This window comes from Pseudomonas sp. DE0157, from assembly GCF_007678615.1.
Taxonomy (GTDB): Bacteria; Pseudomonadota; Gammaproteobacteria; order Pseudomonadales; family Pseudomonadaceae; genus Aquipseudomonas; species Aquipseudomonas parafulva_B.
Genome location: NZ_VEJN01000004.1, coordinates 115,611 through 291,696 on the forward strand (window position 1 = coordinate 115,611; position 176,086 = coordinate 291,696).

The following is a 176,086-nucleotide window of genomic DNA, read 5'->3' on the forward strand; positions in this document are numbered from 1 at the left end:
AGTGGAACAGGTCCAGGGAAATCTAGCAGATGCCGCCCAATCCGCCCGCTATGGCCTGCACCGACAGGTTCATGTGGGCTTCTTCCTCGGTTGCCTGGCTTTACTTGCGCCACTTTTGGGGCCTGCTGCCTTACCTGACGTTGATCGGGCCTTACCGCTGCTTCTGCGCTTTTTCTTCCAGGGCGGGGCAGCGCCCGCCGCCGGCCCAGTAATGGTCATGCGCAGACCGCGGCAACGTTCTACCAGCTTGCCCATCCAGGCCGATTGCCGGGCCACGAATTCTTCCAGGCTCATGTCGCCGCTTTGCACCATGTCCAGTGCCTGCTCCCAGATGGCAGTGGTGCCGGGGTCGGCGATGGCGCGGGGTACGGCGTCGATCAGGCTGAAAGCGGCAGGCGTTGCTGCCAGCGCCTTGCCACTTTTGACCAGGTAACCTCGGTCCAGCAGGCCCTGGATGATGCTGGCACGGGTGGCCTCGGTACCGATCCCAGTGGTTTCCTTGAGCTTCTGCTTAAGCCGAGGGTCGTCCACCAGCTTGGCCACGTTCTTCATGGCCTTGATCAGGTCGCCTTCGGTGAAGGGCTTGGGTGGTTGGGTCCACAGGTCTTTGAGCTGGACATCCTGGACCGCGCAGGCTTGGCCCTCGCGCAACGTTGGGAGTACCTGGGGCGGGGCGGCTTCGCGGCCCTTGGCTGGCGTCAAGGCTTCTGGCAGGGCGCGACGCCAGCCTGGCTCGACGATCTGCTTACCCACGGCGCGCAAGGCGTGGCCTGCGCAGTCGAAGTCTGCCTGGGTGCGGTCGTATTCATGGTGGGGTAGAAACTGTGCCAGGTAACGCGCACGGATCAGGGTGTACACCGACTTGTGCTTGGCTGGCAGGCGCCCTGGGTCGCTGGCGGCGACCGTCGGTATGATGCCGTGGTGGGCACTGACCTTGGTATCGTTCCAGGCACGTGAACGGCGCTGGGGCTCAAGATGAGGTTGCAAGGGGGCCAGGCTGGCATCGGCCCGCTGCAGCGCCGCCAGAATGACCGGCGCTTCCCCATGCTGGCTCAGCGGCAGGTAACCGCAGTCGCTGCGCGGGTAGGTGATCAGCTTGTGGGTCTCGTAGAGCGCCTGGGCGATATCCAGGGTTTCCTGAGCGCCCAGGCCGAACTTTTTCGAGCACAGCTCTTGCAGGGTACCGAGGTCAAAGGGCAGGGGTGCGGCTTCGCGTACACGTTCCGTTGTAATTTTAACGGCCTGGGCAACACCGGCCTGCTCGATGGCGGCAGCTGCTTGCTGCGCCAATGCCTGGTTCAGGCAGCGACCCTGGTCGTCGCAGGCATCCTTCGGCGCCCGCCACTGGGCCATGAACGCCTGGTTGGCGTGGCTTAGACGGACATCGATGGCCCAGAAGGGCACGGGTACGAACTGTGCGATGCTGCGGTCTCGGTCCACTACCAGGCGCAGGGTCGGCGTTTGCACACGACCCACCGGGAGTACGCCCTGGTAGCCGGACTGACGCCCCAGCAGCGTGAACAGCCGGCTCATGTTCATCCCGATCAGCCAGTCGGCACGTGAACGGCCCAGCGCCGAGTGGTAAAGGTTGAAGGTTTCCTGCCCCGGCAGCAGGCGGGCCAGCGCCTTGCGAATCGACGCATCATCGAGCGCGGACAACCAGAGGCGTTGTACCGGGCCACGGTAGCGACAGTGTTCGACCAACTCGCGGGCAATCATTTCGCCTTCGCGGTCGGCATCGGTTGCGATGACCAACTCGCGGGCTTCGCCCAACAAACGCTTAACCGCCTTGTACTGGCTGGCGGTCTTGGGCTTGACCAGCATCTTCCACTGTTGCGGGATGATCGGCAGGTCGGCCAGGGTCCAGCGCTTGTAGCGCTCGTCATAGCTGTCGGGTGGGGCCGTTTCCAGCAGATGGCCAATGCACCAGGTCACGCACACGTCGGTGCCTTGCCAACAGCCATCGCCTTTGCGATTGGCGCCGAGCACTTTGGCGATGTCTTTTGCCTGGGAGGGTTTTTCACACAGAAACAGCCGCATGGCCACTGACGCTTCATCGATGGATATGAGCGCTAGGATGCGGGTGCGCAACGAAGTAGGCAAGTTTTATGTGGATGGATGTACAGTGCAAGGCGTATCCGGATGTGCCGGCCGATAAGAGCCGGCACAGGATTGGCGCGATATCAGCGTGATTGAATACGGCTACCGGTCAGCCTGCGGCCGGCAAGCAGCTTCTGACCGGGACACCTGGGCACGTGGGCTCGAGCCGCTCCCGTATGGACAAGAGCGGCAATCACCCCAGCACGCCGTGGTTCAGAGGCACGCAGGCCTGGCACGTTTCACGAAGGCAAGTGCGACTCGCGCACCATGTCTACGTGAGGGATGCCGGCTTCGAGAAACTCCTCGCTGACCACTTTGAAGCCCAGCCGCTCATAGAACGGTGTGGCGTGCACCTGCGCGCTCAGCCGTTGCGGCTTGAGGTCACGGCCTTGCGCTTCGGTGATGACGGCATTGACCAGCGCGTCGCCCACTTTCAAGCCGCGCCAATCCTTGAGCACCGAGATTCGGCCGATGGTGCCATCGGCGAGCAAGCGCGCGGTGCCGATCGGGTAGTCGCCCTCCAGAGCCAGGAAATGCAAGGCATCCTGGTCTTCGGAGTCGAACTCCAGTTCGACCGGTATGTGCTGCTCGGCGACGAACACCGCCTCACGGATGCGGCGAATGTCGGCGTTGTCCTTGACCCAATCGGCCAGGCGCACCCGAATCTTATTCATCGGCGAAACCCAGGCTGCCTTGCTTGACCAACTGCTGGATCAGCATCACTGCATCTTCATCCTGCAACCACTGGCCGAGATTCTCGATATGCAAGGCGTCGGCAGCACATACCAGCTTGAGCAGGTCGCGCAGCTTTCCAGGCAGCGGGCAGCTACGTCCGCTGGCGAACAGCAACAAATCGCTCTCGAACTCGGACCAGGCCATGCGGGCGCTCGGGTTGCGAATCAGGATGGCGCCCTGCTGCAAGGCGTTGAGCAGTTCCTGCTCGGACAATTCTTCGCCAACGATCTGCTCCGGATAACGCGGCTCGGTCATGAACTGGCCAAACCAGGTCAACAGCAAATCCTTGTCCCCCATGTGCTTGTCCAGCAGGGCCTTGAGGCGGTCCAGGGCATCATGCTGGATCTGGTGAGGGTCGCTGACCGGCTGTGCATCGGCGTCGCTGTAGCGCTCTTCGTCCGGCAGAAACTGGCCGAGGAAGTCGGTGAAGTGGGTGAGCACCTCGGCGGCGCTCGGTGCGCGGAAACCGACCGAGTAGGTCAGGCATTCGTCCACGGCAACCCCGTAGTGAGCCAGGCGCGGCGGCAGGTACAGCATGTCGCCAGGCTCCAGGGTCCACTCGCCGCTTTGCTCGAAATCGGCCAGGATGCGCAGGTCGCTGTGTTCGAGCAGGGCGCTGTCACTGTCGCACATCTGCCCGATCTTCCAGTTGCGCTGCCCATGGCCTTGCAGCAGGAACACGTCGTAGTTGTCGAAGTGCGGACCAACGCTGCCGCCGGGGGCTGCGAAGCTGATCATGACGTCGTCGATGCGCCAGCTGGGCAGGAAGCGGAAGTTCTCCAGCAGCTCTGCAACTTCCGGTACGAACTGGTCTACGGCTTGTACCAGCAGCGTCCAGTCCTGTTCTGGCAGCTCGGCAAACGTGTCCTCGTTGAACGGGCCGCGGCGCATCTCCCACGGGTGCGCGCCGTGCTCGAGCACGATACGGGACTCGACTTCATCCTCCAGCGCCAGGCCAGCCAGCTCGTCCGGATCGATCGGGCTGATGAAATCGGGGAAGGCCTGGCGCACCAGCAGCGGCTTTTTCTGCCAGTAGTCGCGCATGAATTCACGGGCCGTAATGCCGCCCAGCAGCTGCAGTGGAGTATCAGGATTCATCTTCAACCTATTGAAAAAACGTAATTTTCAGACGGGAATAAAAACGCCCGGCCAGGCCGGGCGTTGGGCGCAGAGCGCGCGTTAGACGCGTTTTGCCTGCGCTGCCGCGTTACCGATGTAGGTAGCGGGGGTGAGTTGCTTGAGTTCGGCCTTGGCTTCGGCGGGCATGTCCAGCCCATCGATGAAGCTGAGCAGGGCGTCTGGCGTGATGCCTTTACCGCGGGTCAGCTCTTTGAGCTTCTCGTAGGGGTTCTCGATGTTGAAGCGACGCATGACGGTTTGGATCGGCTCGGCCAGCACTTCCCAGCAGGCATCCAGGTCGGCCGCGATGCGGGCATGGTTCACTTCGAGCTTGCCGATGCCTTTGAGGCTGGCTTCATACGCGATGACGCTATGGGCAAAGCCCACGCCCAGGTTGCGCAGCACGGTGGAGTCGGTCAGGTCACGCTGCCAGCGCGAAACCGGCAGCTTGCTGGCCAGGTGCTGGAACAGGGCGTTGGCGATGCCCAGGTTACCTTCGGAGTTTTCGAAGTCGATGGGGTTGACCTTGTGCGGCATGGTCGAAGAGCCGATTTCGCCGGCAACGGTCTTCTGCTTGAAGTAGCCCAGCGAAATGTAGCCCCACACGTCCCGATCGAAATCGATGAGGATGGTGTTGAAGCGCGCGATGGCGTCGAACAGCTCGGCGATGTAGTCGTGCGGCTCGATCTGGGTGGTGTAGGGGTTGAACTGCAAGCCCAGCTCGTCTTCGATGAAGGCGCGGGCGTTCTGCTCCCAGTCGATCTGCGAGTAGGCCGACAGATGGGCGTTGTAGTTGCCCACGGCGCCGTTGATCTTGCCCATCAGCGGCACGGCAGCGACCTGGGCGATCTGGCGTTCCAGGCGGTACACGACGTTGGCCAGCTCCTTGCCGAGGGTAGTCGGGGAGGCAGGCTGGCCATGGGTGCGCGAGAGCATCGGCACGTCGGCGTGGGCATGGGCCAGGGCGCGAATGGCGTCGGCGATCTGGCGCATCAGCGGCAACAGCACCTCGTCACGGCCGGCGCGCAGCATCAGGGCGTGGGACAGGTTGTTGATGTCCTCGCTGGTGCAGGCGAAGTGGATGAATTCGCTGACCTTGGCCAGCTCAGGCAGTTGAGCGGCCTGCTCCTTGAGGAGGTATTCGATCGCCTTGACGTCATGGTTGGTGGTGCGCTCGATTTCCTTGACTCGCTCGGCGTGCTCGAGCTTGAAATCGGTGGCTAGATTGTCCAGCAGCGCGGTGGCTTCGGCGGAGAACGCCGGCACTTCGCTGATCTGCGGGTGGGCGGCCAGGCGCTGCAACCAGCGCACTTCGACCAGGGCGCGGAAACGGATCAGGCCGAATTCGCTGAAGATGGGGCGCAAGGCCTGGGTTTTGCCGGCGTAACGGCCGTCTACAGGGGAAACCGCAGTGAGCGAAGAAAGCTGCATGGGGTGTTCTCGGACAGTCAGGCTTTTGGAGGGCGCATATCATACATGAAAAATGCGCTGGAGTCGGGGGGCTGACCAAAGGTTGCTTGAATCTGCTCGGTTTGCTGAGCGGGCGCTGCACCGATTCGGTAGCGGGGAAAACGCCATGACTGATCTCTGTGAGCGCGCGTCGGGGCTGCCGTGCAGCCCATTGGGGCACAAGGCCCCTCCTACCAGGGATGTGGTCAGCCAAAAAGGTTCGGGTCTGCGCGCCTGGGTAGGTGGGCGGGTCTCAGGGCGCTGTGCGCATCATGTCGTAAAGCTCTTTGAGCAATTTGCGCCGGCTGAACACCAATTGCCAGCGGTGCCCGCCCAGCTGACGCCATAGCCGTGCAGCGCGGATACCGGCCAGGAGCAACGCACGGATCTTGGAGGCGTTGTTGGGCTGTTGCAGGAAGCGCATGTCGCCGTGCACCTGGATGCGCTGACGCAAGGTGCTCAAGGTGTCCTGGTACAGCGCGCCGCTCGACGCAATGACGTTCTCGTGCACCAGGCCGAAGTGATCGGCCTGGGACTGGATCTGCGGCAGGCGGTTGCCGATGGTCTCGAGCAGGTCGCCGCGCTTGTTCAACTGCCGCTCCAGGCCCAGCATTGACAAGGCATAACGCAAAGGCTCGCGCTGCAGGCTGCTGGGGTCGCGCTCCAGCGCCCCGACCAGTGCGCGGTAACCGTCGCGCAAGTTCAGGTCGTCGCCACCGAATACCTCCAGCGTATCCTTGGGGTCGCGCACCAGCAGGCTGCCCAGCATGCAGCCGATATCGGCTTCGCTGGCCTGCCCGGTACGGGCGATGCGGTCCACCAGCACGGCCGCCTGGAACACGCCACCCAGCGCGATCAACTGTTCCTGCACGCGGTTCACGAGCGTGGGCTCCAGGGCTCGGCTGCTTCGATCACACCGCCGCCCAGGCAGACCTCGCCGTCATAGAACACCACCGACTGGCCAGGCGTGACGGCGCGCTGCGGCTCATCGAACACGGCCCGATAACCAGTGGCCGTGCGGTGAAGGGTGCACTGCTGGTCGTGTTGTCGGTAGCGAACCTTGGCAGTGAGCTGGCGTGGGCTGTCGAGGTCGACCGGGTTCACCCAGAAGATTTCGGAAGCCAGCAGGGCGCGGGAGAACAACCAAGGGTGTTCATTGCCTTGGCCGACCACGAGCACATTGCGGGTCAGGTCCTTGTGCAGTACATACCAAGGCTCGTCCCCGGCATCCTTCAGACCGCCGATACCCAGGCCCTGGCGCTGGCCAATGGTGTGGTACATGAGGCCATGATGGCGACCGATCACGTCACCGTCGGTGGTTTCGATGTCGCCGGGTTGGGCCGGCAGGTACTGCTTGAGGAAGTCGCTGAAACGCCGCTCACCGATGAAGCAGATGCCGGTGGAGTCTTTCTTCTTGGCTGTGGCCAGGCCGTGTTTCTCGGCAATGGCGCGCACCTCGGGTTTTTTCAACTCACCCACCGGGAACAAGGTGCGGGCGATTTCCTTGCCGCCCACGGCATGCAGGAAATAGCTCTGGTCCTTGTTCGGGTCCAGGCCTTTGAGTAATTGGGTCAGCTCGCCCGTGTCGCGGCGGCGCACATAGTGACCGGTGGCGATCAGGTCGGCGCCCAGGGACAGGGCGTAGTCCAGGAAGGCCTTGAACTTGATCTCGCGGTTGCAGAGGATGTCGGGGTTCGGGGTGCGGCCGGCCTTGTATTCCTCAAGGAAGTGCTCGAACACGTTGTCCCAGTACTCGGCCGCGAAATTGGCGGTGTGCAGGGTGATGCCGATGCGGTCGCAAACAGCCTGGGCATCTGCCAAGTCTTCACGGGCCGTGCAGTATTCGGTGCCGTCGTCCTCTTCCCAGTTCTTCATGAACAGCCCTTCCACCTGGTAGCCCTGCTCCATGAGCAGAAGGGCGGAGACGGAAGAGTCCACGCCGCCGGACATGCCGACGATGACGCGGGTCTTGGCGGGGTCTTTGAGTGCTGGGCTGGTCATGGTTACCGATGTAGATCAAGAGGAAAAACGCCGATACTACCAAACCCGCAGCGGCGCGTCAGTCGCGCAGCAGGTCGAGGCTGTGCAGCGGGCCTTGCAGGTAGTCGTCAAGGCAGCGTGGCACCAGTTCACTGCGCCAGCGCGCGGGGTCGGCGAGCAGCTCGTCACGCGTCAGCCACAAGGCGCGCTCGATATCGCTGTCCAGGGGGCTGTCGACCCGATGACGGACCGGGCGGGCGGCAAAGCAGATGCGCTGGTAGGTCACGCCGTTGCTCGGGGCCGTATACAGGTAGATGCCAACCAGTCCGGTCAGCTCGACTTCCCAGGCCGTTTCTTCCAAGGTTTCACGCAGCGCCGCCTGGGCCAGGGTTTCATTGGGTTCCAGGTGACCGGCAGGCTGGTTGAAAACATGTTTCCCGGCCTTGAACTCTTCGACAAACAGAAACCTGCCGTTGTCTTCGACAACGGTGGCGACGGTGATATGGGGGTGCCAGGTCATGCAATGCTCCAGGGTGAGCGAGTTGGCCGTTCTGCGGCCCAGAAAGCACAAACCCCGGTGCGTGGCCGGGGTTCGTGGGTTACGTCAAGCGAGCCTTACAGGGCAGCGATGGCGCTGTTCAGGGTCTGGCTTGGGCGCATGACCTTGGCAGTCAGGTCGGCGTCAGGGGCGTAGTAGCCACCGATGTCCACTGGCTTGCCCTGGACAGCGTTGAGTTCGGCAACGATTTTTTCTTCGTTGTCGCTCAAGGCCTTGGCCAGCGGAGCGAAGCGAGCTTTCAGGGCCGCATCGTCGTCCTGGGCTGCCAGTGCTTGTGCCCAGTACAGGGTCAGGTAGAAATGGCTGCCGCGGTTGTCGATGCCGCCGACCTTGCGCGAAGGCGACTTGTTGGTGTCCAGGAACTTGCCGGTCGCCTGATCCAGGGTCTGGGCCAGCACCTTGGCGCGTGGGTTGTCGTAGGTGTTGCCCAGGTGCTCCAGGGATGCGGCCAGGGCCAGGAATTCACCCAGCGAGTCCCAGCGCAGGAAGTTCTCTTCCACCAACTGCTGCACGTGCTTGGGTGCCGAGCCGCCAGCGCCGGTTTCGAACAGACCGCCACCATTCATCAGCGGTACGATCGACAGCATCTTGGCGCTTGTGCCCAGTTCCATGATCGGGAACAGGTCGGTGAGGTAGTCGCGCAGCACGTTGCCGGTCACCGAGATGGTGTCCTTGCCTTCGCGGATGCGAGCCAGGGAGAACTTGATGGCCTCGACCGGGGACATGATGCGGATATCAAGGCCGGACGTGTCGTGGTCCTTGAGGTAGGTCTGCACCTTCTCGATCATGGCGCTGTCGTGGGCGCGAGCCGGGTCCAGCCAGAACACGGCCGGGGTATCGCTCAGGCGGGCGCGGTTGACAGCCAGCTTGACCCAATCCTGGATCGGCGCATCCTTGACCTGGCACATGCGGAAGATGTCGCCCGCTTCGACCTGCTGTTCCAGCACCAGGTTGCCCTTGGTGTCGACAACGCGCACCACGCCATCGGTCTTGATCTGGAAGGTCTTGTCGTGGGAGCCGTATTCCTCGGCTTTCTGCGCCATCAGGCCAACGTTCGGCACGCTGCCCATGGTGGTCGGGTCGAAGGCGCCATTGGCCTTGCAGTCTTCGATGGTGGCCTGGTAGATGCCAGCGTAGCAGCGGTCAGGGATGATCGCCTTGGCGTCCTGCAGCTCGCCTGCGCTGTTCCACATCTTGCCCGAATCACGGATCATGGCCGGCATCGAGGCGTCGACGATCACGTCGCTTGGCACGTGCAGGTTGGTGATGCCTTTATCGGAGTTGACCATCGCCAGGGCAGGGCGCTCGGCGTACAGGGCCTGGATGTCCGCTTCGATTTCGGCCTGCTTCTCGGCTGGCAAGTCCTTGATGCGGGCGTACAGGTCGCCGATGCCGTTGTTGGCATTGAAGCCTACGTCGGCCAGGGCGGCAGCGTGCTTGGCCAGTACATCGTTATAGAATTCTTCGACGATGACGCCGAACATGATCGGGTCGGAAACCTTCATCATGGTCGCTTTCAGGTGCACCGACAGCAGCACGCCCGATGCCTTGGCGTCGGCGATCTGCTCGGCGACGAAGGCCTTGAGGGCCTTGCGGCTCATGGTGGCGCAGTCGATGATCTCAGCTGCCTTGACGGCAGTTTTTTCTTTCAGAACGGTGGTGGTGCCGTCGGCGCCGACCAGCTCGATGCGCAGGCTGTCGTCAGCCTCGATCAGTGCAGCCTTCTCGCTGCCGTAGAAGTCGCCTTGGCTCATGTGAGCCACGTGCGACTTGGAGTCGGCCGCCCAGGCGCCCATCTTGTGAGGGTGCTTGCGTGCGTAGTTCTTCACCGACAGCGGTGCGCGGCGGTCGGAGTTGCCTTCGCGCAGGACCGGGTTCACGGCCGAACCCTTGATGCGGTCGTAGCGGGTGCGTGATTCCTTTTCCTCGGCGGTAGCCGGTTCGTCGGCGTAGTCCGGGATGTTGAAGCCCTTGCCTTGCAGCTCCTTGATCGCAGCCTTGAGCTGCGGGACCGAGGCGCTGATGTTAGGCAGCTTGATGATGTTGGCTTCAGGGGTGGTGGCCAGCTGGCCCAGTTCCGCCAGGTGATCGCCTACCTGTTTCTCTGCGCCGAGTTGCTCCGGGAAGGCTGCAAGAATACGGCCTGCCAGGGAGATGTCGCGGGTTTCGACGGCAATGTCAGCGCAAGCGGTGAAGGCTTCGATGATCGGCAGCAGCGAGTAGGTGGCGAGGGCGGGAGCTTCGTCGGTGAAGGTATAGATGATCTTGGAACGGGTGGGCATGCGGGCTAACTCTCTGTGTGCTGAGCGTGCTCGAGTCTCGTGGTGCACCGGGTAGGCGCACCGCCCTGGCAGCGCCATGGGCGGAAAGTCGAGAGGCTGCGAGCTGTGATGGTGGATGCATCAGTCGAGCGTCAAGTGCCGAGCTGCGGTAACAACCCGGGCTTAGTGGCCTGAGATGGCCTGGGACGGTCCGCATTTTCCTAGGGATCGCCCCGGTGACCCTGCGGTCGCGGGGCAGTATATCAAACCAATCAGCCTAATCATCAAGACTGAGTGATATCGGCCCATTTATAAGACCAAAGACGTAGCGACAATGTGACCGGTTGTCGCACGGAGCTGCATCACAGCCCGTGCAGGCGCTAAGGATAGTCTGGATGAAGAAGTTGTAACTTCATGCGTACAGATACGCCGCACGCTGGTGATCATCGTGCGTACGATCCTCCGAGGATGGAAATACGGGCGTCACGCACCCACAGTGCTGGCTACCGGCGTCGCGTCACGTGACAGCGCCTGCACGGCTTCCTCGGTACGGATGTTGACAGCATGCAGTCCCTTCGGGCCCTGGATGACATCGAACTGAACGGACTGCCCGGCCTTGAGTGTCTTGTAGCCATCCATCTGGATTGCGGAAAAATGGGCAAAGAGGTCTTCGCTCTTGCCGTCCTCGACCACGAATCCATACCCTTTGGCGTTGTTGAACCACTTGACTTTACCGCTTGCCATCCCTATGTCCCTCTGCAAGGACTCCATCACTGGAGTATCATCCACGTCATCCGCATACGAACCTTCGGAAAAAATCGGGTTGACTGCGCGGATCTTTCTTGACCACGGTGTGTTCCTATTGGTTGTAACACCGTTTTGCCGATAGTCAAGGTCATGCAGCGGCCAGGCCGTACCGCTTGCTGCAGGGTCAACCCATAACCTTATCCTGTCGATGTGATGAAATTCTTTCCATGCATGCACACAGCCAGATTCGACTAACATTCAATCAGGATCGCCCTCAATCCAACGAGGACGATGGCGCTGGTCTGGCGGTTCAGGAAGCCAAGCCGATCCTGCAGGCGCCACCTATGTACAAGGTGGTTTTGTTCAACGATGACTACACGCCGATGGATTTCGTCGTCGAAGTGCTCGAAACGTTTTTCAATCTGAACCGCGAGCTGGCGACCAAGATCATGCTGACCGTCCATACCGAGGGGCGGGCAGTATGCGGATTGTTTACCCGCGACATCGCCGAAACGAAGGCCATGCAGGTCAACCAATACGCCAGGGAAAGCCAGCATCCGCTACTCTGTGAAATCGAGAAGGACGGTTAATCGCCGACCACTTGGGTATGAGGTGAAGCTATGTTAAACCGCGAGCTCGAAGTCACCCTCAATCTTGCCTTCAAGGAGGCCCGTTCGAAGCGTCATGAGTTCATGACGGTCGAGCATCTGCTGCTGGCGCTCCTTGACAATGAGGCTGCCGCGACCGTTCTGCGCGCCTGTGGCGCCAATCTCGACAAGCTCAAGCATGACCTGCAAGAGTTCATCGATTCTACGACCCCTTTGATTCCCGTCAGCGACGAAGACCGCGAGACGCAGCCTACCCTGGGTTTCCAGCGCGTGCTGCAGCGTGCGGTGTTCCATGTGCAAAGCTCCGGCAAGCGCGAGGTCACCGGTGCCAATGTGCTGGTAGCGATCTTCAGCGAACAGGAAAGCCAGGCCGTGTTCCTGCTCAAGCAGCAGAGCGTGGCCCGCATCGATGTGGTCAACTACATTGCCCACGGCATCTCCAAGGTGCCCGGCCATGGGCCGCATTCGGACAGCGACCAGGAAATGCCGGACGATGAGGGCGGTGAAACCACCTCTTCGAGCAATCCACTGGACGCCTACGCCAGCAACCTCAACGAGTTGGCCCGCGCCGGGCGTATCGACCCGTTGGTTGGGCGCGAACAGGAAGTCGAGCGCGTGGCCCAGATCCTGGCCCGTCGCCGCAAGAACAATCCCCTGCTGGTAGGTGAGGCCGGCGTGGGCAAAACTGCCATTGCCGAGGGCCTGGCCAAGCGCATCGTCGATGGTCAGGTGCCTGATCTGCTGGCCCAGAGCGTGGTCTACTCCCTTGACCTGGGTGCTTTGCTGGCCGGTACCAAATACCGCGGCGACTTCGAGAAGCGCTTCAAGGCGCTGCTCGGTGAACTGCGCAAGCGGCCACAGGCCATCCTGTTCATCGACGAAATCCATACCATCATTGGTGCCGGCGCAGCGTCTGGCGGCGTCATGGATGCCTCCAACCTGCTCAAGCCGTTGTTGTCGTCGGGCGAAATTCGCTGCATTGGTTCCACGACGTTCCAGGAATTCCGCGGGATCTTCGAGAAGGACCGGGCGCTGGCGCGGCGCTTCCAGAAGGTCGATGTGAGCGAGCCTTCCGTGGAGGACACCGTTGGTATCCTGCGCGGCCTGAAAGGGCGTTTCGAAAGCCACCACAACATCGAGTACAGCGACGAAGCGCTGCGTGCAGCGGCGGAGCTGGCCTCGCGCTACATCAATGACCGGCACATGCCCGACAAGGCCATCGACGTCATCGACGAAGCTGGCGCCTACCAGCGCCTGCAGCCTGAGGCCAATCGCGTGAAGCGGATCGACGTCCCTCAGGTCGAGGACATCGTCGCCAAGATCGCCCGTATTCCACCCAAGCATGTCACCAGTTCCGACAAGGAGTTGCTGCGTAACCTGGAGCGGGATCTGAAGTTGACCGTGTTCGGTCAGGACGCAGCCATCGATTCGCTTGCGACCGCCATCAAGCTGTCGCGTGCAGGGCTCAAGTCGCCTGACAAGCCTGTGGGTTCGTTCCTGTTTGCCGGCCCTACCGGCGTGGGCAAGACCGAGGCAGCGCGTCAGTTGGCCAAGGCGCTGGGGGTCGAGTTGGTGCGATTCGACATGTCCGAGTACATGGAGCGTCACACCGTGTCGCGCCTGATCGGTGCGCCACCTGGCTACGTCGGGTTCGACCAGGGCGGTCTGTTGACCGAGGCCATCACCAAGCAGCCGCACTGCGTGTTGCTGCTCGATGAGATCGAGAAGGCCCACCCGGAAGTCTTCAACCTGCTGCTGCAGGTCATGGACCACGGTACCCTGACCGACAACAACGGGCGCAAGGCGGACTTCCGCAACGTGATCCTGATCATGACCACCAACGCGGGTGCTGAAACCGCTGCGCGGGCGTCCATCGGCTTTACCCACCAGGACCATGCGTCCGATGCCATGGAAGTCATCCGCAAGAGCTTCACACCGGAGTTCCGCAACCGCCTGGATACCATCATCCAGTTCGGCCGCCTGAGCACCGAGACCATCAAGAGTATCGTTGACAAGTTCCTCATCGAGCTGCAGGCGCAACTTGAGGACAAGCGCGTGCTTCTGGAGGTCAGCGACGCGGCGCGTGGCTGGCTGGCGGCGTCGGGCTACGACGTGCAGATGGGGGCGCGGCCGATGGGTCGACTGATTCAGGACAAGATCAAGCGGCCCTTGGCCGAGGAGATTTTGTTCGGCGAATTGGCCGAGCACGGTGGTGTGGTGCACGTGGACCTGCGCGATGGCGAACTGGTCTTCGACTACGAGACCACTGCCGAGGTGGCCTAAGCCTCAGGGGCCGCATGCGGCCCCTTCCTTATCCACACAGGCACAAAAAAGCCCGGCACATGCCGGGCTTTTTCATGGCTGGAGCTTAGCGCGCACGGTACGTGATGCGGCCCTTGCTCAGGTCATACGGCGTCAGTTCGACGCGAACCTTGTCGCCAGTGAGAATACGGATGTAGTTCTTGCGCATCTTTCCGGAGATGTGCGCGGTTACGACGTGCCCGTTTTCCAACTCCACGCGGAACATGGTGTTGGGCAGGGTGTCGACGACAGTGCCTTCCATTTCGAAGCTGTCTTCTTTCGACATGCAGTAGAGCCCTCGGATCCAGTGTTGGCCCGACGCATAACCGCACCGGGCAAAAAAGTGGCGTGGATTATGCCCGAAAACTGTGTGTCAAGCCAATGCTTTCAGTTGAGGGCAACCCAACGCTGGTTTATCAACAACTCGATAGGCCGATACTGCGTCTTGTAGTTCATTTTCTTGCAGTTCTTGATCCAGTAGCCGAGATAAACGCCGTCCAGATCGAGTCGCAACGCCTCGCCAATCTGCCAGAGGATGGCAAACCGGCCCAGACTGCGGCGCTCTTCATCAGGCTCGTAGAAGGTGTACACGGCAGACAGGCCATTGGGCAGCAGGTCGCAGACGGCGACTGCCAGCAGCCGGCCGCTGGCGCGAAATTCGTAGAACCAGCAAAACGGTAATTGGCGAACCAGAAACGTGGAAAACTGATCGCGGCTGGGTGGATACATGTCCCCGTCAGCGTGACGCGCCTCGATGTAGCGCCGGTACAGATCGAAATACTCTTCCTTGAAGGCGGGACGTGCAGCGGTCACCGTTACATCGGCGTTGCGCTTGAGAATTCGACGCTGCTGACGGCTGGGCACAAACCGTGCCGGCGGTATGCGCGCAGGCACGCACGCGTTGCAGTTCTGGCAATGAGGGCGATAAAGGTGATCGCCACTGCGGCGAAACCCCATCTCCGAAAGGTCGGCATACACGTTAACGTCCATTGGCTGGCTGGGATCCAGGAACAACGTGGTGGCCTGCTCGTCGGGCAGATAGCTGCAGGTGTGGGGTTGAGTGGCATAGAACTTCAACCGCGCCAGCTCTGTCATGGTCAACCCCTTCGGTGAGACTTTGCCTAAGTGTAAGCCAGGTGTGGAAAACGCGCCTAGCAAACCCAGGTGGCGGTGTTGGGCTGATCGAGGTAGCGTGCCAGATAGCCTGCGAATTCACGCCGACTGATGGCATGGGCGCCCAGGCTCTGCAGGTGATCGGTCTGCATCTGGCAGTCGATCAGCACGAAGCCGGCTGCTTCCAGGTGCCGGACCAGCGTCACGAAGCCAACCTTCGAGGCATTGTCCGCGCGGCTGAACATGGATTCCCCGAAAAACAGCTGCCCCATGGCCAGGCCATACAGGCCGCCCACTAGCTCACCGTCCTGGCGAACTTCGACCGAATGGGCAATACCGCGTGCGTGCAGTTCACAGTAGGCCATGCGCATGGGGTCGGTGATCCAGGTGCCGTTGGTGTAATCGCGCGGCGCCGCGCAGGCTGCGATGACTGCGGCGAAGTCGGTGTCGAAGCTGACCTGGTAGCGGCCTTGGCGCATCCATTTGGCCAACGAACGCGACACATGCAATCGAGCAGGCGCCAGCACGGTGCGCGGGTCAGGCGACCACCACAGGATCGGCTGGCCATCCTGGTACCACGGAAAGCAGCCGTGACGGTAAGCCTGGACAAGCCGCTCGGGCGTCAGGTCGCCGCCTGCGGCGAGCAGGCCGTTGGGCTCTTGCAAGGCGCGGTCCAGCGCAGGGAAAGTCAAGGAATCGCGTTTCAGCCAGGTCAACATGGTCGGTCATGCGGTAGGGGAGGGGGGTGGCCAGCATGGCGCGATGGGCAAATGGGGTCAATTACTTCAAGGTCGCGATTGAGCGCTGCGCCAGTGATCGAGTGGCTTGTGCGGAACTGCGGGCCATGGGCAGGGCCGGTGTAGGCAGTGTCTCGCAGTGATCTGGGCAATTTCGGACACATTACAGCTACGGCCGGCACCATCGGCGACATTTGCTGTCACACCTGTGCAAAAACACAGCATAAGCCTTTGTCACAGAAGACAATGCGTGCTCAAATTGCAGCTATTGGAAAGTCGCCCCCGGCCAGATCCCCAGACGGCGTGCCGCCATGGCGGCTGGCGGGCAGTAATGTTAAAAGTAGTGATCCGTTGGCTTCGGCCCTGGCCGATCACTATTGGACGCGCACCATGCGCAGGAATAGACGCGTTTTGAAGAAATCCACCGCAACCCCAGCTCCCTTGCCCGTACCCCTGTGGCGGCAGCAGCTGCACTACCGCCTCAAGGAAGGTGCGCTGATCGCTGTCGGCGCCCTGTGCCTGTACCTGTGGATGGCGCTGCTGACCTACGACACCTCGGACCCGGCCTTCAGCCACACCGCCACCGTCGACCAGGTGCAGAATGCCGCCGGGCGAGCCGGCGCCTATTTCGCCGATATCCTGTTCATGGTGCTGGGCTACTTCGCCTACATCTTCCCGTTGCTGCTGGCGATCAAGACCTGGCAGATTTTCCGCCAGCGCCATCAGCCCTGGGACTGGAGCGGCTGGTTGTTCTCCTGGCGGTTGATAGGCCTGATATTCCTGGTGTTGTCCGGGGCCGCGCTGGCCCATATCCACTTCCATCCTCCGGCAAGCATCCCGTTCTCAGCCGGCGGCGCCCTGGGCGAAAGCCTGGGCGACCTGGCTCGCAACTTCCTGAACGTGCAGGGCAGCACCCTGATGTTCATCGCCCTGTTCCTGTTCGGGCTGACGGTGTTCACCGACCTGTCGTGGTTCAAGGTGATGGACATGACCGGCAAGATCACGCTGGATCTGCTGGAACTGGTGCAGGGCGCGGCCTCGCGCTGGTGGGAGGCGCGTAACGAACGCAAGCGCCTGGAAGCGCAGCTGCGCGAGGACGAGCCCGTCATCAAGTCCAAGCCTGTGGCGCCCGAACCCCGTGAGCCGGCCAAGCCTGCACTGCGCGAACGCTTGTTCAAGCGCGAGCCTGCGCCTGCTCAGCCCGAGCCGCGCGAACCGACCCTGGGCGGTGAGCCTGTGACGATGCGTGACCCGGTTGCGCGTGAGCAAGGGGTGGTGCAGCGCGAACCTGTGATCACACGCGAACCGGCACCGGCCCGGCCTTCGGCGCCCGCGCCAGCGGCCGCGCCGGCCCTGATCTCCAACATCGTGCCACCCTCGGCTGCCAAGGCGCCCGAGCCAGTCAAGCGCATCGCCAGAGAAACCCCGGCGCCGCAATTCATCGACAGCGCAGTGGAAGGCACCTTGCCGCCGATTTCCATCCTGGACCCGGCTGAACAGAAAAAGATCGAGTATTCCCCCGAGTCCTTGGCTGGTGTTGGTCAACTGCTGGAAATCAAGCTCAAGGAGTTTGGTGTCGAGGTAGCGGTGGACTCCATTCATCCAGGGCCTGTGATTACCCGGTACGAAATCCAACCGGCCGCCGGGGTGAAGGTGAGCCGCATCGCCAACCTTGCCAAGGACCTGGCGCGGTCGCTCGCCGTGACCAGTGTGCGGGTGGTCGAGGTGATCCCGGGCAAGACCACTGTGGGTATCGAGATTCCCAACGAAAATCGCCAGATGGTGCGTTTCTCCGAAGTACTTGCCACCCCGCAGTACGACGACCAGAAGTCGCCGGTCACCCTGGCCCTGGGCCACGATATCGGCGGCAAGCCGGTCATCACCGACCTTGCGAAGATGCCGCACTTGCTGGTGGCGGGTACGACCGGCTCGGGTAAGTCGGTGGGCGTGAACGCGATGATCCTGTCGATCCTGTTCAAATCCAGCCCCGAAGATGCACGGCTGATCATGATCGACCCGAAAATGCTCGAATTGTCGATCTACGAAGGCATTCCGCACTTGTTGTGCCCCGTGGTCACCGACATGAAGGACGCGGCCAATGCCCTGCGCTGGAGCGTGGCGGAAATGGAGCGGCGCTACAAACTGATGGCCGCCATGGGCGTGCGCAACCTGGCGGGCTTCAACCGCAAGGTCAAGGATGCCCAGGAAGCCGGCGAAATCATCCACGACCCGCTGTATCGCCGCGAAAGCATGGAGGATGAACCGCCTGCCTTGAAGACGCTGCCGACCATCGTGGTGGTGGTGGACGAATTCGCTGACATGATGATGATCGTCGGCAAGAAGGTCGAGGAACTGATCGCGCGCATCGCGCAGAAAGCGCGGGCTGCCGGTATCCACTTGATCCTGGCGACCCAGCGACCGTCGGTGGATGTGATCACCGGCCTGATCAAGGCCAACATCCCGACGCGCATGGCGTTCCAGGTGTCGAGCAAGATCGACTCGCGTACCATCATCGACCAGGGCGGTGCCGAGCAGCTGCTGGGCCACGGTGACATGCTGTACATGCCGCCTGGCACCAGCCTGCCGATCCGTGTCCACGGCGCATTCGTGTCCGATGATGAAGTGCACCGTGTGGTCGAGGCGTGGAAGCAGCGCGGTGCCCCTGACTACAACGACGACATCCTCAACGGTGTTGAAGAAGCCGGCAGCGGCTTCGAAGGTGGCAGTGGCGGTGGTGATGGCGACGATTCCGAAAGCGATGCCCTGTACGACGAAGCTGTACAGTTCGTGCTCGAGAGCCGCCGCGCGTCCATTTCCGCCGTGCAGCGCAAGCTCAAGATCGGCTACAACCGGGCGGCCCGCATGATCGAAGCCATGGAGATGGCCGGCGTGGTCACTCCGATGAACAGCAACGGCTCGCGGGAAGTGATTGCTCCAGGCGGCCCACGCGATTGATATCACCCTGCCGGGCGCCAACGGTGGTGCTCGGCCCATTCAACGCTCAATGAGGATTCCCATGCGCGCTATTCGCATGCTGTTGGTTTCGGCCCTTGCCCTGGGCCCGGTCTCGGCGTTCGCCGGCGAGCAGGATGTCCAGCGCCTGACCCAGTTGCTGGAAAAGTCGCAGACCATCGAAGCCAATTTCTCCCAGCTGACCCTGGATGCAGGCGGCACCAGCCTGCAGGAAACGTCTGGCAAGATGACGGTCAAGCGCCCAGGCCTGTTCTACTGGCACACCAATGCGCCCCAGGAGCAGGTGGTGGTATCGGACGGCAAGAACGTCACCCTGTGGGACCCGGACCTCGAGCAGGCTACCGTCAAGAAACTCGACGTGCGCCTTAACCAGACGCCGGCGCTGCTGCTTTCCGGTGATGTGTCGAAGATCAGCCAGAGCTTCGATATCGTCTCCCGTCAGCAGGGCGATGTGATGGACTTTACCCTCAAGCCCAAGACCAAGGACACCCTGTTCGACTCGCTGCGTGTATCGTTCCGCAAGGGGCTGATCAATGACATGCAGCTGATCGACAGCGTTGGCCAGCGTACCAACATCCTGTTCAATGGCGTCAAGGCCAACCAGGCGGTGGCGGACAGTACCTTCAAGTTCGACATCCCCAAAGGTGCAGACGTCATCAAGGAGTAACCAGAGCCTGTCATGGACCTGTTTCGAAGCGAACCTGTCGCCCAGCCCCTGGCCGCCCGTCTGCGCCCGTCCAACCTGGACGAATATGTCGGCCAGGAGCACCTGCTTGCCCGCGGTAAACCGCTGCGTGAAGCACTGGAGCAGGGTGCGCTGCACTCCATGATCTTCTGGGGCCCGCCGGGGGTTGGCAAGACGACCCTGGCGCGGCTGCTGGCGCAATTTTGCGATGCGCATTTCGAAACGGTGTCGGCGGTACTGGCGGGCGTGAAGGAAATCCGCCAGGCGGTGGAAGTGGCCAAGCAGCAGGCCGGCCAGTACGGGCGTCGTACCATCCTGTTCGTCGACGAAGTGCACCGTTTCAACAAGTCTCAGCAGGATGCCTTCCTGCCTTTCGTGGAAGACGGCACCTTGCTGTTCATCGGGGCTACCACCGAAAACCCGTCCTTCGAACTGAACAACGCGCTGTTGTCACGGGCGCGTGTCTACGTGCTCAAGAGCCTGGATGAGCCTGCGCTGCGCAAGCTTGTAGACCGCGCCCTCACCGAGGAGCGGGGGCTAGGCAAACGTCACTTGCGCGTTGGCGACAAGGCCTTCGACATGCTCAGGGCTGCCGCCGATGGTGACGGAAGGCGCATGCTCAACCTCCTGGAAAATGCTGCTGACCTGGCCGAGGACGGCAGTGAGATCGACGTCGATCTGCTGCAAAGCCTGCTGGGAGACAGTCGTCGCCGGTTCGACAAGGGCGGGGAAGCATTCTATGACCAGATATCGGCGTTGCATAAATCCGTACGGGGTTCGGACCCTGACGCGGCGCTCTACTGGTTTGCGCGCATGCTCGATGGCGGCTGCGACCCCCTCTACATTGCGCGCCGGGTGGTGCGCATGGCCAGCGAAGACATCGGTAACGCCGACCCCCGCGCCCTGAGCCTGTGCCTGGCTGCCTGGGACGTGCAGGAGCGGCTGGGCAGCCCTGAAGGTGAGCTGGCAGTGGCACAGGCCATCACCTACATTGCCTGCGCCCCGAAGAGCAACGCCGTTTACGTCGGTTTCAAGACTGCCCTGCGCGAGGCGGCCGAGCATGGTTCGCTGGAGGTGCCGCTGCACCTGCGCAATGCGCCAACCAAACTCATGAAACAGCTGGGTTACGGCGATGAGTATCGCTATGCCCACGACGAACCGGATGCCTACGCAGCCGGTGAAGACTACTTTCCCGAAGCGCTGGAGCCACGCCAGTATTACCAACCCGTGCCGCGCGGGCTCGAGCTCAAGATTGGCGAAAAACTCCGGCACTTGGCCGATCTTGATCGCAGTAGCCCGCGACAGCGGAGAAAGCCATGATCACGCTGATCGCCGCCGTCAGTGCCGGCGGTATCGCCGGTACCCTGTTGCGCTTTGCCGCAGGCAATTGGGTGGTCGCCCACTGGCCGCGGCACTTCTATATAGGTACGCTTGCCGTCAACCTGGTGGGCTGCCTGTTGATCGGCCTGCTGTATGGCCTGTTTCTGCACAAACCCATGGTCCCGGCCGAGTTGCGGGCTGGTTTGATCGTGGGGTTTCTGGGCGGCCTGACCACGTTTTCCTCCTTTTCGCTGGACACCGTACGCTTGCTGGAAAGCGGGCAGGTGCCTCTGGCGTTGGGCTATTCGGCCATCAGTGTCGTGGGCGGGCTGCTCGCGACCTGGGCGGGATTGTCCCTCACTCGATTCTGACCAACACCTACACATAACGAGAGAACGATATGCTCGATTCCAAACTGTTACGCGGCCAACTTCAGGAAGTGGCGGATCGCCTGGCCTCCCGTGGCTTCAGCCTGGATGTCGCGCGCATCGAATCACTGGAAGAGCGTCGCAAGGCGGTGCAGACCCGTACCGAGCAACTGCAGGCCGAGCGTAATGCCCGTTCCAAATCCATCGGCCAGGCCAAGGCCAAGGGCGAGGACATTGCCCCGCTGATGGCTGATGTGGAGCGCATGGCCGATGAGCTGGCCGCCGGCAAAGCCGAGCTGGACGGTATCCAGGCAGAACTGGACAGCATCGTGCTGACCATTCCCAACCTGCCCGATCCCAGCGTGCCGGTCGGTGCCAGCGAAGACGAGAACGTCGAAGTGCGTCGCTGGGGCACGCCCAGGGCGTTCGACTTCGAGATCAAAGACCACGTTGCTCTGGGCGAAATCAGCGGTGGCCTGGACTTCGAAGCGGCGGCCAAGCTGTCTGGCGCGCGTTTTGCCGTACTCCGCGGCCCGATCGCACGGCTGCACCGCGCACTGGCGCAGTTCATGATCAACCTGCACACCGGTGAGCATGGCTACGAAGAGCACTACACCCCGTACCTGGTGCAGGCGCCAGCCCTCCAAGGCACTGGCCAGTTGCCCAAGTTCGAGGAAGACTTGTTCAAGATCACCCGCGAAGGCGAGGCGGACTTCTACCTGATCCCGACCGCCGAGGTGTCGCTGACCAACCTGGTGGCTGGGGAAATTCTCGACGCCAAGCAACTGCCGCTCAAGTTCGTGGCGCACACGCCGTGCTTTCGCAGTGAAGCCGGTGCTTCGGGCCGAGACACGCGCGGCATGATCCGCCAGCACCAGTTCGACAAGGTCGAGATGGTGCAGGTGGTGGAGCCCGGCAAGTCGATGGAAGCGCTCGAAGGCCTGACGGCCAATGCCGAGCGTGTGCTGCAACTGCTCGAGCTGCCGTACCGCGTGTTGGCACTGTGCACCGGTGACATGGGCTTTAGCGCTGTCAAGACCTTTGACCTGGAAGTGTGGGTGCCCAGCCAGGACAAATACCGCGAGATCAGCTCGTGCTCCAATTGCGGCGACTTCCAGGCCCGCCGCATGCAAGCGCGCTGGCGCAACCCGGAAACCGGCAAGCCGGAACTGGTGCACACCCTCAACGGTTCCGGTTTGGCCGTGGGCCGCACGTTGGTCGCGGTGCTGGAAAACTACCAGCAGGCCGACGGCTCGATCCGGGTGCCCGAAGTGCTCAAGCCCTATATGGGTGGCGTTGAGGTGATCCGCTAAATGGACTACCTGCCGCTGTTCCACAAACTGCAGGGCGCCTTGGTGCTGGTGGTTGGTGGTGGCGAGATCGCGTTGCGCAAGGCGCGTCTGCTGGCCGATGCTGGCGCCGCGCTGCGTGTGGTGGCGCCAGAAATCGATGGCCAGCTGGCCAGCATGGCGCGTGAAGGCGGTGGCCAGGTGCTGGTGCGCGGTTACCAGCCGGGTGACCTTACAGGTTGCCGGCTGGTGATCGCCGCCACGGACGATCCTGGGCTCAATGCCCAGGTATCGGCCGATGCCCAGGCCTTGAGCCTGCCGGTCAACGTGGTCGATGCGCCGGCTTTGTGCACGGTCATCTTTCCGGCCATCGTCGACCGCTCGCCTTTGGTGATCGCGGTGTCCAGCGGGGGCGATGCACCGGTCCTGGCACGCCTGATCCGGGCCAAGCTCGAAGCCTGGATCCCTGCTGCCTACGGTGAGTTGGCCGGGTTGGCGGCGCGTTTCCGGCATACGGTCAAGTCGTTGTACCCGGATGTAAACCAGCGCCGGGGTTTCTGGGAAACCGTCTTCCAGGGGCCGATTGCCGAGCGCCAACTGGCCGGGCAGGGCGCAGAGGCCGAGCGGTTGCTGCAGACGATGGTCGATGGCGCGCCGGTGCAGCAGGGCGGCGAAGTCTACTTGGTCGGTGCTGGCCCGGGAGACCCGGACCTGCTGACGTTTCGCGCGCTGCGGTTGATGCAGCAGGCCGATGTGGTGCTTTACGACCGCCTGGTGGCGCCTGCGATCATCGACATGTGCCGTCGGGATGCCGAGCGCATTTATGTCGGCAAGCGTCGTGCAGACCATGCCGTTCCTCAGGACCAGATCAACCGGCTACTGGTGGACCTCGCCCAGCAAGGCAAGCGGGTGCTGCGCCTGAAGGGTGGTGACCCGTTCATCTTCGGCCGTGGCGGCGAGGAGATCGAGGAGCTGGCCGAGCACAACATCCCGTTCCAGGTGGTGCCGGGTATCACCGCTGCCAGCGGTTGTGCCGCTTACGGCGGCATCCCGCTGACCCACCGCGATCACGCCCAGTCGGTGCGCTTTGTCACCGGGCACTTGAAGGACGGTAGCAGCAACCTGCCTTGGGACGACTTGGTCGCGCCTGCCCAGACGCTGGTGTTCTACATGGGCCTGGTCGGCTTGCCGACCATCTGCGAAGAACTCATCCGCCACGGGCGGGCAGCGAGCACGCCGGCCGCGTTGATCCAACAAGGCACGACGCGCAACCAGCGTGTGTTCACCGGCACCTTGGCCGATTTGCCTGCGCTGGTTGCACGCCATGAAGTGCATGCGCCTACCTTGGTGATCGTGGGCGAGGTGGTGCAACTGCGCGAGAAGCTGGCGTGGTTCGAGGGGGCACAGCACGGCTGACAGTCTGCGGACGCTTTGAGGGGGTGAGCAAGGCAGTTGTCCCTCATGGTCCTCAAGCCTGCAGATCCAATGCAGCCCTCCTGTGGGAGCGGCCCTTGCGCCGCGATGGGCCGCAAAGCGGCCCCGGCAACGTTAGCGGCGACGCTGAAATCCTGGGGCCGCTTCGCGCCCCATCGCGGCGCGAGGCCGCTCCCACACAAGGCTGAGCACACACAAGGCTGAGCACACACAAGGCTGCTTGAACACGGACATCCGTGCCCTAGAACAACGGCACGGTGTAGCTGACGGTCACCCGGTTCTGATCCTGTGCCCACTCGCTGGGCAACCCACTGCGCAGCATGCCGTCGCGCCAGCTCAAGCCCAGCCCCTTGAGCGCACCGTCCTGCACCACATAGTCCAGGGCAATGTCACGCTCCCATTCCTTTTCGTCACCGCCGGCAGCGGTGCGGATGTGCGTGCCCTTGAGGTAGGTGAGCGAGGCAATCAGGCCGGGCATGCCCAATGCCGCAAAGTTGTAGCTGTATTGGCCGAAGGTGGTGCGTTCACCTGCACGGGTAAAACTGGTCACCAGCCGGTCGGTGAACAGATACAGGCTCGAGCCAGCTGCGCCTTCGCCTGTATTGCCCTGGTTGATCTGCACGAAGTTGCCACTGTCCGAGACACGCTGATGGCCAAGCAAGACCGAGTGGCCACCTATGGCGTAGGTGAACATGGCACTCCAGGTATCATTGTCGATTTTGCCTGCGGTATCGCCCAGGCCGGTGACGCGATACCCTGCCGCGCGCCCGCTGGCTGAGTCGTTGCGTCCATCCGCGTCGGTCTTGAAGTAGCGCAGGTCGGTGGTCAGCGACTGGTTGTCGCTCAGGGCCCAGGTGTGCACGAGCCCCGCAAAATGCTGGACATAGTAATCCTCCAGCTGGGCGCCGTAATATTGCAGCTTCAAGGCGGGGGTGAGCTGGTAATCGGCCCCGGCAAACACAAACGCATTACTCTCGCGTGTACCCCCCGCCACGGCCAGGCCTGAGCGGTTGGTCGAGCCCCGGCCGGTGGTATGCTCCAGGCGGCCTCCGGTCAGGGTCAGGCCATCGATTTCTTTCGAGGTGACGATCCCGCCTTCGAAGGTCTGCGGTAGCAAGCGCCCATCGTTGGCCACCAGAATCGGCAGTTTCGGTTGCAGCGTGCCGTAGCGTGCCTCGGTCTGGGAAAAACGGACCTTGCCGGTCAAGCCCAGGCGACTCCATTCGTCCACCGCGCTGCCATCGCTGGCATCCGGAATCATCGAACTGCCTCGGTGATTGCCTGCACCGCCATCCAGGCGTAGGCCCAGCAAGCCGAGGGCGTCAACGCCGAACCCCACGGTGCCGTCGGTGAAACCGGACTTGTAGTCGAACATTAAACCCTGCGCCCATTCGGCCGTCTTGCTTTGGCCGGCAGGGCCGGGGCGGTCGCGGTAATCGTTATTGAAATAGTAGTTGCGCAGGTGCAGGTTGGCTTTGCCGTCCTCGATGAAGGCCGCCTTGGCAGCCGGAACGGCCAGGGTGGTCAAGGTGAGTAGGTACAGGGGCACGTAGGGCTTTCTTGTCATTGTTTTCTTCCTGAGGGTGATAGGCGCCCAGAGAGCGGGCGCAAAGGGTGCTGCAGTGTGGGCAGTCAGTCCGGCAGCCACTCCTGCAGGGTGAGCTCCACGGTAATGAAGGACAGGTTCCGACCCCGTTGCAGGCAACCGGCGAAGAGTTTGCCGTCGGCATCGGCGAGCACGGCCTGAAGGTGGCTTCGGCCGGCGATGACCTCACCGCTCAGGCTGAGGATCTCGATACCAGGCCCGGGTACATGAATGGCTTGATGGCCGCGCTCGCCGTGGTAACGCAGTTCGCCGTCGATCAGGCTGCCCAGCCCGCCACGGACCACGGCGCAGGCGATGCCGTGGCTGGCGCAGAGGGCTTCGGCGCTGTCGATCACATCCTCGTTGGGCTTTAGGCGGGCGACTACCAGCCGCCCGAGACGGCCTTGCTGGACCTGCGTGGTAGTAGAGGGCAGGGCAGGTGTCATGAGGCCTCCTTGAGCACAGGGTGCAGCAGGTTGAATTGGGTCTCGGTGTCTGGCTGTACCTGGTAGGCGACATGCTCGAACAGGCATAGCCGCAGTACCAGGGGTTCGCTACCGACCACGACTCGCTGCAATACCAGATGCCCGCCGTGCTGTTGCCCAAGGCTGTCGAGCATGCCGGCATGGCAATGCAGCAGCGGGGCGCCGCTGGCATCCCTGCCGACAGTCAATGCACCACTGATGAAGGTGACAGGGCCTGTAAGCACCACGGGCTTGCCGTAGTCGTAAGGGCGTTGGCTGTCGCTTGTGGTCACCATGCGGTGGTAGGCCAAGGCGCACGCGCTGCCCCACAACACGCGGCCGACTGCACTCTGGTAGCGACAGCGCTCGAGCACTGACAGCAGGCTTTCGCCCACCTGGCTGCCGGGGGCAAGCTCGACGCGCAACTCCTGGCTGCACGCGACTTCACAGTCGAGCAGCCTGGGTAGGCGGGCCGGGCCTGCATGGTTGAAGTGGCGCACCCCGCCGCGCAGTTCGAAATGGGGCGTCATGCCGGTTGCTCCGTGCCGGTCTCGAGCAACGTGCGGATGTGTTTCTTGACGATCTTGCCGTAGCCGGACTTTGGCATCTCATGCCAGCGTACAAACTGCTTGGGCCATTTGTAGCGTGCCAGGCGGGGCTCCAGGTGCGCGAGCAGTTGGTCATCGCTGACCTGGGCAGTGGTGACGATCACCGCGCAACCACATTCGCCCCATTTGTCGTCCGGCATGCCGAGCACGGCCACTTCGGTGACAGCAGGGTGGGTCAGCAACGCTTCCTCCACTTCGCGCGGGTACACGTTCGAGCCGCCGGAGATGTACATGTCCGAGGCGCGCCCGGTGATGAACAGGTAACCGTGCTCGTCCACATGCCCCAGATCGCCGGTATGGAACCAGCCATGGCGGAAGCATTCGGCATTGGCCTGGGGGTTGTTGTAGTAGCCGGCGAACACGGCCGGGCCGCGCACGCAGATTTCGCCGTCCGTACCGGTGGGCAGCTCGCGGCCTTGTTCATCGAGTATGGCCACCTGCATGCCGGTGCGTGGGTAGCCGCAGGAACCGACCTTGGCCTGGGGGCCATCGTCGGCATCATGGCAGTCGGCGGGCAGCACCGTGATGTTGCCGGTGACCTCCCCAAGGCCGTAATACTGCACCAGCACTTTCCCCAAAGTGCGCAGCGCATGGCACTGGTCGGCGCGGTACATGGGGGCACCTGCGTAGATCACGTAGCGCAGGCTGCTGTGATCGTAACGGCTGACAGCCGGGTCTTCGGTAAGCATCTTGACGATGGTCGGCACCGTGAACAGGTTGTCGATACGGTGCTGCTGCACCAGGCGCCAGGCCTCGTCACAGTCCAGCCGGTCCCCGACAGGGAGTACGCAGGCAGCACCCCGGGCTACGTTGACCAGTGCATGGATACCGGCCCCGTGGGACAAGGGGGCCAGCACCAGCGAGCGTGACTGCTGGCTCAGGCAGGGCATCAGGTCGGCCAGGTGGTTGTTGACCACGAACGCCATTTGCCCGTGGGTCAGTACCCCTGCCTTGGGGTGCCCGGTGGTGCCGGAGGTGTAGAAGAACCACAGCGGGTCGTTGTAGTCCACCTCGGCCGGGCGAAAACCAGGCTGAAGCGGGGCGCCGTCGTCGAGCAGGGCATCGTAGGCCAGTTCACCCGCGCGGGGCGCAGCCATGGCAATCACGGTCCGCAGTGCCGGTGATGCCTGGCGCACAGCGTCCACGTAATGGCCAAAGCCCTCGTCGTAGAGCATCGCCACGGCGCCGCTGGAGCTGCCCAGGTAGGCAGCTTCAGGGGGGGTGATGCGCACATTGGTGGGCACCCAGACCATCCCCAGGCGAAAGGCCACCCAGGCACTTTCGAACAGCGGCAGGTTGTTGCGCGAGTGCACCAGCAAGCGGTCGCCCTTGCCCAGGCCGCGTGCACGCAGCGCGGCAGCGACGCTGTCTACACGGTGCAGCAGTTGACGCCAGGACACCTGTTGCTCGCCGCGAATGAAGCCTGGCAGATCGGGCAAACGCCGAGCCACCTGGGCCAGTAGCTCCCCCAGGTTCATGACATTGTCGATTCCGTTCATCGCACGCTCTCCAGAATGCTCACGTAGTTGGTCACGGCCGCCCCGCCCATGTTGAACACGCCAGCCCGGTCTGCGCGCGGCAGTTGCATGTCGCCGGCCTGGCCGGTGAGCTGCATGGCCGCCATCACGTGCATCGAGACCCCGGTCGCACCAATGGGGTGGCCCTTGGACTTGAGGCCGCCGGAGGGGTTTATCGGGAGCCTGCCGTCCTTGCGGCTCACGCCCTCGGCGATCACCCGTGCGCCTTGACCGCGCTCGGCCAGGCCCATGGCCTCGTATTCGAGCAGCTCGGCAATGGTGAAGCAGTCATGGGTCTCCACCAGGGACAGGTCGTCCAGTGTGAGGCACGCCTGGCTCAGCGCCTGCTGCCAGGCCCGTGCAGCGCCTTCGAAGACCGTGGGGTCGCGCCGTGACAATGGCAGGTAGTCGTTGACCTGGACGGCCGCGCGAAAACGAACGGCTTGACCACCCCCGGTCGGTTGATCGCCCCGGCTGATCACCAGGGCGGCCGCGCCGTCGCTGATCAGCGAGCAGTCACTGCGCTTGAGGGGGCCCGCCACGAAGGGGTTCTTGTCCGAAGGTGTGCGGCAGAAGTCGTAGCCCACGTCGCGGCGCATGTGCGCATACGGGTTGAGTGCGCCGTTGGCGTGGTTCTTGGCGGCGATCATGGCCAGTGCATCGGACTGATCACCGTAGCGTTCGAAGTAGGCGCTGGCGATGTTGCCGAACACCCCGGCAAAGCCGTTCTCGATGTTGGCTTCTTCAGGGGTGTAGCAGCACTTGAGCAGGATCTTGCCCACCTCGGCGGTGGGCAGGCTGTTCATTTTCTCAAAACCCACCACCAGGGCATGGCGCGATTGTCCGCTCAGTACGGCGTGCAAGGCCGAGTGAATGGCTGCCGAACCGGTGGAACAGGCGTTCTCCACGCGCACGGCCGGGGTGAAACGCAGTGCTGGCAAGTGATTGGCGAGCAGCGCGGATGGAAAGTCCTGGTAGAGAAAACCTGCATTGAAGTGGCCTACGTGTACCGAATCGATCTGCTGCGCATCGAGCCCTGCGTGGTCGAGGGCGCCCAGGGCCGCGTCAGCCATCATGCGCTCGGGGTCGATGTCGGGAAACTTGCCGAAGGGGGCGTGGTACCAGCCGTTGATGAGGGGTGAATGCATGAGAGTAATCCTCGCTCGGGGTTGGCGAGGTCGATGGCAAGAACGGTGCCAGGCCTGCGGCAAGCGCTCTGCCATGCGCATTCGTGGCACGTTCGACGGTGGCTGCGGGTAGCGAACACGTGCTACAGGTGTCGCAGTGACGTGGCAGGCGACACTCAAGGGAGACACCTGTTACACCCTCAAGCAGGCCCGAAATGCCCATTGGCGCAGCACCACGCCCCAGGAGATTTTATTTAGCACTTCAAAATCAGTCAGTTAAGCGCGCTTTGTGGATGGCCACTACGCTATCCCGTGCACCCGCTTGAGTGTGGCACCTCAATTGCAATGTCATCTGCACCATCGCCGTATCCCACTCGATCAATAAGAACAAATAGGTCAGGAGAGCTTCATGAGCGATTTCACCCGCCGTTCCTTCATCAAGACGGCCTCCCTGGCATCGGCCGCCGTCGCCGCTGCCGGCCTGGGCCTCTACAGCACTGGCGCCCGGGCTGCCGACTTCAAACTCAAGTTTGCCAACAACCTGCCCATCAGCCACCCCATGAACGTGCGTGCTCGGGCCATGGCCAAGGCCATCAAGGAGGAGACCAACGGCGCGTTGGTGGTGCAGGTGTTTCCAAGCAGCCAGCTGGGCAGCGACACCGATACCCTTGCCCAGGTGCGCTCCGGTGCGGTCGATCTGTTTTCCCTCTCGCCCGTGATCCTGGGCACCCTGGTTCCATCGGTGCAGATCAGCGCCGTGGGCTTTGCGTTCAAGGACTACCAGCAAGTGTGGAGCGCCATGGACGGTACCTTGGGCGAGCATGTGCGTGCGGAGATCGCCAAGACCGGCACCCTGTTCGCATTCGACCACATGTGGGACAACGGCTTTCGCGTCACCACCACCAGCACCCGGCCGGTCGCAAGCCCGGACGACCTGCGCGGCATGAAGCTGCGTGTTCCGCCTAGCCCGATCATCATGTCGATCTTCCGCGCCCTGGATGCTGCGCCCACCAGCATCAACTTCGCCGAGGTGTATTCGGCCTTGCAGACCCGCATCGTCGAAGGGCAGGAGAACCCCATGACCCTGGTGTCGACGGCCAAGCTGTATGAAGTGCAGAAGTATTGCTCGCTGACCAATCACGTGTGGGATGGCTTCTGGATGCTCGGCAACAGTGCCTCGATCGGGCGCCTGCCGGCGGATATGCAGGCGATCCTGCGCAAGCACATCGACGCGGCGGTGATGGGTCAACGCCAGGACCTGGCCAAGCTCGAGGGCAGTACCCGCGATACCTTGAAAGGGCAAGGCCTGGAACTGGTCGAGGCGCCTGCCGATCCGTTTCGCGACAAGCTGCGCAGTGCCAATTACTACGCCCAGTGGCACGACAAGTTCGGCGACCAGGCCTGGGGCATCCTTGAGCAATACGCCGGGAAGCTGGCGTGATGCGCGCGCCAGCGCTACCGGCCTCCACCGTTTCGCAGCGCCTGCCGGCCCGGGTGCTCATCTGCCTCAACCAGTGGGCCATGCGCCTGGTGGGCGTGATCGCGGTTGCCCTGATGGTGATCGAGACCTTCGTGCTGCTGGCCGGCGTGATTGCCCGCTACGTGCTGCATAGCCCGTTGGTCTGGTCCGACGAACTGGCCTCGTCACTGTTCATCTGGCTGGCCATGTTCGGCGCGGTGCTGGCGTTGGACCGTGGCGAGCACATGCGCATGTCGGCGCTGGTCAACAAGCTGCCGCAGGCTTGGCGCGGATTCAGCGAAACCTTGTCGGCGCTGATCGTCTGCCTGTTCGTGGCGATGATCATCTCGCCGGCCATGCAGCATTCCCATGAACAGATGTGGATCACCACACCGGCGCTGGGGATTCCCGACGGCGTGCGTGCTGCAGCGCTGCCGGTAGGGGCTGTGCTGATGCTGCTGGCGGCCGTCGCGCGTATGGCCCGTTATTCGACCGTGCGCCAGTTCATGGCCGGGCTGGCGGTGGTGGCCACGGTGGCCGCGGCCTTGTGGCTGGCGCAGCCCATACTGGCAGCGATGGGCAATTACAACCTGGTGGTGTTCTTCCTGGTGCTGCTGGGCGCCTGCGTGTTTGGCGGCATCCCTATCGCCTTTGCGTTCGGCACGGCGACCATGGCCTACCTGGCCCTGGCGACCCACGCGCCCCTGTCGATCGTGGTCGGCCGCATGGACGAGGGCATGTCCCACATGGTGCTGCTGGCCGTGCCGCTGTTCGTGTTGCTGGGTGTGGTGCTGCAATTGTCGGGCATGGCCCGCACGCTGATCGATTTCATGGCTTCGCTGCTGGGGCACGTGCGTGGCGGTCTGCAGTACGTGCTGTTGGGGGCGATGTTCCTGGTGTCGGGTATTTCAGGGTCGAAGGTTGCCGACATGGCCGCAGTGGCCCCGGCGTTGTTTCCTGAAATGAAGCGGCGCGGCTCAAAGCCTGAAGAGCTGGCAGCGCTGTTGTCGGCCACGGGGGCGATGACCGAGACCATACCGCCGAGCCTGGTGCTGATCACCATCGGTGCGGTGTGCAGCGTGTCGATCACGGCGCTGTTCATCGGCGGGTTGATGCCTGCGGTGGTGGCCACCCTGGCCATTGCGGTGGTGTGCTGGTGGCGCTCGCGCAAGGACGAGGCGCCGGCGATTGCGCGGGCACCTTTGTCCCGCGTGGCCAAGACGTTCCTGATTGCCCTGCCGGCCCTGGCGCTGCCGTTGCTGATCCGGGTGGCGGTGCTGGAAGGGGCGGCCACCGCTACCGAGGTCTCGACCATTGGTGTGGCCTACGTGGTACTGGTGGGGCTGGTGATGCACCTGTTCATGCGCCATATCGAATGGCGCCGGTTGTACCCGATGTTGCTGGAAGCGGCGGCTTTGTCCGGGGCGATCCTGCTGATCATCGGCATGGCCTCGGCGATGGCCTGGGCGCTGACGCAGTCGGGCTTCTCGCAGTCGCTGGTGGAACTGATCGAGGAGATACCAGGCGGGGTGATGGGCTTCATGGTGGTCACCATCCTCACCTTCCTGATTCTGGGCAGTGTGTTGGAGGGTATCCCGGCCATCGTGCTGTTCGGCCCGCTGATGTTCCCCCTGGCCGAAATGCTCGGCATTCACCCGGTGCACTACGCCATGGTCGTGATCCTGGCCATGGGCATCGGGTTGTTCGCACCGCCCTTGGGTGTGGGCTTCTACGCTGCCTGCGCCATTAGCAAGACGTCGTCCGATCATGTCATTCGCCGCGTCTGGGGGTACCTCGGGGCGTTGCTGGTGGCGTTGGTGATCGTTGCCTGTTTCCCATGGATTTCCATCGGTTTCCTTTAAGAGAGCGCTGATATGAGCCAACTTGCCAAAAAGACTTTGCCTGCAACTGCCGTGGGCCGCGTGGCGCTGGTCACCGGTGCGGCCATGGGGATCGGCGCGGCCATCGCCGAACGCCTGGGGCATGATGGCCACACGGTAGTGGTGGCCGACATCGACCTGCAGGCTGCCGAACTCAGGGTGGAGGGGTTGCGTGAGCAGGGCATCGATGCCTTGGCACTGGCGATCGACATTGGTGACGCAGCGTCGATCACGGCGTTGTTCGATGAGCTGCGTGCACGCTGTGGACGCTGTGATGTACTGGTCAACAATGCCGGTATCGCCCGCACCCAGTCGTTTCTGGACACGGACCTGGAAGGCTGGCAGCGGCTGATGAACGTCAACCTGACCGGCACACTGCTGTGCAGCCAGCAGGCTGCGCACGTGATGCGCGAGCACGGGTGGGGGCGCATCATCAACGTTGCCTCCATCAGCGGCATGCGGGCGAGCATGGGGCGCACTGCGTATGGCACGTCGAAGGCAGCGGTGATCGGCCTGACTCGGCAGATGGCGATCGAGCTGGCCGAACATGGCATCACGGTCAACGGCATTGCCCCGGGCCCAGTGGACACGCCTTTGACACAGGCACTGCATTCTGCGGCGACACGCGAATCCTATGCCCGTGCGGTGCCTTTGCGCCGTTACGGCACACCGGCGGAGATGGCGGGGGCGGTGGCGTTTCTTGCGTCCGATGATGCGTCTTACATCAGTGGGCATGTGATCCCGGTGGATGGGGGGTTCATGGCGTCCGGGATTCTGGAGATTTAAGCGGGGGCAGCGTGGGAGAGGTGGCGGGGTCGTAGCGGTAAACGGGTTTGGACCGGTGTGAATGCCGAAATTCTAGGGCTGCTGTGCAGCCCATCGCGGCGCGAGGCCGCTCCCACAGAGAGCAAAGTCTGAGCTGCGCCCCAAATGTGGACGGATGTCCAACATTTGGGGCGCAGCTCAAATACCTGTGGGAGCGGCCTCGCGCCGCGATGGGCCGCACAGCGGCCCCAGGATTTCAGCCCCACATGGCCGGTCGCCGGCCTCCAGACCAGATACTCACTGCTCTGAACCGCGTTGCGCCTCATCCTCTCGGGTCGCCTGTTCCCCGGCTTGCAAGGCCGTTTCGACGAAGGTGGCGATGCAGGGGTTGTGATTGTCGGCCTTCCACACGGCCACCACTTCGATCACCGGTGCTTCGCGCAGGGGCCTGAAGCTGGTACTGGCCAGGCGCATGTTGCGCATCGACCGGGGGACCATCGCCACCCCCAGGCCTTCGCCCACCAGGTTGACGATGGTCTGCTGCATGTTGATCTCAAGGCCGATGTTGGGGGTGACTCCATGCTGTAGGCAGTAGTTGCAGATCATGTCATGCAGGGCAGGGGCAATACGCCGTGGCACGATGATGAAGGTTTCACCGGCAAGCTCACGTGGCTCCACGACGGTTTGCTCGGCCAGGCGGTGGCCGGGCGGCAGTACCAGGGTCATTTCCTCGCGGTACAGCGTGACGGTTTCCAGGCCTGTGCAGTCCTGAGGCCGGTACATGATCGCTACATCCTTGTTGCCACTGGTAATGTCCTGGGCCAGGTCCAATGGCAGCGTCTCGGTCAACTTCAAGTTCACCTGGGGGAACAGCGCGGCATAACGGCGGGTGATCGCCGGTGTGATGCTGTAAGCGGTGGACATCATGAACCCCACGGAAAGTGCCCCCGCCGCACCGCGCGCGGCGGCCAGTGCATTGCGCTTGGCTTGCTCGAAGGCTGCGAACACCGTGCCGGTATCGAGGTAGAAGCGCTGGCCGGCCTCCGTCAGCTCGACCCTGCGCCGGGAGCGGTCGAACAGCTTGACCCCAAGCTCTTCCTCCAGAAGCGCAATTTGCCGCGACAGCGGTGGCTGTGAAATATGCAGGCGCTCGGCCGCTCGGCCGAAGTGAAGGGTTTCGGCCAGCGTGCGGAAGTACTGCAGATGCCTGAGCTCAATCATGATGCTCTCGAAGGTATCAGTCGATGCATGATTATGTATTGGAAAATATAACTGCGCCTCCCTAATGTGAACCGTGCAACGTCATTCGGCCGAGGCGGCGTCACAAGCCCGCCAGTCGACATAGTCAAAAGCTATAGAACAAGAAAAAGGTGACGCTAATGACCGCTTGTAACCCTGCCGTTCGTGCGCTCCAACCCGTCGTGGAGGCGTGCAACATCGCTCAAGACAGTGACCCTGTGGTGCGTCAGGCCTTTAACCGGGCCTTGCGGCTGATGGAGCGTGGCATTGCCGTACTGATCCGCGGAGAGACCGGTACCGGCAAGGAAATTCTCGCCCGCGCCCTGCACGCGCACAGTCAACGCCGCGGTGCACAACTGGTGGCGCTCAATTGCGCGTCCATTCCCGAAACCCTCATCGAAAGCGAGCTGTTCGGCTATAGCCGCGGGGCGTTCTCGGGTGCTTTACCGGGCGGCAAGAAAGGCAAGGTTCAGCAAGCCGATGGCGGCGTGCTATTTCTCGATGAAATCGGCGACATGCCTCTGGAACAACAGACGCGCCTGCTACGGGTGATTGCCGAACGTGAGGTAACGCCCCTGGGTGCCGAGCGCAGCATCCCAGTCAACTTTGCGCTGGTCTGCGCGACGCACCAGGACCTCTCGGCACGGGTTGCCGAGGGCAGTTTCCGCGAGGACCTGTTCTATCGCATCGCCACGGGCGTGGTGCAGTTACCGCCGCTGCGCGAGCGCCAGGACCGTGGCGAGCTGTTGTGCAACATGGTGGCCCATGAATTGCCAGGCTGTGATCCACGCCAGGTACTGGCGCAGGTGTGGAGCTTGCTGATGGCCCACTCCTGGCCGGGGAATCTGCGCCAGATGCGGGCGGTCGTGCGTTACGCCTGCGCCGTGATGGAAGGCCCGCGCATGCTGCGCAGCGATCTGCCGCTGGACTTCATCGAGCAGTGCCAGACCCCGGCTGCGTTGCCTGCCAACATCACGCCCATCCGCCGGGCGGCGCCTTCAGGCGATGAGCGCAGTGAGGTGTTACAGGCCTTGCAGAGCTGCCGCTGGAACATGTCGGCGGCGGCCCGCGCTCTGGGGATCTGCCGGCCTTCGTTGTACCGGGTAATGCGCCGGCTGGACATTCCCCCGCTCAAGGAGCAGTTGGCGCTCGGCGCCTGCGGCACCGCGTGATGCCCTGACCCTCCAGCACCTTAGACGACCGCCTGCTGCCAATGAGCAGGCGCGCCTGGCTGCGGCCATTTTCGATGGATGACGACCATGAGCACTCCCGTTGTGCATGCTGCACTCAATTTCACCCTGACCGGCCGCACGGCCCTGGTAACGGGCGCCGCCCGTGGCATTGGTCATGCGATCGCCACGGCACTGGGCCAGGCCGGTGCCCGAGTAGGGGTGTGCGATTTGGATGCCGAGGCGGCCGAGGCGGCTGCGGCTCGGTTGCGAGAAGCCGGGATCGAGGCGGTTGGCGTGGGAGCGGATGTTGCCGATGAGGTTCAGGTTCAGGCCATGGTGAACCAGGTGGAAGCCTTGTTGGGAGGGGTCGACATCCTGGTCAACAACGCAGGCATCGTCTCGACTGGCCCTTTGCTGGAGGTCACCACCGCGGAATGGAACCGGGTGATGGCCATTGACCTGAACAGCGTGTTTTTCTGCGCCAAGGCCGTGCTGCCGGGCATGATGGCGCGCCAAAGCGGGCGCATCATCAATATCGCATCGGTGGCAGGCAAGCGTGGGGGTGGCTTGCTGGGTAATAGCTGCTACGCGGCGGCCAAAGGCGCGGTGATCGCCTTGACCAAAGGACTGGCGCGAGAAGCCGGCCCCTATGCCATCACCGTCAACGCCGTGTCGCCGGCACTGACCGACACCGAGATGACCAGCGCGCTGGCGCCTCAGGCCAGGGCCGAAGTGCTCGCACAGATGCCGCTTGGCCGCGCCGGCACGCCCCGCGACATCGCCGCCGCCGTATGCTTCCTGGCCTCGCGGGAGGCCGGGTTCGTGACCGGCGAGATCATGGACGTCGATGGCGGGTTCATGCGCGACTGATTTGGTCTGGGCAGGGCACAGGCTAGTTCAGCTCCCACCCCATATACCCTTGCCGGGCAAGCGTGCCCGATCATGGGGCAGCCTGAAGTCCAGCAGCGGCCCCTTTGGCACGATGCCATTGGGGTTGATGGTGGTATGGCTGAGGTAGTAGTGGTTCTGGATGTGCTGCATGTTCACCGTGTCGGCTACCCCTGGCCATTGATACAACTCGCGCAGCCAGTGGGTCAGGTTGGGGTAGTCGCTCAGACGGCGCAGGTTGCACTTGAAATGGCCGTGGTAAACGGCATCGAAGCGCACCGCCGTGGTGAACAGGCGTACGTCGGCCTCGGTGAGGTACTCGCCTGCCAGGTAGCGGTGTCGGCTAAGCACATCTTCGAGGTGATCCCATTCGCTGAACACCTCGTCGAAGGCCGCTTCGTAGGCCTGCTGTGTCGTCGCAAAGCCTGCGCGGTAAACGCCGTTGTTGATGGCCGGGTAGATGCGTTCGTTCAAGGCGTCGATGTCCGCTCGCAACGGTTGCGGGTAGAAGTCGAGCAGGTTGCCGGTCAGCGAATTGAAGTCATGGTTGAAGATCCGCACGATCTGCGCCGACTCGTTGTTGACGATGCGGTTCTCTTGTTTGTCCCACAGCACCGGTACGGTCACGCGCCCGGTGTAATGAGGGTCGTCCTGGGTGTAGCGCTGGTGCAGGTACTGGAGCCCGTCGAGGTGATCGCCCGAAGAGCCGTTCTGGCGGTCGAAGGTCCAGCCGTCACCTTGCATCAACCAGCTGACCACCGACACGTCGATCAGCGGCTCGAGGCCTTTGAGCGCGCGCATGATCAGCGTGCGATGAGCCCAGGGGCAGGCCAGCGAAACGTACAGGTGGTAACGCCCCGGCTCAGCGGAAGGCAATGGGTTGCGCCGCTGTGAGTCCTCACGCTTGAACGCGCCATCCTTGCCATTTTCGTACCACTGGTCATGCCAGCGACCGTCGACCAACAGGCCCATGATGAGCTCCTTAACAAAAGCGATTTGTCTTTGGAGCCCAGTCTAGAGAAAGACGTTCGAAGCAATAGCGCAAAGAGTGGGGCGGTATGATCGGTTAAATCGATCGATTGCGATCAGCCCACCACGCTTGCGCACGGGCAAACGCCTGCTCGCGGTCTTGCCCCAACCCACGAAGCGCCAGCGCCATGGTGGCTAGCACTGCTTTTTGGGCATAGCTGTCTTCAACCTCACCACGCCAAAAGGCCAGCATGTGCTCAGGCTCAAGCGCTGCCGGCTTGACGTGGCGCCGCTCGCTCAGGGCAGGCCATTCTTCGTCCCAGGCTTTGCCGTCAGTGGTGCCGTAGAGATGGCTGAGCACATCCGGGTTCACCTCGATTTCGCCACCATCACCCTTGATCACGATCGCATGATCGCCCAACAAGCGACTGGCCTCGCGGTGTACGGCCTGGTAACCCGGGTGGAAGATGCTCTGCAGGCCACAGCGTGCGCCGAGCGGGTTCAGCACCCGTGCGAGGGAGTGGATCGGCGAGCGCAGGCCCAGAATGTTCCGCAGGTCGATCATGCGCTGAAGTTCAGGCGCCCAGTCCTGCAGTGGGAAAAAGGCCAGGTGGTGCTGGTCCAGGGCCTCACTGACGGCCTGCCAACCGCGGCACAGAGGTATGTGCAGCAGCGCGAGCAGTTGCTCGCTGTACAGGCGGCCTGCGGTGTGCGCACCGCCACCGTGCATCAGGATACGCACCCCATTGCCGGCCAGGCACTTGGCGGCCAACAGGTACCAGGGCAGATGGCGCTTCTTGCCGGCATAGCTCGGCCAGTCGATGTCCACGGCCATGGCAGGCGCTTGCAAGTGCGCGCGCAGCGCTTCGGTGAAGCCGGCGAGCTCTTCTGCGCTTTCTTCCTTGTGCCGTAGCAGCATGAGAAAGGCGCCCAGCTGCGCGTCTTCGACTTTACCCTCAAGCAGCAAAGTCATGGCGGCGCGGGCTTCTTCGCGTGTCAGGCCGCGCGCGCCACGCTTGCCTTTGCCGAGGATGCGCACGTACTCGGCGAAGGGGTGTTCAGCGGGGGTTTCCAGGGTAAGCGGGCGTAGGCTGGTCATATGCAATTGGTCGGCTTGGGCAGGCCCGCCAGTTTGGCGGCAAGTTTGGCGGGAGTGCCATTGAACAGGCGATTGAGATGGGCGCTATTGCCCTTTTCCGGGCCCAGGTTGAGCGCTGCGTATTTGATCAGCGGACGCGTGGCGGGCGAGAGCTGATACTCCAGGTAGAACGCGCGCAGCAATGACAGGATTTCCCAGTGGTCAGGCGTCAGGTCAATGCCTTCGCGGGTGGCCAAGCCTTGCGCGGTGGCCGGTGACCAATCCTCAAGGTTGACCAGAAAGCCGTCCTTGTCCAGGGCAATGGCCTTGCCTTCGATATCGAGTGTGTTCATAACCAGCTGTTGACCTTGTCATGGTGCAGGGACAGCGCAACGAAGCCTGGGTAGTCGACCGTCGTTGCCAGCGAGGACGCAATGGCCCTGGCCTGAATGTCTTCTTCCAGTGCATAAAGGCGACCGATTAACTGGGCCTGCTCCAGCAAACGCAACGGCTCGCTGCCTGGGAGCAGGGCGTAGACCGCATCGCCACACAGCAGCACGGCGTCTTCGCTGCCGAGCAAGCGCAGGCAGCTGTGAAGGCGTTCGTCACCAAACGGGGAGTGGGCTATTACATGCAAGGTTGTCATCAGAGCGTCACCACTTCGTCGAACTGTGCGATCAAAGCCGCAAGCTGCGCATCCTCAAGTACCTCTACCTGCAGGCCAAGGCTTGCGTGCGTCATGCCGCGCCGAGCCAGGCTATGGCCACAGACGTACAACGCGTCTACGCCGAACATGGGCAGTGCCTGCAGGTTGGCAGCCAGGTTTTTCTGCTCAAGGGCGGTGGGGTGCTGGTCGCAGGCCAGCTGGAACACGCCATCGTCCAGGAACAGCACGCCCAGCGGCAGATCGAAGGCGCCGCCGGCCAGGACGATATCCAGCGCTTCGCGGGCAGACAGCCCGCTCCAGGGCGCCTGGCGACTGATGATCAACATGGACTTGGCCATTCAGTCGCCTCCAAAGCAGATCAGCCGATCGGCCGTTTGCGCCGCTTCATGCAACTGACCAAGCCCGGACAGTTCCCAGGGTTGCTGCAGATTCACGGCAGGGCGTTGATAGCGGCTGGCTTCGCGTTCGTCCAGTACGCCACGACGCAGGGCGGCGGCGATGCACACCACTGCATCGAGCTGATTGGCCTGAACGAACGTGCGCCATTGCTGCGCAATGTCCTGTTCGTCCTGAGGGGCTACCACGTTGGACGATGCACTGTGCACCCCGTCCTGGTAGAAGAACAAGCGGGTGATGCCGTGCCCGGCAGCCAGCGCTGCCTCGGCAAAGCGCAGCGCCCGGCGCGAAGCGGGTGCTTGTGCGGGGGAAAACACCGCGATAGCAAATTTCATGGCGAACTCGTGCTATGGAATCGCGCCATGATAAACAAAAAGGCCTGGCTGCTGCAGGCCTGTGGTAGTCAGGGCTTTTCCTTGCCCTCGGGCAGGAACCAGTTGAGTACCAAGGCACAGATGCCTCCGGTAGCAACTCCTGACTCCATCACGTTGCGAATCGCCGCTGGCATATGGGCAAGGAATTCGGGTACCTGCGCCACGCCCAGGCCCAAGGCCAGCGATACGGCGATGATCAACAAGGCGCGGCGATCGAGCCGGGTGCTAGCCAGGATATTGATACCCGAGGCTGCCACTGCGCCGAACATGACCATGGCCGCGCCGCCCAGCACAGGCTCTGGAACCGCCTGGATCACCCCGGCAACGCTTGGGAACAAGCCCAGCAGTATCAGCATCCCCGCAATCCATACGCCGATGTGACGGCTGGCGATACCGGTCAGCTGAATGACGCCGTTATTCTGGGCGAAGATCGAGCTTGGGAACGTATTGAACACGCCAGCCAGCAGTGAGTTGGCGCCGTTGACCAGCACGCCACCCTTGATGCGCTGCATCCACACCGGGCCTTCCACGGGCTGGCGCGAGACCTTGCTGGTGGCGGTTACATCACCGATGGCCTCCAGAGAGGTCACCAAGTAGATCACCAGCATCGGGATGAACAGTGCCCAGGAAAAACCGAGGCCAAAGTGCAAGGGTGTCGGCACTTGGAACAGCGCGGCCTCGTGCATGCCGGTGAAGTCCAGGCGGCCCAGATAGCCGGCCAGGGCATAGCCCGCCGCCAGCGCGATGACGATGGCGCAACTGCGCAGCCAGACCACCGGTATGCGGTTGAGGATGACGATGATCGCCAGTACCACGCCTGACAGCAGCAGGTTCTCGCCGTTGGCAAAGGTCCCGTTGGCCATGGCGCCAAAACCACCGCCCATGCTGATCAGGCCGACCTTGATCAGGGTCAGGCCAATCATCAGCACCACGATGCCGGTCACCAGCGGAGTGATCAGCCGTTTGACGAAGGGCAGGATGCGAGACACGCCCATCTCGACGAATGAGCCTGCAATGACCACGCCGAAAATGGCGGCCATGACGCCTTCCACAGGCGTGCCTTGCTTAACCATCAAGGCCCCGCCAGCAATCAGCGGGCCGACGAAGTTGAAGCTGGTGCCTTGCACGATCAGCAAGCCGGCACCGAAAGGGCCGAAGCGTTTGCACTGGATGAAGGTGGCGATGCCGGAGATGACCAGAGACATGGACACGATCAGGTTGGTATCTCGGGCAGAGACGCCCAACGCCTGGCAGATCAGCAGGCCAGGGGTGACGATCGGCACAATGATCGCCAGCAGGTGTTGCAGCGCTGCCAGCAAGCCGATGAGCAGCCGTGGCTTGTCTTCCAGACCCAGTACCAGTTCGTTGTCAGGCGCTGTTGCACCTGGGCTGTGTTCCTGTGAGCTCATTGCGCAGCGCTGCCCGTCTATAAAAAAGGAGCGCATTCTACGGGCAGAATAGGGAATGCGGTAGGGGAACACCGGTTAGCCGCCTGTTCGACGATCATCGCCTTTGTTACCTGACTTTTAGGTCAATAAGTATGGGCGCTGTACCGCTTTCAAACCGTGCATGTTCGATAAAAAACGCAGGCACAAAAAAGCCCGCGTAAGCGGGCTTCTTTGGACACACGTTGGATCAGTCGTCACGACCCATGATGCCGAACAGCTGCAGCAGGCTGATGAACAGATTGTAGATCGAAACGTACAAGCTGATGGTCGCCATGATGTAGTTGCGTTCACCACCGTGGATGATGGCGCTGGTCTGGAACAGGATGCATACCGACGAGAACAGCACGAAGCCGGCGCTGATGGCCAGTTGCAGGCCGCTGATCTGGAAGAAGAAGCTGGCCACGACCGCACCCAGCAGGACGAAGAAGCCTGCGGTGATGAAGCCGCTGAGGAAGCTCATGTCCTTGCGGGTGATCAGCACGTAGGCAGACAGGCCACCGAACACCAGCGCCGTCATGGCAAAGGCCGAACTGACCACTTCGGCGCCGCCGCTCATGCCCAGGTAGCGATTGAGGATAGGGCCGAGAATGAAGCCCATGAAGCCGGTGAGGGCGAAGGTGGAGACCAGGCCCCATACCGAGTCGCGCAGCTTGGCGGTGAGGAAGAACAAGCCATAGAAGCCGATCAGCACGACGAACACGTTCGGGTAGGCGAACCGCATCTGTTGTGAGATGAAGGCCATCAGGCCGCTGAATGCGAGGGTAAGTGCCAGCAGGCTGTACGTGTTGCGCAGGACCTTGCTGATCTCCTGCTGCTCGACCTGCTGGCCGTGGTGTACGGCATAATCCTGTTCGCGCATGGCGACACTCCTTGGTGAACCTGTGATATGAAACGTCGAAGATGGTAGGAGTCTACCAGAGCTCCTGCAACCCGCGACACAGAGAGTTTGACAGCGTGTTTCATTCCGGTATTATGGCGGCCGCAAAGCAGTTGGAAGCGTGGCCGAGTGGTTTAAGGCAACGGTCTTGAAAACCGTCGATGGGCAACTATCCTAGAGTTCGAATCTCTACGCTTCCGCCACTATTCTTCATCAAAGCCCTGATTTATCAGGGCTTTTTTGTGTTAGGCCGGTTTCCGGCTTTTGACCAAGCCTTGCTAGTGTTCGCCGTTTGCCAATCGCAGCATTTGAGTAGCACCTCCCTCCCTCGCTCGCACCGATCCCCTCGCCGAAAAACTACGCAACACCCCCCCTAATGTGGCAGTGTGGTTCCCCTCGCCAGCCTCACAGAGACCCCCATGCAAACGCGCAAAACCGGTATCCGTGCCCAACAGGCCGACCGCACCCGAGACAACATCCTCAAGGCGGCTGTACAGGTCTTCAGCCGGGAAGGCTACGCCGGTGGGCGCGTCGAGCAGATTTCCACCCTGGCCAAATCCAACGACCGAATGATCTATTACTACTTCGGCAACAAGGAAAAGCTGTTCATCAGTGTGCTGGAGCACATCTATGCCAGCTTCAACCAGGCCGAAGCCGGGCTGCAACTGGACCTGGACGACCCTGAACAGGCGGTGCGCACGCTGGTGGCATTCATTTGGGATTACTACGTGCAACACCCCGAATTCGTCACCCTACTGGCCACTGAGAACCTTCACCAAGGCGAGCATGCGCGCAAGTCGCAGAACCTCAAGGCCTTGTCGGGCGAGGCGGTTGGCGTGCTGCGGCCGATCATCGACGCGGGCCAGGCGAAGGGCCTGTTTCGTGACGACATTGACATTACCCACGCCTACCTGATGATTGCTTCGCTCTGCTATTTCTACAACTCCAACCGCCATACGCTCAGTTCGTTCCTGGCCGTGGACCTGGCTGACCCCAAGGCCAAGGCCGACTGGTTGGCCTTCATCAGCGACCTTGTCCTGCGCGGCCTGCGCCTGTGACTTCAATGGCTGCCTGGGTTGGCGCGCACCTGCGCGACCTTGGCGGCGAGCCCTGGCCAGGCGGGCTTGTCACCTGCAAAACGCTGGCGCAGGTATGCCGCAAGATCGGCTATCTGGCGGTCCGACAAGCTGTCCTTGAAGCCCGGCATGTAGCCCAGGTCGCGGGTAGCTGGGGTAGGGATGCCGTGCAGTATCACCCGTAGCAGATTGTCTGGCAGCTCGCTGTGAACGTTGCTGTTCACCGCCATCGACGGGCTGACGCCGAACAGTTTCGGCCCCTGTCCATCGCTGTGGCAGGCCATGCAGGCGCCTTTGAACACGCGCTCGCCATTGCTCAATGACACGTGGGTTTCAGCCGGCTGCGGGGCCTTGGCCGCCTGCGACTGAGGCTCGCCATCGAGTGAGCGGAGGTAGTGGGCGATGGCACGCACGGCGCTTTTGGGCAGCGTCGCCAGCTCGCTGACCACCGGGCCCATGGGGCCTGCCGCCACCCCGTGCTTTTCAGAAAACCCAGTACTCAGGTAGTTGAACAACTCGTCTTCAGTCCACGGGGTGGTTGATTTGCCCAGCGCATTGAGGGGCGGTGCTTCCCAGCCATCGACCATCCCTCCGGCCAGGTAGCTGCTGCCAGCTTTCTCGGCGCCCATCAGGTTACGCGGTGAATGGCAGGCCGTGCAGTGGCCGAGGCCATCGACAAGGTAGGCGCCGCGGTTCCACTGAGCGCTGCGTTGCGGGTCTGGCTGGTATTCCCCGCGCTGCAGAAACAGGGCGTTCCAGCCAGCCATCAGCGGTCGCTGGTTGAACGGGAAGCGCATCTGGTTGGCGGGCGCTTGCTGGCGTACCGGAGGCTGCGACATCAGGTAGGCATACAGTGCTTGCATGTCGGCATCGTTGATGGCGCGGAACGAGGTGTAGGGAAACGCGGGATACAGGTGACGGCCATCACGGCTGATACCTTCACGCATGGCCCGTTCGAAGGCGGCGAATGACCAGCGGCCAATGCCGGTTTCCGGATCGGGCGTGATGTTGGTGGTGTGGAGCGTGCCGAAGGGCGTCTGCATGGCCAGACCGCCGGCATTGACCTTGCCACCGCTGACCGTATGGCACACGGCGCAATCGCCGGCCGCAGCCACCTGGCGCCCGCGTTCGAGCATCGCGGCGCTCCAGCTGCCAGCGCCGGGCGGAGTAACCGGTGCGATTTCACTGCGCCAGGGCAGGGCGGTGGCAAGCATGCCCAGGGCTGCGCCCAACACCCCGGCCAAGCCGCCGAACCACCACTTTGAACGTTTACTAGCAGGCTGCGTCGGAGTCGATGGCCCAGGCCCCTGGCCATCGCCACCCAGGGCGGCGCGCACCCGTTCGGCGGTGATCGGCAGCTCGCGAAAGCGGATCCCGGTGGCGTCGAAGATGGCGTTGGCAATGGCAGCGGCACTGGGTACCGAAGCCGATTCGCCGCTGCCCATCGGTGCTTCGTGCTGACGCGGCAGCATCATTACGTCGATGGCAGGCAGCTCAGGGAAGGTCAGGATCGGGTAGCCGCCCCATTCCTTGCTGGCCACGGTCGACTCTTCGAAGCTGACTTGCTCCTTGAGCACCCGGCTGGTGGACTGGATGACATTGCCGTGGATCTGGTGGCGCACGCCCTCGGGGTTGACCATCATCCCGGCGTCATGCCCGATCACCACGCGGGTGACGGCGACTTCACCGGTACGCCGGTCAACGGCTACGTCAGCCACCCAGGCCGCCCACGCGGCGCCAAAGCCTGGGAATTTACTGTGGATGTAGCGCGCGTAGGCAAAGCCGCGCCCGCGCAGCACGTCACCTTCGCCCTGGCTTTGCATGGGCTGGGTATGCGGCTGCCAGTCGGCTCGCGCGGCGGTAGCCTTGACCAGGTCGATGGCACGTGGGTCGGACAAGTGCTTGAGGCGGTATTCCACCGGATCGACACCCGCTGCGAACGCCAGCTCATCGATATAGGACTCGTGGGCAAAGCTGTTGGGCATGGCCGATACGCCGCGCATCCACGAAGCGCGCACCAGCGGCGTCATGTCGTTGATGGTCACGCGCATGTGCTCGTAGTCATAGGGTGGAATCGACGTGCGGTCGCCCATTTCGAACAGGGCCGGTACGGGTTCCACCGCCCCGGTGAGCAGCAGGGCCAAGGTAGGCGCGCCGTTGGACGGGTAGCTGGTCTGGAAGTCATAGGCAGCCACGCTGCCATCGGCGTTCAGGCCGCCGTCGATCTCCATCAGTTGGGCTGTGCCCTTGGGTTCCCAGGCGTGTTCCTGCTCGCGGGTCAGCTGTACCCGCACAGGGCGTTGCACGGCGCGCGACAGCAGCACGGCGTCGGCGCAGACATCGTCGGCGCAGTTGCGGCCATAGCAACCGGCAGCCTCCATGCGGATGATTTCGATGCGCTCCTCGCCGCAGGCCAGCAGCCAGGCCAGATCAGCGCGCAGCAGGTGTGGGTTCTGGGTGCCGGACCACACGCGGATCTGCCCAGGCGTGTAGTCGGCCAGCGCGCACGATGGGCCAATCGAAGCATGCAGCTGATACGGCCATAAATAGGTACGGCTCAGGCGCTGGCTGGCATTGGCAAGGCCGGCATCGACATCGCCTTGGTCCAGCACCGTGCGTTGAACCCTTGGGTTGTCGCGGATGGCCTGGGCTACATCGCTCAGGTCGGGCAGCTTGCCGGTAAAGGGCTTCCAGCTGATTTTCAGGTCCTGAGCAGCCCGGATGGCCTGCTCCTCGCGCTCGGCAACCACGCCGACGAAATCGCGGATCACGACCACCGCCACGACGCCCGGTACGTGGGCAATGGATGATTCATCGACGGCCAGCAGGCTGTTGCCCACGAAGTCGCCGCTGTCGTGGCCAGCATAGGGCGGACGGATCACTCGCCCGTGCAGCATGTCGGGCAGGCGCATGTCGTGAACGTAGGTCAGTTCACCGGTGGCCTTGCCGGGAATGTCCACGCGGGCGGTGCTGCGCCCGACCAACGTGTAGTCTTCGATGGGTTTGAGCGGCGCATCCTCGGCAATGTGCAACTGCTGGTTTTCACCCGCTACCAGTTCGGCGTAGCTCAGCGTGGTGCCGTCGTTGGTGATTACCGTGCCTTCTTCGATACGCAGCGACGCGGGCTCGCACCCAAGGCGCAGCGCCGCCCGTTGCAGCAAATGACGGCGTGCAGTCGCCGCAGCCTTGCGCAAGGGCACGGCTGAAATCTGCAGGGTGGCGCTGGCGATAGTCGCGCCTTGATTGGGCGCCCGCTCGGTATCGCCCAGCACCATGTGCACCTGGTCCATGCGCAGGTTCAACTCTTCGGCGACGATCTGCGCCAGCGAGGTGCGGATACCGGTACCCAGGTCGACGTGGCCATTGAAGGCATAGACCCTGCCGTCGTCGCAGACGGCGATGAACAGCGCCAGTTCGCGCTCCCGGGTCACGGGCGTTACACCCTTGGCCACCGGGCCGGAAGGCGGGGTGATCTGATCGACGATCAGCAGCACGCCGGTCTTGGCCAGCAGTTGGTCACGGCTGGGCACCTGTTGCGAGTGGTTCATGCTTTCCTCCGGGTGTCGGCGGCGCGGCGCACGGCGCGCAGGATTTCGACGTGGGTGCCGCAGCGGCACAGGTTGCCGGACAGTTCGTTGCGAATCTGCTCATCGCTGGGCTGGGGGATTCGATCGAGCAGGGCCGTGGCGGTCATGATCATGCCGTTCATGCAGTAGCCGCATTGGGCTGCCTGCTCGTCGATGAACGCCTGCTGCACAGGGTGCGGCGCACGCTTGCAGCCCAGCCCTTCGAGGGTAGTGATCTCGCGGCCGACGGCCCCGGCCAGGGGGATGATGCAGGAGCGAGCGGCCACGCCGTCGATGATCACCGTACACGCGCCGCATTCACCCAGGCCGCAGCCGTACTTGGGGCCGTTCAGGCACAGGTCGTTGCGCAGGATCAGCAGCAAGGGCGTTTCAGGCGGGGCGTCGACGTCGAACGACTGGCCGTTGACCTGCACGCAGAGGGTTGTTTGCATGATGGGCTCATCTCTGGAGGTGACTTGCGCTACCGAAGCACCCACAGGTGGCGTGCATTTCGGTAAGTACTCACTACATGAAATGAGTGAGCAAGAAGCAGGCCAGGGATACGGATGAGCAGGGCAGGGGCAATGAGCTCACCGAATCGGTGGCTCAGGCAGGGCGTAAGACGAGGAGGCTGTCCAGCCGTGATGCTGCTCAGGCCGCGCCGTCGTCGCTGTCGATCATTTTGCGCAGCAGGTACAAGATGGCCACGCGCTCAGCGGCATTGAGGCTGCCCATGCTCAGTTCACTGATCTGCCGGGCGCAAGGGATCATCGCATCGAGCAATGCCGCACCGCTGCCGGTGAGCGTGACGATCACCTTGCGCCGGTCTCCCGGGTCTGGCGAGAGCTGTACCAGTTCACGGGCTTTCAGGCGCTCGACGATGCCGCGAATGGTCGCCTGGTCCACGGCCGTGGCCTTGATCAACTCGGCCTGAGAGCTGGGGCCATGGTCGCGCAGGGCGCACAGGGTGACGAATTGAATGGAGGTCAACTGTGGGTCGCACGCCTGCTGTTGGAAGATCGCCGTGTGCCGCTGGTAAGCCTTGCGCAGTAAGTGGCCCACCTGTTCGGTAACGTCGTAAGGGGCGGTGTCGTGGAGGGGGCTGCTGGGGGAAGTCTTGTTCGGCATGGGAGGGCTTGGGCTGGTGGAAAGGAGCTGGCCGGCCGCCAATAGCGGAGCGCCCGGCCAGTATAACTGTTATCGCGCCAGTGATTGCTGGGGCGCGACCACGTCCCCGGCCATGACCACCGCCTGATCGTCCAGGTAGATATCGCAATTGCGCAGCGGGATGTCCAGGTGGCAAGGGGTCTTGCGCTTGCCGCCCACCTCGGTGTTCGGGCCCGTGGAGAACAGGAAGTTGCCGTAGAACGCGCGGGCATCCATGCACATCCCGTCGTTGCGGTCGTGCAGGCCCATGGCAGTCCACTGGGCGCGCGGTTGCAAGCCCCAGCCGATGTGCGAGATGCCGTAGACCTCAGGGTCGTTGAAGTATTTGAGGTAGTCGCGCAGGTACTCGGCCTCGAAGCCGCCATGAATGCCGGTGATAAAGCCCTTTTCAATCTCGAGCGTGATGCGCTCACGGCAATAGTTCTTGAACGGCAGGATGATGTCGCCTACATCCAGGACCAGCGTGCCCTCGGCGCTGTCCTCGTTCGGCCAGGTGAACAGGAACCCGCTGGGCCAGTGATCCCAACGCCCTGGCTCGTCGGCGTAGCCGTACTCGGTGACTGCCGGGTACTGGCCGAGCGGTGCATGGAAGTCGCTGCCGGCCCTGGATCGCACATGCATGCTGCGCGCCTGCTTGAGCAGGGTTTCGGCAGCCAGTACCCGGCGCTTGTCGTCCTCGTTGGGCAGCATGCGCGCCAGCACTTCGGCGGGTTCCACCGCCAGCAGAATGCGGGTGCCAGTCTTGAGAATCTGCTCCTGCTCGGGGGAGTGCAGAAGCATCATCGTGTCGACGATCAGGTCGGCGGCCTCCAGCGCGCGCTGTGCCGCCAGGTTACCGGTGAGTGCCGTATCGCCGCAGTAGGCGGTCATGTCACGGCCCATGGCGGTGGGGTGATTGAATGCCGGCAGTTCCACGGCGTAGACCTTCGCCCCTAGTCGCTGCGCCGCTTCCATCGCGGCATTGACCGTGCGCGGATCGGAGTAATGGCTCTTGAGGACGGCAACGCTCTGGGTGTCGTCCACTCGGGACAGCTTCAGTACGTGCTCGAACATCTGGGTCAATTGTGCATTGCTCACCGGCATCGTGGTTTCTCCTAGGCAGTCTCTGGCGGAATAAAGCGGTGCACCATCGCAGTGCTCGACGCTTTGTCATGGTGCAAAACAATAGTGTGTACACCATAACTGATTTGATGAAAACGCATTCATTGGATTGACGCAAGTGATCTTTAGAACGTTACCATTCAACCCAATCCCCCATTAATCGGTAACATTATGATCTTTTTGAGTTTCGATCGCTTGTTTGAAAATATTTTCAGGGGCCTGTTCCTAAGAGCCATTTAAAGTTTATACGCTGTAAATGACTCGCGGCCATGCCGCTTGCCACACATCAGAACAACAGGAGACTCTCCATGCGGGGAAGCCAAAAAATCGCAATCGTCGGCGCGGGTTTAGGTGGGGCGGCAGCGGCAACGTTGCTGCAGCAGGCCGGCTTCGATGTGGAGGTGTACGAACAGGCCCCGGCGTTCACCCGCCTGGGTGCCGGTATCCACATCGGCCCCAACGTCATGAAGATCTTTCGGCGGATGGGGCTGGAACAGAAGCTGGAGCTGATGGGCTCGCACCCGGACTTCTGGTTCAGCCGCGATGGTCAGAGCGGCGATTACCTGTCGCGCATCCCACTGGGTGAGCATGCTCGCCGCGAATACGGGGCGGCCTACATCACCATCCACCGGGGGGACTTGCATGCGCTGCAGATCGACGCCATCAAGCCCGGCACCGTGCACTTCGGCAAGCGCCTGGAAAAGATCATCGACGCGGGTGATCAGGTGCGTCTGGACTTCGCCGATGGCACCCACACGGTCGCGGACATCGTCATCGGAGCCGACGGCATCCACTCCAAGATCCGCGAAGAATTGCTCGGTGCCGAAGCGCCGAACTACAGCGGCTGGGTGGCGCACCGTGCGCTGATCCGTGGGGTAAACCTGGCGCAGCATGCCGACGCATTCGAGCCCTGCGTCAAGTGGTGGTCCGAAGACCGGCACATGATGGTCTACTACACCACGGCCAAGCGCGACGAATACTACTTCGTGACCGGTGTGCCCCACGAAGCGTGGGACTTCCAGGGCGCCTACGTGGACAGCAGTCAGGAAGAAATGCGCGCTGCCTTCGAGGGCTATCACCCCACCGTCCAGAAGCTGATCGATGCCACCGAATCGATCACCAAGTGGCCGCTGCGCAACCGCAACCCGCTGCCGCTCTGGAGCCGTGGGCGTCTGGTGATGCTCGGCGACGCCTGTCACCCGATGAAACCGCACATGGCCCAAGGCGCCTGCATGGCCATCGAGGATGCGGCCATGTTGACCCGCTGCTTGCAGGAGACCGGTTTGTCGGACCACCGCACCGCCTTTGCCCTGTACGAGGCCAACCGTAAAGAGCGAGCCTCGCAGGTGCAGTCGGTGTCCAACGCCAACACTTGGCTCTATACGCAGGAGGATCCGGCCTGGGTATACGGCTATGACCTCTATGGCCAGCCGCTCAAGAGCGGGGAGGCCGCATGACTACCTTCCTCAACGGCGGTCATGTAAGCGCCAATGGCATCCGTCAGCATTACCTGCGCTATGGCGGCAAGGGGCATGCGCTGATCGTGGTGCCGGGGATCACCAGCCCGGCGATTACCTGGGGGTTCGTCGCCGAGCGCCTCGGCCAGCACTTCGATACCTACGTACTGGATGTACGCGGGCGCGGTTTGTCATCAAGTGGCCCTGATCTGGACTATGGCACCGATGCCTGTGCCAGCGACATTCCCGCCTTTGCCGCCGCGCTGGGCCTGGACAGTTATCACCTGATCGGCCACTCGATGGGCGCACGGTTTGCGATTCGTGCCGCTGCCAACGGCGCGCCAGGCCTGCAGAAGCTGGTGCTGGTCGACCCACCGGTATCCGGGCCAGGGCGCCGCGCCTACCCAAGCAAGCTGCCCTGGTATGTCGACTCCATTCGCCAGGCCAGCCTGGGTATGAGTGGCGAGGACATGCGCACTTATTGCGCCACCTGGAGCGACGAGCAGCTGGCGCTCAGGGCCGAGTGGCTGCACACCTGCTACGAGCCTGCGATCGTGCGGGCCTTCGACGACTTCCACGAGGTGGACATCCATCAGTATCTGCCCGCCGTACGCCAACCGGCGTTGTTGATGGTGGCTGGGCGCGGCGGGGTGATCGAGCCGTGCGACATCGCCGAAATCCGTGAGCTCAAGCCAGACATTCAGGTCGTACAGGTTGCCAACGCTGGCCACATGATCCCCTGGGACGATCTCGATGGTTTCTTTGCCGCATTCGGCCTTTTCCTCGACCGATCCGTTGCCTGAAGGAGCACCAGACATGACCACGCTATACCGCATCGGCCAGATCGTGCCGAGTTCTAACACCACCATGGAAACCGAGATACCGGCGATGCTCAACGCGCGCCAAGCCATCCGCCCGGAGCGCTTTACCTTTCATTCCAGCCGCATGCGCATGAAGCAGGTGAGAAAGGAAGAGCTGGCGGCCATGGATGCCGAGTCCGACCGCTGTGCGGTGGAGCTGTCCGATGCCAAGGTCGATGTACTGGGCTACGCCTGCCTGGTGGCAATCATGGCCATGGGCCTTGGCTATCACCGGCAATCCGAACAGCGCCTCAGGCAGGCGACTGCCGACAACGACGCACTGGCGCCGGTCATCACCAGTGCCGGAGCGCTGGTCGAAGCCTTGCATGTGATGAAGGCCAAGCGCATCGCCATCGTCGCCCCGTACATGAAGCCGCTGACCGAGCTGGTGGTGAACTACATCCGCGAAGAAGGCTTTGAGGTGCAGGACTGGCGCGCCCTGGAGATTCCCGACAACCTGGCCGTAGCCCGTCACGACCCCGCCAACCTGCCAGGCATCGTAGCCGGCATGAACCTTGAAGGGGTGGATGTGGTGGTCTTGTCGGCCTGCGTGCAGATGCAGTCGTTGCCGGCCGTGGCCAAGGTCGAGGCACAGACCGGCAAGCCTGTGGTCACCGCTGCCATCGCCACCACCTACGCCATGCTCAAGGCGCTGGACCTAGAAGCGGTGGTGCCAGGTGCCGGTGCCTTGCTGTCGGGCGCTTATTGAAATCGGGAGGCGGACATGAGCGAGGCACAAAGTGCTCGGGACAACTATCAGGGTGTATGGGGGCAGCGTATCGGCTTTGGTCGCGCCCCGGCGCTGCTGATGATCGACTTCATGCAGGGCTACACCACGCCGGGGGCTGCGCTGTACGCCCCAGGCGTCGTCGCGGCAGTGGAACAGGCCGCGGACCTGCTGGCGCTAGCCCGCGATTGCGGCATTCTGGTGGTGCATACCAACATCCGCTACCAGCCTCCGCATTTTGTCGATGGCGGTGTCTGGGTGCGCAAGGCGCCGGTGATGAAGGACATGGTCGAGGGCAACCCCTTGGCTGCGTTCTGCGAGGCCGTTGCCCCACAGCCGGAGGAGTTGGTGCTGAGCAAGCAGTACGCCAGCGCTTTCTTCGGCACCAGCCTGGCGCCGCTGCTGCACGCCCAAGGGGTAGATACCGTGGTCTTGGCCGGCTGCTCCACCAGCGGTTGCATCCGCGCCAGCGCGGTCGATGCGATGCAGCATGGCTTTCGAACCATCGTGGTGCGCGAATGTGTGGGTGATCGCCATGATGACCCGCACCACGCCAACCTGTTCGACATCGACAGTAAGTACGGCGATGTGGTTTCCCGCCAGGAAGCGATGGCGCAATTGAGGCAATCGACCGGCTGACACCGGCAGGGGGCCTACCCAATAACAATCGAGGAACGGTGCCGGAAGCACGTTCATGATCGCCTGCTGTCCGGGTGGTCGCCCCGCAGGAGCACTCGGGGGTTTTTTCAGACGTGGCCTGGCCACGTCGCGTGTAGCGCGCGACGGTACTGGTGCGTCGAAAACTGCTGGCCTTAAAAACAACCACAAAGTCGCCCGCCAGGAGACAGGAAATGCCAATTGCGAATGCAACCACGGTCCACAGCGACATCGATCAGGGCACCAAAGCGCTGTACAGCAAGATCACCTGGAGGCTCATTCCCTTCCTGTGCTTTTGCTACCTTGCCGCCTACCTGGACCGTATCAACGTCGGCTTCGCCAAACTGCAGATGCTCGAGGATCTGCAGTTCAGCACTGCCGCCTATGGCCTGGGTGCCGGGCTGTTCTTCGTCGGCTACATCATTTTCGAGGTCCCCAGCAACCTGATCCTGCAGCGCGTCGGCGCCAAGCTGTGGATCGCCCGCATCATGATCACCTGGGGGCTGTTGTCGGCGTGCACCATGTTCGTCAGCACCACCACCCAGTTCTATATCCTGCGGTTCCTGCTCGGGGCTGCCGAAGCAGGCTTTTTGCCAGGGGTGCTGTTCTACCTGACCATGTGGTACCCCACGTACCGGCGTGGGCGCATCATTGCCCTGTTCATGATCGGGCTGCCGCTGTCGAGCGTGATTGGTGGACCGATCTCGGGCTGGATCATGGGGCATTTCGATCAGGTGCATGGCCTGCATGGCTGGCAGTGGCTGTTTTTGCTGGAGGCCATCCCCAGCGTGCTGCTCGGCATTCTGACCTTCTGGGCCTTGCCCAATCACTTCCAGCAGGCCAAGTGGTTGTCCAGCGAAGACAAGGCTCAGCTGGCAGCAGACCTTGCCGCGGACGATGCAGAGGGCAAGGACAGCAAGCACAGTTTCCGTGACGGGTTCTTCAACCTCAAGGTGTGGATGCTTGGCGGTATCGATTTCTCGATCCTGCTCAGCGCCTACGCAATGGGCTTCTGGATGCCGACCTTCATCCGCGATGCAGGGGTGAGCGACACGTTTCACATCGGCCTGCTCACTGCCATCCCGAGCCTGGCCGCACTGGCCGGCATGCTGATGATCGGCGCGAGCTCCGACCGTCACCGTGAGCGTCGTTGGCACATTATCGTGCCCTTCATCGTCGGCGCCATCGCCATGGCCAGCAGTACATTGTTCAGCCAGAACCTGGTCATGACCGTATTCCTGTTCGCAGTCGCCTCGGCCGCGATCATTGGTGCGGTGCCGGTGTTCTTCAGCCTGCCGGCGACTTTCCTCAAAGGGACCGCGGCCGCCACCGGGTTTGCTCTGGCCTGTTCGGTGGCCAACATCGCCGGGCTGGTCAGCAACTCGCTGATGGGCCTGGTCACCGACTGGACCGGCACTTCCCACGCGGCGCTGTGGGTGTTCGCTGGCTGCCTGCTCCTGAGTTGCTTCCTGGTCATCTCCCTGCCAGCGAAGCTGGTCAACCGCTAGCGGTCCAGCGCTTCACGCCCGATAGGGCAGGCGGGCGGGTGCCGGCCTGCCCACACCCATTCTCGACGCAATCTGCACGTCGGCGGGCGTTCGTCTGGCCGGTGGATTGCTGTTGCCCGACATTCAGGAATCGCCCCATGCACGTTTGCACTGCACCGCGTTTTTTCCCGAAAGCACGCCTGGCCGGCGGCTGCATCGCAGCCGCGCTGTGTAGCGAGGCACCGGCTGAAGAGGTCGGTTTTATCGAAGGCGCCCGTGCGACCCTCCAGGCTCGCAATTATTTCTTCAGCCGAGACTACGCCGATATCAAGGGGGCGAGCACCCAATCGCGCACTCAGGAGTGGGCGCAGGGCTTCATCCTCAACGCCAGTTCAGGTTATAGCCAGGGCGTCTTAGGTGCCGGTGTCGATGTGATCGGCCTGTTGGGTTTCAAACTCGACAGCAGCCCTGAGCACGCACGCTCAGGCCTACTGCCAAGCCTTGACAGCGGCACGTCCGCCGACCAGTACAGCCGCGTGGGCGCGGCGCTCAAGTTCAAGGTTTCCCAGATTGAGTTGAAGGTGGGCGAATTGATGCCCAATCTACCTGTGTTGCTGTTCAGCGACCTGCGCCTGCTGCCGCCGACCTACCAGGGCGTAATGCTGGAGTCGCACGAGTTTGCGGGGCTGACGCTCAGTGCCGGCCAATTTCGCTCCACCAGCCTGCGCGATTCGTCCAACAGTCAGAAAATGTATGCGCTGGTCAACGACCCCATCAACCCCGCACGATTGGCCCGCTTTACCAGTGACCGCTTCAATTACCTGGGCGCCGACTATGCCTTCAACGACAACCGCACCAGCGTGGGGGTCTGGCAGGCGCAACTGCAGGACATCTATCAGCAACGGTTCTACAGCCTCAAGCACGCCGAACCCCTGGGTAACTGGACCTTGGGTGTGAATGCCGGCTATTTCCAGGCGCGCGAGGATGGGCGCAAGCTTGCCGGCAACTATGACAACCATGCGCTGTTCAGCCTGTTCTCGGCAAGAACGGGCGGGCATACGTTTTACGTGGGCTACCAGCAAATTGGCGGTGAGGACGGTTTCATCCAGGTGGGCGCCAACACCAACCCAATGGGTAATACCCTGCCGACCTACGAGTTCTCGGCGCCAGGAGAGCGTTCCTGGCAGGTGCGGCATGACTACAACTTCGCGGCATGGGGGATCCCCGGGCTGACCTCGACATTGCGCTACGTACAAGGCCGGGATGTCAAAACCGGGCTGGGCTTTGAAGGGCGCGACCGCGAGCGAGACCTGGACCTGGCCTATGTGGTGCAAAGTGGGCCGCTGGAAGGGCTCGGCGTGCGCGTGCGCAATGTGATGGCTCGCTCCAATTACCGAACCGATATCGACGAGAACCGCGTGGTGCTCAGCTATACGGTCAAGCTGTTCTAGAGGCTGTAGCGCACGACCAAGCGAGTGCGCAGAACGATGAGCTCAGGCGTGCACCTGGCCGGCTATAAGCGACCAGGCGTACAGCTGCGCTCAGGTGCGGCGTGAGGGAGGTCTTATGAGATTAATTATCATATGAGGATGATTATGATGTAGATTTGCGCGCACGGATTTTTACGCGCAAGGAGTCAGCCCGCAATGCCCCCGTTCATGTCCCACCCCACCACAGTCACCCTTGGCCTGTACGCTTGCTTGATCTGCCCTCCATCCCTGGCCGATACCCAGGCAAGACGAGACGACGCCGTGCTCGAGCTGGGCGCAACCGATGTGATTGCCACTGGCCTTGGCAGTGTCACCGAACACAGTGGCTCCTACACCACCGGTAGCATGAGCGCAGCCACCCGGCTGAACCTCTCGATCAAGGAGACACCCCAGTCGGTCTCGGTCATATCCCGCCAGCAACTGGACGACTTCCAGCTCAACAGCCTGTCCGAGGCCATGGCTCACGTCACGGGGGTCACGGTACAACGCAATGATTCGGAGCGACCGGGCTACTACTCGCGTGGTTACGCAATCAACAATTTCCAGATCGATGGCATGCTCAACACCTTCTCGGGGCTCAAGTCCGACTCGGACACCATCATCTATGATCGAATCGAGGTCGTGCGTGGGGCCACCGGCCTGACCACAGGCGCCGGCGATCCCTCGGGGACCATTGCAATGGTTCGCAAGCGCCCGACGCACGCGTTGGCAGTAAAGAGTGGCGTGAGCGGGGGCAGTTTCGACAATTATTACAGCTACCTGGATGTCGGTGGCCCGCTGGGCTGGGACGGCCGTCTGCGCGGACGCACCGTGCTGGCGTACCGTGACAACAAGTCATTCATGGACAAGTACGCCACCCAGCGTGAAGTGGCCTACGGCGTGCTCGAAGCTGACCTGACGCCAAGCACCGTGCTGGCGGTGGGGTATGACTATCAGAACAAGCATGTGCAAGGGTCATCATGGGGTACGGTGCCGTTCTGGAACGCCGACGGCAGCAAAGCCAACTTGCCCCGTTCCACCAACCTCAGTGCCCCCTGGTCTTCCTGGCCACTCAAAGACCAGACGGTGTTCGCTACTCTTGACCAGTATCTGGGCAACGATTGGGTCATGAAAGTGGCGTACACCCACCGGCAAAGCGACAGCGACGGAAAGGTCTACTATGGCGGCAATGGTTTTCCTGAGGCCGACCGTAGTGGCATGAAAGCCTGGTACTCGCACTTCGGGGGCTCCGAGCAGATGGACGCGCTGGACTTCAACCTCGCCGGCCCTTTCCAATTGTTGGGCCGCAGCCATGATTTCATGATCGGTTACGGCGAGTCGCGACGACGCGACAGTGAACCCTATCGCCTTGGTCTACCGGTACCCGACGGTTACGAAAATATTGCGGATTGGAAGTACATGGGGAACACCCCTACGTTCTACGACCTCGAAACCGGGCTCGACAGCTCGCGCTCCAGCATTCGTCAGAAGGCCGGCTACATTGCAACACGCCTGAACCCTACGGACCGCCTGCATATCGTGATTGGCAGCCGCTACGGCAGTTGGCAGACACAACAGCGGGAGTGGGATTACGGTGATGCCCTGGAAGTCGTCGATCAGTCCACTACCAAGCAGGTCCAGAATGATCAATGGACGCCCTATGCCGGCGTACTCTTCGATCTGACCGACCAGTTCACCGCCTATGTCAGCTACACCGATATCTTCAACCCGCAGACCGTCAGAGACGTCAACAAGCAGTACCTTGAGCCTATCGTAGGCAAGGTCTATGAGGTGGGCCTCAAGGGCAGCCTGTTCGCTGAACGCCTGAACCTGAGCACGGCAGTGTTTCGCAGCAAGCAGGATAACGTGGCGGAACAGGACGACTCTGTGCCGCCCAATGGCAACGAGGTGTTCTACAAAAGCGGTGGCAAGGGCGTAGTTGTCGAAGGCTTCGAAGCTGAAGTTGCAGGCGAGGTGATGACCGGGTGGCAGATGAGCCTGGGCTACAGCTATACGCATGCAGCCACGGCCGAGAAAAAGCGAAAGAACACCGAGCAACCCTTGAACTTGGTGCGCTTGTCCAGCACCTATGCCCTAACCCCAGCATTGACTGTGGGGGCAAGCCTGGACTGGCAGAGCGACAATTTCAGGCTGGCCAACCGACCAGTGGGGCGCGACGGTGATCGAATCATCACGGCCAAGGATGAGATCGGCCAGAAGGCGTTTTCGGTGGTTGGGCTGATGGCGCGCTATCAGATCGATGAGCACTTGAGCGCTTCGGTCAACGTCAAGAACCTGTTCGACGAGCATTACTACAACAACGTCGGCTTCTACAACGGCGTGTACCACGGTGAGCCACGCACGATGATGGTCAGCCTGGATTGGAGACTCTGAGACCATGTGCTAGCCCGCAGCGCCCACCACCCGCGCGCTCGGCGAACGGGCGGTGGGCGCTGCTCAGACCAGGCCTTTACTCCGCGGCCTGTTCCACAGCCGGCTCGACTGCAGCCTCGCCCTGTTCTGCAGGCGCTGCGGTCTGTGCCTTGGCCTGGGCCCGCTTGCGGCGTTCCTGGTTACGCTGTTGGGCTGCCTGACGCTTGGCATGGATCGCCTGGGCGGCAGTGACCACGCCCGCCGGCTGGCCGTTAAGGTCCAGGCGCGGGGCGTTTTCCACCATGCTGGTCCAGTAGCGGTTGCCCCGGCACCAGGTGGAAATGCCCAGCTTCAGTTGCTCACGGGTGATGCCCAGCAGCTCCAGGTGTTGCTCGGCATCCTTGAAGATGCCCTCCTTGAGCGGCACCTTGGGCGCAGGGTTGACGGGGAAGGCCAACGGGAAGTGCTTCTGCAGGGGCCAGATGGCGGCCACTGCCGGGTCCAGTTCGCGCGGCTTGGTCTTCTGGGGCGGCTTGCGCTTGGCCGGCGCTGGGGCGCTTGCCTGTTGCTGCTCTTTTTCAGCCCGCAGGCGATCCCGTAGCGCTGCCAGTTGTTCAAAGCTCATCGTTCAATTCACTGCTTCAAGGTTGATTGCGTGGTGCAAGGATATGCGATGCAGCCCCGGTGAGCAGCCCAAAAGGCACAAATCGTCGCTTTTTTTACAGAAACTCACGACGGCCTTGCTCCGGGGCAGCGGCATTTGCGTCACACAATCGCGCGAATCCCTGCCCCAGGGGCACGGTGCAAGCTTTCCTGACAGGCCGCATCCCCTCTGTCATCAAGCCCTAGACCTTGAACTTGGCGACCATCGCGTTCAGGTCTACAGCCAGGCGTGACAACTCCTGGGCGGCGGCGCTGGTCTGGTTCGCGCCGGCCGAGGTCTGCATCGCCAGGTCCCGGATGTTCACCAGGTTTCGATCCACTTCGCGGGCCACCTGGGCCTGCTCTTCGGAGGCGCTGGCGATCACCAGGTTGCGTTGGTTGATGGACGAAATGGCCTCGGCAATCGTGTTCAGTGCCTGACCTGCGGATTGGGCGATTTCCAGAGTGCCTGAGGCGCGCCCTTTGCTTGCGTGCATGGCTCCGACTGCAGACTCGGTGCCCGACTGGATGCCTGTGATCATGCCTTCGATCTCGGCGGTCGATTGTTGAGTTCGGTGCGCCAGCGCCCTGACTTCATCGGCGACCACGGCAAACCCACGGCCGGCTTCACCGGCGCGCGCAGCCTCGATGGCAGCGTTGAGCGCAAGCAGGTTGGTCTGGCCTGCGATCGAGCCGATGACATCCAGTACCCGGCTGATTTCGTTGGCGCTGGTGGCCAGCTGTTCGATTTCCTGCGAAGTGGTCGTGACATCGCCAACGAGCTGACCAATGGACTGCAGCGCATCGTTGACCCGTTGCTGACCCTCACGGGTGGTCTGGTCTGCACCTTTGGAGGCATCGGCGGTGTTGACGGCATTGCTGGCCACTTCCTCCACCGCTGCGGTCATCTGGTTCACCGCCGTGGCCGCCTGGTCGATTTCGGCGCTTTGCTGATGCAGGCCGCGGCTGGTGTCTTCGGTCACCGTGAACAGCTCTTCGGATGCCGAGGCGAGCTGGTCGGAGGCGGCAGCGATGCCGGCAATCGTCTCGCGCAGGCTGTCTTTCATTCTGGACAAGGCGTGCAACAACAGCGCGGGCTCGTCACTACCCGTCACCTCGATGACCTGGTTGAGCTCACCCGAGGCCACCCGCTCGGCGACGACCACCGCTTCGCTCAAAGGCCGCACGATGCTGCGGGTCAGCATGATGGCCAGCGCGATCATCAGTACGATGATGCCGACGATCGTCGCCGTGATAATCGAGAAGGACTGCTCATAGGCCTCAGTACTGACCTGGGAGGCGTTGGTTGCGCCGTTGGAGTTGTACTGGGTCAGCTCGATCAGCGACTTCATCATCGCGTCGGCGTAGTTGGCCAATTCACCATTGATCAGGCGAGTCGCTTCTGCAATGTCGTTTCTGCGTACGGCGTCAAGAATTGCGTCCTGCAACGTATGGTAGGTCGCGCTTCTGACCAGAAATGCGTCGTACAGGGCCCGGTCTCGTTCCTCTGTCGCTGTTGCCTTGTACGTTTCGATTTGTTCCTGGTAGTGCTTGGAGATGTCCGCGATCTTGTCCAGTGTCGCGGCCCTGGCGCTGGGGCTTTCTTCCAAAACGCTGCGCAAGGTCAGTGCTCGGACGCGGCCCAGGTTCATGCTGACCTCGTCCAGCAGCATGATTGCGGGTAACCATTCGGTGCGCACTTCGTCAGTGGCCTTGTCCATCGTGTGCATGCGGTACAACGATGCCAGCCCCAGGATCAGTACGAGGAGGGCGACCAGCGTGAAGATGACCGCCGCGCGCGTGCCAATTTTCAAGTTCCGAAAATACATGTGTAGCTCCTTGGTGTAGCAATGCTTGCTAGGCTAAGCAAGTCCAGCAGGGTGACCGTGAAAATAAGGCTGCAGCCCTCTCGTTGAAACAGCTATCGGCACCTTGGGCAATAAACTTTAAGAATAAACATAAGCAGTCTACGAACGGCGCAGTCCGCCATCCGATCGCTCAGTTGAGTGACTTTCAGCAAGCAGCGAGCCTATTTATTTCGTTACCGCGCAGTGCTGCTTAGGTAACAATTTATTTCGCATTGATCTGGATCAATCAAATGTTGATCAGATCGACCGCAGGTCTTCGAAGTATTCTTTAACCCAGGTTCGGTTGAAGCAGGCGAGTGCCGGCCTCTTGCTGTGAGCTTCAGGAACCACGGGCAGCCCCGACCCTGTTGGAGGCCGGGGCCAGGGGGCTATTGCAGCGTCTCAGGCTTAAACGCACCCGGTAGTTGTGCCAGTGTGGTTTCGATTCGCGCTATCGATCCCGCCAGTGCGCTCGCTTCTTCGTGCTTGCCTTCACTGCTGAGCTTGTCCCGCTCGCGGCGCAGGTTCAACAGGGTTTTTTGAAGTCGCAACGCCGGCTCATTGTAGTCGTCCATATAGTTCTCTTAACGAAAAGCGTCCTTGCTGTTGTAGGAAAGGCTGACCGTAACAGCTCAGATCCATCCCATAAACTGATCTTTCATACAGCGGAAATGAAGCCTGAGGAAATCTCCTACATTACGCGCCAAATATTCCCACAAAGAGGCCGCAAAGCAGCAACTTCCACAGCTTCTGCTAGGCTCGGAGGTTTCCGGCCAAGGAGAGGCCTGTGCATTTCATCGTGATCGAGCGACATCGCAGTGCTTACCGACGCCCCCTTCGTTTCGCTCAAGGCACGCTGCTGGAAGTGGGCCCGCGTTACGAGAGTGAGCCGGGCATGCGGGACTGGTACTTGTGCAGTTGCACGGGCCAAGAGCCGGGTTGGGTACCGGAGCAGCTTATTGAACGCCTGGATTTCAATCAGGGTAGGGCGTTGGATCACTATTGCGCCCATGAGCTGGATGTGGACCCAGGTCAATTGGTGCAGCAGTTGCATCTGCTCAACGGCTGGCTGTGGTGTCGTCGTCACGGGGATGGGGAGCTGGGATGGTTGCCTGCCGACAAGCTCCAGCAACTGATATGAACGTAAGCGAACCAGCGGCGGGATGGACGGGTACGAAGGGTGTCTACCCTTCATCTGATCTGCTTTTTTTCTACAAACCTGAATCTGTAACCGTATCAGTGAAAAACGGAAAATGACGTCATTCCGTATCACACTGTCGAGGTTTCAATGAGCAAGCTGGCGCTGTTCCTGGGTGGTTTCCTGCTGTTGACCATCATGATCGGGCTGCTGGGAACCATTCCTCCTAGTTGATCGCATGAGCGTTTCCCTCCTTCCAGCCCGCCGGGTTCCATTGCCCAGGCGGGCTTTTGATTTGTGCCACAGCCCAGCGCTGCTCAACTGTCATTCTTCAAGCCTGGTGTCTTCACAGCCCCCGCTGTGCACGGCTCATTCATTCAAGGGTCGAAGTGGGATAAGTCGTTCTCCAGGCTGGGAAATCTGTCCACAGAAAAAGTGGGTAGGTCTGTGGATAACGTGCTGCAACCCAAGCGCCCGGCGGGCTCCGTTAAATTGAGCAGAAATTGAGCAACATTTTGTCTGGCTTTTGGACTGCCTGATCGAGCGGGGCCGTCGCACAGGTCCTTGCTCAAATCGCCTGAGCGGCCGGCTTGACGTGCCGGCGATAATCTTGATTTGCCGGGTGAAGCTACTGATTTCAATGAGCGCACAGCAATAGGCTTAAATGGCCCGACGCTGCGGCTCAGCTTGCTCCACGCGATTGCGTCCCTTCGCTTTGGCCAGGTACAGCGCCTTGTCGGCACTGGCCAGCAATGCGGTCAGATCAGGAGTCGGCATGCCTTCGTCGCAGCCTGCCAGACCGATACTGACCGTGATCTGCAAACGCTGCCCGGCTTGCTCCACCTGAAGGTCCTGAACGGCACGGCGCAGGCGCTCGGCCGTAAATTGCGCCCTGTCCGGTGCAAGCCCTGGCACGATGATCACGAACTCCTCGCCACCCATGCGCGCGAATACTTCGTTGCTGTGCAACTGTTCCTGCAACGCATCGGCGAACTGGCGCAGCACCTGGTCGCCAACGGCGTGCCCGTGGGCATCGTTGATGGACTTGAAGTGATCGATATCCAGCATCATCAGCGTCAGTGGCAGGAACTGCTGATGCTGACGACTTTCCAGCAGCGCGTTTGCACGCTGGGTAAAGGCGCTGCGGCTCAAGGTACCCGTAAGGTGGTCGGTGGTGGCCTGGTGTGCCAGACGGGCAAGCAGGCTGCGATTGGCCTGGGTCACGCAGGCCACCACCAGCGGCCCCAACACCAACATCGCGATGCCCAGGCGCGCAGACATCAGCGCCGTCACACCCGACTCGCTCTGCGGCACGCTGAAGTGCATAAGGCTCTGGGCAACGGCAACGATCAACGTGCTACCGGCGGTCAGCGTCAACAACGAAACCAGAAAGGGCGAGTACGTCCAGGCACACCACAAAAGGGCGGCGATCGGAAACGCGATGGCGCCCGGGCCGCCGAACGCGATGCTGAACGCCAGCGACACCAGCATGACCAACAGCGGGGCGAGGCGAATCTTCTGGCTCCCGCCCTGCAACAAGGTACGCGCTGCCGGTGCGGTGAGCATCACCGGCAATACCAGCACCGCGGTGGAAAACTGCTCGCTGAACCAGGCCAGCCAGGTGCTGCGCAGGGACTGCTCGAACCAAGGCGCGGCCATCACCGAGGCCAGGCTCGCAGCCACTGAGGCCCCAGCCGCGCAGGCGCCGAATACGCATAGCACCCCATGGGGCGTGCGCATGCGCCGATGCAGGCGCGGCAAGCGCGAAAGCAATTGCCACAGGGTGACCACAACGCCCATGTTGCACAGGTTGAACCACAGCGCCGGCGCCAAGGCACTGGCACAGAGCAGGTCGGCGCCAACCATGGCCAACCACATCAGCACGAACCCGGACACAGTTGCCTGGCGGGGATAGCGCAGCAACACACCTGCCAGTGCGGCATTGACTGGCCAGAACAAGGACAGGGATTCGATCGGGCGAGCCAGGATGCCGCCAATGGTAAGCGCGAAGGTCAGGCTGAACAGTGCGGCGTAGGGCAACAAGCGCGATTGGGCTGGAAAAACCATGGGCTCGACCGGCAAGCGGAAACGATATCCAGGACGACCGCTGAACGCACCTGGGGCAATTGCGCATCAGTGTGTTGTTCCGGCTAGTTGATGTCAATCTGCCCAGCTGGAAGGTTTTGCGCGTGCCGCCAACCTCACAGCCCGAAGAACCACGGCACCATGACCACCGTGACCCCCATCACCAACAGCGTGAACGGCACCCCTATCTTCACGAAGTCCGCAAACCGATATTGCCCTGGGCCCAGCACCAGCGTGTTCACCGGCGAAGACACCGGCGTCATGAAGGCCGCCGAGGCTGCCAGCGCCACCGTCATCGCAAAGGGGTAGGGCGACATGCCCAGCTGCGCCGCGGTCGAGATGGCAACCGGCGCCATCAGCACCGCGGTCGCCGTGTTGGAGATAAACAGCCCGATCACAGCCGTGACCGCGAACAGGCAGGCCAGCATGGCGCTGGGCCCGGCGTCGCCCAGCACATTCACCAGCGCCCCGACTACCAAGTCTATGCCACCGGTTTTCTGCAAGGCCTGGGCAAAGGGCAACATGCCCACGATCAGGATCAGACTTTGCCAATGGATCGAACGGTAGGCGCTGTTCATGTCGATGCAGCGGCCTGCGCCCATCAACAGGCAACCAATGAGCGCTGCTATGACATTGGGGACCGCGCCACTGACCATCAAGCCAACCATCACCGCCAGGCTCAGCAGCGCCTGGGGGGCGCGCCGGCGAGCAGGTGCCACCAGATCGACCTCGGCCGGCAAGCTCAACACCAGAAAATCGCGCGGTTTGCCTTGTAGCTGGCGTACTGCCTTCCACGGCCCGACCACCAGCAGGGTATCGCCCAGACGCAGCTTTTCTTCGACCAACTGGTCTTGCACGGCCGCCTGGTCGCGCCGCAAGCCCACTACGTTAAGGTCGTAACGCGAGCGAAAGCCAAGCTCCAGGATGCTCTTGCCGATCAGTTGCGAGCCCGGCGGCAGGGACACCTCGGCCATGCCTACCTCCTGGGACTGGTCGATGAAGTAGGCGGCCTTGAAGTGCAAGGGTTCCAGTTGCATGGTGTGGCACAGGCTGCGCAGATCGTCGCGGTTGGCAAACAGGTCCAGCAGCAGCACATCCCCCTGGTGCAGCACGGTGTTGGAGTCTGGCGCAATAACGCGCGTGGTGAACTTGTGCTGACGTTCAATACCGATGACGTTGGCTCCGTGGCGGGTACGCAGCTCCAGCTCGCCCAGGGTATGGCCGATCAGCGGTGAATGGGGGCGAATGCGCAAGCGACGCTCGCGACCATTGAGCTTGTAGTCCAGAACCAGGTCCAGCAGCGTGCGCCGGGTCTCGACACGTCCGTCCTTGCGCACCTCGCCATTGAGCCAGTGTCGCGTCAGAAGCATGTAGCCCACACCCAGTACCAGGACCACCAACCCGAAGGGCGTGAAGCTGAAGAACGAGAAGCCTTGTTCACCATGGCGTACCAGTTCGCTGTGCACCACCACGTTGGGCGGGGTCGCCACCAGGCTGAGCATGCCACTGATCAGGCCGGCAAAACTCAGCGGCATCATCAGGCGGCTGGGAGAGAGCTTCAAGCGCGCAGCAATGCTCAGCACGACCGGTATGAAGATGGCCACTACCCCCGTGGAGCTCATGACCGAACCCAGGCCGGCCACCGCGACCATCAGCAGTACCAGTAGGCGCGCCTCGCTGTTGCCTGCCCGTTCGCTCATCCATTCACCGATGCGATAAGCGATACCGGTGCGCACCAAGCCTTCACCGATGACGAACAGGGCAGCGATGAGCACCACGTTCGGGTCGCTGAAACCTGCCAGCGCTTGGTCGATCGTCAGCACGCCCGACAGTGGCAACGCTACGATCACCAGCAGCGCTACGACATCCATGCGTGGACGGTTGATGATGAACAGCACAACGACAATGGCAAGCAGGGCCAGCACCCATGTCAGCTCTAGATTCATCGGGAGAGGTGTTCCTTCACACAGGGCACATGAACAATAGCCGGTAGTGTGCCACCTGAGCGTGTACGAGGTGTTGATGTATTGCAGTGTTTAACGAGGAGAGGCGATGCGGGGGCTTGCTCGGCGGGTGCCTGACACCCGCCGAGCAATGGGTCATTTGACGTGCTGGATGGCCAGAACCACGCCATTGGTCGTTTGTACGAGGACGTAGCGATCGCCCATGCGTACCCAATGGCTTTCTTTTTCCGGTGCCGGCAGGCCCTTGGCTTTCCAGTCCTTGATGGCCGCTTCGTCGCGCTTGTATTGATCCGGGGCTTTATCGCCTTCTTTCAGTTCACGGTTGTGGGTGGCCGAATTCTGCACGCTATCGTCGGTGGACGTTGCTGCAGTGGCGACCATCGGCAGGCAGGGCAGGGCAGCGAGGAGCAGGTAGTGCAGTTTCATGGCGGTTTCCTTGTTGCGTGGTGTTTGTGCTAAGACAGCGGAAGTCGCACCACAATTCACTCGCGTCCATGCCAGTGCTAGAGTCGCCTCCTTCTTAATGATTTAGAGGATGGACCATGCGTGTGATTTTGCCCCTGGCCGCAGCCGTGCTGCTGGTCGGTTGTGCTTCTGCGACCATGGATGCGGCCCGCAGCGGCCAACCCACTACGCACATGAACTCGCGCAAAGCGCCTGAACGCGTTGCCCAGTGCATCCAGTACGGGTGGCAGGAAGAGCGCGTATTCGGCCAGGACGCCAGCGGCTACCTGGAGCCGCGCAAGCAAGGCGGCTTTACGGTTTATACCCGCGAGGCCGAGACGTTCGTCGATGTCTACCCGCAGGACGGCGGTACGCGTATCGATTACTACACACAGAACGACAACGGCGTCTCGTTGCAGCGCCGGGCGGCGGCCGCAACCTGTCTCTGACGGGTAACGTGCGAGCCAGGGCTTTACACTTTTTTGCATCAGAACGCTGCCAGGTGTGTGGCATCGGCCGCTAGACTGCGGCATCGCCCATCGAGGATGTCGACGTGAACCCTTCATTACAGCTGAACCAGGCCAATTGGGACGAGCGCGCACCGCTGCACGCAGCCTCACAGGACTACCAGTTCGATCAGTACGTCCAACACCCTGCGCACCTGTCACAGACAGTTCAGTTCGACCTGCCGATGCTGGGCAATGTCGAGGGGCTGAGAGCGGTACACCTGCAGTGTCACATCGGCACAGACACGCTCTCGCTTGCCCGGCTGGGCGCCGATGTGTGCGGCCTGGACTTCTCTGCGGCCTCCCTGGCGCAGGCCAAGCGGCTGGCGACCCTGTGCGCTATGCCCATCGACTACCATCAGGCCGATGTGTACGCCGCAGCCCAGGTGTTGCCAGCAGGTACGTTCGATCTGGTCTATACCGGCATCGGCGCCCTGTGCTGGCTGCCCCGTATCGCGCCGTGGGCACAGACCGTGGCGGCCCTGCTCAAACCCGGCGGCCGGCTTTTCTTGCGCGAGGGGCACCCCATGCTCTGGGCGGTCAATGAAAGCCATCAGGACCGCCTGCAGCTCGACTATCCCTATTTCGAATGCGAGCAGCCAACTGTATGGCAGAGCGACGAGACCTATGTGGCCACCTCGCAGCGATTGGCGAACACCCAAACCCATGAGTGGAACCACGGGCTGGGCGAGTTGATCACCGCGCTGATGGCCAACGGGTTGCAGCTCACAGCGCTGTTAGAACACCAAAGCGTGCCATGGGAAGCGCTGCCGGGGCAAATGGCCAAGGGCCCGGACGGGGAGTGGCGGCTGCGCGAGCAACCGGCCCGCCTACCGCTGAGCTATACCCTGACAGCCGTCAAAGCCTGATCAGGACAGGTAGCCACCGTCCACGTTGAGCGCCGCCCCGGTCGTATAGCTGGAGGCGTCGCTTGCAAGGTACAGGACAGCCCCGGCCATTTCCTTCGGGTCTGCCACGCGCTTAAGGGGGATTTGCTGTAGCGCTGTATTGAGGATGGCTTCGTTTTTGACCAGTGCCGATGCAAACTTGGTGTCAGTCAGGCCCGGCAACAAGGCATTGCAGCGAATCCCGAACTGCGCACACTCCTTGGCAAACACCTTGGTCATGTTGATAACCGCCGCCTTGGTCACCGAATAGATGCCCTGGAACAGGCCAGGTGAAACGCCATTGATCGAGGCCACGTTGATGATGCTGCCGGCGCCGTGCTCGCGCATCAGCTTGCCTGCTTCCACCGACATGAAGAAATAGCCGCGAATGTTCACATCCACGGTTTTCTGGAATGCCGCCGGATCCGTGTCCAGCACATTGCAGAACTGCGGGTTGGTCGCGGCATTGTTCACGAGGATGTCCAGGCGTCCGAACTGCTCGCGTATACCGGCGAATACCCGCTGGATTTGCTCCAGTTCGCCGATGTGGCACGCCACTGCTGTGGCCTTGCCGCCGCCAGCGATGATGGCTTCGGCAACGTGTTGGCAGCTCTCGAGCTTGCGGCTGGAGACGATCACATGTGCACCTTGCTGCGCCAGCAAGTGTGCAATCGCTTCGCCAATGCCTCGGCTGGCCCCGGAAACAAAAGCGATCTTGCCCTGAAGGTCGAACAGGTGGGTCTGCGGCATGCTGCTGGTCCCTTGTTGTCGTAAGGTGCGTTGGTGATCAAAGGCTGGACTTGGCAATGACCTGCAAGGTCATCTGCTCCAGCAGCCGGTTCATGTGAATGAATTGGGCGAAACGCTTGTCCTGGGTCTGGCCATGGAAATAACGAAAGTAGATCTGCTGGACGATGCCGGCCAGACGGAACAGACCGTAACAGTAGTAGAAATCGAAGTTGTCCAGGTCGATGCCTGCACGCTCGGCGTAATGGTCCACGAACTGGCGCCGGGTAAGCATGCCCGGCGCGTTGCTCGGCTGACGACGCATCAGTTGTACCGGCGCCGGGTCGTCTGCCTGGATCCAGTACGCCAGGCTGTTGCCTAGGTCCATCAAGGGGTCGCCCAAGGTGGCCATTTCCCAGTCCAGCACGCCAATGATGCGCATCGGGTTGTCGGCATCCAGGATGACATTGTCGAACCGGTAGTCGTTATGCACGATTGCAGGTGTGACGTGGTCGGCAGGCATTTTCTCGCGCAACCAGGTTTTGACCTGCTCCCAGCGCGGTGCGTCGGGGGTCATGGCCTTGTCGTAGCGGCTGGCCCACCCTTCTATCTGGCGTTGCACGTAACCGTCCGGCTTGCCCAGGTCGCTCAAGCCGCAGGCGCTGTAGTCCACGCGATGCAAGTCCACCAAGCGGTCAATGAAGCTTTTGCACAACGCCGTGGTGCGTGCAGCATCGAGGTTAAGTGCAGTGGGGATGTCCGAGCGCAGAATGACCCCTTTGACGCGCTCCATGACGTAGAACTCACTGCCGATCAGGTGGGTATCGGTGCAGTGCGCATAGGCCTTGGGGCAGTAGGGAAACCCATTGTTGAGCTGGTTGAGAATACGAAACTCACGCCCCATGTCGTGCGCCGACTTGGCTTTTTGCCCGAACGGCGGACGGCGCAAGACCAGTTCTCGGTCAGCGTATTTGACCAGGTAGGTGAGGTTGGACGCACCACCCGGGAACTGGCTGACGGCGGGCGCACCGGTCAAGCCGTCAATGTGCGCCTTGAGGTAGCGGTCGATGGCTGCCAGGTCAAGCTCCTCGCCGGAACGTACTTGCGTGGACTGGTCGGTGAGCGTCATGGGTTTTCCTTATTCTCGATCACTCGGACTATTTTGCAATCTAATGCTTGCGCTCGGTTGGGACAAGCGTCCCAGGTCGCTATTGGCCAGGGTGTTGCCGGTCGATCAACACCTTTGATGCTTGCCGTGCCGGTAAGCGCCAGACCAAAAAAAACCGAAGCCTTATGGGCTTCGGTTCAGGGTCATCCAAGGATGCTGCTCAGGATGGGAACAGTTCGCTGAGCTTCATCGACAGCATCATGTCGCCTTCCACGCGCAGCTTGCCGCCCATGAAAGCCTGCATACCGTCGGTTTCGCCGCTGACGATGCCCTTGAGTGTTTCGCTGTCCATTACCAACGTGCAGTTGGCGTCTGGATTCTCGCCTTCCTGCAATTGGCAGGTGCCGTCCTTGACGATCAGGGCGTAGTGCTTGTCTTCATCGGTGATGTTGAAGCCGAATACCAGGTCCAGGCCTTGGGCAGCGGATGGGTTGAATTTCTCTTGCATCTTTTTGACGGCATCAGCTACGGAGGTCATGGCGCATTCCTTATAGAGTGATTTTCACGTCCCCGCAGGGACACAACAGGCCGGGCTCACCGGTAGGTGATGAGCTCCGGCGTCCTCAACAGTTGCACATGGGCTTGACTGTTGAAAGAAGCCAATGCCACGTCGCGGCCTCTGAACTTCAATTGGCTCAGCGACGTGTTGATTATCTGCCAGTTCAAGGCAAATGCCTGATCCGGGGTAATGCCTGAAACCAAGTGCAGCAAGGCGGCAATGGTGCCACCGGAGGTGAAAATGGCAATGTTGTCGCCACTGCCTGCGCTGTCCAGCACGCGGTTCAGCCCCTCGCGCACGCGGGCAGTGAACGCTTCCCAGGTTTCCAACTCGTCGCTGCCATGGGTTCCTGAGTGCCAGCGTTGCACCATCAGCGCGAACAGGCGCTGAAACTCGCTGCGGTGCTGCGCGACGTTGCTCAGGATGGCTGGCGCGTTGGGTTCGTCTATCGACAAACCAGGCAACAGCGCACGGATCACCCCATCGGCGTCGAATTCGTTGAAAGCCGCGTCGGTCTCAACAGCCGGCACGGCGTTGCCACCGGCCTGCATTGCTTGAAGGGCGAGGCGGGCAGTGTCCTGCTGGCGACGCAGATCGCCCGCCACACATCGCTCCAGCCGTACCCCTAGCTGAGCAAGGTGCTCACCCAGCGCCTGACTCTGGCGCACGCCAACGGGCGACAGCACATCGTAGTCCTGTGCGCCGAAGGAGGCCTGGCCATGTCGAATCAGGTAGAGGTTGCCCACGAACGCTTCCGCCATTGAAGGTTGCTGCCGAGGTTAGGGTGCGGTGCACGGCGCTGTCAACGAAAAACATACAAGCGTTTGAAAAGGTCGTTTGAAAGGTATTGCCAGCGTTTACATCCCCTGGCAGCGCTTTAGGTGCACCGGTATGCTTGTACCATTCACGCGCCCTCTGGCGCAGCTATCGAAGGAGTCACCGTGGAGTTTCTTGCCGAATACGCAAGCTTTCTCGCCAAAACCGCCACCCTGGTCATCGCTGTTCTCATCGTGCTGTCGGCCATTGCCGGCTTGCGCGGTAAAGGGCGGCGCAAACCGGGTGGGCAATTGCAGGTTACCCGCCTGAACGCGTTCTACAAGGACCTGCGCGAGCGGTTGGAATCAGGCCTGTTCGACAAGGCTCAGCTCAAGGCGTTACGCAAGCAGCAGGCCAAGACCGAAAAGAAAACCCGCAAGGACAAGTCAGAAGAAAAAGCCAGGGTCTTCGTGCTCGATTTCGACGGCGACATCAAAGCATCTGCAACGGAAAGCCTGCGCAACGAAATCACCGCACTGCTCACCCTCGCCACCCCTCAAGACGAGGTGGTACTACGCCTGGAAAGCGGGGGCGGGCTGGTACATAGCTATGGCCTGGCTGCCTCCCAGCTGGTCCGCATTCGCCAGGCCGGCATCCCCTTGACGGTGTGCATCGACAAGGTGGCTGCAAGCGGCGGGTACATGATGGCCTGCATTGGCGAGAAGATCATCAGCGCACCTTTTGCGGTGCTCGGCTCCATCGGTGTCGTGGCACAGTTGCCCAATATCAATCGCTTGTTGAAGAAGCACGACATCGATGTCGAGATGCTGACTGCCGGTGAATACAAGCGCACCCTCACCGTGCTGGGTGAAAACACCGAAAAGGGTAGGGAGAAGTTCCAGGAAGACCTTGATGTGACCCATCAACTGTTCAAGGACTTCGTCGCCCGCTACCGCCCCCAGCTGCATATCGATGAAGTGGCCACCGGCGAAGTGTGGCTGGGCATTGCAGCGCTGAACCGCAAGCTGGTGGATACGTTGCAGACCAGCGATGAATACCTCAGCGAGCGCGCGCGCAGTGCCAACCTGTTCCACCTACACTTCGCAGAGCGCAAGAGCCTGCAGGAGCGTATCGGCATGGCAGCCAGCGGCACTGTGGAGAATACGCTGGTAGGTTTGTGGAGCAAACTCGGTCGCCTGCGCTAACACCTTGAACCTGCTAAATTTTTTTTTCGTTCAGGGGGTTGCGCGGTTACGTGAATGTAGACATAATGGCGCCCATCGAAACGCAGCAAGCTTTAAAGGTGCGGTGTTTCGGGGAGATAGCGAAGCGTAAGCTGCTAGATCCTGACTTTGAGGCCGAGTAGCAAAGTGGTTATGCTCCGGATTGCAAATCCGTCTACGCCGGTTCGATTCCGACCTCGGCCTCCACCATTCGAAAGCCCCGCAGCCATTTAGGTTGCGGGGCTTTTTTAATGCCTATGGGTTTTGCCCTTCGGTTGCCATGGGTCGGATGTTGTTATTCATACCCAAGCCCGTGCGATTAAAAGAGCAACGTTGGAACCCAGCATGATGTGGGCTTCTTCGCTTCAAGCGGCAGAATTTCCCCGAGGCGTGCCCTTTGTTTCGAGTCATGAAAAGAAAAATCTCAAGGGCGCTGCGAAAGTGGGTCGTTTACCTTGTACTTGCAGGGCTGGCAGGCAACTCCAGTCGAGTGTTCGATCACTTGTCCGCCTTGAAGCCCTGGCGCGTGGCCAAGGGCTTTGCGGCGTTTCTCATGACGACCCTGTAATACTGCTCTGCTGGCGCAGTGTGTCTACCCTTCAAACCAGTCACTGGCCGGCAGCGTTCACGTCTGGTCATTGGCTAAGGGCCCATGATGTAGCTAAGGTTCAGTACTCACCCCGCCCAAGGAAAACGCGCATGTGGTGGATCGGCCCCGAAAAATCCAGGTTCAAGATTCAGCGACGCATATCGGCCGTGGTTCTGGTATTGGCCGTGTTGTATCTTGCCACTCAAATCGAAGCGTACATTCATGGCCAAGCCCCCCTGACAGACGTGCTGGGAGGGCTGTTCCTGACCGCGCTGGGTGGCGGCATGCTTTACATGGCGGACAGGTGGTAACCCCGGTCATGTAAGGTGGCTGACTGTATCTGCAACATCGAAGGTGCATGAGATCCGGACGTAGGTCCGCTCAAGGCGTCTGCTCGCACACCCAGTCCACGAAATTGCGAATCTTCGGTGAATCGTGACTCTGGGTCGCATAGGCCACGTAATGAGCATCCGGGCTTGGTGCATAGTAGTGCAGGGGGATCAACAAGGCCCCGCGCTGCAGTTCTTCTGTCACCATGAACCTGGGTACCAAGGCCACACCCAAGCCTGCGATCGCCGCGCGAATGCACAGGTCGAAGGTGTCGAACTGCGGGCCCCTGTAGCTGTTTCTGGACGTCATTGCCTGGGCACCCAGCCAGTCATGCCAAGCCTCGGGTCGCGAAACGCATTGCAAGAGCGTATGGCTGTGAATGTCATCGATAGCCTTCAGCGGCCGGTGCAGCAGCAGAGCAGGGGCGCACACGGGCACGACGTCTTCGCGAAACAGCTCGACGCATTGGGCGCCGGGCCAGGTGCCGCGTCCATAGAAGAATGCAACGTCCGCTTTGGCCTGCAACAGGTCGAATGGCTCCAGCTCATTGCGCACGCTTAGCCGTACGTGCGGGAACGCTGCGCTGAATGCCGGCAACCGAGGAATCAACCAGCGCGAGCCGAATGTCGGTTGAGTTGCGATTCTCAAGGTTTCTGCCTGGCCATCGAACGTCAGGATGAAGCGCGTCGAGATGTCCGTCTGGCTCAGAATCTTGCCAACTTCGCTCAGGTACAGCTCGCCCACGGCGGTCAGTTGCAAGCCGCCACGCAACCGATTGAACAGCCGGCGCTGCAACATCTGCTCAAGTTGAGCGACCTGCTTGCTGACGGCGCTTTGCGTCAGGTTCAGTTCACGGGCGGCGAGGGTGAAGCTGGCATGACGGGCAGTGGACTCAAAGCACTGCAGCGACATCATGGACGGAAGCAATTTCTTGTGCATGGCTTGCAGGCATCACCTAAAACTATGGCCAGGCAGGCCGGACGAGCCGCCTGGGCCAGGGCGGCTGGGCGGCTGGGCGGTCGGCCAATCTATGCGCTGGTCGCCGGGATTTCAAGCGCGTGCAGGCAGGACGCGATGGATTGCGCCTGGGCCTGGGCGTACAGAGTCGTCTCGTCGATCACGCGTGCACCCAGTGCTGCCTCCAGCTGCTGCTGGTTACCTTGCGTCATGGCCTCGGCTTTGGCGCTGTCGCCGAGGTTGGACTGAAAGATCCCGGCGGCGCTCACAGGCAGGAAGTCCTCATACACCAATGGCTCGAAGCCGACTGCACCTTGTTCGATCAGTGCTTCCAGATTCGTCCCACGCGCTTTGGTCGCATCCCTCACGTAGTAACTGAAGTAAGCGAGCTTGTGCGTGCGCAGCGAGGCGTAGTCGTCAGGAAAAGCGCTGAATACTGTGTTGAGTATGTGCGCGTACTGCTCAGCGTTATCTGCGCAGGGTGCTGCGCCCAGGGCTTGCCGGGCTTGGCTCAACAGCCGGTCATACAGCGCCTTGCCCGCAGGTGTCAGCGCCGCGCCTCGTTGCTCGATTTCTCCGAAGCGAGCCGTGTGATGACCCGGGGCTCCATCACCACCAGCGAAGGTCACCGCTTCCTGCAAGGCCTTGAAGCTTGTCTGGCGCAACAGGATCGGGCATTGGCGCGGCGGTGGCCCTTCGATGACTGCCTTGGGGGTCATGCCGCGCGAACGCATCTGGGCCTGCGCGCGGTCGATGTCGAGCGTGCGGGGCGTAAGGTGGTTGATGTGCGGCCCACGAAACGCCACCACGTCAGCGATCAGGCGATGCTGGTCATGCAGAGCGCGGTATTGCTGGGCACTGACCGTCGCGCTCTGGTGCCAACGAAAGGTTTCCAGGGCCTCTTGGACGAACGCTTGAGCGTCCGTATCGGTAAGCCCGCCGTCACGTTCGTGGCGATCGATGAACGCCATTACACCAGGGGTGAAAATGGTCCGCGCGTTCAGCAACTGGCAGGCCTGTTCACGCAGTTGTGGGTCTTCGATCAATTCGAGCCGCAACAGCGAGGTGAACACCCTGAACGGATTGGCGCGCAGCGATGCGGCCTCGATCGGTCGGAACGCAGTGGCATGCACCGGCACGGCGGCGATGCTCAGGTCGTAGTAGCCGACTGGCGACATGCCCATGACCGCGAACAGTCGGCGCAAGCCTCGCAGTTCCTCGGCCGTTCCAACACGGATAGCGCCATGGCGTTCCACGCTCAGGCGTTGCTCGTCCCCACTGCTACGCAGTCGTTCTGCCAACGCGGGCTGGGCGGCCAGGGTCTGGGTATTGACTTCGGCGACCAGGTCCAGCAAATCGCCATACAGCGGTACCTCCTGCTTGTACATCGCTGACAGGGCGCTACTGAAAAGCGCGCGGATTGCGTCGGGGTGCATGAAACGGACCGGGTCCATGGTGAGCCTCCTGGGAAATTCGAGGCCTGCATTGATCACGGTGACGCGTCGTCCTGGCAAACGAATTAACCGAATCGCTGCCTGACTTTTTCGCATGCCTGGCCTCAGGTACATGCACCTGCTGTACCACAGCATGCCAAGTCGTCAGCGACAGCGGCTTGCGCCTTGTAAACCAGGCCATTCCTATCGGGAATGCAGGCCCGATATTTTTTCGTTTGCGTGAATACAGGTTTTACCGCAGGTTGTGACGGCCTTTGGCGGTGGGCTGTGCCCGCCGCTCGCGCTGTTGCCGCAGCGCCGTGTAGTGCCGGAACAGGCACGCCGTAACCCGCCATAATAAGGATAAAACATGCACAACCCTAACCCCGCCGGGGTCACCGCCGCGTCCACCGAGCGGACCTGGATCACAGCCTTCGTGTTTTGCTTCCTGACGATGGTCATCGATGGCGCCGATGTCATGATCCTGGCTTATAGCCTGGCCACGCTCAAAGCGGAATTCGGCCTGACTGGCCTGCAGGCTGGCATGCTCGGCAGTTGCACCCTGGCCGGCATGGCTGTTGGGGGCATTTACGGTGGTTGGGCGACCGACCGTCTCGGGCGGGTACGTACCGTGGTGCTCAGTGTGCTGCTGTTTAGCCTTGGTACGGGACTGTTGGGCTTTACCGAGAACTATGTGCAGTTTGCGATCATTCGCTTTGTCTCGGCCCTCGGCCTGGGTTCGGTGTACGTTGCATGTAATACACTCATGGCCGAGTACGTACCTACCCGGTTTCGAAATACCGTTCTTGGCAGCCTGCAAGCGGGCTGGTCGGTCGGCTATATCGTTGCAACGCTGCTCGCTGCCTGGATATTGCCAAGCTACGGCTGGCGCACGTTGTTCTTCGTGGGCGTCACGCCGGTGATTCTGGCCGTGCTGATGCACAAGATGGTGCCGGAACCTTCTACCTGGACCCGCCTGCAGAGTGCTGATCGCGCAGAGCGCAAGGCGCGTGAGCGCGTAGAGGGCGGCAAGTACAAACAGATCTTCGCCAACCCTAATGCCGCAAAGATGTTCGTCCTTTGGTCACTGACCGCCGGCTTCCTGCAGTTCGGTAACTACGGTGTCAACAACTGGATGCCCAGCTACCTGGAAACCGAGCTGGGCATGGCGTTCAAGCAGATGACCACGTTCCTGGTCGGCACCTACACCGCTTCGATCCTCGGCAAGGTCATCGCCGGCATGGCGGCGGACAAGTTCGGGCGGCGCAAGGTGTTTGCCGCTGGTTGCCTGGGCACGGCGCTGTTCCTGCCGATCATCGTGCTGTTCAACCAGCCGGAAAACATTCTCTGGCTGCTGATTGTCTTCGGCTTCCTCTATGGCGTGCCTTACAGCGTCAACGCCACGTACATGACGGAAAGCTTCGAGGCCAAGTTCCGTGGCTCTGCGGTTGGGGGTGCCTACAATATCGGGCGTATTGGTGCAGCGGTCTCACCGGCTGCCATTGGCTTCTTCGCCAGCCAGGGCTCGATCGGTGTCGGTTTCCTGATCGTCGGTGCTGCGTATTTCCTTTGCGGCATGATTCCGCTGCTGTGCATCCGCGAGAAACAATTCGACCCGGCTCGGGAATGATCGGTGATAGCCGATAGGGGCGGGGCGCTTGCTAGGCAAAGCTTGACTCACGTTTTGAAGAAATGACCACGTGCATTCACCGCTTTCGCTAAATGTGTGCCGTACGCAAAGGCCTGTGAGTCCTGAGTCCGCCAGAAAACGCCGTCTATAAAAGCGGCGTTCGTGTTCGGTAAGCTTGACGATCCTGGGTTAGATCACCGTATCTGCAATTATCTGGACCAGCTGATCAGTACTTGCCCTTGGGACTTTTCTCGAACTTCCATTCCGTCATTTTTTTCGCTGCCAGGAAACTCTCGCAGTTGGCAATGAATTCCTTGCGGTTGGCTTCCTTTGACAAACTGGCAAGGTTTTTTTCGTACAGCTGCGGGCCACAGTTGTCTGCCGTTGGCTCGGGCACTTTTTCTTCGGTGCAGCCTGCCAGCAGGGTAATCAACCCAACAAGCGGGAGGAGGTGGGAGCGTTTGCTGTCCATGACGTAATCCTTCGTCGGTCTCTTTCAAAGTGCGTGCAAGCTGTTTGTTACCCAGCCTGCGGGTGCGCAGCCTATCAGGCCAGCTGTGTTATTTGGCTAGCACACCCCCGCATGACGTTCTATTCAGAACTCGAGATCACCCTGCCTGCTCTCTTTGGCAATCGGCCTTATCAGTTGCGCACCCTGATTACGAACATTGCCAACGGCTTTGTCGACCGGATGCCAGCGAAAGTCAGTGGCCGGACGGCAGCCTGCCGCCACGATCGCCTCGGCGCGCTGCGCTGAAGTGGCAGGGTCTAACCACTCCCTGGCAAGGTGCGGTGCCAACACCAGGGGCTTTCGGTCATGAATATCGATCAAGCCTTGGTCAGCGGCTGCCGTGATGATCACGAAACCATCACGCTCGTCCGGTTCAAGGGTCTGGTGAACTTCGGCAAGCGCGGCAAAGTAGAGCGGTGCACCGTCGGCACTGGTGATGTAGTAGGGTTGCTTGCGCTTGGGGTTTTGCGCATCTGGCAGCCATTCAAACCAGCCATTGGCGGGGGCGAGCGCTCGTGCATGTGGCCAGAGACTCTTGAAGAACTTGCCAGTGGTTGCGGTTTCGGCCCGGGCATTGATGGGGTCGAGTCGCTTGCCTTTGGCCCAGTGAGGCGACCATCCCCACTTCACTTTGTCTACATGCAGGCCATCCTCAGCCTGGCGTATAACTTCGACACGGGTAGAAGGCGCCACGTTATAGCGATCAATCGGCTCATGGTCATAGCCGTTGATCACGACCAGATCCAGCGCCAGTTGTCGCAAGTAGTGATCCATCGACTCGTAGATCGAGTAGCGTCCGCACATGTATCCACCTCTCGTCCGTCAGAAATTCACACGTTCAGGATTGACCCATTCGCCGAAGCCAGTTTAACTGTATATGCATACAGTTTGCATTGGACTTTCTCTCATGACCATCACCTTCCTGGGCGCGCCATGTGGCAGCTCTGAACCACTCCCGATTTATTCGTACTACGTTCCAGCCGGTTTTCCATCGCCTGCCGCGGATCATCTTGAAGGCCACATATCCCTTGATGAGCTATTCGACATCCGCGCACCGCATGTGTATCTGGTGAAAGTGGAGGGTGACAGCATGCAAGGCGCTGGCATCTATTCGGGCGATATCGTGGTGGTGGACCGGGGGCGCGAGGCCGAGCACGGGGATATCGTGATTGCGGCCATCAACTGTGAGCCGGTGTGCAAACGCCTGCACCGACGTGACGGTGTGGTGATCTTGAAGTCTGAGAACCGAGCCTACCCGCCGCGCTATGTCATGGAGGGTGATGATCTGCTCATTTGGGGCGTGGTGCGCTATAGCGTCCGCGATCATGCGCAGTGAGCCGATATTCGCGCTGATCGACTGCAACGCGTTCTACGCCAGCTGTGAGCGCGTATTTCGGCCCGATCTGGCGAAGACGCCGATCGTGGTGCTGAGCAACAACGATGGCTGCGTCATTGCCCGGTCCTATGACGCCAAGCCATTCGTGAAAATGGGCGAGCCTTATTTTCAGGCGCGGGAAAAACTCCGCCGGCACGGTGTCGTGGCATTCAGTAGCAATTACGCGTTGTATGGCGACATGAGCGAGCGGGTGATGACGCTGATCGAATCGATGGTGCCTGCTACCGAGGTCTACAGCATCGACGAATGTTTTGCTGAGCTCACTGGCATGGCCCAGGACCTGACGCTGTTCGGGCACCGGCTGCGCTTGCGCATCGCCCAGTGCACCGGCATTCCTGTCGGTGTGGGTATCGCACGCACCAAGACCCTGGCCAAGCTGGCCAACCACACTGCCAAGCGGCTGCAGCGCCACACTGGCGGCGTGGTGGACATCACCGACCCGGTCAAACGGGACTGGGTGCTGCGCAATACTGCGGTCAAGGAGGTGTGGGGCATCGGGCGCAAGATGACCGCGCACCTGGAGGGCATGGGCATTCGTACGGCAATGGATTTGGCCCGCGCCGATGCCTGGACGTTGCGACAACGCTTCAACGTGGTGGTGGAAAAAACGGCCAGGGAGCTGGCGGGCACGCCTTGCCTGGAACTGGACGATGTCGATCCGCCCAAGCAGGAAATCTGCAGCAGCCGCATGTTCGGCATGCGCCTGAGCGAGTTGGCGCCGATCAAGCAGGCGGTGGCCACGTACGTCGGCCGTGCTGCCGAAAAGCTCAGGGCCCAGGGGTCGGTGTGCAAGCGCATGCGGGTGAGCATCCGCACGGGCATGTTCAACCCGAACGAAGTGCACCATGCCCAAGGCGCCTGGGTGGAGCTTCCCTATCCGACTTGTGACACGCTGCTGCTGACCCGATTGGCTACCGATGCCGTGGAGCGGATCTTCCGGCCGGGGCTTCGTTACAGCAAGGCGGAGGTGTTGCTGATGGACCTACGTCAACCAGGTGATTTTTCGGGTGACTTGTTCGCCCCCAGGCAATCGGTGGCGCGCGATCGGCTCATGGAAGTAATGGACAGTATCAATGAGCGTTGGGGCAGGGGAACGGTCCGTGCGGCCAGCGTGCCAGCCGCACCGGACTGGGGCATGAAACGGGAGATGATGAGCCAGTCCTACACCACCCGAATCGATCAGCTATGGACTGTCAGGGGGTGAGCGGGAGGTGGCTCGACTTCGGCGAACTGGCGCAAACTTAAGCTTACGGCTGCCGGATTGTCTGACAATGGCGATTGCGCCCGCAGTTTTGTCCGTTCATGCCTGAAAAAAACGATCAACGCCGTGTCGCAGTAATCGCTTTCTTTCAGATTTGACTGATATATTTCGCCCCTTGCCGCAGTGTGGCTCAATATTCAGCAGGTTTTAATGAAACACGTTAGCGCGTCTGGCCTTGAGGCCTCTCATCCGCCGGTACAAGCCATTCTGAGTGCTCCTGGGATGTGGGTAGAGCCGCCAAATATCCGCAGGGGCGGCGAGAGCGGTGTATTGAAGGTCGAGCTCGACGGCTTCACGTTCTACAAGAAGCAGCAGGTCGGCCATATCTACCGCAGCCTGGTCCACCCATTCGGCTATCCTACGGTGGCCCGTGAGGCCAAGGCGCTGCGTGCCGCTGCCGCGCTGGGCGTCGCTACGCCGTTACTGCTGCACAGTGACGTCCACAAGCAGGACGGTGAGTGGCGTGCGGTGATGGTCACGGCAGGGCTGGACGGGTATGTATCGCTTGAAGACTTCTACCTCCAAGGCCTGGACAAGACCATCGAGCCCAAGCTGCACCACGATATTCTCGAAGCGTATGGGCGTGCGCTGGCCACGCTGAATCTCGGGCGTTGGCAGCATGGTTGCCTGTATTTGAAGCATGTGTTCGTCGCCTTCGACGAGTCTGGCATCAAGATCGCGCTGCTGGATTTCGAAAAGGCCAGGCAGCGGCTGACCGCGATGAAAGCTAGCCGTCACGACTTACGACAGGTCAAGCGCAGGTCTGACTGGGCACCGACCGAATGGGAGGCATTTTGCAGGGGGTATCGGCAAGTGTTCGGCATGGATGTGGAGCGATTTCTCTGACGCCATGTTAGAAGTGTCAGGGGTTTTGAAGCGCTGATTCCACTGGTAGAAGGCGACTTCGCTTACAGACGTTTCTCACCAAGTGGCAAGGTTGCGTCGTAAAACCCCGTCCCAGGTCAATTTTTCGGCCTGACGCCTCCCGTAGTCTGTCTGTCTTTCAATCACGGAAGGCAGACGACATTCCATGGAACGAACCCTCGATATACAGCCACTCCCGGCTGAACAAATCCCCCTTTCCATCAATGGCACTGCCGTGACTGCCGCCCCTGGCGAAACGGTTCTGAGTGTGCTCAATGCCGTGGGCGTGCGTCAGCTCGCCCTCAACGACCATGGCCAAGTCAGTGGCGCCTTCTGCGGCATGGGGGTGTGCCATTGCTGTCTGGTCGCTATCGACGGACGCCCCAAGCGGCGCGCTTGTCAGACGCTGGTGCGGGCTGGCATGCGCATCGAAACCCAGGTCAATGCGGTTGTCGGGGAGGCGCGGGTATGAGTGGGCATCCAGTCATTGTCGGAGGGGGCTCGGCGGGGATGGCTGCCGCCATCGAGCTGGCGGACGCGGGCGTGCGCTGCACGCTGATCGACGAGGCATCGCGCCCCGGCGGGGTGGTCTATCGTGGCCCGCTGCGCGCAGGTGTCGACCTGGGCTACCTGGGCGCTCGTTACAGCAAGGCCCTGGGTAAACTGCACACCGACTTCGCCGCCCGTGCGCAGTCTATCGACCTGCGGCTCAATAGCCGCGTCGTGGGCGGTGATGACCGTAGCCTGGTAGTGCTCGACGAGCAGGAGCAGTTGCAGCCGCTGGCCTTCGAGCAGCTGATCCTGGCAGCCGGTTGCCATGAGCGCAATGTGCCGTTTCCAGGCTGGACCCTGCCGGGCGTCATTCTGCTCGGCGGGTTGCAACTGCAGATCAAAAGTAACGTGGTCAAGCCACTGGGCACGACCCTGATCGCTGGCACAGGCCCTTTACTGCCGTTGGTTGCCTGTCAGTTGCACGCCGCCGGTGCCAAGGTGGCGGGTGTGTACGAGGCCTGTGCGTTCAACCGTATCGCGCGCCAGAGCCTGGCGCTGATGAACAAGCCCCAGCTGTTCCTCGACGGCCTGAGCATGCTGGCCTACCTGAAGTTGCACGGCATTCCCATGCACTACGGCTGGGGCGTGGTCCAGGCGCGGGGCGAAGGTGAGTTGGCCGAAGTCAGCGTGGCGCCCTACGACGATGCCTGGAGGGCGGACATGACCCAGGTGCGCCGCGAGTCGGTGCAGACGCTGGCGGTAGGCTACGGCTTCATTCCGCGTACGCAGCTCAGCCAGCAATTGGGCCTTGCCCATGGCTACAGCACCGATGGCTATCTGCGCGCCGAGTGCAACGTATGGCAGCAAAGCAGCCTGGAACATATTCACCTGGCAGGCGACATGGCCGGCATCCGCGGCGGGGAGCCGGCCATGCTGACCGGGCGCATCGCGGCTGTGTCAATTCTGCAGCAGCGTGGCGTGCTGAACGCCGCGCAGGCCATTGAACGGCGCGAGCGTTACCTGGGCCAGTTGGCAGGCATCAAGCGTTTCCGCTCCGGCGTCGAGCGCTATACCGCGCGGGGGCCAGCGCAGGTCGAGTTGCCACAGGCTGACACAGTGATTTGCCGCTGTGAGCAGGTGACGCGCGACGCCATTGATCTGGCATTGGAGCAGGGGGTTCAAGACATGGCCGGGCTGAAGATGCGCACGCGGGTGAGCATGGGGGATTGCCAGGGGCGCATGTGCGTGGGCTATTGCAGCGATCGACTGCGCGCCGCCACTGGCCGCGCTGACGTAGGTTGGTTGCGTCCTCGATTCCCAGTAGACCCGGTACCGTTTTCGGCATTCAAGCACGTGGGCACGGAGGCCTGACATGAACAAGACCTATGACATCGTGATTGCCGGTGCCGGTGTAATTGGCGCGTCCTGCGCGTACCAGCTGTCCAAGCGCGGCAACCTGCGCATCGCCCTGATCGACGACAAGCGCCCCGGCAATGCCACGCGTGCCTCGGCAGGTGGGCTATGGGCCATTGGCGAATCGGTGGGCCTGGGCTGTGGGGTGATTTTCTTTCGCATGCTGTCTTCCCAGGCCAAGCGCCAGGCCCATGGCGCGGCGGTGGCCGTGGACTCGAGCACACCGCATATCCTGCCGCAATGCTTCTTCGATCTGGCGCTTGAGTCCAACGCGCTTTACCCGCAACTGCACCAGGAGTTGATCGAGCGCCACGGGATGGACTTCAAGTTCGAGCGCACTGGGCTCAAGTACGTGATCCAGGACGATGAAGATCAGCTTTATGCCGAACACATCGTCAAGCACATCCCTCACCTGCAGTCACAGATCCGTTGGCTTGACCGCCAGGCACTGCGCAAGGCGGAGCCATCGATCACCGAAAGCGCGCACGGTGCGCTGGAGTTTCTCTGTGACCACCAGCTCAGCCCGTTTCGCCTTGGCGACGCGTACATGGAAGGCGCGCGGCAAAATGGCGTCGATCTGTATCTCAACACACGTGTCACCGACGTGTTGCACCAAGGCGGACGCATCAAAGGGGTTCGTACCGAACAGGCCGGTGACTTCCATTGCGACACGCTGATCAATGCGGCCGGCGCCTGGGCCGCCGAATTGAGTGAGTGGGCCACGGGCACCTCCATCCCCGTCAAACCCGTCAAGGGGCAGATCGTATTGACCGAGCGCCTACCCAAGCTGCTTGATGGCTGCATCACCACCAGTGACTGCTACATGGCGCAGAAGGACAATGGGGAGATTCTCATCGGGAGTACCACCGAGGAGAAAGGCTTCGATGTCACCACGACCTTCCCGGAGATAAGCAGCTTGGTCCAGGGCGCCATACGCTGCATGCCGGCACTCGAACAGGTCAACCTCAAGCGTACCTGGGCCGGCCTGCGGCCAGGCTCGCCCGATGAGCTACCCATCCTCGGGCCCGTGGATGACATGCAGGGTTACTTCAACGCCTGCGGGCATTTCCGCACCGGGGTGCTGACCTCGGCGATCACGGGGGTAATGCTGGACAAGGTGATCCACGAGGAGGCGTTGCCATTGGACATCACCCCGTTTCTGGCGGAGCGGTTCAGCAAGGCGGCAATGCCGGCATGAGAGGGGCTGGCGGGTCGTGTGAAAGCGGCTCGCCAGGCTGTGCGTCAGGCAATGCATTAAAATGTGGCTACTCGGTTGACCCATGGCAAAGGGTGCGGCAGGCAGTGAAGCGCAAGCTATGGATTCAAGAGGTCGCCGCCAGCCACTGAAGGGTCAGCTCAGTGGCACCGGTGTGTTCATCTTCACCATGGGCCACGATTGAAAAGCCAGAACGTTGGTAGAACGCGACCGCGCTTTCATTAGCGCTGTACACCTTCAATTCCAGGCGTGCCGAGCGCTGCTTGGCGTAGTCGAGCAGGCGGCTACCGATGCCCATGCCTTGTGACGCAGGCGCGACGAACAGCGCAGCTACCGTTTCCCCGAGTAGAGAAATGAAGCCCTCGACGGTTGCGTGCTGCTCGAAGACGAACGTCTCCGAAGCGGGCAGGTAAACGGTCCGCATCGCTTCGAGCTGGCCCTCCCAGAAGGCGCGAGGCACGAAGTGGTGAGCTTGGACCGATGCATCGAGCCAGATCTGCAGTACCGCATCGGTATCCGGCAGTACATAGGGGCGTAGCATGTCATGACCTCCTGTTTGACGCCGCAGGACCCTAAGCGACCCTAACGTCAAACGCAAGTTGACGTGCGTCTATTACTGATCTGCACCTGACAATTCCTGCCGCACGATTGCAGCACCCGCACTTAGGGCCCGCAACTTGCCTTGGGCAACCGAGCGGGGCAGGGGCGCCATGCCGCAATTGGTGCAGGGGTAGAGCTTGTCGGCGTCAACGAATGCCAGCGCCTTGCGCAATGTATCGGCAACGGCTTCGGGTGTTTCGACAGCGTGCGTGGCCACATCGATTGCGCCGACCATGACTTTCTTGCCGCGGATCAACTCGATAAGGTCCATGGGCACGCGCGAGTTCTGGCATTCCAACGACACGATGTCGATGCTGGATTTCTGAAGTTTGGGAAATGCCTTTTCATACTGGCGCCACTCGGCACCCAACGTTTTCTTCCAGTCAGTGTTGGCCTTGATCCCGTAGCCGTAGCAGATATGCACGGCTGTCTCGCACTTGAGGCCTTCCAATGCCCGCTCGAGCGTGGCAATGCCCCAGTCGTTCACTTCATCGAAGAACACGTTGAAGGCGGGCTCGTCGAACTGGATGATGTCGACACCCGCAGCTTCCAACTCTCTGGCTTCTTGGTTGAGCAGTACGGCAAACTCCCACGCGAGCTTCTCGCGACTCTTGTAGTGGCTGTCGTACAGCGTGTCGATCATGGTCATGGGCCCTGGGAGCGCCCACTTGATGGGCTGTCGAGTCTGCTTACGCAGGAACCTGGCATCGTCGACGAATACTGACTTGCGCCTGGCGACCGTACCCACCACTGTCGGGACGCTGGCGTCGTAGCGATCACGAATGCGTACAGTCTGCCGACTTTCGAAGTCCACGCCGCTCAAGTGTTCGATGAAGGTGGTCACGAAATGCTGGCGCGTCTGCTCGCCGTCACTGACGATGTCTATCCCAGCGCTCGACTGCTCCTGCAGCGCCAGGCACAGTGCGTCCTGCTTGCCTTCTAGCAGGGCATCGCCGTGCAGTTTCCAAGGCGACCAGAGGGTTTCGGGCTGAGCGAGCCAGGTCGGCTTGGGCAGGCTGCCAGCGGTAGAGGTGGGAAGCAATTTGTTCATGAAATTCGACCTTGTGCGAAGAGGCGATCAGTCTGCGAAGTGTGCAGACCATTGTTCGAGCAGCGTGTGATAAGGCTTGATGAAGTGGGCTTCAGCAAACTTTCCTTGTTCAATGGCCAAACGGCTGCGCTCTTCACGGTCGTAAACAATGCGCGTCAAGGAGTAGTCTTCGTGTTGCAAGCTGGGCTGATAGATGGCGCCAGCCGTTGCATTGGCGTTATAAATCTCGGGGCGATAGATTTTCTGAAAAGTCTCCATCGTGCTCAGGCTGCTGATCAGCTCCAAGGGGGTGTAGTCATTGAGCAAGTCGCCGGAAAAGTACAAGGCCAGCGGCGCCCTGTTGCCGGCAGGCATGAAATAACGAACACGCAAGCCCATTTTCTGGAAATACGCATCGGTCAAAGAATATTCGTCTTGCCGGTATTCGTACCCTAATACGGGGTGGTAATGCCCCGTGCGCTCATAGGTTCTGCTACTTGACACGCTCAGGCAAATGACCGGCGGCTTGATGAAGGTTTGTTGGTAAACGGTTGAGCCCACAAACCCTTTGAAAAGTTTGCCGTGGAGCGCTCCAAAATCGGCAGGGGCACTGAAGTTTGGGCGATGAGCGTTATAGGCGGGCAGCACAATACTGAAATCATAATCGCGCACGTAGGACGAAAAGTTGTTGCCGACTACACCCGGTAAACGCTTGCCTGCATGATGATCGATCACCGTAGTGGACAGTATTTCGATCAAGGGCAGCAGCGTATTCGTGACCCCGGCTGTGAAATGCATGTGCACCGATACGATATCCAGTTCCACGGTGTAGCGGTCACCGGCAGGGTTATCCCAGTGCGCCAGCGCGTTGAAGCGATTATTGATCATGTCCAGTGTTTGGCGAAGGTTCTGTTCGCGGCGTGAACCCCTGGCCAGGTTGGCAAAGTTTGTGGTCAGCCGCGTGTTTTGGCACGGGCAATAATGTTCGTCAAAGCGCGTGCGTTTGAGCGAGTAGGTAATGTTCTGAGGCGTCATGAGTATTGAGGTCCACTCGTCGAGTCTGTCCCTGTAAAGTTGGGACCATCTTAGAGTGAGCGCAACCGTGTCCCTACTGAATTGATTTCAGCACACGATCAAGAATGCTCATGAAGCCAGGCGCGCGTGTCAGCCTTCAGGAAGGCTGACACCACAGACAAATTCGTTCGAGCCCAGGCGATGAGCGCCATATTCCACCACATACTCCGCCCCTCGGCGCTGGGCTTCGATATAGGCCGTACGCTGATCAGCGTAAACGTCGACAAAGTGCCACGGATGACGGTCTCTCAATACGCCCCACCCCAGTACCCACCCTGGATTGTAAGGATCGGCAGGCAGGTTCCTCGTAAGACTACGGACACTCATCCGAGACTCCTGTATTGAACGGTTGAATTAATGGGCTCAACAGGTGTAGAGGATGGTGTAGGACGCATCACACTTGGGTACGATTACGACTGGTTTTTCGAACAACAGGTTGCCGTGAGTGCTTGTTTTGAAGTGCGCCTTCTCCAGACACTCCCACAGGCCCAAATCATGTATTTCAATGCGCGTGGCAACCCGCGCCTGGCGGCTGAGTTCATCTTGAATTCGTTCGACAACATCGCGCGCTTCTTGTTCTGTCATGACAATGGCTCCTGTTGAATCAGAGACGTCCACGTTCCGTGGATTCTGGACCGGAAACGGGGATGCCTGTTTAAGTAGAGCGCAATATGTGGCCCTTGGTGACCTTCTCCGACGAACGTAACAGACCTGATAGCTGTTCAAGGCCGGCGTAGATCAGGGCTGATGTGATGTCGGGACAGATAAACACAGCAAGGGCTGCTAGTCTCAAGGTACCTGTTGATCGCTTTGGCTGAACCTCGCGCGGCAGTAGGGGTCATCAAGTAGGAGACCCACGATTTATTGCGTTTTGCGTTGCCAGTTTCTGAAAGGTTGGCTCGCTATGATCAGGCTCATCAGGTGAACACCTTCCGCAAAGGAGTCAGGCAATGGACTATTCCAGCATGGTCGAATCTTTGAACAAGATGCTCGAGGCGGCATCGGACGAGCGTGAGCGTGTGCAGGCGTGTGTAAAGGCCAAGGACACAGGTAAAAAGCCGCATACCGAAGCGGAGGATGCCGAGGTCATGGCACAGCTGCCAGTATCTCAAGTGTGGGTATATGAGGGGCGCAGCCGTAAAGCTCCCACATCAGCCTACGCGGTTCGAAGTCATGGTCGTTGAGCGCGGCGCTCATCAGTCTACAACCGCCACCGCAGTGGCCTGCGGCCCTGACGGGCAGGGCCGCTGCCTATTGCGCAGAGCTCGAGTGAAGTGCCCCTGGTTCAACCCTCGAACTGAATCACCATTCGGCCCTGGATGCGCCCATCGAGCATCTCTTCGAAAATCTGGTTGATGTCCTCGATGGGACGCAAGCTGACTTTTGGCACCACCTTGCCTTCGGCAGCAAATTGGAAAGCCTCTTGCAGGTCCTGGCGCGTCCCCACCAGCGAACCGATGACCTCAATGCCATCGAGTACCAGGCGGGGGATGTTCAGGTTCATCGCTTCCGATGGTAGCCCTACGGCAACCAGTCGCCCACCGGCACGCAGCGCGTCAACGGCCGAATCGAAAGCGCCCTTGGCCACGGCGGTAACCACAGCGGCATGGGCGCCACCGGTCTGTGCCTGGATGACCTTCGCGGCATCCTGGCTGGAAGGGTTTATGGCAAGATCGGCACCCATTTCTGTCGCAAAGCGCAGTTGTTCTTCGTTGACATCGACCGCAATGACCTTGGCATTGAAGACATTCTTGGCGTATTGCAGTGCCAGGTTGCCCAGCCCGCCAAGCCCGTAGATCGCGATCCATTGGCCGGGACGAATATTGGATGTCTTTACTGCCTTGTAAGTCGTCACGCCTGCGCAGGTAATGCTGCTGGCCGCGGCGGACCCTAGCCCCTCCGGTACCTTTACCGAGTAGTCGGCCTTGACGATGCAGGCTTCGGCCATGCCACCGTCTACGGTGTAACCGGCGTTCTTGACGTGCCGACACAGCGTTTCATTGCCGCTGGTGCAATACTCGCAGTGACCGCAGCCCTCATAAAACCAGGCCACGCTGGCGCGGTCGCCTGGTTTGAGGGACGTTACGCCAGGACCGACTTCCTGCACCACGCCAATGCCTTCATGGCCCAGCACAACACCCGTCTTGTCGCCGAAGTCGCCGTTCTTGACGTGCAAGTCAGTGTGGCAAACGCCGCAACACTGCATTTTCAATAGCGCCTCGCCGTATTCGAGTGGGCGAATACATTTTTCGACCACCTCAACGCGACCGCCTGGGGCTACGACAGCAGCTTTCATGCGAACCTCCGTGTCTATCCGGTTGACTTGAAAATAGCCCACGCACAATAGCGCCAGTGTGCAAGTAGGAAACTGCCGTAGGTCATAGAAAGGCAGGGGCGTGGAGGGCGGGGACAAAAAGAAAAGCCCGCGGCAAAAATGCGGCGGGCTGCAAGAACATACGGAGCAGGTTCAGATTGCCAAGGTGAATGTCATCATTTCGTGAAGGGAAGGTGATGGATGCGTCGTGCGCCAAGAAAATGTACGAGACGGCGGTGACAGGCCCTGCTGAGCGACCGACAAAAAAACGCCCGCCAGGAATCAGCGGGCCAAGGACGTTTTGAAGGGAGAGCCGCTACATTGGACGCGTGGAATTAACCTGGAATTAAATCACTGCGGCGTTGACCTCAGAGGCAGTTGAGCCTATACAAGCGTGCCACTTGAATTGAGGCCCATATGCACGACGACGAACTGCACGAACCTGAACATGATCACTTGCTGGATCATGAGTTTCTTCATGATGAACAAGACGCGTTCGAGCCGGATGCTCACGGGGCGCAAGACGAAATCGAGGAGTCGTCGTTTGAGGAACTCGAAGAGGACGAGCGCAATCATCCTGCGTGGTTCGACGACTGCGAAGATGAGTAGTGACAGGCCAGCAAGGGGCAGGCAGCAAAAAAGGCGCCCTGGGCGCCTTCTTCAGGATGTGGTGCGAGTGGCGGGACTCGAACCCGCAAGGCTCACGCCGACAGATTTTAAGTCTGCTGTGTATACCAATTCCACCACACTCGCACGCTTGAAAGGGCCACGGGTGGCCGGCTCGCTTCAGACAGAAGGGCTGTGCAATCAAGGCGGCTTTATAACCCACCGTTATAGCGGAGTCAACCTTGGCTGCCGTATTCCGCACATCACATCCCATCACGAGCAGCCGATTGACAGTGGCATGAGCTTGGCCCAATGTTAGCCAAGTCACTGGATGTGATGGTCGGGCTGACGACTGCGCAACGACGGTGAACAGCGTGTGTCAATGCCTGAGATGTAGCCGTTTGGATTATGTTTACCTGCCGTACCGGTGGAGCTCGCATGGTTTCAACTGATTGCCAGGTCAATTCAGAAATGCCTGCTCATCGTTACGAGCAATTGGTCCAGTCCGTGGTGGACTATGCCATCTACATGCTGGATACCACCGGTCATATCGCCTCGTGGAATGCTGGCGCCCAGAGAATCAAGGGCTATAGCGCCGATGAAGTGGTGGGCCGTCATTTTTCTCTGTTCTTCACGCCTGAAGACTGCGCCGAAGGCAAGCCGGAGCAATTGCTGCGTCAAGCGCTTGAACACGGCGTGTCGCGGCATGAAGGGTGGCGCCAGCGCAAAGACGGCACGCGCTTCTGGGCACTGGTGGCCCTCGATGTGGTGCGCGATGATCAAGGCCAGATCGTCGGGCTTGCCAAGGTCACGCGGGACATTACCGATCGGCGCGAGTCGGCGATGCAGCTGGACGCCGTTAGAGCGCAATTGTTCGAGGCCCAGAAGCTCGAGGCGCTGGGTCAGCTGACCGGGGGGCTGGCACATGATTTCAACAACCTGCTGACCATCATTCTCAGCTCTGCGCGCTTGGCCCTTGCTGCACCCGACCCAGAACGCGCTCAGCGCATGCTGCACAATATTCTCGAGGCTGGCCAACGCGGCACCGACCTGACCCGTCAACTGCTCAGCTTTGCCCGTCATCGCAAGTTTGAGGTGACCTGTATCGAGCCGGCCAAATTGATCGACGCTACCCATGGATTGCTTGTTCATGCACTGCCCAGTTCGGTCACACTGGATGCGCGGGTGCAGCCTGATCTACCCAGCATTGAAGTGGATGCTGGTCAGTTACAAATGGTGCTGCTCAACTTGCTGTTCAATGCCCGGGATGCCATTGCCGAGGAAGGCCACATCGTCCTGACCGTCGAAGCGGTGTTGCTGACAGGCGAGGTCGACGGCCTGCATGGCCGCTTCGTGTGCTTCGAGGTGCAGGACAGCGGCGAGGGCATGGCGGTGGATGTGCTGCCACGTATTTTCGAACCCTTCTTCACCACCAAGCCGTTCGGCAAGGGCACCGGCCTGGGCCTGAGCCAGGTGTACGGATTTGCCAGGCAAAGCGGCGGTGCCATCAGTGTGCACAGCGAGCTGAGGGTCGGCACCCGCATGCGGCTATATTTGCCCGTCCATTCAAGCCAGCCAGGTATCGAACCGTAAGGGGCGCAGCATGACTCAAACACTCAAGCGATTGCTGACAGGTATCGACGGGCTCGATGCCCTGCTCAAAGGTGGGTTGGTGACAGGGGCGTCGTATATCGTGCAGGGCCCACCTGGGGCAGGCAAGACCATCCTGGCCAACCAGATGGCCTGCGAGCATGTGCGCAAGGGAGGGCGGGCGCTGGTGGCAACCTTGCTCAGCGAGTCCCATGAGCGGTTATTTCAGTACCTGGGCACGCTGGACTTCTTCGACCCTTCGATGGTCGGCGACCAGATTCAGTTCGTTAGCGCTTTCGATACCCTGGAACAGGATGGCCTTGATGCCGTGGTCCGGTTGCTCAGGCAGGAGATCAGTCGACACAGGGCTAGCCTGCTGATCGTCGATGGCGTACTCAATGCTCGCGTACATGCCGAAACATCGCTCGATACCAAAAAATTCGTCTCGGCACTACAAGGTCATGCGGCTTTTGCCGGCTGCACCGTACTGTTGTTGACCAGTGCGCGGCTTGAGGAAGGCAGCCCTGAGCACACGATGGTCGACGGCGTGATCGAACTGGGTGAGCAGATGGTGGGTAGCCGCGCCGTTCGCACGATTCAGTTGCGCAAGACCCGTGGCAGTGGCGCCTTGTCCGGGCGCCACGAGTGCCTGATAGACGATACCGGTGTGACGGTGTTTCCACGTCTGGAGTCCTTGTTCGCCAAGCCCATTGGGCCCTGCAATGCAGCCGCATCACGAATCAGCAGCGGTGTGTCGGCGCTCGACGACATGCTCGATGGCGGTCTGTCCGCCGCATCGGTCACGCTGCTGATGGGCCCCTCGGGCATTGGCAAGACGTCGCTGGGCATGGCATTTCTGGCGGCCAGCACACCCCAGGCCCCCGGTTTGCATTTCGGCTTCTATGAATCACCCGATCGCCTGCACAGCAAGGCGGCTTTACTGGGATACGACTTTGCAGCCATGGAGCAGGCCCAGAGCCTGACACTGTGCTGGGAGCCCAGTACGCAGGTGCTGTTGGACCAGCTGGGTGCGCGCTTGATCGAACAGGTACAGGCAACCGGCGCCAAGCGAGTACTGATCGACAGCCTGGGTGCGTTGAGCCGCCTGGCCACGGAACCCGGGCGCCTGAATGCCTTCTTTCGCGCGCTGACCGGGGAGCTGCGCGCTCGCCAGGTGAGTGTGATGCTGACCTGGGAAATGCGCGATATCTTCGGTGCGGAGATCAGCGCGCCGGCGCCCGACTTGTCCAGCATCGTCGACAACCTGGTGCTGATGCGATTCGTGGAGCATGACGGCACCTTGCGCCGCATGCTCTCAATCCTCAAAGTGCGCGACAGTGCTCACGACGCGTCCTTGCATGAGCTTGTGATCGCTTCAACGGGAATCACATTGCGCAGAGCATTCGAAGGCACCAGTGGGGCCCTCTCTGGCACAGCCGTGCCGCAAGGGAGCCTGTAGGTTTCAGTTACATGAAGACCGTGCTGATCGTCGACGATGAATACCTGATAGCCGACATCTTGGGGTTTGCCCTGGAGGATGAAGGGTATGCGGTCGAAAAGGCGAGTAACGGCCGGAAAGCACTGGAGGTGCTCAACCGGGTGCAGGTGCAGTTGGTTATCACCGACTACATGATGCCCGTACTCGACGGCCAGGAGCTGGTGCGTGCCATGCGGGCTGACCCTGCGTTACAGACGCTGCCGGTCATCCTCATGAGCGGCGCCCAGGCCAACGAGGGATGCCCGGCATTATTCGCAGCAATATTCGACAAGCCATTCGACATGGACGAGATGATTGCGACCGTGCGTAACCTATTGGGCGGCTGAGGCTTTGGGCGCATCCCTGCTGCCCGCTTGAATGACCAGTGTCAGTCGTCTTGCTTTTCAGGGGCCGGGCTGCCGGCCTGGATGCGTTTGAAAATCTCCTCGCGGTGCACTTGAACATCCTTGGGTGCGTCGATGCCTATCCTCACCTGCATCCCTTTGACGCCCAGAATGGTGACTTTGATGTCGTCGTTGATGACGATGCTCTCGCCAACCTTACGGGTGAGTATCAGCATGTACTTCTCCTTGGTGATAAAAAAGTCCGCAGGCCATGTGCGCTGGCGGTGGGAGCATATCCCTTTTCCTTCTCATTACAGACGCTTTCGAAGCCTAGTAATTCCCAGAATGTCAAAATCTGTGGCACGCAGCGGGTATGTGGACAGCTAGGCACACGATGAAAGCTTCGTAGGACAAGGTGCTTCGTTTGCAAGGATAGTGGGGGCGCCGTTCAATGGGAAATACCTTTGCATCATCGGTTGGATAGACGCGCTCAATGTGCGGCCTGCTGTTCCAATGCCTTGAGAAAGACCAGTAACGCGACCTCTTCCGGGTCCAGCCCCTTGCGTACTCGGCTCTTGGGCAAGGCGGCCAGGCGCCCGAGCGTGTAGTGCTCCAGTACCGCTGGGTGGATGTAGCAGCGTCGGCATACCGCAGGGGTGTTGCCAAGGCGCGAGGCGACTTGCTTGACGATGGCAGCGACCTGGCGTTTGGCCTCGGTTTCCGGCTCCCAGGCCAAGGGCCTGAGCAGGTCCAGCGCAAGGCTGCTGCCGGCCCAGGTACGGTAGTCCTTGGCCGTGAAGTCGGCGCCAGTCAGCTGTTGCAGAAACTGATTGATGTCGCTCGAACCAATGCTGTGACGCTGGCCATCGGCATCGAGATACTGGAACAGTGCCTGGCCGGGCAGTTCCATGCAACGCTTGAGCAAGGCCGCCAGGCGTCGGTCGCGCAGCGTTACATCGTGTTCGACACCACGCTTGCCGCGGAACTGAAAGCGGATGGTACTGCCCTTGACCTCTACATGTCGATTACGCAGGGTTGTCAGCCCGTAGGACTTGTTGTCGCGCATATAGCGCTGGTTGCCAATGCGGATGAGGGTATGGTCCAGCAGGCTGACCACCAGGGCCATGACCTTTTCACGGTCAAGGCCCGGTCGAGACAAGTGGGCTTCCAGTTGTGAGCGCAGCTTTGGCAACGCCTGGGCGAAGGCGAGCATGCGGCCGTACTTGTGCTGGTCACGGGTTTCACGCCACTGGGCATGATAACGGTACTGTTTGCGGCCACGGGCGTCGCGGCCAGTGGCCTGCAGGTGCCCTTGCGGGTCGGCGCATATCCAGACATCGGTGTAGGCCGGTGGGATTACCAGTGCAGCGATACGTGCCAGTGTTTCGGGGTCGCGTACCCGTTCACCGTTGGCATCCAGGTAGATGAAGCGGTCGCGCCAGCGGCGGCGAGTCAAACCGGGCTGGCTGTCGTCGACGTAATGCAGCGTTTCGGGAAGCGGGCAGTCGAGCATGGGCGGCAGGCCTCGATCAAGTCACTGATCAATGGACAACAGCCGCTTGGCCGTTGCTCCATTTCCGCACGTCAGCTGAGCAATGCAACCGATTTGATCTGTGCATACAGGCGCTGGCCTGGGTGCACCCCAAGCTGGTCCGCCGAAAAACGGGTAATGCGGGCGAGCAGGATGCTACCGTCGGCATCCAGGCTGACCAACAGATGGGCTGGGTTGTCAGCAGCGTGGGTGTCGCGTACCTGAACATGCACTCGGTTGAGGATACTTGAGGTGCCGTCAGCGGTGAGCGCCAGGCTTACGTCGCGCGCATGGACCTTGACCCGCAAGGCGCTGCCCAGGGCGCGCATGGGGTGTGCGCAACGTAAGACGAGCCCTTTGTTGCCAGGCAGGCGCAGCTCAAGCAGGTCGTAGTGCGGGTCGTGCCCTGTCACCTGGCCTTCGAGCACCACACCGGCGTCATCGCCCTGGGCCAGCGACAAGTCCAGACGAGCCAAGGTAGGCGCAACCGGACCGCTTGCCACCACACGTCCGTGCTCGAGCAGCACCACATGGTCCGCCAGGCGTGCCACTTCGTCCTGGGCGTGGCTGACATAGACCACGGGTACGTCCAGCTCCTCGTGCAAGCGCTCGAGGTAAGGCAGGATTTCGCGTTTGCGGGGCCCGTCAAGAGCGGCCAGGGGCTCATCCATCAGCAACAGTCGGGGGCTGCTGAGCAGCGCACGGGCAATCCCGACGCGTTGCGCCTCGCCCCCCGATAACGTCGAAGGTCGGCGCGCCAGCAGGTGACTGATGCCCAACAGCTCGCTGGCATGTTCCAGACTTACCTTGCGCTGGCTCGACGGGACACGGCGCCAGCCGAACTCCAGGTTGCCCCGTACGCTCAGGTGCGCAAACAGGCTGGGCTCCTGGAAAACGTAGCCCACCGGGCGCTGGTGGGGCGGTAGAAAGACGTCGCGAGCGGTGTCCTCCCAGACCTCGCCATTGACTTGCACATACGCCTGACCAGGGCGCTCCAAGCCGGCCAGGCAGCGCAGGCAACTGGTTTTGCCTGACCCGGAGTGCCCAAACAAGGCGCTGATACCGCGCCCTGGCAGTTGCAGGTCGACGTCCAGCGTGAAAGCGTCGCGTGCCAGTTTCAGGCGTGCCACGATCAAGTGCGTCATGTCAGTTCCAGCCCGTATTGCCGCGTTTGCCTGCGTACAGCAACAGCAGCACCAGGAAAGAGAACACCAGCATGGCGCCTGCGAGCCAGTGAGCCTGGGTGTAGGCCATCGCCTCGACATGGTCGAAAATCTGCACGGACACCACGCGGGTCTTGTCGGGAATGTTGCCACCGATCATCAGCACGACACCAAACTCGCCTACGGTGTGGGCAAAACCCAGAATGCTGGCAGTGATGAAGCCAGGACGGGCCAGTGGTAGCGCCACGTGCACGAAACTGTCCCACGGCCCGGCGCGCAGCGTGGCCGCCACTTCCATGGGGCGTTTACCGATGGCGGCAAAAGCGTTTTGCAGCGGCTGGACCACAAAGGGCATCGAGTAGATGACCGAGCCGATCACAAGGCCCGAGAAGCTGAACACCACACTGTCCAGGCCCAGTGCTGCAATCGCTTGGCCAAGCCAGCCATGCGGGCCTAGTGCAATCAGCAGGTAGAACCCGATCACCGTAGGCGGCAGCACCAGAGGCAGGGCAACGATGGCACCTATCGGGCCGCGAAGCCATGACCGGGTGCGTGCCAGCCACCAGCCGATGGGTGTGCCCACGATCAACAGGATCAGGGTGGTCAGGCTGGCCAGCTTCAGGGTAAGCCAGATGGCGCCAAGGTCACTGGCATCGAGCGGCATCAGATTTCATAGCCGTAGGCTTTGATTACCGCAGCAGCGTTGGGGCCCTTGAGGTAGTCCACCAGGGCCTTGGCAGCCGGGTTGTCCTTGCCTTTTTTCAGGATCACTGCGTCCTGGCGGATGGGGTCGTGCAAGGAAGCCGGGACGATCCAGGCCGAACCACTCTGTACCTTGCCATCCTTGAAGATCTGCGACAGCGCCACGAAGCCCAGCTCTGCATTACCGGTAGATACGAACTGGAAGGCTTGGGTGATATTTTGACCCTCGACCCATTTGGCGCGCGTCGCCTCGGTCAACTTGAGCTTTTCCAGCACTTGCGTGGCCGCCAGGCCATACGGCGCGGTCTTTGGATTGGCGAGTGAGAGGTGCTTGTAGGCATTGCCTTGCAAGACCGCGCCCTTGTCATCCACATACCCAGGCTGGGCCGACCACAGGGCCAGTGTTCCGATGGCGTAGGTAAAGCGTGAGCCCGGCACGATGGCGTTCTCTTGCTCGAGCTTGGCCGGGGTGCTGTCGTCTGCTGCCAGGAACACTTCGAAGGGGGCACCGTTCTTGATCTGGGCATAGAACTGCCCGGTAGCGCCGTAGGCTGCGATCAACGTATGGCCGGTGTCCTTCTCGAAATCCTTGGCGATGGCCTGGATTGGCGCGGTGAAGTTGGCAGCGACAGCCACCTGGACCTCGTCGGCCCAGGCGGTGTTCAGCATGATCAGGCTGGCGAGGGCGGCTAGATAGGGCAGGCGAGAACGCATTGGGACAGCTCCTGGTTTTCGTTATATGCCTGACTATATAGCGCTTCGCCAGTTGCCTGCAGCTGTTTTTGTTAAATAGAGGTTGGAGCAAGTTTCGAGCGGTCCGATTAGCGGCTTAGTCGAGCCAATGCTTTGTCTGCAATGTCACGGGTCAGGTCTGCAGCGGACATGTACCGGCCAAGGCGCAGTGCCTGGCCTGCCCAAAGGTTGCTGAAGTCACTGTCGCCTTGGGCCTCAGTGATCGCCCGCAACGGCATCAACGCGCCACCTGCCAGTGGAAACCGCGGTGCCTGCGCGCTCATGGGGCCCAGATCGCGCATCAGGCGATTATTGATGCCGCGGGCCGGGCGACCAGTGAACAAGTTGGTCAGGGCCGTGTCGCTGGCCGGTGCACTGTCCAGCGCCTGCCGGTGAAACGACGACACGTTTGCCTCAGGGCAGAACAGGTAAGCAGTGCCGATCTGCACCGCAGAAGCGCCCAGTGCCAATGCGGCCAGCAGACCACGGTGATCGGCAATACCACCGGCCGCGATCACCGGTACATCAACGGCATCGGCCACTTGCGGCACCAGCGCAAGCGTACCGATTTGGGTGGTGATGTCTTCACTGAGGAACATGCCGCGATGCCCGCCAGCCTCATAGCCCATGGCGATGATCGCATCGCAGCCACGGTCCTGTAGCCAGCGCGCCTCTTCGACAGTGGTGGCACTGGACAGTACCCGGGCCCCGCTGGCTTTGACCCTGCGTAGCAGGTCAGCCTGAGGCAGGCCGAAGTGGAAACTCACCACTTCAGGGCGCAGTTCCTCAACCAGCTGGCAGCTCTGTTCGTCGAAAGGGGCGCGATTAGACGCCGGCGCAGGTGCTTCGAAATCAGCCCCCAGTGCTCGATAGTAGGGTTCAAGCGTCTGCTTCCACGCGGTCAGGGCGTCGGCATCGCAAGCCGGTACCTGATGGCAGAAGAAGTTCAGGTTCAGGGCGCGGCCAGGGCTGGCAGCTCGAAAGGCCGCGATGTGCTCGCGTACCTGCTGGTGAGTGAGCATGGCGCAAGGCAGGGCGCCCAGACCACCAGCCTGGCTTACCGCAATGGCCATCGCCGTGCCCGATGCCCCAGCCATCGGCGCTTGAAGGATGGGCCGTTCGATACCCAGCAAATCGAGAATACGGCGATCGGGCCACTGACTCATGCGAAGCTCCTTCAAGCGCGGTGAATGGGGACTGGGCGATTAGAGTGCCTTGCTGACCTGGATGTCGCTGACCTTGTCGACATCTTCACCATGGATCTTGCGCAGGGCTTGCAGGGCCTGTTCCGGAGAGTCGTCTGACATGAGGGCGAAATCCCAGCGGCGCTGGCCTTCGAGCTTGTATTTGATGACGTACTTGATGGTCTGGGTCATGGCTGGCCTTACCTGAGTTGCGACGAGGAACGGCGGATGATCTTGATCTTGTGCGTGAGGCTGGGCTTGCGCGTGACCGAGATCGGACGGGTCGTCACGGTATCGATGGTGATGTTCCAGAAACCGGTGCTGGGCACGGTGATCTTGGCGGGGAACTTGTCGAAGTGGCCGCCGTGATAAGTGTGACGACCGCCATTCTTGAAGCTGCGAAAGTTGGCGTCGTTCATCAGACGGATGTTGCAGCGCTGGGAACACTCGATGACGACGATATCGTCCTCGTTGAGGTGCTCGCGCTGGTGTACGAATTTCATGTGTGGCTCCGCAAAGTCTGGTTTTGCAAACGCGCACGATACCACGATGCGCGGTAAGCGCGCCGGGCGGCTGATCGGGCGCAGATAAATCTGCCAGTCCAGGGAGCAAAAGAGCCAGATCACGGTCGAACGGGGTTCGTGATGACAGAGGTGCAGCAGATGAAGTGGATGTTGGCGGCGTGGATGCTGACCCTGGCCGGGTGCGCCAGTGTGTCTGACCTTGAACAGTCCCATGAGACGATGGATGTGATGTCAGGCAAGACGCCACGTGAATATGCCGACTGCGTGAAGGCCCGCCTGGCCGACTCGCGTGGCCCGTTGACGGAAGAGAAACGCGGCGATGGATTGCGTCTGATCGTGCCGCAGAAGTTCTCGCCAGGCGAGGGCCCAGGCGCGCTCCTGGATATCAGCCAGCGTAGCAACAATGGCAGCAGCATCAAGTTGCATGAGCGTCTGAGCAACTTCCCATTGCGCCCGGGTGATGTGCGCAAAGCCGCGACGGCTTGTATTTCCGGGGATTGACCCAGCGCAAGTGACCATCCTCCTTTTGCTTATATGTTTTGGGCCTAAGCATATAACAATAGAAAAGGAGGTTCGTGATGAAACCGTTCAGCGTCATGGTGATCGGTGGCCTGATGTCCCTGGCCTGGGCATCGGCCCACGCTGCAGATGGCCAGAAAGTCTTTACCCAAGGGGGCGCAGACCCCGCTGCCCTGGCCTGCATCGGGTGCCACGGTGCCGATGGCAACGGCATCGGCGCAGCAGGCTTCCCCAGGCTCGCTGGCCTGCCGGCCTCGTACTTGAGCAAGCAATTGCATGACTGGCGCAAGGATACTCGACAGCAGGCAGTAATGGCGCCCGTGGCAAAGGCGTTGTCCGAGGACGAGATCACGGCGGTGAGCGCCTATCTGGCCAGCTTGCCGGCACCGCCAACCGGTGACCTGCGCCGTCAGCAAATTGCCGATGATCCAACGCTGCGGCTTGCGCTTTATGGCGACTGGGAGCGGCATATCCCCGGATGTATCCAGTGTCACGGCCCTGGCGGTGGCGGGGTGGGCGAGCACTTCCCTCCGTTGTCTGGTCAGCCTGCAGCTTACCTGGTGGCACAACTCAACGCCTGGCGGGATGGAACGCGCAGTAACGATCCCAACCAGCTGATGGTCGGCGTGGCCAAGGCCATGACCCCTGACGAGATCACGGCCGTTGCCGAGTTTTTCGCCCGTCCCGCCAACCTGGAGGCCAAGCCATGAAGCCCTTGCTTACAGCCCTGCTGCTGGCCGCAGGCAGCGCTCACGCCAACCCCGTGACCATGGAGGACCAGTCCCAGCTCAAGGTGCCGGATGCACAGGCGCAGCCGCGCTTCGTGCCGCCGGCCGAGGGCGAGTTGCCGGACAATGCGTTTGGCAAGATGGTGCGCGAGGGGCACGCCCTGTTCGTCGATACCCGGCGACTGATGCCTGAAGCGGTTGGAAACGGCATGAACTGCAGTAACTGCCACCTAGATCAAGGGCGCATGGCGCACTCGGCCCCCCTGTGGGGCGCCTATCCGATGTACCCGGCTTACCGCAAGAAAAACGACAAGGTCAACACCTATGCCGAGCGAATCCAAGGCTGTTTTCAGTTCAGCATGAACGGCAAGCCGCCGGCGGCTGACAGTCCGCAGATGACTGCGCTGTCGGTTTATTCCTACTGGCTTTCTACCAAGGCGCCGACCGGGGTCGAGTTGGCCGGGCGAGGTTATCCGGAAGTGGCGCCGCCAGCGGGTGGCTATGACTTCACGCGTGGGCAGAAGGTGTATCTCGAACAATGTGCGATCTGCCACGGCAAGCAGGGCGAAGGGCAGAAGGTGGCGGGCGAGTATGTGATGCCGCCGCTCTGGGGCAGGGACGCCTACAACTGGGGGGCGGGCATGCACCGGATCAACACGGCGGCGTCATTCATCAAGTACAACATGCCACTGGGTCGACCGGGTTCGCTCAGCGACCAGCAGGCCTGGGATGTGGCGGCCTGGATAAACCGGCACGAGCGGCCCCAGGACCCACGGCTGGTGGAGGGCTCCATCGAGAAAACGCGCCTGAAGTTCCATGCCAATGACGGGGTCAACCTCTATGGCCAGAAGGTCGAGGGGGTGTTGATCGGGCAGGGCACCGGTCACTGATGACCGGGCAAGGGCCTGGAGGGGTGACGTACCGGTCAGGAATATTGGGCGACCCTTTGAACTATCCGTGAGCGGTTGCCTCTATGTTCCCAACGATCGGCCACAGGCGGGGCATTGTAAGGTGACCGCCGCCTGATTAGACTGCGCCGTAACCCCCAGGCCTAGCCTTTGTTAAGGACGTTTATGATCAAGAAATGCTTGTTCCCGGCAGCCGGCTATGGCACTCGCTTCCTGCCCGCCACCAAAGCCATGCCGAAGGAAATGCTGCCAGTGGTCAACAAGCCGTTGATCCAGTACGGCGTTGAGGAAGCATTGGATGCAGGATTGAGCGAGATCTCCATCGTTACCGGTCGCGGTAAGCGCGCGCTGGAAGATCACTTCGACATCAGCTACGAGCTGGAAAACCAGATCAAGGGCACCGACAAGGAGAAATATCTGGTAGGCATTCGTCGCCTCCTGGACGAGTGCTCGTTCTCCTACACCCGTCAGACCGAGATGAAAGGCCTGGGCCATGCTATCCTCACCGGCCGTCCGCTGATCGGCGACGAGCCCTTCGCCGTAGTGCTGGCGGACGACCTGTGTGTCAACCCTGAAGGCGACGGCGTGCTGACCCAAATGGTGAAGCTGTACAACCAGTTCCGTTGCTCGATCGTCGCCATTCAGGAAGTCGATCCGCAGGAAACCAACAAGTACGGTGTCATTGCCGGCGACATGATCCGTGACGACATCTTCCGTGTGACCAACATGGTAGAGAAACCAAAACCTGAAGATGCCCCGTCCAACTTGGCGATCATCGGCCGTTACATCCTGACCCCGGATATCTTCGACATCATCGCCAATACCGAACCCGGCAAGGGCGGCGAAATCCAGATCACCGACGCCTTGCTGCAACAGGCCCAGAATGGCTGCGTAATCGCGTACAAGTTCAAAGGCCAGCGTTTCGACTGCGGTGGCGCCGAAGGCTACATCGACGCGACCAACTTCTGCTTCGAGAACTACTACAAGACCGGCAAGGCCTACTGAGCCCCTGCTGCAAGCCAGGCGCGTTTTTTCTTGCCGCCTGATGCTTGAAGCTTGAAACTGCCGGTACCAAGCTGCAAGTGACAAGCCACGCTGCCCGTTGTGCAGTCTGCCGCTTGAAGCTTGCAGCTTTTTTTTGGAGAACGAAAAGTGGCCTACGATTTTGATCTGTTCGTGATTGGCGCCGGCTCCGGTGGCGTGCGCGCCGCACGGTTCGCTGCCGGTTTTGGCGCGAAGGTAGCGGTTGCCGAGAGCCGCTACCTGGGCGGCACCTGTGTCAACGTGGGGTGTGTGCCTAAAAAGCTGCTAGTGTACGGCGCCCATGTGGCCGACGAACTGGAGCAAGCGGCTGGATACGGCTGGACCTTGGAAGAAGGGCACTTCGACTGGGGTACGCTGATCGCCAACAAGAACCGTGAAATCGAACGGCTTAATGGCATCTACCGCAACCTGCTGGTCAACAGCGGCGTAACCCTGATTCAAGGCCATGCGCGCATGACCGGGCCCAACGAAGTCGAGGTCGAAGGTCAGCGCTACAGCGCCGAGCACATCCTGATCGCCACCGGCGGCTGGCCCCAGGTGCCGGACATCCCTGGCAAGGAATTGGCGATCACCTCCAACGAAGCGTTCTACCTCAAGGACCTGCCGCGGCGGGTGCTGGTGGTGGGCGGCGGCTACATCGCGGTGGAATTCGCCGGGATCTTCCAGGGGCTGGGCGCCGCGACCACGTTGCTGTATCGCGGCGATCTGTTCCTGCGCGGCTTCGATGGTTCGGTGCGTACCCACCTCAAGGAAGAGCTCGAAAAACGCGGGCTCGACTTGCAGTTCAATGCTGACATCCAGCGCATCGACAAACTCGAGGATGGCAGCCTCAAGGCGACGCTCAAGGACGGGCGGGAACTGGTTGCCGACTGCATCTTCTACGCCACCGGCCGGCGTCCGATGCTGGACAACCTTGGCTTGGAAAACACCGGCGTCGAACTGGATGACAAGGGGTATGTGCGAGTAGACGATCAATACCAGACCACGGCGCCCTCGATCCTGGCCATTGGTGATGTGATCGGCCGCGTGCAACTGACGCCTGTGGCACTGGCTGAAGGTATGGGCGTGGCCAGGCGTTTGTTCAAGCCGGAGCAGTACCGCCCCGTGGACTACCAGAATATCCCCACGGCAGTGTTCAGTCAGCCGCCTATCGGCACGGTAGGGCTCACCGAAGAACAGGCTGTCGAGCAGGGCTATGAGGTCAAGATCTTCGAAAGCCGCTTCCGCGCCATGAAGCTGACCCTCACCGACATCCAGGAAAAGACCCTGATGAAGCTGGTGGTGGATGCCAAGACCGACAAGGTGCTCGGTTGCCACATGGTCGGGCCGGATGCAGGCGAGATCATCCAGGGCCTGGGCATCGCGCTCAAAGCGGGCGCGACCAAGCAACAGTTCGATGAAACCATCGGCGTGCACCCCACGGCAGCGGAAGAATTCGTGACCATGCGCACGGTGACTCGCTGACTCAACCCAGGCCGCACGCAACGTGCGGCCTGGTTGCGGGGTGGCGGTTAACGAGCCGCAGCCCCCACGCCGCCGCATCCATGGGTTGCCGCCCGCTTGGGCAACACCGGGCTAGGCAGCCCTTGACCGGTCTGGCTCATAGCCAAAGCCAATCATAAGCATCAGGTTTGCCAATGAGCCTTTATCGGTCCATGCGGTTAGGATTCTCTCCGTCAACTGATTTCAACCCATGAAGGAGCGTCTCTCATGCCTATCATCAACAGCCAGGTCAAACCGTTCAACGCCACTGCCTACCACAAGGGCGAGTTCGTCCCGGTCAGCGAAGCCGACCTGAAAGGCAAATGGTCTGTCGTGTTCTTCTATCCAGCCGACTTCACTTTCGTATGCCCGACCGAGCTGGGTGACCTTGCTGACAACTACGCCGAGTTCCAGAAACTGGGCGTTGAGATCTACGGTGTTTCCACTGACACCCACTTCACCCACAAAGCGTGGCACGACACCTCGGACACCATCGGCAAGATCCAGTACCCACTGATTGGCGACCCGACCCATGTGATCGCCCGCAACTTCGACGTACTGATCGAAGAAGCCGGCCTGGCTGACCGCGGTACCTTCGTGATCAACCCCGAAGGCCAGATCAAGATCGTCGAGCTGAACGACGGTGGTGTAGGTCGTGACGCTACCGAGTTGCTGCGCAAGGTCAAGGCTGCCCAGTACGTCGCCGCGCACCCAGGCGAAGTCTGCCCAGCCAAGTGGAAAGAAGGCGAGGCTACTCTGGCGCCGTCGCTGGACCTGGTCGGCAAGATCTGATTCTCGCCCGATAAGCGCCTGTGCAGCGGCAGCGCCGCGCAGGCCTTGCGGGATGAGCAGCCAGTCATGTGCCATACGCGGGCGGTAAGCAGCCGCCACAGCTGAACCACTTACCGCCCCGTCAAACGCCCGGGCGACTTCGCCTGGGCGTTTTTGTATCCGAGTTTTGAAAAAGGAAATCGCCCGTATGTTGGACGCCACGCTTAAATCGCAACTGAAAACCTACCTGGAGCGGGTCACCCAGCCGATCGAGATCGTTGCTTCCCTCGACGACGGTGCGAAGTCCCGCGAATTACACGACCTGCTGGTGGAAATCGCCGGCTTGTCCAGCCTCATCACCCTGCGAGCCGATGGCGACGACGCCCGCCGCCCTTCGTTCTCGCTCAATCGCCCCAACGGCGACATCAGCCTGCGTTTCGCCGGCATTCCCATGGGCCACGAGTTCACGTCCCTGGTACTGGCGCTGCTGCAAGTGGGCGGCCACCCCTCCAAGGCCAGCCTGGAAGTGATCGAGCAGATCCAGGCGCTGGAAGGGGAGTTCAGCTTCGAGACCTACTTCTCGCTGTCCTGCCAGAACTGCCCGGATGTGGTTCAGGCATTGAACCTGATGGCGGTGCTCAACCCCAACGTACGCCACGTGGCCATCGACGGTGCACTGTTCCAGGCTGAAGTCGATGCCCGCCAGATCATGGCCGTGCCCAGCGTGTACCTCAACGGTGAGGTGTTCGGCCAGGGGCGCATGGGTCTTGAGGAAATTCTTGGCAAGATTGACACCAACGCCGGCGCGCGTCAGGCCGAGAAACTCAATGCCAAGCAGGCGTTCGATGTACTGGTCGTGGGCGGTGGCCCGGCAGGTGCTTCTGCCGCCATCTATGCAGCGCGCAAGGGTATCCGCACCGGCGTGGCCGCCGAACGGTTCGGTGGGCAGGTGCTCGACACCATGGCCATCGAGAACTTTGTGTCCGTGCATGAAACCGAAGGCCCGAAACTGGCCACCGCGCTTGAAGAACACGTCAAGCAGTACGAGGTGGACATCATGAACCTGCAGCGCGGTGAAGCACTGATTCCGGCTACCGACGGCGGCCTGCATGAAGTGCGCATGGCGAGCGGGGCTTCGCTCAAGGCCAAGACCGTCATCCTGGCCACCGGCGCTCGCTGGCGCGAGATGAATGTACCGGGTGAACAGCAATACCGTGGCCGCGGCGTGGCCTACTGCCCGCACTGCGATGGCCCATTGTTCAAGGGCAAGCGCGTGGCGGTGATTGGTGGCGGTAACTCCGGCGTGGAAGCGGCGATCGATTTGGCAGGTATCGTGGCGCAGGTGACGTTGATTGAATTCGATAGCCAGCTGCGTGCCGATGCGGTGCTGCAACGCAAGTTGCACAGCTTGCCTAACGTGACGGTCATCACCCAGGCACTGACCACCGAAGTGATCGGCAATGGCGAAAAAGTAACTGGCCTGCGTTATAAGGACCGGACCAGCGACATCGAACAGGAGCTGGCGTTGGAGGGGATTTTCGTTCAGATCGGTCTGTTGCCGAACACCGATTGGCTCAAAGGCACCGTTGAACTGTCGGCACGCGGCGAAATCATCGTCGATGCCAAGGGGCAGACCAGTATTGCGGGTGTGTTCGCTGCAGGTGACGTAACGACGGTGCCCTACAAACAGATCGTGATCGCTGTAGGCGAAGGGGCGAAGGCGTCTCTGGCCGCCTTCGACCACCTGATCCGCACCACGGCCCCTGCATAAGCGACATTTGGGCAGAGCCGCAACCCTCGCATGCACTGGCCGTGCTCTACGGCGCAGCGCATGCGGGGGTTTTGTCATGGGCCTGGCTAAACCCCCGTGGCATGAGGGTGTCTATGCTTACATGCAGACCCTCCAGGAGCCACGCCATGACCCTGATCAGCCGCGAACCCTGGTGGCTAGTGCCGCCAAAGCCTGGGCAGACTGAACAAGACCTGCACTGGGGCTACCTTGAGATCTACAGTAACGGCCGCACCGTATTCGTCGATCAGCGCCCAAGCGATCGTGAAATGGCCGAGCGCAAGAGCTGCCGCAACTTCCCCAAATCAGACCGTTGAAGCCTAGCCGCCAAGTGCGTCCAGGCGAGCTTCCAATGCAGCGATACGCGCTTCCAGTGCTTCGATTCGATCCTGCGCGGCCGCGCCGGTACCGCTGCGTGTTGGACCTTCCTGCTGCCTTGCGGCCAGAATGGTTTCTATTTCCGCCGGGTCACCCAACCCATGCGTGTAACGGTCTTCCCGCTGACCGGCCTGACGCGGCAGGTGCACGGCCAAGTTACGTGATACCAGGCGCTCGAGCTGGTGGCGGACCTGGTCAGTGTCGTCGAAGTCGTGCAGGCGGTTGCTGCGGGCTAGCAACTCGCTGAGGGTCTGCGGGCCACGCAGGAACATCAGCCCCATCAGCACCAGCTGTGCAGGCACCAATTCCAGCGCCTTGTCCACCCGGTGTTCCCAGCGATCGGCGCGGCTGCCCATCTGCAGGCGTGCCATCTGTTGTGCTTCGAGGCTGCGCAGCGCCTGGCCTACTTGGCCCTGGGTAAGGTTCATCACCGGTTCGCGGCTGGTCTTTTGGTTACAGGCCAGGAGCAGGGCGTTGAGGGTGAGTGGGTAGCTTTCCGGGCTGGTGGCCTGTTTTTCGATCAGCGAGCCGAGCACGCGAATCTCGACGCTGTTCAAGCGACCTTCAGTGGTGGTGTCTTGCTCGGACATGGCCCTGTCTCATTGCTGGGAAAAGGCCATTAGCGTAGGTAAATGAGGGGAGGGCCGCAAGACGGCCCGGCTGAATCAGGCGCTGCGGCGCTCCTCGGCCTGGCAAGCGGCTGCAGTGAACAGCACGTCGGTGGAGGAGTTGAGTGCGGTTTCGGCGGAATCCTGCAGCACGCCGATGATGAACCCCACCGCCACGACCTGCATGGCGATTTCACTGGGAATACCGAACAGGCTGCAGGCCAGCGGGATGAGCAGCAAGGAACCGCCGGCCACGCCTGACGCACCGCAAGCACAGACCGCCGCTACCACACTGAGCAACACGGCCGTGGGGAGATCCAAGGGAATGCCCAAAGTGTGCACCGCCGCCAGCGTCAATACGGTAATGGTGATTGCAGCGCCGGCCATGTTGATCGTGGCCCCCAGCGGAATGGATACCGAATAAGTATCCTCATGCAGCCCAAGCCGTTCGGACAACGCCATGTTCACAGGAATATTGGCTGCCGAACTGCGGGTGAAAAATGCAGTAATACCGCTTTCGCGTAGACACAGCAGGGTGAGCGGGTAGGGATTGCGACGGGTTTTCCAGAACACGATCAGCGGGTTCATGACCAGAGCGACGAACAGCATGCACCCGATCAGTACCGCCAGCAGGTGCAGGTACCCCAGCATCGCTTTCAGCCCGGACTGAGCCAAGGTGGAGGTGACCAGGCCGAAGATGCCCAGTGGCGCAAAGCGAATGACAATGCGCACGATCAGCGTAACGCCATTGGACAGGTCGTCGACCACCTTGCGGGTGGTGTCACCGGCGTGGCGCAATGCGATGCCCAGGCCGATCGCCCAAGTCAGCACACCGATGAAATTAGCGTTGAGCAGCGCGTTGATCGGGTTGTCGACCGCACTGAGCAGCAGGTTCTTCAACACCTCGTTGATGCCGCCCGGTGCACTTAGGGTGGCGTCGGCTGCGTTCAGTACCAGGTGCGAAGGAAACATCATGCTGGCAACCACCGCCACGACAGCCGAGGCGAACGTGCCGAGCAAGTACAGCCACAAGATGGGACGGATGTGGGTTTCCTGTCCGTGTCGATGATTGGCAATCGATGCCATGACCAGGATGAATACCAGCACGGGTGCCACCGCCTTCAAGGCACTGACGAACACCGTACCGAAAAAGCCCAGGTCGCGGGCGACGGCTGGCGCGATCAGGGCAAGGGCGATACCTGCCACCAGACCGATCACGATTTGCGTCACCAGGCCGGTGCGGTTGAGAAGGCGAAGGAGCGGTGTCATGCGCAGCGAGGTCCCGAAATCTGAAAAGGGCTGGACTTTACCATAGACCTTGGTCAGGCACTTGCTGGCCGTTGTCAGGAAACGCTACCAGTTGAACAGTTCGCGTCGTGCCCCTTCAGTGATGGCAACGATGCCAGGATGCTTGACCTTGCGCTCGACTGAAATAGCGTAGAAGGACTCGTTCACGGCCTCGGTTTGTCCGATCAGTTGTACGCCATATTGGCGACACACTTCTTCGGCAATTACGCTGGGCGCCACGAAGATGCCACTGCCAGACTGCCCGAACGCCTGCATCAAGGCGCTGTCGTCGAACTCGCCGACGATACGCGGTTGGATATGTTGCTCACCAAGCCAGCGCAGAAGGCGGCTGCGCAGTACGGTTTCCTGCCCGGGTATGAGCAGCGGTGCATCGTGCAAGCACTCCGGGAACAGGCCGGCATGCCGGTGGGCCAATGTTGGGGTTGCGAAAAAGCTCAGGCCACATTCTCCCAGTTTCTGGCTATAGCCTTTGATGTCCAGGTGCGGCGGCATCGGGCTGTCTGAAATGACCAGGTCCAGTCGCTGAATGGCGAGGTCGGCCAGGAGGCGCTCCAGCTTGTCTTCACGGCAGTTGATGCGCAGCACATTCTCAAGCTCCATGGTCGGTGCCAATAATCGATAGACAATGGATTTGGGCACCACGTCAGCCACCCCGACCCGGAACAGAATCTGCTCCTGGGGGCCGGCACGCAGCATGGCTTCAAGCTCTCCCCCTAGCTGGAACATCTGCTCGGCGTACGTGAGCGCCTGGCGTCCGGTTTCAGTCAATTCCAATTGCCGACCAACCCGCTGGAACAACTCGACGCCATAAGCCTGTTCCAACAGCGTGATCTGCCCGCTGATGGTCTGTGGCGTCAAGTTCAATTGCTCGCTGGCGCGAACGATGCTGCCGGTTCGGGCTACCACCCAGAAGTAGTGAAGCTGGCGATAGTTAAGCATGAGCGCAAAGGCCAATTCGAAAAAACCGAAGTATATCGCTTGAAAATACGAATTTTACAGAAGTGTTGCGCCGACTAGAATCCACATCATTCAGGCTGATACGAGCCTGCGCACATCATTCCGGAGGCGCCTATGCTGTATTTCAAATCAATGGGTACTGCGCTGGTCATGGGCATGACGCTGATAATACTGGCCGGCTGTGATCAGGCTGAGAAGTCTGCGCAGCAGGTGCTGGACCAGGCAGCGAAGTCGGCTCAGCAGGTTATCGAGCAAACCAATCAGGCTGCCCAGCAGGCCCTGAGCGACGCGCTGGGGCCCGAGAAGCAAGAGCCCGAGCAAGATGACCCTGCCTCCAAAACCCAGGACATTTGATCCCTAACCCGCGTGACAGGATGTGAACAATGGAATATTTGCTGGAACTTGCCGCTAGCCCCACAGCCTGGGTGGCGCTTGCCACGCTGGTGGCCATGGAAGTAGTACTGGGTATCGACAACCTTATCTTCATCTCCATCCTGACCAACAAGTTGCCCGTTGCGTATCGCTCCAAGGCACGTCGCATCGGTATCAGCATGGCACTGGTGATGCGTCTGGCACTGCTGAGCACCGTTGCCTGGATCGTGCAACTGACCGACCCTGTGTTCGAGGTGTTTGGCAACGCCTTCTCCTGGAAGGATGTGATCCTGATTGCCGGCGGCCTGTTCTTGCTGTGGAAGGCCACCAAGGAAATTCACGAGAACGTCGACCCACACGGTGCCAAGGAAGAGTCCAAGGCTTCTTCTACCGTCACCTTGGGCTTTGCCGCAGCGATTTTCCAGATTCTGTTGCTCGATATCGTGTTCTCGGTAGACAGCATTATCACTGCCGTAGGCATGACCGAACATTTGCCGATCATGATCATCGCCGTGATTACTGCCGTGATCGTGATGATGGTGGCGGCCGATCCGTTGGCCAACTTCATCAACGACAACCCTACCGTTGTCATGCTGGCGCTAGGTTTCCTGATCATGATCGGCATGACACTGATCGCCGAGGGGTTCGGCGCCCACGTGCCCAAGGGCTATGTGTATGCGGCCATGGCATTCTCGACCGCTATCGAGATTCTGAATATTCTGGCACGTCGGGCACGCCTCAAGCGTGAGGCCAAGCAAGGATGACAGCAGGCGGGGCGCATGGCGCCCCATTCGCTGCATGTTTCGGGTGGGGTCAGTGCGCCGCTGCTGCGCGTGGAGCACGCCGTGCAGGGGCGGGTTGAGGGCGTGGCTGTGTTTGCGCAACGGGTTGAGCGTGCCGCCGTGCGATGCGCAGTACGCCCCAGAGCATGGCCACCGCAACGCTGAGCCACATGCACACCAACATGATGATTGCCAAGGTCATATTCATTCGTGCCTCCATCTCTACGGCGAGCGCTTGATACGCCAGCGATTGCCTTCCAGACACTTGATTAGTGTAGCCCCTGCGTCGGTACGTTCCATCGAATAACGCCTGCGGCGCCGAGCTGATTCGCCAACATGCCCTGTCGGACTGTACCGCCGCTGTTGTGGGACCTATCATCGCGAACACAGCAGGGCGCTGCCTGCCCTGCGTTTGAGCAAGCGAGTACCCCATGCCCACTTTCACCTCGTCGTCGCCGACCAAGGCCGTTCGTCAGCTCATCCTGGCGTGTTGGTTGGGTGTCACCTTGGCAGGTTGTGCCGGGACACCCTCTACCGCCCTCCAGGGCCTGCCCCAGCGGGTGGAGCTCAGCAGCGTTCCGTTCTACCGCGGTAACGCCAACCACAGCGCAGCCATGGCATTGGCCGCGGTCCTGTCGCAGCAAGGTGCGCCCATCACGCCAGGGTTGCTCGATCAGCCGCTGAACCTGCCCATGGGCCTCGACAGCCTCGATACCAGCATTGCGCGCGTTGCGCGGAACTACGGGAGGGTGGTGTACCCCTTGGACAAGCGGCTCGATGCCTTGTTGACGCAGGTTGCCGCTGGAAACCCGGTGCTGGTTCGCTATCAGGACGGTTCGGCATGGTGGAGCGAACCCAGGTATGCGGTCTTGATAGGGTATGACCGGTACAAACAGCGCGTGCTGATGCGTGCAGGCATGCAACGCCGCCTGGTGATGGCATTCGACGATTTCGCCTCTGCCTGGGCGAAGGAGGGGCGCTGGGCAATTCTGGTGCAGCCGCCGGGGCAGTTGCCGGCGAACGTCGATCGTCAGCGCTGGCTGCAGGCCGCTGACGAACTGGCGCGTGCGGGTCAGGAATTAGCGGCCAGGCAGGCCCTGGACAGCATCAAGTGAGACCGCTCGCATCAAGCGTCACGCGGTCACTGTAAGAGCGGCCTTGACGGGGCGCCGGAGCGGCTACGGCCCAGCGATATCGAATGAACAGCATCACGCCAAGTGGCAGCCCTTTACGGGCTGCCATGCCTTAGCTCAGAAGCCCAGGCGGTCACGCAGGCTGTAGTACCAAGCGCCCAAGGCACTGAAAGGCACGCGCAGCATCTGACCGCCCGGGAACGGGTAGTGCGGCAGCCCGGCAAAGGCATCGAACCGCTCCGCCTGGCCACGCATCGCCTCGGCCAGGACTTTGCCTGCCAGGTGGGTATAGGTGACCCCGTGGCCCGAACACCCCTGGGAGTAATAGATGTTGTCACCGATCCGGCCTACTTGTGGCAGGCGCGACAACGTCAGCAGGAAGTTGCCGGTCCAGGCGTAATCGATCTTGACGTTCTTCAGCTGCGGGAAGGCCTTGAGCATCTTCGGACGGATGATCGCCTCGATGTTGGCCGGGTCCCGTGCCCCATATACTACGCCGCCACCAAAGATCAGGCGCTTGTCACTGGTCAGGCGATAGTAGTCGAGCAGGTAGTTGCAGTCTTCGACGCAGTAGTCCTGCGGCAGCAAGGTACGCGCCAGTTCATCGCCCAAGGGTTCGGTCGTGATGACCTGCGTACCGCAGGGCATGGACTTGGCGGCAAGCTCTGGGACCAGGTTGCCCAGGTAGGCGTTGCCCGCCACGATGATGAACTTGGCGCGCACTTTGCCCTGTGGGGTATGCACGACCGGGTTGGCGCCACGCTCGATGCGCACGGCCGGGGTTTGCTCATAGATGGTGCCACCCAGCGATTCGACGGCAGCAGCTTCGCCGAGGGCCAGGTTGAGCGGATGGATATGACCGCCGCTCATGTCGAGCATGCCGCCGATATAGTTGTCGCAGGCCACCACTTCGCGGATGCGCTGTCGATCCAACAGCTCCAGCTGGTTGTGGCCGAAACGTTCCCATAGGCGCTTTTGCGATTCCAGGTGACCCATCTGTTTGCTGGTCAGTGCAGCAAAAACGCCACCATCCTTGAGGTCGCACTGGATGTTGTACTTGGCCACCCGCTCGCGGATGATGCGCCCGCCCTCGAAGGCCATTTCGCCCAGCAGCTGCGCCTGGTGGGCGCCCACGGTGCGCTCGATGACATCGATGTCGCGGCTGTAGCTGTTGACGATCTGGCCACCGTTGCGGCCCGAGGCGCCGAAACCAACCTTGGCCGCTTCGACGACGCTGACCTTAAAGCCGTTTTCTAGAAGGAACAGGGCGCTGGACAAGCCGGTGTAGCCTGCGCCGATGATGCAGACATCGGTTTGCACCTCACCCTGCAGCGCCGGACGTGGCGGCACCGGGTTGGCCGAGGCGGCGTAGTAGGACTGGGGGTAGGGGGTGTTAGCCATGCTGCAGAACCTCGTGTTTTATATTTTTAACGAATATAGCGATGCTATCAATAATAATAAACACCCGCTAGTCATCCGCTGAAAATCATAAACACCGCCTGCGTCTGACGCTTCTTTATAAAGAGTTTGCAATTCAGTGAGTTAGCGCAAAAAAAACTGTTGACACGCTTTTGTAATTACGTAGAATGCGCACCACGACAGGCACATAGCTCAGTTGGTTAGAGCACCACCTTGACATGGTGGGGGTCGTTGGTTCGAGTCCAATTGTGCCTACCAAATCAAAGAAGGGTGATCCGAAAGGGTCACCCTTCTTGCGTTTGGCGTGAGAAAGTTTGGCATGGCTCCCGTCCGAGCCGTGTTCGAAAGTTTCTGATTTATATCGAAAAAAAGCTTTACAGGTGCTTAGCAGATCTCTAATATGCGCACCACACGACAGGCACATAGCTCAGTTGGTTAGAGCACCACCTTGACATGGTGGGGGTCGTTGGTTCGAGTCCAATTGTGCCTACCAAATCCCAAAAAGGGCGATCAGAAATGGTCGCCCTTTTTGCATGTCTGCTTGAATCAGCGTGTAACCTTTGGCCGCAGTCCGGTTCATGGCCTCGCGTGGTAGAATCCGCCTCTTCCAACCTGGAGGTAGACGCGTGCGCAAACTGGCGGTGGTAATGGCAGTACTGGCCCTGGCGGGGTGTGACAACGAGGTGGAGGGCGTGCACAAGCGTGTGGCCGAACACCTGCAAAACCCCAAGACCGCCAAGTTCGGTAACGTGCGCATCGATACCCAGGGTACGATCTGCGGTCAGGTGCGCGGCAAGGACGATGCCGGCCAATACCAGGCCTACCGCAGTTACGTGGCCATCAAACGCGACGGTCAGTACGAAATCATTGTCGACGACAATGGCAATAACCTGCGTATCCGTGAGCTGTGCGGGGGCGCCGAATTGCAGCGCCGCGCGCAGGCGCTCGAAGGTGAGCCCGCGCCAGAGGGATGGGACGTCGAAGTCATCCAGGGCGCCAACATGGGTGCACTCAGCGACATGACCGCGCGTCTGATCGAGAAGGGCATACCGTCTTCGGTGGAGTACCGGGACGGCAAGCCTGTGGTCCTGCTGGGGCCATTTCCAACCCGGGAGCAGGCTCAGGCCCGTCGCGATGAAGTCATGGCCAAGCTTGGTACCGATTCAGTGGTCATCCAGCACGGCGCAGCCCGCTAAGCGCTCGTAGCCGGTCGATCAGCTACACGCCTTGAGGTCGACCGGCCCTACGAACTCATTGCCGCGCCCCATCAGGCACCCAACCCGCTGGTTGCGTTGATATTCCCAGGGCTGCGGCGGATACGTCTTGTTCCACGCCTCGAATAGCTGGCGGTCCTGCCTGGATAGGCGCAAGTTGTATTGCTTGCTCATATAGAAGTAGGTGCGTGCAATCATGCCGCGGATCGAAGGCCGCGGCATGACCTTCCTGGCCTTGAAGTCCACTTGGGTAAGGCACTTGCCGTATTGCCCGCGTTGCTCTGGCAGCCAGCCGAAGCTGTAGTTGCTGCGGTCGCCGTTGACCTCTCCCACGCTTGGCACCAGGTTGTGCAGATCGGCTTCGGCGCGTTTGTATACCTCGTCGTGCTGCGAGCAGGCCTTGCGACCGCCGCTTTGCCAACATTGGCGCAGATGGCCGATTTGCCAGGCCGGCACGATGTGTTCCCACTCGATGCGTGAAGCGCGTTGGGCATTCTTGCGTGGTGTATACCCACATGAAGCCATATCGACTTTGTTGCCGTTGTATTTGCAACCGCAATAGAACTCGGTGGATTGTGGTGCGTAGAGTTGCCTGGCGACCTTCTTGGCCTCCTGGAACGTACGGGGCGCATCGGCATGGGCAAGCGGAGCCATCAGCAGGCAGGCAGCTGCAATAAGCGAAACTCTCATGCGCGGTCAGTCTTCCTTGGGCACAGTCCAGAAAATCTGTACGCCGCCATCGTCACGGTGGGCGAGGGTGACATTGTCATTTTCGGCAATCTCGGCCAGCAACGTGTCCCAGTCCTCCGGTGTTTCCTGTTCCAGGCGAAAGATCAAAGCCGCCCGGCTGCGCTGGGCAATAGGGTTGTTGATGATTTTCTGGATGCGCATGCCCAATTGTTGGTAGCTGGCAGGTGAGGGCGAGGAGGTAGACACAGGCATTTCCTTGTTTTGCTGTATGCACGTACAGTATTTCACTGTAAGGGATTTCGCAACAGCTTGAAGGGAAAGTTCTGCGGCTCGTCCTCGTCATGTTCGCGATCCAGGCCAAGGTCTGCTGTAATAGCGGCACTTTCCGGAAATTGCTCATGTATCGATTGGTCTTACGCCTTACCTCTTCCACACACCTCGCTTTGCTGTTTGTCGGTGGTGTTACTGCTCACACTGAGGCCTGGGCCGACCCGTCGACCGCGATCGTTATCGATCCGATGGTCGTCACCGGCGCCTACGCCCCTACCAGCAGCTTCGACCTGCCTTTTTCGGTGGACACGGTCGACCTGTCCAATGGCACGGATGGCCAACTTGGCGTCAACTTGTCAGAGGTCCTGACCAAAGTCCCTGGCCTCGTAGTACAGAATCGCCAGAACTATGCCCAGGACCTGCAGATATCGTCACGCGGCTTTGGTGCTCGCTCTGCGTTCGGCGTACGCGGTATCAAGCTGCTCAGCGATGGTATCCCCGCCAGCACCCCAGACGGACAGGGTCAGGCAGCCACGCTGAACCTGGATGTGGCCGACCGCATCGAGGTACTGCGTGGCCCGGCCGCTACGCTGTATGGCAGCAACGCTGGCGGTGTCATCCAGATGTTCAGCCGTGATGGGGAAGGGCCGGCTCGCCTTGGTGCCGAAACAACATTTGGCAGCGATGGCTTCAGCAAGCATCACCTGTCGGCGCAAGGGGGCAACGAGATCGGTGGTTTCGTGCTGGATGCTTCGCGCATGGACACCGATGGTTACCGTGACCATAGCGCGGCCAAGCGCGACCAGACGTTCGCCAAGGTGCACATCAAGCCGGACGCTGATTCACGCCTGGCGCTGATTTATAGCAGCCTGGAACAGAACAACACGCAAGACCCGCTGGGTCAGCTTTGGTCCAGCTACAAGCACGACCCACGTTCGGTCACTGACGGCGCAAGGGCCTACAACACGCGCAAGAGTATCGACCACCAACAGGTGGGCATGAACTACGAACGCTACGTAGGCGACGCTACCCTTCAGTTCAATCTCTACGCAGGGCGCCGGAGCGTGGTGCAGTACCTGTCGATTCCTCGGCAGGTCGCTTCCAACAGCCAGCGCGGTGGCGGTGTGGTCGATTTTGACCGCGAGTTTCACGGCGGTACGCTGCGCTGGATTCAGCCGGTACTGGCCGTGCCTGGGCATTTCACGTTCACCGTGGGTGCCGACTACGACCAGAGTACGGATGACCGCAGGGGCTACCAGAACTTCCGTGGCGACCAACTTGGGGTCAAGGGCGAGCTCAAGCGCGACGAGAAAGACATCGCTACCAGCCTCGACCCGTATGTGCAGGCGCGCTGGGAAATTGGCAACTGGACCAGCGAGCTGGGTGTGCGCTACAGCACTATGAAGATGAAGGTCGATGACCACTATCTGGAAAACGGTGACGCCAGCGGTGCCAAGCGGTATCAGCAGGCCAACCCGACGCTGTCTGTGATGTATGCCTTCACGCCTGATCTGCGTGGCTACGCCAGCCTAGGAAAGGGCTTCGAAACGCCTACACAGGCCGAAATGGCCTATGCGCCAGGCTTGCAGGAAAGCTTCAACTTCGGGCTGGAACCTGCCACCAGCAAGCAATATGAGCTAGGGGTGAAATATCGCCTGGGCGCCGCCACGCGGCTGAACGCAGCCCTGTTCGAGATCCGTACGGATAACGAAATCGTGGTCGATAATGCCACCAACGGTCGCACCAGTTACCACAATGCCGGGCAGACCGTGCGCCGTGGTTTCGAAGCCAGCTTACAGAGCGACCTTGCCGAGCGCTGGCAGACCACTTGGGTGTACACCCATACCGACGCTCGCTATGCCGACGACTTCAAGCAAGGCGGACAAGTCATCGACAGTGGCAACCGCTTGCCAGGTGTGCCGCGAGACAACCTGTATGCAGAAGTGGTGTGGAAACCCACCACGTCGGTCAGCATGGGGTTCGAGGGGCAGTACCGCAGCAAGGTGTTCGTTGAGGACAGCAACCAGCAGAAAGCTGCGCCCGCCTATGCTGTGTTCCACTGGCGCACGCGCTTCGAGCAACAGGTCGGCCCTTGGACGTTCCATCAGCTGGTGCGCCTGGACAACCTGTTCGACCGTCAGTACGTGGGTTCGGTGATTGTCGGTGACAGCAACAAACGCTATTACGAGGCAGCCCCGGGGCGTTCATGGTACGCCGGTGCTGGCTTGGAATATCAGTTCAGATAGGATGCCTGGTAACGCTGAAGCCGATGATCGGCTCCAGCGTTGATGGGATCAGTATTCCCAGAAAATCCGCTGCAGCTCCTTGCTGTCCTGGGTCTTGGTCATGGCGACCATGGCCAGGATGCGCGCTTTCTGCGGGTTCAGGTCATGGGCCACTACCCAATCGTTCTTGTCGTCAGGCTGTTCGGCGTTGCGCAGCACGAAACCGCCCTGGTTGACGTGGGAAGAGCGAATGATCTGCACGCCGTTCTTGCGCAGCTCCTGCAGTGCAGGCACCACGCGCGAAGACACCGAACCGTTGCCGGTACCTGCGTGAATCAGCGCCTTGGCGCCGTTCTGTGCTAACGCCTTGTAGGCGGTATCAGTCACGTTCCCGTAGCCATAGGCAATGTCCACCTGAGGCAGGCTGCTGATCTGCTTGATGTCGAATTCCGAATTCAGGGTGTGGCGCTTGGCTGGCAGGCGGAACCAGTAGGACTTGCCTTCCACGACCATGCCCATCGGGCCCCAAGCGCTCTTGAAGGCCTCGGTCTTGATGTTCACGGACTTGCTGACGTCACGGCCCGACTGGATTTCGTCATTGAGCGTCACCAGCACGCCCTTGCCACGCGACTGCTTGTCGCTGGCGACGGCGACGGCGTTGTACAGGTTGAGCATGCCGTCTGCCGACATGGCGGTGCCGGGGCGCATGGAGCCGACGACCACGATAGGCTTGTCGGTTTTCTCGACCAAGTTCAGGAAGTAGGCGGTTTCTTCCAAGGTATCGGTACCGTGGGTGATGACGATGCCATCCACGTCCTTGCTGTCGGCCAGCTCAGCCACCCGCTTGCCCAGCTTGAGCAGATCGTCGTTAGAGATGCTCTCGGAGGCGATCTGCATGACCTGTTCGCCACGCACGTTGGCCAGGTCTGCCAGTTCAGGCACGCCGGCGATCAGTTTGTCGACGCCCAACTTGGCGGCCTGGTAAGTAGCGCTATTGGCGGCGCTGGCACCGGCCCCGGCAATCGTGCCGCCGGTTGCCAGGATGACCACGTTGGCGAGCTTTTGCTGGGACTTGGCTTGATCGGCCGAAACCGTAGCGGGCAGGATCAGCAGCAGGGCGAGTGCGCTGGGGGCAAAGGATTTCAGTGCGGCATTCATCGTTTTTGTGCTCTCTTCCTAATGAGATGGTTTTTAGTGCGTCGCGCAGTCGCTAAGGCATGTTCCGTACCAGATCGCCAATAGCCTCTGTAACAGCTCGTGACAGAGCGTTCAGGCAGGTTCAGTCCTACCGCGTGCGTTGATGAGGGTGACGTCTTGTTGGAGGCGTCGAATGACGTGCGCAATTTGGGCCGGAAGCATTTCATTCGAAAACCCGAATATTGGTAGGAAAACGTATTCGGTTATCCGGAAATTTACGGATAATCTCGCTGGGAATTCAGCTGTAGGTATTTGACAAACGCTTGGCGCGTTCGCATAGTTACTTAGCGCAAACGTTTGCTTTCCGATAAAAAAACAAGATTCGGAGTCATCGCCCATGAAACTGCCGTTCCCAGGCCGCTTGCTGGCCGTCGCTGTTCTTTCGTCCTTGTCCATCGCCATGCCATTTTCGGCGGCTCATGCCGAAGACAAGCCCAAGGTGGCGTTGGTCATGAAATCATTGGCCAATGAGTTTTTCCGCACCATGGAAGACGGTGCCAAGGCCTACCAGCAAACCCACGCAGGCGAATTCGATCTGGTGGCCAACGGCATCAAGAACGAGACCGACACAGGCGAGCAGATCCGCATCGTCGAGCAGATGGTCAACGCCGGTGCCAAGGCGCTGGTGATCGCGCCGGCAGACTCCAAAGCCTTGGTCTCAGCTGTGAAAAAAGCGATGGACAAGGGTGTGGTTGTAATCAACATCGACAACCGACTTGACCCCGAGCTGCTCAAGAGTAAAGGCATCAGCGTACCCTTTGTAGGCCCTGACAACCGCAAGGGCGCGCGCCTGGTGGGCGAATACTTGGCCACGGAAAAACTCAAGGCGGGCGATCAGGTGGGCATCATCGAAGGGGTGCCGACCACGACCAATGCCCAGCAGCGTACCGCAGGCTTCAAGGATGCGATGGACGCTGCACAGATCAAGATCGTCTCCACGCAGAGCGGCAATTGGGAAATCGACAAAGGCAATGCCGTCGCCGCGTCCATGCTCAACGAATACCCTGATCTCAAGGCATTGCTGGCAGGCAACGACAGCATGGCCCTGGGTGCGGTCTCGGCGGTGCGCGCGGCTGGCAAGGCTGGCCAGGTGCAGGTGGTCGGTTACGATAACATCAATGCCATCAAACCCATGATTGCCGACGGCCGCGTACTGGCCACGCTTGATCAGGCAGCCAGTCAGCAAGCCGTTTTCGGTATCCAGGCCGCGCTGAAAATGGTCAAGGGCGAGAAGCCGGATGTGGATGCCGATAACGTCATCCAGACCCCGGTCGAACTGATCACGAAGCAACCTTGATGCTGCCAGGAGACACGGCGATGTCCGCATCGGTCCATGATGTGGTCCTGGCTGCCCGCGGCCTCGGCAAAACGTACGCCCAGCCGGTGCTGGGCGAGGTGAGCCTGGAGCTGCGTGTCGGCGAGGTGCTGGCCTTGACTGGCGAAAACGGCGCTGGCAAGAGCACCTTGTCCAAGTTGATCAGCGGCCTGGAAACCCCCACTGCCGGGCACATGCTCTACCGCGGGCAGGCCTATGCGCCGGCCAGTCGCCGCGAGGCCGAGCGCCTCGGCGTGCGCATGGTGATGCAGGAACTGAACCTGTTGCCCACCCTGACCGTGGCAGAAAACCTGTTTCTGGACAACCTGCCCAGCCGCCTCGGCTGGATCAGCCAGAAGCGCCTGCGCCAGATGGCCGTCGATGCCATGGCCCAGGTGGGGCTGGAGGCCATTGACCCCGATATCCCGGTCGGAGAGTTGGGCATCGGTCACCAGCAAATGGTCGAGATTGCCCGCAACCTGATCGGAGATTGTCACGTGCTGATCTTCGATGAGCCCACCGCCATGCTGACCGCGCGCGAGGTGGAATTGCTGTTCACCCAGATCGAGCGCTTGCGCGCCCGGGGGGTGGCTATCGTCTATATCTCCCATCGGCTCGAAGAACTGCAGCGCGTCGCTCAACGTATCGTCGTGCTGCGCGATGGCAGGCTGGTGTGTGACGAATCGATTCAGCGCTACAGCAGCGCCGAGTTGGTCAACCTGATGGTTGGGCGTGAACTGGGCGAACACATCGACCTGGGCCGCCGCTCATTAGGTGGTCCACTGCTCAGGGTGGACAAGCTCAGCCGGGGCGAGAAGGTGCGGGAGGTATCCTTTGAAGTCCGTGCTGGGGAGATCTTCGGTATCTCCGGGCTGATCGGCGCGGGCCGTACAGAGCTTCTGCGGTTGATCTACGGCGCCGACCGCGCCGACAGCGGTAGCATTGCCCTGGGCCAGCCGCCGCTGCCCGTCACCATCGATTCGCCAAAGTCCGCCGTCAACGCGGGTATTGCCCTGATCACCGAAGATCGCAAAGGCGAAGGCCTGCTGTTGAGCCAGTCGATCAGCGCCAACATCGCCTTGGGCAACCTGGGTGCGGTGTCGTGGGCTGGCGTCCTGGACCGCCAAGCCGAACGCGACTTGGCCGAGCGGCAAATACAGGCCATGCGCATTCGCAGTGCCGGCGCTGATCAAGTGGTCGGCGAGCTGTCTGGTGGTAATCAGCAGAAGGTGGTGATCGGCCGCTGGCTCGAGCGCGATTGCCGGGTCTTGCTGTTCGACGAGCCTACGCGCGGCATCGATGTCGGTGCCAAGTTCGACATCTACGGTTTGCTCGCCGAACTCGCTCGGCAGGGCAAGGCCCTGGTCGTGGTCTCCAGCGATCTGCGCGAGTTGATGCTGATCTGCGACCGCATTGCGGTCTTGTCTGCCGGTCGGTTGATCGACACCTTCGAACGTGACCACTGGACCCAGGACCAGTTGCTGGCGGCAGCCTTCGCCGGCTATCAGAAACGTGACGCACTGCTGCACCCTGCAGCCCCCAGGATGGACGCATGAAAACCACACCGCTCGAAAACCAAAGCGCTGCCCCGGCACGCCGCAGCGGCACCTACTTGGGCCTTGGTACTTACCTGGGGCTGGCCGGCGCCTTGCTGGCGATGATCGTGCTGTTCTCGATGCTGAGCAGCCATTTCTGGTCATACGGTACGTTCAGTACCCTGGCCAACCAGATACCTGACTTGATGGTATTGGCCGTGGGCATGACGTTCGTGCTGATCATCGGCGGCATCGACCTGTCGGTCGGTTCGGTGCTGGCCCTGGCCGCATCGACAGTCAGCGTTGCGATTCTTGGCTGGGGCTGGAGCATCGTGCCGGCTGCACTGCTGGGCATGGCGGTGGCCGCATTGGCTGGCAGCGTTACCGGCGTCGTCACCGTGGCCTGGCGCATCCCTTCGTTCATCGTCTCGTTGGGCGTGCTGGAAATGGCCCGCGGCCTGGCCTACCAGTTCACCGATTCGCGCACGGCCTACATCGGCGATGCCTATGCCTGGTTCTCCAACCCGATAGCCTTCGGTATATCACCCGCGTTCATCATCGCCTTGCTGGTGATCGTAATCGCTCACCTGGTGCTCACCCGTACCGTATTCGGGCGCTACCTGATCGGGATCGGCACCAATGAAGAAGCCGTGCGCCTGGCTGGTATCGACCCGCGCCCCTACAAGGTACTGGTCTTCGCCCTGATGGGGCTGCTGGCTGGCCTGGCTGCGTTGTTTCAGGTGTCGCGCCTGGAGGCGGCCGACCCCAATGCGGGCTCCGGCCTGGAGTTGCAGGTGATTGCCGCCGTCGTGATCGGCGGTACCAGCCTGATGGGTGGGCGTGGCTCGGTCATCAGCACCTTTTTTGGCGTGCTCATCATTTCCGTGCTGGCAGCGGGCCTTGCGCAGATCGGTGCCAGCGAGCCAACCAAACGCATCATTACCGGCGCTGTGATCGTCATTGCCGTGGTGCTCGACACTTATCGCAGCCGGCGCGCAGCCCGGCGGAACTGAACCATGGCAACCATCAAAGACGTCGCGGCCCTGGCGGGGATTTCTTACACCACCGTGTCCCACGTGTTGAACAAAACGCGGCCGGTGAGCGAGCCTGTTCGGCTCAAAGTCGAGGCCGCCATACGGGAGCTTGACTACGTGCCCAGCGCCGTCGCGCGGTCGCTCAAGGCACGCAGCACGGCCACCATCGGCTTGCTTGTGCCCAATAGCGTCAACCCCTATTTCGCCGAGCTGGCCCGCGGCATTGAAGACGCGTGCGAGCGCAATGGCTATTGCGTGATCCTGTGCAATTCCGACGACGACCCTCAAAAGCAGCGTAATTACCTGCGGGTGCTGTTGGAAAAGCGCATCGATGGGCTGGTGGTCGGGTCGGTAGGGCAGGATGACGACTTGTTGCAAAGCCTGGCAGAGGTGCGCACACCCATGGTCATCGTGGACCGAGAGCTCGAAGGCGTCGATGCCGATCTGGTGCGGATCGATCATGAGCTGGGCGCCTACCTGGCTACGCGCCATCTGTTGGAGCTTGGCCATCGGGATATCGCCTACATCGGTGGGCCAGCAGAAACCGGGGTGACGCAGATGCGCCTGGGCGGTTTTCGTCGAGCCTTGGCCGAGGCGGGCGTCACCGTGGCCCCTGAGCGCGTGCGCCATTGTGACTTCACCAGCCCAGGCGGTCACGCTGCAGCTGCCGAGCTGCTGGCAGGGCCGCGGCCGACGGCCATTTTTGCGGGCAACGACATGATCGGGTTCGGCGTATTGCGCGCAGCGGCCGAGCGCCACATCGACGTGCCGGGTGCGCTGTCGGTGATCGGCTTCGACGACATCGAGCTGAGCCGCTACGTCTACCCACCCTTGACCACTGTGGGGCAGTCCATCCGCGAGCTTGGCGAGAGCGCTGCGGCGCTGCTGCTGGCGCGTATCGCTCAGCCTCGCAATAGCTCGGCGCAGCAGCGCATCGTCACCCCGCGCATCGTGTTGCGCGAGTCCACCGGGCCGCGCCCGGATCTGTTCAACGATTACCGCTAAGGAAACCGCATGAGTGCCAAGGTCGTGGTAGTCGGCAGCCTCAACATGGACCTGGTAGCGCGCGCTCAGCGCCTGCCACGGCCTGGCGAGACATTGGCCGGCGATACCTTCTTCACCGCTGCCGGAGGCAAGGGTGCCAACCAGGCCGTGGCGGTCGCGCGGCTGGGCGCCAGCGCGGCAATGATCGGCTGCGTCGGCGACGACGCCTACGGTTTGCAATTGCGCAATGCCCTGGAAGTGGAAGGCATTGACTGTCAGGGCGTGGTCACCTGCGCCGGCGTGTCCACGGGGGTGGCGATGATCACCGTCGACGCGGCCAGCCAGAACTGCATCGTCATTGTGCCTGGGGGCAATGGGTTGCTGGTACCCGACGCCGTAGCGCGCTTCGACGGCTTGCTGCAGGCGGCGCAGGTGATCATCTGCCAACTTGAAGTGCCATTGCCTACCGTGGCCTGGACCTTGGCCAGAGGCCGTCAGCTCGGCAAACGGGTGATACTCAACCCAGCGCCAGCAACAGGGCCGCTGCCCGCCGAATGGTTCAACCATGTCGACTACCTCACGCCCAACGAAAGCGAGGCCGAGGCGTTGACCGGTGTTGCCGTGCATGATCAGGCCAGCGCTTTACTGGCAGGCACGCGCCTGCTCGCGCTGGGAGCTGGCAAAGTGATCATTACCCTCGGCGCCCAAGGTGCCTTGCTGATCACGCCCGATGGCCACCAGCATTATCCGGCACCCGTGGTAAAAGCCTTGGACACCACCGCTGCAGGGGACACCTTCATCGGAGGCTTTGCGGCGGGGTTGGTGCAGGGCCTGGAGGAGGGCGAGGCAATCCGCTTCGGGCAACGGGCGGCTGCCCTGTCGGTGACCCGGGCCGGCGCGCAACCTTCCATCCCCAGGCTCGCGGAGCTGCTGCCATGAAGAAGACGCCGCTGCTGAACATTGCACTGTCTCGGGCCATTGCCAGCATGGGCCATGGCGACATCCTGATCATCGGCGATGCCGGGTTGCCCGTACCGCACAGCGTGGAGCTGATCGACTTGGCTGTCACCCCAGGGCTGCCTGATTTTGCCAGTGTGCTGCGGTGCGTCCTGAGCGAGCTGCAGGTCGAGCGGCACGTGCTGGCTGAAGAGATACAAACCGTGGAGCCGCCGGCGTTTGCAGAAATCGAGCGCCTGAGCGACACGCTGGGCGGGCGTGAATACATGCCCCACGAAGCGTTCAAGATGCTGTCGCGCAAGGCCCGGGCCATGGTGCGCACGGGCGAGTGCCAGCCTTACAGCAACATCGCCCTGGTGTCCGGTGTAACCTTCTGACACCGACGGTCCTTACTCGATATCCACTGGCAACAGGAGTGCCCTCGTCATGCTAAAACCCCTGCTTCAAGGACTCGCACTCATGGCTGCAGCGTCTGCCATACAAGCGGCACCTATCGACCTGATCATCGACACCGATCCGGGGGCTGACGATCTGGTGGCCCTGTTCCTGGCCATGGCCTCGCCTGATGAGCTGAAAATTCGTGCCATCACGACAGTCGCCGGCAATGTGCGCCTGGAGAAGACCGCACGTAACGCTCGCCTAGCCCGTGAGTGGGCCGGTCGCGAGGATGTCCCGGTATACGCCGGTGCGGGTCGCCCCTTGGTGCGCGCCCCGATCTACGCGGCTGAAGTGCACGGCGAAGAAGGCGTCACCGGGGTTGAAGTGCATGAACCCAAGCAGCCTTTGGCGAGCGGCAACGCTGTTCAGTACCTGGTCGACACCCTAGGTGCGGCGCCGCCACACAGCGTGACCCTGGCCATGCTCGGTCCGCAGACCAACCTGGCCCTGGCCTTGATACAGCGCCCGGAGATCGCTCAGGGCATCAAGGAAGTGGTGGTGATGGGCGGGGCTCACTTTAACGGTGGCAACATCACGCCTGTGGCCGAGTTCAACCTGTATGCCGACCCGCACGCGGCCGCTGTGGTGCTGGCAAGTGGCGTGCCGTTGACCTACCTGCCCCTGGATGTGACCCATAAGCTGTTGACCAGCGAAGCACGGCTCAAGCAACTGGCTGGCGTCAATACGCAGGCCAGCAAGCGTGTGGTGGATATCCTCAATGCCTACATCACCCATGACATGGCGTTGTACGGGATGCCCGGCGGCCCGGTGCATGACGCCAGCGTCATTGCCTATCTGCTCAGACCCCATCAGTTCAGCGGCCGGCGCATTCACATGTCAATCGATACCCGCGAGGGCCCTACCTTCGGCCAGACCGTGGCTGATTGGTACGGGGTGCTCAAGCAACCGGCCAATGTCATGTGGGTGGAGGAGGGGGATGCTCAGGGGCTGTTCGACCTGCTCAGCGAGCGGTTGGCGCGTTTAAAGTAGCAGGGCGTGGTGCATACCGTTCGACCACCTGGTCGATGAAGCCGCGCGCTGCTTCTGCGCCGCGGTCACGTACCAGGAGGTCGATGGCGATCAGCAGCAGCTCCTCCGGGGTGCTGGGGCTATAGGCGCTCTGGCCCTCGGCCCATTTGACCTTGATGTCGGCATCGATGCTGTGGGTGCTCATGAAAAGCTCTCGCTTGCGGCGCGGGATGAAAGAACGAATGACCAAACCGGGTATTCGTAGCAGGCACTATGCCTTCACTTCTTAAAGTAAATCATGACTTTGCAGGCCAAACCAAGCGGCGTGTGGGCCGAATGGTAAAATTCGGTCACGATTGTCTTCCCCCATCAGCCGCCGGGATGGTGCAGACTTGGCGAGTTTTGCAACGAATTTAGGGTGGGGCTGTCGGATCAGGCAGTTCCCAAATGATCTAGGAGGCTTAATGTTACGTACCCGTGCTTATCTGGCGACCCTGGCGGTGGCTGCTGTCCTGGCAGGCTGCAGCACTGGTGGCGACTCCAGTGGCGGTCAAGTGCCTGAGGCACCTGCGGGCGATGATGGTCGCTGCCAGGCCAGCGGCGCTGATTTTGCAGTGGGCAAGATAGGTAGTGCAGAGCTGCTGGAGCAGGCCCGCAAGGCGAGCGGCTCGCAAATGGCGCGCATACTCAAACCCCACGATGTGGTCACCCTGGAATACCGCTCGGAGCGGCTGAACTTGAATGTCGATGAGCAAGGGCGTGTAACACGCGTTAACTGCGGCTAAGATTTGCCTCGCGTATGGAGGGCATCAGTGCCCTGTGCGCGTTGAGCTGTCAAAGCCAACTCAAAAAAACCCGCCACGGGGGCGGGTTTTTTTACGGCTGTCCGAATTACTCCGAACGAACCTGCGCAGCCTGCATGCCCTTCTGGCCGCGCTCGGCGACGAAGGAAACAGTTTGGCCTTCTTTCAGGCTCTTGAATCCGTCAGATTCGATGGCTTTGAAGTGAACGAACAGGTCGTCGCCGCCGCCTTGTGGAGTGATGAAGCCATAGCCTTTTTCATCATTGAACCATTTGACGGTGCCGGTTTGGCGATTGGACATGGGTGAATCTCCAGAACATTTAGTATTTTCGGTGGTGCAATGCGGCCAAAGCTACGGAGCACCGGTACATCATAGTCTAATTCTGCGGCTGTCGCGTCTTTTTACCTTCGTGGCAGGTTGATCCAGCGCAATTTATCGCCGGACACGCGCAGCTACATAACATCAGCTTTTAGGTGCGCAGGCCTGTTTAACGACGTTTTGCGCTTTTTGCATGAGTTTGGCGTCCACGCCATCCTTGCTGTCGAGGTCAGCAATTTCAGCGTCGGAGAAATTCTTCTTGATCGCTTGTGCGCCACATTCGCAGTGCTTTTTCGCTGCGGCGGCATCAACGCCCTGGCCAGCGGCAACTTGCGTGCATTGGGCCATATAGGCACCTTCCTTGCCGGCAGGGAAGTTGCCGGCGTTCGCGGCCATTGGCATCAGCAGGGCGCCAGCGGCCGCCAGGGCCAGAAGAGACGGAACTCGCATAACCGATTACTCCTTGGGTCAGTTCTCATCAAGAGTAGTTGTTTCCACACGTCTGATAGGGAAGCTGTCGCGGAAGTTCACCATCAGTGGCAATTTCCAAATATTCCTGCGCGCGGCTCTGACTGCGTGCTAGCATGCCCGGCTTGCAGCTGAGAACGTCCCCGCTGCAGTTCTATTTTCTTTCCAGTCACTCTGGTTCGTCCCCGCAAGCCCAAAGGCTTCTGCCACTGTGAGGCAGGCTTCCCGTCAACGGAAGGCAGGTTCGGATCTTGTACTGGCTCATCCCAACCCACGTGACCTTTGGTAGGGGTCACCACTAGGAGAGGAGGCGCCAATGCCCACCATTACTCTTCCCGATGGCAGCCAACGTTCGTTCGATCACCCCGTGTCCGTTGCCGAGGTCGCCGCATCCATCGGCGCCGGTCTGGCCAAGGCCACCGTTGCCGGCAAGGTAGATGGCAAGCTGGTCGACGCCTGCGACCTGATCCTGAACGACGCTACCCTGCAGATCATCACCCCCAAAGATGAAGAGGGACTGGAGATCATTCGTCACTCGTGCGCCCACCTGGTTGGCCATGCGGTGAAGCAGCTGTATCCGACCGCCAAGATGGTGATCGGCCCGGTGATCGACGAAGGCTTCTACTACGACATCGCTTACGAGCGGCCCTTCACGCCGGATGACCTGGCGGCCATCGAGAAGCGCATGCAGCAGCTGATCGATACTGACTACGACGTCATCAAGAAAATGACCCCGCGCGCCGAAGTCATCGACGTGTTTACTGCCCGTGGCGAAGACTACAAGCTGCGCCTGGTCGAGGACATGCCAAACGAACAGGCCATGGGCCTGTACTACCACGAGGAATACGTGGACATGTGCCGCGGCCCGCACGTGCCCAACACCCGCTTCCTCAAGGCATTCAAGCTGACCAAGCTGTCCGGCGCCTACTGGCGCGGCGATGCCAAGAACGAACAGTTGCAGCGGGTATACGGCACCGCCTGGGCTGACAAGAAGCAGCTGGCGGCCTACATCCAGCGCATCGAAGAAGCCGAGAAGCGCGACCATCGCAAGATCGGTAAGCAGCTCGACCTGTTCCATCTGCAGGAAGAAGCACCGGGCATGGTGTTCTGGCATGCCAATGGCTGGACTGTCTACCAAGTGCTCGAGCAGTACATGCGTAATGTTCAGCGCGAGAACGGTTATCAGGAAATCAAGACCCCGCAAGTGGTCGACCGTATCCTGTGGGAGCGTTCCGGCCACTGGTCCAACTACGCCGAGAACATGTTCACCACCTCGTCCGAGAGCCGTGACTACGCGGTCAAGCCGATGAACTGCCCGTGCCACGTGCAGGTCTTCAACCAGGGGCTCAAGAGCTACCGCGACCTGCCGCTGCGTCTGGCCGAGTTTGGCGCATGCCACCGCAATGAGCCGTCTGGTGCATTGCACGGCATCATGCGTGTGCGTGGCTTCGTACAGGACGATGCCCACATTTTCTGCACCGAAGAACAGGTGAAGAAAGAAGCCGCCGACTTCATCAGGCTGACTCTGGACGTTTACAAGGACTTTGGCTTCAGCGACATCGCCATGAAGCTGTCTACTCGTCCGGCCAAGCGCGTTGGCTCTGAAGAGCTGTGGGACCGTGCCGAGGGAGCGTTGGCCGATGCCCTGAATGAATCTGGCCTGGAGTGGGAATACCAGCCAGGGGAGGGCGCTTTCTACGGGCCGAAGATCGAGTTCACCCTGCGTGACTGCCTTGGCCGTAACTGGCAGTGCGGCACCCTGCAGTACGACCCGAACCTGCCGGAGCGCCTGGACGCCAGCTACATTGCCGAAGACAACAGCCGCGTGCGCCCGGTCATGCTGCACCGCGCCATTTTGGGTTCGTTCGAGCGCTTCATCGGCATGCTGATCGAGCACTACGCCGGCGTATTCCCTGCCTGGCTGGCGCCAACGCAGGCGGTGATTATGAATATCACCGACAAACAGGCCGATTTCGCCCTTGAGGTTGAGAAAACTCTGAATGGTAGCGGTTTCCGTGCCAAGTCGGACTTGAGAAATGAGAAGATCGGCTTTAAAATCCGTGAGCATACTTTGCTCAAGGTCCCGTACCTTTTGGTTATAGGGGACCGCGAAGTCGAAACGCAGACCGTAGCAGTGCGTACTCGCGAAGGCGCTGACCTGGGCTCCATGCCCGTCGCCCAGTTCGCTGAGCTCCTGACGCAAGCGGTTTCCCGGCGTGGTCGCCAAACAACGGAGTAATGACTATTAAGCGTGAAATGAGAAATGATAAACGTGCTGTACCGAAGGCCCCGATCAACGAGAATATCTCGGCCCGCGAGGTTCGGTTAATTGGCGCAGACGGCGAGCAGGTTGGCATCGTCTCGATTGATGAAGCGCTTCGTATCGCTGAAGAAGCGAAGCTGGATCTGGTGGAAATCTCCGCAGACGCGGTTCCACCCGTCTGCAAGGTGATGGACTACGGCAAGCACCTCTTCGAGAAGAAGAAGCAGGCCAACGAAGCCAAGAAAAACCAGAAACAGATCCAGATTAAAGAAATCAAGTTTCGTCCAGGGACGGAAGAAGGGGATTACCAGGTAAAACTACGCAACCTGGTACGTTTCCTTACCGAAGGGGACAAGGCCAAGATCTCTCTGAGATTCCGTGGTCGTGAGATGGCCCACCAGGAGCTGGGCATGGAGCTGTTGAAGCGGGTTGAAGCTGACCTGATCGAATACGGTTCCGTCGAGCAGCATCCTAAGATGGAAGGACGCCAGCTTATGATGGTCATCGCCCCCAAAAAGAAGAAATAATCTCCCGGGCACGGCAGGCCTGATGATTATTGTGTAATTTTTATCGAATGCGGAGTTCCAACATGCCAAAAATGAAAACCAAGAGCGGTGCTGCGAAGCGCTTCCTGAAGACCGCTTCGGGCTTCAAGCACAAGCACGCTTTCAAGAGCCACATCCTGACCAAAATGTCGACCAAGCGTAAGCGTCAACTGCGCGGTGCCAGCTTGCTGCACCCGTCCGACGTAGCAAAAGTCGAGCGCATGCTGCGCGTACGTTAATTCTGGTTAAGATAGAGGAAGTTACTCATGGCTCGTGTTAAGCGTGGCGTCATCGCTCGTAAGCGTCACAAGAAAATTCTGAAACTGGCTAAAGGTTACTACGGTGCACGCTCGCGCGTATTCCGTGTTGCCAAGCAAGCGGTCATCAAGGCAGGCCAATACGCCTACCGCGACCGTCGCCAGAAGAAGCGTCAGTTCCGCGCACTGTGGATCGCTCGTATCAACGCCGGTGCCCGCACCAACGGTCTGTCCTACAGCCGTTTGATTGCTGGCCTGAAAAAGGCTTCGATCGAAATCGACCGTAAGGTTCTGGCCGATCTGGCAGTGAACGAAAAAGCGGCGTTTGCTGCGATTGTCGAGAAAGCTAAAGCCGTTCTGGCTTAAGTACCCGCGACAATCACCCGGCGACGCCTGCGTCGCCGGGCATTGAACGTCATCGATAGGGGAAGAGCCTTCAAAGCTCTTCCCCTATTTTCGTATCTGGAGTCTGTACATGGAAAACCTGGATGCGCTGGTCTCCCAAGCCCTGGAGGCCGTGGAGCGCGCTGAAGACATCAATGCCCTGGAACAGATCCGGGTCAACTATCTCGGCAAGAAGGGCGAGCTGACCCAGGTGATGAAGACCCTGGGCAACCTGCCAGCCGAGGAGCGGCCCAAAGTGGGCGCGCTGATCAATGACGCCAAAGAGCGCGTCACCGTTGTGCTGAACGCACGCAAGGCAGCTTTTGAAGAAGCCGAGCTCAGCGCTCGTCTGGCTGCCGAATGCATTGATGTGACCCTGCCAGGCCGCGGCCAGGCCACCGGTGGCCTGCACCCCATCACCCGTACACTCGAACGCATCGAACAGTTCTTCACGCACATTGGCTACGGCATTGCCGAAGGCCCTGAAGTCGAAGACGACTATCACAACTTCGAAGCGCTCAACATCCCCGGCCACCATCCGGCCCGGGCGATGCACGATACCTTCTACTTCAATGCCAACATGTTGCTGCGTACCCACACCTCGCCGGTGCAGGTGCGGACCATGGAGTCGACCCAGCCACCTATTCGCATTGTCTGTCCTGGCCGCGTCTACCGCTGCGATTCGGATATCACCCACTCGCCGATGTTCCACCAGGTCGAAGGCCTGCTGATCGACCGTGGCATCAATTTCGCCGACCTCAAGGGCACCATCGAAGAATTCCTGCGCGTGTTCTTCGAAAAAGAACTGGCGGTGCGTTTCCGTCCATCGTTCTTCCCCTTCACCGAGCCGTCTGCCGAAGTGGATATCCAGTGCGTCATGTGCTCGGGCAATGGCTGCCGCGTGTGCAAGCAGACCGGCTGGCTGGAAGTAATGGGCTGCGGCATGGTGCACCCGAACGTGTTGCGCATGTCGGGCATTGATCCTGAGCAATTCCAGGGCTTCGCCTTCGGCATGGGTGCCGAGCGCCTGGCCATGCTGCGTTATGGCGTCAACGATCTGCGTTTGTTCTTCGACAACGACCTGCGGTTCTTAGCCCAATTCCGCTAAGCCAATCGACGCAACCTTCAGGAGAAGAACAGCATGAAATTCAGTGAACAGTGGCTGCGCGGTTGGGTAAACCCGCAAGTCTCCCGTGACGAACTGGTGGCCCGCCTGTCCATGGCCGGCCTGGAAGTCGACAGCGTGACCCCCGCTGCCGGCCAGTTCAGCGGTATTGTGGTGGGTGAAATCCTTGCCACTGAACAACACCCAGACGCCGACAAGCTGCGTGTGTGCCAGGTCAGCAATGGTCAGGAAACGTTCCAGGTGGTTTGCGGCGCGCCTAACGCCCGGCCAGGGATCAAGATCCCCTTCGCCATGATCGGCGCCGAACTGCCTGGAGACTTCAAGATCAAGAAGGCCAAGCTGCGCGGTGTGGAGTCATTCGGCATGCTCTGCTCGGCGGCCGAACTGCAGATCAGTGAAGAAAACGATGGCCTGCTCGAACTGGCCAGCGATGCGCCGGTGGGCGAAGACATTCGCCAGTACCTGAGCCTGGATGATGCCAGCATCGAAATCGGGCTTACGCCCAACCGGGGTGATTGCCTGTCAATCGCCGGCCTGGCGCGCGACGTCAGCGCGCTGTACGACGTGCCGGTTACCCGCCCGCTGGTGCCAGCCGTGGCTGCCGCGCACGACGAAGTGCGCCCAGTCGAGGTCCATGCGCCGGCAGCTTGCCCACGTTACCTGGGGCGGGTCATCCGCAATGTCGACCTGAGCAAGCCGACGCCGCTGTGGATGGTCGAGCGTCTGCGCCGCAGCGACGTGCGCAGCATCGACGCTGCCGTAGACATCACTAACTACGTGATGCTCGAACTCGGCCAGCCGATGCACGCCTTTGACTTGGCAGAGATCAACGGCGGCATTCGCGTACGCATGGCCGAGGAAGGCGAGAAGCTCGTGCTGCTCGACGGCCAGGAAGTTGCACTGCGTGCCGACACCCTGGTCATTGCCGACCACACCCGCGCCCTGGCCATCGCCGGCGTCATGGGCGGCGAGCACAGCGGCGTCGACACCGCTAAAACCCGTGATCTGTTCCTGGAAAGCGCTTTCTTCGAGCCGATTTCCGTTGCAGGCAAGGCCCGCTCCTACGGCCTGCACACCGACGCCTCGCACCGTTATGAGCGCGGCGTCGATTCCCAGTTGGCCCGCGAGGCCATGGAGCGCGCGACCGCATTGCTGCTGGAAGTGGTAGGCGGTGAAGCCGGCCCTATCGTTGAAGCCGTCAGCGAGCAACACTTGCCCCGCATTGCCCCGGTTACCCTGCGTGCCGATCGCATCGCCCAGATGCTTGGCATGGAAATGGACCCGTCCCAGGTCGAGCAGTTGCTCAACAACCTTGGTCTGGCTACCCAGGCAGACGGAGCAGGGCAGTGGACGGTCAACGTTCCGAGCCACCGCTTCGATATCAGCCTCGAAGTCGACCTGATCGAAGAGCTCGCGCGTCTGTACGGTTACAACAACCTGCCCGTGCGCTACCCGCAAGCGCGCCTGGCGCCGCAAGCACGCCCGGAAACCCGTGGCGAGCTGCCAAACCTGCGTCGTCTGCTGGTTGCTCGTGGTTACCAGGAGGCCATTACCTACAGCTTCATCGATCCGAAACTGTTCGAGCTGTTCAGCCCAGGCGTAGAGCCACTGTTGCTGGCCAACCCTATCTCCAGCGACATGGCGGCCATGCGTGCCTCTCTGTGGCCGGGCCTGGTCAAGGCATTGCAGCACAACCTCAATCGCCAGCAGGACCGCGTGCGCTTGTTCGAAAGTGGCCTACGTTTCGTCGGCCAACTGGGCGACTTGGCACAGGAACCGATGATTGCCGGCGTCGTTACAGGCAGCCGCTTGCCTGAAGGATGGGCCAACGGCCGCGACCCTATCGACTTCTTCGACGTGAAGGCCGATGTGGAAGCCCTGTTGGGTTATTCCGGTGCGTTGGGCGACTTCACCTTCGTCGCTGGCAAGCATCCAGCCTTGCACCCTGGTCAGACCGCCGAAATCCAGCGTGAAGGTAAGACCGTTGGCTATCTGGGCGCGCTTCATCCAGAGCTTGCAAAAGTCCTGGACCTGGACCGCCCGGTCTTCGTTTTCGAGCTGGTGCTGGCCGATGTGGTCGAAGGCCGATTGCCGAAATTCAGCGAGTTGTCCAAGTTCCCGGAAACCCGTCGTGACCTGGCGTTGATCGCAGGTCGTGATGTAGCGTCTCAAGACGTGCTTGACGTAATTCGTGACAATGCAGGCGAATGGCTCACAGACCTCAGGCTGTTTGATGTCTACCAGGGTAAAGGCATTGATCCTGATAGAAAAAGCCTGGCAGTCGGCTTGACCTGGCAGCATCCATCGCGCACTCTTAACGACGATGAGGTGAACACTACCTTGCACACTATCCTCACCTCGCTCGAACAAAGGTTGAACACCACGTTAAGGAAATAACGGCATGGGTGCTCTGACGAAAGCTGAGATGGCCGAGAGGCTGTACGAGGAGCTGGGGCTTAACAAGCGTGAGGCCAAGGAGCTGGTCGAGCTGTTTTTCGAAGAAATTCGGCACGCACTTGAAGAGAACGAGCAGGTCAAGTTGTCCGGTTTCGGCAACTTCGACCTTCGCGATAAACGCCAGCGGCCGGGCCGCAACCCCAAGACTGGGGAAGAAATCCCGATCACCGCACGGCGCGTCGTCACCTTTCGTCCAGGGCAGAAGTTGAAGGCCCGGGTTGAGGCCTATGCTGGAACCAAGCCATAACGACGAACTGCCCCCCATACCGGGCAAACGGTACTTCACCATTGGTGAGGTCAGCGAACTTTGCGCTGTAAAACCGCACGTGTTGCGGTATTGGGAGCAGGAGTTCGATCAGCTCAATCCTGTGAAGCGGCGGGGCAACCGGCGGTATTACCAGCGCCAAGACGTGCTGATGATCCGCCAGATTCGCGCCCTGCTTTACGACCAGGGCTTCACCATTGGCGGGGCGAGGTTGCGGCTTTCCAGTGATGAGGCCAAGGATGAGTCGAGCCAGTACAAACAGCTGATTCGTCAGATGATTGTCGAGTTGGAAGATGTGTTGGTGGTGCTGAAGAAGTGACCGTTGTTTAGGATGAGTGGAAATTTTTGAAAAAAAGCTTCCATTAATCAAAAGGTTAGGGTATATTCTTCATCGTTCTCAGCGGTAACGAGAACATGCTTCAAAGCCCAGTCGGGGCGTAGCGCAGCCCGGTAGCGCACTTGCATGGGGTGCAAGGGGTCGAGTGTTCGAATCACTCCGTCCCGACCATTATATTCAATGACTTAGGCCATTTCCGAAAGGGGTGGCCTTTTTCATGTGCGTGACTTTTACGTAAGTTCTCAGGTTGTTACGCCTGCTTCCTCTTCAAAATAGTTAGCACAGGCACGCACGAACCTGTGACCGACAGTTCATTTGCTGCCTCTAAGCCTTGGGCAGTGGCAATTGAGAATGCCTGGATACTCCAGGTGTGAATTGCGGTCACCTTTGACCAGCGGGCTGGCGAGTACCGTGCTTATAGCTGTACGGGGTGTCGGGCGCGTATGGGTAAATGAGCCGGTCGTCAGGTGTTTTCCTGTAATACCGCTTTGAAGTTGCGCCATCCAGACAGAGAGCTACCTTCTAGGTTCACCATTCGAGTACGACTTAAGTCGGAGGAGGCTGGTATGCGGCGCCGTGGCAGCGTTTATTGGGGATGGCTGATGTGAATCTCCATCACCGAGTACACGAAGAAGTGTTGAACGACGGTACATACATTGATGTGCAGGTATGTCTCTCGCGCACAGGCAGCACTCAATTGTTCATAGGCATTTACGCCTCAGGAGGCTTACCGATCCTGGAAGATGCGTTCAACTCGACCCGGAGAATCCATGACCAGAGCCTTGGCTTGGGGGGTAGGTCGGGCACGCGGTATAGCCATCGATCAGAATGGCGAATTTGATCAGCTAGGCTCTGCGTGAAAGGTTATCTGGCTAATCGACTGCGATCTTAGCCCTTCGAATCAAGCGCAGCGCGAAGTGGGCGGATTGTCTTTTGATTTATCAATGAACTTGAGCCTAACCCCCCACTTGGTGAGTCCGCCAAAACCACATCCCGGCTTGAGCGTTTTGCCAAGTACATCGCGCATCAGCTCTTTTGAGCGCTTGCCCGACCAAAATATGAGGTTGGCGATCAGCGTTGAATCGAGAGCTCAGTGGACTTGACCAGTCAGTTGCACATTGGTTTGAAGCAGGTGCGCAAGCATGGCTACCCTGCCGAGTACACGTGCATGTAAGCTTGGATGCCCACACAGATAATTGCAAACAGGAGGTTCGATATGAGCAAGGTAGCCAAACCATTTTACTTCGCTGCAATGCCGCTGCTCGCCGTAGGTGCGGCGTTTGCCGCCGTGGGCGCATCGGGGCAGGCCGCTTTTGGCTACACTGCAGTGGGGATGCTGGTGCCTGGGATGGCATTATTGATCGCCGGGTATCGTCGGCGTTCATGAAGGCTTGCAAGCGGGTGAATACTGGCTTCTTGCAGACCAGATAGATCCACGCGCAGGCTTCACCGCCGGCGCTTCAGTTGCCACCAAATCAAGCAGTCTGCAAGGAATGTCGGCTGTGGTGCCGAGTGCTTAGTGATGTCCAAGGCGGCAGGCAAGCCTGCCACCTTCGAACGGCTTACTTCCAGTCACCGCCTTCAACAATCACCGCAGCAGGATCGGTATCGGCCGCCAGTTGTGCACGCACGTACTGATCATACAACTTGAGCAGGTACTTCTCCTTGCCCAGGCTCGCCAGTTCGGTATTGACCCACTGTTGCAGCTCGGCATTGCCCTTTTTCACCGCTGGCGCGATCGGCGCTTCGTCGCCTAGTTTCTGCGGCAATAGGCGATAGCCCGGGTTCTGCTTGGCCCATCCGAACAGCACCAGGTTGTCTTGCGCATAGGCGTCACCGCGACCATTTGCCAGCGCTTGCAAGGATTCAGAGTTTTTCTCGAACTTGAGCAGCTTCCAGTCCGGGTGATTTTTCGTCAGCCACACGTCAGCAGTTGTTCCTGCAGTCACAATGACGGTTTTGCTTGCCAGGTCATCCAGGCGTTGGACCGTGCTTTTCTCCGGTACCAATGCCTGCACCGCCACACGCAGGTTAGGGTTGGTGAAATCCACTACCTGAGCGCGCTCGGGCGTCACGGTCATGTTGGCCAGGATCAAGTCCACCTTGTCGCTTTGCAGAAACGGAATGCGACTAGCTGGCTCTACCACGACGAATTCGATCTTTTTTTCATCGCCCAGCAGATCCTTTGCAAAGCGGCGGCCAAGGTCCGTGTCGAAGCCAACGTAATCGCCTTGTTCGTTGACAAAACCGAAGGGGGGCTTGTCGCTGAATACGCCTACGATCAATTTATCCCGAGCTTTTATCTTATCCAGATACCCTTCAGCGTGGGCAGCGGCGCTGCCGATTAGCAGACCGATAGCCAGCAGTGGAAAAACGAGGGCAGATTTTAGTTTCACGATGCATTCCTCTTGGGCAGATTTTCTACATAGGAAAACTTCTCCAGAAACTGCTGCGCGCGTGCGGTCTGCGGGGAGCTGAAGAATGTTTCAGGGGTACTCTGTTCAGTGATACGACCGCCGTCCATGAACAGGACCCGGTCAGCCACTGCACGGGCAAAGGCCATTTCATGCGTGACGATCAAAAGCGTCATGCCACTGTCGGCAAGGTCCAGAATCACCTCCAGCACCTCCTTGACCATTTCCGGGTCGAGGGCGGCAGTCACCTCGTCGAACAGCATGACCTTCGGGTGCATGCACAGGGCACGAACAATCGCGATTCGTTGTTGCTGACCGCCAGACAATTCGCGGGGCCAGGCATCGCGCTTGTCCAGCAGTCCAACCCGCGCAAGCAGCGTTTCGGCCTGGGCGCGCACCTGGTGAACGGGGCGTTTTTGCACGTTGACAGGGCCCAGCAAAATATTGTCAAGCACGGTCATGTGCGGGAACAGGTGATAGCTTTGAAATACCATGCCTATCTCTTGGCGCACCGCACGCCAACCGCCATTGCCGGGCAATTGGCGTCCAGCAAAGCGGTATGTTCCCGCGTGACCCAGTTCGAGGCCATTCAGGCAGCGCAGCAAGGTACTTTTGCCGCAGCCGCTGGGGCCGAGAATCACCACCACCTCACCCTCACGAACGGACAGGTCGATATGGTTTAAAACCGGATTACTGCCAAAGTTCTTGGAGAATCCCGCCAGTTCGATCAATGCAGTCATGAGTGATTCCATCGCCGTTCGAGCACACGCGACGCGGCTGACAGCGGATAACAGGCCAGAAAGAAGAATGCGAAGAGAAACCCGTAGATCAGCACCGATTCATAGGTACGCTCGATGATCTGCTGTCCGATCTTGATCACGTCCACCACGCCAATCAGCACTGCCAGCGAACTTGTCTTGATCAGCCGCGTGAACACGTTGATCAGCGGGGGCGTCATTCTGCGCAAGGCTTGGGGCAGAAGCACTTTGACGTATAATTGCGGCAGGTTCAGGCCGATCGCCAGGCCCGCCTCACGTTGGCCGCGGGGTAGGGAGCGTAGCGCGCCACGGACCACCTCACCCACTTCGCAAGCGCCCCATAGCGACAGCACCAGCACAGCGCACCAAAATCCCGAAATACTCCATCCCAGAAAGATCGGCATACCGAAGAAAAACAGGTAAAGCCAGACCAGCACCGGTATGGCCCTGAACATCTCCAGGTAGACGATCAGCACAACGTCGATCCAGCGCACCTCCAAGTTGCGCACTACGCCGTAGAGCATCCCGCCCAAGCTGCTGAACACTATGGCCAGCAACGTGATTCCTAGTGTGCGGCCTATGCCGATCGCCAGTTGTGGCGCGGACACCCACAACAGATCAATGCCCGAACTGGCCATGTTGCAACCTCCTTTCTAACGTACGCAGCAGCAGCGATAGCGGGACGAACAGCAGAACGCAGAGCAGCGTCATGACCGCAAGCATTTCGTAGGTCTTGTAGTAAAGGGCGATATAGTTCTTGGTGGTGTAGAGGATTTCCGGCACCGCTACAGCAGACACTACTGTGGTTTCCTTGAGCAGAAACACGAAGTTGGCGAACAGCGCCGGTGTACTAAGGATGCCGGCCTGCGGCAGGATGACGTGGCGAAGCAACTGCCAGCGAGACAGACCAATGGCCAGACCTGCCTCGATCTGGGCGGCAGGCACGGCGTCAATGCCCGCGCGCAGAATTTCCGTGAGGTAGGCGCCACCGAGGAAGGTCATGGCGATGATCGCCGAAGCGAACCCAGAGACCCGTATGCCGATGCTGGGCAAGGCGAAGTAGATGAAAAACAGTTGGATCAGCAGCGGCGTGTTCCGTGCAATTTCAACGTACACCCGCACCATCGGTTGAAGCACAGGCACTCGGAACATCACAATCGCGGCGTTTAGAGATGCCACGCCGAGTGACGTGACGATGGCAATCAGCCCCACTTGTAATGTGACGCCGACTGCCGAAACGAACGCGGGTAAGGTGGACAGGGCGAAAGCAACATCGAAACTCATTATGTGAAACCGACAGGAAGTTGACCAAGTCATAGGCCGCTGCCTAGTAGTGCGCAGTGACAGCCCAGTAGATGAAATGACTTGTTACATCAAAGTCACCTGTCAGAATCTAATGGAATAAAAGAAATTTCTTAAATATCTTTTATGAATAACAATATGCCATCACCTAGCGCCTACCGAGCGATGGTGCCATTCAGGAGGGTATTAGACTGGAGCGTCTGCTTCATGGGACATCAGGGTAGGCGAGCCCGCAAGCATGTACGAAACAAAGCTTGTTGCCCTCAATATCCCTGCAGTAGGCACCGTAGTAATCCTGCCCATACTGCGGCCTCAACCCAGGTGCGCCTTCATCCTGAGCACCCATCGCCAACGCTGTGCGCCATGCCGCCTGCACCTGATCCTGTGAGCTGGCGGCAAAGCTTATTTGCACGCCGTTGCCCCATGTCGCAGGCAGTCCGTTGAATGGCAGTTGCACATAGAACTGCGGCCATTCCCTGTCCGGCCGTTGCCATCCAGCGCCGCAGGGGCCGCCATCGTGGTTGTCGGGCATGCGGACAAGCCCCAGGGTGGCGAGTACGGCATCGTAGAACCTGATCATGGCCGGCAGGTCCCGAGCACCGAGCTGAATGTGGCTGAACATAAACGCTCCAGAAGACCTGTTGATCGACAGCAGTTACACACAGCTCATCTGAGAAACGCAATGCCATCACTCACCAAGCCGAACTTCACACTACGGTGTCCTGCCCCAGCGAGCTTCAGTCTGACCGCCGATGCGGTGTTGAGCCAAGTAGCGCTCATGTAGCCCTCATTTGGCAAATGCCGCAACGATTGCGTCCACTACAACCCTCACCCTTGCCGTGTGCGCCAGGTCCCGATGCAGCACAAGCCAGGCTTCATATGGCGTGGCCCGCTTACGATCAGGCCAAATTCGCACCAAACTGGTATCTCGCCGGGCCATGTATTCCGGCAACTCACCGAGGGCCAGGCCGGCGCGTACGAAGGTTGCCAGCATGAGGCTCGAGTCCAGCTCCGCGACAACACAGCCTGCGGATCTGGGTTCTCCTGCCAGCGTGTCATCCTGACGCTCGGTTACACCTTTCTGGTAAAGGGCGATGTCATGCCCCACCAGGGCGCTACCAGGCTCTGGCTTCCCACGCAATTCAAGGTAGCGCTGTGTCGCATACAGTCCGACAGTCCAGTGAGCCAGCCGTCGCACGATCAGGTCAGGTTGTTCTGGGCGTACCGTGCGCACGGCTATATCGGCCTCCCTGCGCCCCAAGTCCAATAGCCGGGTAGTGGTGGTCAGAATGACCCGCACCTCAGGATGAGTGGCCCGCAGTTGCTCGATCGCGGGTATGACGAAATCAACGGCCAGCGCATCGGTGGTGGTGACGCGCACCTCACCCGACGGATGAGGGTCGCTGCCTTCAGCCTGGCGCTCGAAGGAGACGGCCATCCGCTCCATTTCCTCAGCCTTTTGTACGAGCTGTTGTCCGGTGGTCGTCAACGCCAGCCCCCCAGTGCTGCGGAGGAATAGACGGCTGCTCAAGGTTTGCTCAAGCCCCGCCAGCCGTCGACCGACCGTAGTCTGGTCGATGCCCAAAGCTTTGGCTGCAGCCCGCAGGGTGCCGGCGCGGTGCACTGCGAGGAAAATGCGTATGTCATCCCAATTCATCGTGGCGCGCTTCCTGAAGATGCAAATATGCAGCCCTGGGCTGCGATTACGTGCATTTTCGCATTGATGCAGGCTGCATAACATAGCGAGGTTCATTCATCGTCCATCACGCAGCCGGCCCAAGCCGGATGCCAGGGAGCACAATGCCTCGCTTATCCTTCATCCTGACAGTCGCCATGCTGAGCGCCTTCGGCCTCGTCGCCTCGGATATCTATCTACCCGCGATGCCCGGCATGGCTACTGAATTTGGCATTGCCAGTTGGCAAATGCCGCAAACCGTTTCGTTCTATCTACTGGCACTGGCCATTGCGCAGTTGGCTTATGGCCCAATGTCAGACCGAGGAGGACGCAAGCCGGTGCTGCTTGCCGGTGGCGTTCTCTATCTGCTGGGCTCCGTGGGCTGCGCGCTGTCCAGCAGCTACATGGACTTCATCGCGTGGCGCATGGTGGAAGCGGTGGGCGCGGCGGCGGGGCTGGTGATTGGTCGTGCGTTGATCGCCGACACCTGCGACAAGCGAACCTCGGCGAAAGTCTATGCCATGATTTACCCCCTCGTATCACTCTCGCCGGCATTGGCCCCGGCAATCGGTGGGCACTTGGCCGTCGCATTCGGCTGGCGAGCCGACTTTCTGTTCGTCGCAGCATTCGGGGCGGTAGCGCTGCTTTTGGCGCTGTTTTTAATACCTGAAACGCTACCGGTCGCGGCGCGGAGCAGGAACGCCCCCTTTGCGGGTTTTAGCCGTGTGCTGGGTGACCGCAGCTTTTGCCGCTACACGTTAGTGGTGTGTTCTATCTATTGTGCTTGGTTCGTTTATCTGACGCAGTCGCCGTTCCTTTTCGTACAAGCAGGCTTGAGCGAGGCGCAAAGCGGTTGGCTGTATATGCCGCTTACCTTAGGCATCATCGGGGCCAACCTGTTGGCCCGGCGGCTGCTTGACCGCTTACCTTACGACCGGATCGTTGCGATCGGCATCACCTGCTTCGTACTCGGCGCCATGGCGTTTCTTCTGGCGTACGCCATGGGGTGGCACAGCGTTACGGCCGTGGTGCTGCCTATGTGCCTGGTCAGCTTGGCCAATGGGTCATCGCTTTCACTGGCAATCTCAGGTGCTATCGCCAGTGAACATGGGCATGCAGCCACCGCTTCGGGGTTGGTGGGGTTTTGCCAGATTGGCAGCGCAGCCGTTGTGGCGATGGGTGTGAGCGCGGTATTAGGCACAGGTTTCGGTGTGCTCGCCGGGGCGGTGGCGGTGTTGAGCTGTTTGGCATTGTTTGCTTGCATGCCGTCGCTCTATCGCAAGCAACCGGCGCAGCCAGGGTAGCGCTCGGGCGGGCCTGCACGCTTAATGCTGGCCCAGCGCTCGCTGACTCAAGCAGAGCTTTCAGCGTTTCGAGCTCATGCAGAGACGTCAGCATCAGCACCGAAGAGGGCGACCTGGAACCCAGTGACAAGGCCTGTTGCACTACAGCGGCCGCGCACGTAGCGTACTCGGTGGCCTGGATCAAAATGTCTTCTAGGCAGGCATTGTGGGGAGGGGGGCGGGGACGATCTTGAGCATGGTTCAACTCCAACGTAGGAAGTGGAGCCGCCTCACTGTTGCTGTCAAACAATAGGGTGGCAGCTGTACGCGGGTTGACAGACCGAGACGTTGGCACTGGGCGCACCACAGGGGTGCCCACACGTACAGCCACCATAGAAAGTGTGCACCTGAAGGCAACGTCAGGGATCTGTCAAAACCGGTCGCTGAATTGGCAGCGACCTGGCGAGACTAGATTCCGCGCACCTCAAAACTGGTGGGTCCCCAGGCAGGAGATGCCGGTGCTCATCCAGGGCTGCCTGGAAGCCCTGGATGCCGCAGTCACTATGTCCGACGGGGGCTGTGCCCCCGCCGCCCCTCAGAAGCGAACCGTGATGCCTGCATTGACCGAATGGAACCGTGTATCAGAACCAAACTGCCCTTGATACGACAGCCCTACATCAGTCTGACGGTTCAGCTGTACCTTTGCCCCCACTTCAGTGAGTGCCACGTTTCGCGTCTGCGCAATCCCTTGCACCTCAAAGTTAGGTCCACCGGCAAACGCCTGCTCATTGCGTGGGTCCAGGTCGCCGTAGGCCCGGCGCCAGCCCAGCGAGCCGAACAGCTGCGTATCGTGATTGGCCACACGTGTGTGGGTCGAAGCCCGCATGCCGACCGTGGAGAACCAGGTGTCCTGTTTCTCGCTCGATACGTTCAGCGCCGCTGCGCCGCCCTTTTCGCGGAAACGGTCGGCGTCGTAGTTCACGTAGGACACCCCTACGAACGGCTCCAACGCCACCGCGCCCAGGCCGATGCGGTAGGCCGCCTCGCCACTGGCTTGCAGCGTATTGGCGTCGCGCTTGCCCTTGAGGTGGTCGCTGTAACCGGCAAACGCCACGTTGCGGCTGCTGTCGAGCTTGTGCCAGGTGTAGCCCACATCTGCACTAAGGCGCAGCGCGTCGATCTGGGCGCCGGTGTACAGGCCCAAGTGATAGTTGTCACTGTGGCCCTTGGCATCGCGGTCATCGGCATCGAACTTGGAGCGGCTGTAACCGCCGTACACGCCGGCACGCCAGTCCTGGGTAATGCTGCCGTCCGCGCCGATCAGCACACCACCGGTGCGTTGGTGCAGGCCGCTGGCGCCGCTGTTGCCATCGAGCTTCGACCAGTTGCCGAACACTTGCGCCCACGCGCCGCCTTGCGCCTCGGGGGTGGCCGGCATCAGGTTCGATGCCCCTGGCGGCATGCGCACGGTGTTAGTGTCCAACAGGCCGCGTACGCGGGTGCCGAGCACGCCCGACACGACTTGACTATTGGCAATCAGCGCGGTGCCCGTACTGCTGTGGTAATCACCGGACAGTTGGTCGATGGCATCGCGGGCATTGGCTGCATCCAGTACCAGCAAGTTGTTGTACAGGCGCAGCGGGTCGCCGCTCTGTTGCAATGCACTCAGGGCGCCCGCCGTATTCCACTGGTTCTGTGTGAGCGCCACCGTCTGGAAGATGCCCGGGGTGCCTGTGGTTGGCGGTTGCACCGGCGGCTGAACGGGTGGCTGTACCGGTGGTTCTACTGGGGGCTCGACCGGCGGCTGTACCGGGGGCTCGACAGGCGGTTCTACAGGCGGCTGCACCGGGGGTTCAACAGGCGGCTCGACCGGCGGCTGTACGGGCGGTTCGACCGGGGGCTCTACAGGCGGCTGTACCGGCGGCTCCACGGGAGGCTGTACAGGCGGCTCCACGGGTGGTTCAACAGGCGGTGTAGTGCCTTTCTGCGCAATGGTCAGGTTCAGTTCATTGGCGGTGCGCTGCAGGCTGACATTGAGAAATGCCGAGTTGGTAAACGCTTGCGCATACGCGGTACCTGCCGCTGCGCCCTCCACCACACCGCCTTGCGCGGCCAGCAGGGTATAGGTTTGCCCGGTCTGGTAGCTTTGAGCGTCGTTGAGGGTGGTCACGTCCACACGCGTACCGCGCAGGGTGGCTCTGCCGCTTACGTTGACGCGGTCCGAGCCGCCATTGCCAGCAATGTCGGCGGCGTACCTGGAACCTTCTGCCATGTCCAGGTCGCCCTTGATGTTCAAGGTGCCCAGTGCTGCTTCACCTGGCGACAGCGTACCGCCCGAGGCCACTTGCGTGCTCCCGACCTGTCCGTTGCCCGCCAGCACGCCACCGGCCAATACTTGGGCACGGTTGCTGTAGTTGCCTGAAGCGTCGGTATGCCCAACGGTGCCGTTGACCACCAAGGTGCCGTTGCCCACGCTCAGCAATGATGTGCCTCGTGGGTTGGTCTGGTCCACGTCGCCGCCCAGTACCAGCCGCCCACCACGTACCACCGTGCTCCCCGAAAGGCCGGTCAGATCGCCGCCCAAGGTGGTGTCGCCGCTGAACGCGTACACACGGCCAGCGCCACTGATGCGGTTGTTCACTTGCAGGTTGCTGTCGGTATGGTTGAACGCCAGTGCACCGCTGCCGGCGCCGAAGCGAATGGCCGTTTGCGGGTCGAGGCGGCCCGCCGCCTGGGCGGTACCGGCGCTGATGGCATCGATGTCGGTACGCGCATCGTCCCGCACGACGGCGCCACCGATGCTGAGCGTGCCACGGGCGGCGGAGTTGATGCTGGTCAGCTCGCTGATGTCGATCCCGTCGGTGCTGCTCAGCTCGGCGCCGTTGGCCAGGGTCAGGATGGTACTGGAGGTCGTGGTGCCCAGTGTCATGGCACGCGTGGCCAGGCGGGTGCCTTCACCGGAGACATTGACCTGGGTGTTGCGGCTGACGTTGGCCGACCCCAGCGCCATGGAGTCGCTGGTCAACACGGCGCCGTCGCTCAGGCTCAGGTCGTTGCGGTTTCTGAAGGTGCCGGTGTTGTCCCAGCGAGTACCAGCGCCCGACAGTTCGCTGATCGAGTTGATGGCCACACGCTCACTGACCAGTTGCCCGCCATCCTTGAGGTTGATGCGCGAGTCGTACAGGAAAACGCCACCGGAGGTGACGTTGACCGTGTCCACTTTCGAGCCCTGGCCGCTGACCAGCAGGTTGGCCCGGGACAGTGCGTTGCCGGCATTGCCATTGTCGCTCAACTGCAGGTCCCGGACCGACACCTGCCCGCCGCTGAGCACGTTGAGAGTGCCTTGCCCGGCGCCGCCGATCACGATGGTGTTGCCCAGCACCGCGCCGGTGCGTGGCACGTTCCAACGTGTACCAGGGCCCTGTACGACGACCGTGGCCATGGCCGTACTGGCAGCGTCGTTGGTGGACGATCCACCGATCCGGCCGCCGAAGCTGGTGACTTGGGCGCCATTGTTGAGGGTGAGGGTGGACGGCGTGCCGTTGCTGGGGCGTAGCACCACAGCGCCATCAATGCCTCGGTCGCTGCTGAAAGTGTCCTGACCGCTGTCGAGCACGTAGTCGGCTGCGTACGCGCCGGGGGCCAGGGCGAGCGTAATCGCGAAGGTGAGGGGGGATAACTTGAATAAGGGGTTCATAACGGCTCCGGAGACTCCATGAGATGCCACCAGCGTGGCCACCGCGCCCCAAGGGCTTGGCGTTCCTGTGTACGGCGGTAAACAGGGGGAGTATCGGGAGCGACCCAAGACGGTGAAATAGTACGGATGTGCTAGTTAGGCGCCCAATGTGACGCACGCCACACTCCGCGGTAACGGATGGCCGATTCGCCACGTCCAAAGGCTGTTACGCCAATGATGGCCTTATGATTATGCTTTTTGGCGCTCAGCTGGCCGGGTCTTGCCCTAGCACCTTGCTCAGCGCCAGGCGGGCATCTTCGAGCTGCACCAGGGAGGCATGCCGGGCGCCGAGGGCGTCGCCGTTCTGGATAGCCGTCAAAATGGCTTTGTGCCGGGGGAGGGCGAGCTCATCGAAATTCGGACGCTGGTTGGAAAAGCGCACCGATTCGCGCAACGCCATCGACAGCATGTTGCACAGGTAGGCGAGCAGGTCATTGTGGGTGGCATCGGCGATACGGGCGTGAAAGTCCAGGTCTGGCTGCAGCCGCTCATCTGGCGTGCGCGCCGCTTCCATTCGCTGGTAGGCCTCGCCGATCGACGCCACGTCCTCTGGCGTGGCACTGGTGGCGGCCAGGGCAGCAGCAGCAGGCTCTATGACCCAGCGTACGCTGGACAGGGTATTGAAGAACTCCTGTTGCGGCGTTGCCTGCATCAGCCAGTGCAGCACATCGGGGTCGAGCATGTGCCAGTCATGGCGCGGCCTGACCAGGGTGCCGACCCGGGGGCGCGCTTCAACCAGGCCCTTGGCCGTCAGGGCACGCATGGCCTCACGAAACACCGGCCGACTGATCGCGTAGCTTTCGCACAGGCTTGCCTCGGACGGCAGCTTCTGCCCTGGGGCGAGTTGACCGGACACGATCTGCAGGCCCAGGTCCTGGACCAAGGTCGCGTGCATGCTCTTGCGCGTTGAGGGCTGGCGGTAATTCATGAGGGGTGTGCGAGGTCCTTCTGGCGGGGCTCGCATCATAGCACTGATGGATGCAGGGCTGTTTTGCAGCGCCTTGATGGCGGACAGAGGGGGCTGGCGGGCCTCGGCTCTCTAGCGGGCGCGGAGCTGTCGATGCATAGACAGCTCCACGGCGTTCAAGCGGCAAGCGGCATCAAGCGCCCTCGTGCCCCGTTCAGCCAGTCACGGTCCCGCTTAGGGTGATGTCCCTGGGCTAATGAGAGTGCTTGGGCACCGCCGCCCCGCGGCAGCCGACAAGAAAGTCGAAGTCGCAGCCCTCATCAGCCTGCATCACATGGTCCAGGTAGAGCTTGGCATACCCCCCGCTGATCAGCTGTGGCGGTGGCTGCAGATCCGCCAGGCGACCGGCCAGTTCCTGCTCGTCGATGTCCAGGTGCAAGCGGCCTTGCTGGCAGTCCAGTTCGATCCAGTCCCCCTCGCGTACCACGGCCAAAGGCCCACCTGCGGCTGCTTCCGGTGCAACGTGCAGCACCACGGTCCCATAGGCCGTGCCACTCATGCGCGCGTCGGAGATGCGCACCATGTCGGTTACACCCTGGGCAAGCAACTTGGCCGGCAGCCCCATGTTGCCCACCTCGGCCATGCCGGGATAACCCTTGGGTCCGCAATACTTCATCACCAGGATCGAGTTGGCGTCCACATCCAGGTCCGGGTCGTTGATGCGGGCCTTGTAGTCTTCGAAGTGCTCGAAGACCACGGCGCGCCCCCGATGCTGCATCAGCGCGGGGGTGGCCGCCGATGGCTTGAGCACTGCGCCCTTGGGCGCCAGGTTGCCCCGCAGGATACAGATACCGCCGTCGGCCACCAGCGGTTTGTCCAGCGGGCGGATGACTTCCTCATCATAAAGTGGCGCGGTGTGGCAGTTGTCCCACAGGCTCTTGCCGTTTGCGGTCAGCGCAGTCGGGTTGGGCAACAAACCATGCTCCCCCAGGCGCCGGATCACGGCCGGCAGACCGCCCGCGTAATAGAACTCCTCCATCAGGAAACGCCCCGAAGGTTGCAGGTCGACCAGCGTCGGCGTACCACGTCCCACCCGCGTCCAGTCCTCCAGTTGCAGGTCGACGCCAATGCGCCCGGCAATGGCCTTGAGGTGAATCACCGCGTTGGTCGAGCCGCCAATGGCGGCGTTCACCCGGATGGCATTTTCGAAGGCTTCGCGGGTGAGGATTTTCGACAGCCGCAAGTCTTCGCGCACCATGTCGACGATGCGCATACCCGACAAGTGCGCCAACACGTAACGGCGTGCGTCCACGGCAGGGATGGCGGCATTGTGCGGCAGCGAGGTGCCCAGCGCCTCAGCCATGCAGGCCATGGTCGAAGCCGTACCCATGGTGTTGCAGGTGCCGGCTGAGCGCGACATGCCCGCCTCGGCGGAGAGGAATTCGTTCAGGTCGATGTGGCCGGCCTTATAGGCCTCATGCATCTGCCACACGATAGTGCCGGCGCCAATATCCTTGCCTTTGTGCTTGCCGTTGAGCATTGGCCCGCCGGTCACCACGATGGCCGGAACGTCGCAGCTGGCAGCGCCCATCAGCAACGCAGGCGTGGTCTTGTCGCAACCGGTCAGCAGTACCACGGCATCGACCGGGTTCCCGCGAATGGCTTCTTCCACATCCATGCTCGCCAGATTGCGCGTGAGCATGGCCGTGGGGCGCAGGTTGGATTCGCCGCTGGAGAACACCGGGAATTCCACCGGGAAGCCGCCTGCTTCCAGCACGCCTTTCTTGACGTGCTCGGCGATCTTGCGGAAATGCGCGTTGCACGGGGTCAGCTCCGACCAGGTGTTGCAGATGCCGATAATCGGTTTGCCTTGGAACTCGTGGTCCGGAATGCCTTGGTTCTTCATCCAGCTGCGGTACATGAACCCGTTCTTGTCGGCGGTACCGAACCATTGGGCGGAGCGCAGCGACGGCTTGCTATCGGACATGATGGACACCTTATTAGTATTACTATTTATCGTTATGGTGCTCAATGTATCGCCAAAAAACCAACATGTGAAGGGTTGTTGTTTCAAATAGTAATACTATATGATCGATTTCCTAGGTCAGCGGTCTGCCAAAAAACCTCGGCCTGGTGTTGTACCCATTACAAGAACAATTGGAGACATCGCCATGATTCAGGAGCAGCGGCTCGTCCGCCTGATCACACTCAAGCTCATCCCTTTTCTGGTTCTGTTGTACCTGGTGGCTTATGTCGATCGCTCGGCGGTCGGCTTTGCCAAGCTGCACATGGGCGCCGACATTGGCCTGGGCGACGCGGCCTATGGCCTGGGCGCCGGGTTGTTCTTCATCGGCTATTTTCTATTCGAAGTGCCGAGCAACCTGCTGCTGGACCGCTTCGGCGCACGCCGCTGGTTCGCGCGCATCTTGCTCACATGGGGCGCCATCACCGTTGGCATGGCATTCGTGACCGGGCCGAACGGCTTCTATGTGATGCGCTTTCTGCTGGGGGCAGCCGAGGCGGGTTTCTTCCCGGGGGTGCTGTACTACATCACCCAGTGGTACCCGGTGCGTCATCGCGGCAAGATCCTGGGCTTGTTCATCCTTTCCCAGCCGTTGGCGATGCTGGTCACAGGGCCGCTTTCCGGCGCATTGCTGGGCCTGGACGGCACCTATGGCCTGCACGGCTGGCAATGGCTGTTCATCTGCATCGGGACCCCTGCGGTGCTGTTGGCCCGGCCCACCCTGCGCCTGTTGCCAGATGGCCCGGCCAAGGTGCGCTGGCTCAGCGACGCGCAACGCACCTGGTTGCAGGAGCAGCTGGCCAATGACCTGCGTGAATACGGCCAGACCCGCCACGGCAACCCGCTGCATGCACTCAAAGACAGCCGCGTGCTGCTGTTGGCGCTGTTCTACCTGCCCATGACCCTGAGCATCTACGGGCTTGGGTTGTGGCTGCCCACCTTGATCCACCAGTTCGGCGGCAGCGACTTGGTCACCGGTTTCGTGTCGGCGGTGCCCTACCTGTTCGGCATCATTGGTTTGCTGGTCGTGCCACGCAGCTCGGACCGCCTCAATGACCGTTACGGTCATCTGGGTCTGCTGTACGCCCTGGCCGCAGTCGGGCTGTTTCTCAGTGCTTGGTTGAGCGTGCCGGCCTTGCAACTGGCGGCGTTATGCCTGGTGGCGTTCGCCTTGTTCTCGTGCACGGCGATCTTCTGGACCCTGCCTGGGCGGTTTTTCTCCGGGGCCAGCGCTGCGGCCGGCATCGCCCTGATCAACTCGATCGGCAACCTGGGCGGCTACCTGGGCCCATTTGGCATCGGCGCCCTGAAAGAACACACGGGGCACCTGTCGTCCGGGCTGTATTTCCTGGCCCTGGTCACCGTGTTCGGGGTGCTGCTTACCGGAGTTGTCTACGCCCGCCTGGAGCGTCGACAGCGTGATGCATCCACCCAGGTGGCTGGCGCCTCCCGATAATTTTTCGCAACCGACAAGCGAGTACGACCATGCGACTGATCCAATTTGAAACCGCCACCGGCGAGCGCCATGTCGGCGTGGTGGAAGGTGACTACGTCTTGCGCGTGTGTGGCATCGACACCACCCGCGAGCTGGCCCTGCAGGCCATCGCCGCTGGCCTGACCCTGGCCGATCACGTGCAGGTAGTGGGCCTGGGCGAGCGTCACGATTACCAAACGCTGTTGGCCGAGCGCCGGGTGCTACCGCCGCTGGATCACCCCGATCCGGCCCATTGCCTAGTGACCGGCACTGGCCTGACCCACTTGGGTAGCGCCGCCACGCGCGACAAGATGCATCAGCAACAGGCCCAGGACGCCGTGACCGACAGCATGCGCATGTTCCAGTGGGGCATGGAAGGCGGCCGACCGCCAGCAGGGCAGGTGGGTGCACAACCGGAATGGTTCTACAAGGGCGATGGCGCCATCGTCGTGCGCCCGGGGGCCGACCTGCCGCTGCCGACGTTTGCCGAGGATGCAGGCGAAGAGCCGGAGTTGGTCGGCCTTTACCTGATCGGCCCTGATGGCACGCCGTACCGCCTGGGCTACGCGCTGGGCAACGAGTTCTCCGACCATGTGATGGAGCGGCGTAACTACCTTTATCTGGCCCACTCGAAGCTGCGCGCCTGCAGTTTCGGACCGGAGCTGCGGCTCGGTGCACTGCCGGCGCACCTCGAGGGCACCAGCCGCATCCTGCGTGATGGCCAACCGGTATGGAGCCAACCCTTCCTGTCGGGTGAGCAGAACATGTGCCATAGCTTCGAGAACCTGGAGTTCCATCACTTCAAATACGACCAGTTCCTGCGACCTGGCGACATTCATGTGCACTACTTCGGCACTGCGACGCTGTCGTTCGCCGACGGCATCCAGGCGAAGCCTGGCGATACCTTCGAAATCAGCCTGCCAGCCTTCGGCGAGCCGCTGCGCAACGGCATTGCGCCAGCAGCGAAGCAGGTGCAGCCAGGGAGCGTGAAAAGCCTGTAAGCCCACCTTTGGCCGTCAGGGCACGTGCCCCGTGCCCTGGGCAGCGGTCAGGTGCGGCAACTTCAATCTCTTAATTCAGGAGTCCATCATGACTGGAAGCAATTTCATTGGCGGCCAACGCAGCGCCGCTGGCAGTGTGCGCCTGCAAAGCCTCGATGCCTGCACGGGGGAGGCCCTGCCGGTCACCTTCAGCCAGGCAACCCCCGAAGAAGTGGACGCCGCAGCCCAGGCCGCCGAAGCCGCCTTCCCCGTTTACAGTGCCCTGGCACCTGAGCGCCGCGCGCAGTTTCTCGACGCTATCGCCGATCAGCTCGATGCATTGGACGATACCTTCATCGCCACCGTCTGCCGAGAAACTGCCCTGCCAGCGGGGCGCATCCAGGGCGAGCGTGCCCGCACCAGCAACCAGATGCGCCAATTCGCCAAGGTGCTGCGGCGCGGCGACTTCATGGGCGCCCGCATCGATCGCGCGCAACCCCAGCGCCAGCCGCTGCCACGGCCTGACCTGCGTCAATACCGCACCGGCCTGGGCCCGGTGGCGGTGTTCGGCGCCAGCAATTTCCCCTTGGCCTTCTCCACAGCCGGTGGCGACACCGCCGCTGCGCTGGCGGCAGGGTGCCCGGTGGTGATCAAGGCGCACAGCGGGCACATGGCTACGGCCGAGTGGGTGGGTGAAGCCATCGAACGGGCCGCTGTAGCGACCGGCATGCCCGCTGGCGTGTTCAACATGATCTACGGCGCGGGGGTAGGTGAAGCCTTGGTGCGTCATCCGATGATTCAAGCCGTGGGCTTTACGGGCTCGCTCAAGGGTGGACGGGCCCTGTGCGACATGGCGGCCGCTCGCGCGCAGCCGATTCCGGTGTTTGCCGAAATGAGCAGCATCAACCCGGTGCTGGTGCTGCCAGGCGCGCTGCGAGCGCGAGCCCCGCAGATTGCCAGGGAGCTGGCCAATTCGGTGGTGATGGGGTGTGGTCAGTTTTGCACCAACCCGGGGCTGGTCATCGGTATCGCTGGCGAAGCCTTCAGCGACTTCCTGGCGCAGTTAGGCGCGCACCTGGCTGATCAGCCTGGCCAGACCATGCTCAATGCCGGAACCCTGCGCAGCTATTGTGCCGGCGTGCAGCGCCTGCACCAGCACCCAGGGATACGCCACCTGGCCGGGTCCACACAGGGGGGCAACCAAGCCCAGCCCCAGCTGTTCATGGCGCAGGCGAGCCTCTTGTTGCAGGGCGATGAAGTCCTTCAGGAAGAAGTGTTCGGGCCTACCACGGTCGCCATCGAAGTGGCTGACGAAGCAGAACTGCGTCGGGCTCTTGAGGCGTTGCAGGGGCAACTGACGGCCACGCTGATTGCTGAGCCTGAAGACTTCCAGCGCTTCGCCGCGCTGGTACCGGTGTTGCAACGCAAGGCCGGGCGCTTGCTGGTCAATGGCTACCCCACTGGCGTCGAAGTGTGCGAGGCGATGGTGCACGGCGGGCCGTACCCCGCCACATCCGATGCGCGCGGTACATCCGTCGGGACCCTGGCGATCGACCGTTTTCTGCGCCCAGTCTGCTTCCAGGACTACCCCGAGGCGCTACTGCCCGACGCCCTCAAAGACGCCAACCCGCTGGGCCTGCTGCGCCTGATCGACGGCCAGCATAGCCGCGAGGCGCTTGTATGAAGGCTTGACGGTTCTGGCACCGGAGCACGTGCCGCCTGGTGAGGGTCAGGCGGCTGTCAGCGGTGGAAGTCCCAAGTGATCACTGAAGACTGCTGAGTGTCAGGCAGTGAATGAGGCTCTTGACCGATTTGGGGATCTATTGAGCGTCCAGACCTGCCTTGAGGCTTTGACGAAGCGCAGTACCTGGATGGCTAGATCCACAGATCATTAGGCGCCGTGCGCTCACCGCCCTCATGGCCAGTGTTGAGGACGCCACAGGGCTCGATCATCAGCAGCTTGGCCTCGCCCTCGGCCGCTGTTCGATGCAGCACACCCCGCGGTACCACGAACAACTCGCCGGGCGCTACATGGACGCTGCGTTGCGGCAGATCGATGCGCAGCGTGCCTTCGAGTACCAGAAAGGCTTCATCGGTTTCCGGGTGCGCATGCCAGATGAATTCCCCCTCAATACGCACGACCTTGAACTGGTAGTCGTTCATCTGTGCAACAACCCTGGGGCTCCACTGACTGTCGATCATCGACGCCTTCTGGTTCAGGTTCACAGGGTGCGGCTGGATGTGCTGATTGGATTCGAACATGGTGGTTACTCCTGATTGGAGCACGCAGCCTATTGCAGCTCGGTGTCTGCAGGCTTGTACGATCCTGCACGTTGCTGGCCTGGCCGCAGGCGTTCGAGCCAGCGTAGCGGCGGCACCCCATAACTGCGGGTGAAGTGTCGGGTCATGTGGCTTTGATCATGAAAGCCTGCCGCCAGGGCTGCGTCGACCAGGGTGAAGCCATCGAGCAACAGCCGTCGCACATTGTCCAGCCGCCGGAGGGTGACGAAGCGATAGGGGCTGGTGCCGTACAAAGCCCGGAAGTCCCGGGACAGGCTCCATTGCTCACGGCCGCTGGCGCGTTCGAGCATCTCCAGGGTAATGCCCAGGTGGAGGTGCTCCAGAATGAACGCCTTGGCGCGCTCGGCGGACCGGTAATCCAGGCGCTTGCGCCCGCGTGGTTTGCCCGCGACAGCGCGCAACGCCATGGCCAGGTCGTAGACAGCGTCTTGCTCTTCCAGCCTTTCCAGAGGGTGGTCCACGCCCTGAACGAACGTTTCGCTGGCGTGGAAAAGGCGCGGGTCACTGGAGAGCCCACCGGGCACGAACGGTAGCGGCTGGCCGCCCAATGCGGCCTGAATCAGCGCAGGGTCGATGTAGGCCATGCGGTAACGGAAACCTGTCTCGGTGCCGGCCATGCCGTCGTGCAACTCATCGGGGTGCAGCACCAGCGTGTTGCCCGGCATGCCGTGGCGCAACGCGCCTTTGTAATGAAAGCTCTGAACCCCGGCCAAGGTACGGCCGATGGAGTAGGTGTCGTGCCGATGGGGATCATAGCCATGGCTACCGAACCACGCCTCGATCCGCTCGATGGCGCCAGGCTGCGTGCTGCGGATGACCCAGTCGGAAACCGGGGGCATGCTGGGCGAACGTTTCATGGCACAGGCCCCGGCGGTTCACGGAAAGGAAAGACAACGCGCTATCATAGGCTCCATTCCTTCTCACCAGAACCCACCATGAACCGTCAGAAGAAAATCAAGCAACTGCTCAAGGCGCACGCCAAGAAGGCCAGCGCCAAGCTGGCGCCGCGCAGCACCAAACCCAAGTACATCAGCAAGGCCGATCGCGAGAAGCTGGCGCTGCAAACGGCCGCAGACGCCGCAGTGCAACCCGAACCCCAGGCCTGAGCCTCAGGCTTCCGACGGGGTTTGTTCCTGCTTGTAGATCTTGAAGCCGCGCGCTTGGTAATTGCCCAGCGCGGCAGGGTGATCCAGGGTGCAGGTATGCACCCATACACGCTGCGTACCGGGCCACGCCCAGGCGCAACGCACCGCCTGGCTCAACAACGGGCCGCCAAAGCCTGCGCCCAGAAACTGCGGGGCCAAGCCGAAGTAACGGATTTCGGCGTTACGCCCGTCAGGGCGATACAGTTCGTAATACCCGGCGATGGCGCCCCGGTGGTAAGCCACCCAGGTGCGGTGAGCTTCCTGCTCGACCTGCGCCTGCCACTGCGCCTCGCTCCACGCGTCCAGGTCACCCCAGGACCAGGGCGTGCCGACCAACGCGTAGAGAAAGCGGTTGAAGGCCGGTTGTGGCACCTCGCATTCGACGATGTGCAAATCCGGGCGCTGGGGTTTTTCCACCAGTTGCTCTGGCGAGGTCATTTCTAGGTAGTACGTGGTACAGGGGGATTGCATCGTCATCTCGCATCTTCCGTTGGTCAGCTTGCCAGCATGCCTGTGGCGTAACGCCTTTGCCACCTACGCATAGGGTCACGACGGGCATGGTGCGTTGGCAAACCTTTGACAGTCGTTGGCGCAACCGCTGGCTTGATAGGGAACGCCGCCGAAAGCTTCCGATTGAACGTTTCAGCGCGCAGGTACGTCGGTATTTCTAGTCTTTTGCTATGGAGGTTTCCATGAAATATCGCGCACTCGGCAACACCGGCCTGCTGGTTTCGGAACTGGTCATTGGCACCGTACCTTTTGGCGGGCGAGGCTCGTTCGAGAAGACCGGCAGCGTCGATGTGGACCTGGCCAAGCGCATGTTCGCGGCGGCGTTCGACGCCGGGGTCAACCTGGTCGATACCGCCGACCTGTATTCACATGGGCTGGCTGAGGAAATTGTCGGCAAGGCCCTGGGCGAGCGTCGCCACTCGATCATCCTGGCCAGCAAGGCGCGTAGCCCGATGAGCGACAACCCCAATGACAGCGGCGCTTCGCGCTACCATCTGATTCGCGCGTGCGAGGCCAGCTTGAAGCGCCTGGGCACCGACCATATCGACCTGTACCAGATCCACAACTGGGACGGCGTCACGCCAGTGGAGGAGACCCTCGCAGCACTGGATCACCTGGTGCAAAGCGGCAAGATTCGCTACTTCGGCACGTCCAACTACACCGCCTGGCAAATGATGAAGACCCTGGGCAGCGCGCAATTGAACGGCTGGCAACAGCCCGTTTCCCAGCAGATCTACTACACGCCCGAATCGCGCGAGGCCGAGTACGAGTTGTTGCCGATGGCGATTGACCAGGGCTTTGCCACGCTGGTCTGGGGGCCGTTGGGTGAAGGGCTGTTGACTGGCAAGGTGCGTCGTGGCCAGCAGACGCCCAAGGGCACTCGTCAGGGTAGCGACTGGCCGGAACCCTATGTGCATGATCGTGAGCGCGCCTACGACATCATCGAGACCTTGATCGCGGTCGGCGAACGCCACGGTTGCTCGCCTTCACGCGTCTGCCTGGCCTGGCTCAAGGATCGCCCGGGCATTACCAGCGTGATTACCGCTGGCCGCACCCTCGATCAGCTGCAAGACAATTTGCAGGCGGCAGACCTGGTGTTGACGCAAGAGGACCTGAAGCAGATCGAACAGGCCACCCGCATCGCGCCGCAGTATCCCTACTGGCACCGCATTGCCGCCGGCATGGACCGCATCGATCCGGCTGAAGCGCCGTTCATCGAGCTGTACCGAGAGACCATGAAGTAACACCTGCGCCGCCTGATACCAGGTCGTCTTGCCCGCCTGGCAAGACGATCTTGGTGGTGGTGTGAATTATTTCCTGTCTCGCCGGTCAAGTAATGAGTTCCCAACCTAGACCGAGGTGCTCATGCACGCCTTCACTGTTCGCTACTCGCTCAATGGCAATTCGACAGAACATACCTTCGAGTTGGACCAGCCTGACCTGGCCTTGCACGAAGCGGCCTTGCACCTGATCGTACTGCACTTTGGCGACGGCGAGAACAGCCTGGTGATGCCCGCAGCCGATGCCACGCCCGATGAAATCCTGGCGCAAGCCCAGGTGCTGGGGTTGACGGATATCGTGGTGGTCTAGGTTGCTCGCTGGTGGACGCTAGGTGGAACTGTCTTGCGCCGCCTTCGCAAGCTAGCGAGTCTCGCGTAGGAGCGGTCTTGTACCGCGATGGGCTGCGCAGCAGCCCCAGGATTTCAGCTCCGCAACTGAGATTGCCGGGGCCGCTGCGCGGCCCATCGCGGTACAAGACCGCTCCTACCGGAAATCGGCTAGCCTTCAGAAGCGGCACCAGTCAGCCGCTTACACTCCTCACCTCATCCTTCTCAAGGCTTGCCGTTGCGACGGCGAGGCCGTCTTCTACAGCCACCCATACAACCCGCCTGCCCAGCAATGCAACCACCGCTTGGGGTGTGAGGGAACGCGCCACGCGCGCCAGTGTGGCGGCGTCATAGTCAGCTGCGTTGCTGTGGCGCAGGGCAGCCAGGATCACCCGGCTGATGCCTTCTGCGTCCAGGACGGTCGCCGCTCTGATCACACTTGCCATCATCCTTGTCTCCCTCGATTGCGACGGACGGGCTTCAACCCGATCGAACGCCTGAGCCCACCCTGTTCTCGAATGCATGTAGGCCTCATCCATTCTTTCGAGGTACGCGGCAATGAACAGAGACCCCATGGCACAGGACGGCGCTGACGACGATATGCCCGTCTCACCGGACCCTTCGGTAAACCCCGATAACCCGACCATACCCGATCCTGACGATGATCCGCTCATGAACGAAGAGGAGGGTGGTGACTGGGCCGATACCGAGCAGCCGCCCATGGATGAGAATACGGCCCGAGAATAACAGGCGTTGTTCAGTTTTCAGCCATTCCTCGCCGCCTTGGCTAAGGTGCCGGCGGCGACAGCTCTGACCAGACTCATGTTATTTCAGCGCCTCAATCAGGAGAATGCGTATGCCAATCGATAACAATGGTCCTGCAGCACCCTATCCAGGCCCGGCCCAGAACACCCCGGACACCGGTGAGGGTCATGGTTCAGGCCTTGAACAGGCCCCTTCGGAACCCAAGCAAGGCGCCGGCCAGGCAGGCGGCGAGCGCCCCGAGGACTGGAATCCACCCCCCGGAAACCCCGGCTCCGACCAGGACAGCCAGGTGCCACGCGACAACGGTACCGCACGAACCCATGAAGACCCTGGCGCTGGGGATGCAGCGCTCGAGGAAGACATGAAGGACGTGCAAGCCAACAACTCTGTTTCGCAAGAACATCCGTGATACTGGCTTGAACCCGAGGCGCTGGGGCTGTCCACAGCGCCTTTGGGCAACGCTAACGGCCGCGCAGCAAGCCTGCCAGCACTACCGTCAACGCAACCGCCGTCCCCATGGCCAGCACGATGGTCGGAATGACCCCCAGCGCTTTCATCAGCCCCGACAACATCAGGTAGAACGCCAATACACCCACTGCGCCAATGGCATTGCCGCGCACCATGGCCGCCATGCCCGCGCGCCCATTCTGCACATGGGCAAACACCATCAATGGCCAGGCGATGACGGGGATCGGCGCGAGCATGCCGCTCGTCTGGGGTCCAAGCCAGGCGGCTAGGTGCGTGGTGATCATCAGCAACGCCGTTGCCGAGACCATGCGCAAGGGAATTTCCCAGTAACGATGCCGTACACGTGCCAGGGTTTCAGGCTTGGGCTCGCGCCCGCTGGCGATAATCAGCAGTACGATCAGCCCCAGCGCCACGCCTATCGACACGTACAAATGGCCCCAGTGCGTAAGCACATAGGCGACCAAGCCGTAGAAGACGATCGCCAGGCCCGCAGCAGCCCCGATGGCGAGGCTGCGTGTGGCATACAGGTAGAACGCGTAGGTAGCGAGCACGGCTGCCAGCCCCCCGAGTGCACCGGGCACGGCGTTGAGGGCAAAGTCCGTCCCTTGCTCCAGGCTCAGGAAGGTCATCACCAGCCCCGAGGTAATGGGCATGCCCGCCAGCAATCCCCCTAACAGCCCGCCCCAGCGCCTGGAAGCGAGAGAAATGGCCCACATCAGCAAAGGGGTAATGGCAAGTTTCAGGTAGAACAAGGTCATCGCGGCGCGTTCCGGCTCTCAAGACAGTGCCGACTTTACCCTGTTGAATGCCCGGGTGCTCGCCACTGATGCCTACCAGGGGATGTTGCGACCGTCCCAGCCCCAGAAGCTACCCGTAACGCTCGGTCCGAGACGCCCGATCAGTTCCACGATGCACTGCGCGGCAAACGTCGTCTCGAACAGTTTTCCCTCAGGCACATTGCCCTGGAACGGCCTTGATAGTTCTGTGTCCGTGGTACCCGGGTGCAGGGCCAGAACAGTCGCATTCGGGTTCAGGCGCTTGAGTTCGATACTGGCTGTGTGCAGCAAATGATTGAGCGCCGACTTGCTGGCCCGGTAGCTGTACCAACCCCCCAGACGGTTGTCGCTGATCGAACCCACACGCGCGGACAGTGCAGCGAAGGTTGCAGGTTGCTTGCGCAGCAGAGGCAGCAGGTGCTTGAGCAGCAGAATCGGGGCGAAGGCGTTGGTGGTGAAGCTGGCGTGCAAACTGGCAAGGTCCAACTGCGCCAGAGACTTTTCGGCCCTGGCGTTTTCCTGGTGCAGGATCCCCAAGGTACTGATGACAACGTGCAAGTGCGCACATCGCTCGCCGGCTTGCGCGGCCATGGCGGCCAGGCTGGCCTCCTCGCGCGCGTCGCAGTCCACTAGCAGTATACGATTCGGATGAGCGTCGGCCAGCGCCCTCAATGCCGAGTTCTGCGTGGCGTGGCGCGATACAGCGATCAGTTGATCGACGTCTTCGCGCCTCGCCAGCGCGTTGCACAGCGCGAGCCCGATTCCACGGCTGGCCCCGCAGATCAGTACGCAGGCTTTATCGTCCAACCCTGATATGAGACTCATGACAAGCACACTCTGGCCATCGTTTCGGTCATGGGTAGACCGCCTTAGTCATCCGAATTTCCATCGACATGAGGTTCAGCCGTCGGTATCCGGTTCGCCACCCCAAACGGCACGTGCACCATCGGCAAATCGCCCGCAGGCGAGTGCAGGTGGCTGCGCTGGTCATCAAAGAAGACGTGGGGCTTGAGAATCGACAAGACGCGCGGTTTCTCCATGCCACCCAGAAAGAAACACTCGTCGGGCGATACGCCCCAATCTTTTAGGGTCGTCACCACCCGCTCATGGGAAGGTGCATTGCGCGCCGTCACGATGGCGATACGCAGGATGCGCTTGTAGTGGGGGTCATCTTCGAGCTTGCGGTCTTCGAGGGTGCGAATCAGCGACAGTTTGCGGTACAGGTCGGCCAGGGGCCCAGGTGTGTGGGGAACGCGCTGGTGTGCCTGCTCGTGGGCCTGGAACTCATCCAGGCTGTTGCCACGCTTGTAGACGCTTTCGGCTTCGTCGTCGGCGATCACGCCATCGAAGTCGAACGCCACGCGCAGCTCGGTATCGATTTCGTCATCGTAGATGCGGGTCGGCAGAACACGGCCTGCGGGGTAATTGGCGTCGATGGCTTTCTGTACGTCCTCTTCGTTAGCGCTTAGAAACAGCGATGCGTTGAACGCTGGTATGTACTCGTATGGAGAGCGGCCGGACATGAACGCGGCGCGGGTGATGTCCAGGCCGTAGTGGTTGATCGAGCGAAATACCCGCAGGCCTGTTTCCGGCGAATTACGCGATAGCAACACCACCTCGACGGGCAGCTGCTCCGGGAATGCCTGGTTGATACGCAAAAAACGACGGATAAACGGAAACGCCACGCCTTTGGGGAAAGGCTCATCCAGATTCTGTTCCTGGTGCCGCCGGTACGCTTCGACGCCGTCCTGGGTGTAGATGTCGTCCGAGACGGTCAGGTCGAACAGCGCACTGGAGGCAACGCCAATCACCAGTTTCTGTTCGATGGGGTAAGGCATGGGAGACTCCCTAGGGCCCCGGCAGAGGCGAAAAGTCAGAGGGGAATATAATCGTTACGCGAAACGACAGGTTTGTGCGGCCCTTCGACCAGGTGCACGTACAACCCGTCTACGCAGTCGATCGCCAGGCAGTCGTCCACGCTCAGCACGGCATCGGTATGCGGCTTGAGCCAGCCGGCTTGCATGTGTTGCTTGCCCAATGCCTTGGCATCGGACTTGTTGCGGGCGCTGACCAGCACGTAGCGGTGCGCTTCGCCGAACACGCCGCGTTCGTAGCCGCCCAGGTTGATGAAGTACAGGCGCAGCGCACCACGTTTTGCCGGGTGGGGGTGCAACTCCACCCGCATGCCATCCACGCCGTCGACTTCCAGCCAGGCATCGATGTGCAGCCCCTGCTGGCTGCCGAACCATGCGTCGCGCAGTTGCGGATAGGCCTGTTGCAAGCTGGGTGCCTGGGCGAACACCATGTCGTGGACCTCGATCTTGGCCCCTGGGTGGCGTCCCCCCAGCATGACGATATAAAGCATGTGGTTTCCTTGATGAACCGGTCATCGCAGGGCGTCATTTTGCAGCATCCGCAGGCGGCTTCAAGCGCAGTGCTTGGCGCCTGAGCACAAGACGGCTAGTGTGGGCGAACCTTTGACTGCGAGATAGCAAGATGCGCACTCCTTTTCTGTTCCTGGCGATGCTCTGTGCACCCCTGGTGCAAGCCGCCGAGCACTGGACCTTGAATGACCAGTTCGACCAGGCATTCACGTTGGACGACAAGACCCGTGTGGTCATGGTTGCGCGCAGCATGGCCACTGCACGGTTGGTCAACAATGCGGTCGAGCACACGCCAGAGGGCTATCTTGAAGCGCGGGGCGTGGTCTTTGTCGCAGACATCGAGAAGATGCCCAGCATGGTGGCAGCGGTGATGGTACCTGCCATGCGCTCGGCCAATTACCGGATCTTGCTGGATCGGGACGGGGAGGTGGCCAAGGGCTACGGCGGGGACCGCGAATCGGTGCAATGGCTGGAGGTTCAGGACGGCAAAGTAATGGCCGAGCAGCGGTACAGTGATTTGCCCAGTTTGAGGCAGGCGTTGGTGAAGATGGCTGGGCGGGTGGCGGGAGGGTGATACACGGGCATGAGGGTTGATGCACGACATACAAGCGTCTGGATTGGGAGCGAGGGCACCTTTCTTACCGCACCAGGGTATTATCGCATCACGCTGAGAGCTCAGCGATATGTTGCAACGGACCGCGAAGCAATCCAGCATTCAGGCTTCCCAGCTCAAGTGTGTGACACCGCTCACCCAGACCTCGCACGGCCATTGTAGGAGCGGCCTTGTGCCGCGATGGGCCGCGCAGCGGCCCCGACGATATGAGCTGCGGAGCTGAAATCCTGGGACTGCTGCGCAGCCTATCGCGGCCGGTCCCGCGCCCCGGCAATATGTGCTGCGAAGCTGAAATGCTGGGGCCGCTGCGCGGCCCATCGCGGCACAAGGCCGCTCCTACCCGGAAATCGGCTAGCCTCCATAAACGGCGCTAGGCCGTTTACCTCTGCATGATCCAGGCCTGCGCTATCTCAGCCAATACCGGACCAAGGTAGATACCATCTTGACCCTCAAATCGCACTTGCGAGGTGAGGATCAAGACGGTATCTACACCGGTAAAGCGTAGCGTTCGAGGGATGTGCCACGATTCATCACGGGGCATAGCTAGATATTGATGCTTTCAATTAGAGAAAGGCTGAATTGAACAATAGCCTCCCAGGCTCCTTCAACCCGCCACCATGGCAAACCCCACCCCAAACCGATTCCACGCATTGATCGTCGCGATAGCCAGCGTCAGATTCACCACCTCGGCTGGCTCGAAGTGCTCCAGCAACGCCTCATACTCCCCCTGCGGGGCGCCACAATCGGCCAGCCGGGTCAGGCTCTCAACCCAGGCCAGCGCCGCTCGCTCACGCCCCGTGAAGTAGGTCGTCTCCCGCCACACACACAACGTCTGCAGGCGCGCCTCGCGCTCGCCGGCCTTGCGCGCGTCGTTGGCATGCAGATTGACGCAGTACGCGCAGCCATTGATCTGCGAGGCGCGTAAGCGCACCAGTTCAAGCAGATCGTGCTCAAGGCCCGTGCGGGTCAGCGCCTGCTCCAGGGCTGCCATGGCCTTGTAGGCGTCAGGGGCTTATTTCGACCAGTCGATGCGGTGTTGCATGGCGCTCTCCAGAAACGCTTTAGGGTGGCGTCACGATACCCTCGGGCACCGATACGTCCGATAGCCAATCCGCTCATCTTCGGGGAGGCCAATCCTGCCATTCGCATCCCCACTGACAGGCATCCAATCTCTTCATTTCTGCCACTGCCACCGACTCAGGATAATGACCCGTCCCATCCAAGGAGATCGAGCCATGCCAGAAGTCCGTTATATGCGCGAGGCCCTCGAACTGGCACGCGCCAACATCGCAGCCGGAGGTCGGCCGTTCGGTGCCGTCCTGGTGTACCAAGGCCAGGTTGTGGCGCGCGGTGTCAATGAGATACACCGCTCACAAGACCCGACCACCCATGCCGAGATGCAAGTCATCCGCCAGGCCAGCCAGGCGCTGGGGCGCGCCCGTCTTGACGGCGCCCAGGTGTATGCCAGCGGCCACCCATGCCCCATGTGCCTGGCGGCCATGCACCTGTGCGGTATCAGCCAGGCCTGGTTCGCCTATGACAACGACGAAGGCCAGCCTTACGGGCTGTCCACCGCTGACTTGTACGCGCAGATGACGCGTGCGCCCCAGCAGCAGTCATTGCCGCTGCGCGCCTTCAAACCCGACGACGAAAGCGGGCTGTACGCTCAGTGGCAACAGGCCAACGATCAATGACAGTAGTCTGGAGAGCGATGCTGGTCGTGCTGCTGGCCTTGAACCTGCGCCCCATCCTGACCAGCATCGGCCCTTTGCTCGAGCCAATGCGCATCAGTACCGGCCTGGGTTATCAGCAAGCGGCATTGCTGACGGCGCTGCCGGTGTTGTGCATGGGAGCGGTTCCGTTACTGCACCCTTGGTCACGCCGATGGCTGAGCGAACACGCCGGCATGCTCGGTGGTTTGGCGGCCATCGCGCTGGCGTGCTTGTGGCGGTTGCAACTTCAAAGTGCCTGGGCACTGGTTGCCAGCGCCGTGCTTGCAGGCTTGGGCGTGGCGGTGGTGCAAGGCATGATGCCAGGGCTGGTCAATCGCTGGTTTCCAGGGCGCCTTGCTGGCGCAATGGGCCTGTACTCGGCTGCCTTGATGAGCGGCGGCGGGCTGGCTGCTGTGCTGGGCCCGCACCTGGCCGAGTATTCCGGGCAATGGCAAATGGGCCTGGGGGCCTGGGCCGCACCGGCGATGCTTGCCATGCTGGCATGGCTCATCCTGCGGCCACGCAACATACAGCCCCTCGTGTTAAAAGCAAACGGCGGGCACTGGTTTGGCCACCGACGGGCCTGGTTGCTGGCCGTGTACTTCGGTTTGATCAATGGCGGCTACACCAGCATGGTCGCCTGGCTGCCAGCGTTTTATCTCGAGCAGGGTGGCAGCGCACAGGGAGGCGCCGACCTGGTGGGGTTGATGACCCTATTCCAGGTACTGGGCGCATTGGGCCTGCCGCTGCTGCTCAGGCGCTGGGTGGATCGGCGCCCAGGCCTTGCGCTGGCGCTGTCGATTCAACTGGTGGGGTTCATGGGGTTACTGATGGCACCCACCGCCGCACCAGGGCTTTGGGTAGCGTTGATCGGGTTCGGGCTGGGCGCCTGTTTCAGCCAAAGCCTGACCCTGACCCTCGAACATCTTCCTACGCCAGCCGAAGCCGGCGGCCTGGCGGGTTTCGTCCAGGGTATCGGCTTCATCATCACCGGCTGTGTGCCGTACATCGTCGGGTGGCTGCGTGCGCTCGACGGTGATTTTCAAAGCGCGTGGACCGTGCTCACGGCCAGCGTGTTGACGATGCTGCTGGTGACGATAGCTTTCAGCCCACAGAGCTACGCGAAGGCCTTAGCTCGACCCGTCCCGGTCGATAACGTCGATGCCCTCAGCTGATCCGCCGCAGGGTATCGCGCAGTCGGTCGAGTGCTGGGTCGATGTCGAGCATTTCAATGGCACCAAAGCCCATCAACAGCCCCGGACGCACTGGCGTTTCATTGAAGAACGGGGCGAGCGAGTAAATGCCCAGGTCGACCTTGCGTGCCTGTTCGACCAGGTGCTCCACGTCGAACCCCGTTTGCGCCAAGGCACTTAGATGAAACCCCGCCTCGGCGGGAATGGCCCTGAGCCAAGGGGCAAGGTCGTCGTCCAGACGCTGCAACACGCGATCGCGACGCGCGCTGTATACCTCATGGCAACGGCGGATGTGCCGGTTCAGATGCCCCTGTTCCACGAAGCGGGCCAGGGCCCACTGCAGCAGGGTCGGGCTGTGCCAGTCGCTCAATTGCTTGGCTACGCAACTGGCCTTGAGCACGGCTTCTGGCAATACGGCATAACCCAGGCGCAACTCCGGGAGCAGGGTCTTGGAGAACGTGCCGACGTAAGCCACAAGGCCCTGGGTGTCCAGGCGTTGCAGCGCATCGGCCCTAGGCCCCAGATAGCGGAATTCGCAGTCGTAGTCGTCCTCGATGATCAGCGCGCCCAACGCGGCTGCCCGGGCCAGCAGCGCTCGCCGGCGTGTCTCGCCCATCGGCATGCCCAATGGGAACTGGTGCGAAGGCGTGACATAGATCAGCCGCGTGCCCTCGGCAATCTGGTCAACGCACAAACCTTCCTCATCCACTGGCACCCCCTGCAGCTGGGCGCCCAAGGCCAGGAACAACTGCCGTGCCGGCGGATACCCTGGGTCCTCCATGGCGACCTTGCAGCCAGGCTCCACCAGCACCCTGGCGATCAGGTCCAGGGCCTGCTGGGCGCCGTTGCACACTAGGATATCGTCAGCCGTGCAGTGCACGCCCCGGGCGTAGGCGATGTGGTGGGCGATGACCTCGCGCAGTTCCGCAAGGCCCTGGGCTGGGAAATGCCGCTGTGGATGATGCTGGCTTCGCCGCACGGCGTAGTTCAGGCAGCTGCGCCACAGGTCGAACGGGAATAGCGCCTTGCTCGCCACACCGCCGATGAAGTCATAACGCACCCCCAATTGCGCTTGACGTTGGCCCAGTACGGTGGCGCGGGATTGCCAGCGCCTGAGCGACGCATCGCCGGCAAGGGTCAAGGCGCTTGGCGGCGCGCTGCGCTTGGGTGCAAGCGTATTGATGAACGTACCCCGGCCGACTACCGCGCTCAGCAGGTTGTCCTGGGTGAGGCGTGCATAGGCGTCCGCGACGGTCTTGCGCGACACTCCCAATTGCTCGGCCAGCAAGCGGCTGGGCGGCAACTGGCTGCCAGCCGCCAGGTGACCGCATTCGATGCCTGCGCGCAACTGCGCGTAGAGCTGGGCAGCCAAGCCTTTGCGGCCCTCCAGGCGAATATGCAGTTCCATGGAGCATTCCAAAGCAAGAGAGCGCTCAGGATAGCGGATTGCGTACGGCGGGGTGCCTGCTCACGCCGCAGCAAGACTGCTTAGGCCCTGGCCATGCTCACCGTGATGTAGCCTTTGCCCGAGAGAATGATGCGGATGCGGGTTTCGTCGGCAGGGGCGCTACGGCAGCGCTTGATCTGAACCCCTTCCACGACGGCGGCCTTCATGTGATGGGTGATGGCCCGGCCCCGAGCATCGAAAAACGCTTCGCTGGCGAGCAGTTCGATTCGCTCGATCAGTTGCCTGGATGGCTCGTCGGTGACGCAGAAAAACATGACGCCAGAGAGATGGGGGTCCTGGTCTGGGTTGGCCAGGTCATGGGTGAGCAGTTCGCGCAGGTGGCTGCGCAGTTCGGCAAGAAGGTGCGGGTTGGCGAGCATGCGCAGCGTCCTGTGTGGGGGCGACTGCGTCGATCATGTTTTCTGCTCTGCCATGCGACAAGTAGGACGGTTCCTAGGTTGGCTGGTGAAAAATCCCAATAAAGTAAAGGGGCGACGATGAAGCTTATCAAGGACGAAATGCACAAGGCGGCAGGGGACGCCTATCCCTCGTTCGCCCCGGCGCGCTCTTCTGCGTGCCTGAGCGCCTCTTCGACGATCTCCACCCAGTGCCGAACCGCGGTGCGCCCTGCGCCATTCAAATGCACCTGGCAGCCGATGTTGGCGGTGGCTATCTCGTCCGGTTGCCCGCGTTCCAGAGCGTCCAGCCGGTTGTCGCGCAGCTGCCTGGACAACCCTGGCTGGGTCAGCGAATAGGTGCCTGCCGAGCCACAGCACAGGTGGGCATCGGTGACCGGAGTCAGGGTAAACCCCAGCCGGATCAATAGCGCTTCCACAGCGCCACCCAGTTTCAAGGCATGTTGCAGAGTGCACGGACAGTGAAACGCCAGGCGCCGTCCGGCGGGCACCGCCAGCTGCTCGACGGGCGCATCCCCCAGGACTTCCACCAAGTCACGGCACAGGCTGCTGACCCGCGCCGCCTTGGCTGCATAGGCCGGGTCAGCAGCCAACAGGTGAGCATACTCGCGCACGAACGCGGCGCAGCCGCTTGCTGGGATCACGATAGCCTCGACGCCCGCCTCAACGGCTGGCCACCAGGCATCGATGCGCCGCCGTGCGCGCTGCAAACCTTGCGCCTGGGCGTTGAGGTGGTAGTCCACTGCTCCACAGCAACCCTCGGCCGGTGCAGGGGTCACGCTGATACCGAGGCGATCGAGCAGGCGCGCCGCCGCGGCGTTGGTCGCCGGTGACAATGCCGGTTGCACACACCCCTCGAGCATCAGGACACGCCGCGGATGGCGCACCGCCGGGCGCATCAGGTCAGCCGCCTTTTGCAAATGCACCTTTTGCTGGGCCTGCGCCGGTAGCCAGGGGCGCAGGGCTTGGCCAGTTCGCAGCAGGGCCTTGAAAACGGCGGGGCGCACCATCGCAAAGCGCAGGCCGTGACGTAACAGGCGCTGGCCCAGTGGTCGTGGCACCTGCTGCTCCACGACGGCCCGGCCAATGTCCAGCAGGTCGTGGTAACGCACACCCGACGGGCAAGTGGTTTCGCAGCTGCGGCACGACAGGCATCGGTCCAGATGAGATTGAGTACTGGTAGTGGCGGGCTGGCCTTCGAGCACCTGCTTGATCAGGTAGATGCGCCCGCGCGGGCCATCGAGCTCATCGCCAAGCAGCTGGTAGGTGGGGCAGGTCGCTGTGCAGAAGCCGCAGTGTACGCACGCGCGCAGGATGCGTTCTGCCTCCTCGGCGCGCTCGAGTGTGCGTGCGCTGTCACTCAGGTTGGTCTGCATGGGCTGCCCTCAGAGGTCCGGGTACAGACGGCCAGGATTGAAGATGCGCTTGGGGTCCAGTTGGGCCTTGAGGCTCCGGTGGTAGCGCATCAGCGGCTCTGACAAGGGCGGGTAGGGGGCCTGGCCTGGGGTGAGGCACAGCGCGTGGCCACCCGCCTGTTCGGCGATGCGGTGAATGACATGGGCTGGGGCGTCTGTCCGCAGCCAGCGCTGGGCGCCTGCCCAGTCCAGCCATTGGCGTCCCGGCAGGTGCAGTTCCCCTGTTGCGAGGGGTACCGACACACGCCACAAGGGCTCGCTGCCCTGGGTGAAGAATGCCAGGCGCTGCTCACGCAGTTGCGTCCAGAACTCGCCGTCCACGTACTCGCCCCCCAGGCGCTGGCGGGCCGACGCTACCGAACCCTCGCCACCTTCCAGGCGCACGAACAATGCTTGTCCATCGTGGCAGGCACCACTGAGCGGCAGTGGTTCCGAGCTCCAGCGCGTGAGCGCGGCCAAGGCCTGGCTCCGATCCATTCCAAGGCGCAGGCTTACGCAGTGCCGCGGCACGGGCAGGACTTTAAGCGACACCTCGGTCAGCACACCCAGACAGCCGAAACTGCCTGCCAGCAACCGTGAAAGGTCATACCCGGCCACGTTTTTCATCACTTGGCCGCCGAAGCGCAGCACGCTGCCCTGGCCTGTGATTACCTGGGTGCCCAGCACGAAGTCACGGACCGATCCTGACCAGGGCCGCCTGGGCCCGGACAAGCCAGCCGCCACCATGCCGCCCAAGGTGGCACCCGGGCCCAGGTGCGGTGGCTCGCAAGCCAGCATCTGCCCCTTTTCCTGCAACGCCGCCTCGATGTCGCGCAACGGCGTACCGGCGCGAGCCGTCAGCACCAGCTCCGTGGGGTCGTAACTGACGATGCCGCGATGGCCGCGTGTATCGAGCACTTGCCCGTTGACGGCATGGCCGATCATGGCCTTGCTGCCACTGCCCTGGATGCGCAAGGGCGTACCAACATCCAGCGCCTGGCGAACCTGCTCGAGCAACGCCTGGCTTGCATCCTGGTCCGTGCCCATCAAAACCGCTCCAGCGCAGGGAAGGGCAACTGCCCATGGTGCACGTGCAGCGCACCGAATTCGGCGCAGCGGTGCAGCGTGGGAATGTTCTTGCCAGGGTTGAGCAAGCTCTGCGGGTCGAATGCAGCCTTGACGGCGTGAAACACCCGCAGCTCGTCATGGGTGAACTGGGCGCACATCTGGTTGATCTTCTCCCGGCCGACCCCATGCTCCCCGGTGATGCTCCCACCAACGGCCACGCACAGCTCCAGGATTTTTCCACCCAGGGACTCGGCCCGCTCCAGCTCGCCAGGCTGGTTGGCGTCGAACAGGATCAGCGGGTGCATATTGCCGTCACCTGCATGGAACACATTGGCCACCCGCAGCCTATGCTCGCGCGCCATTTCACTAATCCGCACCAGCACGCGGGGCAGCTCACGCCGCGGAATCGTACCGTCCATGCAGTAGTAGTCCGGGGACAAGCGGCCGACGGCAGGGAAGGCATTCTTGCGTCCTGCCCAGAACCGTGCACGCTGCGCCTCGTCACACGCCAGCCGCACCTCGCTGGCACCGGCCTGGGTGAACAGTGTGGCCACCCGTTCGCAGTCTTCGTGCACATCGGCCTCGACCCCGTCGAGTTCACACAAGAGGATGGCGGCTGCCTCCACTGGGTACCCGGCATGGATGAAGCTCTCGGCCGCCCGAATGGCCAGGTTATCCATCATTTCCAGGCCCCCGGGAATGATGCCGGCGGCAATGATGTGGGCAACGGACCGCGCGGCGTCCTCGACCCGGTCGAAGCTGGCAAGCAGAACCCGTGCCACGGGTGGCTTGGGTAGCAGCCGCACGGTCACCTCGGTGACGATCCCCAGCATGCCTTCGGAGCCGGTGAACAGTGCTAGAAGGTCGAACCCAGGGCTGTCGAGCGCATCGCTACCCAGGGTCAGCCGTTCACCTTCCACGGTAAGCACTTCCAGTTTGAGGATGTTGTGCACGGTCAGACCGTACTTCAGGCAATGCACGCCGCCTGCGTTTTCAGCGACATTGCCACCGATGGTGCAGGCGATCTGCGATGAAGGGTCGGGGGCGTAGTACAACCCGTAAGGGGCGGCGGCCTGGGAAATGGCCAAGTTGCGAACGCCCGGCTGGACCCGGGCGAAGCGGCCTTGGGGGCTGACTTCGAGAATACGATTGAGCCGCGCCATCACCAGCAACACGCCTTTGGCCAAGGGCATGGCACCGCCAGACAGCCCGGTCCCGGCGCCGCGAGCCACGACCGGTACGGTGAGCCGGTGGCAAATCTGGAGCACGCTCTGCACCTGGTCTACGCGCTCGGGTAACACCACCAGCAGCGGCACCGTACGGTACGCCGCCAGACCGTCGCATTCATACGGCTTGAGATCTTCTTCGCGGTGCAGCACTTGAAGGTCAGGCAGCGCCTCGCGCAGGCACTGAATCAAAAGCTCGCCATCAACCGTCGGCAGCGCGCCGTCGACGCGTTCGTCATACAGCATCGTCATCTCACTTGGATGCGTTGTTCTTATAGGGTCATGACGAGTGTAGCCCCAGTCTGGACTTAGGGCTTGCGGGGCGGGCTACGACCGGCGCTGGCCACAATGAGGGCCAACGCCGGCGGCAGTCATTGCTGGGCGACCAGAGGGTCGTCCTGGGAGAGGATGGCGCGAGCGAGTTCTTCATCGTTGACTTGCAGGCCGGGGTGGTCCTTGCGTGCTTGCTGCAAGGCAGCTTCCACGTAGGCACCACGAATGGCACCACCGCTGGCGACGAACGCAGACAGCTCGTCACGGGCAGGAATGATGCGTTTGTCATCCTTGAACGTTGAGTACAGCGAAGCCGAGACACCGGCCGAAGTGGCAATGTCGCGGCCGTCGACGCGGGCCATGGCAGCGCCGGCAGGCAACAGAAGCAGCAGTGCGGGTACGAGGGCAAGTTGGCGCATGTCGTGTTCTCCAATAGGTGAAGCCCAGGGGATTACCACTATTGGTGAGAGGCTACGCATGCAGGTGGAGTTCCCTCACCGAAGCGTTAGCCGATGGTCTGCTCAGGCGGGGCAGGGTTGGGCGGGTCAACGGGCCTGGCCAACATCGACGTCAGGCCCGGATTGACCGCATCGCCACCGGTGTGCTCTGCTCAGCGGCCTACCCCAACAGCCACCGAGGGCTGCACCATGTCCGAGTACACGCTGCATTGTTTCGCCGAATCCGGCAATGCCTACAAGGCTGCGCTGATGCTCGAACTGACCGGCCAGGACTGGCAGCCGGTGTTCGTGGACTTCTTCAATGGCCAGACCCGCGACCCGATGTGGCGCGACGAGGTGAACGAGCAGGGTGAGGTGCCGGTGCTGATGCATGGGGGCACCTGCTTGACCCAGTCGGCGTTGATCCTCGACTACTTGAGCGCACAAACAGGCCAGTTCGGCCCCCAGAGTGAAGAAGAGCGGCGTGAGATCTGGCGCTGGATGCTGTTCGACAACCACAAGTTCACCAGCTACTACGCGGCGCTGCGCTTTTTGTTGTGCCTGAAGAAGACGGGCGAAACCGAGGTGACGACGTTCCTGCGCGAGCGAGCCGCCGCGGCCTACCGCATCGTCGATGCGCACCTGGCCGGCACACCGTTCATGGTCGGCGCGCGGGTGACCATCGCCGACTTGTCGCTGGCCGGTTATGTGTTCATGCCCGAGGACACCGGCATGAACGTGCAGCAGTACACGCATATCGAAGCCTGGAAAGCGCGACTGCAGGCGTTGCCGGGGTGGCAGCACCCTTACGATCTGATGCCCCGCGTTGCGCCCTGAACGCAAGGCCTGACCGCCTGCGGGCTTTGCTTTCAGCCGTGGGCAGGTGACTTGCCCGCCGAGCTGCCGGCGTATTCGGGCTTTAGATGACCTTGTTCGTCCAGCAGGTAGGCATCCATGACCTCACGCACTACCGGGCCTGCCACCCGCCCACCGGCTTCGCCGTTTTCGATCATCACCGCCACGACCACGCTGGGGTGCTCGGCCGGGGCGAACCCGACGAACAAGGCGTTGTCACGGTGTCGTTCCAGAGTCTTGTTGCGGTTGTAGCGTTCCCCTTGCTTGATGGCCACCACCTGGGCCGTGCCGCTCTTGCCGGCAATGCGGTATTGCGCGCCAGCGGCGGCAGCGCGCGCGATGCCGCGCGGGTCGTGCATGACCATTTGCATACCCTGGCTCACCTGATCCCAGGCGCGTTTGTCGTGCAGCACGATATCGGGCATGGGGTTAGGGTCGATGGGCGCATCGCCACCGACGGTCATCGCCAGGTGCGGGCGATGCCATACGCCTTTGCTGGCCAGCAGGCTGGTGGCTTGCGCCAGTTGCAATGGCGTGACCTGCATGTAGCCCTGACCAATACCCAGAATCAACGTTTCACCGGGGAACCAGGGCTGTCGGCGGGTCGCGCGCTTCCATTCGGCCGAAGGCATCAGCCCGGCCGCTTCTTCGAACATGTCCAGCGACACCTTCTGGCCAAGACCGAATTCGGCCATGTAGTCGTGCAGGCGCTCGATACCCAGTTTGTGCGCCAGGTCGTAGAAGTAGGTGTCGTTGGAACGCATGATCGCGGTGTACATGTCCACCCAGCCATCACCGCTGCGGTTCCAGTTACGGTATTTGTGATCGTAGTTGGGCAACTCGTAGTAACCCGGGTCGAACACGCGGTTGGCCGGCGTGATCACGCCGCTGTCCAGCCCGGCAATGGCCACTTCGGGTTTGACCGTCGACCCTGGGGCATACAGCCCGCGCAGCACGCGGTTGAACAGGGGGCGGTCGATGGAGTCGCGCAGTTGTGCGTACTGCTTGAAGCTGATGCCCTTGACGAACAGGTTGGGATCGAACCCCGGGTTGCTGACCATCGCCAGCACATCGCCGTTGGCCGGGTCCAGCACCACCACCGAGCCTCGGCGCTCGCCCAGGGCCTTTTCCGCCGCCAGTTGCAGGTGGGCATCGAGGGTCAGCACGATGTCCTGGCCTGGCGTGGGGGCCTTGTGATTGAGCACACGCATCACCCGGCCCTGGGCGTTGGTCTCGACTTCCTCATAGCCTACGTGGCCGTGCAACTGACTTTCATAAAAACGTTCGATGCCCGTCTTGCCGATCGACTGAGTCCCCCGGTACTCGGTGCCGTCCAGGGTCTTGGCCTCTTTTTCGTTAATCCGGCCTACGTAACCGACCGAATGGGCGAAGTGCTCGCCCAACGGGTATTCGCGAATGAATTGCGGCTCCACCTCAAGGCCCGGCAGCCGGAACTGGTTGACGGCAATCAAGGCAATCTGCTGTTCGTTCAAGCCCACCATCAAGGTGACCGGTTCGAAGGGTTTGCGCCCGCGTCGCAGGTCCTTGTCGAACTGCTTGCGGTCCTCGTCATCCAGCCCCAGCACCTGGGTCAGGGTGTCGAGCACCTTGGCGCTGTCGCCGCCGGTCCGTTCACGGGTCATGGTCAGGTCGAAGCTGGGCTTGTTGTCGGCCAGCACAGTGCCATTGCGGTCGTAGATCAAGCCTCGCTCGGGTGCGATCGGCAGCACATGGACGCGATTGTTTTCCGACACGGCGCTTTGCTGGTCATGCTGGATGATTTGCAGCACATACAACCGACCAATCAGGATGGCGACCAGGCTGAAGACCAGCGCAGCGCAGGCCAGGAGCCGGCGGTTGACCAGGTGCTTTTCCTTTTCATGGTCCTTGAGGGGGATCGGTTGGGGCATGGGCTCTGTCTGTAGAAGGCTGGGCGGGCAGGCGTTGGTAACGGGCTGGTGCCGGGTGGGGCAGTGATGCTACGCAAGCTGCATGCCCGCCTCAAGGCGCCGCGCAGCGCGGTGAGGTGGGCCGCGCCCAGGCCGCCCGAGCCTGCGGGGCTCAAGCCTGCATGAAGATTTGTTCATCAGCCTGGCCGAGCACCGTCGTGCATGAGCGGGTTGGGCTTCAACGCGCTTGTCAGGCCCAGACGGGTATACTCCATGGCTTTTTCATGACGGAAGGTGCTCATGCGTCAGGTCCTGCTCATCGTGGACGTCCAGTCCACATTCAGCCCGCCGGAATGGTTGGTCGACGGCCTGCGACTGCTGTCGGCCAACATACCTACCATCGCCTCGGTCGAGTTGCACGATGAGCGAGTGACACCTTTCGAGCGGCAATTGGGCTGGCACCCGGCTGCCCAGGATGAAAGCCTGATCGAAGCCGATCGGGTGTTCATCAAGCATGGTTACGGACCGGGTAAAGAGATGATCGAGTACCTGCGCGGTCTCGGGGTGGAGCGTGTGCTGGTGAGCGGTTTGCAGACCGACACCTGTGTGCTGGCAGCCGGTTTCGCGCTGTTCGACGCTGGGTTGATGCCGACTCTGGTGACCGACATGACCGTCGGCTCCTCGCTGGATCGTTCGGCGAAGATGGGCATCGCCTTGTGGGAGCATCATTTCCGCCAGGTCATCACGTCCGCCGAAGTGCTGGCTGAGCTGGCCCAGCCGGGCAATCCTTGAGGGATCGGCCCGGCTGAGTGCCAGCGTTTCAGGCGACGTCCACCAGCACGATCTCGCTGTCTTCCAGGGCGGTGACCTGCAGCAACGTTTCTTCGGCGATGGCCACGCCGTCCCGGGCATTGGCCTGCAGCCCATTGACCTCGATGCGGCCCTTGGCCGGGACGAGGTAACCGCGCCGCTTGGGGTCGAACCGGTACTCGGCGGTTTCTCCGGCGCGCAGCGTTGCGGCGACCAGGCGGGCATCGGTACGAATCGGCAGGCTGCCTTCATCGCCATCTCTGCCACTGGCCAGGGTCACGAAGCCTTCGCCGCGTTCACCCTTGGGAAACGGGCGTGTACCCCAGGACGGTGCATCACCAGTGCGCTCGGGCACGATCCAGATCTGGAAAATGCGCGCCTCGCTGTCCTCTTGATTGTACTCACTGTGCGCGATGCCTGTGCCGGCGCTCATCACCTGCACGTCGCCAGCCTCGGTCCGGCCCTTGTTGCCCAGGTTGTCTTCATGGGTAATGGCCCCTTCGCGGACGTAGGTGATGATTTCCATGTCCCGGTGAGGGTGGGGTGGGAACCCGCTGCCAGCGGCGATGATGTCGTCGTTCCAGACCCGCAGGTTGCCCCAGTGCATGCGGGCTGGGTCGTAGTACTCGGCGAACGAGAAGTGATGGTGCGCATCGAGCCAGCCGTGGTTGGCGGCGCCCAGGGTGTTGAATGGTCGTAGTTGAAGCATGATTGGACTCCTTCAAAAGGTGGAATAGGGCCATCATGCGCTTATGAAACATCTAAAATAAGCGTAAATATCGGCTCTATTTTATCGCTTTAATCGATATATCCCTAAGCTATCGTCCAAAATGCCGTTGCCGTTGCCGTTGCCGTTGCCGTTGCCGTTGCCGTTGCCGTTGCCGTTGCCGTTGCCGTTGCCGTTGCCGTTGCCGTT

Annotated in this window: 174 protein-coding genes, 6 tRNA genes and 6 pseudogenes; 88 read left to right on the plus strand and 98 right to left on the minus strand. The window is 61.3% G+C overall.

Going from position 1 to position 176,086, the window contains the following annotated elements; all coding sequences use genetic code 11:
- Positions 1 to 69: 69 nt before the first annotated feature.
- The 9 genes from FS777_RS07225 to cspD form a co-directional block, all read right to left on the minus strand.
- Positions 70 to 2,040: a DNA topoisomerase III gene (locus FS777_RS07225; protein ID WP_145254735.1), complete on the minus strand. Its 1,971-nt coding sequence runs from the start codon at positions 2,038 to 2,040 to the stop codon at positions 70 to 72.
- 299 nt (positions 2,041 to 2,339) lie between these two features.
- Positions 2,340 to 2,774: a GNAT family N-acetyltransferase gene (locus FS777_RS07230; protein WP_058603472.1), complete on the minus strand. Its 435-nt coding sequence runs from the start codon at positions 2,772 to 2,774 to the stop codon at positions 2,340 to 2,342.
- Positions 2,767 to 3,933 (minus strand): cupin domain-containing protein, encoded by a 1,167-nt coding sequence (locus FS777_RS07235; RefSeq protein ID WP_145254738.1) that lies wholly within the window; start codon positions 3,931 to 3,933, stop codon positions 2,767 to 2,769. The genes FS777_RS07230 and FS777_RS07235 overlap by 8 nt, the downstream gene beginning before the upstream one ends.
- A gap of 81 nt (positions 3,934 to 4,014) precedes the next feature.
- Positions 4,015 to 5,385 (minus strand): adenylosuccinate lyase, encoded by a 1,371-nt coding sequence (gene purB, locus FS777_RS07240; protein WP_145254742.1) that lies wholly within the window; start codon positions 5,383 to 5,385, stop codon positions 4,015 to 4,017.
- A 271-nt stretch (positions 5,386 to 5,656) separates the two neighbouring features.
- Positions 5,657 to 6,283: a high frequency lysogenization protein HflD gene (hflD, locus tag FS777_RS07245; protein WP_058637928.1), complete on the minus strand. Its 627-nt coding sequence runs from the start codon at positions 6,281 to 6,283 to the stop codon at positions 5,657 to 5,659.
- A complete protein-coding gene (gene mnmA / locus FS777_RS07250) occupies positions 6,280 to 7,404 on the minus strand; it encodes a tRNA 2-thiouridine(34) synthase MnmA (protein ID WP_145254745.1) in 1,125 nt (374 codons plus the stop codon). Before mnmA ends, hflD begins: the two co-directional genes overlap by 4 nt.
- Before the next feature lie 58 nt (positions 7,405 to 7,462).
- Positions 7,463 to 7,903: an NUDIX hydrolase gene (locus tag FS777_RS07255; RefSeq protein WP_058603468.1), complete on the minus strand. Its 441-nt coding sequence runs from the start codon at positions 7,901 to 7,903 to the stop codon at positions 7,463 to 7,465.
- Positions 7,904 to 7,998: 95 nt separating this feature from the next.
- Positions 7,999 to 10,224: an NADP-dependent isocitrate dehydrogenase gene (locus tag FS777_RS07260; protein ID WP_078478341.1), complete on the minus strand. Its 2,226-nt coding sequence runs from the start codon at positions 10,222 to 10,224 to the stop codon at positions 7,999 to 8,001.
- A gap of 462 nt (positions 10,225 to 10,686) precedes the next feature.
- A complete protein-coding gene (gene cspD, locus FS777_RS07265; protein WP_145254748.1) occupies positions 10,687 to 10,947 on the minus strand; it encodes a cold shock domain-containing protein CspD in 261 nt (86 codons plus the stop codon).
- Between the two features lie 230 nt (positions 10,948 to 11,177).
- Between cspD and clpS the strand changes: the two genes are divergently transcribed.
- Positions 11,178 to 11,540: an ATP-dependent Clp protease adapter ClpS gene (clpS, locus tag FS777_RS07270; RefSeq protein ID WP_023534830.1), complete on the plus strand. Its 363-nt coding sequence runs from the start codon at positions 11,178 to 11,180 to the stop codon at positions 11,538 to 11,540.
- Positions 11,541 to 11,570: 30 nt separating this feature from the next.
- Positions 11,571 to 13,841, plus strand: a complete 2,271-nt coding sequence (gene clpA / locus FS777_RS07275; RefSeq protein ID WP_058637924.1) for an ATP-dependent Clp protease ATP-binding subunit ClpA — start codon at positions 11,571 to 11,573, stop codon at positions 13,839 to 13,841.
- Between the two features lie 85 nt (positions 13,842 to 13,926).
- Here the strand turns inward: clpA and infA are convergent, their stop codons facing one another.
- The 3 genes from infA to aat form a co-directional block, all read right to left on the minus strand.
- Complete coding sequence (infA, locus tag FS777_RS07280) at positions 13,927 to 14,145, minus strand: translation initiation factor IF-1 (RefSeq protein ID WP_002553999.1); 219 nt, start codon at positions 14,143 to 14,145, stop codon at positions 13,927 to 13,929.
- Positions 14,146 to 14,246: 101 nt separating this feature from the next.
- On the minus strand, positions 14,247 to 14,954 hold the full coding sequence (locus FS777_RS07285) for an arginyltransferase (protein WP_058603464.1): 708 nt from the start codon (positions 14,952 to 14,954) through the stop codon (positions 14,247 to 14,249).
- Positions 14,955 to 15,010: 56 nt separating this feature from the next.
- Positions 15,011 to 15,691 carry a leucyl/phenylalanyl-tRNA--protein transferase gene (gene aat / locus FS777_RS07290; protein WP_078478344.1) on the minus strand — a complete coding sequence of 227 codons (681 nt, stop codon included), beginning with the start codon at positions 15,689 to 15,691 and terminating at the stop codon, positions 15,011 to 15,013.
- 408 nt (positions 15,692 to 16,099) lie between these two features.
- Here aat and FS777_RS07295 point away from each other — a divergent pair, with 408 nt between their 5' ends.
- From FS777_RS07295 to cysG, 6 genes are all read left to right on the plus strand, one after another.
- On the plus strand, positions 16,100 to 18,664 hold the full coding sequence (locus FS777_RS07295) for a DNA translocase FtsK (RefSeq protein ID WP_145254751.1): 2,565 nt from the start codon (positions 16,100 to 16,102) through the stop codon (positions 18,662 to 18,664).
- 61 nt (positions 18,665 to 18,725) lie between these two features.
- On the plus strand, positions 18,726 to 19,349 hold the full coding sequence (gene lolA / locus FS777_RS07300) for an outer membrane lipoprotein chaperone LolA (RefSeq protein WP_058603462.1): 624 nt from the start codon (positions 18,726 to 18,728) through the stop codon (positions 19,347 to 19,349).
- 12 nt (positions 19,350 to 19,361) lie between these two features.
- Entirely contained in the window at positions 19,362 to 20,687 is a 1,326-nt protein-coding gene (locus FS777_RS07305; RefSeq protein WP_058637922.1) for a replication-associated recombination protein A, read from the plus strand.
- The gene (gene crcB, locus FS777_RS07310; RefSeq protein WP_027916182.1) at positions 20,684 to 21,058 is read left to right on the plus strand and encodes a fluoride efflux transporter CrcB; all 375 of its coding nucleotides are present in this window, start codon (positions 20,684 to 20,686) and stop codon (positions 21,056 to 21,058) included. Before FS777_RS07305 ends, crcB begins: the two co-directional genes overlap by 4 nt.
- 29 nt (positions 21,059 to 21,087) lie before the next feature.
- Positions 21,088 to 22,368, plus strand: a complete 1,281-nt coding sequence (serS, locus tag FS777_RS07315) for a serine--tRNA ligase (protein ID WP_145254754.1) — start codon at positions 21,088 to 21,090, stop codon at positions 22,366 to 22,368.
- A complete protein-coding gene (cysG, locus tag FS777_RS07320) occupies positions 22,369 to 23,760 on the plus strand; it encodes a siroheme synthase CysG (protein WP_145254757.1) in 1,392 nt (463 codons plus the stop codon).
- Between the two features lie 259 nt (positions 23,761 to 24,019).
- Here cysG and FS777_RS07325 read toward each other — a convergent pair whose 3' ends face one another.
- The 5 genes from FS777_RS07325 to FS777_RS07345 form a co-directional block, all read right to left on the minus strand.
- Positions 24,020 to 25,345, minus strand: a complete 1,326-nt coding sequence (locus FS777_RS07325; protein ID WP_145254760.1) for an OprD family porin — start codon at positions 25,343 to 25,345, stop codon at positions 24,020 to 24,022.
- A gap of 65 nt (positions 25,346 to 25,410) precedes the next feature.
- A complete protein-coding gene (locus FS777_RS07330; protein ID WP_078478347.1) occupies positions 25,411 to 25,809 on the minus strand; it encodes a PPC domain-containing DNA-binding protein in 399 nt (132 codons plus the stop codon).
- Complete coding sequence (locus tag FS777_RS07335; protein WP_058603456.1) at positions 25,806 to 26,357, minus strand: hypothetical protein; 552 nt, start codon at positions 26,355 to 26,357, stop codon at positions 25,806 to 25,808. The genes FS777_RS07330 and FS777_RS07335 overlap by 4 nt, the downstream gene beginning before the upstream one ends.
- Positions 26,354 to 27,934, minus strand: a complete 1,581-nt coding sequence (locus tag FS777_RS07340; protein WP_218570380.1) for an acyl-CoA synthetase — start codon at positions 27,932 to 27,934, stop codon at positions 26,354 to 26,356. The genes FS777_RS07335 and FS777_RS07340 overlap by 4 nt, the downstream gene beginning before the upstream one ends.
- Positions 27,931 to 29,100, minus strand: coding sequence for an acetyl-CoA acetyltransferase (locus tag FS777_RS07345; protein ID WP_145254763.1), 1,170 nt, complete (start codon positions 29,098 to 29,100; stop codon positions 27,931 to 27,933). The genes FS777_RS07340 and FS777_RS07345 overlap by 4 nt, the downstream gene beginning before the upstream one ends.
- Positions 29,101 to 29,488: 388 nt before the next feature.
- On the opposite strand from FS777_RS07345, the gene FS777_RS07350 reads away from it, so the two are divergent.
- From FS777_RS07350 to FS777_RS07360, 3 genes are read left to right on the plus strand one after another with little or no spacing between them, the layout of a single operon-like run.
- Entirely contained in the window at positions 29,489 to 30,520 is a 1,032-nt protein-coding gene (locus tag FS777_RS07350; RefSeq protein WP_058637916.1) for a TRAP transporter substrate-binding protein, read from the plus strand.
- On the plus strand, positions 30,520 to 32,400 hold the full coding sequence (locus FS777_RS07355; RefSeq protein WP_058603453.1) for a TRAP transporter large permease subunit: 1,881 nt from the start codon (positions 30,520 to 30,522) through the stop codon (positions 32,398 to 32,400). Before FS777_RS07350 ends, FS777_RS07355 begins: the two co-directional genes overlap by 1 nt.
- A 12-nt stretch (positions 32,401 to 32,412) precedes the next feature.
- A complete protein-coding gene (locus tag FS777_RS07360) occupies positions 32,413 to 33,204 on the plus strand; it encodes an SDR family NAD(P)-dependent oxidoreductase (protein WP_058603452.1) in 792 nt (263 codons plus the stop codon).
- Between the two features lie 276 nt (positions 33,205 to 33,480).
- Here the strand turns inward: FS777_RS07360 and FS777_RS07365 are convergent, their stop codons facing one another.
- Positions 33,481 to 34,404, minus strand: coding sequence for a LysR family transcriptional regulator (locus tag FS777_RS07365; RefSeq protein ID WP_058637914.1), 924 nt, complete (start codon positions 34,402 to 34,404; stop codon positions 33,481 to 33,483).
- A gap of 158 nt (positions 34,405 to 34,562) precedes the next feature.
- On the opposite strand from FS777_RS07365, the gene FS777_RS07370 reads away from it, so the two are divergent.
- Positions 34,563 to 35,594 carry a sigma-54-dependent Fis family transcriptional regulator gene (locus tag FS777_RS07370; protein ID WP_081321290.1) on the plus strand — a complete coding sequence of 344 codons (1,032 nt, stop codon included), beginning with the start codon at positions 34,563 to 34,565 and terminating at the stop codon, positions 35,592 to 35,594.
- A gap of 87 nt (positions 35,595 to 35,681) precedes the next feature.
- Positions 35,682 to 36,464 carry an SDR family NAD(P)-dependent oxidoreductase gene (locus tag FS777_RS07375; protein WP_058603450.1) on the plus strand — a complete coding sequence of 261 codons (783 nt, stop codon included), beginning with the start codon at positions 35,682 to 35,684 and terminating at the stop codon, positions 36,462 to 36,464.
- 27 nt (positions 36,465 to 36,491) lie between these two features.
- On the opposite strand, the gene FS777_RS07380 is transcribed toward FS777_RS07375, so the two are convergent.
- The 8 genes from FS777_RS07380 to FS777_RS07415 form a co-directional block, all read right to left on the minus strand.
- Positions 36,492 to 37,454, minus strand: a complete 963-nt coding sequence (locus tag FS777_RS07380; protein WP_078478351.1) for a glutathione S-transferase family protein — start codon at positions 37,452 to 37,454, stop codon at positions 36,492 to 36,494.
- Between the two features lie 94 nt (positions 37,455 to 37,548).
- On the minus strand, positions 37,549 to 38,550 hold the full coding sequence (locus FS777_RS07385) for a glycosyl transferase family protein (RefSeq protein ID WP_078478352.1): 1,002 nt from the start codon (positions 38,548 to 38,550) through the stop codon (positions 37,549 to 37,551).
- Complete coding sequence (locus tag FS777_RS07390; protein ID WP_058637910.1) at positions 38,547 to 38,882, minus strand: TusE/DsrC/DsvC family sulfur relay protein; 336 nt, start codon at positions 38,880 to 38,882, stop codon at positions 38,547 to 38,549. The genes FS777_RS07385 and FS777_RS07390 overlap by 4 nt, the downstream gene beginning before the upstream one ends.
- Positions 38,879 to 39,175: a sulfurtransferase complex subunit TusB gene (gene tusB, locus FS777_RS07395; protein ID WP_058637909.1), complete on the minus strand. Its 297-nt coding sequence runs from the start codon at positions 39,173 to 39,175 to the stop codon at positions 38,879 to 38,881. Before tusB ends, FS777_RS07390 begins: the two co-directional genes overlap by 4 nt.
- The gene (gene tusC / locus FS777_RS07400; protein ID WP_058637908.1) at positions 39,175 to 39,534 is read right to left on the minus strand and encodes a sulfurtransferase complex subunit TusC; all 360 of its coding nucleotides are present in this window, start codon (positions 39,532 to 39,534) and stop codon (positions 39,175 to 39,177) included. Before tusC ends, tusB begins: the two co-directional genes overlap by 1 nt.
- Positions 39,535 to 39,927: a sulfurtransferase complex subunit TusD gene (gene tusD, locus FS777_RS07405; protein WP_058637907.1), complete on the minus strand. Its 393-nt coding sequence runs from the start codon at positions 39,925 to 39,927 to the stop codon at positions 39,535 to 39,537. It lies immediately after the preceding gene.
- A gap of 68 nt (positions 39,928 to 39,995) precedes the next feature.
- Positions 39,996 to 41,375 carry a nucleobase:cation symporter-2 family protein gene (locus tag FS777_RS07410; RefSeq protein ID WP_058637906.1) on the minus strand — a complete coding sequence of 460 codons (1,380 nt, stop codon included), beginning with the start codon at positions 41,373 to 41,375 and terminating at the stop codon, positions 39,996 to 39,998.
- 226 nt (positions 41,376 to 41,601) lie between these two features.
- Positions 41,602 to 42,273 (minus strand): Bax inhibitor-1/YccA family protein, encoded by a 672-nt coding sequence (locus FS777_RS07415; protein WP_023534840.1) that lies wholly within the window; start codon positions 42,271 to 42,273, stop codon positions 41,602 to 41,604.
- A gap of 133 nt (positions 42,274 to 42,406) precedes the next feature.
- On the opposite strand from FS777_RS07415, the gene FS777_RS07420 reads away from it, so the two are divergent.
- Positions 42,407 to 42,494 (plus strand) — tRNA-Ser (locus tag FS777_RS07420).
- A 216-nt stretch (positions 42,495 to 42,710) separates the two neighbouring features.
- A complete protein-coding gene (locus FS777_RS07425; protein WP_058637905.1) occupies positions 42,711 to 43,349 on the plus strand; it encodes a TetR family transcriptional regulator in 639 nt (212 codons plus the stop codon).
- A gap of 2 nt (positions 43,350 to 43,351) precedes the next feature.
- Here FS777_RS07425 and FS777_RS07430 read toward each other — a convergent pair whose 3' ends face one another.
- From FS777_RS07430 to FS777_RS07445, 4 genes are all read right to left on the minus strand, one after another.
- Positions 43,352 to 46,915 (minus strand): molybdopterin cofactor-binding domain-containing protein, encoded by a 3,564-nt coding sequence (locus FS777_RS07430; protein WP_145254766.1) that lies wholly within the window; start codon positions 46,913 to 46,915, stop codon positions 43,352 to 43,354.
- The gene (locus FS777_RS07435) at positions 46,912 to 47,385 is read right to left on the minus strand and encodes a (2Fe-2S)-binding protein (RefSeq protein WP_058637903.1); all 474 of its coding nucleotides are present in this window, start codon (positions 47,383 to 47,385) and stop codon (positions 46,912 to 46,914) included. The genes FS777_RS07430 and FS777_RS07435 overlap by 4 nt, the downstream gene beginning before the upstream one ends.
- Positions 47,386 to 47,584: 199 nt before the next feature.
- Positions 47,585 to 48,061 carry a MarR family winged helix-turn-helix transcriptional regulator gene (locus tag FS777_RS07440; protein WP_078478369.1) on the minus strand — a complete coding sequence of 159 codons (477 nt, stop codon included), beginning with the start codon at positions 48,059 to 48,061 and terminating at the stop codon, positions 47,585 to 47,587.
- A gap of 69 nt (positions 48,062 to 48,130) precedes the next feature.
- A complete protein-coding gene (locus tag FS777_RS07445; protein ID WP_058603434.1) occupies positions 48,131 to 49,183 on the minus strand; it encodes a 2,5-dihydroxypyridine 5,6-dioxygenase in 1,053 nt (350 codons plus the stop codon).
- A 326-nt stretch (positions 49,184 to 49,509) separates the two neighbouring features.
- Here FS777_RS07445 and nicC point away from each other — a divergent pair, with 326 nt between their 5' ends.
- The 7 genes from nicC to FS777_RS07480 all read left to right on the plus strand — a co-directional run bounded on the left by nicC (position 49,510) and on the right by FS777_RS07480 (position 58,252).
- The gene (nicC, locus tag FS777_RS07450; RefSeq protein WP_058637900.1) at positions 49,510 to 50,658 is read left to right on the plus strand and encodes a 6-hydroxynicotinate 3-monooxygenase; all 1,149 of its coding nucleotides are present in this window, start codon (positions 49,510 to 49,512) and stop codon (positions 50,656 to 50,658) included.
- Positions 50,655 to 51,461, plus strand: a complete 807-nt coding sequence (gene nicD, locus FS777_RS07455; protein WP_145254768.1) for an N-formylmaleamate deformylase — start codon at positions 50,655 to 50,657, stop codon at positions 51,459 to 51,461. Before nicC ends, nicD begins: the two co-directional genes overlap by 4 nt.
- Before the next feature lie 13 nt (positions 51,462 to 51,474).
- Positions 51,475 to 52,227, plus strand: coding sequence for an Asp/Glu racemase (locus FS777_RS07460; protein ID WP_100851850.1), 753 nt, complete (start codon positions 51,475 to 51,477; stop codon positions 52,225 to 52,227).
- Positions 52,228 to 52,242: 15 nt separating this feature from the next.
- Positions 52,243 to 52,884 carry an N-carbamoylsarcosine amidohydrolase gene (locus FS777_RS07465; protein WP_058603430.1) on the plus strand — a complete coding sequence of 214 codons (642 nt, stop codon included), beginning with the start codon at positions 52,243 to 52,245 and terminating at the stop codon, positions 52,882 to 52,884.
- 212 nt (positions 52,885 to 53,096) lie between these two features.
- Positions 53,097 to 54,410 carry an MFS transporter gene (locus FS777_RS07470; RefSeq protein ID WP_145254771.1) on the plus strand — a complete coding sequence of 438 codons (1,314 nt, stop codon included), beginning with the start codon at positions 53,097 to 53,099 and terminating at the stop codon, positions 54,408 to 54,410.
- Between the two features lie 137 nt (positions 54,411 to 54,547).
- Positions 54,548 to 55,840 carry an OprD family porin gene (locus FS777_RS07475; RefSeq protein ID WP_145254774.1) on the plus strand — a complete coding sequence of 431 codons (1,293 nt, stop codon included), beginning with the start codon at positions 54,548 to 54,550 and terminating at the stop codon, positions 55,838 to 55,840.
- Positions 55,841 to 56,035: 195 nt separating this feature from the next.
- Positions 56,036 to 58,252, plus strand: a complete 2,217-nt coding sequence (locus tag FS777_RS07480) for a TonB-dependent siderophore receptor (RefSeq protein WP_145254777.1) — start codon at positions 56,036 to 56,038, stop codon at positions 58,250 to 58,252.
- Between the two features lie 76 nt (positions 58,253 to 58,328).
- Here FS777_RS07480 and FS777_RS07485 read toward each other — a convergent pair whose 3' ends face one another.
- The 4 genes and pseudogenes from FS777_RS07485 to FS777_RS07495 form a co-directional block, all read right to left on the minus strand.
- Positions 58,329 to 58,856, minus strand: a complete 528-nt coding sequence (locus tag FS777_RS07485) for a ProQ/FINO family protein (protein WP_078478373.1) — start codon at positions 58,854 to 58,856, stop codon at positions 58,329 to 58,331.
- 220 nt (positions 58,857 to 59,076) lie between these two features.
- Positions 59,077 to 60,078, minus strand: a pseudogene (locus FS777_RS21865) (methyl-accepting chemotaxis protein); the annotation flags it as partial.
- A 90-nt stretch (positions 60,079 to 60,168) separates the two neighbouring features.
- A pseudogene (locus FS777_RS21870) lies at positions 60,169 to 60,702 on the minus strand (MCP four helix bundle domain-containing protein); the annotation flags it as partial.
- Positions 60,703 to 61,109: 407 nt separating this feature from the next.
- Positions 61,110 to 61,295: a hypothetical protein gene (locus tag FS777_RS07495; protein ID WP_145254783.1), complete on the minus strand. Its 186-nt coding sequence runs from the start codon at positions 61,293 to 61,295 to the stop codon at positions 61,110 to 61,112.
- A 212-nt stretch (positions 61,296 to 61,507) separates the two neighbouring features.
- Between FS777_RS07495 and FS777_RS07500 the strand changes: the two genes are divergently transcribed.
- On the plus strand, positions 61,508 to 61,861 hold the full coding sequence (locus tag FS777_RS07500) for an SH3 domain-containing protein (protein WP_145254786.1): 354 nt from the start codon (positions 61,508 to 61,510) through the stop codon (positions 61,859 to 61,861).
- Between the two features lie 657 nt (positions 61,862 to 62,518).
- Here the strand turns inward: FS777_RS07500 and FS777_RS07505 are convergent.
- The 3 genes from FS777_RS07505 to FS777_RS07515 all read right to left on the minus strand — a co-directional run bounded on the left by FS777_RS07505 (position 62,519) and on the right by FS777_RS07515 (position 66,333).
- Positions 62,519 to 63,940 (minus strand): GGDEF domain-containing protein, encoded by a 1,422-nt coding sequence (locus FS777_RS07505; RefSeq protein WP_078478376.1) that lies wholly within the window; start codon positions 63,938 to 63,940, stop codon positions 62,519 to 62,521.
- Between the two features lie 119 nt (positions 63,941 to 64,059).
- Positions 64,060 to 65,889, minus strand: coding sequence for an SLC13 family permease (locus FS777_RS07510; protein ID WP_145254789.1), 1,830 nt, complete (start codon positions 65,887 to 65,889; stop codon positions 64,060 to 64,062).
- 153 nt (positions 65,890 to 66,042) lie between these two features.
- The gene (locus tag FS777_RS07515) at positions 66,043 to 66,333 is read right to left on the minus strand and encodes an RcnB family protein (RefSeq protein ID WP_058603420.1); all 291 of its coding nucleotides are present in this window, start codon (positions 66,331 to 66,333) and stop codon (positions 66,043 to 66,045) included.
- Positions 66,334 to 66,449: 116 nt separating this feature from the next.
- Between FS777_RS07515 and FS777_RS07520 the strand changes: the two genes are divergently transcribed.
- Complete coding sequence (locus tag FS777_RS07520; RefSeq protein WP_058637888.1) at positions 66,450 to 66,800, plus strand: hypothetical protein; 351 nt, start codon at positions 66,450 to 66,452, stop codon at positions 66,798 to 66,800.
- Between the two features lie 104 nt (positions 66,801 to 66,904).
- Entirely contained in the window at positions 66,905 to 67,726 is an 822-nt protein-coding gene (locus FS777_RS07525) for a bifunctional 2-polyprenyl-6-hydroxyphenol methylase/3-demethylubiquinol 3-O-methyltransferase UbiG (RefSeq protein ID WP_145254792.1), read from the plus strand.
- On the opposite strand, the gene FS777_RS07530 is transcribed toward FS777_RS07525, so the two are convergent.
- From FS777_RS07530 to FS777_RS07545, 4 genes are all read right to left on the minus strand, one after another.
- Complete coding sequence (locus FS777_RS07530) at positions 67,727 to 68,494, minus strand: SDR family oxidoreductase (RefSeq protein WP_145254795.1); 768 nt, start codon at positions 68,492 to 68,494, stop codon at positions 67,727 to 67,729.
- 37 nt (positions 68,495 to 68,531) lie between these two features.
- Positions 68,532 to 69,599 carry a phosphotransferase family protein gene (locus FS777_RS07535; protein ID WP_058637885.1) on the minus strand — a complete coding sequence of 356 codons (1,068 nt, stop codon included), beginning with the start codon at positions 69,597 to 69,599 and terminating at the stop codon, positions 68,532 to 68,534.
- Positions 69,600 to 69,798: 199 nt separating this feature from the next.
- Positions 69,799 to 70,116, minus strand: a complete 318-nt coding sequence (locus FS777_RS07540) for an SCP2 sterol-binding domain-containing protein (RefSeq protein WP_027916140.1) — start codon at positions 70,114 to 70,116, stop codon at positions 69,799 to 69,801.
- A gap of 56 nt (positions 70,117 to 70,172) precedes the next feature.
- A complete protein-coding gene (locus tag FS777_RS07545; RefSeq protein ID WP_078479408.1) occupies positions 70,173 to 70,883 on the minus strand; it encodes a histidine phosphatase family protein in 711 nt (236 codons plus the stop codon).
- 195 nt (positions 70,884 to 71,078) lie between these two features.
- Between FS777_RS07545 and sohB the strand changes: the two genes are divergently transcribed.
- The 3 genes from sohB (at position 71,079) to FS777_RS07560 (ending at position 73,016) form a co-directional block, all read left to right on the plus strand.
- Complete coding sequence (sohB, locus tag FS777_RS07550) at positions 71,079 to 72,098, plus strand: protease SohB (protein WP_058637883.1); 1,020 nt, start codon at positions 71,079 to 71,081, stop codon at positions 72,096 to 72,098.
- A gap of 151 nt (positions 72,099 to 72,249) precedes the next feature.
- Positions 72,250 to 72,323 (plus strand) — tRNA-Cys (locus tag FS777_RS07555).
- Between the two features lie 492 nt (positions 72,324 to 72,815).
- A complete protein-coding gene (locus FS777_RS07560; RefSeq protein WP_058637830.1) occupies positions 72,816 to 73,016 on the plus strand; it encodes a hypothetical protein in 201 nt (66 codons plus the stop codon).
- Positions 73,017 to 73,086: 70 nt separating this feature from the next.
- Here the strand turns inward: FS777_RS07560 and FS777_RS07565 are convergent, their stop codons facing one another.
- Complete coding sequence (locus FS777_RS07565; RefSeq protein WP_058637829.1) at positions 73,087 to 73,974, minus strand: LysR family transcriptional regulator; 888 nt, start codon at positions 73,972 to 73,974, stop codon at positions 73,087 to 73,089.
- Between the two features lie 89 nt (positions 73,975 to 74,063).
- The gene (locus tag FS777_RS07570) at positions 74,064 to 75,446 is read right to left on the minus strand and encodes a VOC family protein (RefSeq protein ID WP_078478379.1); all 1,383 of its coding nucleotides are present in this window, start codon (positions 75,444 to 75,446) and stop codon (positions 74,064 to 74,066) included.
- Positions 75,447 to 75,795: 349 nt separating this feature from the next.
- On the opposite strand from FS777_RS07570, the gene FS777_RS07575 reads away from it, so the two are divergent.
- Positions 75,796 to 77,055 carry an MFS transporter gene (locus FS777_RS07575; protein ID WP_145254798.1) on the plus strand — a complete coding sequence of 420 codons (1,260 nt, stop codon included), beginning with the start codon at positions 75,796 to 75,798 and terminating at the stop codon, positions 77,053 to 77,055.
- 226 nt (positions 77,056 to 77,281) lie between these two features.
- Here the strand turns inward: FS777_RS07575 and trbK are convergent, their stop codons facing one another.
- Both trbK and FS777_RS07585 read right to left on the minus strand, forming a co-directional pair.
- Complete coding sequence (gene trbK / locus FS777_RS07580; protein WP_145254801.1) at positions 77,282 to 77,527, minus strand: entry exclusion lipoprotein TrbK; 246 nt, start codon at positions 77,525 to 77,527, stop codon at positions 77,282 to 77,284.
- A gap of 123 nt (positions 77,528 to 77,650) precedes the next feature.
- Complete coding sequence (locus tag FS777_RS07585; RefSeq protein ID WP_145254804.1) at positions 77,651 to 78,370, minus strand: SOS response-associated peptidase family protein; 720 nt, start codon at positions 78,368 to 78,370, stop codon at positions 77,651 to 77,653.
- Between the two features lie 103 nt (positions 78,371 to 78,473).
- Here FS777_RS07585 and FS777_RS07590 point away from each other — a divergent pair, with 103 nt between their 5' ends.
- The 6 genes from FS777_RS07590 (at position 78,474) to hcnC (ending at position 84,190) form a co-directional block, all read left to right on the plus strand.
- Positions 78,474 to 78,902, plus strand: a complete 429-nt coding sequence (locus tag FS777_RS07590; RefSeq protein ID WP_058603391.1) for a LexA family transcriptional regulator — start codon at positions 78,474 to 78,476, stop codon at positions 78,900 to 78,902.
- Positions 78,892 to 80,166 carry a translesion error-prone DNA polymerase V subunit UmuC gene (gene umuC / locus FS777_RS07595; RefSeq protein WP_078478380.1) on the plus strand — a complete coding sequence of 425 codons (1,275 nt, stop codon included), beginning with the start codon at positions 78,892 to 78,894 and terminating at the stop codon, positions 80,164 to 80,166. Before FS777_RS07590 ends, umuC begins: the two co-directional genes overlap by 11 nt.
- Before the next feature lie 207 nt (positions 80,167 to 80,373).
- Positions 80,374 to 81,069 (plus strand): lipopolysaccharide kinase InaA family protein, encoded by a 696-nt coding sequence (locus FS777_RS07600; protein ID WP_078478381.1) that lies wholly within the window; start codon positions 80,374 to 80,376, stop codon positions 81,067 to 81,069.
- A gap of 184 nt (positions 81,070 to 81,253) precedes the next feature.
- On the plus strand, positions 81,254 to 81,559 hold the full coding sequence (locus tag FS777_RS07605; RefSeq protein ID WP_058637822.1) for a (2Fe-2S)-binding protein: 306 nt from the start codon (positions 81,254 to 81,256) through the stop codon (positions 81,557 to 81,559).
- Positions 81,556 to 82,950, plus strand: a complete 1,395-nt coding sequence (hcnB, locus tag FS777_RS07610) for a cyanide-forming glycine dehydrogenase subunit HcnB (RefSeq protein WP_145254808.1) — start codon at positions 81,556 to 81,558, stop codon at positions 82,948 to 82,950. The genes FS777_RS07605 and hcnB overlap by 4 nt, the downstream gene beginning before the upstream one ends.
- Before the next feature lies 1 nt (position 82,951).
- Entirely contained in the window at positions 82,952 to 84,190 is a 1,239-nt protein-coding gene (gene hcnC, locus FS777_RS07615) for a cyanide-forming glycine dehydrogenase subunit HcnC (protein ID WP_058637820.1), read from the plus strand.
- Positions 84,191 to 84,314: 124 nt separating this feature from the next.
- Here the strand turns inward: hcnC and FS777_RS07620 are convergent, their stop codons facing one another.
- From FS777_RS07620 to FS777_RS07640, 5 genes are all read right to left on the minus strand, one after another.
- Positions 84,315 to 84,749, minus strand: a complete 435-nt coding sequence (locus FS777_RS07620; protein WP_145254811.1) for an N-acetyltransferase — start codon at positions 84,747 to 84,749, stop codon at positions 84,315 to 84,317.
- Positions 84,750 to 84,821: 72 nt separating this feature from the next.
- Positions 84,822 to 85,859, minus strand: a complete 1,038-nt coding sequence (locus FS777_RS07625) for a methionine synthase (RefSeq protein ID WP_145254814.1) — start codon at positions 85,857 to 85,859, stop codon at positions 84,822 to 84,824.
- 27 nt (positions 85,860 to 85,886) lie between these two features.
- Entirely contained in the window at positions 85,887 to 86,873 is a 987-nt protein-coding gene (locus FS777_RS07630) for a DUF1852 domain-containing protein (protein WP_145254817.1), read from the minus strand.
- Between the two features lie 129 nt (positions 86,874 to 87,002).
- The gene (locus FS777_RS21650) at positions 87,003 to 87,239 is read right to left on the minus strand and encodes a hypothetical protein (protein WP_145254820.1); all 237 of its coding nucleotides are present in this window, start codon (positions 87,237 to 87,239) and stop codon (positions 87,003 to 87,005) included.
- A gap of 36 nt (positions 87,240 to 87,275) precedes the next feature.
- On the minus strand, positions 87,276 to 87,497 hold the full coding sequence (locus FS777_RS07640) for a hypothetical protein (RefSeq protein ID WP_145254823.1): 222 nt from the start codon (positions 87,495 to 87,497) through the stop codon (positions 87,276 to 87,278).
- Between the two features lie 365 nt (positions 87,498 to 87,862).
- Between FS777_RS07640 and FS777_RS07645 the strand changes: the two genes are divergently transcribed.
- Positions 87,863 to 88,096 carry a hypothetical protein gene (locus FS777_RS07645; RefSeq protein WP_058637814.1) on the plus strand — a complete coding sequence of 78 codons (234 nt, stop codon included), beginning with the start codon at positions 87,863 to 87,865 and terminating at the stop codon, positions 88,094 to 88,096.
- A gap of 101 nt (positions 88,097 to 88,197) precedes the next feature.
- Here FS777_RS07645 and adhP read toward each other — a convergent pair whose 3' ends face one another.
- Entirely contained in the window at positions 88,198 to 89,208 is a 1,011-nt protein-coding gene (gene adhP, locus FS777_RS07650) for an alcohol dehydrogenase AdhP (RefSeq protein WP_145254826.1), read from the minus strand.
- 435 nt (positions 89,209 to 89,643) lie between these two features.
- On the opposite strand from adhP, the gene FS777_RS07655 reads away from it, so the two are divergent.
- A complete protein-coding gene (locus tag FS777_RS07655) occupies positions 89,644 to 89,835 on the plus strand; it encodes a hypothetical protein (RefSeq protein ID WP_058637812.1) in 192 nt (63 codons plus the stop codon).
- A 59-nt stretch (positions 89,836 to 89,894) separates the two neighbouring features.
- On the opposite strand, the gene FS777_RS07660 is transcribed toward FS777_RS07655, so the two are convergent.
- Positions 89,895 to 89,979 (minus strand) — tRNA-Leu (locus tag FS777_RS07660).
- 291 nt (positions 89,980 to 90,270) lie between these two features.
- On the opposite strand from FS777_RS07660, the gene FS777_RS07665 reads away from it, so the two are divergent.
- Genes FS777_RS07665 through FS777_RS07675 form a run of 3 tightly spaced genes read left to right on the plus strand, consistent with a single transcriptional unit; the run spans position 90,271 to position 93,246 of the window.
- On the plus strand, positions 90,271 to 91,425 hold the full coding sequence (locus tag FS777_RS07665) for a nitrogen regulation protein NR(II) (protein ID WP_058637811.1): 1,155 nt from the start codon (positions 90,271 to 90,273) through the stop codon (positions 91,423 to 91,425).
- A 10-nt stretch (positions 91,426 to 91,435) separates the two neighbouring features.
- Entirely contained in the window at positions 91,436 to 92,881 is a 1,446-nt protein-coding gene (locus FS777_RS07670) for an ATPase domain-containing protein (RefSeq protein ID WP_145254829.1), read from the plus strand.
- Between the two features lie 11 nt (positions 92,882 to 92,892).
- On the plus strand, positions 92,893 to 93,246 hold the full coding sequence (locus FS777_RS07675) for a response regulator (RefSeq protein ID WP_058637809.1): 354 nt from the start codon (positions 92,893 to 92,895) through the stop codon (positions 93,244 to 93,246).
- Between the two features lie 41 nt (positions 93,247 to 93,287).
- Here FS777_RS07675 and csrA read toward each other — a convergent pair whose 3' ends face one another.
- From csrA to FS777_RS07710, 8 genes are all read right to left on the minus strand, one after another.
- On the minus strand, positions 93,288 to 93,479 hold the full coding sequence (gene csrA, locus FS777_RS07680; protein WP_058637808.1) for a carbon storage regulator CsrA: 192 nt from the start codon (positions 93,477 to 93,479) through the stop codon (positions 93,288 to 93,290).
- Positions 93,480 to 93,733: 254 nt separating this feature from the next.
- Entirely contained in the window at positions 93,734 to 94,756 is a 1,023-nt protein-coding gene (locus FS777_RS07685) for a DNA topoisomerase IB (RefSeq protein WP_058637807.1), read from the minus strand.
- Between the two features lie 71 nt (positions 94,757 to 94,827).
- Positions 94,828 to 95,919 (minus strand): molybdenum ABC transporter ATP-binding protein, encoded by a 1,092-nt coding sequence (gene modC / locus FS777_RS07690; protein WP_058637806.1) that lies wholly within the window; start codon positions 95,917 to 95,919, stop codon positions 94,828 to 94,830.
- 1 nt (position 95,920) lies between these two features.
- A complete protein-coding gene (modB, locus tag FS777_RS07695; RefSeq protein ID WP_058637805.1) occupies positions 95,921 to 96,601 on the minus strand; it encodes a molybdate ABC transporter permease subunit in 681 nt (226 codons plus the stop codon).
- The gene (gene modA, locus FS777_RS07700; protein WP_058637804.1) at positions 96,601 to 97,353 is read right to left on the minus strand and encodes a molybdate ABC transporter substrate-binding protein; all 753 of its coding nucleotides are present in this window, start codon (positions 97,351 to 97,353) and stop codon (positions 96,601 to 96,603) included. Before modA ends, modB begins: the two co-directional genes overlap by 1 nt.
- 107 nt (positions 97,354 to 97,460) lie before the next feature.
- Complete coding sequence (locus FS777_RS07705; RefSeq protein ID WP_058637803.1) at positions 97,461 to 98,537, minus strand: nitronate monooxygenase family protein; 1,077 nt, start codon at positions 98,535 to 98,537, stop codon at positions 97,461 to 97,463.
- A gap of 39 nt (positions 98,538 to 98,576) precedes the next feature.
- On the minus strand, positions 98,577 to 98,747 hold the full coding sequence (locus FS777_RS21390; RefSeq protein WP_167339645.1) for a hypothetical protein: 171 nt from the start codon (positions 98,745 to 98,747) through the stop codon (positions 98,577 to 98,579).
- An 8-nt stretch (positions 98,748 to 98,755) separates the two neighbouring features.
- A complete protein-coding gene (locus FS777_RS07710; RefSeq protein WP_027916110.1) occupies positions 98,756 to 99,058 on the minus strand; it encodes a DUF1883 domain-containing protein in 303 nt (100 codons plus the stop codon).
- 159 nt (positions 99,059 to 99,217) lie between these two features.
- On the opposite strand from FS777_RS07710, the gene FS777_RS07715 reads away from it, so the two are divergent.
- From FS777_RS07715 to FS777_RS07750, 8 genes are all read left to right on the plus strand, one after another.
- Entirely contained in the window at positions 99,218 to 99,580 is a 363-nt protein-coding gene (locus FS777_RS07715; RefSeq protein WP_058637940.1) for a hypothetical protein, read from the plus strand.
- Positions 99,581 to 99,657: 77 nt separating this feature from the next.
- Positions 99,658 to 100,308 carry a cytochrome c gene (locus FS777_RS07720; RefSeq protein WP_058637802.1) on the plus strand — a complete coding sequence of 217 codons (651 nt, stop codon included), beginning with the start codon at positions 99,658 to 99,660 and terminating at the stop codon, positions 100,306 to 100,308.
- Positions 100,305 to 101,216, plus strand: a complete 912-nt coding sequence (locus tag FS777_RS07725) for a c-type cytochrome (RefSeq protein ID WP_078478388.1) — start codon at positions 100,305 to 100,307, stop codon at positions 101,214 to 101,216. Before FS777_RS07720 ends, FS777_RS07725 begins: the two co-directional genes overlap by 4 nt.
- Before the next feature lie 183 nt (positions 101,217 to 101,399).
- Positions 101,400 to 102,239 carry a UTP--glucose-1-phosphate uridylyltransferase GalU gene (gene galU / locus FS777_RS07730; protein ID WP_058603367.1) on the plus strand — a complete coding sequence of 280 codons (840 nt, stop codon included), beginning with the start codon at positions 101,400 to 101,402 and terminating at the stop codon, positions 102,237 to 102,239.
- A 147-nt stretch (positions 102,240 to 102,386) separates the two neighbouring features.
- A complete protein-coding gene (gene gorA, locus FS777_RS07735; protein ID WP_058637800.1) occupies positions 102,387 to 103,742 on the plus strand; it encodes a glutathione-disulfide reductase in 1,356 nt (451 codons plus the stop codon).
- A 246-nt stretch (positions 103,743 to 103,988) separates the two neighbouring features.
- The gene (ahpC, locus tag FS777_RS07740) at positions 103,989 to 104,552 is read left to right on the plus strand and encodes an alkyl hydroperoxide reductase subunit C (protein WP_028686434.1); all 564 of its coding nucleotides are present in this window, start codon (positions 103,989 to 103,991) and stop codon (positions 104,550 to 104,552) included.
- A 187-nt stretch (positions 104,553 to 104,739) separates the two neighbouring features.
- Positions 104,740 to 106,302 carry an alkyl hydroperoxide reductase subunit F gene (ahpF, locus tag FS777_RS07745; protein ID WP_058637799.1) on the plus strand — a complete coding sequence of 521 codons (1,563 nt, stop codon included), beginning with the start codon at positions 104,740 to 104,742 and terminating at the stop codon, positions 106,300 to 106,302.
- A gap of 146 nt (positions 106,303 to 106,448) precedes the next feature.
- Entirely contained in the window at positions 106,449 to 106,637 is a 189-nt protein-coding gene (locus tag FS777_RS07750; RefSeq protein WP_058637798.1) for a hypothetical protein, read from the plus strand.
- Between the two features lie 3 nt (positions 106,638 to 106,640).
- Here the strand turns inward: FS777_RS07750 and FS777_RS07755 are convergent, their stop codons facing one another.
- The 3 genes from FS777_RS07755 to nhaR all read right to left on the minus strand — a co-directional run bounded on the left by FS777_RS07755 (position 106,641) and on the right by nhaR (position 109,553).
- Positions 106,641 to 107,288, minus strand: a complete 648-nt coding sequence (locus FS777_RS07755) for a YceH family protein (RefSeq protein ID WP_058603363.1) — start codon at positions 107,286 to 107,288, stop codon at positions 106,641 to 106,643.
- A gap of 75 nt (positions 107,289 to 107,363) precedes the next feature.
- Positions 107,364 to 108,575 (minus strand): serine/threonine transporter SstT, encoded by a 1,212-nt coding sequence (gene sstT, locus FS777_RS07760; RefSeq protein WP_058637797.1) that lies wholly within the window; start codon positions 108,573 to 108,575, stop codon positions 107,364 to 107,366.
- Positions 108,576 to 108,659: 84 nt separating this feature from the next.
- A complete protein-coding gene (gene nhaR / locus FS777_RS07765) occupies positions 108,660 to 109,553 on the minus strand; it encodes a transcriptional activator NhaR (RefSeq protein WP_145254833.1) in 894 nt (297 codons plus the stop codon).
- 132 nt (positions 109,554 to 109,685) lie between these two features.
- Between nhaR and FS777_RS07770 the strand changes: the two genes are divergently transcribed.
- Both FS777_RS07770 and FS777_RS07775 read left to right on the plus strand, forming a co-directional pair.
- Positions 109,686 to 109,925: a hypothetical protein gene (locus FS777_RS07770; RefSeq protein ID WP_145254836.1), complete on the plus strand. Its 240-nt coding sequence runs from the start codon at positions 109,686 to 109,688 to the stop codon at positions 109,923 to 109,925.
- Between the two features lie 29 nt (positions 109,926 to 109,954).
- Positions 109,955 to 110,707 carry a TerC family protein gene (locus FS777_RS07775; RefSeq protein WP_027916097.1) on the plus strand — a complete coding sequence of 251 codons (753 nt, stop codon included), beginning with the start codon at positions 109,955 to 109,957 and terminating at the stop codon, positions 110,705 to 110,707.
- A 49-nt stretch (positions 110,708 to 110,756) separates the two neighbouring features.
- Here FS777_RS07775 and FS777_RS21395 read toward each other — a convergent pair whose 3' ends face one another.
- Positions 110,757 to 110,933 (minus strand): hypothetical protein, encoded by a 177-nt coding sequence (locus tag FS777_RS21395; RefSeq protein WP_178091250.1) that lies wholly within the window; start codon positions 110,931 to 110,933, stop codon positions 110,757 to 110,759.
- A 204-nt stretch (positions 110,934 to 111,137) separates the two neighbouring features.
- On the opposite strand from FS777_RS21395, the pseudogene FS777_RS07780 reads away from it, so the two are divergent.
- Positions 111,138 to 111,840 (plus strand): annotated as a pseudogene (locus tag FS777_RS07780) (peptidase C39 family protein).
- Positions 111,841 to 111,975: 135 nt separating this feature from the next.
- Here the strand turns inward: FS777_RS07780 and FS777_RS07785 are convergent.
- The gene (locus FS777_RS07785) at positions 111,976 to 113,259 is read right to left on the minus strand and encodes an FAD-binding oxidoreductase (RefSeq protein WP_145254839.1); all 1,284 of its coding nucleotides are present in this window, start codon (positions 113,257 to 113,259) and stop codon (positions 111,976 to 111,978) included.
- A gap of 199 nt (positions 113,260 to 113,458) precedes the next feature.
- On the opposite strand from FS777_RS07785, the gene FS777_RS07790 reads away from it, so the two are divergent.
- The 3 genes from FS777_RS07790 to FS777_RS07800 all read left to right on the plus strand — a co-directional run bounded on the left by FS777_RS07790 (position 113,459) and on the right by FS777_RS07800 (position 114,473).
- Positions 113,459 to 113,535: transfer RNA gene (locus tag FS777_RS07790), tRNA-Val, on the plus strand.
- A 158-nt stretch (positions 113,536 to 113,693) separates the two neighbouring features.
- Positions 113,694 to 113,770 (plus strand) — tRNA-Val (locus tag FS777_RS07795).
- 133 nt (positions 113,771 to 113,903) lie between these two features.
- Entirely contained in the window at positions 113,904 to 114,473 is a 570-nt protein-coding gene (locus FS777_RS07800) for an SPOR domain-containing protein (protein WP_058603356.1), read from the plus strand.
- An 18-nt stretch (positions 114,474 to 114,491) separates the two neighbouring features.
- On the opposite strand, the gene FS777_RS07805 is transcribed toward FS777_RS07800, so the two are convergent.
- Together FS777_RS07805 and FS777_RS07810 are read right to left on the minus strand one after the other, a co-directional pair.
- Positions 114,492 to 115,181: an endonuclease gene (locus tag FS777_RS07805; RefSeq protein ID WP_058603355.1), complete on the minus strand. Its 690-nt coding sequence runs from the start codon at positions 115,179 to 115,181 to the stop codon at positions 114,492 to 114,494.
- 6 nt (positions 115,182 to 115,187) lie between these two features.
- On the minus strand, positions 115,188 to 115,433 hold the full coding sequence (locus FS777_RS07810) for a DUF1654 domain-containing protein (protein ID WP_058603354.1): 246 nt from the start codon (positions 115,431 to 115,433) through the stop codon (positions 115,188 to 115,190).
- A gap of 266 nt (positions 115,434 to 115,699) precedes the next feature.
- Here FS777_RS07810 and FS777_RS07815 point away from each other — a divergent pair, with 266 nt between their 5' ends.
- Complete coding sequence (locus FS777_RS07815; RefSeq protein ID WP_256675159.1) at positions 115,700 to 117,697, plus strand: TonB-dependent receptor; 1,998 nt, start codon at positions 115,700 to 115,702, stop codon at positions 117,695 to 117,697.
- A gap of 48 nt (positions 117,698 to 117,745) precedes the next feature.
- Here FS777_RS07815 and FS777_RS07820 read toward each other — a convergent pair whose 3' ends face one another.
- Positions 117,746 to 118,834, minus strand: coding sequence for an asparaginase (locus tag FS777_RS07820; protein ID WP_145254845.1), 1,089 nt, complete (start codon positions 118,832 to 118,834; stop codon positions 117,746 to 117,748).
- A gap of 376 nt (positions 118,835 to 119,210) precedes the next feature.
- On the opposite strand from FS777_RS07820, the gene FS777_RS07825 reads away from it, so the two are divergent.
- From FS777_RS07825 to FS777_RS07855, 7 genes are read left to right on the plus strand one after another with little or no spacing between them, the layout of a single operon-like run.
- Positions 119,211 to 120,170 (plus strand): sugar ABC transporter substrate-binding protein, encoded by a 960-nt coding sequence (locus tag FS777_RS07825; RefSeq protein ID WP_058637791.1) that lies wholly within the window; start codon positions 119,211 to 119,213, stop codon positions 120,168 to 120,170.
- A gap of 20 nt (positions 120,171 to 120,190) precedes the next feature.
- A complete protein-coding gene (locus tag FS777_RS07830; RefSeq protein ID WP_145254848.1) occupies positions 120,191 to 121,744 on the plus strand; it encodes a sugar ABC transporter ATP-binding protein in 1,554 nt (517 codons plus the stop codon).
- Positions 121,741 to 122,736, plus strand: a complete 996-nt coding sequence (locus FS777_RS07835; RefSeq protein WP_058603349.1) for an ABC transporter permease — start codon at positions 121,741 to 121,743, stop codon at positions 122,734 to 122,736. Before FS777_RS07830 ends, FS777_RS07835 begins: the two co-directional genes overlap by 4 nt.
- Positions 122,737 to 122,739: 3 nt before the next feature.
- A complete protein-coding gene (locus FS777_RS07840) occupies positions 122,740 to 123,762 on the plus strand; it encodes a LacI family DNA-binding transcriptional regulator (protein ID WP_078478397.1) in 1,023 nt (340 codons plus the stop codon).
- A gap of 9 nt (positions 123,763 to 123,771) precedes the next feature.
- Positions 123,772 to 124,680: a ribokinase gene (gene rbsK / locus FS777_RS07845; protein WP_058637788.1), complete on the plus strand. Its 909-nt coding sequence runs from the start codon at positions 123,772 to 123,774 to the stop codon at positions 124,678 to 124,680.
- Complete coding sequence (gene rbsD, locus FS777_RS07850; RefSeq protein WP_145254852.1) at positions 124,677 to 125,075, plus strand: D-ribose pyranase; 399 nt, start codon at positions 124,677 to 124,679, stop codon at positions 125,073 to 125,075. The genes rbsK and rbsD overlap by 4 nt, the downstream gene beginning before the upstream one ends.
- Before the next feature lie 49 nt (positions 125,076 to 125,124).
- Positions 125,125 to 126,126: a nucleoside hydrolase gene (locus tag FS777_RS07855; protein WP_145254855.1), complete on the plus strand. Its 1,002-nt coding sequence runs from the start codon at positions 125,125 to 125,127 to the stop codon at positions 126,124 to 126,126.
- On the opposite strand, the gene FS777_RS07860 is transcribed toward FS777_RS07855, so the two are convergent.
- Positions 126,098 to 126,310, minus strand: a complete 213-nt coding sequence (locus FS777_RS07860) for a hypothetical protein (protein WP_058637785.1) — start codon at positions 126,308 to 126,310, stop codon at positions 126,098 to 126,100. The two genes, FS777_RS07855 and FS777_RS07860, sit on opposite strands and share 29 nt — an antisense overlap.
- Before the next feature lie 259 nt (positions 126,311 to 126,569).
- Here FS777_RS07860 and FS777_RS07865 point away from each other — a divergent pair, with 259 nt between their 5' ends.
- Positions 126,570 to 126,890, plus strand: a complete 321-nt coding sequence (locus FS777_RS07865; protein ID WP_145254858.1) for an I78 family peptidase inhibitor — start codon at positions 126,570 to 126,572, stop codon at positions 126,888 to 126,890.
- 106 nt (positions 126,891 to 126,996) lie between these two features.
- Here the strand turns inward: FS777_RS07865 and FS777_RS07870 are convergent, their stop codons facing one another.
- On the minus strand, positions 126,997 to 127,209 hold the full coding sequence (locus FS777_RS07870) for a cold-shock protein (protein WP_058637783.1): 213 nt from the start codon (positions 127,207 to 127,209) through the stop codon (positions 126,997 to 126,999).
- A gap of 162 nt (positions 127,210 to 127,371) precedes the next feature.
- Entirely contained in the window at positions 127,372 to 127,677 is a 306-nt protein-coding gene (locus FS777_RS07875; protein ID WP_058637782.1) for a hypothetical protein, read from the minus strand.
- A gap of 334 nt (positions 127,678 to 128,011) precedes the next feature.
- Between FS777_RS07875 and thrS the strand changes: the two genes are divergently transcribed.
- From thrS to FS777_RS21400, 11 genes and pseudogenes are all read left to right on the plus strand, one after another.
- Positions 128,012 to 129,934 (plus strand): threonine--tRNA ligase, encoded by a 1,923-nt coding sequence (gene thrS / locus FS777_RS07880; protein ID WP_058637781.1) that lies wholly within the window; start codon positions 128,012 to 128,014, stop codon positions 129,932 to 129,934.
- Positions 129,934 to 130,485, plus strand: a complete 552-nt coding sequence (infC, locus tag FS777_RS07885) for a translation initiation factor IF-3 (RefSeq protein WP_178091251.1) — start codon at positions 129,934 to 129,936, stop codon at positions 130,483 to 130,485. Before thrS ends, infC begins: the two co-directional genes overlap by 1 nt.
- A 62-nt stretch (positions 130,486 to 130,547) precedes the next feature.
- On the plus strand, positions 130,548 to 130,742 hold the full coding sequence (gene rpmI / locus FS777_RS07890; protein WP_003250667.1) for a 50S ribosomal protein L35: 195 nt from the start codon (positions 130,548 to 130,550) through the stop codon (positions 130,740 to 130,742).
- A gap of 27 nt (positions 130,743 to 130,769) precedes the next feature.
- A complete protein-coding gene (gene rplT, locus FS777_RS07895; protein WP_003250671.1) occupies positions 130,770 to 131,126 on the plus strand; it encodes a 50S ribosomal protein L20 in 357 nt (118 codons plus the stop codon).
- Positions 131,127 to 131,235: 109 nt separating this feature from the next.
- Positions 131,236 to 132,252, plus strand: a complete 1,017-nt coding sequence (pheS, locus tag FS777_RS07900; protein ID WP_058603341.1) for a phenylalanine--tRNA ligase subunit alpha — start codon at positions 131,236 to 131,238, stop codon at positions 132,250 to 132,252.
- 33 nt (positions 132,253 to 132,285) lie between these two features.
- Positions 132,286 to 134,667 (plus strand): phenylalanine--tRNA ligase subunit beta, encoded by a 2,382-nt coding sequence (gene pheT / locus FS777_RS07905; RefSeq protein ID WP_078478398.1) that lies wholly within the window; start codon positions 132,286 to 132,288, stop codon positions 134,665 to 134,667.
- A gap of 4 nt (positions 134,668 to 134,671) precedes the next feature.
- Entirely contained in the window at positions 134,672 to 134,974 is a 303-nt protein-coding gene (gene ihfA / locus FS777_RS07910) for an integration host factor subunit alpha (protein ID WP_003250679.1), read from the plus strand.
- Entirely contained in the window at positions 134,955 to 135,311 is a 357-nt protein-coding gene (locus tag FS777_RS07915) for a MerR family transcriptional regulator (RefSeq protein ID WP_003250681.1), read from the plus strand. The genes ihfA and FS777_RS07915 overlap by 20 nt, the downstream gene beginning before the upstream one ends.
- 112 nt (positions 135,312 to 135,423) lie before the next feature.
- A tRNA-Pro gene (locus FS777_RS07920) sits at positions 135,424 to 135,500 on the plus strand.
- A 395-nt stretch (positions 135,501 to 135,895) separates the two neighbouring features.
- Positions 135,896 to 136,189 (plus strand): annotated as a pseudogene (locus FS777_RS21655) (hypothetical protein).
- Between the two features lie 356 nt (positions 136,190 to 136,545).
- A complete protein-coding gene (locus FS777_RS21400) occupies positions 136,546 to 136,716 on the plus strand; it encodes a hypothetical protein (protein WP_178091252.1) in 171 nt (56 codons plus the stop codon).
- 175 nt (positions 136,717 to 136,891) lie between these two features.
- On the opposite strand, the gene FS777_RS07930 is transcribed toward FS777_RS21400, so the two are convergent.
- The 6 genes from FS777_RS07930 to FS777_RS07955 form a co-directional block, all read right to left on the minus strand.
- Positions 136,892 to 137,725 carry a transporter substrate-binding domain-containing protein gene (locus FS777_RS07930; RefSeq protein WP_145254861.1) on the minus strand — a complete coding sequence of 278 codons (834 nt, stop codon included), beginning with the start codon at positions 137,723 to 137,725 and terminating at the stop codon, positions 136,892 to 136,894.
- On the minus strand, positions 137,722 to 138,483 hold the full coding sequence (locus tag FS777_RS07935) for an amino acid ABC transporter ATP-binding protein (RefSeq protein ID WP_145254863.1): 762 nt from the start codon (positions 138,481 to 138,483) through the stop codon (positions 137,722 to 137,724). Before FS777_RS07935 ends, FS777_RS07930 begins: the two co-directional genes overlap by 4 nt.
- Positions 138,480 to 139,139, minus strand: coding sequence for an amino acid ABC transporter permease (locus FS777_RS07940; RefSeq protein ID WP_145254866.1), 660 nt, complete (start codon positions 139,137 to 139,139; stop codon positions 138,480 to 138,482). Before FS777_RS07940 ends, FS777_RS07935 begins: the two co-directional genes overlap by 4 nt.
- Positions 139,120 to 139,785, minus strand: coding sequence for an amino acid ABC transporter permease (locus FS777_RS07945; protein ID WP_078478466.1), 666 nt, complete (start codon positions 139,783 to 139,785; stop codon positions 139,120 to 139,122). Before FS777_RS07945 ends, FS777_RS07940 begins: the two co-directional genes overlap by 20 nt.
- 223 nt (positions 139,786 to 140,008) lie before the next feature.
- The gene (locus FS777_RS07950; RefSeq protein WP_145254869.1) at positions 140,009 to 140,425 is read right to left on the minus strand and encodes a VOC family protein; all 417 of its coding nucleotides are present in this window, start codon (positions 140,423 to 140,425) and stop codon (positions 140,009 to 140,011) included.
- 165 nt (positions 140,426 to 140,590) lie between these two features.
- Positions 140,591 to 141,460: a LysR family transcriptional regulator gene (locus tag FS777_RS07955; RefSeq protein ID WP_145254873.1), complete on the minus strand. Its 870-nt coding sequence runs from the start codon at positions 141,458 to 141,460 to the stop codon at positions 140,591 to 140,593.
- Positions 141,461 to 141,603: 143 nt separating this feature from the next.
- Between FS777_RS07955 and FS777_RS07960 the strand changes: the two genes are divergently transcribed.
- A complete protein-coding gene (locus tag FS777_RS07960; RefSeq protein WP_145254876.1) occupies positions 141,604 to 142,782 on the plus strand; it encodes a multidrug effflux MFS transporter in 1,179 nt (392 codons plus the stop codon).
- Positions 142,783 to 142,816: 34 nt separating this feature from the next.
- On the opposite strand, the pseudogene FS777_RS21660 reads toward FS777_RS07960, so the two are convergent.
- From FS777_RS21660 to FS777_RS07980, 4 genes and pseudogenes are all read right to left on the minus strand, one after another.
- Positions 142,817 to 143,019: pseudogene (locus FS777_RS21660) on the minus strand (hypothetical protein); the annotation flags it as partial.
- A gap of 337 nt (positions 143,020 to 143,356) precedes the next feature.
- Positions 143,357 to 146,377, minus strand: coding sequence for an autotransporter domain-containing protein (locus FS777_RS07970; RefSeq protein ID WP_256675160.1), 3,021 nt, complete (start codon positions 146,375 to 146,377; stop codon positions 143,357 to 143,359).
- A 325-nt stretch (positions 146,378 to 146,702) separates the two neighbouring features.
- A complete protein-coding gene (locus tag FS777_RS07975) occupies positions 146,703 to 147,425 on the minus strand; it encodes a FadR/GntR family transcriptional regulator (RefSeq protein WP_058603330.1) in 723 nt (240 codons plus the stop codon).
- A gap of 232 nt (positions 147,426 to 147,657) precedes the next feature.
- Positions 147,658 to 149,391: an IlvD/Edd family dehydratase gene (locus FS777_RS07980; protein ID WP_145254881.1), complete on the minus strand. Its 1,734-nt coding sequence runs from the start codon at positions 149,389 to 149,391 to the stop codon at positions 147,658 to 147,660.
- Between the two features lie 184 nt (positions 149,392 to 149,575).
- Between FS777_RS07980 and FS777_RS07985 the strand changes: the two genes are divergently transcribed.
- The 3 genes from FS777_RS07985 to FS777_RS07995 all read left to right on the plus strand — a co-directional run bounded on the left by FS777_RS07985 (position 149,576) and on the right by FS777_RS07995 (position 153,565).
- Positions 149,576 to 150,883: an MFS transporter gene (locus tag FS777_RS07985; protein ID WP_145254884.1), complete on the plus strand. Its 1,308-nt coding sequence runs from the start codon at positions 149,576 to 149,578 to the stop codon at positions 150,881 to 150,883.
- Between the two features lie 29 nt (positions 150,884 to 150,912).
- Positions 150,913 to 151,902, plus strand: a complete 990-nt coding sequence (gene araD1 / locus FS777_RS07990) for an AraD1 family protein (protein WP_145254887.1) — start codon at positions 150,913 to 150,915, stop codon at positions 151,900 to 151,902.
- 88 nt (positions 151,903 to 151,990) lie between these two features.
- Positions 151,991 to 153,565, plus strand: a complete 1,575-nt coding sequence (locus tag FS777_RS07995; protein ID WP_145254890.1) for an aldehyde dehydrogenase (NADP(+)) — start codon at positions 151,991 to 151,993, stop codon at positions 153,563 to 153,565.
- Between the two features lie 191 nt (positions 153,566 to 153,756).
- Here FS777_RS07995 and FS777_RS08000 read toward each other — a convergent pair whose 3' ends face one another.
- Both FS777_RS08000 and FS777_RS08005 read right to left on the minus strand, forming a co-directional pair.
- The gene (locus FS777_RS08000) at positions 153,757 to 154,143 is read right to left on the minus strand and encodes a cupin domain-containing protein (protein ID WP_145254893.1); all 387 of its coding nucleotides are present in this window, start codon (positions 154,141 to 154,143) and stop codon (positions 153,757 to 153,759) included.
- A gap of 29 nt (positions 154,144 to 154,172) precedes the next feature.
- On the minus strand, positions 154,173 to 155,039 hold the full coding sequence (locus tag FS777_RS08005; protein ID WP_078478474.1) for an AraC family transcriptional regulator: 867 nt from the start codon (positions 155,037 to 155,039) through the stop codon (positions 154,173 to 154,175).
- Positions 155,040 to 155,117: 78 nt separating this feature from the next.
- Between FS777_RS08005 and FS777_RS08010 the strand changes: the two genes are divergently transcribed.
- The gene (locus FS777_RS08010) at positions 155,118 to 155,288 is read left to right on the plus strand and encodes a DUF2986 domain-containing protein (protein ID WP_078478475.1); all 171 of its coding nucleotides are present in this window, start codon (positions 155,118 to 155,120) and stop codon (positions 155,286 to 155,288) included.
- 3 nt (positions 155,289 to 155,291) lie between these two features.
- Here FS777_RS08010 and FS777_RS08015 read toward each other — a convergent pair whose 3' ends face one another.
- Positions 155,292 to 155,798: a GNAT family N-acetyltransferase gene (locus tag FS777_RS08015; RefSeq protein WP_058639928.1), complete on the minus strand. Its 507-nt coding sequence runs from the start codon at positions 155,796 to 155,798 to the stop codon at positions 155,292 to 155,294.
- A gap of 221 nt (positions 155,799 to 156,019) precedes the next feature.
- Between FS777_RS08015 and FS777_RS08020 the strand changes: the two genes are divergently transcribed.
- Both FS777_RS08020 and FS777_RS08025 read left to right on the plus strand, forming a co-directional pair.
- On the plus strand, positions 156,020 to 157,081 hold the full coding sequence (locus FS777_RS08020) for an aldo/keto reductase (RefSeq protein WP_145254896.1): 1,062 nt from the start codon (positions 156,020 to 156,022) through the stop codon (positions 157,079 to 157,081).
- A 121-nt stretch (positions 157,082 to 157,202) separates the two neighbouring features.
- Positions 157,203 to 157,427, plus strand: a complete 225-nt coding sequence (locus tag FS777_RS08025; RefSeq protein WP_058639924.1) for a hypothetical protein — start codon at positions 157,203 to 157,205, stop codon at positions 157,425 to 157,427.
- 211 nt (positions 157,428 to 157,638) lie between these two features.
- On the opposite strand, the gene FS777_RS08030 is transcribed toward FS777_RS08025, so the two are convergent.
- Positions 157,639 to 157,890 (minus strand): hypothetical protein, encoded by a 252-nt coding sequence (locus tag FS777_RS08030; protein WP_145254901.1) that lies wholly within the window; start codon positions 157,888 to 157,890, stop codon positions 157,639 to 157,641.
- A gap of 112 nt (positions 157,891 to 158,002) precedes the next feature.
- Here FS777_RS08030 and FS777_RS08035 point away from each other — a divergent pair, with 112 nt between their 5' ends.
- Both FS777_RS08035 and FS777_RS08040 read left to right on the plus strand, forming a co-directional pair.
- A complete protein-coding gene (locus FS777_RS08035; protein WP_145254905.1) occupies positions 158,003 to 158,191 on the plus strand; it encodes a hypothetical protein in 189 nt (62 codons plus the stop codon).
- A 109-nt stretch (positions 158,192 to 158,300) separates the two neighbouring features.
- Positions 158,301 to 158,618: a hypothetical protein gene (locus tag FS777_RS08040; RefSeq protein WP_058639909.1), complete on the plus strand. Its 318-nt coding sequence runs from the start codon at positions 158,301 to 158,303 to the stop codon at positions 158,616 to 158,618.
- Between the two features lie 52 nt (positions 158,619 to 158,670).
- Here the strand turns inward: FS777_RS08040 and FS777_RS08045 are convergent, their stop codons facing one another.
- The 4 genes from FS777_RS08045 to FS777_RS08060 all read right to left on the minus strand — a co-directional run bounded on the left by FS777_RS08045 (position 158,671) and on the right by FS777_RS08060 (position 161,818).
- Positions 158,671 to 159,435, minus strand: a complete 765-nt coding sequence (locus FS777_RS08045; RefSeq protein WP_078478477.1) for a hypothetical protein — start codon at positions 159,433 to 159,435, stop codon at positions 158,671 to 158,673.
- 72 nt (positions 159,436 to 159,507) lie between these two features.
- Positions 159,508 to 160,278, minus strand: a complete 771-nt coding sequence (locus FS777_RS08050; RefSeq protein ID WP_145254908.1) for an SDR family NAD(P)-dependent oxidoreductase — start codon at positions 160,276 to 160,278, stop codon at positions 159,508 to 159,510.
- 44 nt (positions 160,279 to 160,322) lie between these two features.
- Positions 160,323 to 161,291 carry a 5'-nucleotidase gene (locus FS777_RS08055; protein WP_058639906.1) on the minus strand — a complete coding sequence of 323 codons (969 nt, stop codon included), beginning with the start codon at positions 161,289 to 161,291 and terminating at the stop codon, positions 160,323 to 160,325.
- A 35-nt stretch (positions 161,292 to 161,326) separates the two neighbouring features.
- Positions 161,327 to 161,818: a DUF1543 domain-containing protein gene (locus FS777_RS08060; RefSeq protein ID WP_145254911.1), complete on the minus strand. Its 492-nt coding sequence runs from the start codon at positions 161,816 to 161,818 to the stop codon at positions 161,327 to 161,329.
- Between the two features lie 131 nt (positions 161,819 to 161,949).
- On the opposite strand from FS777_RS08060, the gene FS777_RS08065 reads away from it, so the two are divergent.
- Complete coding sequence (locus FS777_RS08065; protein WP_058603315.1) at positions 161,950 to 162,411, plus strand: hypothetical protein; 462 nt, start codon at positions 161,950 to 161,952, stop codon at positions 162,409 to 162,411.
- A 643-nt stretch (positions 162,412 to 163,054) separates the two neighbouring features.
- Here the strand turns inward: FS777_RS08065 and FS777_RS08070 are convergent.
- A pseudogene (locus FS777_RS08070) lies at positions 163,055 to 163,492 on the minus strand (carboxymuconolactone decarboxylase family protein).
- Between the two features lie 193 nt (positions 163,493 to 163,685).
- On the opposite strand from FS777_RS08070, the gene FS777_RS08075 reads away from it, so the two are divergent.
- Together FS777_RS08075 and FS777_RS08080 are read left to right on the plus strand one after the other, a co-directional pair.
- Complete coding sequence (locus FS777_RS08075; RefSeq protein ID WP_145254914.1) at positions 163,686 to 164,144, plus strand: nucleoside deaminase; 459 nt, start codon at positions 163,686 to 163,688, stop codon at positions 164,142 to 164,144.
- Positions 164,141 to 165,337: a CynX/NimT family MFS transporter gene (locus tag FS777_RS08080; RefSeq protein WP_145254917.1), complete on the plus strand. Its 1,197-nt coding sequence runs from the start codon at positions 164,141 to 164,143 to the stop codon at positions 165,335 to 165,337. The genes FS777_RS08075 and FS777_RS08080 overlap by 4 nt, the downstream gene beginning before the upstream one ends.
- Here FS777_RS08080 and FS777_RS08085 read toward each other — a convergent pair.
- The 6 genes from FS777_RS08085 to FS777_RS08110 form a co-directional block, all read right to left on the minus strand.
- Complete coding sequence (locus FS777_RS08085; RefSeq protein WP_145254920.1) at positions 165,330 to 166,763, minus strand: PLP-dependent aminotransferase family protein; 1,434 nt, start codon at positions 166,761 to 166,763, stop codon at positions 165,330 to 165,332. The two genes, FS777_RS08080 and FS777_RS08085, sit on opposite strands and share 8 nt — an antisense overlap.
- Before the next feature lie 80 nt (positions 166,764 to 166,843).
- Complete coding sequence (locus FS777_RS08090) at positions 166,844 to 167,182, minus strand: hypothetical protein (RefSeq protein WP_058603310.1); 339 nt, start codon at positions 167,180 to 167,182, stop codon at positions 166,844 to 166,846.
- A 161-nt stretch (positions 167,183 to 167,343) separates the two neighbouring features.
- Positions 167,344 to 168,594 (minus strand): glycolate oxidase subunit GlcF, encoded by a 1,251-nt coding sequence (gene glcF / locus FS777_RS08095; protein WP_145254924.1) that lies wholly within the window; start codon positions 168,592 to 168,594, stop codon positions 167,344 to 167,346.
- 9 nt (positions 168,595 to 168,603) lie between these two features.
- Positions 168,604 to 169,659: a glycolate oxidase subunit GlcE gene (gene glcE, locus FS777_RS08100; protein ID WP_145254927.1), complete on the minus strand. Its 1,056-nt coding sequence runs from the start codon at positions 169,657 to 169,659 to the stop codon at positions 168,604 to 168,606.
- Entirely contained in the window at positions 169,659 to 171,158 is a 1,500-nt protein-coding gene (glcD, locus tag FS777_RS08105; RefSeq protein ID WP_145254930.1) for a glycolate oxidase subunit GlcD, read from the minus strand. Before glcD ends, glcE begins: the two co-directional genes overlap by 1 nt.
- Before the next feature lie 119 nt (positions 171,159 to 171,277).
- Positions 171,278 to 171,598 (minus strand): DUF2388 domain-containing protein, encoded by a 321-nt coding sequence (locus tag FS777_RS08110; protein WP_027915726.1) that lies wholly within the window; start codon positions 171,596 to 171,598, stop codon positions 171,278 to 171,280.
- 228 nt (positions 171,599 to 171,826) lie between these two features.
- Here FS777_RS08110 and FS777_RS08115 point away from each other — a divergent pair, with 228 nt between their 5' ends.
- Positions 171,827 to 172,453, plus strand: a complete 627-nt coding sequence (locus FS777_RS08115; RefSeq protein ID WP_078478485.1) for a glutathione S-transferase family protein — start codon at positions 171,827 to 171,829, stop codon at positions 172,451 to 172,453.
- Between the two features lie 32 nt (positions 172,454 to 172,485).
- Here FS777_RS08115 and mrdA read toward each other — a convergent pair whose 3' ends face one another.
- The gene (gene mrdA, locus FS777_RS08120) at positions 172,486 to 174,381 is read right to left on the minus strand and encodes a penicillin-binding protein 2 (RefSeq protein ID WP_145254933.1); all 1,896 of its coding nucleotides are present in this window, start codon (positions 174,379 to 174,381) and stop codon (positions 172,486 to 172,488) included.
- A 279-nt stretch (positions 174,382 to 174,660) separates the two neighbouring features.
- On the opposite strand from mrdA, the gene FS777_RS08125 reads away from it, so the two are divergent.
- A complete protein-coding gene (locus FS777_RS08125; RefSeq protein WP_058603304.1) occupies positions 174,661 to 175,152 on the plus strand; it encodes an isochorismatase family protein in 492 nt (163 codons plus the stop codon).
- Positions 175,153 to 175,180: 28 nt separating this feature from the next.
- On the opposite strand, the gene FS777_RS08130 is transcribed toward FS777_RS08125, so the two are convergent.
- Positions 175,181 to 175,879: a pirin family protein gene (locus tag FS777_RS08130; RefSeq protein WP_058603303.1), complete on the minus strand. Its 699-nt coding sequence runs from the start codon at positions 175,877 to 175,879 to the stop codon at positions 175,181 to 175,183.
- Positions 175,880 to 176,086 lie beyond the last annotated feature (207 nt).

Excerpts from the sequence above, each read along its gene's own strand:
- FS777_RS07225 (WP_145254735.1), bottom strand. The coding sequence starts at position 2,040 with ATGCGGCTGTTTCTGTGTGAAAAACCCTCCCAGGCAAAAGACATCGCC.
- FS777_RS07230 (WP_058603472.1), bottom strand. The coding sequence starts at position 2,774 with ATGAATAAGATTCGGGTGCGCCTGGCCGATTGGGTCAAGGACAACGCC.
- FS777_RS07235 (WP_145254738.1), bottom strand. The coding sequence starts at position 3,933 with ATGAATCCTGATACTCCACTGCAGCTGCTGGGCGGCATTACGGCCCGT.
- purB (WP_145254742.1), bottom strand. The coding sequence starts at position 5,385 with ATGCAGCTTTCTTCGCTCACTGCGGTTTCCCCTGTAGACGGCCGTTAC.
- mnmA (WP_145254745.1), bottom strand. The coding sequence starts at position 7,404 with ATGACCAGCCCAGCACTCAAAGACCCCGCCAAGACCCGCGTCATCGTC.
- FS777_RS07255 (WP_058603468.1), bottom strand. The coding sequence starts at position 7,903 with ATGACCTGGCACCCCCATATCACCGTCGCCACCGTTGTCGAAGACAAC.
- FS777_RS07260 (WP_078478341.1), bottom strand. The coding sequence starts at position 10,224 with ATGCCCACCCGTTCCAAGATCATCTATACCTTCACCGACGAAGCTCCC.
- cspD (WP_145254748.1), bottom strand. The coding sequence starts at position 10,947 with ATGGCAAGCGGTAAAGTCAAGTGGTTCAACAACGCCAAAGGGTATGGA.
- clpS (WP_023534830.1), top strand. The coding sequence starts at position 11,178 with ATGCATGCACACAGCCAGATTCGACTAACATTCAATCAGGATCGCCCT.
- clpA (WP_058637924.1), top strand. The coding sequence starts at position 11,571 with ATGTTAAACCGCGAGCTCGAAGTCACCCTCAATCTTGCCTTCAAGGAG.
- infA (WP_002553999.1), bottom strand. The coding sequence starts at position 14,145 with ATGTCGAAAGAAGACAGCTTCGAAATGGAAGGCACTGTCGTCGACACC.
- FS777_RS07285 (WP_058603464.1), bottom strand. The coding sequence starts at position 14,954 with ATGACAGAGCTGGCGCGGTTGAAGTTCTATGCCACTCAACCCCACACC.
- aat (WP_078478344.1), bottom strand. The coding sequence starts at position 15,691 with ATGTTGACCTGGCTGAAACGCGATTCCTTGACTTTCCCTGCGCTGGAC.
- FS777_RS07295 (WP_145254751.1), top strand. The coding sequence starts at position 16,100 with ATGCGCAGGAATAGACGCGTTTTGAAGAAATCCACCGCAACCCCAGCT.
- lolA (WP_058603462.1), top strand. The coding sequence starts at position 18,726 with ATGCGCGCTATTCGCATGCTGTTGGTTTCGGCCCTTGCCCTGGGCCCG.
- FS777_RS07305 (WP_058637922.1), top strand. The coding sequence starts at position 19,362 with ATGGACCTGTTTCGAAGCGAACCTGTCGCCCAGCCCCTGGCCGCCCGT.
- crcB (WP_027916182.1), top strand. The coding sequence starts at position 20,684 with ATGATCACGCTGATCGCCGCCGTCAGTGCCGGCGGTATCGCCGGTACC.
- serS (WP_145254754.1), top strand. The coding sequence starts at position 21,088 with ATGCTCGATTCCAAACTGTTACGCGGCCAACTTCAGGAAGTGGCGGAT.
- cysG (WP_145254757.1), top strand. The coding sequence starts at position 22,369 with ATGGACTACCTGCCGCTGTTCCACAAACTGCAGGGCGCCTTGGTGCTG.
- FS777_RS07325 (WP_145254760.1), bottom strand. The coding sequence starts at position 25,345 with ATGACAAGAAAGCCCTACGTGCCCCTGTACCTACTCACCTTGACCACC.
- FS777_RS07330 (WP_078478347.1), bottom strand. The coding sequence starts at position 25,809 with ATGACACCTGCCCTGCCCTCTACTACCACGCAGGTCCAGCAAGGCCGT.
- FS777_RS07335 (WP_058603456.1), bottom strand. The coding sequence starts at position 26,357 with ATGACGCCCCATTTCGAACTGCGCGGCGGGGTGCGCCACTTCAACCAT.
- FS777_RS07340 (WP_218570380.1), bottom strand. The coding sequence starts at position 27,934 with ATGAACGGAATCGACAATGTCATGAACCTGGGGGAGCTACTGGCCCAG.
- FS777_RS07345 (WP_145254763.1), bottom strand. The coding sequence starts at position 29,100 with ATGCATTCACCCCTCATCAACGGCTGGTACCACGCCCCCTTCGGCAAG.
- FS777_RS07350 (WP_058637916.1), top strand. The coding sequence starts at position 29,489 with ATGAGCGATTTCACCCGCCGTTCCTTCATCAAGACGGCCTCCCTGGCA.
- FS777_RS07355 (WP_058603453.1), top strand. The coding sequence starts at position 30,520 with ATGCGCGCGCCAGCGCTACCGGCCTCCACCGTTTCGCAGCGCCTGCCG.
- FS777_RS07360 (WP_058603452.1), top strand. The coding sequence starts at position 32,413 with ATGAGCCAACTTGCCAAAAAGACTTTGCCTGCAACTGCCGTGGGCCGC.
- FS777_RS07365 (WP_058637914.1), bottom strand. The coding sequence starts at position 34,404 with ATGATTGAGCTCAGGCATCTGCAGTACTTCCGCACGCTGGCCGAAACC.
- FS777_RS07370 (WP_081321290.1), top strand. The coding sequence starts at position 34,563 with ATGACCGCTTGTAACCCTGCCGTTCGTGCGCTCCAACCCGTCGTGGAG.
- FS777_RS07375 (WP_058603450.1), top strand. The coding sequence starts at position 35,682 with ATGAGCACTCCCGTTGTGCATGCTGCACTCAATTTCACCCTGACCGGC.
- FS777_RS07380 (WP_078478351.1), bottom strand. The coding sequence starts at position 37,454 with ATGGGCCTGTTGGTCGACGGTCGCTGGCATGACCAGTGGTACGAAAAT.
- FS777_RS07385 (WP_078478352.1), bottom strand. The coding sequence starts at position 38,550 with ATGACCAGCCTACGCCCGCTTACCCTGGAAACCCCCGCTGAACACCCC.
- FS777_RS07390 (WP_058637910.1), bottom strand. The coding sequence starts at position 38,882 with ATGAACACACTCGATATCGAAGGCAAGGCCATTGCCCTGGACAAGGAC.
- tusB (WP_058637909.1), bottom strand. The coding sequence starts at position 39,175 with ATGACAACCTTGCATGTAATAGCCCACTCCCCGTTTGGTGACGAACGC.
- tusC (WP_058637908.1), bottom strand. The coding sequence starts at position 39,534 with ATGGCCAAGTCCATGTTGATCATCAGTCGCCAGGCGCCCTGGAGCGGG.
- tusD (WP_058637907.1), bottom strand. The coding sequence starts at position 39,927 with ATGAAATTTGCTATCGCGGTGTTTTCCCCCGCACAAGCACCCGCTTCG.
- FS777_RS07410 (WP_058637906.1), bottom strand. The coding sequence starts at position 41,375 with ATGAGCTCACAGGAACACAGCCCAGGTGCAACAGCGCCTGACAACGAA.
- FS777_RS07415 (WP_023534840.1), bottom strand. The coding sequence starts at position 42,273 with ATGCGCGAACAGGATTATGCCGTACACCACGGCCAGCAGGTCGAGCAG.
- FS777_RS07425 (WP_058637905.1), top strand. The coding sequence starts at position 42,711 with ATGCAAACGCGCAAAACCGGTATCCGTGCCCAACAGGCCGACCGCACC.
- FS777_RS07430 (WP_145254766.1), bottom strand. The coding sequence starts at position 46,915 with ATGAACCACTCGCAACAGGTGCCCAGCCGTGACCAACTGCTGGCCAAG.
- FS777_RS07435 (WP_058637903.1), bottom strand. The coding sequence starts at position 47,385 with ATGCAAACAACCCTCTGCGTGCAGGTCAACGGCCAGTCGTTCGACGTC.
- FS777_RS07440 (WP_078478369.1), bottom strand. The coding sequence starts at position 48,061 with ATGCCGAACAAGACTTCCCCCAGCAGCCCCCTCCACGACACCGCCCCT.
- FS777_RS07445 (WP_058603434.1), bottom strand. The coding sequence starts at position 49,183 with ATGCCGGTGAGCAATGCACAATTGACCCAGATGTTCGAGCACGTACTG.
- nicC (WP_058637900.1), top strand. The coding sequence starts at position 49,510 with ATGCGGGGAAGCCAAAAAATCGCAATCGTCGGCGCGGGTTTAGGTGGG.
- nicD (WP_145254768.1), top strand. The coding sequence starts at position 50,655 with ATGACTACCTTCCTCAACGGCGGTCATGTAAGCGCCAATGGCATCCGT.
- FS777_RS07460 (WP_100851850.1), top strand. The coding sequence starts at position 51,475 with ATGACCACGCTATACCGCATCGGCCAGATCGTGCCGAGTTCTAACACC.
- FS777_RS07465 (WP_058603430.1), top strand. The coding sequence starts at position 52,243 with ATGAGCGAGGCACAAAGTGCTCGGGACAACTATCAGGGTGTATGGGGG.
- FS777_RS07470 (WP_145254771.1), top strand. The coding sequence starts at position 53,097 with ATGCCAATTGCGAATGCAACCACGGTCCACAGCGACATCGATCAGGGC.
- FS777_RS07475 (WP_145254774.1), top strand. The coding sequence starts at position 54,548 with ATGCACGTTTGCACTGCACCGCGTTTTTTCCCGAAAGCACGCCTGGCC.
- FS777_RS07480 (WP_145254777.1), top strand. The coding sequence starts at position 56,036 with ATGCCCCCGTTCATGTCCCACCCCACCACAGTCACCCTTGGCCTGTAC.
- FS777_RS07485 (WP_078478373.1), bottom strand. The coding sequence starts at position 58,856 with ATGAGCTTTGAACAACTGGCAGCGCTACGGGATCGCCTGCGGGCTGAA.
- FS777_RS07495 (WP_145254783.1), bottom strand. The coding sequence starts at position 61,295 with ATGGACGACTACAATGAGCCGGCGTTGCGACTTCAAAAAACCCTGTTG.
- FS777_RS07510 (WP_145254789.1), bottom strand. The coding sequence starts at position 65,889 with ATGAATCTAGAGCTGACATGGGTGCTGGCCCTGCTTGCCATTGTCGTT.
- FS777_RS07515 (WP_058603420.1), bottom strand. The coding sequence starts at position 66,333 with ATGAAACTGCACTACCTGCTCCTCGCTGCCCTGCCCTGCCTGCCGATG.
- FS777_RS07520 (WP_058637888.1), top strand. The coding sequence starts at position 66,450 with ATGCGTGTGATTTTGCCCCTGGCCGCAGCCGTGCTGCTGGTCGGTTGT.
- FS777_RS07530 (WP_145254795.1), bottom strand. The coding sequence starts at position 68,494 with ATGCCGCAGACCCACCTGTTCGACCTTCAGGGCAAGATCGCTTTTGTT.
- FS777_RS07535 (WP_058637885.1), bottom strand. The coding sequence starts at position 69,599 with ATGACGCTCACCGACCAGTCCACGCAAGTACGTTCCGGCGAGGAGCTT.
- FS777_RS07540 (WP_027916140.1), bottom strand. The coding sequence starts at position 70,116 with ATGACCTCCGTAGCTGATGCCGTCAAAAAGATGCAAGAGAAATTCAAC.
- FS777_RS07560 (WP_058637830.1), top strand. The coding sequence starts at position 72,816 with ATGTGGTGGATCGGCCCCGAAAAATCCAGGTTCAAGATTCAGCGACGC.
- FS777_RS07565 (WP_058637829.1), bottom strand. The coding sequence starts at position 73,974 with ATGCACAAGAAATTGCTTCCGTCCATGATGTCGCTGCAGTGCTTTGAG.
- FS777_RS07570 (WP_078478379.1), bottom strand. The coding sequence starts at position 75,446 with ATGGACCCGGTCCGTTTCATGCACCCCGACGCAATCCGCGCGCTTTTC.
- FS777_RS07575 (WP_145254798.1), top strand. The coding sequence starts at position 75,796 with ATGCACAACCCTAACCCCGCCGGGGTCACCGCCGCGTCCACCGAGCGG.
- trbK (WP_145254801.1), bottom strand. The coding sequence starts at position 77,527 with ATGGACAGCAAACGCTCCCACCTCCTCCCGCTTGTTGGGTTGATTACC.
- FS777_RS07585 (WP_145254804.1), bottom strand. The coding sequence starts at position 78,370 with ATGTGCGGACGCTACTCGATCTACGAGTCGATGGATCACTACTTGCGA.
- FS777_RS07590 (WP_058603391.1), top strand. The coding sequence starts at position 78,474 with ATGACCATCACCTTCCTGGGCGCGCCATGTGGCAGCTCTGAACCACTC.
- umuC (WP_078478380.1), top strand. The coding sequence starts at position 78,892 with ATGCGCAGTGAGCCGATATTCGCGCTGATCGACTGCAACGCGTTCTAC.
- FS777_RS07600 (WP_078478381.1), top strand. The coding sequence starts at position 80,374 with ATGAAACACGTTAGCGCGTCTGGCCTTGAGGCCTCTCATCCGCCGGTA.
- FS777_RS07605 (WP_058637822.1), top strand. The coding sequence starts at position 81,254 with ATGGAACGAACCCTCGATATACAGCCACTCCCGGCTGAACAAATCCCC.
- hcnB (WP_145254808.1), top strand. The coding sequence starts at position 81,556 with ATGAGTGGGCATCCAGTCATTGTCGGAGGGGGCTCGGCGGGGATGGCT.
- hcnC (WP_058637820.1), top strand. The coding sequence starts at position 82,952 with ATGAACAAGACCTATGACATCGTGATTGCCGGTGCCGGTGTAATTGGC.
- FS777_RS07620 (WP_145254811.1), bottom strand. The coding sequence starts at position 84,749 with ATGCTACGCCCCTATGTACTGCCGGATACCGATGCGGTACTGCAGATC.
- FS777_RS07625 (WP_145254814.1), bottom strand. The coding sequence starts at position 85,859 with ATGAACAAATTGCTTCCCACCTCTACCGCTGGCAGCCTGCCCAAGCCG.
- FS777_RS07630 (WP_145254817.1), bottom strand. The coding sequence starts at position 86,873 with ATGACGCCTCAGAACATTACCTACTCGCTCAAACGCACGCGCTTTGAC.
- FS777_RS21650 (WP_145254820.1), bottom strand. The coding sequence starts at position 87,239 with ATGAGTGTCCGTAGTCTTACGAGGAACCTGCCTGCCGATCCTTACAAT.
- FS777_RS07640 (WP_145254823.1), bottom strand. The coding sequence starts at position 87,497 with ATGACAGAACAAGAAGCGCGCGATGTTGTCGAACGAATTCAAGATGAA.
- FS777_RS07645 (WP_058637814.1), top strand. The coding sequence starts at position 87,863 with ATGGACTATTCCAGCATGGTCGAATCTTTGAACAAGATGCTCGAGGCG.
- adhP (WP_145254826.1), bottom strand. The coding sequence starts at position 89,208 with ATGAAAGCTGCTGTCGTAGCCCCAGGCGGTCGCGTTGAGGTGGTCGAA.
- FS777_RS07655 (WP_058637812.1), top strand. The coding sequence starts at position 89,644 with ATGCACGACGACGAACTGCACGAACCTGAACATGATCACTTGCTGGAT.
- FS777_RS07665 (WP_058637811.1), top strand. The coding sequence starts at position 90,271 with ATGGTTTCAACTGATTGCCAGGTCAATTCAGAAATGCCTGCTCATCGT.
- FS777_RS07670 (WP_145254829.1), top strand. The coding sequence starts at position 91,436 with ATGACTCAAACACTCAAGCGATTGCTGACAGGTATCGACGGGCTCGAT.
- FS777_RS07675 (WP_058637809.1), top strand. The coding sequence starts at position 92,893 with ATGAAGACCGTGCTGATCGTCGACGATGAATACCTGATAGCCGACATC.
- csrA (WP_058637808.1), bottom strand. The coding sequence starts at position 93,479 with ATGCTGATACTCACCCGTAAGGTTGGCGAGAGCATCGTCATCAACGAC.
- FS777_RS07685 (WP_058637807.1), bottom strand. The coding sequence starts at position 94,756 with ATGCTCGACTGCCCGCTTCCCGAAACGCTGCATTACGTCGACGACAGC.
- modC (WP_058637806.1), bottom strand. The coding sequence starts at position 95,919 with ATGACGCACTTGATCGTGGCACGCCTGAAACTGGCACGCGACGCTTTC.
- modB (WP_058637805.1), bottom strand. The coding sequence starts at position 96,601 with ATGCCGCTCGATGCCAGTGACCTTGGCGCCATCTGGCTTACCCTGAAG.
- modA (WP_058637804.1), bottom strand. The coding sequence starts at position 97,353 with ATGCGTTCTCGCCTGCCCTATCTAGCCGCCCTCGCCAGCCTGATCATG.
- FS777_RS07705 (WP_058637803.1), bottom strand. The coding sequence starts at position 98,537 with ATGAGTCAGTGGCCCGATCGCCGTATTCTCGATTTGCTGGGTATCGAA.
- FS777_RS21390 (WP_167339645.1), bottom strand. The coding sequence starts at position 98,747 with ATGACCCAGACCATCAAGTACGTCATCAAATACAAGCTCGAAGGCCAG.
- FS777_RS07710 (WP_027916110.1), bottom strand. The coding sequence starts at position 99,058 with ATGAAATTCGTACACCAGCGCGAGCACCTCAACGAGGACGATATCGTC.
- FS777_RS07715 (WP_058637940.1), top strand. The coding sequence starts at position 99,218 with ATGAAGTGGATGTTGGCGGCGTGGATGCTGACCCTGGCCGGGTGCGCC.
- FS777_RS07720 (WP_058637802.1), top strand. The coding sequence starts at position 99,658 with ATGAAACCGTTCAGCGTCATGGTGATCGGTGGCCTGATGTCCCTGGCC.
- FS777_RS07725 (WP_078478388.1), top strand. The coding sequence starts at position 100,305 with ATGAAGCCCTTGCTTACAGCCCTGCTGCTGGCCGCAGGCAGCGCTCAC.
- galU (WP_058603367.1), top strand. The coding sequence starts at position 101,400 with ATGATCAAGAAATGCTTGTTCCCGGCAGCCGGCTATGGCACTCGCTTC.
- ahpC (WP_028686434.1), top strand. The coding sequence starts at position 103,989 with ATGCCTATCATCAACAGCCAGGTCAAACCGTTCAACGCCACTGCCTAC.
- ahpF (WP_058637799.1), top strand. The coding sequence starts at position 104,740 with ATGTTGGACGCCACGCTTAAATCGCAACTGAAAACCTACCTGGAGCGG.
- FS777_RS07750 (WP_058637798.1), top strand. The coding sequence starts at position 106,449 with ATGACCCTGATCAGCCGCGAACCCTGGTGGCTAGTGCCGCCAAAGCCT.
- FS777_RS07755 (WP_058603363.1), bottom strand. The coding sequence starts at position 107,288 with ATGTCCGAGCAAGACACCACCACTGAAGGTCGCTTGAACAGCGTCGAG.
- sstT (WP_058637797.1), bottom strand. The coding sequence starts at position 108,575 with ATGACACCGCTCCTTCGCCTTCTCAACCGCACCGGCCTGGTGACGCAA.
- nhaR (WP_145254833.1), bottom strand. The coding sequence starts at position 109,553 with ATGCTTAACTATCGCCAGCTTCACTACTTCTGGGTGGTAGCCCGAACC.
- FS777_RS07770 (WP_145254836.1), top strand. The coding sequence starts at position 109,686 with ATGCTGTATTTCAAATCAATGGGTACTGCGCTGGTCATGGGCATGACG.
- FS777_RS07775 (WP_027916097.1), top strand. The coding sequence starts at position 109,955 with ATGGAATATTTGCTGGAACTTGCCGCTAGCCCCACAGCCTGGGTGGCG.
- FS777_RS21395 (WP_178091250.1), bottom strand. The coding sequence starts at position 110,933 with ATGAATATGACCTTGGCAATCATCATGTTGGTGTGCATGTGGCTCAGC.
- FS777_RS07785 (WP_145254839.1), bottom strand. The coding sequence starts at position 113,259 with ATGGCTAACACCCCCTACCCCCAGTCCTACTACGCCGCCTCGGCCAAC.
- FS777_RS07805 (WP_058603355.1), bottom strand. The coding sequence starts at position 115,181 with ATGAGAGTTTCGCTTATTGCAGCTGCCTGCCTGCTGATGGCTCCGCTT.
- FS777_RS07810 (WP_058603354.1), bottom strand. The coding sequence starts at position 115,433 with ATGCCTGTGTCTACCTCCTCGCCCTCACCTGCCAGCTACCAACAATTG.
- FS777_RS07815 (WP_256675159.1), top strand. The coding sequence starts at position 115,700 with ATGGTCGTCACCGGCGCCTACGCCCCTACCAGCAGCTTCGACCTGCCT.
- FS777_RS07820 (WP_145254845.1), bottom strand. The coding sequence starts at position 118,834 with ATGAATGCCGCACTGAAATCCTTTGCCCCCAGCGCACTCGCCCTGCTG.
- FS777_RS07825 (WP_058637791.1), top strand. The coding sequence starts at position 119,211 with ATGAAACTGCCGTTCCCAGGCCGCTTGCTGGCCGTCGCTGTTCTTTCG.
- FS777_RS07830 (WP_145254848.1), top strand. The coding sequence starts at position 120,191 with ATGTCCGCATCGGTCCATGATGTGGTCCTGGCTGCCCGCGGCCTCGGC.
- FS777_RS07835 (WP_058603349.1), top strand. The coding sequence starts at position 121,741 with ATGAAAACCACACCGCTCGAAAACCAAAGCGCTGCCCCGGCACGCCGC.
- FS777_RS07840 (WP_078478397.1), top strand. The coding sequence starts at position 122,740 with ATGGCAACCATCAAAGACGTCGCGGCCCTGGCGGGGATTTCTTACACC.
- rbsK (WP_058637788.1), top strand. The coding sequence starts at position 123,772 with ATGAGTGCCAAGGTCGTGGTAGTCGGCAGCCTCAACATGGACCTGGTA.
- rbsD (WP_145254852.1), top strand. The coding sequence starts at position 124,677 with ATGAAGAAGACGCCGCTGCTGAACATTGCACTGTCTCGGGCCATTGCC.
- FS777_RS07855 (WP_145254855.1), top strand. The coding sequence starts at position 125,125 with ATGCTAAAACCCCTGCTTCAAGGACTCGCACTCATGGCTGCAGCGTCT.
- FS777_RS07860 (WP_058637785.1), bottom strand. The coding sequence starts at position 126,310 with ATGAGCACCCACAGCATCGATGCCGACATCAAGGTCAAATGGGCCGAG.
- FS777_RS07865 (WP_145254858.1), top strand. The coding sequence starts at position 126,570 with ATGTTACGTACCCGTGCTTATCTGGCGACCCTGGCGGTGGCTGCTGTC.
- FS777_RS07870 (WP_058637783.1), bottom strand. The coding sequence starts at position 127,209 with ATGTCCAATCGCCAAACCGGCACCGTCAAATGGTTCAATGATGAAAAA.
- FS777_RS07875 (WP_058637782.1), bottom strand. The coding sequence starts at position 127,677 with ATGCGAGTTCCGTCTCTTCTGGCCCTGGCGGCCGCTGGCGCCCTGCTG.
- thrS (WP_058637781.1), top strand. The coding sequence starts at position 128,012 with ATGCCCACCATTACTCTTCCCGATGGCAGCCAACGTTCGTTCGATCAC.
- infC (WP_178091251.1), top strand. The coding sequence starts at position 129,934 with ATGACTATTAAGCGTGAAATGAGAAATGATAAACGTGCTGTACCGAAG.
- rpmI (WP_003250667.1), top strand. The coding sequence starts at position 130,548 with ATGCCAAAAATGAAAACCAAGAGCGGTGCTGCGAAGCGCTTCCTGAAG.
- rplT (WP_003250671.1), top strand. The coding sequence starts at position 130,770 with ATGGCTCGTGTTAAGCGTGGCGTCATCGCTCGTAAGCGTCACAAGAAA.
- pheS (WP_058603341.1), top strand. The coding sequence starts at position 131,236 with ATGGAAAACCTGGATGCGCTGGTCTCCCAAGCCCTGGAGGCCGTGGAG.
- pheT (WP_078478398.1), top strand. The coding sequence starts at position 132,286 with ATGAAATTCAGTGAACAGTGGCTGCGCGGTTGGGTAAACCCGCAAGTC.
- ihfA (WP_003250679.1), top strand. The coding sequence starts at position 134,672 with ATGGGTGCTCTGACGAAAGCTGAGATGGCCGAGAGGCTGTACGAGGAG.
- FS777_RS07915 (WP_003250681.1), top strand. The coding sequence starts at position 134,955 with ATGCTGGAACCAAGCCATAACGACGAACTGCCCCCCATACCGGGCAAA.
- FS777_RS21400 (WP_178091252.1), top strand. The coding sequence starts at position 136,546 with ATGAGCAAGGTAGCCAAACCATTTTACTTCGCTGCAATGCCGCTGCTC.
- FS777_RS07935 (WP_145254863.1), bottom strand. The coding sequence starts at position 138,483 with ATGACTGCATTGATCGAACTGGCGGGATTCTCCAAGAACTTTGGCAGT.
- FS777_RS07940 (WP_145254866.1), bottom strand. The coding sequence starts at position 139,139 with ATGGCCAGTTCGGGCATTGATCTGTTGTGGGTGTCCGCGCCACAACTG.
- FS777_RS07945 (WP_078478466.1), bottom strand. The coding sequence starts at position 139,785 with ATGAGTTTCGATGTTGCTTTCGCCCTGTCCACCTTACCCGCGTTCGTT.
- FS777_RS07950 (WP_145254869.1), bottom strand. The coding sequence starts at position 140,425 with ATGTTCAGCCACATTCAGCTCGGTGCTCGGGACCTGCCGGCCATGATC.
- FS777_RS07955 (WP_145254873.1), bottom strand. The coding sequence starts at position 141,460 with ATGAATTGGGATGACATACGCATTTTCCTCGCAGTGCACCGCGCCGGC.
- FS777_RS07960 (WP_145254876.1), top strand. The coding sequence starts at position 141,604 with ATGCCTCGCTTATCCTTCATCCTGACAGTCGCCATGCTGAGCGCCTTC.
- FS777_RS07975 (WP_058603330.1), bottom strand. The coding sequence starts at position 147,425 with ATGAATTACCGCCAGCCCTCAACGCGCAAGAGCATGCACGCGACCTTG.
- FS777_RS07980 (WP_145254881.1), bottom strand. The coding sequence starts at position 149,391 with ATGTCCGATAGCAAGCCGTCGCTGCGCTCCGCCCAATGGTTCGGTACC.
- FS777_RS07985 (WP_145254884.1), top strand. The coding sequence starts at position 149,576 with ATGATTCAGGAGCAGCGGCTCGTCCGCCTGATCACACTCAAGCTCATC.
- araD1 (WP_145254887.1), top strand. The coding sequence starts at position 150,913 with ATGCGACTGATCCAATTTGAAACCGCCACCGGCGAGCGCCATGTCGGC.
- FS777_RS07995 (WP_145254890.1), top strand. The coding sequence starts at position 151,991 with ATGACTGGAAGCAATTTCATTGGCGGCCAACGCAGCGCCGCTGGCAGT.
- FS777_RS08000 (WP_145254893.1), bottom strand. The coding sequence starts at position 154,143 with ATGTTCGAATCCAATCAGCACATCCAGCCGCACCCTGTGAACCTGAAC.
- FS777_RS08005 (WP_078478474.1), bottom strand. The coding sequence starts at position 155,039 with ATGAAACGTTCGCCCAGCATGCCCCCGGTTTCCGACTGGGTCATCCGC.
- FS777_RS08010 (WP_078478475.1), top strand. The coding sequence starts at position 155,118 with ATGAACCGTCAGAAGAAAATCAAGCAACTGCTCAAGGCGCACGCCAAG.
- FS777_RS08015 (WP_058639928.1), bottom strand. The coding sequence starts at position 155,798 with ATGCAATCCCCCTGTACCACGTACTACCTAGAAATGACCTCGCCAGAG.
- FS777_RS08020 (WP_145254896.1), top strand. The coding sequence starts at position 156,020 with ATGAAATATCGCGCACTCGGCAACACCGGCCTGCTGGTTTCGGAACTG.
- FS777_RS08025 (WP_058639924.1), top strand. The coding sequence starts at position 157,203 with ATGCACGCCTTCACTGTTCGCTACTCGCTCAATGGCAATTCGACAGAA.
- FS777_RS08030 (WP_145254901.1), bottom strand. The coding sequence starts at position 157,890 with ATGGCAAGTGTGATCAGAGCGGCGACCGTCCTGGACGCAGAAGGCATC.
- FS777_RS08035 (WP_145254905.1), top strand. The coding sequence starts at position 158,003 with ATGAACAGAGACCCCATGGCACAGGACGGCGCTGACGACGATATGCCC.
- FS777_RS08040 (WP_058639909.1), top strand. The coding sequence starts at position 158,301 with ATGCCAATCGATAACAATGGTCCTGCAGCACCCTATCCAGGCCCGGCC.
- FS777_RS08045 (WP_078478477.1), bottom strand. The coding sequence starts at position 159,435 with ATGACCTTGTTCTACCTGAAACTTGCCATTACCCCTTTGCTGATGTGG.
- FS777_RS08050 (WP_145254908.1), bottom strand. The coding sequence starts at position 160,278 with ATGAGTCTCATATCAGGGTTGGACGATAAAGCCTGCGTACTGATCTGC.
- FS777_RS08055 (WP_058639906.1), bottom strand. The coding sequence starts at position 161,291 with ATGCCTTACCCCATCGAACAGAAACTGGTGATTGGCGTTGCCTCCAGT.
- FS777_RS08060 (WP_145254911.1), bottom strand. The coding sequence starts at position 161,818 with ATGCTTTATATCGTCATGCTGGGGGGACGCCACCCAGGGGCCAAGATC.
- FS777_RS08065 (WP_058603315.1), top strand. The coding sequence starts at position 161,950 with ATGCGCACTCCTTTTCTGTTCCTGGCGATGCTCTGTGCACCCCTGGTG.
- FS777_RS08075 (WP_145254914.1), top strand. The coding sequence starts at position 163,686 with ATGCCAGAAGTCCGTTATATGCGCGAGGCCCTCGAACTGGCACGCGCC.
- FS777_RS08080 (WP_145254917.1), top strand. The coding sequence starts at position 164,141 with ATGACAGTAGTCTGGAGAGCGATGCTGGTCGTGCTGCTGGCCTTGAAC.
- FS777_RS08085 (WP_145254920.1), bottom strand. The coding sequence starts at position 166,763 with ATGGAACTGCATATTCGCCTGGAGGGCCGCAAAGGCTTGGCTGCCCAG.
- FS777_RS08090 (WP_058603310.1), bottom strand. The coding sequence starts at position 167,182 with ATGCTCGCCAACCCGCACCTTCTTGCCGAACTGCGCAGCCACCTGCGC.
- glcF (WP_145254924.1), bottom strand. The coding sequence starts at position 168,594 with ATGCAGACCAACCTGAGTGACAGCGCACGCACACTCGAGCGCGCCGAG.
- glcE (WP_145254927.1), bottom strand. The coding sequence starts at position 169,659 with ATGGGCACGGACCAGGATGCAAGCCAGGCGTTGCTCGAGCAGGTTCGC.
- glcD (WP_145254930.1), bottom strand. The coding sequence starts at position 171,158 with ATGACGATGCTGTATGACGAACGCGTCGACGGCGCGCTGCCGACGGTT.
- FS777_RS08110 (WP_027915726.1), bottom strand. The coding sequence starts at position 171,598 with ATGCGCCAACTTGCCCTCGTACCCGCACTGCTGCTTCTGTTGCCTGCC.
- FS777_RS08115 (WP_078478485.1), top strand. The coding sequence starts at position 171,827 with ATGTCCGAGTACACGCTGCATTGTTTCGCCGAATCCGGCAATGCCTAC.
- mrdA (WP_145254933.1), bottom strand. The coding sequence starts at position 174,381 with ATGCCCCAACCGATCCCCCTCAAGGACCATGAAAAGGAAAAGCACCTG.
- FS777_RS08125 (WP_058603304.1), top strand. The coding sequence starts at position 174,661 with ATGCGTCAGGTCCTGCTCATCGTGGACGTCCAGTCCACATTCAGCCCG.
- FS777_RS08130 (WP_058603303.1), bottom strand. The coding sequence starts at position 175,879 with ATGCTTCAACTACGACCATTCAACACCCTGGGCGCCGCCAACCACGGC.